This is a genomic window from Mucilaginibacter sp. 14171R-50 (genome assembly GCF_010093045.1).
Taxonomy (GTDB): domain Bacteria; phylum Bacteroidota; class Bacteroidia; order Sphingobacteriales; family Sphingobacteriaceae; genus Mucilaginibacter.
This window is the reverse complement of record NZ_CP048115.1, coordinates 3,800,399-4,031,084: the sequence shown is the minus strand read 5'-3', so window position 1 is coordinate 4,031,084 and position 230,686 is coordinate 3,800,399. Positions and strand designations below refer to the sequence as shown.

Sequence of the window (230,686 nt, the reverse complement as noted above, 5' to 3'; positions counted from 1 at the left end):
TACGCTTACCGGCGTGGTATAAGTAACATTCAGCAGCTTTTCTACACCTGCCTGATCTTCTGCATCGGCGGTTTGTATGGTGCCGGTAAGCTTCATTTTTTCGCCGGAGGTGGCGCTCTCGCTTCGCAGGCCCGCGAATGTTACACTGAAATCGGGCTTAATGGTTTGAAACCCAAATTTAAACTGTTCAAAGTGATCGTCTACCTTAACAATTTTACCCAGGTTAAATTCGGCGCTGTATTTTTTGTCGACATCCAGCGCGGCTTCGGGCTTGAACTCGATAGTGCGGTCGTCAACCCAATAGGCCTTTCCCTTTATCGATGGCGAAAAATCAAAAATATCATCCTTCAGTTGTTCGTTTTGCGCGTGAGCAACCTGCACCTCGCCCGCCAGTTTTATGCGGATGGTGCTTTGTTTGGAAATAACACCTGTGGTGTACGATTCAATGTACCTGCCGAATGCAGCGTCGACCTTTAAATTGTTGCGATGGTGCTGCCTGGCAAAATAAATTACCAAAGCGATAAGGATAAGCGATACAGATACAATGATTTGCCCTCTTCGTGAACGGAAAAGGTTAGAAATGTAATTCATAGCAAGGTTGGGTAAATTGCTATGAATTTAAAAAACTTTTGGCAGATTAATATAGGGTGGAAAATATATTTGCTCACACAAAAAGTGTTTTTATTTCGATAGTTTTACGTTATAAACCAACTAATTATGGCAAATAATTTTTCCGCCTTTATCATCCCTACCTTGAGTGTGAGTAACGCCATTGGTGCTATTGATTTTTATAAACGGGCTTTTGGTGCCCGGGTTTTGGGCGGCAATACTGATCCGGATGGCGCTACTGTGGCCGAACTTTCTATTGAAGGCGCGCGTATCGTTGTTGCGGATGCATCGCCTGCACATGGGAATTTTACGCCGGAGGCGCTGGGCGGAATAAGTGTGCGAATTGGATTGATGGTGGCCGACCCCGACACATTCGCGGCGCGCGCGGTAGCGGAAGGTATTGAAACTGTTTACCCCGTTGCCGATCAACCATACGGCTACCGCTTAGGGCATTTTATAGATCCGCACGGGCATCATTGGGAGATAGGTAGGCCGTTGTAATAAAACTTTCGTCATTGCGAGGTACGAAGCAATCTCCCGATTATACATAACAAACATGTCATTGCGAGCCAGGTGGAGTGAAGGGTTGTGCGGCGAAGCAACCCCGTTTTTAGTTCTTCGTTAGGAATGGCACCTTTCAATTGTAAAGCCTGTGGATGTTACTTTCTTTTCTCTCAAAAGAAAGTGACCAAAGAAAAGTCGCGGCTGCGTCCTGTTCTTTTAAAGGGTGTGCTGAGGCAATGCTTGTACTACCCGAACAGGCCAATGCCGCATTTAAAGCTTATGTTCCGTTCATCAGGCTCTTGAGGTAAATAAATAGGTTACGAGAATCGTTAAATGTAACTATCCGTTAAATTCCGTTTTAATCGTGCTTCGCTGCCTTATCCAAACATTCCTGCAATACTTTGGCAAATTGCTTGTCGTTTGGCGGGGCGAAGATGGTGTTGTGCTCGCCGGGGATATCATGAACGTTTACGCCTTTAAGGGCAAAGGGCTTCCATCCCAGGAACTCAAAATCGTCCATGTAAAATGTTTTCTTTTTGGCACGGAAAAGCTCGATAGCGATGTTTACCGGGGTTAACAGGTAATTGCGCTGCGCTGCCAGGCTCCGTTCGTGTATCTCGTCGGTATATGCCGAAAAACCTTCCTTTTTCTTTACCTTACCCGGGAAGATGTTTTTATATATCTTTTGGATACGGCGGCCAACTTCGCGGCTTTTGTATTCAATTGTACGTTTGGGGTCCTGTATAAAAAGTAAGGGTGTGTAGGCCAGCTGCTTGATGAAGAACCAGGCATTTGAAAGCTTTTTCTTGAGCCAGGGGTCATACTTCTGCGTTTGGTCGGCATAAGTATCAAACATGGCCAGCATTTTTACATCCTTGCCTAAGGTCAGCATCTGCTTGGCCATTTCGTAAGCTATGAGTCCCCCTAATGAGTAACCGGCAACGGCATAAGGGCCAACCGGGTCGTGGTTAATGATCTCGTCCACATAGTTGGCGGCGATCTCTTCCATTACATCCAGTGGCTCATCAATGCCATTTAAGCCTTTTGCCTGCAGGCCATAAACCGGCTGCTCGTCGTCCATGTTCATGGCAAGGGCGTTAAACAGCAGCACATTTAGTCCCGCGCCGTGCACAATATAAAGCGGCATTTTACTGCCTTTGGGCTTAATGGGCACCAGCGATTCCCAGGTGATCGCCTCGGCATCTATCTCCAATCTTGCTGCAAGCTTTTCAACGGTAGAATATTCAAATAAAGTGGCCAGCGGCAGGCGTTTACCCGTTTCCTGTTCTAAACGCGCCATTATTTTAACCGCCACAAGCGAACGGCCACCCAACTGAAAGAAATTGTCAAATATGCTGATCTTGTTCAGCCCCATCATTTCTTCCCATATATCGGCAACCAGCTTTTCGTTGCTTGTACGCGGCGCCACATATTCTTCTGACCGGTTAATGTGGCTGTAATCGGGCTTGGGTAAGGCCTTGCGATCTATTTTTCCGTTTGGCGTGGAGGGGATAACCTCGATCAGCACATAATCGTCGGGCATCATGTATTCGGGCAAAACTTCAAGTAACGCCTTATCCCAACTGTCGAGCATGCTTTTATCGGGTATGCCTGTCTGGCCCGATTCCAGCACCACATACGCCACTAAGCGCGGAATGCCGGGCGTATCTTCGCGGGCGATGACCACCGCCTGTTTAATGCCTTCCTGCTTGCCCAGGTTATGTTCAATTTCGCCAAGTTCTATACGGTAGCCCCGTACTTTTACCTGGTGATCTATACGGCCCAGGTAAACAATATCGCCATCTGGCTTTAGTTTCGCCAAATCGCCGGTGCGGTAAATCTTTTCGCCCGGGGCGAAGGGGCTGTCTATAAATCGTTCGGCTGTAAGGTCGGGGCGGTTCAGATACCCCCACGCCATGCCGGCGCCGCCAATATAAATTTCACCTATCTCGCCGTCGGTAAGGTTGTTTCGTTCCTCATCCAAAATATACACCTGCGTGTTATCAACCGGCCAGCCAATGGTAATATCGTTGGCATCGGTTACCTGTTTAATAATTGAGTATATGGTGGTTTCCGTAGGGCCATACATATTCCATACCACTTTAGCGCGCGATAATAATCTTTCGGCCAGGTCCTTAGCCATTGCTTCGCCGCCGCAAAATACTTTTATAGGCAGGTATTCGTCCCAACCAACTTCCAGCATCATGCGCCATGTATACGGGGTAGCCTGTAAAATGGTAATGCTTTGTTCGCGGATGATATCCAGCAGGGCGCGGCCGTCTTTGGCGGTAATAGAGTCGGCCAAAATGATCTCGGCACCGCAGCTTAATGGCAGGTAAAGGTCTACGCCTGCTATATCAAACGATATGGTTGCTACAGCCAGCATTTTATCTTCCGAATTAATGCCGGGGGCTTTTTGCAGGCTGTACATTAAGTTTACCAGGCTATGATGCGCAATTTGCACGCCTTTTGGTTTGCCCGTAGATCCTGAGGTGTACAGCACATAAGCCAGGTCTTGTCCGGTTACATTGGTGTCAGGCTCATCGTTTGAGTAGCTGGCCGAATTTAACAGCGCTTCCTCTATCAAAACCTCGGTGGTATTTGAGGCAAAATGGCCTTTATATTTTGTCGATGTAAGAAGTATAGTGGCCGCCGAATCGTCCAGCATAAACTCTATGCGATCTTTTGGATATTCGGGGTCCAACGGCACATAAGCGGCGCCGGTTTTGAGTATGGCCAGCAGCGATATCACCATCTCGGGCGACCTGTCGAGCGCCAAACCTATTATTTGGCCGGTTTTTGCGCCCAGTTTAAGCAACTCCTTAGCAAGCCGGTTTGCCGTATTGTTTAATTCGGTATAAGTAAGCGCCGTGTGGTGAAACCTCAGCGCTATCTTATCCGGGTACTTCGCCGCGCTTTCGTTTATAAGACTGTGAAGCGGTTTATTTTTTGGATAATCTACTGTTGTGTTATTTAGCACTGCTTCCATAGGTTAATTAGCCCCGCACTATAATTGTAATGTTATTGCTTTTTATACTTAAGGGTAGCAAATTACCCTTTTTAAATGTTGTACCCGTATTTACGTAATTAGTTTGCACCCGGGTTATGCGGTGTATGAATAAATTTTTTGTTGGCGCCCTTTAATTTAAACAGCAAGGCCAGCATTGTAAAAAATATCAACGGTATTTTTAATACGGCACCTAATAGTTTACCGTTAAAAAATCCCGCTGGTATAGCAACTAATATACCAATGTAGCAGCAAGCCGTAGCAACAAGCCACCACTGCCAGTTCGGGCCAATGCCCGGGGTAAGCAGTGATATTAACAGCATTAGCGGCATCAGCCCCAGCATCAAAATACGTGGCAATATAGCGGTTTGATATATCTCGTTAAAATAGTCGAAATTACCATGCACAAAAAGTTCTTTAAAGCCGGTTAAGCCATAGGTTTTCAGTAAGTTAAACTGCGCTGATAACCACCTGCGGCGCTGTTTTTTAAACACTTCGGGGTTGCTTACCTTTTCGTCGTATATGTAAGCTTTGTCGGCATACGCCACATGAATTTTCTGGCGGGTAAGTACCAGTCCCATCTCTTTGTCAAAACCTCCTACGGCGTCAATTTGAGCCATAGTATCTTTAAAAAGCTTAAACTCCAGAACCATGCCCGAACCGATAATGGCCGCAGATAGTTTGAAAACCTGTTGCGCTTTGCGGAATATGTGGTTGTTTATTTCTTCGCTTATAGCATCTAAAATGGCCACGGGTGTTTCGGTATTTTTGGCTACGCGGTGCCCCTGTATAACCCGGTTACCATCGTGCAGGTAATTATTTATCTGGTGCAGGTAATCGGGCGCGGCAATGTTATCTATATCAAATACCACGGCGGCATCAAAGTCCTGGTGAGTGGCGGCTATGGCGGCGTGCAGCGCTTTTGATTTTGTGCTGCTCTCGAACACCACTTCAACAACCTGCAGGGGCATGGCCTTTAGTTTTTCGATGGTTTCGGGCTGCATTGAATCGGCTATTACGCAAATGTGGAACTTATCTTTTGGATAATCGATAGTAAGCGCCTGCGCAGCCGAGCTAAGGATAATGGCATCTTCTTTATAAGCGCATATATAAATAACAAACTTGCTGTAAGCCGTTGCGGCGGGCGGGGGATTTTGTTTTATAAGCTTACCCAATACCGAGAATATAAACAGGTACAGGCTGTAAATACCCAGATAAATAAAGATAAGGGTGAAAATTATTGAGAATATAAATTTTATAATATCCATGTTTGTCCTGCTTATAACTGTTCAGCGTTTTCGGTCCGTCCTTTTTTAAATAGGTGCATGAGCACGTCTTTTAATTGGCTGTATCCTAAAGTAAGTATATCCCTTATGGTAAAATGCAGGTGTTTTTTTAGCGCCCAATAACCGAATATAACACCCGAAAAAAATGTAAACAACGATGCGACCGCTACGGCATACAGGCTGTGAAATAGCCAGATACCTACAAAATCGCCAATGATATTGATGGCCAGCATTAAAAATACCTTGATCATGTTTAGCTGCGGCTTGCCTATAATATCCAGCGTTATACCAAAAAACCTGTCTACCGGCATCAGCATAACATAACACATAAATAACCGGAATATGTTTACCGCTTCAGATTCCTGGTACTTTACGCCAAACAACAACCTGATAGCGATGCCGGCCAGTAAAAAAGCTACCACTGCCACCGGGACAAGGGCTACTGTAAGCATCCCCGCATACCTTTTCATAATGGTGGCTACTTCTGACGAATCATTACGCTGCTGGGCGGCCGATAGTTCGGGCAGGGCGGTTGATACAAAACTGCGCATGGGTATCTCAAATATTTCCATCAGCCGCTGCGGGATGTAGTAAACTGCTATCAGTTCTGGCACAAACATTAGTTTGATGATAAAGGTATCCGACCCACGCAGCAAATAAGCGCTTATGGAAGTGCCCACGCTATACTTGCCGAAGTTGGCGAGCTCTTTCATTGACTGCATGCTGCGGTGCTTTATAGTGTGCGATTTTGCCCAGCCCGAAACTATACAGAACAAGCTGGTAAACAAATTGGTTGCAAAATAGCTGTAGATAGCCGTTTGGAAACTGATGTTATCAAACCAGATAAAAAGCAGAATGCACACCAGGAAGCCCCCCTGGTTAAGTATCTGTAATATCAGCAGCCGGTCGAAACGTTCTTCGGCCTGCAATATCCAGGACGATATGGCCGACGGGAGGGTGGTAAGGTAAATAATGCCAAACCACTTTAGCGTAGCTTCCATATCTGCATTGCTGCTTTTGTAAAAGATGTAGAGCAAAACATCGAGCAGTACGATGATGGCGGTTAAAATAAACCCCACCGCCCAGGCAGAACCGGCCATATTGAGCGCCCGCTCGGGATGTGCGCCTGAGTAATATTTAACCAGCGAGGTTTGCAGGAACCCGGTCCTGAACAGGTCGCCCAGGATAAAGATCATCAGGAAAAAGATATAGTTACCAAAATCGGCTTTGGGCAGGTTATGCGCCATTAATGATAACACCAGCATACCTATTACAGGCATGGCCGCGTTAGTAGCCAGCGCTATGGTATGTTTGTTTATTATCTTTTTAAAAAAGGGCATATAATTATCGGCTAAACCCTGTCCCAGGTGGCGGTTTCAAAATTGTATTTTTTTATAACCTTAGCGGGGTTGCCAACCGCAACACAATACTCAGGTATATCCTTTGTTACAACGCTGCCTGCGCCGATAACCGAGTGCCTGCCGATAGTAACACCGGCAGTGATAACACTGTTAGCGCCTATCCAAACGTCGTCGCAAACGGTAATTTGCCTCGTAACTACTTTTTGTAGCCGGGGTGATAAAGTAACATCCTCGAAACCGTGGTTAAGGCCCGATAACACGATATGCTGCGCCATGGTAACGTAGTTGCCTATGGTTACTGGCCCAATTATGGTATTGCTTAACCCAACGCCTGTATGGTGGCCAATGATGACGTCGCCTACGCCATTATTTATGGCCGAAAAATCTTCGATCACGCTATAGGCTCCCAGTTCGAAATTATTGAAGGGGAATAAATCCATACGCGAGTAAAATCTTACCACCGAGCCACGGCCACGCTTATGTATAAACGGGTTTACAAACCACCGAACCCATAACCTTGGCGCCGATTTGCCCGTTTGCACAATAAGCCAGTGGACAAACTTTTTTAAACGCGGATTTGATTTTACTATGGTGAGTAGTGACATTTGTAAATTAATTATCAGGCGGTTAGTTGCGCGGCTTTATTGCCGTTTGCTGTTTCACGTTCCTGCTTATCCAACCTTAATGTTACGTTTAATAATGCGCATGCAAGGTAAAACAATATGTTCGACGGATATTGCACCAGCGCCTGCTGCGGATAGTTGCCAATATTAAACACAAATATTATCAATACCATTGCCAGGCAATAAATTTTAAGTTCGGGATTTTTTATGAGATAATAATTATTGATACCGGTTTTTAAGATCACAAACATTAAGATACAAAACAATATCAGCCCTATATAACCCATCTCTACAGCAACGCGTACATAACCACTATCGGGCGGAAACTTTGCCAGAAACGAGTTTGGCGCGAACCGCCGGCCCCAAATACCAACCGAACCAAGGCCGCCGCCTATAGGGTGTGATAATATATACGGCTGTATACGTTTTTGGTTTTCGGCCCTGACGTTAAATGATGCATCGTCTGACGGGCGAAACGCTGTTTGAAAACGTTTTATAAATTGGTTGGATGTAGGCATAAAAATCAGGACACCTAAAACAAAACCGGCCCCTACCACAAACATCAATATCCTTTTATTAAAATTCATAACAGCCAGCATTGCTAAAGCTGCAGGCGGCAGTACATACGCCCCCCTGGTGCCTGAGTACAGCATCACCAGAAAAAAGAAGGGTATCATGCAGCCCAATATCACTTTTTTATATGTTTTTATTTTGCGAAACATGATACACAAGCATAATATGGCCGCAACAACCATATTGTACGAGAAGGTAACCGGGTCAGGAAAAATGGCCACTTTGCGTAAATGCCCGTTGATGTATAAAAAGCTTAAACGCAGCGGGTCTGAGTAGTACCAGGTTTTTTCGAAACCGAACAAACCAAAGTTTTCTTGCTGAAAGCCCGATAATGCCGATAGAAAGGCTAATACAAGCCAGAGTTTTAATAAGAACCTGATGGTTTCAACCGAGCGTATCTGGTAAACAAAAATAAAGTACATCAGCATAATAAAGCCCACTGTACGTACCGTGTAAACCCACGCCAGTATAGACGGCGATACGGGGTTTATTACTTCCAGAAAATTATATGCCAGCCAGGCAAGCACTAAATAACTTATCGGGTTTTTAAAATAACTCCAATCTTTGTCGTATTTAAACTTTAGCAAAAAGCCGAATATGAGCAGGTAGGTGATGGCATCAAGTATGATACCGGTTGGGGTTTCGGGCGGTACAAATTCCGACACATAGTTAAGAAAGAACGAAACCACCATTAAAACCGCTATGCCAAATTTGGGGTACGCAACAATGCCCAATACTACAGGTATGCCTACAAATACCACCAGTAAGCCGCCCGCCGCCACAAGGCCGCCCACAGCTATCGCTACGGCAATAAACAGGGCCACCGGCAAAAGCAGCAATACCATTTTATAGGTAGGTATCCCGCCCGAAATAAGCTTCCGGAAGAAATTTGTTATAAAGCCCGCCTTTTGTACCTGGTTGTTAAGCATCTTATGCTTTGTTAGAAAAATAAAATTTTGGCTGCCCAAACAAATACGCCAACAAACGCTAATGCAATAGCCGCCACACGTGTTTTTTGTTCAAGCGGAGTCAGATCTTTAAAAACATCTTCACCGGTCTCTTCAGGTTTTATCCTCATAGTAAAAAAGAGATTTAAGGGTTATAACAGGCTGCCTTGCGGTAATTAAAACCTTTCCTTTTTCGGGTCGGTTTTATTTAATATCCAGCCGGCAAACTTGCTGTCCATACTTCTTAAATAGTTGATATCGTCTTTCTGCCATTTTGAGATGCCCTTGTTAGCCTCGTATACAGCAATGGTTTTATTGGCAAATAACAGCCATTCTTTCGATTTATTAAGCGACGAAAGGGGAGGCGTTTCTATAATAATAATGTCGTATTTTGTTTTTAGCTCGTTAAACCTGCTGCGGATAAAGTTTTCGTCGCTAACCTCCAGCAGGGTAACGTCGCCGCCATGATTACCCATTACGTTAGTGGTGTTACTGAACGTTTCGTAATTGTCGGGATTGTTCTTGAAGTAATCCTCAACATAAACCTTAGGCTGCACCGTATTGCTGATGGTTGGATTAATAAAGTTACCATCTATAAGCAGCACTTTTTTGTTTATCATGGAGTAGGAGTAGGCCAGGCTGATGGCTAAAACCGTTTTACCCTCGTGATTGGCCAAACTGGTTAAGCCTAAAACTTTTTCGCCGCGTAGTTCCTGGTCTATCTCAAACCTTATTGAACGGATAAGTTCTTTAAATAACTTCATTTTGTCGCGGTGCTCAACATCCCACAACTTTTTAAGATCAAGCGAGCCCGTTACCGTATTCAGGTGCCCAACTAACGGCAAATGTGTGCGGTTTACCAGGTCGGTGGGTTCTTTAATGGTGTCATCAAAAAAGAATATACCGAATAATACGATGACGCAGAACGCAAAGCTTACTATACCGCCTAAAATGATCAGCAGCATTTTTTTAGAAGGCTCGGCAGCATCGGGTGTCGCAAGCTCTACCTGGCGCAATTTGATTGAGAAGGTAGATTGCAGATTGGTTTGATTGTATTTGTTTAATACATCAAGATACTCTTTACTGGCAATGTCAATATCAAAATTGTAGGTTTTAACAGTAGCGTCAAAAGGTACCAGTCGGTTAAACTTATCGTTTAACGCGTTTACAGCGTTGTTTATTGATTGCAGGCTGTATTTAGCCAGGTCGCGGCTTACCTCAAGCGTAAGTTTCTGCTTTACCAGGTCATCTTTACCGGTTAAGGGGTTAGTAATGTATTTATCAGATGTTTGGTTTATTTGCGCGGCAAGTTTATTTGATAACGAATCGATAGACGGTTTCAGCCTGGGGTTAAATCCGCTTCTTACATATTTATCAGTAAGTATATGCAGCTGGTCCTGCGAGTTTATTACCGCCTGGTTATATTTGCTTATGCTTGCCTCAATATATTTGCGTTCGCTTGGGTCAAATTTGTCGTCAATTTTTTTGATGGCGCCGTTATACGATGCCACGTCCTTTTCGGCCTGCTGCTTGCGGTCGTTGTAGATCATGATCTGGTCAAAAATTGCTTTCGACTGTTCATCAAGATTGATTACCCCATTTTTTATTTTGTATTGCTGCAGTTTGTTGGTTTTGGCATTTAAGGCGTTGCGTTTCTCTTCCAGCAGGTTGGCCAGGTAGTTTACCGCGTCGGTTTCATTTTGTCTAACCGTATGTGTGTAATAATCAATAAACTGCTTGCAAAGCACGTTTACTACAAAGGCCGATAGCTGCGGGTTGCCCGATTCATAGCTTACGGATATAAAATCGCTGTCCTCATCCCGGTTTATGTACAGGTCTTTACGTAACGATCTTTCGTCATATTTCATTGATCTAAGCAGTTCGTTTAACCCGTTCTCGTCTTTGTTATAGTACGATAACGGCTGCATAGTTTTAAACTTGTTTGTAAAAACCTCTATAGCATGCTTGCGGGCGGCGGGGTTCATGCTGGCAAACAATTTGCTTTGCGGCTTAAACGGAACGCTGTCGGTAAGATCGTGCAGTATCAACTGGTACGATACCTGGTTTACCAGCGTTTTAAGCTTCATGATTTCTATCAGGTTACTAAACTCGTGGTTGATAGACTGCTCTTTAGCTGCGCCGGTAGGGTCCGCATCTAATAAGTGGCGCGATTCATCAACAATACCCGTAGCTATTTGCGCGCTTGAAATGTATTTATCGGCAAGATTTTTTACCAGGAAGTACGATACAATAATTGTAACCAGCGGAATAATGATCAGCAGGTTTTTATGTTTCCATAAAAGTTTAAAAAAATTCCCTAACTCCATGCCCTATTTAACCTCTTCTAATTTAACGCCCAAAATTTCTTCAAGATTAGCCTTCGCCGTTAGTGTGGCCAGTTCGCTTTGTACTTTGAAAGAATTTTGATTGTATAAGCTCGTTAAAGACTCGTTATAATCATGAAACGAAGTTTCTCCTTTTTGAAAGGTGTACTTCAGTTGCTTAACCGCAATTTCGCCGTCAACAACGGCCCTTGCGCGGTTACGCAGGTCGGCCTGGGCTTCCAGGTAAGCAAAATACAGGCGTTTTACCTGCGCCTCTATCGACAGGTTGTACTGTTGCTGCTGGTATTGCGCAATGTTAACCGTTTCCTTAGCAGTTCGGGTGGCAAAGGGTTTTGAAAACAATGTGCCTAAATTTACCGAAATACTTATTTGATAACCATTGAAAAACGTAGGGTTGGCCAGGTTTAATGAATTACGCGGGCTATAAATATACGAACCGGTGAAAGCATCAAGCCACATTACCTTTGATTGCGTGAGCGCGGCCTTGGCGGCATTTACCTGCGCCTGGCGTACTTTTACTTCGGGGTAGTTCTTTTTCGCTGTAGCTATCAGTTTTTCAAGATAGGGGTACGAAACATCGGTGATAAACGACTCCTGTTGGGCGCTTGCAGCCGTAGCGCTGAACACCACAATCATCAAAACGAAAAATATCTTCAGTTTACTGTTCATTTTTTTAAACCTTCTCTTTTTGAAATAAAGCGGGCACTGTACCAATAATTATCTTCAGATCAAGCCATATCGAGTATTTTTGAGCGTAAAAGTTATCCAGTTTTTTACGCTCCCTTTCGCTCATATCCTCTTTGCCGCGCTTGCTTATCTGCCATAAACCGGTCAAACCAGCCGGGCCCAGAAAGCGCATCGACCACTCGTTCGAGGTAAGCATTTCGGCCTCGTAAACGGGTAGTGGCCGGTTACCTACCACAGACATATCACCCTTAAGGATGTTAAACAACTGCGGCAACTCATCAAGGCTTGAACTGCGCAAAAAGTTACCCAGCCTGGTAATGCGCGGGTCGTTCTTTATTTTAACAAAGGCAGCTTTTCCAGAGCCCTGCTCTTGCGCGGAATACTGGTTATTCTCCACCGCCATTTGCGCCAGCAGCTGATCGGCATCGGTGCGCATGCTCCTGAATTTGTAAAAATCAAATACTTTGTAACCAGTCCCCACACGTTTGCTTTTATAAAGTATAGGCCCGCGCGAGTCTAACTTTATGGCGATGGCCACAATAAGCATTACGGGCAGCAAACAAATAAACATAGTGCCGGCTATTAACAGGTCAAGAAACCGCTTGCCAAAAGGCATTTTATAAGTAATATCAACTTCTTTTGAAAGTTCTAACAGTTTTGGCTTTATCAGCTTAAATTTTACCAGGAAGTTAAGCCTTTCGCGAAGGTCGGATGTAGAGAAGGGGTACGAGTAAAAATCGTGAAGCTTAAGCTGCATGGCCTTTTGCACCTGGCGCTTATCTTTATGGGTTGACAGCATTACAATGATCACCCCGTTCAATAAAAAATTATGCTTTAACCGGTCAACTAATGCAAAGCATTCTTCGTCCTTATCAACTTCAACCAAAATAATGTCCGGAATGGTTAATATCGACTGATCGCCCAGGTAGTCCTCAAGGTCTTTAAGCGTATTGTTAAAAGCGATACGAAAATAGTTAGCCAGGTCATTAGCTATCAGGTCCTTCAGTTCCAAGCCTGCGTATGCAATCCTGATCTGGGAGTTCGAGTTTTCGTTCCAATCAGTTGCTGTCTTGTTCGTCATAAACTTTCAGGGCCTGGTTAATGGCTGTTTTTAGGGTTGTTGGGTTAAATGGCTTAGCTATATGGGCCTCAACTTTAAAAGGCATCCTGGCTACCTGCTCATCAAGGTCATGTGCCGCCGAAAGCAGGATGACAGGTATATCCCGATAAAAGCCGCTGATCTTTACATTTTTAACAAACGATTGCCCGTCAAAGTAAGGCATCTGCAAATCAGAGATAATTAGCTTGGGCATGTTACCATCCTCCAACCAGCTAAATGCTTCAATACCGTTGTTTTTTACTACTATCTCGTAATCTTTCGATAATATAAAATTGAGTAGTTTTAAAATACTCAAATCATCATCAACAATCAATAAAGTTTTTTTCATGCCGACTCTAATTTGTAGTTTCTGGTTATAAATATGATATTTTTATATGGAATCACCTAAAAAATATCATGCCAAATACTTCCAGACCGTGGGTGGAAAACATCAAATATTTATCTCCCAGCTACCTACGCAAAATTTCGAATTCGATTTTTATTTTAAAAGTAGAGTAATTTATTCGATAGTGAATTAAATTCCGCATATCGGGATGCATTTGTTGACAAATATTGCCATTGTGGATTTTTTTTAAATATCTTCTGCTATGTTTACGCACAGCGTTAAAATTAGTTTCGGGTTATGCAAAATTACTTTGTTGGTGTTGATTTAGGCACGGGTAGTGCCAAGGCGGTGGCTGTTAATGCCGATGGCAAAACAGTTGCTGTTGCGCAGCACCATTATCCTACAAACAATCCTAAACCCGGTTATAGCGAGCAGGATGCCGAACGGATATGGCAGGCCTTTGTAAAATGTGTAGCCCAGATCACCGCGCAGTTAAAAGCAGCCCCGGCCGCCATAAGCTTTAGCAGCGCTATGCATAGTATTATGCCGGTTGACGAGCATGGCAGCGCCATGGCCGACGCCATGCTATGGTCTGATTCGCGGAGCGCGGATATCGCGCTCCGGATAAAAGCATCTGCTGACGGCGAAGACTTGTACCGGCACACAGGCACCGCAATTTATGCCATGTCGCCATTGTGTAAACTGGTATGGATGCGCGAAAACACCGGTACCCTGTTTAAACAAGCGCATAAATTCATTTCGGTTAAAGAGTATGTCTGGTTTAAGCTGTTCGGTGTTTTCGAGGTGGATTATTCAATTGCTTCTGCCACGGGTATGTTTGATATACTGGAACTAAAATGGTATAACAAAGCGCTCGATTTGGCCGGTATAAAAAGTGCCAAGCTTTCCGCGCCGGTTAATACCGATCATAAGCGATACCTGGCATCTACCGGTATTTTACCCGGTGTTAACACCAACACAGCTTTTATTATAGGCGCCAGTGATGGCTGCTGTGCTAATCTTGGCGGCAATGCGGTAGGGCCGGGAGTAGGGGCGCTTACCATTGGCACCAGCGGCGCTGTAAGGGTGGGGGGCAGCGCACCGGTTTATAATTATCGCGCCATGACGTTTAACTACCTTTTAAACGCCCATACCTTTATCAGCGGCGGGGCCGTAAACAATGGCGGCGCGGCTGTAAACTGGCTTTTAAAAGATTTTCTGAAGATTGACAATATTACTGAAGAAGCATATAAAACCCTTTTTAACCGGATATCAACCGTAAGGCCCGGTAGCGATGGATTGGTATTTTTACCTTACCTGTACGGCGAGCGGGCTCCTGTCTGGGATGCCAAAAGTTCGGGCGCTTTTATAAATATTAATTTTAAACATCAACAGCAGCATTTTTTAAGGGCTGCCTTAGAGGGTATCTGTTTTGCTCTGAACGACGTGCTGCTCGCGGTTGAATCTGCGGAAAGCCGGGTAACCGAACTGGTGATCAGCGGCGGGTTTATATCATCGCCAACATGGGTACAGCTGTTGGCTGATATCACCGGCAAAAAGCTGGTGCTGCTGCAATCAGAAGATGCATCCGCCGTAGGGGCAATTTACCTGGCTATGCAGGCACTCGGGATGGATATAAAACAAATTGTAAACAACGAAGCTGCCCATAAAGATGTAATAGAACCTAATGCAGCGGCCCATGCACTTTACGGTAAAATATATCCGATATATAAAAAGCTATATAGCGATATCAGGTTATCGGTACATCAACTTTACGATCTGAATAATTAACGGATCATTACGCCGGGTTTATTAACTACCGGCAGTTTTATAAAGTTTTCCTCTACAATGCTTTCCGGTAAAAAGATGAATTTTTTATCGAAAATTTCTTTACCGATGTAATAGCTAAGCCAGTACTCGTTGTTCAAACCAAAGGTTTGCTCGTCAATGGGCTCGATAAGCTTGTAGGAGTTTGCTTCTACAACAGGGAAGGAGTGGCGCAGGATGGAAGTTTTAACTTGTTCACCATCCTTTTCGCCATAGCCTTTTGAGGTTACCAGCACATTCTCTAAAGGTTGGTTCTTAAGGTTGATAAGGTACACATACCAAACTTTGCTTTCGGGGTTCTCACCCTCCAACGCAACCGCTACCGCTATATCTTTTACCACATTTGGTGGAAGGTCTTTTATCATTGTTTTTGCTGTTGTATATGTTGTAAAGTTGGAATGTTGTAAGGTTGAAAAGTTGCTTGCTGACAATTAAATTAAACCTTACAGCATTTCAACCTTAAAACGTTTCAACAATTACTTCTTTTTCGCCGCCGCTTTTTTCTTTGCGGGCGCTTTTTTTGCCGCGGGTTTGGCGGCGGCTACGGTTTTACCAAAACGGCCTTTTTTCGCGTCCTTAGGCATGGCATCAGCTAACGCTTTGCACTGTTCGTAAGTAAGCGTAGTTGGGTCGGTAATATCCTTCGGTATTTTAACATTTAGCTTGCCAAATTCAATGTAAGGCCCCCAGCGGCCATTTAAAACTTTAACAGTTTCATCTTCCGGAAACGACTTAATAAGTCTTTCGGCGTCTTTTTTACGTTTAGCCTCAATCAGTTCAATGGCCTGTTCTTCGGTAACATCAAGCGGATCTATCTCTTTTGGCAACGATACAAAAGCGCTGTTATGGCTTATGTACGGGCCAAAACGGCCAATGGCTACCTTCATCACCTTACCCTCGTACTCGCCAACCACTTTTGGCAGTTTAAACAGTTCAAGTGCTTCCTCAAGGCTAATGGTCTCAATACTCTGGCCCGTTCGCAGGCTGGCGTATAAAGGTTTTTCCTCATTTTCGTCGCTGGGGTTCTCGCCAACCTGAACAAAGGGGCCGTAACGGCCAATACGTACCGAAACCTTTTTGCCGCTCTCGGGGTGTACGCCCAACTCGCGTTCGCCGGTTGCCTTGTCGGCGGTTTCAATAGTACTTTGCACATCTTTATGAAATGGGTTGTAAAAGGTGCGGATCATCTTCGTCCACTCCTGCAAGCCCTGGGCTATCTCATCAAATTGTTTTTCAACGCTGGCGGTAAAGTTAAAATCAACGATGCCATGAAAATGCTGCACCAAAAAATCGTTCACCACCGCGCCGATATCAGTTGGGAACAGTTTCCCGCGTTCGGCGCCGGTATTCTCTGTTTTGGTTTCCTTTATGATGTTATCGCCCTTAAGCGTCATCACCCTAAAGTTACGCTGGCGGCCTTCGCGCTCCTCTTTAACCACATAACCGCGGTTTTGTATGGTAGATATAGTAGGGGCGTACGTAGAGGGGCGGCCGATGCCAAGCTCTTCTAACTTCTTCACCAAACTTGCCTCGGTATACCGTGCCGGCGGGCGCGAAAAACGTTCGGTAGCGGTTAGTTCCTGCAGATTTAAAACCTGGCCTTTTGTTAAAGGCGGCAATATAGCGTTCTCGCCATCAGCGGTTTGGTTTTCATCATCGTCGTCGCTGCCTTCCAGGTAAACTTTCAGGAAACCGTCAAACTTCATCACCTCGCCATTGGCCACCAGGTCTTCCTTTCGGGTTGATATACTGATCTTTGCAACGGTTTTCTCAAACTGCGCTTCGCTCATTTGCGATGCAATGGATCGTTTCCAGATCAACTCATATAAGCGTTTTTCGGCGCTTTCGCCATCAATAGTATGGTTACTGAAATAAGTGGGGCGTATAGCCTCGTGCGCTTCCTGCGCGCCAGCGCTCTTGGTTTTATACTTTCGTTGCTGATGGTATTTGTCACCGTAGGCCGATACAATTTCGGCCGCGGCGGCATTAAGTGCCGTATCGCTCAGGTTTACCGAGTCGGTACGCATATAAGTGATATATCCTGATTCGTACAAGCGCTGGGCTACCTGCATGGTACGCGCAACCGAGTAGCCGAGTTTCCGGCTCGCTTCCTGCTGCAGGGTAGAAGTGGTAAAGGGCGCGGCGGGCGAGCGTTTGGTTGGCCTCGTCTCCAGCGATTTGATCTCAAAGATGGCGTTAATGCAATCCTGCAGAAATTTTTCGGCATCTTCCTGCTTGCTGAAACGCTCGGGCAGTTCAGCTTTAAAAGCATCGCGACCTTTGCCGAATATCGCCACAATTTTAAAAGCGGCCTCGGCTTTAAATTTATTTACCTCGCGCTCGCGGTCAACGATCAGCCTAACGGCAACCGACTGAACACGGCCTGCCGACAGCGATGGTTTAACTTTCTTCCATAAAACGGGCGATAGCTCAAAACCAACCAGCCTGTCTAAAACGCGGCGGGCTTGCTGTGCATTTACCAGGTTGTAATCTATCTTACGGGGATTTTCTATGGCCTTCATAATGGCCGGCTTGGTTATCTCATGGAAAACAATGCGGCGGGTATCAGGTTCTTTTAATCCTAAGGTCTCAAATAAGTGCCATGATATGGCCTCTCCCTCGCGGTCCTCATCGGATGCGAGCCATACAACATCTGCTTCTTTAGCCAATTTCTTTAACTCGCTCACCACCTGCTTTTTATCGGCAGGTACCTCATATTTTTGATTGAAGTTATTGTTGATATCGATAGCATCTTCAGACTTCACCAGGTCGCGGATATGGCCGTAGCTTGATTTTACGGTAAAGTCCTTTCCGAGGTATCCTTCAATGGTTTTGGCTTTCGCCGGCGATTCAACTATGAGTAAATTTTTAGCCATTTAAGCGGGTGTTTTTTTGCAAAGAAAACATAAAATGCGTTAGAAACGCAAATTAATTATACTGTTGAAGGTTTGTAATGTTGTAAAGCTGGAAAGTTTTGAGGCTTTTTTGAGCTTTTAAAACGGTCATTGCGAGGTACGAAGCAATCTCTTTAAGAAGGTGTACATTTTGCGTAGCGTTTAGCTTAAGGAGATTGCTTCGTACCTCGGAATGACGTGCTGAGGACGATTAAATCAAAAATCCCCCGCCCAGCAGGTCGCTGCCTTCGTAGAATACGGCCGACTGGCCTGGCGCAATGCCTGATACCATATGATCGAACGATACCTTCATGTGGTCGCCTATCTGCACTATCTTGCTTTCGGTACCTGCATCCTTGTACCGTATTTTGGTTACGGCTTCAATGGGTTCTTTGATGCTTTCGTATTTAACCAGGTTAAGGTTGCGCACCCATGCTTCTTTCTTTTCAAGTTCTTCTATAGTGCCTAAAACAACGGTATTATTCTCGGGTTGAATTTTGGTTACAAACATAGGTTTGCCCAAAGCAATGCCTAAGCCCTTGCGCTGGCCAATGGTATAGTAAGGGTAGCCAAGATGTTTGCCCACCACGGTGCCGTCTGTTAATACAAAATTACCCGCGCCAACACGTTTGTCAAGGTCTTCAACTTTATGACGCAGAAACGCCCGGTAGTCGTTATCAGGCACAAAGCAGATCTCGTAGCTCTCGCTTTTGCCTGCCAGTTCCAGCTGACCCATATCTACGGCCATCTGTCTGATCTCAGGTTTTGAGAAACTGCCTAACGGGAATTTGGTACGCGCCAGGTTTTGCTGCGATACGCCCCAAAGCACGTATGATTGATCTTTATTTTCGTCTTTACCTTTTGATATTACATACCGGCCGTTATCCTGCAGGCGGATATTAGCATAATGCCCTGTCGCTATAAATTCGCAATCCAGCTTATCGGCACGTTTTAAAAGGGCTTCCCATTTTATGTGGGTGTTGCACAGTACGCAGGGGTTGGGGGTGCGGCCTGCAAGGTATTCGTCAACAAAGTTATCGATAACAAAATCGCCAAACTCATTACGGATATCCAGTATATAATGCGGGAAACCATAGCCAACGGCCAAAGCACGCGCATCGTTAATGCTGTCCAGACTGCAGCAGCCGGTTTCTTTCGAACTGCCGCCGCTTGCGGCGTAGTCCCAGGTTTTCATGGTAAGGCCGATAACCTCATAGCCCTGTTCGTGCAGCATTACTGCCGCTACAGAACTATCAACTCCGCCGCTCATTGCCACTAATATCCTACCGTGCTTACTCATAATGGCTGCAAAGATAAGGTTTTACAGTTTAAGGTGATGATGGCTTGGGTCAGGGGAGGGTAAAATGGTGTTTGCTTGTAAACCGTCATTGCGAGCGATAGCGTGGCAATCATCGATAGGCCTGTTAACAACCGCATGTATAAAGGTAATAGGTCGCGTTTGTGTTGTTATAAACGCCGGTCCGCTCATTGCCGCGGAGGGCTACTTCTTTTGTCTTGAAACAAAAGAAGCAAAAATTCAAGTCAGAGCGATGCTTCAGCCCGCCCTGCCGGTTCTTAACGCTTTTTTTCTCGATTGTTTGCTGCGCTCCAATCCATCGAAAAAAGCTAAACCGTCATTCCCGCCATACACCCGGCCCGCTCACTCTGACAGGAAGCCCCCCGCTCTTAAATGCCTGACAAAACGGAACGTCATTGCGAGCGTAGCGTGGCAATCTTCGATAGAAAAGCCGCTGAAAAGAAAAAGTACAGTCCTAACGTCACCGCCAAATGCGGCATTGGCCTGTTCGAGTAGTATAGCAATTGCTAAAGCACTTCCTTTCACAGAACAGGACGCAGCCGCGACTTTTCTTTTTGGTACTTTTTCTTTTGAGAGAAAAGAAAAAGTACATCCACTGACGACTTGGTGTAACACTGCCATTCCTAACGAAGAAGAGATAAACTGTTGCGCTTTTATGAACGTTGCCCTGCTCATTGCCGCGGAGGGCTACTTGTTTTTCGCTGTTGTTTGTTTTTTTAAGGTGCTCAAGAGGGCTTCGCCGTTTTGTCTTGAAACAAAAGAAGCAAAAATTCAAGTCAGCAAAAAGGCTTCTTTGCCGCACAAGGCCTTTACCCCGCAAACCGGGCAGAACCACGGGCTGGAAGCTTTTGCCCCACGCTTCGCCGCACATCCCTCGCTTCAGCAAAATTTCCTAATGCCCTTGCCACGCACAACCCACCATTGTTCTGCCCGCTTTCGCCCGAAGCTGCTTTGCTGACGAGAGAAAACATAAACCGTCATTGCGAGTGATAGCGTGGCAATCTTCTATAGAAAAGTCAGCCGCCAGGAAAGCACTGCCCTAACCTCACCTTAAATGCGGCATTGGCCTGTTCGGATAGTACAGGCATTGCATTGGCAACTTCTTTCACAGAACAGGACGCAGCCGCGACTTTTCTTTTTGGTACTTTTTCTTTTGAGAGAAAAGAAAAGTACATCCACTGACGGTCATATAACACAAACACATTCCTAACGAAGAACTAATTCAAATTATCATCTCGCGCCTGTAAAGAAGTGCTTAAAACTCTAAGTGTCTGTGACGAGATAAACGCAAACTGCGTACGCGTTAGTTGCAAAAGAGCGCGCGGGGTGCAAGGCTTAACTAAACACTTATATAAACAACACCATCCTTTTCCTGAACAGGGTAAACAGCTATATCATCCTTAGCGGGCCCGGCCTTAACAGCGCCCGTTTTACAATCAAACTGCGACCCATGCCAGGGGCACTGAACGGTGCCGCATATCATAGCCCCACCCGCCAACGAGCCGCCCTTGTGGCAGCAACGGTCTTCAAACGCTACATAGCCTTTACCGGTGTTACCCAGCACTATCCGTTTGGTGCCGATATGTATAAGCTTCATCTGGTCGGTTTTTAACTCGCCCGCGGCAGCAACTTCTATTAAACCGCTGCTGTTGGCTATATGCGCCTCGTTCCACTTGCCGGCGCCGGCATACCTTATATCTACACCTATCTGATTGCGGTATGCCAGTGTTCCGCCAAGCCATCCCGAAACGAAGAGCATAATAGTGCCCACGCTTTCGAGCGCTATGATCAAACCAACAGACGAATCATCCCGAAGCGTATATGCTATCGCGAAAACAACCACCAGTGTAAGGTTAACCAGGCCGTGAGTTGCGGCACGCTTTTTACCGGAGCTATCAGGCGGTACGGTCCCGAAGTAATCTATAACGCCTGGTATCGCAGCTATAAGCGCGGTGATTATCCCGGCAATTTCCAGATAGCCCCCAGTTTGCCAGTAACTGCTGTTCCCGGTGGTTACCCTTAAAATATCGAAAACTAATGTCCCGATCAAAAATGCGATGGGGAAGGGTATAAGTATAGGATGAATAGGGTGCCCTTTGATGTTTGCCTTGCTTCTCATGGTTATATAGTTGCTAACTATATAAAACATAAGGCCATGCTTTGTTTTTACGAAAGCGCGATTAAGGCGTACGTATCTGCCCGTTGCCTTTAACTATCCATTTATAGCTGGTCAGTTCTTCGAGCCCCATTGGGCCGCGTGCGTGCAGTTTTTGGGTACTGATGCCTATTTCGGCGCCAAGGCCAAACTGAGCACCATCGGTAAAGGCGGTTGAGGTGTTTACATAAACCGCAGCTGCATCAACACGATTCAGGAAAGACTCGATATTCAGCTCATCCTCAGATATGATAGCCTCGCTGTGTTTAGAACTGTTTATGGCGATATGATGCAATGCCTGATCTAAATTATCCACTGTTTTTATAGACAGCTTCATCGATAAAAACTCGGTACCGAAATGTTCGGGCTTAGCTTCTTCCAAAAGATGGGCCGGGTATATGCCATCAAGCACTTCGTAAGCCCTTTTATCGGCATAAATTGTTACACCTTTTTGGCCCAATGGTTCGGCTATATGCAGCAGGTCGCCCAGCCGTTTGCTGTTGATGATGAGGCAATCCAGCGCGTTGCAAACACTTACCCGGCGGGTTTTGGCGTTATCCACAATGGCGATGGCTTTCTCCAGGTCGCCGGTTTCATCAAAATAGGTGTGCACAATGCCTGCACCGGTTTCTATCACGGGCACCTTGCTGCTGTTACGTACATAATTTATAAGCGATTGGCTGCCCCGGGGTATCAGCACATCCACATAACCTACCGCATTCAACAAAGCCTCCGTAGCTTCACGTTCAACAGGCAGCAGGGTGGCAAAATTAACATCGATATTGTGTCCGGATAAAACCCCGTGAATGACCTTCATAACGGCACGGTTCGAAAAAGCTGCATCGCTGCCTCCCTTTAATATGCTGATATTGCCGGTTTTAAAACACAGCGCAAAAACATCAAAAGTAACATTTGGCCGTGCTTCGTAAATTACGCCAACTACACCCAGGGGTACGCGTACTTTTTTAATATGCAAGCCATTAGGAAGGGTTGTTTCTGATAACACTTTACCCAGCGGACTATCCATCCCGGCCACGTTCTCCATATCGGCGGCTATTGCTTTTATTCTTGCGGCAGTAAGTGTAAGGCGATCGTATTTGGGGTCGGCAGGGTCCATGCGTTCCAGGTCTTTTTTGTTTTCCTGCAACAGGTAATCCGTTTGTTCAACTGCGGCCCTGGCCACATCAAGCAACACCTGGTTAATAACAGCCGGGGACAGGGCGGCGTTACGGCCGGCAATTAAAGCATTTTCAAAATAGTGTTTGTAATCCATGTTATCCCTGCAAATAAAGGTAATCGTAATGTACCAGTGCCTTCTGGTTTTTTTTACCGGTTAGTTCGCGGGCTTTGTCCGACCCGTACTCAGCCAGCCCCAGGCCTATGGTTTTGTTGTGCTCGTCGGTTATCTTAATGATCTCGCCCTTCTTAAAATCCGATATTATTTTAATTATCCCCACCGGTAGCAAACTGGATGCCTTATTTGAAATAAGTACTGTTTTAGCACCCTCGTTCACCTGCACCACACCGGTTGCCGAGTTCTCAGAATGGGCTATCCATTTCTTTTTGCCCGATGCTTTTTTAGTAGGGGTAAAGCAGGTATGCAATGCCTTGTTAGCCAATACATCTGTAAGGATATTTTCTTTTGTACCGTTGGCTATGTGCACCGCTATACCCAGCTTGGCTGTTTTTTGGGCGATGGTTGATTTGGTGATCATTCCACCGCGGCCAAACTGCGAGCGCCCCGAACTTACGAAGGAAGAAAAATCTATTCCCGCATCGTTTACTTCGGTAATTACCGATGATGTGGCCAGTTTTGGGTCGCCGGTGTAAACGCCGTCTACATTGGTTAACACGATGAGGGCCTGCGCGTTCAGCATGGCCGCTATCAGCCCGGCAAGTTCATCATTATCGGTAAACATCAGTTCGGTTACCGATACCACGTCGTTCTCGTTTATTACCGGGATAACATTATACTGCAACAATATTTCCAGGCAGTTACGCATATTCAGGTAATGAAGCCTGTCGCGGAAATCCTCTTTGGTTACCAGTACCTGCGAGCAAAGCAGCTTAAATTTTTCGAATAGCTGTGAATAGGTATTGATCAGTTTTACCTGCCCTATAGAGGCAAGTAATTGCCGCACGGCCACCGCGTCTGATTTTTCGGAAACCGATATCAAACTCCTGCCGGATGCTACCGCGCCCGACGATACCAGTATCACTTCGATACCCTGCCTTTTAATTTCGGCTATCTGGTTTACCAAATGGGCAATACGCTCTGCATCGGGCAGGCCATCTGCACGGGTAATAACGTTCGAACCTATTTTGATAATAATGCGCCGGTAGTTGAATGACATTAATGTATAGCGATTTAGTCGACAATAATAACAATTTGCCGTTGGATTCGGATGGGAAATATATAAATACCAACCGGGTAGGTGGGTTACTCATCATCCCTTTTTATTGCGTAGTTGTAATAAATATCAGGCATCACGTAAGATTAAAATATTATTTTTTATAAAAATATTTGGACGGTACAGAACATTTTTTACTTTTGTCTACTTATTCTATAGACAATGTATTATTTATCTATGCCCTTGTTACTTTTCATACCCCGAATGCAGTGCCCAACTGCATGCTGTTGTTGTTAATACACCCCGAAAACAACAGAATTTTCTTCAATTTTTTCAACCTTATTCCATGAGATCCTTTACGAATTTCTATAAGATCATTGTGCTTTTTTTAACCCTTTTGCCGGGCGCGGCAATGGCCCAGCTAAATGGTAACTACGCCCTGAGCGGCAAGGTAAACGACGACCACGGCCAGCCGCTAACAGGTACAACGGTATCTATAAAAGGTACCGATAACCGCACCGCCACCGACACCGCCGGCAGGTTTACGCTTCAAACTAATGCTAAACTTCCATTCACGCTGGTGTTTAGCGCGGTAGGTTTTCAAACCCAGGAGTTTGTGATAAAGAACGCGCAAAGCGCTTTAAATGTGCAGCTTAACACCCAGGCTTTATTAATAAACGAGGTGGTGGTTACCGCATCCCGAAGGGAAGAAAAGCTTTTACGGTCGCCGGTGGCTATCGAAAAGCTGAGCATCACCGCCCTTAAACAATCGCCCGGCCCAAGCTTTTACGATGCGCTGGAAAACGTGAAAGGGGTGCAAATGACCACCACCAGTATCACCATGAAAGTGCCCAATACGCGCGGCTTTAACAGCCCTAACAACTTTAGGTTCATGCAATTAGCTGACGGGGTAGATATGCAGTCGGCCACACTTGGCGTACCTCTTGGCAACGCCATTGGCCCTACCGAACTGGATATAGCCAGCATCGAAATTACTCCCGGCGCTGCCGCTGCCTTGTATGGTACAAATGCTATCAATGGGTTATCGAATTTGTTTACCAAAGACCCATTTAAAACACAGGGGCTTAGCTTTTACCATCGCACGGGTATCAATCATGTAGATGGCATAGGCGCTAAGCCAAGTGCCATTAATGAAACCGCTATCCGCTTTGCAAAAGCCTGGAACGATAAATTCGCCTTTAAAGTGAATGCCAGTTATTTAACCGGCACCGACTGGCAATCTAACACCCGGTTGGATCAAAACCCCGGTAACCTTAAAACAGCCAATCCGGCCTATCCTGAACTTGCCGGCGCCAGCAACGCCGCTTATGATGGCTGGAACAAATACGGCGACGACGCGCTTGCCGGCAGCAACACCGTATCTATAAAGGGCATTGTGGTTGATGGCGTTGCCAGGCCAAACCTGACCGTTGCCCGTACGGGTTATAACGAAGTGGACCTGGTTGATCCCAAGGTTACCAATTTAAAGCTGGATGGTACGCTCGCCTATAAAATTACCCCGACAACCCAGCTGTCGTACACCTACCGGTATGGCACTATGGACGGGGTTTTTCAGCGGGGTAATAAAATATCCCTGAATGGCGCATCGGTACAAAATCATAAGGTTGAACTGAAAGGTGCCGACTTTTTGGTACGGGCGTATGAATCTATCGAAAACACGGGTAACTCTTTTAACGTTAAGCCCCTGGCCGATAACCTGGATCTAAACCACGCCAGCAATTCCGCATGGGGAACATCTTACAAAAACGCGTTAACCGCGTATGCAAATGCGCATGGCGGGGCTTTAACATCTGCTAACCTGGCTGCTGCGAGTGATGCGGCCCGAGCCGCAGCAGATGCGGGCAGGGTAGAGCCGGGTACACAGGCCTTTAACGATCTGCGCAAAACCATTATCGGTATCAATAACTGGGATATAAAATCGAGTCTGATACCTAACGCGCCGGTTACCGGCGGGGCCGCTTTGGTACAAAAAAGCCATTTATTTAACGCCGAAGCCCAGTGGGACCTTACCAAAAAAGTAAAGTTTGTTGACCTGCTGGTTGGTGCCGACGTACGTGTTTACAACATCATCCCCGATGGGAATAATTTTGTGGACTTTAACCGCCCCATTGCCGACAGGAACACCCCTTTTGCTGATGGGAGCTTCGGCGATAATGTAACCTATAAAAAGTATGGCGCTTTTACCCAGCTTACCAAAACCTTATTTGACGATAAATTAAAGCTTTTCGGCTCTATCCGATGGGACCGTAACCCGTACTTCGATCCCAAATTTACACCAAGACTGGCAGCGGTTTATTCTCCAACGCAAAACCATAATTTCAGGTTTACATTCCAGAACGGTTATCGCTTTCCGTCGTTGTTCGAGGCGCTATCATATGTAAATAACGGCCGTGTAAAACGTGTGGGCAGCCTGGAGTTTATTAATGAAGGACTGGGCTACCTGAACAATAGCTACACGCAGCAATCGGTAACCGCCTTTAATGCCGCTGTAAAGGCACAGTCGACCACCGGAGACGATGCCACCGCCCTGGCTAACCGTGGCTTGTTAAAAGTAGCCGACCTGCCGAAGGCCCGGCCCGAACAGATCACTTCGTTTGAGGTTGGTTATAAAGGAATCTTTTTCGATAACAAAGTTTTTGTGGACATAGATGCCTATGCTAACCGCTATAACGGCTTTTTAGGCCAGGTACAAGTATTTGTGCCGAACGCAGCAACAGTGGGCTCAGATGCGGCCGTATTAGCCATGCTGGATATTAACCGCGACCCTACAACCGCCACTGCCAATAATGCCGCAAGCGCGGGTCAGAGCCGTTACCGGGTTTATACCAATGCCAAAAACATTTATAACAACTACGGATCTTCGGCCGGATTAAGCTACAATTTCTATCAAAAATATACCGTATCGGGCAACGTTAGCTTCAATAAACTGAAAGCGCAGCAAACCTCAGATATTTTTGTTACAGGCTTTAATACACCCGAGTGGAGCGGTAATTTTTCGTTCGGCAACCGCGAGGTAGTCAAAAACCTGGGCTTTAACCTGGTGTACAAATGGCAGCAGGCCTACCTGTGGGAAAGTCCGCTGGTCACCGGAACCGTGCCCGCCATCCACACGCTTGATGCACAGGTTACCTTGAACGTACCGGTGTACCATGCCACGTTCAAGGTCGGCGCTACAGATATATTCAACAAACGCTACATCCAATACGCTGGCGGCCCAACCATTGGCGGCATATACTACGCATCGGTTACGCTTGATGGGTTGCTGAGCGGGAAGTAGTTTTAAGTCTTAAGTTTCAAGTCCAAAGTCTGAAGTTAGGTGTGGAGCTACTTCGGACTAAAGACCCCGGACTTTACATAAAGATCCTATTTGTTTTTTAGGTATAATTTAGTTTTTCGAAAAGCGGGCGGGCGAGCTGCCCGCTTTTTTTGTGGGAATAATTATCGTGGGGACGAACCTGTTACTATTGATAGCTATTCGCGTTGTAGGCGGAATTGTTAACTTTGCGCCCTTAATAAATTCAAAAACGATGAGCGAATTAGCCCCTTGCCCGGTCTGCAAATCACCCTATACTTATGAACTTGAAAGCATGCTGGTTTGCCCGGAATGCGGACACGAATGGCCCGCCACAGAAGAACAAGGAGCTGAGGACGGTTTTGTGGTTAAAGATAGTAACGGCAATATTCTGCAGGATGGCGACACCGTAGTAACCATCAAAAACCTCCCTGTAAAAGGCACTTCGCAAACTATCAAAGCCGGCACAAAGGTTAAAAACATCCGTTTGGTGAACAGCGATCACAACATCGATTGCAAAATAGATGGTTTTGGTGCAATGGCGCTTAAATCGGTGTTTGTTAAAAAAGCCTGAGCCGGTTTATAGCAGGTGTGAATCGCTTTGCTGACTTTTGAAGAGCAATACTGAAACCAGTTAGGATAGCCAGGGGGCACTTAAACGCAAGAACCCCGCACGAGTTGCACCTCGCACAGGGTCTTCTTACCTCACTTAACGGTTTATATAATAATTGGAAATTATTCCGGTTACTCTACCGACTGGCGCAGCATCAGCGCGCCTACGGTTACATTGGTGCGGCTATCGATAATAATAGCGCCGCCATTGGCTTTGTTTACCTGGTAGGGGTCGAAAGCTAAAGGCTCGGCGGTTTTTATTACGATACGGCCAATATCATTCAGTTTAAACTCTTCATCAAAGTCCTTTTCCAGCGTGTTAATATTCACTTTGTATATTATCTCCTGTATTTTGCAGCGGATGGTTTTGGTATTGTGCTGCACCAAATAGGTAAGCGAGGTATCCAGCGGGCGAGTATCCATCCAGCACAGGTCCGCCTCGATAACGTTGCTTAGTTGCGGCTGCCCTGCGCTGTTAACAATGATGTCGCCCCGGCTGATATCAATATCGTCCTGCAGGTGTACCGTTACCGACATGCCCGCCAAAGCTTCTTCGGGCTGTTTATCATAAACTTCAATTTTCGAAATAGTGGAGCTAAAACCAGAAGGGAGTACCGTAACCTTGTCGTTTACCTTGAACGATCCGCTTGATACACGGCCGGCATAGCCGCGGTAATCGTGCAGTTCATCCGTTTGAGGGCGCACCACCCATTGTACAGGCAGGCGGGCATGTGCCGATGAATCGTCTATTTTAAGTTCTACATTCTCTAAATGCTGCAGCAGGCTATCGCCCAGGTACCAGCTCATTTTTGATGACGGGTAAACAATATTATCACCTTTTAAAGCGCTTACCGGTATGTAGGTAACATTCTCCAGGTTAACCTTGGCTGCCAGCTTTTTATAGTCTGATAGGATCTTTTTAAAAACATCCTCGCTGTAATCAACCATATCCATTTTGTTGATGGCAACCACCACCTGCGGTATTTGCAGCAGCGACACCAAAAACGAATGCCGTGTAGTTTGCTCCACAACACCCTTACGGGCATCTATCAGGATAATGGCTAACGCCGCGTTGCTGGCACCGGTAACCATGTTACGGGTGTACTGGATGTGCCCGGGCGCATCGGCAATAATAAATTTACGCTTATCGGTCTCAAAATATTTGTAGGCTACATCAATGGTAATGCCCTGCTCGCGCTCGGCTTTAAGGCCGTCGGTTAAAATGGCAAGGTCAATACTGCCGTCGTCGTTCTTGCGGTTTGATGCATGCAGGGCCTCCAGTTGGTCGGCCAGGATAGCTTCGCTATCGTATAACAAACGACCGATCAGCGTGCTTTTGCCATCGTCTACACTGCCTGCGGTTATAAATTTTAGTATATCCATTGTTGGATTTTAGATTTTAGAATTACGATTTCGGATTTATTTACATTTTGATTTTTGGTAGGTTTTCAATTGAGATATGCGCTATACACAAATCCCAAATCGTAAATCCGAAATCAAAAATATCCTCCCTTTTTCCTGTCTTCCATAGCGGCTTCGCTTACTTTATCGTCCATGCGGGCGCCGCGTTCGCTGATTTTTGAGGATGCTATCTCGTCGATAATGTCGTCTATCTCAAAAGCGTACGATTCGACAGCTGCAGTACAGGTCATGTCGCCAACGGTGCGGAAACGCACGTTACGGCGCTCTATCACATCATCTTCATCCATGTTTAAAAATGGCGACGCTGCCATTAGCTGACCGTTGCGGGTGATACAATCGCGCTGATGTGCAAAGTAGATCGTAGGCAACGGAATGTTTTCGCGGCGGATGTAGTTCCATACATCAAGCTCCGTCCAGTTGCTTATCGGAAATACGCGCACGTTCTCGCCCTTGTGGATCTTGCCGTTGTAAATATCCCAAAGCTCGGGGCGCTGGCGTTTTGGGTCCCACTGGCCAAATTCGTCCCGTACCGAAAAGATACGCTCTTTGGCGCGGGCCTTCTCCTCGTCGCGGCGGGCGCCGCCAATACAGGCGTCAAAACCGTGTTTGGCAATGGTATCCAGCAGGGTAACGGTTTGCAAAGGGTTGCGGCTGGCGTTTTTTCCCTTTTGTTCCACTACCTTTCCTTCGTCAATAGTGTCCTGCACATGGCCGATGATCAGCTTTTCGCCGATGCGGGCTATCATTTCATCGCGGTAAGCAATTGTTTCTTCAAAATTGTGACCTGTATCTATATGAACCAGCGGGAAAGGGAACTTACCCGGCCGAAAGGCTTTTAAAGCCAAATGCACCAGGGTGATAGAATCTTTACCGCCGCTAAATAACAACGCAGGTTTTTCAAACTGCCCCGCTACTTCGCGCAGAATATATATGGCCTCTGCTTCTAACTCGTCCAGGTAATCTAACCGGTATTTGCTCATTTTATACTTATTTTTTATAGTCTAAAGCTTAAAGCAGAAAGCGAAAGGCTTTTTGCCGTGCATCTTCAGTCTTCCAGCTTTCGGCTTTATTCTTTCAGCTTTCAGCTTACGTAACGTGTAAACCACACTCTTTTTTGCTTTGGTCTTCCCACCACCAGCGCCCGGCCCTAAAATCTTCGCCGGACTGTACCGCCCTGGTGCAGGGCAGGCAGCCAATACTTGGGAAACCCCTATCATGCAATGTATTGTAGGGGATATTATATTGTTTGATGTAAGCTTTTACATCCTCTAATGTCCAGCGGAAAATGGGATGGAACTTAATAAGGAGGTTGCCTGCATCCCATTCCACATTGTGCATATCCTCACGGTTGGGCGATTGCTCGGCACGGATGCCGGTTATCCAGCACTGGTTGCCTGCCAGCGCGCGGTGCAGCGGCTCTATCTTACGGATGCCACAGCACTCTTTACGGTTATCAACCGACTCGTAAAAGCTGTTTGGGCCTTTGGCGTTCACCATTTGCTCCAGCTTGTTATTATCCGGATAGTACGCATGGATAGGCTTGCCGTAGATCTCCATAGTGCGGTTCCACACATAATAAGTTTCGGGGAACAGGCGGCCGGTTTCGAGCGTGAAAACCTTTATGGGGATATTATTGGCAAATATCATGTGCGATATTGCCTGGTCTTCCCATCCAAAACTGGTCGAAAAAACGATCTCGCCGGTAAACAACTCTGCTAAAGCATGCAGGGCATCCACCGGGTGTTTGCCGTTCACCAATCGCGATATGTAATCGGTAGCCACCATCATATTACCCTGATTAAAAAGTTAATGATACTACGGATGCTGATAAGGATAACAATTACCCCAACCGACAGCATAATGGCTTTTGCCGAGATCCTGTTAGAGATGCGTGCAGCTATCGGCGATGCCAGCGCGCTGCCAATAACCAAACCTGCCACAGCATCCCAGTGCGAGCTGTTGAGCATAGTGATAAAGGTAAGCGAGCTCATGAGCGCGATAAAGAATCGCGAAAGCTTTACGGTACCCAACGAAAAACGGGGATGGCGGCCGCCGGCAATGAGTGTAGATAAAACAATAGAACCCCAGCCGCCGCCGCCAACAGCATCAATAAAGCCGCCCCCTAAACCCAACAGCGATATTTTTTTTATTTTTTCGGTTTTGTGTTTACGGTTAAGGTCGATAGCTTTTTTCAGGATAACGGTACCCAGTATCAGGGTATAAAGTGATACTGCAGGTTTGGTGTATTGCGCGTAATGCTCTAATGAGGATAATAAATACGCCCCGGCTACCGCGCCCACGATACCGGGTATCAATAATAACTTAAACAGTTTCCAGTTTACGTTGCCCATGCGGTAATGCATCCAGCCTGCTATGCCGTTGCTCATAATTTCGGATAAGTGTACCCCCATACTTGCTGAAGCGGGCGGGATGCCCATTGAAAGCGAAAAAGTGGTTGATGTTACCCCATACGACATGCCGATGGCACCATCTACCAGGGCAAACAAAAAACCTGCCCCCAGGAAGTAATAAAACACCGGCGAAATGGTTTCTACGTAACCCCTGAACGCGGGGTCTTTAAACCATAAGGCCGCAATGGCGATCAACAAAAAGGCGATAGATGCACCCCAAACCAATAACTTAAGATTTTTATTGCTCGGCGGTTTTTGCCCGCCTATCAGCACAGCGGTTACCCGGTTCAGCTCTTTTACCTTATGGGTAAAATCGCCTGCCAGGGTGTTGCGCACCTCGTTCATTTGCTGCAGGGTAATATCCAGGTCGGCGGGCAGGGCGTCGCCTAAAACTTCTTTAAGGCGTTTGGCTATGGTTGGTGATTTCCCGTTGGTAGAAATGCCAATTTTAAGGTCGCCCTTTTGTACGATGGAGCCTAAATAAAAATCGCACAGTTCCGGCTTATCCGCTACGTTTATCAGCAGTTTGCGGTCGTGCGCCGCCTGGCGGATGTATTTGTTCAGTTCGCTGTCGTTTGTAGCGGCTATCACAATGTCGGCATTGTCAAGATCATTATCGGTAAATGATTTTTGCACGATCTTTACCATCGGGTATTGTGCCACCAGTACATGCACAGCAGGTAAAAAATCTTTAGAAATAATGGTAACAGCAGCGGCAGGACTGTTTTGCAGCAACGCCGTTAGCTTTTCCAAACCAACCTTGCCACCGCCAACCAGCGCAACATGCAGGTTATTAAGCTTTAAAAACACCGGGAACAATTGGTTGCCCTGTGTTTGTTGCGGCTCTACTGCTGTTAAACCATTATCTTGCGGCAACAACGTCATAAACTTCTTTTATCAATTTAAACTGCGGATGTAACGATACTACTTCGCCCAACACAATAAGGGCAGGAGAGGTGATACCCTGTTGGGCAGCCAGGTCTGCAATGTTATCGGCTACGCCAATAACTACCTTTTCGTTAACGGTGGTGCCGCTTTGTATCACGGCAACAGGCAATTGGCCTTTGCCTTCGTTTATAAAAATCTCTGCAATTTGTGCAAGCTTGTGTATACCCATCAGCACTACAATTGTAGCGCTGGTTTTAGCGGCATCGTAAAGGTCGGCGGATATTTTACCATCACTTTTAGTACCGGTAACCACCCAAAAACTTTCGCTTAGCCCCCGGTGGGTAACAGGAATGCCCTGTAATCCGGGTACACCTATCGAACTTGAAATTCCCGGAACTACCTGCGTAGGAATATTATACTCCGCGGCAAAATCCAGTTCCTCGTGCCCGCGACCAAACACAAAGGGGTCGCCGCCTTTTAAGCGTACCACATGGCCGTAATTTAAGGCGTAATCAACCATTAGTCTGTTGATATTATCCTGCGAAAAGGTATGATCGCCCGAGCGTTTTCCTACATATATCTTAGTGGAGTTTGCGGGGGCAATTTCCAGCAGTTCGTCGTTCACCAGGGCATCATATAAAACCACATCTGCGGTTTGCAGGGCTTTAATGCCTTTTAACGTGATCAGTTCCGCATCGCCGGGGCCGGCGCCAACAAGGGTAATGCGTGCTTGTTTTATCGTATTGGTATCGTTGTTTATCATAGCTGCAACACTGCCTCTCTTTTTAATTTTGTTGCTTCTAAAAAATCTGCAGCCTGCTGTTTGTAAGCAGCGGCAAACTCTTGCGAAGGTTCGTTTTTATTTATTTGTAGCACCAGGTCGTTAAAGGTGCCGTCTAAATTGATCTCCCCGGTTGAAACGTAATGATTATCAAACTCGCGGATAATGCCTGCCTGTGTGCTGCTGTTAACACCCTTATCAAGCAATAATGCCTTGGCAGCACTGATGAAGGTATTGTAAGCATGGTAAATAGCATCAGACCAGGCCCCATTATCGTATGAAGTGTTTGCCCAGCCCAGTTTCTCCTCCGACTCATATAACAGGGTAGCTACCAGGTCGATGATCACCCCTGCGCATTCTCCCACGCCAATGGCCGATACATAGGTTTCCTGGTGGCCCCAGTCAACAAACTCGTCGTCGGTTAGGGTGGTCAGGTCGGCCAGGGGTTTTAGCAGGCGATAGAAATAATCTTTACCCTGCCTGTCGTAATAAGCGTGGAAGGTTTCTTCTGATATGGAATTAGTTTTATAATCATCCAAAACAGTCCTTAATACATGCGTTGCCCTTTTTGACGGCACTTTTATTACCCTTTCGGCGATGCGGCCAACGCCGTTACCAACGGTGCCGCCTCCCAGCATTACCTGTACCGACGGTAACACTTTTGTGCCCGCCTTAAGCGAGCTGCCGTGAAAGCCTATATGCGCCAGGCCATGCTGACCACAGCTGTTCATACAGCCGCTTATTTTTATTTTGATATCGCGGTTGGTAACAAACTCGTCGTATTCGTTATAGATCAGATCTTCCAGCACGCGCGCCATGGTCATACTGTTGCTGATGCCCAAGTTACAGGTATCGGTGCCCGGGCACGTAGTAACATCGGCAACACTGTCGAAACCCGGAGTAGCGAAATTGAGCGCATTTAAACCCTCATATAAGGCAGGCAACGCTTCTTTTCGCAAATATTTTAGCAGGAGCCCCTGGTTCTGCGTGATACGGATCTCGTCGGCGGCGTAGGGCTGTATGGCGGCCACCAGTTTGCGGGCCACCGCGGTTGGGATATCGCCCACGGTAACTTTAATGTAAACGCCATAAAAACCGGCCTGCTTTTGTTCAAAAACATTGGTAGCCAGCCACTGCTCGTAACGGAACGGGTTGGTAATTTCTACATCGCTGTAAACGTTATCTTCCGGCAGCGCAGGCTGCGGTACAGCGTCGCGGTTAATTTTTAAGCTTTTTACTTTTAGGGCGGTGCGCTCTTCCCGGGCCAGGCGCAATACTTCATCTAAACCTATTTTTTGGATAAGATATTTTAAACGTGCCTTGTTACGGTTATTGCGCTCGCCATGGCGGTCAAACACCCGGATGATCGCCTCGATATAAGGTATCAGCTGATCCTCGGGTAAAAATTCTTCTACGGGGCTGGCCAATAGTGGCTGGGCGCCCAGGCCACCGCCTAACAGTATCTTAAACCCGCGTTCCCCGGCTTCGTTTACTGTAGGTATCGCGCCAATATCATGGATGTAGGAGAAAGCAGTATCAGCCTCGCTTGATGAGAAGGAGATCTTAAACTTGCGGCCCATTTCCTGGCAGATGGGGTTGCGTAGGAAATATTCGAAAGTTGCCTGTGCATACGGCGAAACATCAAACGGTTCCAGCGGATCGATCCCGGAGGTGGGGGACGATGTTACGTTACGCACGGTATTGCCGCAAGCTTCGCGCAGGGTAATGTCGTCCTGCTCCAGTTCGGCCCATAACTGCGGTGTACGGTCCAGGCTAACATAATGTATCTGGATATCCTGGCGCGTGGTAAGGTGCAGGTTGCCGCTGCCATACTCGTCGGCTATGTCGGCAATTTTTAAAAGCTGTTTAAAAGTAACCTTGCCAAACGGTAGTTTAATACGCACCATTTGTACACCGGGCTGCCTTTGGCCATAAACCCCGCGCGCCAGGCGGAGGCTCCTGAACTTTTCGTCGTGTATTTTGCCCTCGCGGAACGCACGGATCTTTCTTTCCAGGTCTATGATGTCCTGTTCCACTATAGGGTTCTCCAGTTCTGTTCTGAAGCTTTGCATATTCGGTACGTAATTTAGTTAACTCAAAAAAAAGCCCCTTCGGCTGTGGCTGAAGAGGCGAATATTATCTATTTACACATTTACAGCCATGATGTATCCGCCCACATACAGCAGTTAATCAGGTTGTTATGATATGTAATTTGTATTTGCTTCATTTTAATTCCCCAAATATATATATAGTATACGGAATTAGTAGAATTTATTTAAAAAAAGTTGGGAAAGAAGGATTAGATTTAACTACAGCTTGCACAAAGTAAGAAAACACGGAGGTGATAAAAAGAGCCGTCATTGCCAGGTACAAAGCAATCTCCCGATGGAAAAGTAGGCAGCCTGCCTAAAGAGATTGCTTTGTACCTCGCAATGACGTGTTGGTATGGTGACACGGTATTGTCACCATAAATATTAAATGATTGATTACCAGGTGTTCACGTGTGTTCACGGTGTTCACGTGCGCCGAACGTGAACACTTTGCGCGGCAACGCGTGTTGTAGGGTCTCGTAAAACAAAAAAGCACCGCTTTGGCGGTGCTTTAATATCTGACAGGACAACATCTTAAGTAGTGTAGCCCAGTATCTTTAATACCTGTTTACTATTTTGTTCTTCGCCAAATACCTCAAAATTGAAGGTTTCGTCCCTGTTGCGCCGTATAATAACGTGTTTTGGTGATGGCAGCAGGCAGTGGTGTATGCCGCCGTAGCCGCTCAGTACTTCCTGGTAGGCGCCGGTATTAAAAAAGCCCAGGTACTGCACCTTACGGGTTTTTGGCATATATACGCTGTTCATGTGGGCCTCCTGGTTGTAATAATCCTGGCCGTCGCAGGTGATGCCACCCAGGTTAACACGTTCGTATTCGCTGTCCCAGTTATTAATAGGCAAAAGGATGTATTTTTGGTTAAGCGCCCAAACATCCGGCAGGTTGGTAATGAACGAGCCATCCAGCATCAGCCACTTTTCGCGATCGTTCTGCTGCTTGCGGCCCAATACTTTGTACAATATGCCCGAAGCTTCGGCAACCGTATATTTACCGAATTCGGTAATAATGTCCGGTTCCATGGTGTCGTGCTCGGCGCAGATCTCTTTTATACGGCTTACGATCTCGTTAATCATGTACTCGTAATCAAAATCAAACACCAGCGAATCTTTGAAAGGCATGCCGCCGCCGATATCCAGCGTATCTAAATGCGGATTTATCTTTTTGAATTTGCAGTAAAGCGTTACGTATTTCTCTAGCTCGTTCCAATAGTAAGGGGTGTCTGAAATACCCGAGTTGATGAAGAAATGCAGCAATTTTACCTGGAAATTTGGATTGTTCTCTATCTTATTATGATAAAAGTCTATCACGTCCTCCATACGCACACCCAGGCGCGAGGTGTAAAACTGCGAGTCGGGCTGCTCTTCAGCCGCTATACGTATGCCCAGATTGCAGGGCGTATCCAGTTCGACCTCGTCATCGTATAGGTTAAATTCTTCTTTATTGTCCAGTACCGGGATGATGTTCTTGAACCCATCGTGCAGCATATCAATAATATACTGCTTGTACTGGAAGGTCTTAAAGCCGTTGCAAATAACGGTCATATCCTTGCTTAAAGCGCCTTTTTTCTCCAGCGCGTCAATCATAGGCATATCAAAAGCCGACGATGTTTCCAGGTGGATATCGTTACGCAGGGCTTCTTCTACAATATGCTTAAAGTGCGAGCTTTTGGTGCAATAGCAATACTTATAGGTACCGCGGTAGTTATTTTTAATAATAGCTTGCTGAAAAAGCAGCTTTGCCTGCTGTATTTTCTTACTGATTATAGGCAGATAAGTAAAACGCAGGGGGGTGCCATACGTTTCAATCATCTCCATTAAATTGAGGTCGTTAAAATAAAGTTCGTCCTCTATTATCTCAAAACCATCCTGTGGGAAACCAACGCTCAGGTCAAGAAATTCCTGGTAACTCTGCATTCTTTAAAATTTGGTGCAAATGTATATTTTAAACGGATTTATTTGCTATTTGTTGGGTGGAATTTTTATAGTAGGAATGTAATTTATTTGAGAGGGTTCTTTTCTGAACCTTGATTTGCAGGATTATGTGATTACCGGGACTGCTTAGTGTTTGTTAGCGTAATGATCAACAACACTTAGGACGGCTAAATGCAAAGTTTTTATGCGTGGCGGCTTGTTGGTGAGGATACCAACAAGGATAGTAAATTATAAAAGATAGCCAGCACGAGTGCGCCAGCGAAAAGGTTAAACTATAACGGGCCCTTTAGGGTTATTTTTAAATGCATTCACCAAAATAAAAATGATATTCGCAAGGTAAAGCAAACATGCTGTTATCAATATCATTTCCGGTCGGCCTATTCTATGAAAGGATGGTAAACGTACATTGCTGAATAACGTAGTGTAAAGGAGCCCCAGCAACAGGCACCAAATGCTTTCAGCTAATAGAAGTCGTTTCGCAATTTTATCAATATTAGCTATTTGACCTCTTTTTAGCATCCAAAAAATAAAGGGTATAATAATGCCAAGCAGCGGAAATATAATGAAACACAATGCCGAAAGGGTTAAAATTGTGATAAAGGTTTTCCCTTGTGAATCGGCAGCGATAGGTTCTGTTTGAATTGCGGCGCCTAATAACAACGGGGTGGTACCTAATGCGCCGGCAATTTGTTGCAATGTATATCCACGTGGTTCGGTCTCATTACTTTCAATCCTTTGAACGGTGCGCAAACTTATCTGCGCCAACTCGGCGAGTTTATCCTGACTTAACCCGTTTTGTATCCTTAATTGTTTAATGTTTTTTGCGATGCTCATGTCTTTCCTTACCGATATATTGTACAAATGTACTACCGACGAAGCTCTTTCAGCAAGCGGTATCTATACGTCATATATACGACATTTGATTATCAGAAGATAACCACAGCGCTCAACTGGCTAATCCATAACCTCCAAATGCACCTCGGCCATCATACATCGTGCGCTGCCGCCGCCGTTGGTTTCAATGGTGCTGATATCAGCATATACCAACTTGCCATACTTTTCTAAAGTCGTTTTTTGCTGAGCGGTTAATGACTGAAAGGCGGCCTGGGACATTACCACCAGGACATCACCATTCTTATTTTTTACTTCCAGCATATTGCCCGCAAAATGGTTCATCTGATCGAAAGTAATATCGATTACCTCTTTGCCTGTCGATTTTAGTGAAGAGATAACTGCATCTTTTTCCTGCGCGTTGGCGATGCTATCCAGACAAATCACTGCAAACCCGCTGCCAATGGCCATCAACACATTGGTATGGTAAATAGCTTTCCCGTTTTGGTCGACGGCATCAAAGGTTACCGCTTTGTATCCGGTGTAATCGCAAAAGGCTTTCAATACTTCGGCATTGGTACGGGGCGACAGGCAGGCATAGGCTATTTTATTCTCCCTGTCCAGCACCATGCTGCCGGTGCCTTCTAAAAACTGATTTTTTGCTTCGTGACGACTCAGATCTATCACATGATTGGCCTTAAAGTTACCTTCCAGTTGGCGGATGATATCCTCCCGGCGTTCCAGGCGGCGGTTTTCGGCCTGCATAGGGTACAGGAATATATCGCCCGTATCATGAAACGAGATCCAGTTGTTGGGAAAGATAGAGTCGGGGGTATGGGGTTCGGCAGTGTCGTTTATTACCGTTACGTTTACATCGTTATCGCGCAGCACCTTAACAAAATCGTCAAACTCCTGCTGCGCCTTTTGCTGCACTGCCTGCTGGTCAGCATCCTGTTTCTGAAAGGCGTTACTTTGGGCAGTTTGGGCGTTAAAGCCGAACGCCACCGGGCGTATCATTAATAGGTTATTTGTGCTTTGCATTTGTTCAATATTTAATGTTTCATAGGTCATGGCAGTTTATGGTTCAGATAGAGATACTATGAACTATCATCTATGAACCATGAACACTAAAGAATTGAATCACGTTTGAGCGGCATGCTCATGCAATGGAAGCCGCCCCGCGCACGCGAAAGCTCGGCTGATGGCATTAATATCAACGTGTCCTTCAAATCCTGGGGATTTAACGCGCCGCTTTCAAACTCTGGCAGCAGATCGGTAACGTGAACGACATTGAAGCCGCTTTGCTTAAAAGCTTCAACGGTTTTGTCGTTACGGTCGTAACCCAGCACTACGCCATCTTTGAGGGCCAGCAGGTTGCAGCTGTCAGTCCACTGCTCGCGTGCATCAAATGGAAACTTGTCGTTACCTGAGTAAATAAATTTGGTGGGCTCGGTACAGTCCAGGTCCTTTTGGCTAATGTTATCTAACAGGTCTTCCAGGGTGTCAAAAGTTTTCGGCTTTTTATCTTTCCTGAACTGTACTATCTCCGGCTTATCTTTATTCTTTTTATCGGCAAACCAGGCAATCGGTTCGCGCTGCGATTGCTCACTTTCAGTAATCGTTAACGATCTTAGCAGCACCCACACATTTCGCTTTACCTGTGTAAAAACGGTATCAATGTGCATATAATCGCGTTTGTGGGGGATTTTTACGATGGTTATCTTATTCACTACATCATTCTCAAACAATAACTTTATGGCTTCGTTAGCCCCGCTGATAGAGGTACGCTCGCTGCATCCAATGATCAGGTGCTGCGGACTAACCATCATCACATCGCCGCCTTCCAGCGTAGTTTTTTCTTCATTCGCTTCGCCCGGGCGTAAAAAGTGCTGCTTGTTTTCGGAGATCTCTATGATGTTATCACGATAGGCCTCAAACATGGGGTGGTTAAAAAAGATATAACGCATCAGCAGTGTCTCGCGCGAACGCGCCTTTTTAGCAGGCTTGTTCAGTAAAATGTGGTTATTGATGGCAATACCCAGGTCTCGGGAGAATATCAGGTTGGGGATAGGCGCGAAGATCATGGTGTCATCGTCCAACGAACCCGAGATAAATATTTTGGCCAGCTCAACCGGATCGGTATCTATCAATTGTAACTGCAGGCGGTAGTTGCAGCTTTCAATAGCGCACACGGAAGCAACCAGTTTCTTGCGGATATCATCCTTTTGCAAAATATCGCTCAGCAGTGTTTGTATCTCGATGACCTTTGCAGAATTATGGAAAGCGGGATTATCCGGTTTGAAAAAATCGCGGTTGCTTTCCGGACTGTCTATCTCGTTCAGCTTGCCCTTTATCTTATCAGGATCAAGAAAATACATCAGCAGTTTAATGTAATAATCGTATTCCTTGCGGCGCATGGTGTCCAGGTGCACAATATCCTCAAACAACCAATCCTGAGCCTTTGAGGGTACCACTTTGCCCAATCCGCTATCGGGGCTATGTACCAAAAGTACGCGCAGGTTGCCAATCTCAGATGTTACATCTATCTTAAAATCCCGGTTAGTAAGTGTCATAAATGGTTATAAGAAGAAACAAAGCTATTGTTTTTTAGTGATGGTTCATAGTTGATAGTTCATGGTTGATGGTTTTGAAATAGGGATAAAGCCTGCCGCTAAATTCTATGAACTATGAACCATCAACCATGAACTTATTTATTAATTTTGCGCGATGGATTTTATTATTGAGGCTGTTGTTAAGGCCGTTAAAGATTTATACCAAACCGATATTGCAGCCAAAGATGTAAACCTGCAGGAAACCCGCAAGGAGTTTGAGGGACAGGTTACCCTGGTTACCTTTCCATATACTAAAGTTTCACGTAAAGGACCTGAGCAAACGGGCACCGAAATTGGCGAATACTTGCAAAAAGCGTTGCCTCAAATTGCAGCTTTTAATGTAGTAAAAGGTTTTTTAAATATTTCTTTGTCTGATAGTTTCTGGCTTGATAAACTTCACACCCAAATTTTAGCGGACGATTTCGCGGCAGCTAAGCCAAACGGCAAAAAGGTAATGGTTGAATATTCATCGCCCAATACCAATAAACCGTTACATCTGGGGCATATCCGTAACAACCTGTTAGGGTTTTCGCTGGCAGAAATACTGGCGGCTGCGGGTTACGATGTGGTAAAAGCTAACCTGGTAAACGACAGGGGTATCCATATCTGCAAAAGTATGGTGGCCTGGCGCGAGTTTGGCCAGGGCGAAACTCCTGAAAGCAGCGGCTTAAAAGGCGACCACCTTGCCGGTAAGTATTACGTTTGGTTTGATAAGGCTTACAAACAGCAGATACAGGAACTAATTGAAGAAGGCCAAACCGAAGAGGATGCCAAAAAAAATGCCCCGTTAATAAAAGAAGCGCAGCAAATGCTGTTGCAATGGGAAGCCGGCGATGAAGCCGTTATCAACCTTTGGAAAACCATGAACGGCTGGGTGTACGATGGTTTTGATGTTACCTATAAAACCCTTGGCGTAAGCTTTGATAAATATTATTACGAAAGCAATACCTACTTATTAGGTAAAGATATAGTTGAAGAGGGCCTTGCAAAGGGCGTTTTCTTTAAAAAGGACGACGGCTCGGTTTGGATAGATCTTACTGCCGAAGGCCTCGACCAGAAACTTGTATTGCGTGCCGATGGAACATCGGTTTACATTACGCAGGATCTGGGTACCGCGCAGTTAAAGTACGATGATTTTAAGATGGACGAATCCATTTATGTGGTGGGTAACGAGCAGGATTACCACTTTAAGGTGCTTTTCCTGATCCTGCAAAAGCTGGGCAAAAGCTGGGCGCAGGGCTTGTATCACTTATCTTATGGTATGGTCGACCTGCCATCGGGTAAAATGAAAAGCCGTGAGGGAACTGTGGTTGACGCCGACGACCTGATGGCGGATATGTTTAGCACCGCTAAAGAAACTACCGAGGCTATGGGCAAAGTAGACAGCTTTAGCGAAGAGGACAAGGATAAACTATACCGTACCATTGGTATGGGCGCGTTAAAATATTTTCTGCTTAAGGTTGACCCCAAAAAACGCCTGCTGTTCGATCCTAAGGAATCAATAGATTTTCAGGGACATACCGGGCCGTTTATCCAGTACACACACGCGCGTATCAAATCGGTGCTTAGCAGAGCGGGTTATACCGCAGCAGGCAGCACAAACGATGTAGCCGACCTGGATGGTATAGAACGGGACCTGATCGTTACCCTGACCAAATTCCCGGAAATAATTGCAGAAGCCGCCTCGGCACATAGTCCGGCGGTAATCGCCAATTACGTGTACGAACTGGCAAAAACCTACAATAAATTCTACCATGAAAAACCTATCCTGCAAGCCGAAGAAGAACGCTTAAAACAATTCAGGCTGCAGCTTTCCGCCGCATCGGCAAAGGTTATCAGCAAGGCCATGGGCCTGCTCGGGATAGAGGTACCGGAACGCATGTAGATGTGCAGATATGCAAATTACAGATGTGCAGATGAACTTCGTTTAAACCTTTAACACATACTTGATCATCTGCATATTTGCACATCCGCATATCTGCACATCAAAAATTACCTTCTCCAGTGGCCTTTTCGCCACGCGTATCCCCTGGGCGTGTGTACCCAGTTGCCTTGTACGTAAACGCGGTTGGCACGCGGGCGGGTGTAATAGCCGTTTCTGTAAACGTAACGATGGCCGCGGTAAACCCATTCGCCGGGCACCCAATAGGCGCGCGCGTATGGTGCAACCGGCCTTACATAAACCGGTTCTACAGGTTGATCGGCCACATAATAATCACTTGCACATGATGACAGGAACAGCGAACCCGCTATTGCAGCTATCACCCCGAATTTTGATAATGTTTTCATCTGTACATTTTTTAGTAGATACTTATATGACAGACGCAAAAAAGAAAGGTTTAAGGTGGTAATTAGGGAGTGGTGAGTGGTTCTGTCAGACTGATAGATGCCTCACTAATTTCAGCATGACAAAAAAGAATATTATCTCAACCCCAACACAGCTTCCAGCCTGTCAAAATTCTCTTCGTTGGCGGGGATACAGATATGTTTTACCTTTTCAAAAAGATCTGTTGTTTCGAACTCCTGTTCAAAAATAAGGCTGGTTTGGCTGTCCACAGGTTCAAACGTGGCAGTGAGCTTAAAAATCGGTGCGTTCACATGGTTTAAAATGATCCTGTTGGGGCCGACTTCTACAAATACGCTTTCATTTGGGTAGTCGGCACCGGTAGGGCTATGCATGGTAAATTTCCAGTTACCGCCCGGTACAGGGTTAAATTCGTGAAAAGTGTTGCTGAATCCTTTTGGTCCCCACCATTTAGCCAGCTTTTCAGGATCTGTCCAGGCATCAAACATCTTTTCAGCAGTTGTATCAAATAGCCTTATAGATGTTACTGTGCGGTCGTTAGCGTTGTTTTCCATATTAGTTCATTTATACCTTCTCATCCTGAACGATAATGAAGGATCTATTATCGAATTATACATCACCGATATACATGTCGGCGAGTAGATGCTTCACTACGTACGGCATAACAAACCGTTAAGCTTGTCAAAAACTCTCCATTCAGGGGGCAGGGGGGCCAAATTTATCTGCCACTACCAACTCTTTACTGCCCGGTGTATATTTATAAAAGCCGCTGCCGCTTTTTACGCCCAAGTGGCCCGCGGTTACCATATTTACCAATAACGGGCATGGTGCATATTTAGGGTTTCCGAAGCCGTTGTGCAGCACTTTTAATATCGCGAGGCAAACATCAAGCCCAATAAAATCTGCCAGTTGCAGCGGGCCCATGGGGTGGGCCATACCCAGTTTCATTACCGTATCAATCTCATGTACACCGGCCACACCTTCAAAAAGGGTGTAAACAGCCTCGTTTATCATGGGCATTAATATACGGTTAGCTACAAAACCCGGGTAATCGTTCACCTCAACCGGTTCTTTACCCAGTTTGCGCGATAGCTCCATAATAACATTGGTCACCGCGTCGGTAGTGGCATAGCCTCGTATCACCTCAACCAGTTTCATAACCGGCACGGGGTTCATAAAATGCATACCTATCACATTAGCGGGGTTAGCCGTAGCCGATGCAATTTCAGTGATGGATATTGAGGATGTGTTTGATGCCAATATTACATCGGTTTTGCAAACCTCGCTAAGCTGCTTAAAAAGGTTCAGCTTTATCTCGCGGTTCTCTGTAGCAGCTTCCACAACCAAGTCGGCACTGGCGGCGCCATCCTTTACATTTGTGTAGGTTTTTATATTATTTAAGGTCGATGTTTTTACGGCCTCGTCAATGCTGCCTTTTTTTATCTGGCGGTCCAGGTTGCCGGCTATAGTTTGCAGGGCTTTTTGCAGGGCGCTTTCGCTGATATCTACAAGCGATACATTAAATCCATTTTGCGCAAATGTATGGGCAATGCCATTGCCCATAGTACCCGAGCCTATTACTGTGATATTCTTCATTTGATATAATTGGTTGGCGTTTCCGTTGGATTGGAAATCGGCTGCAAATTACAACGAAATATATTTACCTGCATCAGCAATTGTTTTTTTATCAACTACAGAAAGCTCAGGTATCCTGCCTAAATGTTTAATCTGCGTGTATGCAGAGATATAATCCTCGGTAGATGCATTTTTTTCGCCATTGAAAATGATGCCTTTAACTGGGATGCCACGCTGTTTCAACGCCTCAATTGATAATAAGGTATGGTTAATGCTGCCCAGGTAGTTTTTAGACACCAATATTGCCTCGGCTTGTAGCTGTTGTATCAGGTCGATGATCAGGAAATGGTCGTTGAGTGGCACCATCAGTCCGCCTGCGCCCTCTATTAATAATTGGTTATCGGTTTTTGGGGCTGTTATAGTTTTTTCATCTATCTCAATTCCATCCAGCGCTGCCGATTTATGCGGCGAATAAGGTTGGGTAAGCCTGTAGGCTTCCGTGTGAAATACTGATGTATTGTTTGATATCAACCGCTGTACCTTCATTGAGTCGGAATTGTCCAGATCGCCGGATTGTACGGGTTTCCAGTAGTCGCATTTTAATTTTTCAACCAATATGGCCGATATCAGCGTTTTGCCTATATCTGTGCCAATACCGGTTACAAATAAGGGTTTATATTTCATGGATGATGTTGTTGATAGTGGATGTAAGCAGGCCGATTTCTTCGGCGGTGTTATAGGCGTGGATGCAGATCCTTATCCTCTCGCTGCCCTGCGCTACGGTAGGGCTTAATATCGCGCGTACATCTAAACCCACATACTGTAGCTGCGCGGCCGCCCGCTTAGCCCTTTCGTTGCTGTTTAAGATGATACACTGTATAGCACTGTTGCTTTGTAACAATCGATCATGACTTTGTTCTATGCCGCGCTTAAAAAACATGATATTTGCGTGAAGCTGCTCAATATCTGCCGACGAGGTTTTTAATAAATTGTAAGCCGCTTTTATGGCTGCAAGCTGGTGAAACGGCGCTGCGGTAGTATAAATGAACGACCGGGCAAAATTGATCAGATATTCGCGCAGCAGATCACTACCTAAAACAATAGCCCCGTGGCAGCCGAGAGCCTTGCTGAAAGTTACCAGGCGGGTAAAAACCTTATCCTGTAAATTTAAGTGATTTATTAATCCGGCAGGATATAAGCCGACCGCGTGTGCTTCATCTACAATTAAATGCCCGCCATATTGTTGTGTAAGCTGCAAAATTTCTGCAATAGGAGGGGTGTCGCCATCCATCGAGTAAACGCTTTCTATCACCACATAGCAAATGCCTTTTGCGTTCTTTAATTTCCCCTCCAGGCTTTCCAGATCATTATGGCGGAATGTGTAGCGGTTGGCATAGCTTAAACGGGCACCGTCGATAATAGAGGCATGTACCAGTTCGTCGCATATAATGGTATCGCCCTTTTGCGGTAACGACGAGAACAACCCCACATTAGCATCATAACCCGAATTAAACATTAACCCGGCTTCCGCCTGATGAAAAGCCGCTATTTGCGCTTCCAGTTCTTCGGTATAAGCAGAGTTGCCCGAGATAAGGCGCGAGCCTGTCGCACCATTGAAGCTTTGCGGATAGCTCTCTGTTTCTCGCCGGATATTATCTTTCAGAACAGGAGACCGGGCAAAGCCCAGGTAATCGTTTGAGCAGAAGTCTACCATGCTGCCTTCAGGGCGCAGGGTGCGATAGTTGCCCTGCACTTTGCGTTCATCAAGCTTACTTTGCATATATTTTTCGGATGATGCCACGCTGTAATTTTTTGCTAAAATAAAAAAAGCGGCCTATAGCCGCTTCTTTTATTATGATTAATGTTTTTGATTACCGGCCACCGCCGCCATTTTGTCTTTGGGCACGTCTTTCGTCCATTTCTTTCTGCCATGCAGCTGCCTGCTCAGCAGTTAAAACAGCTTTTACCTTATCATTGGTAGCTTGCATCATCGGGCGCATTTGTGTACGCATATCACCACCGGCGTTACGAAGGCTATCCATCGATTTCATTTGCGCATCGTAAATAACGGTGATCTTTGCCGCCTGGTCGTCAGTAAGTTTCAGGCTTTCCTTCATTGCTTTAACCCTGTCGGCAGTGCTCATTCTCTGGCGGCCCTGCGCGAAGCTAACTGCTGATATCCCAACAAGGAACAAGCAAATCATCATGATCTTTTTCATAGTCTGGTTTTTTAGTTTTTTAATTTAATGTTGTTATGATAAAGATAACGGTGAATGGTTTAACCTGATACTATGTAACTTAATTGTTGCCGTAATTAATTAATATCCTTATTGTTAAGGTTAGCTATCGACCGTTGCATCTGCGCCATCATGCTGGTAAGGCTTTCCATAGTAGGCTCGGGCGTTGGCATTGGCATGTGGGTAGATATATAGGCTTTGGCTTTCCAAACTTCCAGCACATCTTCAGCGTTTACTTCATATGGCTCATATACCGGGTTATCTGATATTAGTTTCAGGTTCCGGTTCTCTTTATATTTATTACCCGCGCGCTTGTAAACCACACCATCACTTTTAGTGATAAAAACATACGTTTCGCCAATTTTTACATCGGCCCAGTTCTCCTGGTATTCACCTATTATAATAGTACCCGATTGCAGGGGCAGCATCGAGTCGCCTTTGATCTCGAAACCGCGATAAGTGCCTTGTTTAAACATGGGCAAATAAAGCTTTGGCAATTGCGATACGTATTCAGGGTCGGCATAGCCATTAAGGTAACCAGCGCTGGCCTTTAGCGGTACCATCTCAATATTTTCATTGTCCTCCTTATCTACCGAAATACTTAGTATCCTAAGGTTTGCGGGGTTGCCTTTTGGCTTAGGCGCCCATTTTTCGTCAATGGTTTCGTTAATAAAATCGTCAATGGACACATCAAAAAATATTGCTAATTGTTTTAGTAGTTCATATTTGGGTTCGGCCCGCTCTTCCTCGTATGCGCCTACTAATGAACGCTTTATGCCAACTTGATCGGCAAATTGCTGCTGGGTTAGCCCTTTCTTTTTTCTAAGGAACTTAATATTTTGTGAAATTTTCGACATAAAAATTTGGAATTGCTAAAATAGTTAGTATTTTTATGCTCATAAAATTAGTAATTATTTTTTAAACAGCAAATTTTTTTATCAAATGAAGAGGTTCGTTTATATAATCACAGACAGAAACAGGAAGAATTTACATGTTGGTATGTGTACCGATCTGCTTAAAACCCTAAAGTTTTACAGCGAAATGCCGACGTTATTTTTTGATAGCGCCCAGCAACTTAACCGTTTGGTTTATTTTGAAGAGATTAATACCGAAGAGCAGGCCATGGAGCGCTTTAAAATGGTGAGCACTTACACCCGCCCTCAAAAAGAAAAAATGATACGCCCGGTAAACCCGGATTGGGTTGACCTAACCGCAGGATTAAATTATGAATGTGGGGTGAGGGTAAGGCCCACTTATGGCAGGCCATCAATACAAGCAGCGCGCAGGGCGGTTACTTTTTAATAAATATCAAGGCGCCCGAATTCATACAGTATCGTTTGCCGCCCCTGTCGGCAGGGCCGTCGTTAAACACGTGGCCCAGGTGCAGGCCTGTACTTTTTTCGACAACCTCATCGCGGCTCATGCCGAAGCTGCTATCATGCACTATTGCTATCTTACCGGTATCTGCCGGTTTTACAAAACTTGGCCAGCCGGTGCCACTGTCAAATTTATCGGCTGAGGTAAACAGCACTTCGCCAGTAGCTGCACTTACATAAACACCTTTTTGATGGTTATTATAATACGCGTTATTAAAAGGTGGCTCGGTGCCACGATTTACCATTATTTCGTATTGATTTGCCGTTAGTTTCTTTTTCCACTCTGCGGCCGGTTTGCTAAGCCGTCCCTTTTCGACCACGGTTTTGTTTTGTCCGTTTAAGTTATCGCAGCCAAAAGCTGCAACCAGGCTAATTATCAGTATCGCCAATATCGATCTTTTCATAATACTTTAATTACGAATATAAGCAGTTAGCGGTTTGCGGTTACCAATTAGCAGTTGCCCGTTGCCAGTTAGCAGTAGGCAGTTAGCTGTTTACCATTTTATGCAAACTGCAAACTTAGAACTGCAAACTAACAAACTACCAGCCCGGTGCAAAGGTTAAGCCAAACACAGGCTTTTTAACATCCGATCGGTTGAAAGGAAAAGCGTAATAGGGCTCGAGTACAAACGCGCCAAAAACATTTACCCTTAACGATATGCCTGCGCTTAACGCCGGCACACGGTTATATACCGGGTATTGAACAGTATTACCTGCCTGATCTGTAAAATTGTTATAACCTACAATATCCGGGTTTAGTTTAAACTTCACCTGGTCGCCCTGGTTCCACGCAAGTCCGGCATCAAAAAACAGGTTAAGGTCGGTAAATAAAAACTTCGACTTGATCACGGCCAACTTTTCGGGCCCGGTAAATGGCAGGCGCACCTCGAAGTTAGCCACCGCTATACGGCTGCCCGACAACTGGTCGATGGTGAAGTTATTGGTAGTAGCGGTTTGCGAGTTGTAAAAGGTTTGAGCTTCGTAGCCGCGGATAAGAAACGGATAGCCCACATATAGCGGATATAGCGCGCTTGCATCCCCGCCCAGCCTGCCATAGCCATACAACCTTGCAGCAAATGTTACCGGCGCGGTCCTTACGTATTTTCTCAGGTCAATTGTAGGAGCAAAAAAGTGATAAGTACCAAAATTGTACTCGGCTTCTATGCGAAAACGATGCCCGTTAAGCGGCGCGGCTATGCCGAAGTACGAATCGTCGCCCACCAACGCGGTGCTCAGGCCATATATAGCAAAGGGTTTCAGGTCCTGGCCGTATTCGCTGCGGAATTGCTCACGCGATATTTTATGTTTTTTAAAGTCGATTGCATTGCCCAGGTAAAGCTGCTGATTGCCAAATTCATCCTCAAGGGTGGCGTAGCTGTAATAGGTGCTGTACCGGTCTACACGGTATGAATAGCGCGAGGCCGAGGTGCCAATCTCCGCGCGTAATGTTCTGGACATGGGGTACGAAGCAAACGCCTGCAGCTGATCTTCAAACGTGCGGATGATATCTGTTTTCTCTTCATAAACCGGCGTGGGCTGGCCGCCAAAGTCTATAGTAGTAAAGCCGTACCCGTAGGTACCCGACTGGTACGGGATATGCGATAACCCCACGCCAAAATTCCACCGGCCCTGCTGGTTGATATAAACCACCTGCCCGCCAAAATCATATATTTCGCCATTTACAGCAAGTCCCGCATAAATTTGGTTACGCCCCAGTATATCGCTGAATACGCCTTGGATCCCGCTTGACAGCCCGGTGCCGTATGAACCCACCGAAGCCCCGATGCCGTTACTGGCCAGATAATCTAACTTAAACTTGGGTTTGTATGGTATGGCGCGTATAGAATCGAGTGGTATTTTACTGTACGCAAGGTAATTATTCAGGTTGCTGTTGATAAGGTCGACGCCAACCGCACGGATAGGGGGGAGCATTGCTGCTGTAAAATCTGTATTGCCGCCATCAACCACAATGGGTTTAAAATCAGATACCTTCGCGTTATAAATGGCATACTTTTGGGCACGGTAATAGGAGTAAACCACGTCATCGTTAGCAGAAAGGCTCAACGCCGGCGAATATTCCGTGATACCGCAAATGCCCGTGAACAGATCTGTTAACTGCTCAACCTTACCGCTTGCCAAGGTATAGCGGTACATGTTTCTGAAACCATCTTTGTTTGACAGGAAGTAAACCTGTGTGCCATCTGAAGAGTACTGCGGGTTTAGGTTATTAGCCCCGTCGAACACCTTAATATCGGTTACTTTGCCGGTAGCTATATCCAATTCGGCTAAATCAAAAGTAATATCCTGCGAGAGTTTTGTATCATAAGTAGCCCTGTCGCTCGAGAAAATGATACGTTTACCATCCCTTGAAAAATTTGGCTGGTAATCAGAATATTTATCGTTGGTAAGTTGAGTAACTTTCTTTGAGTCGAAATTATACATGTACAGATCCGACTGCCCTTCAGATAATCCCTGAAAAGCCACGTTTTTGCCATCCGGAGACCACGACAAGTTACTGAATTGGCCTGCCTTGCCCATAGAAACATCGTTTGCAATACTGCCATCAGGTACATTAACAACCAACATGCGGTTGCGCCCTTTACTGAACACGCTGAACGCGAATTTTTTACTATCGGGCGACCACGTGCCCGCCGACTCTATAAAGTTGAATTCATCAATGTGTGTGTTAGATACCTTACTGGTCAGGCGTTTTATGATCCTGCCGGTTTTAGCGTCAGATAAATAAAGATCAATACTGAAAAGGCTTTTTGATGACAGGAACGCCAGGTATTTGCCATCGGGACTTACGGATGGGGCAACGGTAAGGTCGCCGCCTGTTTTGGCATCAATAATACGGTTACCCACCGGCGTTTGTACGGTATCTTTTAAAAAAGGCTTATAGGTATTTTCGATAGAATTTTGCCATAGCCTTGAAAGGGTTTTGTCGTCATAACCAAAGGTTCGCCTTATACCGTACTCCAGGCCAAACCGCGCCGTGTTTTTAAAGAAAGGCACAATAATGGTATCGCCATAAGTAGAACCTAAAAATGACCAAAAGGCTTCGCCATACCGGTACGGAAAGTATTTATTGCTCTCGGTAAGCGCGCGAACGGTGGGGATATCGTGGTTCAGATATGCATCGCGCATCCACATAGCTGTATACGCATCTTTTTTACCTAACGACAGGTATTCCGCCATACCCTCTATCATCCATAGCGGCAGGTTACCTATGTTCTCAAAGTTCGACGAATCGTGACCGAGCAATGTGTGGTATTGAAAGGCATGCACCAACTCGTGCCCCAGTACATGCCGGGTTGTTTGGTTTGTTTCCATTATGGGCATTACCACGCGGTTCTTTAAACCTTCGGTAATACCGCCTGTACCAACACTAATTTCCCCGTCGATAGCGGTAGTTTGCTGGAAATCGGGGTGATTGGCATATAATATAATGGGATTAGGCTTGTTAAACGTATCGCGGAACACCTGCTGGTGCAGCGTATACCATAACTCGCTTTCCTGTGCAAAGCGCTTTATCAGGCTGTCGTTCTTCAGGTAATAATAGATCTCGAAGTGCGGGGTTTTATAAACCTTGAATTTAAGGTTTTTATAACGCACCTTGTTTTGGCCGAAGTACTGGGCTTTTGCCTGCTGGCTAAACAGCAGGGCAACGGTAAGGCACAATAATATAAAAGGGTACTTTATAGATAACTTATAAGGTAAGCGTTTATTCATATACAGCGTATTATGCAATAGTGCTAATTTATACTAAATACGTGCCTTAAACAAGGCCGGTTGCCTAATTATTTGTTGCCGGCGGGGCGCCCTCAGGGTTTTCTGCGGGCGGCGGTACCGTTGCCGGCGCGCTTGTAGTATCCATCGGGGTTTCCATCAGGCTATCGGTACTGGTTGTGTCCTCCCTTATCACCGGCGACGGGCAAATATATTCCTTAGTTATCTTAACCCACGGCTTCGGGAAAGGCCCGTATGTATAACCGGATTTAGGGTCTGTGTAAACCTTTTCCATAAAAGCGCCAAAAATAGGCAATGCGGTGTGCGAGCCTTCGCCCGTTTCTGATGTGGTAAAATGTACGCTTCGGTCATCGCAGCCTACCCAAACGCCGGTTACCAGGTCTTTGGTGATGCCCATATACCAGCCATCAACATAATCGCTTGATGTCCCGGTTTTACCCCCAATCTGGTTGTTCTTTTTCCAAAGATCAGGATATTCCCACAGCGCCTGCGAGGTGCCACCCGGCTCTTCCATACCACCACGGAACATATATAACATTAACCATGCTGTTTCTTCGCTCAGAACGCGTTCGGCCTTCAGTTTAAACTCCTGTAAAACGTCGCCTTTCTGATCCGTTATTTTTGTTACCAGCAATGGGTCTACCTTTTCGCCCTTGTTCAGGAAAGTGCTGTAAGCCCTCACCATCTCAAAAACCGATACATCGTTTGAGCCCAACGATACCGACGGCACCGATTTTAACGGACTTTCGATACCTATCTTGTGCGCATAATCCACAATTTTGTCCCATCCAACATGTTCTGTAAGTTGGGCGGTTATAGAGTTTACAGATTTTCCCATCGCCCAGCGTAACGACATGTCGCGGTACGAAAAATGAAAATCGGCATTATTAGGCTGCCACACATCATCCTTGCCATTATCCTTATATTTAATGGTTACCGGCTTATCGGTAAACTTATCACAAGGGGTAAAACCGTTATCTAAAGCGGTAACGTAAGCAAACGGTTTAAATGTTGAACCTGCCTGGCGTTTTGCCTGGTTTACGTGGTCGTAATTGAAATATTTATAATCGATGCCTCCAACCCAAACTTTTATTTTACCGGTAGATGGCTCCATGGTCATCATGCCCGTATTTAATAGTTTTGCATAATACTTTATAGAGTCGATACTTGAAAAAGTGGTGTCCTTGTCGCCGTTCCAGGTAAAAACGGTCATGTGTTTCTTTTTCTCGAAGTATTTTTTTATCTCGGTGGTATCGCCATTGTATTTTTTGCTAAGAAGCTTATAAATAGGGAGCCTTTGCTCGGCTTTCAATAAAAAGTCTTTGATCTCAACGCCTTTACTGTCCCTCCACGGATTTTTATTGCCCCAAAGGTTATTAAAGCGTTTTTGCAGCATCTTCATTTTCTGAGCAACGGCTTCCTCGGCATATTGCTGCAGTTTCGAGTCGATTGTGGTGTATATTTTTAGCCCGTCTTCGTACAGGTCATAATCATTATCCTTGCACCATTTGTCGAGCCATTTCTCTACAGCGCGGCGAATGTACGAGTCGCTTTGCCCGGTACGGTCTACATAGCTCAGATCAAGGTTCAACGGCATCTTGCTATATCTATCGTAATCGGCCTTTTTCAGGTAACCGTATTTCTCCATCTGGCCAAGTACCACGTTGCGGCGTTCTAACGAGCGCTGCGGGTAAACACGCGGATTATAGGTTGATGTGGCCTTTAACATCCCTATGAGCGTAGCCGCTTCGGCGGGGTTAACCGCATCGGGCGTTTTGTTAAAATATTTTAAGGTAGCTGTTTTTATACCAAAGGAGTTATTGCCAAACGGAACAGTGTTTAAATAGAGCGTAAGTATTTGCTGCTTGTTATATAAATGCTCGATCTTGAAAGCCGTTAGCCACTCTTTACACTTAAAAACTACGGTGCGTATTAATGGGATGTGCCTTATAATCCCCTGTGATTTACGCTTGCGTGTATTGAAAAGGTTTTTCGCCAGTTGCTGCGTAATGGTACTGCCGCCGCGCCTGTCGCCTTTTGCGGTTGATACCAGGCTACCCATAAAGCCCACAAAATCTACGCCCCCATGTTTATAAAAACGCGCGTCTTCGGTATAAACAAGGGCGTTTATCAGGTTAGGGGAGATGCTTTTATATTCAACAGGCGAACGGTTCTCTTTGTAAAAACGACCGATGAGCTTACCATCCGCCGTGTAAACTTCTGATGAAAGCGACATGGTGGGCGTTTTGATATCGCTCATATCGGGCGAATAGCCAAATAGCCACAGAAAATTTAATTCGATGGCGCAAAAAAAGATGATAATGAAATATATAAGTATAGTAAAGTATCTTAGGTACCGGTTCTTTATTTCTCTGAACATTGGGTAAAGATGTAAAATTAAGCGCCTAAATCATAACAGGCGCCGACAAAAGTTAACAACGCAATTTTAATAAGTAAATTTTAAGTTAACCGGTTTGAGCGAAGAAATATTTTAAATGCAAATGTCAAAAACAGCTAAATCTGCTCAGAAAGCATAAATACTACCGTAGTTGATGGTAATGCCTTGTGAGATATCGTTAAAATATGCAGGTGCAAGGATAATCTTGAATGCTAAGCCACCGGTGCATTGCCCAATAAAAAACGTTCTTCCGTGTGCTGCGATAAAACATTTATTTCGTCGCCAACATTTAAAGCTCCCTCACTATTAAATACCAGGTTTTGTCCAAACAGTATCTTGTTGCCTTTACGCCGATAACCCGCAAGCGTTTTTAAAGGCTCTTTATTTTTTACGGCGGTTTGCTGGTCAATAGTGGTCATGATACAGCGTGCACACAGCTTTACGCCGTACATATCAACATCGTTGATCCTGATATGGTTCATCAGGTCCTCGCAGTAAGGTTCCCCGCCTTCAAATACTATATTCGGCCTAAAGCGGTTCATGGGCAGCTTTTCTGCAAGCCTGCTGTTCAGATCGTCGAGCGATGCCTGGCCGATGATCAGCGCCGGGTAAGCGTCGGCAAACGCTGCGATGTAGCCGGGCCGGGTGTATTTCGGGTCGGTAGGGCGATGTGTTTCATCGGGCATATAAACCAGACGTACGGCCATATCCAATTTAGCCGAAAACCAGGCATCGGCTTCGTCGCTAACCAGTTGTCCGGCGCAGGTATCATCCCAAATGATAACATCCAGCAGGTTTGTTTTTAACGGTTTAAATGGTATGAGTAACGATGTGTCATCGGGCACGTAAGTAACCTTTAACCTGTCATCTTCCAGTTCCGGCGTAAATAAGGCCATTTGAGCATGTTCGCGCTGCGACAGGAAACGGTTATTATCATCAATGAGCATCCAGCGGCGGTCGTGCAGTAAACCGCGATCGGTAAGCTGTGCCGTGTTGAGGGCTATACCGCCAAGAGATTTTATCGGGTATATATTCAACTGGCTGATACGAAGCATACACAAAAGTAAAGCATTGAAATAGCATTTTTAAGGAAATATAATTGTTTAATTTACAATTGATTTATTGGGTATTAATTAATAGTATTGTTAAACCAATTACAATAACCGGTGCCCTAAGCCGGTATAAACCTACAAATATGTCAATAAGCGTACCCAACATTAATGGCAAGGCTACGGCCAATAACACATACGATGCAATTGTAATAGGATCGGGCATAAGCGGGGGATGGGCGGCGAAAGAGCTTACCGAGCGCGGCCTGAAAACCATTATGCTGGAGCGCGGCGCTAATTACGAACATATCAAAGATTATAAAACCGCGCAATACAACCCCTGGGATTTTGAGCATCGCGGCAGCGTTACGCAAAAGCAGCGTAAAGAACGGCCCGTAATATCGCGCGGGTGGGGCGCATACGAACCTATTATAGATGCCTGGGCCGACGAACAGGCAGCACCCTATACCGAAATAAAGCCTTTTAACTGGTGGCGGTCGTACCGATTAGGCGGGCGATCAATATTATGGGGGCGCCAAAGCTACCGCTGGAGCGACCTTGACTTTGAAGCAAACGCGAAAGACGGCTGGGCGATAGACTGGCCCATACGCTATAAAGATATTGCACCCTGGTATGATCATGTTGAAAAATTTGCCGGCATAAGCGGATCTGTTGAAGGTATACCAAATCTGCCTGATGGCCAGTTTTTGCCCCCGATGGACCTGAATTGTGTTGAACGTGATGTAGCAGCCAGGATAAAAAAAGAGTTTGGACGCCATATGATCATAGGGCGTATAGCCAACCTTACAAAGGCCATACCTTACCGTACAGGTTGCCAGTTCCGCAACAGGTGCTGGGAGGGGTGCCCGTTCGGCGGATATTTCAGTACGCAATCATCAACGCTGCCGGCGGCTTTAAAAACCGGTAACTTAACGGTTAGGCCACAATCCATCGTTACCAAAATATTGTACGACAAAGACACACAAAAAGCTAAAGGCGTTGAGGTATTGGATGCCGAAACCAATAAGACCTATGAGTATTATGCTAAAGTTGTATTTGTTAATGCCTCGGCACTAAACAGCGCCTGGGTGCTCATGAACTCGGCAACAGATATATGGCCCGAAGGGTTGGGAAGCAGCAGCGGCGAACTGGGCCACAACATCATGGATCACCATTATAACCTGGGTGCCGCCGGTGATGTAGAGGGGTATGAAGATAAATACTACTTTGGCCGCAGGCCTAACGGCCCGTATCTGGTTAGGTTTGCCAATGTGGGCGACGATAAGCGCGACTACCTGCGCGGCTTCGGCTACCAGGGCGGGGCAAGCCGCAATGGCTGGAGCCGCGAAATAGCCGAAATGAATATTGGCGGTGCATATAAGGATGAATTATCGGAACCCGGAGGGTGGAGGATAGGTATTGGCGGTTTTGGCGAATTGCTGCCATATCACGATAACAAGATAACGCTTGATAAAACCCGGAAGGATAAATGGGGATTGCCAATATTGGCTATGGATGCCGAAATAAAGGATAATGAAAAGAAGATGCGCATAGATATCGTAAAAGAAGCCAAAGCTATGCTGGAGGCTGCCGGTGTAAAAAACGTAAACACGTACGACAGCGGGCATAACGTAGGCGATGGCATCCATGAAATGGGTACGGCACGGATGGGCCGCGACCCTAAAACATCGGTATTGAACAAGCATAACCAGGTATGGGATGCAAAAAACGTATTCGTTACGGATGGTGCCTGCATGACCTCGTCGGCATGCCAGAACCCATCATTAACTTATATGGCCATAACCGCAAGGGCAGCGAATTTTGCAGCCGACGAGCTGAAAAAGGGTAATATATAGAAATTAAAGGTTAGTGATCAGCGATTAGTTAATTATCGAAACATGAATTTTAGAAATAGTTTTTTATTAGTAGCAGTGCTGATGTTAATGAATATCAGCTGTATTGCCAGGCCAAAACCAAAAGTGCTCATATTTTGCAAAACAGCTGGTTTTCATCACGAATCCATAGCGGTTGGGATACCGGCGATCATTAAACTTGGCAAAGAGAATAACTTTGATGTGGATACTACCACCAATTCCTCAAATTTCAATGCCGATAATCTAAAACAATATGCTGCAGTGATATTCCTGAGTACTACCGGCGATGTGCTGAATAACGAGCAGCAAGCCGCTTTTGAACAATACATACGGGCCGGGCACGGTTTTGTTGGCGTGCACGCCGCTACCGATACCGAGTACGATTGGCCGTGGTATGGCGGCCTGGTGGGGGCTTATTTTAAAAGCCACCCCGCAAAGCAACAGGAAGCAAAGCTCGACGTAGTGAACAGAGACTTCGCGGCGACAAAACACCTGCCCGCAACCTGGCGACGGTTAGATGAATGGTACAATTACAAATGGATAGCTCCCGACCTGCAAGTGCTGATCAAAATAGATGAAGGAAGTTACACCGGCGGGGAAAATGGCGATAATCATCCCATGAGCTGGTATCACAAATACGACGGCGGCAGGGCTTTTTACACCGCACTTGGCCATACCGACGCATCGTACGCGGAACCGCTTTATTTAAAACATTTATTGGGTGGTATACAGTACGCGATAAACAACAAGTAGTCATTTAGCGCGAGTAAATAATAAAGCCCTGCTTCACTTGCTGATGCAGGGCTTTTTATCAAACGATTATATTCCCCCTATTTTTAATAGTATAACCTTTGATATTGACGCTTACGGCCCGCCAGTTTTCGGGCTGTAAGTTTTTTTGCAATTGTACCTTGTACCAATACATTGCCTGCAATAAAGTAACAACCATTTTAATTGCGCAGCAATACTACATATGTAGTATTTTAAGCGTTAACGGCACCATTTTAGGCTGATAACAAAATATTTTAAATCATAAGTTTATGCAAATGAAATGGTTAAACAATCACCCCGAAATTCTTTTAAAAAAAGTTTGCACAGCTACACAAAAAAGCTACCTTTGCAATCCCAATCGGGATGTAGCGTAGCCCGGTATCGCGCCACATTTGGGATGTGGAGGCCGCAGGTTCGAATCCTGCCATCCCGACACCAGCGATACCAAACAAGTATCAAAACCCTCTAAATTGTATGATTTAGAGGGTTTTTTTATGGATTTTGCAAAATTTTAGTTCAAAGTAATCCATATTAATACAAACTTCTACATGCCCTATTTCGCACCCTCTTTTTAATTTGTAAAATTGTTCAATGCGTTTTTACTCGCAACCCGTGGTTGCTTGTAACTGATTTCGTGTTTTAATCCGTTTATCGCAAAATGTATATGCGTCGACGGGGATAATATCAAATAAGTAAAACCGCGTATGAAAACAACAAATTCATTCAGTATCATTTTTTTTCTAAAAAAGGATAAAGCAAGCAAGGGAATTGCGCCCTTGTATGGCCTTATTAATCACATAGACCCTTTGCTAGCATAATTAAATTTATTATTCATAGCTGGTTCTATATGTAAAGGTTTTGCGATTTTCTTTACATAGCTGAATTCAACTGTAGAATTATACTAAGTTAAAATACTAATAGAATCCCATTCTGATTGACACCAGTAATTGTTCCGCTTTTTTGAGGTCGGGCTGATTAGGTAACGTCGATTTTTCATACGCCACTTTTATTTGCTCCATCTTTCCTTCAACCATTTGCATCAGATCATCAAATTCAAATTCACCATTACGGATCTTTAACAAGAAATCACGGTCATTACGTTTAACGATCACTTGTTGATATAGAGCAATTTCTTCGGCCATGCTTAAAAGCCGGAATGTGTGCATCATATTCTTTGCATCATAACTTTTGCCATGTGATAGCGTACTTTGATAACGATGCTCGTTTCGTTTTTCTTCCCACTCTAGGTACTCTTTATATTCACGGCAGTAGATAGAATAGCTATCCTTATTAAAGTTCATTACTGCTATATGTTCTATTCCTTTCGGTACAGAACTTAACTGCACATCATCAGCGTCAGGGCCAGATATAACTCCCTTAAACCGACTATCGGTCAATTGCTTTTGATGGTACAGTAAATACACATTCCTAAAATGATCGAGATTAACCAAGCCACATTCATCTTGATTGAAGCTATTCTCCTTTAACCATTCTTTTAACGGGACGCTACCATTGTTGTAGATCACAAAACAGAAATCTAATACCGACTTTCGTTCAGCATTCAATGGCTTATTGATCTTTTTATTAAGCCCCCTTGCTTTCTTGATCTGCGTTTGTGCATATCCGGCGAATGTATCCAGGCAAAGTTTGGATAGAAAATCTTCGGGCTTGATCAGATCCATTAACGGGTGGCGAAATAACACATGCTCTTTAGGCGTGCTTAACAGTTCTAGTATATTAGGATTGTTTTTCGTCAATAAATCCAGAAAACGGCCTATCTCAAAGTAAACCTCATCATTGCTTTTATTAGATATCTGATCTTGTCGCTCAAAACCATATAGCTGCTGTTGAGGCATAATGAATATCCCTTTCTTATCTATGTCGGAGCCGGCTACGTTCAGGTTATAAGCGGTGCTGCCGCTAATACAATCCAGCAGGATCAGTTCTTTTTGTTGTTTGAGCTGCTCGTAGGTCATGGCTGGATATATTTTCTAAAGATATTATTCAACTCATCCGGGTATTTCTTTTCCGATGGAAGCTCAGGTATGCGCTCTTTGCACAAGTCAAGCGTGTTACTCAGCCATTGGTTAAGTAGAGAGACAGGTGCTATCAACGCTTTTTCATCAGCTATCTTTTTCCTTTCCAGCAGTTCATCTATAGCGCTTTGAACTTTATTGTCCGATATCATAACCCTTAAATGTTGAAACTCCATAGGTGGTACCGATTGTTTCTCAACTATCCACAAGCAAGCCAATGCCGGGCGAAGTGCATAAAAGTAACGCTTCAGTTTTACTTGTTCGGTTTGCAGATCATCGCGAAGCGTATTGTGCGCCATTGATAGATAATGATTGGCGCCTGCACGTGACGAAAAGTATTCCGGCATCAGCTTACGCAGATCTTCAGCAAAGGTTGAATCTGCCTGATAAACTATTGGCGATTGCAGCCACTCGTACAGTGTGCTATTCGATTTAAGGAATAGTTTTAGTGCTTTTTTGAGATCCCAACCACCTATATCCAACACTTCGTTGACAGGCAATCCAACATTGTCCGGCAGATCTGTTATTCCCAGGTAATCATTTATCGGGCGAGCGTATATAAAGCGAACATCAAAGTCACTATCGGGCGAGGCAAAGCCCCAGGCCCTGCTACCTGATTCACAGGCATACAGTATTTTTATATTTTCATTCTGCTCCAGTTCGAGCAGTTTTTGAAGTATTGTTTCGGTCATGATTAATAGTATAAGGTTACAAAATATAAATGAAAGAGCAACAGCCGGCAGGTGTCTTATGGGATTCGAACCCGTACCGCTTTCGCGGCTTTCAACCAGACGAAGTATCACCCGCCTACGGCATCTTTCATGATGTTTTTAAAAAGGGCTAAAAGCAACTGATGCGTTTTTACTGAGCTACTATGCGAAACAGATCGCTGGGCGGATTTGAACCGCCTGCCTTCCCTTCCGGGACGCTCTAACCGAAGTATCACCAGTTTACGGCACCTTTTTAGGTTTAGGTATTTTAAAAAGAAGAGCGACGATCCGGCAAGCGTGTGCTAACGTAAAAGGTTGAAGTAACGCTTACCTACGGCATCTTCTTTATTTCTTTTAAAAAAAGGGTAAAAAGCAACAAGTGAAATGCACCTTGCGGTGCTCCTGCTCTAACCAAACTGAGCTACATTGGCATAAACCAATGGCCGGACTTGAACCGGCGACCTGGACGTTAAATGCGAAGTAACACTCATCTACGACACCTTTTTTTATTTTTAATTTCTTTTAAAAAGAAGGGCAAAAGACAATAAGCCATTCATCCCGCCCGTAGCATATAGCCCGGCATCGGTTCCCTGATCGAAGTAAGGCTTATTTACGGCACCTTCTTTTATGCTTTATAAGGAGCAACAGGCGAACACGGGACGGGGGCTCGCTTGTGAGGACTCGAACCTCCAGCATAGCTTGCGCCACACTGCCCACCCCCTTCATGAGCGAAGTAACCCGTTTCTACGGCATCCTTATTTTTTAATTTCTTTTAAAAGTATGGGGCGTTAGCTTCCCCATACTTGGTTTATAGTTCTATATTGTTGATAGCATCTAAGGCCGAGCTTCCGTTTTCCAAAGCAGCTAACACTTCAAAAACTTTGTCGCTCCAGCCGGCTACCAGGTATACATCATTGCGCAATATTTGCAATGGCGCTTGTCCGTAACCTTTCAAGTCGAACAGGTAGAGTTTCGCGTTTGGTGATACCTCTGCCTTGTAACGCAACCATAAGGGCTGTATATGATCGCCTGTAGTTGATGAACTGTTCCATAACTGGGCATCGGTAAACAGAAATACCTTATCCATTTGTGCCTTACGGGATAATATATCCTTGATAACCAGGTAGCCATTGGTGCTGTAACCCACCTCGCCCTCGCGGCGATAAAACTCCTGTACGTTACCCAAGATGTTATTACGCGGCACCACAATGGTTTTCCATGTATCACCAAACATACCCACCTCCACGTTTTTACAACGCGATTGCAACAGCATAGCCAGCATTAGGCCCACATCGTACAGTAATATTTTGCTCTTAGCCGATACTGGTACCTGCATCGATCCCGAAACGTCGCAAGCTAACAGCACACGGGTTTCGTGGTTAAAACCTTTGATGTTGGCGGCGCTTGCCTGTGCCGCTTTTTCCAAAGCATTCATCAATTCGCTGGTGTAGCCCTTGTTGCCCAGTAATAATGCGCTCAGCTTTTTAGCGAGCCCCTTTACCGGCGCCATGGTTCCTGTAGCTTTCAGTTCGCGGTAAGCTGCCAAATAACGGAACGGAAACTGCTTTGCCCTGGCAACCTCATCGGCATCGGCAAGGCGTGCGCATACTTTTTGAAAGTGCGCGTAGCTTACGCCGGCTTCCTGTATGTTGCGCAGGTTACGCAGCAAGGCCATATAACCCAGCTTACCGCTGTCTATCAGTTCTTCCCACTTGGCGCGGAACGCTTCGGCTTTTGCCTCTTCACTGTCGAAGCCTATCTGGCCCAGGGCCGATAGTTCAGTTTCCCAGGTGTAGGGCGTTTGCAGGTCGCCGTTAACTATTTTGTTGAACAATACTTGCTGCAATTCGTCCTTCGCCTTTGGGTGGACCAAAAACAAGGCGTCACGCAGTTTTATAGCGCCATCGCGGTTGTATTTACCAAACTGGTACTCGTCAAAGCGATTAAACGCCGCGCTTAAACCCTTTTGCATTTGCTTGCTCAGGCGGTTAAGCTTTTTAGTGCCGGTACGCTTGTTCAGCGTTTCGTAGCAGGCCAATAGCTCGGTGATCTCATCGGCACGGCCGATCACGCCATCGGTAACCCGGGCTACCAAATCGTCGCCCGAGTGTAGCTTAGCCAATTCGGTAACCAGCACCAGCGGTACCGAACGCATATACATTTTTGTGCGGGCATACACGGCCAGCTTACCCACAAACACCGGGTTGCAAGCGGCTATCAATTTTTGTAAGCGCGCTAAACGTGCCTCGTCTTTTTCATAAAAAGAGTCGTTTAAGCTCCAGGTAACCACAGCGGTATATAGTTCCATCTCGGGGCTCAATGCAAAAGCCTTTGCACCCGCATAGTTAACGGTCTGGTTTGTAAATTTGCTTAACAGGTTGAATTTCATTGTGAACCTCCTTTTTTCTTTATTGTTGATACAAAGAAATAGAGGCACTGCGCAGTGTATTTGCGCAGGTAGAATTATTTTGAAAAAAGTTGGAATATGCGCCTTTTTTTGGCTTTTATTACTGTTACTAACGTGGAGAAGCAAATCAGTATTTCTTACTCGATCAAAGTAATCACCTCATTTTTATACTAAAATTGTTAGTAATTAATGCTTGATGTGTAAAACTTTTAATTATTGCATTATTATTTATTTGTATCTTAGAGTTATTAACCGTTAATAATAAATGAGTTACGATGATATGCTTTGGTGCCAAAAGTATTAGCAACGTAACAACATAGAGATAAAAGCATGAGTGAAGTTGAGCAAGAAGTAAAGGTCAAAAAAGTTGTTAAAGAGCCACGGATATCTTTGACAATGATTTCGCGATACATAGTCGCGTCCGAAAAAGTCAAACTGAGCATTTTAAAGAAATGCAAGTATCCGTCTGATTATATACCAAAATTTTATGAAATGGCCAGGAAGCTGGTTTGTGAAATATTCGAAGGAAATTTTGTAGATGGGCATGAACTCTATTTTGAAGCATTTAAGCAGCAGGCGCGAATTTATCGTAAAGAAGCTAAGACTTATCCTGAGAACAAAGACGGATATAAAAATCGTATTTATTCTGCTAAAGGATTGGATGCCATCGTTGCAATGTCATACCTGTTAATACCAATATTGGAAAAACACACACTCGAAAATAATCTCCACCGAAGAAAAAATAAAATTATAAAGAATGACGTTAGTATTGGCGCCGTGTCGGATATGCTGCTTTTAGATCAATCAGGCGTAAAACAAGTTGGCTTTTTAAAATTCAATTTCGAATCGACTAAATTGAAAAGAGAAGAAGCAGAGGCTAAATTATATGTATTAAAAAAATTTTATGAGCAAAAAGGATCGAAGTTAGATCCGAAAAGTTGTATTTTGGTTGATGTGATTGCTTGGCGAACCTATTCTGTGGCCGATGTCGCTGATGCGGAAATCGAACTTAACAAGGCGACTTTGACAATAAAGAATAATTGGGATTTGATATAAACTTTTTAATAATTTATTATACATCACAATTTAAAAAACGAAAGATTATGGGAATTAAACCAGGACCAAAGAGAATTGCTAAATCCACTGGAAAACCGGACGAGCGTCAGCGCGATAATAAGGAAACACCGGGTAATACCCCGTCATTGAAACCACACGTACATAAGAAAGGGAAATAGAAATTCCTTTCCTTTTCAGGCACATAATAGTTCGAAGTTATAAACTTTGGAGGGCTAGGATATTACTCATTATTTACGCGATTTAATATTTCAGGGATTTCTTCAAAAGAAGTAAACCAAATAATTGCAACACCTAATTCTTTCATTATTTCCTCGTTTAGTTTGTGATGCCTTTTAAGAAACTGCTCTGCCGCTTTTAGGTTACTAATTAATTGGTTTTTCTCTAATGTCACCTTATCCGTTGTATAACAAAATTCTTCAAGTGTTAGCCTACGCATAAAAGCGAAATGCCTCGCCTGCTCCATATTTCTCGCGGAGATGTCTAATAATCTTCTAAGATTGGGATCAGTCATGGAAAGCCCTATCATTAAACAATTATTTTCTCTTAAGTTATAAAGTTGCACCAGATTAGACCAATGATAAGCATCAGAATAGATAAGATGATAACCTTCTTCCGAGAAAACTAACGTACTTTTTTCTAAAGATGTATATTTTGTTTTATCTTCAGGTAAGAACCCATGCACGTGATAAATTGGAAGTTCATCAGGATCTGATAGCTCATTTTCTTTATAAATGCTATGATGTCTAATGGATTTTGAATTTAATTCGCGTTCTAACAAATCATCGAAATTGTAGGTTACAACTGCTTTTACTCTTGCGCCAGTTTGAGTAGGCATACAAAGATTTGAGATGGACTTGATTAGTTTTGAACTTATATCTTTTTCAGTGTTCCTGAGTTTATACAAATTGTCAGAAATTATATCGATAAATGTTTGCTCTTGAGTGTCTTCCTTTGTAAGTCCTTTTCTGAGATATCTCGCTGCCATTAGTGCAGATGGTTCATCTACATCATTAAGTCTGTAAACAATTTGTTTAATATCATCGTCTGAAATCGTTTCAGTACTATTAAATTCTTTGGTCAAATAAGACACAAATAAAGAATTTAATAATGTGTTCCAATCGGGCATGCCAGCGCTACTGGATACCCCGGCACCTAAAAAAGTGGAAAACTGTCTTTTTTTGTAGGCTTCAATTAAAAGGTTGATTCTTTCTTCTCTTTCTTCTTCCCAATTCCTTACTTCACGGGAGACAACGTTTTCTAATCTTAAAGAAAAAAGATTGTTTGCAATCCTGTTTGCTTCTTTTCTATGCTTCGCTACTATCGTATTTAACTCCTCTGGCCCCCATATTATAATTTTAATTTGAGAAGATAAGCTAGATAATTCAGACATTAATCTGGCTCGTGTCCGTTCCGAAATAGGTCTCCCATTGATTATCAATAAGTTCTTAATGTCCGGGATGATTTCAGTTCTATTTAGTTTGGTGAAAAATTCATCTATAAAAATTCTAGGAGGTGTTCTATCGAGGTTTAATTTTATTTCAATAATAGTCTTTCCAACGATATCATCAAATCCGTGATCGGCTATAGCATCACCTGGAATACGAAAATTGCCATTTATAGCCAAGATCTTATTTTGCGATTCAAGATGAAATTTTAATAAATTGAGTATAAAGGTTTCAAAGGAGTAATAACTTCTTGGGCCAGTACCAACAAATTTTGATAATATATCGTCAATAAGCATATAATAGTGATAGGTTTTACTTCGTTGTAAATATATATAATGGAATTGATACGTCTATCACACCTTAATGAAAAGAGATACCCCGCTGTTGCAATTTCCTACTTCGAACCATTCAGCCTGTGGTCGGTGTTTTCACCGCACCACAAGCTCACTCAATCCTCCGGCTTCTCCCGCGCATCCGCCATCCTCACTATCCTCGGCTCAAACTTAGCCAATACTTCTACCAGATCGTTCTGCGCGGCCATTACGGTGTGGATGTCTTTGTAGGCCATTGGGGCTTCGTCCACATCGCTGCCCATAAGGGTGATTCGCTTGTCAACCAAATTGGCGGCAATGGCTGCTTTGTCTAATGTTTTAAACGCAGCACTGCGGCTCATGGCCCTGCCTGCACCGTGACTGGCAGAGTTAATGCTGGCCGCATCACCTTTACCGCGGACCAAAAAGCCGGGGGTACTCATGCTGCCGGGAATAATGCCTAACACACCTTCGCCGGCCGGGGTAGCGCCTTTACGGTGTACCATCACTTCGGTACCATCGGCCAGATGCTCTTTCCAGGCAAAGTTGTGGTGGTTCTCTATCATGCTGATGGGTTTTACCCCCAAAGCACGGGCTATTTTGTTATGTATCTCGTGATGGTTGGCGCTGGCGTATTCGCCGGCCAGGTTCATGGCTATCCAGTATTCTTGTCCTTCGTCCTTATCCAGATCCAACCAGGCCAAATGTTTGGCTTCAGCAGGAAGCTTGGTTTTGGTCATGGCTATTTTGCTGTAATAGTCGGCAATGGTGCCGCCAAACCCACGCGAGCCGGAGTGCGAAAGCAAGGCCAGGTACTTACCTGCCGGGATGTCGGCCAAAGCACCTTCGGCTAGGTCAAACTCGCCCCATTCCACAAAGTGGTTACCGGTGCCGCTGGTACCTAATTGGGCATAAGCTTTATCTTTAAGTGAACGGATCAGCTTAGTTTCGCCCCAGGTTTTGCTATCGAACAACGAACTGTCGAAATATGACTTGGTAGTACACCCCATCCCGAAATAGGTGTTATCAACCAATATATTCTTCAGCTTGTCTTTCTCGGTATCTACCGCTTCGGCCGGCAAATCAAAGATGCTTAAACACATCCGGCAGGCAATATCAACCCCAACAGCAAACGGAATAATGGTATTAGCCGTGGTAGCCAACACGCCGCCAATAGGCAGGCCATAACCCTGGTGCGCGTCGGGCATTAAGGCCCCGGCAACCGCTATGGGTAATTGTATGGCAGTACGCATTTGTGTTAAGGCGCCTACCTCGATATTTTCTAATCCCCATACCGGGAATTCGGCTATTTCTTCCTTCAGCTTAAAGTTACTCCGTTCCTGCTTTACAAACTTGCCTTCTCTACGCAAAGCGATAACATCTTCGGCAAGGTTTTTAAACTTACCGCCTTTTTTAAGGGCGTAAGGCATGGGGTCGTCAATTAAAGCTTCAAGATTAGCAAGGATATTGGCTTTGTCCATAACGCCGTGCTTTAGCAAACCATTAGCCACGCGGCTAAAGTTTACCAATATCTCTATATCGTTAATACCTAATGCCTTTAACTCGTTGTTGCCAACCTTTTCTTTTTGCCCTTCCATCTGCTGAAGTGCGCCTGTATTTTGCTTTCTCATAACTGTAAGCGTGTAATTTAACAATTTAAAAGTCTCCGGGCCAAAACCCCTCTCCCCGAATCGGGAGAGGGGGCGTTCGTGAACGCGTCCAGCCTTTCGACAGTACAAAGAGAAACATCAAGTGCGCAGCGTATTTGCGTAGTAAAAAATATTTTATAAATTCATCAAAATATTTACGAACATGGAGCATTTTTGTCTTTTGACAGTAGAAAACAAGCTTTTAAGTAGCAAAAAAGAAGTAACCGTTAATCTTGGTGATGATGATATGTTGTCTAAATACGATTCCGAACTGATAGCTGCCACGCAAAGGGTAACGGAATGTTCATCGCTTATAGGTGCCTTAAACTATTTGGGCTCGTTAGGGTGGGAACTGGCGCATATAACGCCCGTTCGGATAATTGGAGGTACCAGTAACGGTACAGAAGAGAAATATCTGATGAAAAGAAGATACTAACATGCCTGTAAACCGCAATGCCCTTATCCGCTACCGCACCATCGACCAGTGCCTGCAAAACCGTTTTAAGAAATGGACGCTGGATGATTTGATAGATGCCTGCAGCAATGCTATTTATGAATATCAAGGCATTGATACCGGTGTAAGCCGTCGCACCGTTCAGGCGGATATAGAAATGATGCGCAGCAATAAACTGGGTTATGAAGCACCTATTGTTGTCGTTGATAAAAAGTATTATACGTACAGCGATAAAAATTACAGCATTACCAATAGTCCGCTTAACCAACAAGATATGCAGGTGCTGAGCGAAGTATCGGGCCTGTTAAAGCAATTTAAGGGCTTTAACCATTTTACCGACCTGAACGAGATGGTGAGTAAACTGGAGGACAAGATCTATACGCAAAAAACACACAGTGCACCCGTAATTGACTTTGAGAAGAACAATAACCTGAAAGGCTTAGAGTGGATAGAGGTGATCCGTAAACACATCGTGGCCAAAAAAACCATGTGCGTTACCTACCAATCGTTTAAAGCGCGCGAGGCCAGTACTTTTTGCTTTAGCGGGTACCTGTTGAAAGAATACCGAAATCGTTGGTTTGTATTAGGTGTATCCCATCAGCGCTATAAACCGTTACTTAATCTGGCATTGGATAGGATACAAACTATCATTGCTCATGACGATGATTATATTGAGAATACCACCATTGATTTTTCGAGCTATTACAGCGACGTGATAGGGGTAACTAAAACGCCCGGTCAGCGCGATGTAGAAGTAGTGTTTTGGATTGACGCTAAGAACGCACCATACGTTATCACTAAACCTCTGCACCATACCCAAAAGCTATTGCGTGAGGATGAGAAAGGTAAGATCTTCAGCATCCGCGTAATTATGAATTTTGAGTTGGAACGTGAGTTATTGGGTTTTGGGTCGAAGCTTCGGGTACTCGGCCCAAGGGTATTGGTCAAGCAGATCAAGAAACAATTGTATGAAACGTTGGAGAGGTATAAAGTGTCGGAAACAGAACAGCCAGAAATTAATTAATATATTTAGATCATTATCACAATTATTATAATGAGCAATTTTTTAAGCAAGATAAAGTTAATCTATCTGCGATTTTTGCTGGTGGCTATTGGCTTTATCTTATTGTATTCATTTTTGATATGGATCGTTGTATATCAATTTTCTTTATTAGCCTTAAACGAGGATTTAATTAACTTTTGGCTACCATTTTGCCTTCCTGTAATACCAGTTTATATCTGGCTGAGACCGAGGATTAAATTATTAGTATTAAAAGATAAAAAGGGTAATTTACCATTTCTCTATTTTTTTGCGGCTTGCTTGGCAATATCAGCGCCAACCATTGTATTGCAAGGGTATTTACTAACAGCAACTGGTAAACTGACAACCGTTAATAACATTACCGAAATCAGTCAAAAGCCAATCACGAAATATTATACAGTTGCAAATCATTATATCGATAAACAACACGCGACTGTACATCGTAGAACGGAGGTAAGTGGCAGGAATAACGAATATTTGACTTTTCATCTGTACGTCGCTTGTCCTATTTTAAATAAAGCGTCTCAAATAGATACCAGCAATAACAACAACTTTAACATGCCAGTGGCCTGGCTGGGAACCGAATACACAAAAAGTATAAGTAATCACAGTAGCGATACTGAAAAGGAGCAGGCGTTTAAAGAATTAGGGATAGAAGCCTATAATAAATTAAAAGAAGAAAATCTTGATCGGTTTGTTTACTTAGACCATATTGGCAATAATGATCACCGTAAAGGTTATTATGCAGCGATCAAGTCAATTCCTCAATATAACAGTGCAGAACCGTTAATTCTGGAAGCCAAAAATGAACCGTTCGAAGCAAGAAACGGGGATAAATTTGTATGGATATTTAAATCGTTTGGCATTGGCGCTGCAATTTGGTTGATCATGTTGATCTTCCCTAAGTTTGACAATGTGCAATTAAAAAAGCTTCCCGAGTACAGTTTTCAGAATCAATGGAAGACTTTCTATAAATTTATTTCAGCAATAAAAATCACCAGTAAATCATCAGTCTCAGTAATCATTATTGCAGTAAACATTTTGGTTTTTATCATTATGGTTTTTGCAGGATTAGGTTTTATTTCATTTGATGGACAAGACTTATATGCCTGGGGAGCTAATTACCGGCCAGCAGTGATTAGCGGACAATGGTGGCGCTTACTAACTAATATCTTTTTGCATGGAGGATTAATGCACTTGATATTTAATATGTATGGTTTACTTTTCGTCTCAATTTTCCTCGAACCTATTTTAGGGAGGGCTAAATTTATAATCGCCTATTTTTTATGTGGTTTGTTAGCAAGCATTGCCAGTATATGGTGGCATCCTGCAACCTTGAGCGTTGGTGCGTCAGGTGCGATCTTCGGATTGTATGGTGTATTAACCGCTTTATTAACAACTAACAAAGCCGACGCAAATTCCAAAAGAGGGTTATTAATAAATAACGCAATTTTTATAGGGATTAATTTAATAATCGGATTTAGTGGAGGTATTGACAATGCCGCTCATATGGGCGGGCTTTTAACGGGATTTATTATCGGTTACATCATGTATTTTTTTATTGATGAACCAAAGCCCAAAAGACGCTATAAGAAAAAGATAAAAATTATCGAGAACAAGGGAGACTTACTAGAAAAGGAGAACTAACTATTTATGCGTCTCAAACAAAAGCTACCTGTAACCTATTTGTTATTTACTTTTAACGGCCGCTTATCAAAAGGAGCTTTTTGGTTGGCTTCCCTGTTTTACTGGTGTACCTTTTATGTACTATATAACCTGTTATTGTTCGGCATAGGCGAAGGTGCTACGTTTATACTTTACCCTTTATTATTCTGGATTATTATAGCTACTTCCATGAAACGCCTGCATGATCAGGGCTATTCAGGTTATTGGCTGTTTACTGTTTTAATACCCGTGCTTGGGCCGCTATGGTTGTTTTGGCGGTTAGGATTTAAGAAAGGAAATTATACGGCAAACCAGTACGGCTCGGTACCCGGTTCGGCGCCCGATTATTTGAAAAACGATGAAGGCAAAGAGATTCCCCACCTTAAAACAGATGAGCGCATTATTGATGATGTAACCCGATTGAATCCGGTGCTGGTTGCTAAAATTGTGCGTCCGACTTCTGTCGAAGAAATCTGCGAAATAGTTAAAAACACCACTGGAGCGATTTCCGTAGGCGGCGGTCGTTTCAGCATGGGCGGACAAACCGCCAGTCCGCATAGTTTGCATATTGACATGCGTGGGATGAATAAGGTGCTGGAGTTTTCCGCAACAGGTAAGCTTATCAAAGTACAGACGGGTATCCGTTGGTGCGATATACAGCAGTACATTGATGAACATGACCTGAGCATCAAAGTCATGCAAACCTATGCCAACTTCACAGTAGGTGGAGCATTAAGTGTTAATGCACACGGACGGTATATGGGTATGGGACCGGTTGTTTTATCAGTGCGTTCAATTGATGTAGTATTAGCCGATGGATCATTAGTGCATGCTACTAAAACAGAGAACCATGAAATATTCTTTGGCTCTATAGGTAGTTATAATGGCATTGGCATTATTGTTCAGGCTGAGTTAGAACTGGCCGATAATCTGGCTATTAAACGAATTGATAAAAAAATGAAGGTGGAAGAATATAAAGATTACTTCTTCAAAACCATCCGCGATAACCCCCAGGTAGTTTTTCATAACGGGGATATCTACCCGCCAAAATATAAACGTTTGCGAGCGGTGAGCTGGATAGAAACCACCGAAAAACCGACTGTTAAAACCCGGCTGATGCCGCTAAAAGAATCTTATCCCCTTGAGCGGTATTTCCTTTGGGCATTTACAGAAAGGCCGCTGGGTAAGCCGTACCGGGAGTTTATCATTGATCCTTTATTGTTTCGGGGCAAAAAGATCCACTGGCGAAATTATGAAGCTGGCTACGATGTTGCCGAGCTGGAACCGAAGTCGCGGATCAATAGCACTTATGTGTTGTTGGAATATTTTGTTCCTGTTCAGCGCTTTGAGGAATTTGAACACGCTATGGCCGAAATATTTATCCGCTTTAATGTAAACGTGCTGAATGTTTCTATCCGCCATGCGACGGCCGACCCGGGCACTTACCTGGCTTGGGCACGTGAAGAGGTATTTGCTTTTGTAGTTTATTATAAACAACGCACAGATCCGGCATCTAAAAACGCCGTTGCGGTATGGACCCGTGAACTGGCCGATGCCGTAATTGCTGTAAACGGCGCTTATTACTTACCTTACCAGGTACATCCAACCCTTTCGCAGTTTCATAAAGCTTATCCCAACGCGCAAAAGTTATTCAACTTGAAAACCAAGCTCGACCCTGACTACAAATTCAGGAACATTTTTTGGGATACTTATTATCAACCATTAAAACCACAAAGCAATGGCTAATACATCCGAATTTAAAGCAGTATTTAACGATACTAAATGGAGCGATGATTTTTACCGCTTTTTGCAGGTGATATTTCATTTATATCCCGAGGATAAATTTCATCAACTAATAAAAGAAGAAACCGCCGCCGGCAGAACCGATGAGGAGATTTATAAATCGGTACAAAGCAAATTGAAAAACATTAAGCCATTTTTATCTGAACTGACTTATGCATTGCCTGCGCTGAAAAAACAGAAAAAAGAGATCGTTAGGCAAACGCTGGAATTATTAGGCGGTTTAAAACAGATCGACGGTTATGCCGAGATCGGTTCTACCGGCCGGTATATTAGTCAGCTAAGAAAAGAAACCAAAGTTACCGGTCCGATATATCTGATTAATGATCTGGCGCCAACTAATTCGCCGGGAGACATTATGGAACGGGGGCAGTTAGGTAAGTTAGGCACTTTTGTCAATATTAATGGTTATGACACTATAAACAGTTCAATTATCTCCGATGCCAGCCTCGATGTGGTTACCTGCTATATAGGCTTGCACCATTGCCCTGTAACAAAGCTGGATGAATTTGTACAATCAATTAACCGTATCCTGCGGCCCGGCGGCTCGTTTGTTATTCGCGATCATGATGTAAAAACGCCAGAAATGGCCACTTTTGTATCCCTGGTGCATACCGTATTTAATGTAGGCCTGAACGAAACCTGGGAGTTTGAAGCTAACGATTTTAAGAACTTTAAACCGGCAGATGAATGGGCGGCACTTATTGAAGATGCCGGTTTTAAAGACGCCGGTAAACGCATACTGCAGGATAAAGATCCATCCGACAATACTTTAATGTTGTTTACTAAAATGTTGTTTACTAAAATATAAACCATGAAAAGGCTAAGGATACTAACATTAATTGCTCTACTGCTGGCTATCGTAACGTTTGCTGTTAAAAACAGGAAACTATCTACTGTGCCTGCCGGGAAGGGTTTGTTGGTTGATAAAGCCTGGCTCGCTACTGATCAGCATCCTTTAACACCTCAGTCAGCCATACGTCCTCCCGATCAAACTTTCCTGACCTATCCCGAATGGTTCCTGGTATTTAGTCCGGCGGAACAGGCAGATTACTTTAAAAACCATACTTCAACCACCTTTCCATACCTAAAGCATGTTGATCAGATGTGGGGCGGATACGGTGTGATGTATGATCAGATCAAAGGCAATTTTCCATTCAATACCGGATATCATGTTATGATATGGGTGATAGCCGGCAGCACAACTGTTGAGTATGGTATCAAGTCGTTTTACGAAACTATTATTGGCCGGATAACCGATACCAGCCCCGATGATGAAATGACCGCTGAGGACAAGTTTAACACCGCTTATGAACACAGTTATATGAAATTTATCGAGGCGTTGCCATGGTACCAATATGATTTTAACCATCAGCTCAAAATGTTGTGGAGCAATCCCTCATTCCGCGGCCCGCATTTATTGCGTAAACTGGAAAGACGCTATTATCTAACTACAGAACTATTGGTTAAAAGCGGCTATGGCTGGCTGATAGGCCTTGCCACCAAATCGGCTTATGAGACAGCCTCATTGCAAACAACAGTAGTGATGGATAAGCTACCTCTGGGCTTTGATAACACCGGCGTTACGCACAATGTAAAAGTATTGCGAAACGGTATGGTACTGGCCAACTTACCCCGCTATGCTGAATTTAATACTGCGGTTAGTAAGCTGGCTAAAAATGGTATTAGTTTTACTGAGATTGCCGGGAATAAAGGTGCCATTATGCTTACTGTTCTAACCGGCAAGTCTTTAAATATAACGGGCAATTATAAAGTATTATTTACTCAGCCAGTCTTTACCAAGCCGGGCTTAAGTAGAATTGCTTTAGTCACTACGGTGGGAAACCTAAGTACAACTGTCAAAACACTATTGGACAATAAAGTTACTATTGAGCATGTGTATGACTATTAATATTTGTGCTCGTTTAAAGAATACCAAGACTACATTTTTTGATACTCAATTAAAATTCTATCTTTGCATCCAATTCCTGATTTGTTAACCTTTTAAATATCAAGGAATCATGACAGAGCTACGCTACATATCGCCCCTTTCGCTCATTGCCCATTAGGCAGGCAAACACCATGTTTTTATTGAAATTAAATTAAGTCACTTTAGTGGCCATGCTGATCGTTTTTGCCTACCGAATTAATCTATTGGGTTTTTGTTTAGCGCTTTTGAAAGGGTATATCCTTACTCAAGGACGAACTTAGATCAAAAATTAAATTCAAAGCAAAATTAAATACCAAGTGTGATGAACACACATGAATGGCCGCGCTATATCAAATCGGCACGGTGTAAAAGGCGGCTCGTAAAAACAGATCGTGATAAGCAACTAATCCAGCTGGACAAACGGCGTGATGAATTATGGGAGCAAAAAAAGCTTTTGCCAATGGTTCCGCTTGAACATCCGTACCAACGTGGCTGGAAACGCTTTTTCGTGTTGCGTAACGATGTAAAGCATAGCCCAAGGAAGGACTTTTATGAGGCGTTGTTGCCAAAGATCAATACGGTTGAATATCATCTTGACAGATCTTTCAAACGAAAAAAGCGACGTAAACAGCGTTACGTTTACCATGTAAAAGCGCAGATGCTGCGTGAGTTATCGCAGCATAGCTGGGATGCAAATACGATAATTTTAACCGAAGAGGAAAAGGTTTGCTTTACCCGTGTCGAAACATTTGACGTAAAGACCTACCGAACCGATGTTAAATACGTTTTTGCTGAACCGTGGAGATATGTGCTGAAGGTAGCGCCGCATATGGTTACACATACTAAATTGATGGATGTGGATATTGAAAGGGAGCTATCGTACATAGATGATCATATTGATAACAACCACTTGTGGCCGCGCATTAACCTGTTAACCCGTGGCCGGAGTTATCGCTGGAAAGACAAGTTTAACGAGCGGGCCAAATACATTAACAAATTTAAAAACATACCCAGGTATGCTGGTAAAGAAGCTTACCTGGAATTAGAAACATAAGCCACATGGGCAATTTAAAAACAAAAGATTTAAGTAAAATAGGTTACCATAATGATCAGCTGCGAAGCCTGGTGATCGGGATAGCCTCTAAAAATTTCAAGCACCACAGTAAGCAACAATTGCTGAATTTGCTGGTGAATATTAAAAATGATCCGGAAGCATTTTTGGATGATGAGTTAACAAGTAAAATAGCTGAAAAGGTAATCGGCAAAACGGATGCTCCATTGTTTAAAACGTTTGAACTGCGCGATCAGCTGGTGTATTGTAAAACCTATGGCGGCAAGGGTATTGAGCAGTCGGCCAAAAAGCAAATGGAGCTGGCTAACCAGCTGCCTGTAAGCGTACAAGGTGCATTAATGCCTGATGCGCACATGGGTTTTGGTTTTCCTATTGGTGGTGTGCTGGCTACGGATAACGCGGTGATCCCGTATGCCGTAGGTATGGATATAGGCTGCCGCATGGCGCTTTCAATTATTGACGAAAGCGACGGCTTCCTGAAACGGTTTGAATATCGAATTAAACAAGCCTTAAAAAACCACACCCATTTTGGTATGGAAGGCGGTTTGGATATCAGGCAGGAACATGAAGTGCTGGATAGCCCGGTATTAATGAGATTCCGTTTTTAAAACCGCTGCGCAGTAAAGCGGTAAGGCAATTAGGCACATCGGGCAACGGCAACCACTTTGTAGAATTTGGCGAGATCGAGCTTTTGGCTGATAATACCTTAGGCTTAGCGGCTAAAAAGTACACGGCTTTGTTAACGCACTCGGGCAGCCGTGGTTTGGGCTCGGTAATAGCAAGGCATTATACGCAGATCGCCATGAATACCTGCAAACTCCCGCGCCACGCGCAGCAGCTGGCCTGGCTGGATATGAACAGCGAAGCCGGGCAGGAATACTGGTTAACCATGACCTTAGCCGGCGATTATGCCAAAGCTTGTCACGAGCGGATTCATGCGAACCTGTTAAAGGCTTTGAGTTTGAAGGCATTGCACGTGGTAGAGAACCACCACAACTTTGCCTGGCAGGATCAATTGACCGATGGTAGTAATGTGATCATCCACCGTAAAGGTGCGACACCTGCACATAAAAGCGAATTGGGCATTGTCCCCGGCAGCATGACCACACCCGCTTACCTGGTATCGGGCAAAGGAACCAGCGATGCTTTATACTCTGCATCACACGGCGCGGGCCGGGCTATGAGCAGGCAAAAGGCAAAGGATAGTATGACTGTATCGGCTATGAAAAAAATGCTGAGTAATGCTGGTGTAACCCTGATTGGCGGCACGGTTGAAGAGAATCCATTGGCTTACAAAGACATTGAGACTGTAATAGCTGCGCAACACGATCTGGTCGATATTCAGGGCAAGTTTTATCCGCGTATTGTTAGAATGAATAAGGAGTAATGATGAAAAAGATGATGATACAGATCACTTCAGGCAAGGGCCCGGCAGAATGCTGTCGGGTTGTAGCCTGCGTGCAAAGCCTGATGATGAAGCAGGCTAAACAACAAAGTATTCATATTGAAGTGCTGGAAAATAAGGCCGGCGAATTAAACGATACATTACTATCTGCAACCATGATGGCAACTGGCCAAAACCTGGATGCGTTCGTAAAGGAATGGACTGGCACTATACTATGGATAGCTCAAAGCCCATATCGTAAATATCACAAGCGAAAGAACTGGTTTGTTGGCGTAGCAGCTTTTGATGTGAAGGAACTGATGCAATGGAACCCTAAAGATGTAAAGCTGGAAACCTGTCGCTCATCCGGCCCTGGTGGCCAAAATGTAAATAAGGTGGAAACAGCAGTTCGAGGGACGCATTTACCATCGGGCTTACAAATAATGGCAATGGATACGCGCTCACAACTGGAAAACAAAAAGCTTTGTTTGGCCCGACTGGAAGCCAAAATAATGGTTTGGCAAAAAGACCAACTGATGCCGCAACAGCAAAGTCAATGGCAGGAACACAATGCCTTGGAGCGGGGTAATCCAGTTAAAACAATTAAACAAGACTTATAATGATTGGACTTATCCTATATAATAATTGAAAATGAATTCCTCAAAAACTTTTTTATCAGTATTTTTAATAAGCATTGAAAGCAAATAAAAAGCCAGTATGTGCGCAATAGTTCCTTAGAAGTTTCAGAAAATGCCCTAAATCATACCCTCGACTATGAGGCATGATTAAAACATTTGATAATCAACAATTTAGAGCTGTACGGATGCATCCTGCCATCCCGACGTTACAGGACAAGTCAAATTTATTTTTGGCTTGTCCTTTTTTATTTTATCCAAATCTTTGTTAATCAGGTATGTACGCGGACACTGACGTTACCTGGGTGGTTCGAACGGCATAGCCATTATAAACAAAACGCCTTTAAAACGGTTCTTTTTAAAACACCACGCTGATGAAAAACGGAAATTACGGAAAGTTTGCGCTTATGCTGGCCGCTTCTTTCGTGCTGATGTATGCAATCATGTTTTTGAATGTGAACGAGCCGGATCATATCTATATCAATATGACCCGATTTTATATGACACTGATGATGATCGCCGCCATGGCGGTACTCATGCTGGTAATGATGCCCATGATGTATCCGGATAAAAGGAAAAACCGGGCATTGGTAATTGTTGGCATTGTAGTGTTCGGGCTGGCTTTTGCCGGGGTGCACCGGCAGGTGGGTATCAGTGATGTGCAATATATGAAAGGCATGATTCCCCATCATTCCATCGCGATCATGACCAGCGAGAATGCACATATCACCGACCCGCGGGTGCGCAAGCTGGCTGACGGCATTATTGCGACGCAGGAAAAGGAGATCAAAGAGATGAAAGCTTTGATCGACAGTTTACAGTAAATCATCAACGATCTGGAACAGCAAAAATTTGACGTTACTATACAGCCGGAGCGGCGCGGCATCAGGAAAGAACCATCAACGTACAACACAGAGATGAAACGTTCAAGTTGACGTGGGCGATCAAGCCACCAGCATTTTAAATACCGGAAAAAGCTTTGGAGCCTGGTCAGCGGCGACCTGCCGCTGGAAAGTGCGAAGAATTATCGCGGGATTTTAAGATATTTACGAAATGGACAGCACGGGTAAACAGCGCGCGCGATACGTTATTGAATATTTTAGTAACCTGATGACAGCTACCGAGCGGCTCGCGCTACGGCATATCCGGTCGGAGTGTAAGTTAGCAGGTGTGGAGAACCAAAACCTGGTTAACGCTTATTATAAAAAAGGCTGGTTAAGTACCGATCCCGAAGTACTGGCCTTGCTTAACCAGGGCGCTGACCAGTTTATGCTGAATTGCGCCGAACGGATATTGAAAGAAAAGCCGGATGAGGTTTTCCTTAACCTGTGCCCCAGGTGCGGCAAACTGGCCAGGACACCTCAGGCAAAGCAGTGCAGGTTTTGCGGGGAAGATTGGCATTGAGTGGTTTATTAAGCGATAGTATAATGTGCTTAAGTCGAATTGGAACTTCCATCAATGAGGCTATTTTATCAGCCTATCAAATGCTATTATAGTCGAATCTTCTAAAAGATCCTTATCTGACAGCACCATTAATTTTAAAACTTTGTTTTTCAATACTTCAGGATCTTTACGGTACTTCAGGCAGGTATCAGCATTAAATATATAAACCATCAATCGTTTATCGGGGTTGCTTTTCAAATACCTTTTTAGACTCGGTATTTTGTCAATAAAAATGGATCCCTTGTGCATTGGCGGAATAAAATACGGATTAATGCTATCCGTAAGAGTACAATCAGCACAACTAAAGGCTGTATCGGCCAGTGCTTTAACCTCATGGTATTCCGTAATTTTTAAATTTGACCTGTTTAACAGATAAATTGAATTGTCAAATGGATGACAGCCTGGTATCAGGAACCCTAATGCAATATATATAATCGTTTTTTTCACTTTAAAAGTTATCGGTCGATAGGTTTCATTTTATTAAGCAATATAAATATAACCTGTTTAAATTAAATGGCGGGATTGTGCCGGGCGGCCGATTTATTATTTTCGATCAGCGTTAACAGCAAATAAAAGCACAGTGATGCGCAATTGTTCTTTCAAAGTTTTAGAAAATGCTTAAATCATACCTATTTTAGCTTTCAGGAAAAATCGCGAAACGCAAATCTTGTCAATTTAAAGACCGGCAGTTCCGTTAAATTTATCGTTATGAAAATAGATCTGGCAGATATCTTGATACGTACAGCTGACGTAAATGATTTGTGTGCCTTGTCTGCCTTTCGTGGTAATACTGCTGACGACCAGTATTTTTGGTCGCAGCGGATTGGCGGTTACCTTAATGCAACTTATCATCCGCAACAAGCACTGCCCAGGCGGGTTATTTTCGCGTCGGAGTATAAGGGTCGTTTAATCGGCTGGATTGCGGGTCACCTAACCCGCCGTTACGATTACCAGGGCGAATTGCAATGGTTAGATGTACAGCCTGAATTCCGGTCTGCCGGCGTAGCCTCGGCGCTATTAGCCCAACTTATGTTATGGTTTCAGCAAAACAGGGCTGCGCGCATTTGTGTAAATTGTGCGCCCGATAACAATGCAGCGCTTGCTTTTTATAGGAAGAATGGTGCGCATCAATTGAATGAACATTGGCTGGTTTGGCCGGATATTGAAAAGTAAGCTTTATGCAGGCTATTTAATGTGTGGCGGCTTTGGCTGAAAATAACTCATACGTTATCACGGTAGTATATTTAACATCATATCCGTAACCCGGTACCAATAAAAAAATCCCGGTGACTAACTATAAGCTACCGGGATTTTTGTTGACCTGCAATGGTTGTTATCCTAAATACGATTTCAGGATCTTGCTGCGCGATGTATGGCGCAACCGTTGTAAGGCTTTATCTTTTATCTGTCGTACGCGTTCGCGGGTTAAATTGAACTTTTCGCCAATTTCCTCCAGCGATAGGGGATGGTTGCTGCCCAAACCAAAGAACAGCACAATGATTTCGCGCTCGCGCTCGGTTAAGGTTGACAATGAACGTTTGATCTCTTCCGAAAGCGATTCGTTGATCAGGATCGAATCGGTATTCGGTTCCTGGTTTTCCAGTACATCTAATAAAGTGTTTTCTTCGCCCTGTACAAACGGCGCATCCATAGATACGTGGCGGCCGCTGTTGCTTAGCGTATCAGATATTTTATCAACGGTAGTTTCCAGCATGTCGGCAAGTTCCTCCGGCGATGGCTCGCGTTCGTACTCCTGCTCCAATTTTGAAAACGCCTTGCTTATCTTGCTTAACGAACCTACCTGGTTCAAAGGCAAACGTACAATACGGCTTTGCTCGGCAATAGCTTGTAGTATAGATTGGCGGATCCACCAAACGGCGTATGATATAAATTTGAAACCTTTTGTTTCGTCGAAACGCTTCGCAGCCTTAATAAGGCCTAAGTTACCTTCGTTAATAAGGTCGCCGAGGGTAAGACCCTGGTTTTGATATTGCTTGGCTACAGATACCACAAAACGAAGGTTTGTTTTTGTCAGGCGTTCTAATGCAGCCTGGTCGCCTTCTCTAATTTTCTGAGCTAAGATTACTTCTTCTTCGGCAGTTATTAGGTCAACTTTACCAATTTCGTGTAGATATTTGTCGAGGGACTGTGACTCACGGTTGGTAATTGATTGAGTTATTTTGAGTTGTCTCATTTATTTAATTAACCTCGATTCTTGAATTTAGAATTGAACGTGCAAAGTTACAAATTTGTTTCTAAAAATAATATTTTATAGCTAATAATGCCAGTATTTTACTATAAAATGAAAGAAGTTTTAAGTAATGGTATTTGGAATAATTTTTGTTATGAAATATTACCAAATAACAAACTAATAAAATTACCTAAACGTTAAATCGCTAAATTTCATCGAGTTTAAACACGTTTTTTACCCTGATACCTTTTTCGGTTTGTTGCAGTGTGCAGCACTCATTCAGCGGGTCGTGTTCCAGGTATAGGATATAGTCTTTTTCAACAGCTTCGTACCAGTAGGCTTTCCGTTCTGCAAGTGTCTTCAGCGGGAACATGTCGTAAGCCATGATATAGGGCAGGGGCAAATGCCCGACAGAAGGCAGCAGGTCGGCCATATATAAAATGTATTTACCCTTATAGTTAATAAGCGGCAGCATCATGGCGTCTGTGTGCCCGTAGGCAAAACGTATGCTGATCTCGTCTGTAAAAGCAATACCATCTACCGGATCAATAAATTGCAGTTGGCCGCTTTGTTGGATGGGTAAGATGTTCTCTTTTAAAAAGGAAGCCTTTTCGCGGTCGTTTGGATTTACCGCCCAGTCCCAATGCTGTGGGTTGCTCCAGTAGGTAGCGTTTTTAAAAGCAGGTGATAACTTTTCGCCCTTATGTACAACAGCGCCGCCCACATGGTCGAAATGCAGGTGGGTTAAAAATACATCGGTGATATCATCGCGATGAAAGCCTTTTGCGGCTAACGAGCTATCTATCGTGGCGTCGCCGTGCAGGTAATAATGGCTAAAAAATTTCTCGTCCTGTTTATTGCCGATGCCTGTATCAACCAGTATCAGGCGGTTGCCATCCTCTATCAGCAGGCAGCGCATGGCCCATGTGCAAAGGTTATTCTCATCGGCGGGGTTGGTTTTGTTCCATAACGATTTTGGTACAACCCCAAACATCGCCCCGCCATCCAGCTTAAAAAAACCGGTATCAATGGTGTGTAGCTTCATGTTAAACTAAGCAAATTTAAGGCAAGTTAACAAATATCTTTAACCGGGACAGGTACGCAGGGCAGGGGCCCTTAAACTTAACTGCCCTGGCTATGGTCTTTTTCAACCGTGATCTTAAGCGTTTCCGAAAGGCAGGGCCTGTTTTGCAAAAAAGCGCTCCGCTCAACGCCGCTGTAATTGTTATTAAGCCAGGTTTTTATATCAGTTCGCTCCAGGATGGCCGGCATACGGTCGTGTATCGCTGCCATAGAGCGGTTGGGCGGCATGGTGATCATAGCAAACGTGGGAATAAGCACGTTGGTTTGTATATCTATCCATATATCCCAAAGCCCGGCTATGTAAAAAGGTTTTCCATCCGCGCGTTCTATCCTGTATAGTTTTTCGTGAGATTTGTTATACTCAAAAAAGGCCTGTATACGTATAACGCAGTGTTTTTACCCAGTAGCTGCCGCCACAGGCCAACAGAATGCAGCGTTTCTATACGCGCATGCTTGTTTTTACTGTGGATCTTATCATCATCCAAAGTAAGCAATCCCCACCTGAACTGCTGTACCTTATCGGGCATAGCATCAGTTACAACAGGCAGCATAGCGCCCGGATTGCCTGTGCTGTTAGCCTTAGGTGTAAACTGGCGCCCATCGCGGCCGGTAATTAAAATATCTTTATTCTCGCTTACTAAAACTCTTCCGCACATATAATTTAAAACGCACAAAATTACTAATTATTTTAGTAATTAAAAATATTGCTTACAACTTAATGGGTTACAATAATGTCCTTCCACCTGGTGGTATATTGCTTGCTCAGAAATTCCTGCTTCATTTTCCACGTTTTGTCGTAACCTTCGGCCGCTATGCGTAAACTGCCCCGGCCGTACCGGCCGTTGATATCATCTATAATGCCGCTTAGTTTCTGCTTTTTGCTATTATCGTACCCGGTGAACATGTTGTATTGCACCTCGCCTGCGGGAATAATGCCTGTGGCCCTTATGCCTGTTTTAAGATAGTTGTAATTTGGCTGCCAGATGGCGCGCATAGCCTGTACACAAATCTTGGTAAGCTCGTGTGTGCTGTTGGTAGCGAAAGGTACCTTTACGGTAATGCTGGGGTAATGCTGATCGTGCTTAACGTTATGCTTGTTGGTGCGCAGGTAAACGGTTAAGGTAAGCGCCATGCTTTTTTGCTGCCGTAGTTTTAGTGCTATGGTGGCCGCGTGCATGGCCACCGCTTCCTCTATTTTTTCGAGTGTTGTTTGGTAAGTGTTAAAGCTTTGGCTCGATTCGATACCTTTAGACCTGTCGGCCACGTCGCGTATCACATTACATGGTTTGCCCCATAATTCCTGGTGCAAGCGCCATCCTTGCACGGTCATTTGCTTACGCACAAAATCGGGTTTTAATTTTCTGAAGTCTTCGGCGGTGTTTATACCAAACTCCTTTAATTTATCATAATAGGCCCTGCCAATACCCCACACATCCTCTATCGGGAAATCTTTTACAATTTTGCCAACGTGGTCTTCATCCTTTAAAACAAGAAAGTTTTTTCCCTGCTTTTTGGCGGCTTTATTGGCAAGCTTAGCCAGCGAAAGGGTAGGGCCAACGCCAATGGTAATAGATAAACCCGTATCGCGCATCACGTTCTCGCTAATGGTTTGTGCGTGTCGTTCCAAGTCAAGGCCGCGTACATTATCAAAGGCCATAAAAGCTTCGTCTATACTGTAAACCATCAACATGTACGTATACCGTGCAAGGTTATTCATCAGGCGTGCGCTCATATCGGCATAAAGCGGGTAATTGCTGCTAAAAACAACAGCGTCGTGATCTTTCAGTGTTTTACGCACAATAAATTCGGCATCGCCCATTTTTAGCCCTATGGCCTTAGCCTCGTTGCTGCGCGCTATAACACAACCATCGTTGTTTGATAATACAACAATAACCTTCCCTTTTAACTGGGGCTGAAACAGTGTTTCGCAACTTACATAACAATTATTTATATCAACATGCGCAAACACGTATATACCTCCCTGTACGTTGTTGTGGCTGTAATAAGGGGTTTAAGGTTAACAACACCACTCCCCAGCATTCCCATTGGTCAATATCGCTAATAATAAACGTATCGGCAGCTGTGTTCCCTTTTAGCACCAGCCGGTTTTTTTCAGGCAGATACGCCCTGGTATAAAATCCTCCTTCATGAAAAAAAACCACTATGCTGCCCGGCACCGGCTTTAACGAGCGGTCGACCACCAAGATATGGTCGGAGCCTATCTGATAGCCCGTCATGGCTTCGCTGCCCATACGCATGTAATAAGTATTATCGGGGTCGATAACGGTAATGTCAGTAATATCAAGCGTGGGCTCTTCATGAGTCAGCATCGGCAGGCGAAATCCCAGCACGTCTCTTTTAGTAATTTGTTTCCTGATATGTAACATAATCACAGTATGTCAGCAAAAGTAATACTAAAAATATTAGTATTTTAACAGTGTTTAAAATATCCTTACAACCTGTAGCAGTATATTAAAAATGAACGCGGGATATTGATGCTTTATCTTACATTGCTTTAATTTGGCTAACACAATTAAATTACATTGAAAGATATATTCGGCCAGGCATTATTTGATCATTTTAAGGGCAACGGCCGGAATAAGCTGTGGATAAATAACACTTACGGAGCAAAAGAGGAAATGCCCGTGGACGTATATTTCCGTACCGAAAATGAAATGCCCGACCTGGAGTTGCTTGCCTTAAGCCGGTGCAGCGGCAAAGTTTTGGATATCGGGGCAGGTGCAGGCAGCCATACGCTATTGTTGCAGGAACTCGGCTTAGCGGTTACCGCCCTTGACATATCAGAACTGGCAGTTACCATTATGCTGCAGCGCGGCGTTAAACAGGCCATACCAGGAAATATTTTTGACTACCGGGACGAAAAATTTGATACCTTATTATTGCTGATGAACGGTATAGGCCTATGCGGTACTATTCAAAAATTACGTTTATTTTTACAACATGCCAAAGGTTTATTGCATGAGGGAGGAACGTTGATATTCGACTCGTCGGATATTGCTTACCTGTATGAAGGCAATTTGCCTGCAGAAGGCTACTACGGCGAACTGTCTTACCAGTATGTGTATAAAGGGCAAAAAACCGATTGGTTTAAATGGTTGTATATAGACCAGCAAACGTTACAACAAGTGGCCGCCCAGGAGGGTTGGGTTACAGCGTTTTTATTTGACGATGGCATGGACCAGTACCTGGCCAGGCTTACACCGGTAATTAAACTATGATGAAAAAAGTTTACAAATTTATTAGTGTACTCGCGTTTATCGTGCTATCGGCCGGCGCAGTATCGGCACAAACAGATAAACTGCCGGCCTGGGCTTTCGGGCCGTTCATCAGGCCGGCAAATGTTAACCCGCTTATTAGCCCGGATACTACCACCCGCTTTTATGACCCTATGCGAAAAAAGCAAACCGACTGGGAATCTAACGATACCTTTAACCCTGCGGCTACCATTAAAAACGGCAAGATATACATCCTTTACCGCGCCGAAGATAAATCGGGCATGGGCATAGGGGGGCGTACGTCAAGACTCGGCCTGGCGGAAAGCGCCAATGGCATTTCCGTAAAGCGGTCGCCGGTACCGGTGTTATACCCGGATAACGACAGCCAGAAAGAATTTGAATGGACAGGCGGTTGTGAAGACCCGCGCGTTGCCATGACGGCTAACGGTACGTATGTTGTTTTTTACACACAATGGAACCATGATATGCCGCGCCTGGGCGTAGCCACCTCAAAAGACCTTAAAAAGTGGACCAAGCACGGGCCGATATTCCGTAAGGCCTATAATGGTAAATTTTTTAATATCGCCAGTAAATCGGCGTCTATAATTACGAAACTAACGGGGGGGAAACAGGTAATAGCCAAAATTAACGGTAAGTACTGGATGTACTGGGGCGAAACCGGCGTTTATGCGGCCACATCCACCGACCTGGTGAACTGGGCGCCGTTGATGAATGCAGATGGCAGCCTGAAAGCGCTGATATCGCCCCGCAAAAACTATTTCGACAGCGACCTTACCGAATGCGGCCCGCCCGCTGTTATTACCCCAAAGGGCATTTTACTGCTGTATAATGGTAAAAATAACATCAATTACGGCGATAAGCATTATACCGCCAACTCGTATTGCGGCGGGCAGGTGCTATTTTCAGCAACCGACCCTACAAAGGCCCTTAGCAGGCTTGATAAGCCTTTTTTCGTACCACAGGAGGCTTTTGAAAAGAGCGGACAATACCCTGCAGGCACCGTGTTTATGGAAGGCCTGGTTTATTTTAAACACAAATGGTTTTTATATTACGGTTGTGCCGATTCGCGGGTGGGGGTAGCTATTTTCAATCCCTATAAATAACTGGTGTTAAGTGCCTTAAAATAAATCTCAGTTTTTTGTAATATTTTTGCGATAATTAAATAAATACATATATTTACAACCGTATTATCCCTAATACTACGATTGGTGAAAAGGTTTTTTGCTTTATTTCTGCTTAGTATACATCTGTTTAACACAGGTGGGTATAGCCTTATCTCCCAGTATTTCATCCATCGTTCCGAAGCGCAAATTGTAAAGCAGATCTACGAAAACAAGGTTGATGCTACCCAGTTGGTACAAATAAAAGTACCACTTAAAAGCCCGGGCATAGTTGATTGGCCCGATTACGAACGCATACAAGGGCAAATACAGTTAAAGGACGGTTTTTATAACTATGTTGGTGTTAAAATGACCCGCGATACCATGTTTTTGGTTTGCGTAGCCAACAGCGTTAAAACCAAACTGTTTAATACAAACATTATAGTAGCAAAAAATTTCAGCGATGCCCCGCTAAGCAAGAAGGGACAGGATGCGCCATTTAAAAAGGCGCAATCCGGGGTTTCTGAATATGATGCCCCCGAAACAAGTTATACTTTTTTAAGATTTGCAGATTCAGTAGAAAGAAGCGACGCTTCTGTAGCATACAAATTATCCCATCCTTACATCGAGTCTCCGGGCAAGCCGCCTAACCACATCGGTTGATTAATATATCAAACTTATTATTTCTCAATTCCTGTAATTCAAGATAGTTACGTCTTGTCGTGACGTAACTGGTATTTGAATTAACTGTATTGAGATGAAAAATATGAGCATCAGCTACTAATTTGTGAGATTTTTAGCGGCTGATGCTTATAATCCTTACTTAACCCTACTTACTTAAAAAGCTTATATGAAACACTGTTTACATTATATAAACAGGTATTGTTTGGCTGTTTTAGTTTGTGTTGCCTTAACAAACACTGTTAATGCGCAAACCGAAACAGATGCGTTAATGATACCTAAAAATTACTTTTGCGCCGCAGGCGTATACACCCACAACAGCTGGGACCATTACTGGGAAGGCACCTTTAAACGCGATAACGGCAACTTAGGCACCGTTAGCAGCAATATTTATGCAGTTGGCGGCAATTACGGTTTAAGCAACAGGATAAACCTGTTATTTATGATACCCTATATTAAAACCAATGCAACTGCGGGTACCTTAAGGGGCCAGCGCGGTGTACAGGATATCAACCTTGCCGTTAAATGGATGGCTGTAAAGCAGGAAGTAGGTACCGGCCTGTTAAGCTTGCACGCTATTTTATCAGGGAGTATCCCATTAAATAACTATGAGGCCGATTTTTTACCGCTTTCGCTGGGTATGCAAAGTAAAAGCATAGCCCTGCGGGGGCTGCTTAACTACCAGGTAGGCCGCTTTTTTGTAGCCGGCGCCGGCCAGTATGTGCGCAAGGACAATATTACTATTGACCGCGACTCGTACTACACTACCGAAATGCACTATACTGACCAGGTGGCTATGCCTAACGTCACAAACTTTTTGGTTAGTACGGGCTATCGCAGTTTAAGGTTCAATGCCGAGGCTGTACTATCCCAGATGACCACTATCGGGGGCTTTGATATCACCAAAAATAATATGCCGTTCCCAAGCAATAAAATGAATGCTACAATGGCCGGCGCAGTATTTAAATATAGCTTCAGCAAACTGGAAGGCCTTGAGCTAACTGCCGGAGGCAACTACGTGCTAAAAGGCCGCAATTACGGCCAAAATACCTCCCTTTTTGGCGGCATATACTATGTGTTCGCGGTTAAAAAAGACAAATCTGAAAAATAAGAACAGTCATGAAAAAACATATACTCCATATATTACCCGTGATGATGGTAGCCTTATCGGTTTTTAACACATCATGTAAAAAAGAAATTGAGGAACGCAACCAGCTATTTCCTGCGCTGGCACCTGCTAATTTAGACCTTGATGCCGATACCTGGACACCGGTATTAACGGCATCATCTACGTTCACGGTTGCCACACCCGATGCTATTACCTCGCCAAACTATCTTGCGGATCTGAACGAGATAAAAAGTTATCAGCGCAACCTTACCCGCGAGCAACGGGATATTATCGAATACTGGAGCGCCGGTTCAGTTTTACGCTGGAACGAGATCTTACGCGAGCTGGTTGCCAAGCACAATGTGCCGCCATACCAGAATGAGGATGGCACATATCCGGCCCCAAGCGCCGCCAACCCGCTGGCGTACCCCTTGTTCCCATTCTCGAACCCGCCGTATGCCGCACGCGCTTATGCTTATGTAAGTGCCGCACAGTACGACGCTTTGGTACAGGCCTGGAAATTTAAAAAACAATTTAACCGTGCGGCCCCCTATACCAACGATCCTACAATAAAGGCGCTTGTGCCAAAATCAACCTTACCGGCATATCCAAGCGAAGATGCGGTAATAGGGGGTGTTACCGCTAAATTGATGGAACTGCTGTTCCCAGGCGACCTTGATTTCATACAAAAGAAGGTGGCCGAAGAAAAATTATACCGCATTATGGCCGGCGCTAACACCCGTTCGGATATGGACGCCGGTGAAGCATTAGGCAAACAGGTTGCCGAGGTATTTTTAACCCGTGCCCGTGCAGATGGCGCCGGTAAAGCCGGTGGTACCCCTGCCGACTGGAAGGCATTTGAAACAAACACTGCTGCCACAGGCCAGGTGCCATGGGTGAGCTTAGAAATGCCAAAACGCCCGCCTATGCTGCCGTTTTTTGCAAAGGTTAATCCGTTTTTATTCAGCAATGCAACTATTCCGTCAATACGCCCGCCTGCGCCATATCCAACTAATTCGCCTGAGTTTAAAAAGGAGACGGATGAGGTATTGGCTATGAGCAACGACAGAAGCCGCGAGCACGAACGTATTGTAACCTACTGGGCTGATGGCGTAGGAACCCCGACCCCTACAGGACACTGGAATACTATTGCCGCAGAAGAATTTGTAAAGCATAAGTACAGCGAAGTAAGATGGGCGCGGAACCTGGCCTTATTAAATATGGCGCAGATGGATGCCGCCATTGTGTGCTGGGATGCCAAGTACTTTTATTTTAACCCACGCCCTACACAAACCCTGTTTAATATAAAAACCTTAACCGGCGTTCCAAACTTCCCGTCATACACATCGGGCCACTCAACATTCAGTGGTTCTGCGGCTACGGTTTTGGGTTACCTGGTTCCCGAAAAAGCAGATGCATTTATGGCTATGGCTAAAGAGGCTGGTATGTCAAGGTTGTATGGTGGCATACACTACCGCAGTGATTGTGATGCCGGTTTGGCAAGCGGTATAAAGGTAGGTACTTATGCAGTAAACAGGGCTAAAATAGACGGCGCCGGGAAATAGGGGTTAAGGATCATGCTTAGAACAGAACAAAAGATACATTACGCCTTACGTATTGCGGTTGCCATGTGTTTTATAGGCCATGGTTGTTTTGGTATAGTTACCAAACAAATATGGTGTAATTATTTTGCCGTATTCGGTATAGATTCCCATACAGCATATGCCCTGATGCCCTGGGTTGGTATTTGCGATATAGCTTTGGGCCTGGTAATGCTGGTATACCCTATGCGGGCAATAGCCTTATGGCTGGTTACGTGGGGGGCTGTTACCGCATTTCTGCGCCCGGCATCCGGCGAGCCATTTGCTGAATTTATTGAGCGCGCGGGTAACTTTGGTGCCCCGCTCGCGCTCCTTATCCTTTCGGGTGGTGTGAGCGGTTTTCGCCAGTTATTTGTGCGTATCGATGCAAATGCCGTGGTTGATGATAAAACCCTTAAAAGCGTATTTAATTGTTTAAAGGTTGTTGGCTTTTTACTGCTAACAGGCCATGGCTGGTTAAACCTTATACAAAAGCAAGGGTTGCTCGGTCAGTACGCCTCCTTAGGTTTTGCCAATCCGGCCAGGGTTGCGCAGTTTGTAGGGGTTTTTGAAGTAACGGCGGCTTTTGTGGTTTTAGTGAAACCTATCCGCACCATGCTGCTTATATTCATCCTATGGAAAATTTCCAGCGAACTGCTTTATCCCCGTTACGAAATGTTGGAATGGATTGAGCGCGGCGGAAGCTACGGCACCCTTATAGCACTATGGTTTGCAACTAAACAGGTACCCCTCAAATCTTATCATAAAACAGTTACGAAAACATATTAATTAACCGCCCAATTTAACAACCTGTACAAAGGTTACCGCTAAACCTTATTGGCTTACGGAAATAACTTGCTTATACTAAATAAATCACAACATGAAACTTACTTTTAAATTCCTTACGGGGATCGCGATAATCTTACTTCTTAACAATACTACCGCCAGGGCACAAGGATGCGTAGCTATACGCGGGAACGGTTCGTTTTCGACCATGGAACACCCAATGCTTGATACTGCAACGGGCTCTGATAAAAGCTGGTATTTTACAACATCTTACCGTTATTTCAGATCTTTCCGTCACTTTAAGGGTAACCAGGAACAATATGAGCGCCTTGAAAAGCACACCGAGGTTATTAACTGGCAAAACACTATCGACCTAAGCCTTACCCGCAATTTCGACAGGTTTTGGTCGGTAACTGTGGGTATTCCATATCTCATTAATACCCGTTCTTCGTTATATGAGCACGGCTTAACAGAAAGGCACAGCTCATATTCGCATGGTTTTGGCGATATGCGCATAGTAGCTAACCGGTGGCTATTTGATAACCGTACTGCCAAAAAAGGTAACATCCAGGTTGGATTAGGGGTGAAGTTGCCCACCGGCAACTATAACTACAAAGGTTATTTTTATAATGTCACCCCGTCTTCCCGCCCTGTCGATCAATCGATACAGTTAGGTGATGGCGGTGTTGGTATTATTGCCGAGGTTAATGGGTTTTTGCATATGGGCAGTAATGCAAGTTTATATACAAACTTGTATTACATGGCTAACCCCCGTAATACTAACGGAACACGTACCTATTTAGAATTGCTAAGCCCTACGCTTGCCGAATCGGATATCATGAGCGTACCCGATCAATACATGGCAAGGTTAGGTGTTAACTATTCCTTCGGTCAATCAAAGGCGTTCACAGTTTCTGCAGGCGGCCGTTTAGAAGGTGTGCCTGCGTATGACCTGATAGGTAAAAGCGAAAAATGGCGTCGCCCGGGCTATGTGGTATCCGCCGAGCCATCTTTAAATTATAGCTTTAAAAGGATGAATATATTTGCGAATGTGCCTATCGCCGTTGTTCGTAAGCGTATTCAAAGCTATAACGATAAACAAAACTCTATCAAAACCGGTACGGTAATTTACGGTGATGCTGCCTTTGCAGACTATTCTATAAACTTTGGCGTGTCGTTTAAGCTTTAATTAATATAATGGTTATGTAAGTTAGGCCGGGGTGGTTCCCGGCCTTTTTTTGTTTACAACTGCGCTTTTTGTTTAAAAATAATAGATTTACAAAATGAACTCAGCCGAACAAAACTTTAAAGACCTGGGCTTAAACCTACCCCCGGCACCAAAACCCCTTGGTGTTTATAAACCCTGTTTAATTGATGGCAAATACCTGTACCTGTCGGGCCACGGCACCGTTCAGGACGATGGCAGCCTCATCATTGGCCGCATTGGCGATACAATTAGCATGGAAGATGGTAAACTGGCCGCAAGGCAGGTTGGCCTGGCTATGCTGGCTACCATTAAGGCTAACTTAGGCAGCCTGGATAGGGTTAAACGTGTTATAAAAGTATTGGGTATGGTAAACTGTACGCCCGATTTTGAAAGGCACCCGTATATCATAAACGGCGCGAGCGAGCTGTTTGCCAAAGTATGGGGCGAAGAAAATGGCGTTGGTGTACGTAGCGCGGTAGGGATGGGCTCGCTGCCCGACAATATCCCGGTAGAGATAGAAGCCTTATTTGAACTGGTGTAAGCATTATGGCAGCATCTGAGTGGTATACCATCAACAATGTTGACAAACTGGATACGCCGGCGCTGGTGGTATATCCCGACAGGGTAAAATACAACATTGGCCTGGTTAAAACCATGATAGATGATGTATCGCGCCTGCGGCCGCATGTAAAAACGCATAAAAGCCCTGACGTTAGTTTGCTGATGATACAAGCCGGTATAACCAAATTTAAGTGTGCCACCATTGCCGAAGCAGAGATGCTGGGCATGGCTAAAGCCCCCGACGTGTTACTGGCATACCAGCCTGCCGGGCCAAAGCTTCAACGTTTTGTGCAGCTGATAAAAGCATATCCGCAAACGGCGTTTTCGTGCCTGGTGGATAATCAGGTTTCTGCTATGGCCATAGCTGCGGAAGCCACACAGCAAAATATTACCATCCCGGTTTATATCGACCTGAATATTGGTATGAACCGTACCGGTATTATGCCGGCAGAAGCACTTGCGTTATATGAAGCTTGCGCTGGTTTGGCAGGCATACAGGTATTAGGTTTGCATGCTTACGATGGCCATATTCACGATGCCGATTATGGCATCCGGCAGCAGCGGTCTGATGCAAGTATGAAACCGGTTTTAGAACTCGCTGATGCTATTACTGATAAAGGATACTATAAGCCGGTTATAATTGCAGGGGGATCGCCAACCTTTCCAATACTGGCGAAGAGACCTGGGTTGGAGTGCAGCCCGGGCACGTTTGCTTATTGGGACAGGGGCTACCAGTTGGCGTTTCCCGAACAGCAATTTCAAACAGCGGCGCTGATAATTGCAAGGGTAATTTCGTTGCCGGACGAGGGGAAGATCTGTATAGATGTGGGCCACAAATCGGTATCCGCAGAAAACGAATTATCAAAACGGATACACTTTTTAAACGCGCCCAACCTTGTTTTTAGCAGTCAATCCGAAGAGCATCTGGTAGTCGATGCAGGCAACGGTCACCAGTATAAAGTTGGTGATATATTATACGGCTTACCGTATCATATCTGTCCAACTATCGCTTTATATGAACGCGCAATAACCGTTGAAAATAACCTTGTTACAGGCGAATGGAAAAATATTGCAAGAGATAGGAAGATAACAATATAGCAATACATCAATTAACAATACAAAGATGTTCATTATAGATGCCCATTTAGACCTTAGCATGAACGCGCTGGAATGGAACCGCAACCTTACCCGCCCCATTGCCGAAATAAACCAACGCGAAGAAGGCTTAATAGATAGGCCCGACCGTGCAAAGGCGGTGGTGTGTCTGCCCGAATTACGAAGGGGCAACATAGGCCTTGTGGTAGCAACGCAGATAGCGCGTTACGTAGCACCGGACAATCCATTGCCTGGCTGGCATTCGCCGCAGCAGGCCTGGGCGCAGACGCAGGGGCAGCTTGCCTGGTATAAAGCTATGGAAGATGCCGGCGAAATGGTGCAAATAAACAACCTGCAAAGCCTTGATGAACATTTAAGTTTATGGAATAACGGTACCGATAACAGTAAAAAGCCTGTTGGTTATATTCTTAGCCTTGAAGGTGCAGATTCTATAGTAAATATCAGCTATTTGGAAGGTGCATACAAAAACGGCCTTCGTGCGCTGGGCCCTGCGCATTATGGCCCGGGCAGGTACGCCAATGGTACTGATGCAACAGGTAAAATGGGTAAAGAGGGTTTAAACCTGCTAAAAGAAATGGAACGCCTCAACATCATCCTTGATGCTACGCACCTTTGCGATGATGCCTTTTGGCAGGCCCTTGATAGCTTTAACGGCCATGTTTGGGCCAGTCATAACAACTGCCGCGCATTGGTAAACCATAACCGCCAGTACAGCGATGAGATGATCAAAGCGCTGATCGATCGCGGGACAGTGATAGGCGCGGCCCTTGATGCCTGGATGATGGTACCTAACTGGGTCAGGGGGCAATCGACCCCGCGCGGGATGAATTGCAGCCTGGAGGTAATGGTAGATCATATCGATCATATATGCCAGATAGCCGGTAACGCCCTGCATGTGGGTATGGGTACCGATCTGGACGGGGCCTTCGGGCGTGAACAATGCCCCTACGACCTGGAAACCATCGCCGACATGCAGAAAGTGCAATCACTGTTAAAAAAACGTGGCTATAGCGACGCCGATATTGAAAATATGATGCACGGTAACTGGCTGCGATTTTTACGTAACGCCTGGAAATAAAACAAACATGGGTGCAGAGCAGGAGAGGTTAAAGAATACCGGGTGGAAAAAATGGGGGCCTTATGTAAGCGACCGCCAATGGGGAACGGTACGCGAGGACTACAGCGCCAGTGGCGACGCGTGGAGCTATCTTACCCATGAGGTGGCCCGCAGTAAAGCCTACAGGTGGGGCGAGGACGGTATAGCAGGCATTTGCGATCGCGGGCAGCTATTGTGTTTTGCCGTCGCATTCTGGAATAAAAAGGATCCCATTATCAAAGAACGCTATTTTGGCCTTAGTAACGCCGAAGGCAACCACGGCGAAGATGTAAAGGAACTGTATTATTATTTGGATAATACACCTACGCATTCCTATATGAAAATGCTGTATAAATATCCCCAGCAGCCATTCCCATACGACCATCTGGTTGCCGAAAACAAAAAACGCGACCGTACACAACCCGAATATGAGTTGATGGACACAGGGGTATTCAATAATGACGACTATTTTGATGTCATTGTTGAATATGCCAAGCATTCGACAGATGATGTGCTCATTAAAATTACAGTGCATAACCGCAGCAGGCAGCCCGCAAGTTTGAATGTACTGCCCACCGTTTGGTTCCGCAATACCTGGGATTGGGGCTATGATAACTACAAACCTCAGTTATCAGCGTATAAAAATGGTGTTAAAATAAAGCACAAAGAGTTAGGCCCGCTTTGGTTAACTGCAGAGGGAAGCCCCCCAATGTTGTTTTGCGATAACGAAACTAACCCCAAACTGTTTAATATAACCGATGGCCGGTCGTACTGTAAGGATGGTATAAACGACCAAATCGTAAACGGGGCTAACACAATTAACCCGGATAATACGGGCACTAAGGCAGCCCTTAATTATGATATTACCATACCTGCTGGCGAGAGCGCCGTTATTCGCTTAAGATTGTCTGATAAATCGGGGAGTGGCTTTGACGACTTTGATAGTGTATTCGCGCTGCGGCAGCAGGAAGCGGATGAATTTTATAGAACGCTTACACCCGGCGGCGAAAGCGATGCTAAGGCACAAATACAGCGACAGGCGTATGCCGGTATGCTTTGGAACAAACAATTTTATTATTATGACATCCACCAGTGGCTGAAAGGTGACCCGGCAGAGCCCGGGCCGCCCGTGCAGCGCGAACACCAGCGGAACAGCAAATGGCAGCATTTTAACGCCATGGATGTTATTTCGATGCCTGATAAATGGGAGTACCCATGGTTCGCCGCGTGGGACCTTGCTTTCCACTGTGTTGCGCTGGCTGATATTGATATCGGATTTGCAAAAAGGCAGCTTAACCTTTTGGTGCGCGACTGGTATATGCATCCCAATGGGCAGCTGCCGGCCTACGAATGGGATTTTAGCGATGCCAACCCGCCGGTTCATGCCATGGCAACCTGGAAAATATATCAATTGGATAAGAACGCCAACGACGGAAAAGGCGACACTTATTTTCTTGAGCGCATCTTTCATAAGCTGATGCTTAATTTTACCTGGTGGGTAAACCGTAAGGACGAGGCGGGCAACAATATTTTTGAAGGCGGCTTTTTAGGACTGGATAACATAGGCGTTTTTGACCGCAATACCCGTTTTGCAAACGGCGCCCATTTAGAGCAGGTGGACGGTACAAGTTGGATGGCAATGTATTCGCTTAACCTGCTGCGCATAGCGGCCGAGCTGGCTGTCGCAAATAAGGCATACGCGGATATAGCATCAAAGTTTTTTGAACACTTTATTTACATATCGGCGGCTATGTCAAGTTTGGGTGTGGGCGGTGTAAGCGGTTTGTGGGACGAAGAGGACGGCTTTTTTTACGATCAGCTGCGCATGCCGGACGGATCTGCGGAAAAGATGAAGGTACGCAGCATTGTAGGCCTTATCCCCTTATTTGCAGCCGAAGTGCTGAATGACACCGATATTGCCGACAACCCCATCTTTAGGGCGCGGATGGACTGGTTTACGGCCAACCGCCCGGACCTGACCGCGCTGGTATCGCATTGGGACGAAAAAAGCAGCGGCGGTAAACATTTGATAAGCCTGCTTCGCGGCCACCGTATGAAGGCAATACTCGGCTACATGCTTGATGAACAGGAGTTTTTAAGTCCCTTCGGCATACGGTCGCTTTCCAAATATCACCTCAATAACCCCTTTAGCGCGGATATTAACGGCACGCTGTTTAGTATAAAATACCTGCCTGCCGAAAGCGATAGCAATATGTTTGGCGGCAACAGCAACTGGCGCGGCCCGGTGTGGATACCTATTAACTACCTGATCATCGAAAGCCTGAATGATTATTATTTGTATTATGGTGATGAACTACAAGTGGAATGCCCAACCGGATCCGGCAAAATGATGAACCTTAAAGAGGTAGCTGATGAACTTTACCGGCGGATATCAAAGCTTTTTTTGCCCGACGCGCAGGGCCGCAGGCCAATAAACGGCCGGGACGAAAAAGTGCAAACCGATCCTAACTTTAAAGATCACATACTTTTTTATGAGTACTTCGACGGGGACACGGGCAAAGGTTTAGGCGCTGCCCATCAAACCGGTTGGACAGGGCTAATAGCCAGTTGCTTGTATCATTAAAATCAATCGCTATAATAAACCGGCATTGCTTTTTTTCTTTCTTTGGAATAAGCTATGCCCACCATACCTTCGTACCCTTCGCGGTGGCTAAACCGAATGGCTTGTTTATTGGCTTTAATTTTCTCCCAGTCGGCCTTGTCGGCTGCATTTGGGTTTCCAAACGCTTCTTCGAAAGCTTGTGCGCCTGTTATGGCCGGCGATCTGAATTTGTCCTCATCAAAATAATGCTTAAAAATTTCGTTGATCCTGGCAGCCTGCTCACTTTCCGGCATCGATTCGGGGTCTATCAGTAAGTCGATGGTTGAAAAACGATACTGGTAAAGCAATTGGTTGCGGGCGTTCTTAACTTCAAGCAGCCCTTTGGATGTCGACAGGTCTTTACCATATAGCTTAAGCGTAAAAGCGTCTTTTTCCTTTAGATCCGAGAAATAGTGTTTGGTGGAATATTCTTTAATTAAACTGCTTGTATCGGTACTGATACGGACGTCTTCATCAGAACCCGGCTCAGGTGGGGCATTTGAGTTTACGTGTTCTGTTGTACGGGTTGTGTCGGTTTTTGGAACTTTCTGCTCACGGTTGCCGCATGATGCCAATGCAAGCAGCAGGGCAAGGGGTATAATTTTGTTTTTCATAACACCAACAATAACCTGATTGAAGGCTGATAGTTTTATTTGTATTCAATGCGTTGTTTTGACACAATAAAATTTTTTTGTTTGAAAGAATTGATTTAGTTTTACTTAACACTCAAATCAAATCAGTCGGCATGAATTTTAACAGGCGTAAATTTTTACAAAGCACCGGCGCGCTTGCGCTTAGCAGTGCTGTTTTATCAGGCAAAGCAGCATCGTTGTTTAAGGTTATTAAGCACCCTGTTGGCGTGCAGTTGTTCACCTTTTTTAACGTAATAGATGATGATGTTAAAGGTACCTTAACCAGTGTGGCGGGCGATGGTTACAGCGAAATAGAATCGGCATTCAGTAAAAAGGGCGGGTACTATGGGTTAAAACCCAAAGCATTTAAAGCGCTTGCGAACGATGCCGGTCTGTCGTGGAAATCGCACCATGTTCTGGGCGCGCCGTTCAAACTGCCCGCCGGCGCTAAAATGCCAACCATGCCCGACGGTAAGCCTATGGTGATACCACCCATGCTAAACCTGCAGGATAACATGCAGCAACTGGTAGATGAAGCCGCCGAAGGTGGCGTAAGGTACCTGGTTTGCGCTAATTCGCCGACCGGAACAGCTGCCGAGCTAAAATCTACAATAGCGGTATTAAACAAAACAGGGGAGGCAGCTTCTAAGGCTGGGCTGATATTTGCCTATCATAACCACGATATGGAATTTAAAGCGCTTGACGATGGTACGGTGCCTTACGACCTGCTTTTATCAGAAACCGCTCCGGCCCATGTAAAAATGGAACTTGACCTGGCCTGGGCCATAAAAGGCGGTAAGGATCCGGTTGAGATGTTTAAACAGCACCCCGGCCGTTTCCCGTTATGGCATGTAAAGGATCTGGATGCAAGCCGCGAAAACATTTTGCCGGTAGGCAGTGGGACCATCGACTTTAAACCGATCTTTGCCGCTGCGTCAACAGCAGGCATGCGCAGTTTTTTTGTAGAACACGATATGCCGAAGGATGCTTTTGCAAGCATACACAGCAGCATTCAGTACATCAATAAAAACTTAAACGTATAGAAAAGTATATTACAATAGCATAAATATTACTGATCAATCTGTACAGGTGCTATCTTAAATAGGCCTGTACAAATTGGTCGTTGTATATTGCACTAACCAAAGCATTTATCACCGGTTTTTGAGGCGACCCGCTATCCAGTTTGGTGGCATGGTCTTCCAACTCGTCTAAATATGCCACGGCTTCCTGCTCATCTTCAAAAAGCAATACCAGTTTGCCGCTAACTTCGGTGTCTGTTCCGTTGGGCGTTAAAAGGTAAGTTATGCCGCTCAAACACTTTGGCGGATATTTCGGATGATGGTATGGTAATTCGCAACATAATTTATTATTTTTTTTTCTCGATTATATTCCCCGAAAAGCGCATTCGCTCGCGGTTGTTGCTTAAAACGGTTAGGTCTGCAGTACCGCTTGGCGAAATGTTGAATATTAACTGATTGGCGTTTTTAGTATCCTTTGGTTTGATAAGTACATAATACAAACCATTTTTTTTCAACTCTTCTGAATAGGTAAAATCGGTTGACGTAAACTTTATACCTTCATCGCCGCTGCTATAACCGGCGCCTGAATAGGACACACCAAAAAAAGGTAAATAGGAAACAACTGTATCCTTAACTACACGCACATCGTAACCCGGTGTTAAATAGCGCATGTTACCATACGACGGGTGAGCATAGTTAGCTTCGAACGTGAAGTTTTTCGATTCGACCATTTGTTTTATAGCGGCCGCTTTAGCAGCCTGCTTATCGCTTTTTTTAGTTTGCGCAGCCGCAGGGTCCAATACGGTAACCGTAATGAACAAGGCAAATATTATTTTTATTAAGGTTTTCATTTTTAATGTTTTATATATAAACGTTGTTTTTTATTAGACGTTATGTACAGCAAAAAGTTTAATTAATATACCACTATTAACCTGTATAAACACAAGTGGCGGCCCTGTACTGTTTGGCTTAATGCGGATTAAAATACCGGTATATTTAAATGTATGCATCTATGTTATTATTCTGTTTTTAATAAAGATGCACGCCGTATCATTTTTCCATAAAAGGATAAAAAATGAGTCAACAAAAAAAGCCATCCCGGTTAAGGATGGCTTTAAATTCTATTCCCTTTTAGGGGTTAGGGGCACTTATATCAGGCTAACGCTGCGGTTAACAAACTCGGTAAGCTCGGCGCCGGTTAACAGGCCTTGCGATAGCAGGGCCAGATCAAACGCTTGTTTAGCCAGCTGGGCCTGTACACCTTCGTCCTCGCCTTCTAAAATCCGACCGATCAGTTTATGGTTGCCGTTTACAATTACCTTGTAATTATCAGGCATGTTGCCATAAAAGCCCATGCCGCCGCCCATGGCAGCCATATCTTTCATACGGCGCATAAATTCATCCATGGTAACCGTTACGGGCAGCTCATCAGGGCTAAGGCTTTCTAATTGTACTTTATAGGCCGGTTTGTTTATAGCTTTATCAAATATTTCTTTGATCATGGTCGACTGTTCCTCGGTTAATACGTGTTCAGGAGCATCTTCTTTTTTGATCAGTTTATCAGCCACGTCGGCGTCTACGCGTTTTAGGGATGTTTTCTCCAGTTTTTGCTCCAACTGACTGATGAAGTGATTGTCGATAGGTGAGTTCATCACCAATACATCGTAACCTTTTTTATTAGCCGATTGGATGAATGCGTCCTGCTTTTCGGCATCGTTGGTATAAATGTACACCAGCTGGCCATCCTTATCGGTTTGCAGTCCTTCAACCTTTTCCTTGTATTCATTCAGGGTAAAATTCTCTTTAGCGGTGTTGGTCACTAAAACAAAGTCTTTCGCCTTGTCATAAAATTTATCTTCGCTCACCATGCCGTATTTCACAAACAGGCCAATGTCGTTCCATTTTTCTTCAAAACCTTTGCGGTCGTTTTTAAACAGATCGGCCAGTTTATCGGCCACCTTTTTGGTGATGTAGCTGTTGATCTTTTTTACATTGCTATCGGCCTGCAGGAAACTGCGCGATACGTTCAGCGGGATATCCGGCGAATCGATAACGCCATGCAGCAGCATTAAAAACTCCGGCACAATATCCTTAACCTCTTCGGTAATGAATACCTGGCGCGAGAATAACTTGATCTTATTTTTCTGGAACTCAAAATCGTTCTTCAGTTTAGGGAAGTACAATACGCCGGTAAGGTTAAACGGATAGTCAACATTCAGATGTATCCAAAATAACGGGTCTTCGCTAAAAGGGTAAAGTTCTTTATAAAACTTCAGGTAATCTTCATCCTTCAGTTCATTCGGCGCCTTTGTCCATATCGGGTTGGTGTCGTTTATGATGTTATCAACCTCAACGGTTTTATATTTTGGTTTGCCTTCGTCGTCAACACCATCTTCTTCCTCTTGCGTGCTGGTGCCAAATTTTATAGGCACCGGCAAAAATTTGCAGTATTTATCAAGTATTTGCTGTAAACGCTGCTGGTTCAAAAACTCTTCCGACTCGGCATTGATGTGCAGGGTAATTTCGGTGCCGCGTTCTTCCAGGCTGCCTTCGGTAATTTCAAACTCGGTGCTGCCATCGCAAACCCAGTGGGCAGGGGTAGCGCCGTCCTGGTAGCTTAGCGTCTCAATTTCAACTTTATCGGCCACCATAAATGCCGAGTAAAAGCCCAGGCCAAAACGGCCTATAATTTCGTTGGCATCCTTGGCTTCTTTAAACTTCTCCATAAACTCGGTAGCGCCGCTAAACGCTATCTGGTTGATGTACTTTTTAATTTCTTCGGCCGTCATACCAATACCGTTATCAGATATGGTAATGGTCTTTTTGTCGGCATCAAACGCAACTTCAACGCGCAGATCGCCCAGGTTGCCATTGTACTGGCCTAAAGCGGCAAGTCGTTTTATTTTCTGGGTAGCATCAACAGCATTTGATACCAGTTCGCGCAGAAATATCTCGGTATCAGAGTATAAGAACTTTTTGATGATGGGAAAAATGTTTTCGGTGTGAATCGAAATTGTTCCTTTTTCTTGCATAGTAGTACTTTTTTGAAAGTTTGAATGATTTACGGATACACCTAATCAATGCCCGTTCCAAATGAATACACGTTGACAAATTGGCAGAGGGGTGAAGATGTGGGGATGTGCAGATTTCAAATGTGCAGATGCGAAAAGGGTCCGCCCGTCATTGCGAGGTACGAAGCAATCTCTTTGAGCAAATCCTGTATGCAAGGTGTATAAATGTCCTGAAGAGATTACCTCGCAATGAAGCCTTGTTATTATTATTTTGAACCTACTGATGCCGGCGCCGCAGGCGTTGCCGGTTTTGCAACCGGCGCAGGCGCGTTTTGTGCAAAACGTTTGGCTATAACGGCTAATTGCGCGTCGGTTAACTTTGAAGTGGCTTTTAGTATATTGGTAAAATAGGCTACTTCACTTGGGCTGGCGGGGCAGCCAACGTTTTCGCCGTAAGTATCCATTAAGGCGCCGGCGGGCCTTACCTGGCTATCGGCCAGCACCTTGCCTTTGGTATCAAGCACTACCCAAAACGGCAGGCCCGATTTTTCGCCATGAAATTTGGTCATCACATCCATCGAGCCAGGGTTCTCCAAATCCTTTTTGGCGGGCTGTTCCATCACATCAAGCGTGGCTATCACGTAGTTATCATCAAACATTTTCTTCACCGACGGGTCGTTCAACGAGGCTTCCATCTTTTTACACCAGCCACACCACGAGGCATGAAATATCAGCATCACTTTTTTGTTCTCTTTAGAAGCTTTAGCGTAAGCATCCTTCAATACAATTTCGCTTGCAGGCATGGCTGCGGTTTGGGCAAACCCCGATTTAACGGTAAACAGAACAAGCAGTATTAACAGTAACTTTTTCATGGCGGTAATTTTTAAAGCAATTTAGTAAAATTGAGTGAGTTTAGCATAACCAACACCCGCCATTAATAATAGGACATCCGGCTTTGGTGATCATGGTTAACACTTATTTTGCGATATTTATTATAAACATTTGATTATCAATAATTTATAAGAAAATCAATCTTAAATTGTGTTAACCATGTTAACCATGTTTCCATGAGCTTTTGAGTACTATTGTGCTATAGCCTTCAATACCTTATCTGCCAAAGATCTTAAAGCAGTTGCGGTTTGCAGGTCGGTGATATTGCCCTCACTGTCCATTTTTGAGCGGATGTAGGAGATAAGCAGGGTGCCGCCTTCAATAACATCACAATCGATAGCCCCTAATACCTTAAGCAGGGCTGCGTGCGCGTTTTCGCCGCCTGTTGATGCGGTGACCAGCGCTGTGGGCTTGCCTGAGAACGAGCCGCTTGATACCGTCCAATCCAACGCGTTCTTTAATTGCCCGGGGATGCCGTAAGCATATTCGGGGGTACAGATAATAACTGCATCGGCTTTTGCAATAGCTTCCCTTAATCTAATGATGGCTTCGGGTGGTGTATCGTTATCCAAACCCGGGTCGAAAGGGGGGATAGTAGCCAGTTCGTCGTAGATATGATAGCTGATACCCGCAGGCATCAGTCCGCCGATATAGGTTAGTATCTTATGGTTTGATGAGCCTGCCCGCAGGCTCCCGGAAATAGCGAAAATGGATTTGTTTAACATCATTTTTGCGGATAGGCGTCATTGCGAGGAGCCATAGCGACCTGGCAATCTTCGATAGAACAGCAGGCTGCATGCAAATCCTGGATTGCCACGCTACGCTCGCAATGACGGTTTAAATAAACAGGGCTGTTAATAATTTGCAAACTGCAATATAAATACCGAACCTTTACCTTCTGTTGATTGTACCTGGATGTTGCCTTTGTGCAGCAGCATTATTTGTTTACAAAGGCTCAGCCCTATACCGCTACCTGTTTTACGGGTACTAAAGAAAGGGATAAAGATCTTATCCAATAACTCTGGCGGCATGCCAAGCCCGTTATCTGCAACTTTTACCAGCGTACGGTTGTTGCTTTGCATCTCGGCAGACAGGGTAATGCGGGGCTCTCCGCGGTCTTTAACCGCCTCGATAGCGTTTACCAGCAGGTTTATCATTACCTGGTCCAGCAGGTTTATATCGGCCTCAATTGCCAATGCCGGGTCGCGCAGGATGATCTCCAGTTCGATATTCTTTTTTTCGAGCGTAGGGCGCATTAAGCTGGCCAGGTTCTCGAACATATTACGCACCAGTATCTTGTTCAGATCAAGCTTGGTTATCTTATTCAGGTTGCGGTAGCTTTCCGTAAATTTTAGCAGGCCCTCGCTACGGCGCTTGATGGTGTCTATACCCAACGATATGTCTTCCAGGTCAACCCCCTCCAAATTTTCGGTAATATCGGGGCTTTGCAGGCGGTTTTTTAGCGTATCGGCAAGTGACGAGATCGGGGCCACCGAGTTCATGATCTCGTGCGTCATCACGTTCAGCAACTTAGACCATGCCTTTGACTCCGTTTCGTCCAGCGCCTCGCTTACGTTCTGAAAAGCGATAAGCTTGTACATTTTTTCGTCGCTGCGCATTATACTTGCGGTTACCAGCATTTTTACCTGCTGCTGGTCGCGTGTAATGGTCAATACCTTTGAATCGCCCGGTTTAAGCTTTACCACATCCTTATAAAGGGTAGGTTCGCGCTTTTCCAACGAGTGTATGGTTTTCAGATAAGGGATGCTGATCAGTGTTTTAAAAGCTTCGTTTATCCAGCTGATCTCGCCCGTTTCCTGTTCATAGCTTAAAATACCGGTATCAACCAGTTCTAATATCTTTTGCAGGTAATGGTATTGCGTTTCGCGCTCGCGGCTGATGAGTTTAAAGGTGGTATTGATATCATTAAAGCCCTTGCGCAGGGGCTTCAGCTCATTCGGCGCTTTGCGCACATCAAAATGGCGCGAAAAATCGCGGTAGTGGATAGACTCGACAAACTGGTTAACCTCGTCCTGCGCCTTTTTATTAAAGCGTATCAGGTCGAGCACGGAATATATAACCAGGGGCACGGTTATCACATTATATAAAAAGTTGCCGCCGCCCAATAGTAAAAACGCCGTTGCTGTAACAGCCGCAAATAAAAATAGTACACGCAGCACCAGCCGCCATTCGTAACGGTTAAATATCATATTTGCTCAATCTGCGGTATAATGCGGTACGTGTTAACCCCAGCTCTTTAGCGGCGCGGGTAATGTTGCCGTTGTGCTTTTCTATAACGCGCAGTATGGCATTCTTTTCTAAAGTGCTTAACTGAATGTTATCATCGTCAATCATGCTTTCGCCTGGTGTTTCCAATATTGAAAATATCAGGTCATCGGGTTTTAATATGCTATCGTCGGCCATGATCACCGCGCGTTCAATGGTGTATTGCAGTTCGCGTACGTTACCCGGATAATTGTAGCTGCGCAGCTTTTGCAGGGCGGCGGGTTCAAAATCTATCGCGGGTTTAAGGTATTTGCTGCTGTATAGCTTTGCAAAATGCCTGGCCAGTAACACAATATCTTCGGCACGCTTGCGCAACGGCGGCATATTTATTTCAACAGTATTGATGCGGTAAATCAAATCTTTCCGAAACTTATTCTCGTTGGCCAGCTCCTGTAACGGCACGTTAGTAGCACATATCAGCCTGATATCTATATCAACCGGCTTGTTGGTACCCAAACGTGTTACCTGCCTGTTTTGCAGTACGGTTAAAAGCTTGGCTTGCTGCTGTAAGCTAATGTTTCCAATTTCGTCAAGAAACAAGGTGCCGCCTTCAGCCTCTTCAAACCTCCCCATGCGATCTTCGCGGGCATCGGTATACGCGCCTTTTTTATGGCCGAACAATTCGCTTTCAAACAACGAGTCGGTTAGGGCGCCCACATCCACCTTTACAAATGGCTTGTCGGCACGTAAAGACCGTTCGTGTATAGCCTTTGCCATCAGGTCCTTACCGGTGCCGTTCTCGCCCAGTATAAGTATATTGGCATCGGTAGGGGCTATCTTATTCACTTTGTGAAATATATCCTCCATTATTTCCGAATCGCCCAGGATGGATGTTTGGCCCACCCCCCCTTTAACAGATGCCTTGGCACTTTTACTTCCGCCTTCTTTTTTATCGAGCAGGTCTTTTATGGTATCAATCAGCTTTTCGTTATGCCATGGCTTCACCACAAAATCGTTAGCCCCTTCTTTCAAGGATCTAACGGCCAGATCGATATCGCCATAGGCCGTTATCATAATTACGCAAACGTTGGGTTTCCACTCCTTTATTTTACGCAGCCAGTATATACCCTCGTTACCAGTGTTAATGGCGCTGTTAAAGTTCATGTCTAAAAGCACCAGGTCAACCTGGTTACGCTGTAAAAGCCAGTTCAGGTTCTCGGGGTTTTTTTCGGTGATAATTTCGTGTGTCTCTGTTTTAAGCAATAACTTAACTGCCGTTAGCACATCGGGGTCATCGTCAACAATTAAAACAGTTGCTTTTTTTAGTATCATTTACAGTAAGTGATTAGTTGGTGGTCTATAGCATTTATTAGCATACTACTAACCCCTGCAATTTAATATTTTGACACGAAATATCGTACCATTCAGCCTTTAATAACTATTATATTGATAATCAACCACGAACCGTTAACCGCCGGCTGCGACCTTAAAAAGGCACTGTATCATAACCGAACACTTGCTGTAACAGAAGCGAACGGTGTACTATTGAGTTTTGTGTATAATATGTTGAAATACAGTAATTTAATTTGTGGCATGTGTTTTTGTACTCAATTACAAAATATTAATTAATACAGTGGATAGAGTTATACAAAAAAAGAAATGGAGTACTAAGCGCCTGATGACCATTGCCGGTATTGCAGGTGTGGTAATTTTAGTTGCGGGTAGTATATTTTTTACATCGGGCAAAAGTAAATTGAACGTTGATACCGAACGCATTACGATAAGTGAGGTTAAAAAAGGCGCCTTCCAGGAGTTTATTCCGGTTAATGGTGTGGTTATGCCTTTTAACACGATATTTCTTGACGCTGTTGAAGGCGGCCAGGTAGAAGAAAAATATGTTGAAGACGGCGCTATGCTTAAAAAGGGCGACCCGATATTAAAGTTAAGCAACGTTGATGAGGAGCTTAGCCTTGCGGCTCAGGAATCGGCGGTTTTTGGCGAACAAACCCAAATGCAGATAGCCCATAACAACGCGCAGCAAAACACGGTAAGTAAACTTAACCAAATGGCCGAAGTTGACAACGCCTTTAAAGAGGCCGAACGCGTGTGGTTGCTTGATAAAAAACTTTACGAGCAAAAAGCCATTGGCTTACAGGAATACCAGTCAGCAAAAAACGCTTACGATTATGCCTTACGCCGTAAAAAACTTACTACACAGATATTAAAACAAGATACCGCGCTTACCATACAGCAGGAGCAGCAGGCTAAAGAGCACTACGCGCAAATGAAGGCGGCATTAACGCTGATGCGTAAAAAAGTGGCCAGCTTAATTTTAAGGGCACCTGTAGATGGCCAGTTAACCGCGCTTGATGCCGAAGTTGGTCAAAACAAGAACAAAGGCGAGCATCTGGGCCAGCTGGATGTACAGAATGGCTTTAAGGTACAGGTTGATGTAGAGGAGCATTACCTGTCGCGGGTGTACGCCGGCTTGAAAGGCGATTTTACCTTTGCCGATAAAACGTATAAACTGGTTATCAAAAAGGTTTACACCCAAATTGTTGGAAGCCGTTTTAAAGTTGATATGGTATTTGATGGCGAGGTGCCGAAGGGCATCCGCAAGGGCCAAACCTTACAAATACGTTTAGCACTTAGCGACGAAACAACCGCGCTGCTGTTACCTAAAGGTGGTTTTTACCAGCAAACAGGCGGCAACTGGATATTTAAGGTAAGCGACGATGGTAAAACAGCTTACAAGGTAGATATACAGATAGGCCGCTACAACACCGATAATTACGAGTTATTAAAGGGTTTAAAACCTGGCGATAAGGTGATTACTTCGAGCTACGAAAATTATGGCGATATACAGGAACTTGTATTGAAGAAATAGCCTGGTGTTGTAACGTTATTATAAACTATGCGTCTTGTATAAAAGGTCGGAAGAGATTATAAACACAATAAAAATATAAATCACAATTAACAAAAAAAGACCCCGGCCAAGCGCCGGGGCGGGGGAGGCCAAATGATCAAAATTACAAATCTGGAAAAATTTTACCGCACCGAAGAGGTAGAAACCATTGCATTGAACAAGCTTACGATGGAAGTTAACACAGGCGAATTTGTGGCCATAATGGGGCCGTCAGGTTGCGGTAAATCAACCCTGCTCAACATCCTTGGTATGCTGGATGATCCGGATGAAGGCAGCTATGTATTCAACGGAATCGAGGTAGCTCACTTTAATGAGCGCAAACGTGCCGATCTGCGCAAACACAATATCGGTTTCGTGTTTCAAAGCTTTAACCTGATAGATGAGTTAACCGTATTTGAAAACGTGGAATTACCACTTATATACACCGGCGTAGCTTCTTCTGAACGTGTAAAAAGGGTGGAAGAGGTGTTGGACAAAATGCAGATCATGCATCGCCGCAACCACTATCCGCAGCAGTTATCGGGTGGCCAGCAGCAGCGTGTGGCTATTGCACGCGCGGTTGTTAACAAACCAAAACTGATACTTGCGGATGAGCCTACCGGTAACCTGGATAGCAGCAACGGTAACGACGTGATGGAATTACTAACAGATTTGAATGAACAGGGTACTACCATAGTAATGGTTACCCACTCTGAGCATGACGCCCGTTACAGCCACCGCATTATCCGCTTACTGGATGGCCAGACTGTGATGGAAAACATCATGGTATAATACCGCTACTTTTAGTTTAATTAATATAGTTAAGTGTGCCTCCTGCCTGCCTCTCTGCCTGTAAAGGCGGAGGGGTTTGCTTGAGAATTGGCTTATAATCAGGATCGTCATGCTTAAAATTTGACCGGTAAACCGATAGATCATGTTAAAAAACTACATAAAAATAACCTGGCGTAACCTAATGAAGAACAAAGGGTTTACCGCCATTAACATTGTCGGGCTGGCGGTAGGTATGGCCAGCGCCGCGCTTATATTATTTTGGGTACAAAACGAGGTAAGCTACGACCAGTTCCACGAAAAGAAGGACCGCCTGTACCAAATGTATAACCGGTCGAAAATTGAGGGAGAAGTATGGGCATGGGGTACCACTCCAAAACCTATGATGGCAACCCTTAAGCAGGATTATCCGCAAGTTGAACAGGCTACACGTACAACCAACGCCAATTTCCTTTTCACCATAAACGATAAACATTTAAACCTCACCGGTTCTTTCACCGATCCCGATTTCCTGACCATGTTTAGCTTCCCGCTGATACAGGGGAACCCTAAAACAGCCTTAAATGACATGAAGAACATTGTGCTTACCGAAAAAACAGCTGTAAAACTGTTTGGTAACACCAATGTATTGGGTAAAACGGTTAAAATTGATAGCGTTGATTACTTTACGGTAACCGGCGTAATGAAGGACCTGCCGAATAACACCCGTTTCACCTTTGAATACATAATGCCCTGGAAATACTGGGAAAAAATAAATGGCGGCCCTGATAAGAATTGGGGTAATAACTCAGTAGCTACTTACATAGTTTTAAAGCCTAATGTAACGGAAGCGTATTTTGACGGTCAGGTAAAAAATATAACCCGCTCGCACTCCGAAGTAAAAGATATTGATGTGTTTGTGCATCCCGCAACCAAATGGAGGTTGTACTCTAAGTTTGAAAACGGACAAATTGTAGGCGGGCGTATAACAACTATAAAGCTGTTTAGTATAATAGCCGTGTTCATACTACTTATCGCCTGCATAAACTTTATGAACCTGAGTACAGCCCGCAGCGAAAAAAGGGCAAAAGAGGTAGGGATACGTAAAGTAGTTGGCGCCGGTAAAGGCAGCCTGATAGCACAGTTCATGGGCGAATCTATTTTGATTGCATTACTTGCCGGTGCGCTTGCCCTGATCATCGTTCACATATCGCTGCCGTCATTTAACATCCTGACTGAAAAGAACTTGTTTATACCGTTAGCAAGTGCAACATTTTGGATTATTGTGGTTGTGTTTATACTGTTTACGGGTGTAGTATCGGGCAGTTACCCGGCTTTGTACCTTTCATCATTTGCCCCCGTAAAGGTTTTAAAAGGTACATTCAGGGCTGCTAACGCGGCATTATCGCCGCGCAAAATTTTGGTGGTAACTCAATTTTGGTTTGCAATCGTACTTATCATATCAACCATTATTGTTAAAGAACAGCTTGACTATGCACAAAGCCGGGATACCGGCTACAAGAAGACCAACCTTGTTTATACCTTTTTGCAGGGTAATATCGATAAAAATTATGCGCTGATACGCAACGAACTGCTGACAAGCGGCGCGGCTACATCAGTAACAAAAACCAGCGCTCCGATGACACAGGGCTGGAGCGACTCGTGGGATTTTAACTGGGATGGAAAAGACCAGGGCTCTAAAATCGATTTCAATATGTTTAATGTCGACGGCGATTTTAGTAAAACCATGGGCCTTAAAATTGTTGAAGGCCGCGATATCGACATCAAAACTTATCCATCAGATTCATCGGCCATTTTGATCAACGAGGCCGCGCTTAAGCTGATGAAGTTTAAAAACCCAATTGGCCAGATAGTATTGCGCGATAATCATAAGCTTGTTATTGTTGGCGTTGTAAAAGATTTTATCCTGCAATCGCCGTATGAGCCGGTTAAGCAAATGATCATACAAGGGCCAAGCGCGTGGTTCAACGTTATGCATTATAAACTTAACGAAAAGAACACCACCGCCCAAAACCTAAAGCTGGCCGAGGCAGTGTTTAAAAAGTTTAACCCCGACTACCCGTTTGATTACCACTTTGTTGACGAGGAGTACAACCAAAAATTTCAGGACGAGCAGCGTACGGGCACATTAGCGTCGCTTTTTGCCGGGCTTACCATATTTATATCATGCCTTGGCTTATTTGGCCTGGCAACCTATATGGCCCAAAACCGCATCAAGGAAATTGGTGTACGTAAAGTTTTAGGGGCATCGGTGTTTGGCGTAACCTCAATGCTGTCAAAAGATTTCCTGAAGTTGGTTGGCATAGCGTTCATATTTGCTATACCCGTTGCCTGGTATGGCATGCACACGTGGCTGCAAGGGTATTCGTACCGGGTCGAGATAAGTGTTTGGGTGTTTGCTGTAGCGGCCTTTTTAACAACACTGATATCAATTGTGACCGTAAGTTTCCAGGCGGTAAAGGCTGCTTTGGCAAACCCGGTAAAGAGCCTAAGGAGTGAATGAAGTATTTAATGATTTAGTGAATGATCGATCTAAAATGATTGGAATTTAACTTTTTAGAATTCATTTTTTATGATTTAGAACTTGGAATTTAGGATTTAGTATTTAACCAAACCCAACCATTATGTTTAAAAATTTTGTAAAAGTGATGTTTCGTGGCCTTAGTAAGAATAAGGCGTACAGTTTTTTAAATATATTCGGTTTGGCTATTGGTATTACCTGTGCCGCCCTGATTTTTTTATGGGTAGAGAACGAGGTTAACTATGATGCCGGGCAAGTAAAAAAAGACAGGCTTTACATAGCGCGCGAAAATCAGAAATACGATACCTACGTATTTACTCACCAGAGTACTCCCGGTGTAATGGGGCCGGCCATACAAGCCGAAATACCCGGGATTGCCAACGTTTGCCGCGCAAGTGAAGGTAACAGTTCGCTATTATACTCTTATAACGATAAGCCTGTGTTTGCCGATACCTGGTACGCCGAACCATCGGTGTTTAACATGTTTACACTGCCCTTTATTGATGGTGATGCTGCGTCGGCTTTCAAACAATTGCACTCGGTAGTTATCACGCAAAAAGCCGCTATCAAATTTTTTGGTACGGATAAAAATGTCGTGGGCAAAAATATCCGGGTTGACAATAAACAGGATTATACCGTTACAGGTGTTCTAAAAGATATTCCCTTAAATACCACCGTCAGGTTTGAGTGTGTTATGCCCTTTCAGGTATTTTGGGATAAGAGCCCCTGGTTAAAAAGCTGGGGCAATAATTCGTTAAATACATATATCGAACTAAAACCCGGTGTTAATCCAAAAACGGTAGATAAACAGCTTTACGGCTTTATACAAAAACGCGAGCTTCAGAATCTTGGTCACGTGTTTTTATTCGGCATGGCCGACTGGCACCTGTATGATGAGTTTAAAGACGGCATACAAACCGGCGGCGGCCAAATAGAGTATGTGCGCCTGTTTACCATTATTGCCTGGATAATTATTTTCATTGCCTGCATTAACTTTATGAACCTTGTCACAGCCCGCAGCGAAAAACGCGCCCGCGAAGTTGGTGTGCGTAAAGTACTTGGAGCCGGTAAAAGGTCGCTTTCGCTGCAGTTTATAGGCGAGGCGCTGTTTATGTCGTTTATAGCCGCCCTGCTTTCAATTGTTTTAATGGCTTTAGTATTGCCCGCGTTTAACATGCTTGTGCAAAAGCAGCTTAGCATCGGTTTTAATAACTATAACCACATACTTGCCCTGTTAGGCCTTACTGTTGCGTGCGGCTTAATCGCTGGCAGCTACCCATCGTTATACCTGTCGTCATTTAATCCGGTAGCGGTATTAAAGGGCCTGAAGATAAAAGACAGCGGAGCAGCTTACATCCGTAAAGGTTTGGTGGTAATGCAGTTCACGGTATCGGTGGTGCTCATCATCAGTACCGTCATCGTGTATCAGCAAATACAGCATGTAAAAAGCAGGAACCTTGGCTTTGATAAAGATAAATTAATGGAGATAGGCTTGCAGGGCGACATGGCCAAAAACTATGCTCCTATAAAACAAGATCTGCTTAATACCGGCTTTATACAAAATGTAGCATTATCAGATCATTCAACTATTTACGGCGGCAACAACACATCGGGCCTGATCTGGGACTGTAAAGCGCCAGGCTCAGAGGTACTGATATCGCAACGGTATGTTACCCCCGAATTTTTTGAAACATCGGGCCTTAAACTTTTAGATGGCCGCAACCTAAACGAAACCGATACGACATCAAAACCTGTAGCAACGGTTATTACCCAAAGCCTGCAACAACTGATGGGCAAAGGCAGCGCGCTTGGTAAACGCATACATTACCAGGGAGATACTACATCGGCTGTTGTTGTTGGAGTTGTTAACGATTATGTGTACGGCAACATGTACGGCAAACCCGATCCGGTTATGTTTTTTAGCGCAAGCCCGGTACACACAGATAGGATGTATGTTAAAATTAAAGCGCAGCAACCGGTAGAAGCTTCTGTTGCAGCTATACAAGCTGTGCTCAAAAAAGATAACCCTGCATACCCCTTTGACTATCGCTTTGTTGACGACCAGTTTAACCAGATGTTTTTAAGTGAAATGCTGGTTGGCAAGCTATCAAGAGTGTTTGCTGCGCTGGCCATCATTATATCATGCCTTGGCCTGTTTGGCCTGGCCGCCTACACCGCCGAGCGCAGGATTAAGGAAATTGGTATCCGCAAGGTGCTTGGGGCAAGTGTATCGGGTATAGCAAGCCTTTTATCAAAAGATTTTTTACAGTTGGTTATCATATCCTGTGCAATAGCCTTCCCGCTGGCATATTGGGGAATGCAAAACTGGCTCAAAACGTATCAGTACCATATAGACATTCAATGGTGGGTATTTGCCGCTGCAGGTTTTTCGGCAATTATTATAGCAGTTGTTACCATCAGTTTTCAATCAATAAAGGCAGCTTTAGCAAATCCGGTGAGAAGCCTAAGGAGCGAATAGCTGGGGTTAATAATGGATGTTTCAAGCTTCAATTTAGGAGCGGAGTTAGTATCCGGGGATTAGCATTTCAAACATAGAATTAGGATTAATTTAAATATCATGATAAAAAATTATTTAAAAACGGCCTGGCGTAACATACTGCAAAATAAGTTTTATGCAACCATTAATGTTGCCGGCTTAACTGTTGGCCTTGTTGTTGGATTGTTTATGCTGCTTTGGGTTCAGGACGAGCTGAGTTATGATAAAGCTAATTCTAATGCAAAAAACATTTATAAGGTTGGCATAGTTGGCGGCACAGGTATCAGCAAACAGATATTTAACAATATCATTGCGCCCGTCGCAACTTTTGCTAAAAACGAGATACCCGAAGTAAAAGATGCTGTGCGTATCATGTCTATCGGCGATGCGCCTTTCAAGTATAAAGACAAGGTATTTTACGAAAGCGATTTTGCGTTTACCGATCCTTCATACTTTACCGTATTTGATTTTAACCTCATTAAAGGCGACAAACGCAACCCTTTCCCGGATAATAATTCGTTAGTGATAACCGAAAGCACTGCCAAAAGGTATTTTGGCGACGAAGACCCGATCGGTAAAGTGGTGATCATGGGGCAGAATGAGCAATGCAAGGTAACCGGCGTAATACCCGATTACCCTGCTAATTCCAGCTTTCAGTATCATGTATTGTTGCCTATATCGCGTTTTAATGATCTGGCTTATGTGCAAAACAAAAAAAGCTACGATAATAAAACTATAATACCGTCAATAGATGCCGATTGGTCGAACTTTGGCTTTCAGACCTATTTACTGCTAAAAAACAGCAATGTAAGCGCCCAGCTATTAGAGAAAAAGTTACAGGCCATACATGAGCGCAACAAGCCCGAAGATGCGCCGGTGCCTTATCTTACACAGCCGTTGTTGAAAATGCACCTGTACCAGGCCGATGGTACCGACGGCGGCATGTCAACCGTCAGGACCTTCGCTATTGTTGCCTTAATGATATTGATAATTGCCTGTATCAATTATGTAAACCTTTCAACAGCGCGGTCAATGCTGCGTGCCAAGGAGGTAAGCATGCGCAAGATAATAGGCGCGGGTAAATTGCAGCTTTTTATACAATTTATGGTAGAAACTGCGCTGCTGTTTATCATAGCCGCTGTATTTGCTTTTGTACTGATGATTGTATTGCTGCCCCACTTTAACCAGTTCTCGGGTAAGCAGATAACGTTAAATCTTTCTAATTATAACATTTGGTTATGTATTGTGCTCACGCTGGTAGGTACCCTTGCTGCATCAAGCATATATCCGGCGTTGCTTTTGTCATCTTTTGAACCGTTAAAAGCCCTTAAGGGTAAGGTGTCTGTTAGTATAGGTAATGTCGCATTTCGCAGGATATTGGTTGTCTTGCAGTTTGCGGTGTCAATTATACTTATAGCAGGCACATTAGTAATCGGCAGTCAGTTAAAATATATCCACAACAAAAACCTGGGGTACGATAAAGAGAATGTACTGTCGTTCGGCATGCGCAACGATATGCAAAAGCATTTTGATGTGGTGCAAGCCGAACTGTTGAAAAGCCCGGCCGTGCTTGATGTTACGCGTGCGGGTCGTAATATCATTACAGGCGGCAGCTCAACCGGCGATAACGACTGGGACGGTAAACCGCTCAACTCAAACATGTGGTTTAACCAGATCTATGCTGATAAACACCTGATACCATTTTTTAAAATGAAAATTATAGAAGGGGCTAACTTTGAAGGCGTTGTTGCCGATTCGGCCCACTTCATTATAAACGAAACGGCCGTTAAAGAAATGGGCTTAAAAAACCCGATAGGCAAAAGGCTGCGCATACAAACTACAAACGGAACCATAATAGGGGTGGTAAAAGACTTTCATTTTACCACTATTCATAAAAAAATAGAACCTGCCGTTTTTCAATACAGCCCGGATGATTGCTGGCGCGTTTATATTAAAACCACCGGCCGCGATGCGCAAAAAGCTATTGCAGCCCTGCAGGTTTTATGGAAGCGATACAATAATGATGTACCCGTTAATTATGCTTTTTTAGATGAGGCATACAACAAACTGTACACCACAGAGCAAAAGCAAGGCGCACTGTTCAACCTGTTTGCAACTATAGCCATCGTAATATCGTGCCTGGGCCTTTTTGGCCTGGCAACTTATTCGGCGCAGGTAAAAACCCGGGAGATTGGCATCCGAAAGGTGCTGGGCGCAAGCGTAGCCAGAATTATAAGCCTGCTGGCAGCCGAATTTATGGTGCTTATAATAATAGCCATTGTAATTGCCATACCCGTAGCCTGGTTTGCCATGGACAACTGGCTGCAGGATTTTGCTTATAAAGTGAACATTGGGTGGGCGGTATTCCTGTTTGCAGGCGGCGGCGCTACATTAATTGCCCTGGCTACCATTAGCATACAATCGGTTAAAGCCGCGCTGGCCAACCCGGTAAAAAGTTTAAGAAGTGAATAATTAACTGTCATTGGGTCATTGAGTCATCAGGTTTCTATAAGGCCAATGAATCAATGACCTAATGACTCAATGACCTAATATATCATGATAAAAAATTACGTAAAAATCGCCTGGCGAAACCTTGTCAGGAACAAAGGCTTCGCTATCACCAACATTTTGGGGTTAACAATTGGGATGATATGCACCATCTTTATTTTTTTATGGGTGCGCGATGAGATAAGTTTTGATAAGTTCCATAAGAACCATGATACTATTTACCAGGTAATGGCTACGCGCGATTTTAAGCCCACCATTTTTACCGATCCCAACATGGTGCTGCCATTAGCCAAAGCTCTGGAAGGGAATAACCCGCAGATAGTAAGAGCGGTTGTTACTTCGCACCAGGAATCGCACCTGGTTGAGTATGATAACACCAAACTTAAAAAAGACCTCTACGTGGCCAGCGAGGAGTTCTTTAACATGTTCACCTGGAAAACCATTAAGGGCAACCCATCTGAAGCACTAAGAGACCCCAAATCTATCATCATAACCCAATCGGCCGCTAAAGCGTTTTTTGGTGATGCCGACCCAATGAACAAAATGGTAAAGATCGATAACCAGCAAAGCTATAAAATAGCCGCTGTGATCGCCGATCCGCCGGGTAACTCTACCTTTAAGTTCGATTTTATCGAGCCGTTTGATTACACATCTGATTACGTGAAGAACCGGATGAAGGAGTGGACCAATTCGTCGCATAATGTATTCGTGCAAACCACGCCAAACGCCAATATCGCTGCTGTAGATAAATTTATTGATAAGATAAAGCACGATAACTCAAAAGGTGATAAGATAAGCACGTACTATACCTTCCCGATGAATAAATGGCACCTGTACAGTGAGTGGAAGGACGGCAAAAACGTAGGTGGCATGATAGAGTATGTGCGGATGTTTACGGTTATAGCCATCATTATACTGCTGATAGCCTGTGTAAATTTCATGAACCTAAGCACCGCCCGCTCAGAAAAACGCGCTAAAGAAGTGGGCATCCGCAAAACATTAGGATCTGATAAAAAACAGCTTATTACCCAGTTCTTTTTCGAATCTATAATTCTTGCCTTAATAGCCTTTGTACTGGCAATAGGTTCGGTTTACCTGTTGATGCCATTCTTTAACACACTGGTGAGTAAAAACCTGCACCTTACTATCTTCGAACCATTCTTCCTGCTGGGCTCGCTGATCATCATATTGTTCACTGGGGTAGTGGCAGGCAGTTACCCGGCCTTGTATCTTTCGTCGTTTAACCCGGTTAAGGTGCTTAAGGGAACATTTGCGGCAGGTAAAAGTGCAGTGCTGCCGAGGCGGGTACTGGTAGTGGGGCAGTTTGTAATGTCGATACTGTTGATATCGGCTACTATAATTGTTTACCAGCAGATACAGCATATCAAAGACCGCAGCATTGGATACAACCCTAACAACCTGGTTATGGTGCCCTCTTCAAGCGATATCGACAAGAGTTATGCAGCTATTAAACAGGACTTGCTTAACACCGGCTTGATAAGTGCTGTTACCCGTACATCTTCACCAATAACTGAGATCTGGTGGAAATCAGGCTCGCCGGATTATGCGGGAAAGTCGGCCAACGGCGATATCATTTTTTCGGGCTTAAACGCTGATGTGGATTTTACCAAAACCATGGGCATAAAGGTATTGCAGGGCCGCGATTTTACAAAAACGCCAGGCGACACGGCAGTGATGCTGATAAACAAAGCTGCCGTTGAAGCCATGAAACTGAAGAACCCTGTGGGGATGGAAATGCGCTACGGCCGTAAATTTACGGTGGCCGGTGTTATAGATAACATTGTAATGGCGTCGCCTTACGACCCGGTAGAGCCGCTGATGATATACTACGACCCCAACAGTTCAAGTATGATAGATATCCGACTTAAAAATGGGGTAAGCCCGCAGGCCGGCATCAAGGCCATGGAACCCATATTTAAGCAATACAACCCGCAAAACCTGTTCGAATACCAGTTTGTAGACCAGGAATTTGGTAAAAAATTCGTAACCGAAGAATTGATAAGCCGCATTACCAACATCTTCGCCGGGTTGGCTATATTTATCTGCTGTATTGGTTTGGCCGGACTGGCGTCGTTCACCATCGAGAAGCGTTTCCGCGAGATAGGGATACGTAAGGTTATGGGTGCATCTGTACAGCAATTGTTAATGCTTATTTCTACCGAGTTTTTGAAACTTGTTTTAGTAGCTTTTGTAATAGCGGTGCCGCTAACCTGGTACCTCATGAATAACTGGCTGCAAAAGTACACTTATCACGTAGGCATCAGTATTTGGCTGTTTGCCGCTGTGGGTGTATTAATATTGCTTTTGACGATGGTGGTAGTGAGCCTTAACACCATGAAGGCAGCGCTTGCTAACCCGGTAAAAAGTTTGCGTTCCGAGTAGCCATTAGAGACCGGTGATCAGAGATTGGTTACCGGTCATATTTTATTTTAGGATTTAGAATTTAGTTTTTAGAATTTTAATATTATGCTAAAAAACCACTTCAAAACCGCGTGGAGAAATTTTTGGAAACACAGGGGGACCGGCTTTATTAATATTGCCGGTCTATCTGTTGGTATGGCCGCTGCTGTCCTCATATTTATATGGGTACAAAACGAACTCAGTTTTGATAAGCACGAACCTGATGCTGCTAATATCTTCCGTATTAAAAATTATCTTTCGTTAGATAAAACCACCACCTGGGTGTGGGAAAATTCGCCATACCAGATAGGCGACGCCGCTAAAAAGCAGTTACCCGAAATAGAGGCAGTAACCCGCTTAAGGCCTGTTAATTACATGCCGGTGTACTTTAACATCAATGGCGAATTCTTCCCCGAAGAAAAAGCTGCGTATGTGGATAGCGAATGGTTTAATGTTTTTAAGGTTGATTTTGTTAGTGGTAACGCCACGGCATTCAATCAGCACCCGTTTAGTATAATACTTTCGGAAAGCAGCGCTAAAAAGTATTTTGCCAACCAGGATGCTATTGGCAAAACCATAAAAATAGACTCGAACAACTACCAGGTGCAAGCCGTTATGAAAGACGCACCGGCAAATTCAAGCTTTAGGTATGATGCTTATATCCCGGTTGCTGCCAGGCATGCCGATGTAAAGCAGCAGCAAAACGAAATGCAGTGGGGCAACTTTTATTACCTCACTTTCCTGAAATTACGCCCTGGCACAAACATTAAAAAAGTTACCTCCAAAATAAAAAGCATACTCGAAGAAAACCGCAAGCAAAAAAACCTGGAGATAGGTTTAACTCCGCTTAGCGAAATACATTTTGAAAACGACCTGCAAAATTCGAGCATTATACACGGCGATAAAAAGGTGGTAGTAATATTTATTGTGCTTGGTGTGCTGTTACTGCTGATAGCCTGTATTAACTACGTTAACCTAACCACAGCACGGGCCAGCTTAAGAGCAAAAGAGGTGAGTATTAAAAAGATAGTTGGCGCCGGGCGATCACAGCTTTTTATGCAGTTTGTAGCCGAATCGGCATTGGTAAGCCTAATGGCGCTGGTTTTAACCATTGTTATTGTAGCTGCATGTTTACCCGCATTTAACAGTTTTACCGAACGCAATTTTACACTTACGGCAGATTCAGGGTATTTATGGGGCACGCTGCTGATAACTTTGCTTGCCACCATTGTTTTAAACAGCATTTATCCCGCGCTACTTTTATCATCTTTTAAACCTTTAAATACATTTAGAGGGGCAAGCGTGCTGCGCTTAAAAGATACATCGCTGCGTAAAGGCCTGGTTGTGGTACAGTTTACCTTTTCGATATTTTTGATTGTGGGCGTAATAACTATATACCGGCAATTAGCATTCATCCGCAACCAAAACCCGGGTTATAACCGCGAGCAGGTGATGTCGTTTAATGTTTCCTACAAACTGCTAAAAAAATATGATGCGAAGCAAGGGGCGGCATTAATGTCTACCATAAAACAAAAGCTGTTATCACAATCATCCATTGAGGCAGCGTCGCTTACCGACGTGCAATCGGTGCTGAATAATGATGGTTCCTCATCCGGCGATAGTAATGATTGGGACGGGCGTCCGAAGGATTTTGTGCCTCCTATTACTTTTGTTGGCGTTGATCGCGATTACACTAAAGTGGTTAACCTTAAAATGGCCATGGGCAGGTGGTTTTTGCCGGGTACCGAAGATAAGCACAATGTTATACTCAACGAAACCGCCGCCCGCGAATTTAACCTGCATAAACCCTATATTGGGCAGCGTTTTACGGCGCAGGGCGATACAGGGCGCGTAATAGGGATTGTTAAGGATTTTAACTTCCGCAGCTTTCACGAAAAAATAACGCCGCTGGTGATGAAAAATACTGATGAGTATTGCAGTAGCTTCCAGATAAAAGTGGCAGCGCATAAACAAGGGGATGCTATAAAAGCGGTAGAGGCTATTTGGAAAGAAAATTTCCCCGGCGAGCCCTTCTCATACCAATTTGTTGACCAGGAATTCGATAAAATGTATCGCAACGATGCCAAATCATCAGGTCTGATGTCGGTATTTGCTATTGTGGCCATTATTATATCGTGCCTTGGCTTATTTGGTTTGGCAGCCTTTACTGCCGAGCAGCGTGGTAAAGAAATAGGCATACGCAAGGTCCTCGGCGCAAGCGTAACGGGCATTGTATCGCTCTTATCAATTGATTTTATTGTACTGATAGTAGTAGCCCTGCTTATAGCATCACCTTTAGCCTGGTGGCTGATGGGTAAGTGGCTGCAAAATTTTGCTTACCGTATTGATATGCAATGGTGGGTATTTATACTCGCTGGTATAATTTCGGTATTTATAGCCTTTATAACCGTAAGCTTCCAGGCTATAAAAGCGGCTGTGGCCAACCCTGTTAAGAGTTTACGTTCGGAGTAGAAGTAAGAGATCAAGAAGCAAGAGACAAGACACAATTGATTCGGTCTTGTTTCTTGATTTCCTGCATCTTGATTCACTAACTGAAACTGTATCGTAACCGAACATATACTGTTACGCTTGCGAACGTATCTGTAAATGTAAAACAAATGTAACTTGCTGATTATGAGTTTTTTGATTGTTTGGCATTTTTTTTAACTTACCATAATCAAATAACTTTACCATGATCAGTAACTATTTAAAAATAGGGTGGAGAAACCTGCAAAAACATAAGGCTTTCTCCTTCATAAACATTTTTGGTTTAGCAATGGGCATAGCGGCCTTTTGGCTTATTACCTTGTATGTTGCTGATGAAATAAGTTATGACAGGTACAATACCAAAGCCGATCGTATTTTCCGTGTTGCACAGCACGGCCAGTGGAACGGCGGCAAATTCGATCTCGCAATTACCTCGCCCCCTTATGCGCCCACTTTAAAATCAGAGTTTCCGCAGGTTGTTGATGCCTGTCGGATAGACCCGGAAGGCGGCAGCAAGATCAAATATGGTGATAAAGCATTGGAAGAGGGAAGCATGCTGTTTACAGATAACAGCATCTTCAACATATTCAGTTATCAGTTTTTGTATGGTGATGCCAAAGACGCGCTTGCCAAACCACAATCTATTGTACTTACCAAAACACTTGCCGAAAGTATTTTTCGTGATGCCGCACAGGCAATAAATAAAACCATAATACTTGGCGACCAGCCGGCAACCGTTACCGGTGTAATTGCCGATGTGCCTGTAAACTCACACTTTTCTTTCCAAGCGCTGCGCTCGTTCCCGGCCGACTATAAATCAGATGATAGCCAATGGGGAAACATAAGCATTTACACTTACGTACTGCTTAAAGATCATGATAGCTACAAACAGATAGAAGCGGCAGCAGGTACTTTTTTTGACAAGTATCTTAAAAAGGACATGGGAGCAATGAAATTTACGATGGAACTGCAGCCCCTTACTAACATCCATCTGCACTCTGCTCTTAGTTACGAGATCGGCTCGAACGGCAACATCACCTATGTGTATGTTTTTAGTATTACTGCCTTGCTGATACTTTTTATTGCCATAATAAATTATGTAAACCTTACCACCGCGCGCTCGTCCATACGTGTTAAAGAAATTGGTGTACGCAAGGTAATAGGGTCTGGCAGGAAGCAATTGATGATCATGTTCTTCGCGGAATGCATCCTGCTAACTTTTATCTCAACCGTTTTGGCGGCCATTATCATTCAGTTCACCTTACCGTACTTTAACCAACTATCGGGTAAAAGCCTGGTGCTGCTACAATTCGGCACCGCCAAAACCGTTGCCGCGTTTATAAGCTTTTGCTTGATAGCAGGCATTTTAAGCGGCATTTATCCTGCATTATTCCTGTCGGGTTTTAAAACCATACCCGCCATGAAGGGCCAGTTAGGCAACCAGCATTCAACCATTCTTTTCAGGAAATCGCTGGTGGTGTTTCAGTTTGTCATTACCATTGTAATGATAGCCGGCTCTTTCATTATTTATCAGCAGCTAAACTATTTTCAAAAACGAGACCTGGGTTTCAATAAAACACAAACGCTTACTTTTCATATCAACAACCGCGAGGTGCGGTCGAAAGTTGATGCTATAAAACAACAACTGTTATTAAACCCTGCTATTGAAAGTGTTGGCATAGCGGGCAACCCGATAGGGAACAACAATATAGGCGGCGGTGATTTTAACCTTGGGCCTGACGGCAAGGCCACACCCGAATCTAAAATAGTGCAAAGCCTGCAGATAGATGAAGATTTTATCCCTACGCTGCAAATAAAAATGGCAGGCGGGCGCAATTTTTCGAAGGATGTTAGCAGCGACGCTAAAGATGCCATTATTGTAAACGAAACGCTTGTTAAAGAATTGGGCTGGAAAGATGCTGTTGGCCGGCGCGTACGTACAGGAGTTGATAATGACGGCAAGGTTATAACGCAAACCATTGTTGGTGTGGTGAAAGATTTTAACACTTATTCGTTACAGCATAAGATAAGCCCGATGGTTTTATACCTCCCTTCGGAAGCTAAGGATAAAGACAATTTATATGTGCGTATTGGCAAGGGTAACACCCAGGCATCGCTTGATTACATCACGAAAGTTTACAGCGAATTTGATATTGAGAATAAGCCCGAGTTCCATTTTCTTGACCAGAACTTTGCGGCACAATACCAAACCGAGCAAAAACAGGGCAATATCCTGTTGATATTTACAATACTGGCAATAAGTATAGCTTGCTTAGGCTTGTTTGGCCTGGTAACCTTTACCGCCGAGCAACGGGTGAAGGAAATTGGCATCCGTAAAGTGTTAGGCGCAAGCATCAATAATATTGTAAGCCTGTTGTCAACCGATCTGATGAAACTGGTACTTATCGCTATAATCATTGCAAGCCCCATAGCCTGGTTTGCCATGGACAAATGGCTGCAGGATTTTGCCTATAAAATTAACATCAATTGGTGGGTGTTTTTGCTCGCGGGAGGCGGTGCGGCGCTTATAGCACTTGCTACCGTAAGTGTACAATCAATAAAGGCGGCATTAACAAACCCGGTAAAGAGCTTGCGAAGCGAATAGATGATGATATGGTTCATGGTAATTGCAGCTCTGCCATGAACTAAAATAAAAAGCATGCAACCTATAACATTAAAAAATAGTCTTATAGTAAACTCAAATAATTATGAAAAAGTATTTCCTTTTATTTTTAATGGCATCGCCGGTTCTCTTTGCTTCCGCGCAGGACGACAAGGTGCCTTATTACACGCGTTCGCTGGCAAATGACGGTATCAAGGCCGTTTTTGTAAACACCAGCGGCGGTAGTATAGCGGTAAGCGGCGCAGGTACCGAGCAGCCGCATATTGATGTGTATGTGGTTGGCAATAACAATCAAAAGTTAACCAAAGACGAAATAAAAAAGCGCCTTGAGGAGGACTATATCCTTAATATAGATATCCAAAACGGCGAGCTCCACGCTACGGCTAAAAGCCGCCGCAATAACATGAATTGGAGACGGTCGTTAAGCATTGGCTTTAAAATATATGTTAACAAACAAACCACTACCAACTTAAATACCAGCGGCGGCAGCCTGCATTTGGATAATTTAACCGGTAGCCAAAACTTCGAGACCAGCGGCGGCAGTATCCACGCCAATGGTTTAACGGGTATTATAAAGGGCGAGACCAGTGGGGGCAGTATCCACGTTTCAAACTGCAAGCCGGATATTGATCTGGAAACCAGCGGTGGCAGCGTTACAGCCGATAACTGCAGCGGCAAAATACGTTTAGAAACCAGCGGCGGGTCGCTAAACTTAACAAATCTTAAAGGCACCGTTAAGGCCACCACCAGCGGCGGCAGCGTAAAAGGCAATAACATTGATGGCGAACTGATAACTGGCACATCCGGCGGTAGTGTAAACCTGATGGCGGTGGCCGGCAGTGTCGATGCCTCAACAAGCGCCGGCAGCATGCATGTGCAAATGCTGCGCGTGGGCAATTATGTAAAAATTGACGCTAATTCGGGGCATGTAGACCTGCAACTACCGGCAAACCAGGGCGTAGATGTAGACCTGAGAGGCGATGATGTGAATTTTAACATTAGCGGAAAATTTGAAGGCCACAAAGAAAAAGAGCGGGTTACCGGTAAGCTAAATGGCGGTGGGTCGCTGGTTGAGGTACGCGGCGATGGCCACGTAAACGTATCGTCCAGATAATCATCTTTAATAACAGCAAGGTATATGATAAAAAATTATTTCAAAATTGCCTGGCGTAATATCGTCAAGCATAAGGGCTTTTCGTTAATTAACGCGGGCGGGTTGGCATTAGGCATGGCAAGCTGCCTGCTTTTGCTGCTTTACGTTTCCTATCACTTAAACTACGATAAGCAGTTTAACAATATCGATAACATATACCTTGTTGAAAACAATCAGCCCGGCGATGGCAAAATATACACGTTTGCAGCTACGCCACGCCTTGCAGCAGCAACTATAAAAACCGAAGTGCCGGATGCTGTGCGCGCGGTAAGGACAATAAACTACACTGCCGAAGGCTTGCTTACTTATAAAAACAATAGTTTTAAAAAATCGGGCTTGTTTGCAGATGATGGTTTTTTTGATATATTTTCATATCATTTTGTAAAAGGTTCGGCTGCAAATGCTCTAAAGTCGCCAAATTCTATCGTTATTACTCAAAAGCTTGCCAGGACGCTTTTTGGCGACGAAGACCCGATGAACAAGGTTGTAAAGCGTAATAACCAGTTACCTTTAAAAGTTACCGGTGTTATTGATGATGTACCGGCAAACGCCACCTTTCAATTTGAGTTTGTTTTACCCTGGGTGATGTTCGAAGATTCAAATCCGTGGGCAAAAGACTCGGGCTGGGGAAGCAATTTTGCGCGTACGGTTGTACAATTGAAAGATCCGTCCTCATTAACACGCGCCAACAGCATCATGAAAAACATGGTAGAGCGGCATAACGATGGTAACAAGAACCAATTATTCCTTTACCCGTTCAGCAGGTTGCACCTGTATTCGGAATTTGTGGAAGGGAAATCTGTAGGGGGCATGATCGATCAGATTAAGCTTTTCATTACTTTGGCTATATGTATTCTACTGGTTGCCTGCGTAAACTTTATGAACCTGAGCACCGCCCGGTCAGAAGAACGCGCTAAAGAGGTAGGCATCCGCAAGGCTATAGGCTCAAACAGGTCATCGCTTGTCAGTCAGTTCATTATCGAGTCGGTTATCCTGTCACTGTTATCCACAGCGGTAGCTATGGGTATAGTAATTGTTTCGCTGCCTTATTTCAACAATTTATTGGGTATCCAATTAGCACTGCCCTACAACAGTTGGGTAACCTGGGTGGCCATTTTGGGCATTGGGTTATTTACCGGGGTACTTGCCGGCAGCTATCCGGCTTTTTACCTCTCATCTTTCGAGCCTATTAAAGTATTGAAAGGAATATTTAAAGGGGGCACTTCGGCACTGCCGGTACGTAAAGTACTGGTAGTTGTGCAGTTTGGTTTCGCGGTATTTTTAATAACCGCCACCATTTGCATTTACCGGCAGATAAAATTTGTGCAGGAAAAGTCGGCCGGGTTTGATAAGAATAACCTGGTGGAGATACCTATCGAGGGTGATTTGCAAAAAAATGTAGAGGTGCTTATAAACCAACTCAAAAGTTCCGGCGCGGTTACCAACGCCTCGGTGTTTTCGCAAAGCATCACCGAGAATGGCAACAATACGTGGGGGGTAAGCTGGCCCGGCAAACGGGATGATGAGACCGTTTTGTTTGATGTATTTAGGGCCGGTAACGATTTTATTAAAACCGCAGGGGTTAAATTGCTGGACGGACGCGAGTTCTCGTCTGCTAACCAGGCCGACACTGCAGGCAAAACCGTGCTGGTAAACGAATCGGCAGCTAAGGTGATGAAATTAAAAAACCCGGTTGGAACCCTTATAAAATGGGGCGATACCGAGCTTACCATTGTTGGTGTATATAAGGATTTTGTGTGGGGATCGCCTTACGAAAAAACCCGCCCCATGTTAACACAGTATGGCGGTAATAATGGTGCTACCGTTGATTTGCGCTTAAATCAAACTAAAAGTGTCAGCGCCAATATCGAAACCATAAATAAAGCACTTAAATCACTAAACCCGGCGTATCCGCCAACCATCAAATTTGTAGACAGCGATTTTGAGAAGAAATTTCAGAATGAGAAGCTGCTGGCTACCTTGTCAAACTTGTTTGGCGGCCTGGCCATCATTATATCTTGCCTGGGCTTATTTGGCCTGGCCGCGTATGCTGCCGAGCAGCGTGTTAAAGAGATTGGGGTGCGCAAAGTATTAGGCGCAACGGTTTTTAACCTTACAACCCTGCTATCTAAAGACTTTTTAAAACTGGTGGGCCTTGCTATTCTGCTGGCTATACCATTTTCAATTTGGCTGTTGAACAAATGGCTGCAAAAGTTTGAATACCGCATTGCCCTAAGTTGGTGGATGTTGGCATTAGCCGGTTTATTAACGGTGATTATCGCAATAGCAACGGTAAGCTACCAGGCCATTAAAGCCGCGCTGGCCAACCCGGTTAAGAGTTTGAGGTCGGAGTAAGCGTTGGAGGTTAGTGACTGGAGATCAGTCATAACCGTCACGATTTATAGTTTAGCTTTTAGAATTTAGGATTTAGAGTTTAGTATTAGAGTTTAGGATTTAGCATCCCCACATTATGATAAAAAATTATTTAACAATTGCCTGGCGCAGCCTTAGTAAAAACAAGGTGTTCTCGTTCATCAATACGTTTGGCCTGGCCATCGGGCTTGCTTGCTGTATGCTTATCAGCGGCTACCTGTACCAGGAACTTACTTATGATACTTACTCGGAAAATGCTAAACAGCTTTACAGGGTGAACCTGTCGACCATTGGCAACGGCGGAACCGATGTTTACCCGGTTGTTGACGTTGCCGTAGGCGAGGGCATGAAAAACGCGTTCCCCGAAATTAAAGCTTCAACCCGCCTGGGGGGTATGCAGCCCATATTCGTTAAATACCAGGACAAACAGTTTAAAGAAGCAAACATCGTGCGTGCCGATTCAAACTTTCTGCAGTTGTTTTCCATCCCCGTTATAGAGGGCGACAGCAGGACCGCTTTGGTTGAGCCCGGCAGTATTGTGATTACAAAGGATCTTGCTAAAAAGTATTTTGGCGAAGAGGCTGCCCTTGGTAAAACGCTGATAGTTGGTAACCAGCCGCAAAAAATTACCGGCGTTATCAATAAGGTGCCGGATAACTCGCACTTCCATGCAGACGCATTTATGAGCCTTGATACAAGGGCATGGCACCAAACCTGGAGCAACTTAGGATTTTACACGTACCTGCTGCTGGATAAGCATGCCGACCCTAAAAAGCTGGAGGCCCAGTTTCCGCAATTGGTAGCAAAATATGTGGTGCCCGAAATTCAGCATGATATGGGTGTAAGCCTGGCCGAAGCTCAAAAATCTGTAAATACTTTTATCTTTAGTTTACAGCCGTTAACGGATATACACCTGCACTCGCATACTAAATTTGAGCGCGAGGCAAACGGAGATATCAATTATGTTTACATATTTGGCGCGCTGGCCATATTTATATTACTGCTGGCGTGTATAAATTTTACCAACCTGTCTACAGCAGCATCTGCAAGGCGTTCAAAAGAAGTGGGCATACGTAAGGTGCTCGGCTCTTTAAAAAACAACCTGGTAACGCAATTCCTGACCGAGTCGGTGTTACTCACCACGCTCGCGATGGCTTTTGCCTTGGTGCTTGTTTACTTTTTGTTGCCTTATTTTAATGATGTGGCCGGCAAAAATATCACCATGCAATTTTACCTGGGGTACAAAGCCGTGGTTATCGAATTGTTAGTTGCCCTGCTGGTTGGCATCGCCGCGGGTGTTTACCCGGCCTTCTTTATTTCATCATTCAGGATCCTCAGCGTATTAAAAGGCAACAGTAATAGCCAAAACAGCCGCAGCGTGCTGCGCAGCGGTCTAATTGTATTTCAGTTTGGTATTTCAACTGCGTTTATAATAGCAACCTTTATAGTATACCAGCAGCTGCATTTTATGCAAAATCAAAAGCTGGGTTACGATAAAAACCAGATATTGGTAATAAACGATACCTATACCTTAAAAAACAACCTGGTGCCGTTTAAAAATCAGCTGATGCAAAATAAGCAGGTGGTGAATGCCACTATATCAGGCGATCTGCCCACCCGGTCGGGCGATGGCACACAGATCTACCTTAAATCTTCAAACACCAACGCTGCGCACAGCGAGATACATACCAGTATTTATCATATCGACGAGAACTATCTGGCAACCATGGGTATGAAAATGGCGCTTGGGCGTAACTTTTCTGCGTCCTCGCCCGGCGATTCATCGGGTGTTATTGTTAACCAAACCGCTGTAAAAGAACTTGGCATTGGCAACGCCGACCCGATAGGCAAAACCATTGTACGTTCGGGCCAGCGCGAGTTTACGATCATTGGTGTGGTAAAGGATTTTCATTATTCGTCGGCTAAAGAAAAAATAGCGCCTTTAATGATGCTTTACGGCTACAGTAATGGTTCTGTGATATTAAAGGTTAATACCGCTGATATGAGTGGTTTAATTGCCAGTATTAAAGCCCAGTGGGATGACTACCATGCCGATAGCCCTTTTAGCTACACTTTTCTGGACGACCAGTACGCGCAGTTATACGTCGCCGAAGCCCGTACCGGAAAAATATTTACCTCGTTTGCGATACTGGCCGTAATTATCGCAAGTCTTGGCTTGTTTGGCTTGTCGGCGTTCAGCATACGGCAGCGCGTTAAAGAAATAGGCATACGCAAGGTGCTCGGCGCTTCTTCGGGCACCATCACCGGGATGTTATCGGCGCAATTTTTAAAGTTGGTGGCGCTGTCGATTGTTATCGCGGTGCCCTTTACATGGTTTGCCATGCACAAGTGGCTGCAGGAGTTTGCCTACCGGGTTGAAATACAATGGTGGGTGTTTGCGGCAGCAGGGGCAATGGCCCTTGGCGTAGCGTTTATAACCGTAAGCTTTCAAACCATAAAAGCAGCGTTGGCCAACCCGGTAAAAAGTCTTCGAAACGAGTAACCTGTTCTGTATACTTGTAGTCATAAAGTTGTGAACGGTAAACAATAATCCTAAACGCTAAATTGTAAACCCTAAAATAAAAAGGGGCGGGGGAAAGATTAGGATTCAGCGTTTAGGATTTAAAGTTTAGAATTTTAAAAATATGTTTAAAAACTACATCAAAACAGCTTTCAGAAGCCTTAAAAAGAACAAAGGCTTTACCATTATCAATGTGTTTGGCCTTGCCCTGGGCTTATGTGTATGCATGCTTATTGTATTTTATGTGGTAGACGAGGTAGGATACGACGCCTTTAATACGAAGGCCGACCGCATATACCGCGTAAACAACGATATTAAGTTTGGCGGCAACACCAACAGCTACGCGGTTGCACCCCCACCGCTGGCACAAACCTTTGTAAATGATTTCCCCGAGGTCGAGCAGGCTGTAAGGTTTAGGGATCGCGGCGGTTTTAAAGTGCGTAAAGGCGACGAAAACGTTCAGGAGCCTAACGTTTTATATGCCGACCCACAAATATTTGATGTGTTTACTTTGCCCATGCTGCACGGCGACCCAAATACGGCGCTAAAAAACCCCAGGAGCGTGGTGATCAACGAAACTACCGCCAAAAAGTATTTTAATACCGACGATGCGGTTGGCAAATCGTTAACACTGAATGATAGCTTATTTTACAAAGTAACAGGCGTTATAAAAGATATCCCCAAGCAATCGCACTTTACAGCCGATTTCTTTATCTGTATGACAGACCTGCCCGAAAGTAAAGAGGATGCCTGGTTAAGCAATAATTTTAATACCTATATCTTATTAAAAAAAGGGTCGGATGTTAACCGCCTTAGTGCCAAATTCCCGGCTATGGTAAGTAAATATGTTGGCGGACAGTTGCAAGCCGCTGTACACATGAGTTATGAGCAGCTTGAAAAAGGCGGTAATTATTTCCGGGTAAGTTTAACACCGTTGCGGGATATCCACCTGACATCAAACCGCGTAGCTGAATTGCGCGGGAACGGCAACATACAATACGTTTATATATTTTCGGCTATCGCCATATTCATTTTGCTGATAGCCTGCGTAAATTTCATGAACCTGAGCACCGCGCGCTCATCAAACCGCGCACGCGAGGTTGGTGTTCGTAAGGTGTTAGGTTCACCGCGTAAATACCTTATCGCGCAGTTCCTTTCAGAATCTGTTATAGTAACCTTTATAGCTACTGTGATAGCTATAGTAGGGGCATGGCTGCTGTTACCCTACTTTAACCAAATGGCCGATAAACAGCTTGCATTTACGGCAAGTACTATTCCCTGGCTGTTACCGGCGCTGCTGGTTACCACTTTAGTAATAGGCTGCCTGGCAGGTTCGTACCCGGCATTCTTCCTGTCGGCATTTCAGCCGGTTGATGTATTAAAAGGTAAGCTATCCAGCGGTTTCAAGGGCGGCTTCCTGCGCAGTTTTTTGGTGGTTTTCCAATTTTCTATATCCATTTTCCTCATCATCGGCACCCTGGTAATCTATCATCAGCTTAAATTTATACAAAACAAAGACCTGGGCTTTAACCGCGATCAGGTAATGGTCATTAATAATGTTGATGTATTAGGCAACCAGGCCAAAGTATTAAAGGAAGAACTTAGCCAATTACCCGGTGTGGTAAGCACCACCATGACAGGCTACGTACCCACCAGCGGATGGCGCAATAGCAGCACTTTTTTCCAGGACGCAACGAGGGATACCAAAACTGCCTTATCAACCCAGGTATGGGATATTGATGAAGATTATATAGGTACGATGGGTATGAAAGTGGTGCAGGGCCGCAATTTTTCAAAAGCATTTAAGGCCGATTCGTCCTCGTTGATGATAAACGAAGCCGCGGCGAAGCGTCTTGGGGTTAAAAACCCAATTAACAAAGAGTTGTATTACTCGTTAGATAATATGGCGCAAAAATTTAAGGTATTCCGTATAGTAGGCGTGGTTAAGGATTTCAACTTTAATTCGCTGCGCGAAAATATAACGCCGGTGGTATTCTTTCTGAACGAGAACCGTGGAAGCCTTGCCCTACGCTTAAAAGCGACAAACACAACCGCCCTTATAGCGCAGGTAAAGGCAAAATGGCGCTCAGTTTCGCCCAACCAACAGTTAAATTACACCTTTATGGACGAGGACTTTGAAAGGAGTTATCGTACCGAGCAGCGGATGGGCGGTATTTTTGTGGCTTTTACCAGCATGGCCATCATTATTGCCTGCCTCGGTTTATTCGGTCTTGCAGCTTACGCTGCCGAACAGCGCACTAAAGAAATTGGTATACGCAAAGTATTGGGCGCAAATGTATCTGTCATCGTAGCCATGCTTTCAAAGGATTTTATTAAGCTGGTTATAATAGCCATTTTACTGGCCTCGCCGCTGGCCTGGCTGGCCGGTCGTTACTGGCTGCAGGGCTTTGCTTATCGCGATGGCATTAAATGGTGGATAGTAGCATCTGCCGGGGCAGGGGCTATGGGTATAGCGTTCATAACCATTAGCTTTCAGTCGATAAAAGCAGCTGTGGCTAACCCCGTAAAAAGCTTAAAAAGCGAATAAATTAGTGAGAGGTGAATAGTGAGGGGTGGAGTAGTTGGGTCGAATTTTGGGCTTGTAAACTTTTTAAATTTGACAAAAATATTTGTCTTCAAACAAAAATAGCGACAGGTAAATCCATCGCTATTTTTGTTTAGTTAATAGATGTTAAAAATTATAATTTAACATCTACAGTCCTGATATTGTGGAAGTAAACCGCGTAACCCGATCCATGATAAAAAACTACCTGAAAATAGCCTGGAGAAACCTTACCCGAAACAAAATATCATCATTGATAAATATTGGCGGGTTGGCTATAGGTATGGCGGTAAGCTTTATGCTGCTGGTTTATGTTTACAACGAATACAGCTTTGATAAATTTCACTTAAACGGCGATAGGCTGTACCAGGTTTTTAAAAACCAGCCAACTAACGGCGAGATACGCACCAAGTGGTTTACACCACAATTACTTGCCGGTGCATTAAAGAAAGACATTCCCGAGATAGCAAATGCAGCCCGCATAAACGAGCCCAAAAACGTTTTAATAGCCTACAATAGTAAAGGGTTAAAATTTAATGCGGTGGCTATGGATGCGGGTATAATGGATATGTTCAGCTTTGACTTTATACAAGGGGATAAACGCAGCGCCTTGTCTGATGTTTCGTCTGTGATACTTACGGAGTCGACCGCTAAAGCAATATTCGGGAACACGAACCCGCTGGGCCAGGTTGTAAAATACAATAACCAGTTTCCGATGAAGGTTAGCGCGGTAATCAAAGATAACCCGGGAAATTCGAGCTTCACTTTTAAGGCTATTATCTCATGGGATGCGTTCCTGTCGCAGCAGCCATGGTTAAAAGGCGAAAATTGGGATAATTATGGATACGCCACTTATGTACTTCTAAAACCTAATGCATCAGCAGCAGCCGTTAACGTAAAGATAAAAGACCTTATCGGCAGGTATTTCCCGCCCGATAAAGAGGTTAAGCTATTTATGTACCCATTTACCCTATTGCATTTACACGGCGATTTTAAAGATGGTGTTAACGTGGGCGGTCGTATCAGCTATTTACGTTTGTTCCTGTTTCTGGCTATTGGTATACTGGTTATCGCCTGTATAAATTTCATGAACTTATCTACCGCCCGGTCCGAAAAGCGGGCCAGGGAGGTAGGGATTCGTAAGGCAATAGGCGCCGGGCGTACAGCGCTTATCAAACAGTTTATGGGCGAATCCCTGTTACTGGCATTTGCAGCGTTTATCCTGTCAGTAATATTGATATTGGTTTTAACCCCTGTGTTTGCTGATTTAACCGGTATCATGTTAAATATCCCGTATGGCAATTTATGGGTATGGTTAATAGCACTAACGACGACGGCAGTTACCGGCCTGTTTGCTGGTAGCTATCCGGCGCTCTTTCTTTCATCTTTTAACCCGGTTAGGGTATTAAAAGGCCGGTTTTTTAATGCAGAAACAACCGTAAGGCCGCGCCAGGTGTTGGTTGTTATACAATTTACATTTGCCATATGCCTGGTGGTATTCAGCTTTTTTATTCACAGGCAAATCAACTATATAAAAGAGCTGCCCATTGGTTATAACCGCAACGGCCTTATTGAATTGCCTGCAGATGGCGCTATGTTCGATAAGTTTGATAGTTTCAGGCGGGAGGCTATCAGTGCAGGCGCCATTACCGACGCTGCCAGCATATCAGAGCCTATTACCAAAATAACCAGCGCCACATGGCAAAACAGATGGCCGGGCCAGCTACCGGGGGAGGAAAAGACGCCGATAGATTGCATAGCTGTTACCTATCATATGTTGAACACTTACCAGATAAAGATTATTGAAGGCCGCGATTTTGCTACTGACAGGCTTTCCGATTCAACAGCGGTTATCTTAAATGAGGCCGCGGTAAAACTAATGAAACTGAAAGACCCCGTGGGGCAAAAAATTACATGGATGAATGCCGGGCGTACAATTATCGGCGTAGCAAAAAACTTTGTTTGGGGCTCGCCGTACGATGCTGTACGGCCCACTATAATAGGGTTTACCAAAGGCTGGGTCGGGAATATCGGCATGCGGTTAAACCCAGCCAACTCCGTTTCAAAAAACATACAACTTTTGCAGGATATCTATAAAAAATACAACCCAACTTACCCGTTCGATTATACATTTACAGACGAAAGCTTCAATCAGAAATTTAAAACCGAGCAGCAGTTGGGGGCAATGGCGGTAATGTTTACGTGTTTGGCCATCATTATATCGGGTCTTGGCCTTTTTGGCCTGGCATCGTTCTCGGCCGAACGGCGGGGGAAAGAAATAAGCATCCGGAAAATACTGGGTGCAGGAACTGCCGGGCTTTGGCTAAAACTCTCGCAGGAGTTTATTAAATTGGTATTGATATCTTTTGTAATTGGAGCGGCAATAAGCTGGTATAATGTAAACCGCTGGCTAAACACATATACTTACCATACCAATGTCACTATCTGGGTATTTGCGGCAACGCTGTTTTTAAGTATTGCTTTATGCCTGGTTGCCGTAAGTTGGCAGGCCATTAAAGCGGCATTAGTTAATCCGGTGAAAAGCCTGCGAAGCGAATAGATATCAATGACGTCACCTCCAGGGGACAGCACGGTCATGCAAATGCCTAAGTTGTTCAAACAAGTGCTTCACTACCGTTCAGTATAACAAATTCGTACAAAAATCCGTAAATTCGCCTAATGAATTTTTCATCTAAATTGCTGGAGGATGCTGTTGCCGAATTTGCGAAGCTGCCTGGCGTCGGTCAAAAAACCGCCTTGCGGTTAGTATTGCATTTGCTTAACCGCGATAAGGATGAAGTGCAGAAATTCAGTACCGCCATTAGTAAATTACGAAACGAGATACAGTTTTGCCAAACCTGCCATAACATATCCGACCAGCAGGTATGCGAGATATGCTCGTCATATAAACGCGACCATAGCCTGATATGCGTGGTAGAAGACACCCGCGATGTAATGGCTATTGAAAATACCAGTCAATATAATGGTGTTTACCATGTTTTGGGCGGCTTAATATCGCCTATGGATGGCATAGGCCCCGCCGACCTGGAGGTGGATACCCTGGTAGAGCGGCTAAAGGGCGGCGAAGTGAAAGAAGTTATTTTTGCCCTGAGCGCAACCATGGAAGGCGATACCACCATTTTCTACCTGCATAAACGCTTAAAGCTTTTTGAAATAAATATCTCAACTATTGCCCGTGGCATAGCTTTTGGAGGTGAATTAGAGTACGTGGACGAGATTACATTAGGACGATCTATCGTAACCCGTGTTCCGTACGAGAATTCATTATCCTGATAGCTTATGAAACTTTCTGTTATAGTTGTTAATCACAATATGTGCAACAAATTAAGGCAAGCATTATTTACTTTAAATAGAGCTTGCCGCGATATTGATTATGAGTTGATTGTGGTTGACGATGCATCTTCAGACAAGTCGGTGGCGATGCTTGGTAATGAGTTCCCCCAAGCCAAATTGATTGTTAATCAGCACCATGCCGGCGTGGCTAAAGCCCGCAATCAGGGGATTGAAGAAGCCAAGGGCGAGTATGTTTTACTGGTCAATGCGGATACTATTAGCGGCAAAAAAACCGTAGAGCACGTGCTTGAATTTATGGACGCCCATAACGATGCGGGTGGTGTAGGGGTGCGTATGTTAAGCCCGCGCGGCAAATTTATTTCCGAATCCAGAACCGGGTTTTCGCGTGCCTGGGGTGGTTTGCTGAAATTAACCGGCTTGGCCAAACACTTCCCAAAATCGCGCTTGTATAAAAACGATGATGATTGGGTAGAAGATGAGGAGTTTGCAACTACCGAAGTTGACGTGATTAATGGTGCATTTATGTTGTTGCGCCGGTCGGTAGTGAACCATGTTGGCGACTTCGACGAGCGGTTTGTAAAGTTTGGTCATGATATCGATCTTTCGTTCCGTATCCGCCTGGCGGGGTACAAAAATTATTATTTCCCAAAAACCTACATACTCAGCTTTAATACCCGGTTACGCTCTAAATTTACCTGGAGCTATATCAGGCATTTTTATGGTGCTATGATTATATTCGCTGCCAAATATTTGCTCCACATGCCCGAAATAAAAATTCCGGCTATCCCGCAGATGTTCGCACCGAAATATGAAATTGAAAGATAAGGTTGTACTCATCACAGGCGCGTCTTCGGGTATAGGCAAAGCCCTTGCCATAGAGTTTGCCCGGCGCGGCGCCAATCTGGTGTTAGCTTCCCGCCAGTATGTTACCCTTTGCCATATAGCCCAAACGCTGCAAACAGATTATGCCATAAAGGCCATTGCCGTACAATGCGATGTAACCGTGGAGGAGGAGTGCGCTGCCCTTATTAAACAGGCTCAATTTACTTTTGGAAAAATAGATGTGCTGGTTAACAACGCGGGTATATCTATGCGCGCGCTATTTAACGATGTAAACCTGGCCGTTTTAAAAACCGTAATGGACGTTAATTTTTGGGGTGCCGTGTACTGCACCAAATACGCACTGCCGGCTATTACAGCAACTAAAGGCAGCATTGTAGGCGTATCGTCGATAGCCGGCTATAAAGGCTTACCCGGTCGCTCGGGTTACTCGGCTTCAAAATTTGCTTTAAATGGTTTCCTGGATGCCTTGAGAGTTGAAAATTTGAGGACGGGCGTACATATTATGCTGGCATGCCCGGGCTTTACCTCGTCAAATATCCGCAACACTGCCCTTGATAAAAATGGTGTACAACAGGGCGAAAGTACATTAGAAGAAGCTAAAATGATGACCGCTGAAGAGGTCGCCCGAATAATAGCCGACGGTGTAGAGAACCGCAACCGTACTTTGATCATGACGTTACAAGGCAAGCTAACCGTTTTCCTGAGCAAATTTTGGCCTGCCTTTTTAGATAAGCAGGTGTTCAAAGTTTTCGCGAGGGAGAAGAACGCGTTGCTGAAATAGTTCATTGGTCCATTAGTTCAATCGGTTATTGGTGACAAAGAACTAACGGGCAAATTGGCCGGCGAACTAATGAACCATATCAAATTCACTTATTTTACCCATATCCAGTTCTATCCTGCCATCTTCATCGCGGGTAAACATAGGCACAAATTTGGCGTTCCAAACCATATCCTGCGCTATGTAGGATGTACGCGAATGCACCGTTTGCGAAAAAGTATCATCAAACGCTTTCAGCAATACCGAAAAGCTCGCCTGGTAAGTTTCCAGATCCTCGTATATCATATCAATCAGCGGGCTGTTGGCATCAAGCGGATGCACAATGGTCCAGTTTAGGGTAAGCAGGCTCACATATTTACGCTCAAGTTCTAAAGGGAAAAAACGGCGTATAGGTTTGCCGTCAACAACTTCGTTGTACGAAAAAATGACCTGTATATCCAGATCTATCAGCACGTTTTTACGGATATTGGCCAACCTGAACATCAATCCGCGCCCATTATCGCCGTATGGGGCAACCACCATATTTTCGCTGTAGACTATTTTTGCTGATGGTTTTGAAAAACGCCCGTAAAGCAAGCCGGTAGCCAGCGCAAAGGCCAGCAAACCAATCATCGATTCGAAGGCGGCCACGCTGTTGGCTATCACTCCACGCGGGCTGATATGCCCGTAACCCACCGTAGATATGGTTTGCGCCGAAAAAAAGAATGCATCAAGCATATGGCTCATATGGTTATGCGCCGATGCGCCATCCAGGCTATCCATCCCTATCAATACATAAATAGATGCAAAAAACAGGTTAGCGATCAAATATCCGCTGAGTACCACTACCCAAAACCTTGCCCAGCTCATTTTAATGAGCGTGTGATAGGTATCCGCAGTATTAAACCTCGATAAACCCCTGCGCTTTACATTTACCGAACCATCTTTATTAATAAGCGGCTGGTTTTTGATCACCGGCTGAGGGCCGAAGCCAAGATCGTTCTCGGGGTTGATATGTTGTTTGCGTATAGCCATGGTTATTTAGTGATCAGGCGGACTTATTGATTTATGAACAGCCTGATATTTGGATTTGTAACCGATAATTCAATATTCACTAATTGCTTCCGTAAAAATATTATTATGCTTGCTTTTGGCGAAAACAATTTCCATATTTGCCTTAACAATATGAAAGTGCAGATATTAAATAACAATTGGTGGTGGCTTAACGAGAATTCGTAAGGCAGCCTCATTTTTTGTTTTTGATAAATATACAGAAGGGTTGCCAATACGGCGACCCTTTTTTTATGGCCTATTATGAAACAGATACTTAACCACCTTTTTGAACATAAGACATTTACCCGCGAACAGTCGAAAGAAATTTTGTTGAATATAGCGCTGGGTAAATACAATAACTCGCAAATGGCCGCTTTTATGACGGCGTATTGCATGCGCAGCATTACGGTTAACGAGTTGGAGGGTTTTCGGGATGCCATGCTGGAGCTTTGCCTGCCGGTTGACCTGCAAACCGGCGAACTGATAGACCTTTGCGGCACCGGCGGCGATGGCAAGGATACTTTTAATATATCAACACTTGCATCATTTGTGGTAGCCGGTGCAGGATATAAGGTTGCCAAGCATGGCAATTATGGCGTTTCTTCGGGCTGTGGGTCGTCAAACGTAATGGAGCACCTGGGTTATGTGTTCACCAACAACACCGATGCATTGAAGCGCAGCATCGATAAGGCTAATATATGCTTTCTGCACGCGCCCTTGTTTCATCCGGCCATGAAAACCGTAGCACCAATACGCCGAGAGCTTGGCGTAAAAACATTCTTTAATATGCTTGGCCCGTTGGTAAACCCGGCTAAGCCGCAAAACCAAATGGTGGGGGTGTTTAACCTTGAGCTGGCAAGGATATATGCTTACCTGTATCAAAAGTCAGAAGTAAAATATACCATACTGAACGCGCTGGATGGTTACGATGAGATCTCGCTCACCTGCGATTTTAAAACGTTTTCGGCCGAGGGCGAGAAAATAAATAGCATTGAAAGCCTTGGTTTTGGCAAACTAAACGAAGATGAAATAACCGGCGGGCATACCGTAAGCGATTCAGCAGATATATTTATGAAGGTGCTTAATGATGATGCGACGATTGCCCAAACCAGCGTGGTTTTAAGCAACGCCGCTATGGCAATTAAAACTATTCATCCGCAAAAAAGCTTTGCCGATTGCTTTTACGAGGCCGAAGAATCGCTGATAAGCAAAAAGGCACTGGGCAGCTTTAAAGCGTTAATAGCCAATTAAAATGAAAATTAAAGTTTGCGGATTAAGGGATAGTGATAACATTAAGGCTGTTGCCGGTATAAGGCCTGACTATATGGGCTTTATTTGCTACGATAGGTCGGCGCGTTTTATTGGCGCAATGGAGGATGATGAACTGGTAAATATTTCTACAGATATTGCTAAAGTTGGCGTTTTTGTGGATGAGGATGCAGATACCATCAGTAAATTAATATATAAGTATAAGTTCGACGCTATACAGCTTCACGGCAGTGAAAGCCCGGAGTTTTGCGGGATGTTTAAACACGAGGTGGAGGTAATAAAAGCATTTGGTGTAGACGAAAATTTTGATTTTACACAACTGAAAGCATACAAGAACAATGTGAATTATTTCCTGTTCGATACAAAAACGGCGGCGTACGGCGGTTCGGGGAAGACGTTTGATTGGACTATTCTTGATAAATATACACTGGATGTGCCTTTCCTTTTATCGGGAGGATTGAGTTTAGACAACCTGGAAGAAGTAAAGCAGATAAAGCATCCCGCATTTTATGGGGTAGATCTGAACAGCAAATTTGAGGTATCGCCAGCATTAAAGGATATAAATAAACTAACACAAGCATTTACTACGATAAACACATTTAACAGCAATGAAGTACGGAGTTAACGAACAAGGCTATTACGGAGATTTTGGCGGTGCCTATATCCCCGAAATGCTGTATCCTAATGTTGAAGAGTTAAGGCAGGAATACATCAAAATAATAAGCGACCCCGGCTTTACCGCAGAGTTTGACCAGTTGTTAAAAGACTATGTGGGCAGGCCATCCCCGTTGTATCATGCTAAAAGATATTCTGAGAAATATGGGGCTAACATTTTTTTTAAGCGCGAAGACCTGAACCACACCGGTTCGCACAAAATAAACAACGCCATAGGGCAGATATTGCTTGCACAGCGTTTGGGCAAAAAACGCATCATCGCCGAAACAGGCGCCGGTCAGCACGGGGTAGCAACGGCTACGGTTTGCGCCTTGAAAGGTATTGAATGTATTGTTTACATGGGCGAGATTGACATGGAGCGCCAGGCTCCGAATGTGGCACGTATGAAAATGCTGGGCGCCAGGGTAGTACCGGCAACGTCGGGTAGCAAAACGTTGAAGGATGCCACCAACGAGGCTCTGCGCGACTGGATAGGGAACCCGGTTGATACCCATTACATTATCGGTTCGGTAGTAGGGCCGTACCCATACCCTGATATGGTGGCAAGGTTTCAGTCGGTAATATCTGCCGAAACAAAAAAACAGCTATTGGAGCAAACCGGCAGCGAATTGCCTCAATACGCTCTGGCTTGCGTGGGCGGCGGCAGTAATGCCATGGGCATGTTCTATCATTTTTTAGACGACGAAGCCGTAAAACTGGTAGCTGTTGAAGCAGCAGGTAAAGGCGTTGACAGCGGCCACTCGGCTGCAACCACATTTTTGGGAAAAGAAGGCGTATTGCACGGCAGCCGCACCATATTGATGCAAACGGCCGACGGGCAGGTAGAAGAACCATATTCGATATCTGCCGGGCTGGATTACCCGGGCATAGGCCCTCAGCACGCGCATCTGTACAAAATAAACCGCGCCAAATATGTAAGCATCACTGATGATGAAGCCCTGAATGCCGGCCTGTTATGTTCGCAAATGGAGGGCATTATTCCGGCCATTGAAACAGCGCACGCGCTTGCTTATCTCGAAAAAATGACCTTCCAAAAAAGCGATAATGTAGTGATCTGCCTTTCGGGCAGGGGGGATAAGGACCTGGATACTTATATCAGGCATTTTGGGTTTTAAAAAGTCTATAGTCGAAAGCCTTCAGTCTAAAGTCGCTATTTATACTTTGGACTAAAGACTTTCGACTTTTAACTTGTCAGACTGTATCATAACCGAACAGGTACTGTTACGCTTACGTACATATAGCACGCTTGTAAATCTTTATAAATACCTGGTTATTAGTCACTTACTAATTTGGTATATGTTTTAACTGTTATAAAACATATTGCCATAATTATGTTAAAAAATTACTTCAAAATTGCCTGGAGGAATATCATCCGTCATAAGGCGCACTCTATAATCAACATTTCGGGCTTAAGCGTAGGCATTGGCGCCTGTCTGCTCATATTTGTTATCCTCAAATTTGAACTAAGCTTTAATAAATTCAATAAAAACTTTGATGACATCTACCACCTGGTTACCAAACAAACGGCTGAAGATGGCATAAACTATAACCCGGGCGTATCTGTGCCGGCGCTTGATGCCTTAAGGATTGATTTTCCGCAGGTAAAATTTGCTGCTTTAACATCAAGCTACGGCAGCCAGATGACCGTATCCGGTACGGACGATAAGAAGTTTATTGAGCCAATCGGGGTTTTCTTTATGGAACCGCAGTTCTTCGATATTTTTCAAACCAGGTGGCTTAACGGTTCTAAAGAAGTGCTTTCGCAGCCCAATATGGTTGTTATTACCAAAGCTATCGCAACAAAATATTTCGGCGATTGGAATACGGCAATGGGTAAAACCATTAAAATGGATAACACCTTAACCTTACGGGTTGCCGGTATAGTTGAAGATGCGCCAAGTAACAGCGATATACCCTTAAAAATAATGGTATCGTACATCACCTGGAAACAAAGCGGCAAAACATACAGCTACAATAACGAATGGGGATCTATAAGCAGTAATCACCAGATATTTTTACAACTGCCCCAAAACCTAAGCCGCCAAAAATTCGAGGCGCAGCTGGTGGGCTTCACCAAAAAGAACCTGACTGATAAACGTGCTGCGCGAACGCATCTGGCGCAGCCACTTGCCGAAATGCACTTTGATACACTGATAGGCAATACACTTGGCGACCATTCTACCAGCAAGGCAACCATCAGTACACTAACCTTTATCGCTATTTTGATCATCCTAATGGCGTCTATCAACTTCATCAACCTTTCAACCGCGCAATCGGTTGGGCGCTCAAAAGAGGTTGGCATCCGTAAAGTATTGGGCAGCACGCGCAAACAACTGGTGGCGCAGGTAATTGGCGAAACTACCCTGGTTATTGCATTTTCGGTGATATTGGCAGTGGTTATAGCAAAAATAGCTTTACCCTATCTTAAAAATATATCAAGCGTACCTGATGATATTGGTCTGATAAATACAGATACGGCCATATTTCTGGTATGTACCATGCTGGCAGTAATAGTGCTATCGGGTATTTATCCGGCGTTGGTAATCTCGGGCTTTAAACCCGTGGCTGCATTAAAAAATAAAATAACAGCTGCATCAATTGGCGGCATACCCTTACGCCGCGCCCTGGTGGTTGCCCAGTTTGCCATTGCCCAGTTACTTATCATCGGGACCATTGTAGCGGTAAACCAAATGAACTTTGTAAACGAAGCCGACCTTGGCTTTAATAAAAACGCCGTATTGGTTATCCCCGGCTATACAGATAGTGTTAGCCTGAGCAAAGTAAATTCATTTAAACAGCAAATACTGCAAAACCCCAATGTAAAGGCTACGAGTTTCGCCTCGGATGCGCCATCATCAGAAAATAACTGGGGATCAAATTTTTACTTTGACGGCTCGCCAAAAGATGTATCGTTTACCGTTTTTTTAAAATTCGCCGATGCGGATTATTTCAAAACGTTCGGACTGAAGTTTGCTGCGGGTAAAGGCTATGACGAAAGCGACACGGCCCGCCAGGCAGTAGTTAACGAAACGCTGGTGCACAAATTGGGCATCCGTAATGCAGAGGAGGCGATAGGTAAAACCATAAAAATAGGCAGCGGCCGCTGGATGCCTATAACCGGCGTTGTGAAAGATTTTAAAACCAACTCGTTACGCGACGCTGTTAAACCAACTTTTATAACGTCTGCAAAATCAAATTGGTCGCAGGTGGCTGTCAAGATCCAGACAAAAAACTTAAGCAAAACTGTTAAGGACATACAGCAGCTTTGGGAAAAAACCTACCCGGAATATGCCTATAACGGTTATTTCCTGGATGAAAACATAGCGCAGTTTTACAGGCAGGAAAACCAACTGGCTTTGGTTTACAAAATATTTGCGGCTATAGCCATATTTATTTCATGCCTCGGCTTATATGGGCTGGTATCCTTTATGGCAGTGCAACGCACCAAAGAAGTAGGTGTACGCAAAGTATTGGGGGCTTCGGTATTCAATATTGTGTTCCTGTTCTCCAAAGAATTTATGATACTAATTTCTGTAGCATTCTTAATAGCTATGCCATTGGCGTGGTATATCATGTCGGGCTGGTTACAAAACTTTGCATACCGCATACCGCTTACCGTCGGTGTATTTGTGCTGGCTATTGTTTCGTCAATAGCTATAGCATGGTTAACGGTTGGTTACAAAGCATTAAGGGCAGCTATGGTAAACCCGGTTAAAAGCCTGCGAAGCGAATAATGGTGAGTTGTGAGGGGTGAACGGTGAGTAGTGAACAGCAGAAGTGATAGCCTGAATTAGGGTTTATGATTTAGCGTTTAGAATTTAGGGTTTAGCGTATAGGATTTCGAATTTTCACAATTATGATCAAAAATTATTTTAAGACCGCCTGGCGCAGTTTGCTTCGTAACAAAAGCTATACTATTATAAACATTACAGGCCTGGCCATTGGCATAGCTGCCTGTTTGCTTATATTTTTAGTGATACATTTTGAAACCGGCTTTGATACCTATCACACTAAAAAGGATCGTATTTACCGGGTGTTGAATAAGCGCACATCGTCCGAAGGTGTTAAGTTTAGGTCTGGTTTGCCTTTCCCCATAGAAAAGGACCTGCGGATCGATTTTCCACAATTGCCACTGGTAACATCGGTTATTAATGATGACGGCAAGCAACTAAGTGTTAAAGATGCCGCCGGGCAAATAAAAAGGTTTAAAGAGGACGATCTTTATATTACCGACGCCGAATTTTTTAACGTGTTTGATTTTACCTGGGTTACCGGAAACAAAAAAACAGCGTTAACCGAGCCCAACACTGTTGTGCTTACCCAACGCATGGCCAGGAAATTTTTTGGTAATTGGGAAAACGCAATGGGTAAAACCATCACTTATGAAAATAAGACAGACCTTAAAGTTACTGGGATACTGCGGGACCTGCCAGTAAATACCGATTTGCCTGTTAATATAGCTATATCGTACGCAACCATAAAACAAACCGACTATAAGAATAACCTGGAGGATTGGGGTAGTAATTTTGGATCGCACAATTGTTTTGTTGTACTGCCCGCTAACGTTAGCGAAGCGCAGTTTAACAAACAACTGGTGCCGTTTATAAAAAAACACCGCCCTGACGAAGCAAAACGCGAAGCGTTTTTATTACAGCCTTTAACCGAGATGCATTTTGATACCCGTACAGGGCTATTCAACGGCCAGGTATTTAGCAAGGATATGATCAGGACATTAAGCCTTATCGGGGTGTTTTTACTGGTGATAGCCTGCGTTAACTTTATTAACCTGGCCACAGCCCAGGCCGTTAACCGTTCGAAAGAAGTAGGTATAAGGAAAGTGTTAGGAAGCAAGCGTAGACAGCTCATATTACAATTTTTAAGCGAAACTTTCATTATCACCTTGTTTTCTGTTTTGCTTGCCATAGCGTTGAGCGAAGCTGCTTTGCCTGCTTTAAACCGCCTGCTGGAGATCAAATTGGCCGCCGGCTTTATTAATGATGGGGTTATAATTGCATTTTTAGGAGCGGTACTCATAGTGGTTACTTTATTATCAGGCGTGTACCCGTCAATGGTACTATCGGGCTTTAACCCCATAACCGCCTTAAAAAATAAAATAACCGGGGTTAGGAGCAATGGCATTACTCTTAGGCGCGCGCTTGTGGTAGTGCAGTTTGGCATAGCACAGGTGCTTGTAATAGCTACTTTAGTCGTCATTAGCCAGTTAAACCATTTTAAAAACTCGCCGTTGGGCTTCGATAAAGACGCAGTAGTAACAGTAAGCCTGCCCGGCGACAGCGTTAGCCGCCTGAGAATGGCCGCCTTGCGGAACGAGATACTGCAACAGCCAAATGTTAAAAGCTTTAGCTATAGCTTTACCAGCCCGTCTGATAACACCAATTGGGGCACGCCTATCACTTACGACAATGCCGCCACAGAAACCGAATTTAGGGTAAATTTAAAATGGGCCGATGCCGATTATTTTAAGCTTTACAACCTGAAGTTTGTTGCCGGCGGCCCATACAGCCAAAGCGATACGGTAAACGCCTATGTAGTTAACGAGACTCTTCTAAAGAACCTTGGCGTAACCAACCCTAAAGATGCTATTGGCAAAACCATAAACATTTGGGGAGATAAAAATCTAACCCAAAAAATTGTTGGCGTTGTAAAAGATTTCAACGTAACATCATTACGCGAACAGATACCACCGGTAGTTATGGGGGCCTGGACAGGCCAGTACGGCATAGCAAACATTAAGCTTTCGCCAATAAATATGCAGCCCACACTCGCCATCATAGAAAAGCTGTGGACAAAAACATTCCCCGAAAATATCTACGAACACAAATTTCTGGATCAGAAAATAGAGAATTTTTACAGAAAGGAAAGTCAGCTGTCACAGCTCTACAAGATTTTTGCGGGGATAGCCATTTTTATATCCTGCCTGGGCTTGTATGGCATGGTATCGTTTATGGCGGTACAACGCACAAAAGAGGTAGGCATCCGTAAAACGTTGGGTGCATCGGTAGCAAATATCGTATACCTGTTCTCCAAGGAGTTTACCATACTCATTTTAATATCATTCGTTATTTCGGCGCCCGTTGCATGGTATTTTATGCAGCAATGGCTGCAAGGCTTTACGTATCGAATACATCCGGGGGTAGGGATATTTGCTATGTCTATCGCCTTATCTATAGTTATAGCATGGGTAACAGTGGGGTACAAGGCTATAAAGGCAGCGCTTGTGAACCCTGTAAAAAGTTTAAAAAGCGAATGAGTTGGTGAATGGTGAGTAGAGAGAGGTGAACTGTTAGCATTTAGAGTTTAGAATTTAGGGTTTAGCATTTAGCATTTACCAATAGAGTTTAGAATTTAGTGTTTAGCATTTAGCATTTAGCATTTAGCATTTAGCATTTAGCGTTTAGAATTTAAACCATCATGATAAAAAATTATTTCAAGATCGCCTGGCGCAACCTTTGGAAAAACAAGGTTTCATCAACTATTAACATTGTTGGCCTTGCCATTGGAATGGCCGCGTGCATAGTTATCCTGTTGTTTGTATCGTACGAGAGAAGTTTCGACAACTTTCACGGCGATAACATCGTCAGGTTAAACGAGGTGCAGAAGTTTCCGGGGATGGCGGCATCGCAAAAGGTAGGCTTATCTATGTTCCCGATGGCACCCGCGCTTAAGGCAGAATTCCCTGAAGTAAAGAGCTACACGCGCGTAAAATGGGACCGCAAGTACCAGATGACCAATGGCGAAACAAGGGTGTTTTTGCCACAGGTTTTTGCGGTCGACTCGGCCTTTCTGGATATCTTCAATTTTAAGGTTATAAAGGGTAACGCAAAAGATGCTATTGAAAAACCCAACAGTATAGCCCTTACACAGGAAACCGCCGAAAAGTTATTCGGAAAGGAAGACCCGATAGGTAAAGTTATAAACCACTACGGTGGCGATACAGTAAAATTTACGGTAACTGCCGTTATGGAAAACTGCCCCAAAAACTCGCAGTTGCAGTTTGATGCTTTGTATTCGTTGCCAGGCATTCAACAAAAATGGATGGATAGATGGGGCGGCAACTGGCTAAACACCTATCTTAAAGTTACACCCGGCACTGATCTGAGGGCCTTTGAAGCAAAAATGCCTGCCTTCTTAAAAAAACACATGGACGGCGAGGGCTGGAAATATTACGAGTTGTTTTACCTGCCGTTGAAAGATGTACATTCTAAAGCTGCGGATATAGGACTGGATTACCTGAACTTTCAAAAATTCGATCAAAAATCAACCAACCTATTTGCCATTATAGCCTTCATTGTGCTCATTATAGCATGTATCAACTTCATGAACCTATCTACCGCCCGTTCGGCAGATAGGGCTAAAGAAGTAGGTATCCGTAAATCAATAGGCGCCCACCGGTTGCAGCTGGCGCTGCAATTTTTAAGCGAAACCATATTACTCTCGTTACTGGCATTGGTGCTTGCGATTATTTTGGTAGAACTGGCTCTGCCGTATGTAAACCACCTGAGCCTGCGGGATATAACGCTGCCGGTATTCAGCAAACCTTCGTTCCTGCTGGTAATTTTGCTGAGCACTATAATGGTTGGCATTATCTCGGGCATTTACCCGGCATTGTTCCTTTCGTCTTTTCAACCTGTAAAGGTTTTAAAGGGATCGGTAAATACCGGCAAAAATAAGGGCACGCTGCGCAATGTGCTGGTTATCGGCCAGTTTACAAGCGCCGTGTTTTTGATGATCGCTACGGCTTTTGTGGTAAAACAGTTAAGATTTATGCAGCAAAAAGATCCTGGTTTTACCCGCGAGCAGGTGGTTACTATCCCGCTCGACAGGATCTCGGGGCAAAAGTACCAGGTGTTTAAACAGGCGCTGTTAAGCAATACCCTGGTTACGGGCGTCACCGCATCTCAGGATCAGTTGGGCAGCCACTTAGACCAATCGGGCGTTACTTTTAAGTATAACAATTCGCCTGCGCGGGAAATGGCTGCTACACAGCTTGTAGTTGATGATGATTACCTGAAAGTGTACAATATTAAAATGGCGTTAGGGAAGAATTTCTCTCCCGAAAAGTCAGCAAACGGCCGCGAGTATATTATAAACGAAGCGATGGCCAAAGAGCTTTTGAAAGATCATCCAAAGGCTAAAGAAGAATCGTTGATAGGCCAGCGTTTCGGCTACGATTCGCTTGGGGTTATAACCGGTATAGCCAAAAATTTCAACTTTAACTCGATGCACTATAAGGTTGAAAACCTGTTTATTGTAAACCAGGATGAATGGGGCTTCAGCACGGTTTCGGTAAAAATAAAGCCGGGGAAATCAAAAGAAGCTGTAGCTTATATAAAATCTACCTGGGAGAGCCTGATACCCGGTTATCCGTTTGAATACCAATTTTTAGACGACCACTTTGCAGAGGTTTACCGTGCAGACGACCAGGTGAGCAAAATAGTGGGCATACTTGCCGGTCTGGCCATCCTGATATCGTGCCTTGGCTTGTTCGGGCTTGCATCATTCTCTGCCGAAAAACGGATTAAAGAGATAGGCGTACGCAAAGTTTTAGGGGCATCGGTACAAAACATTGTGATGTTGCTGTCGGGTCATTTTATAAAACTCGTGCTAATATCAAACCTGATAGCCTGGCCGCTGGCATGGTACGTAATGAACCGCTGGTTGCAGGATTTTGCCTATCGTATTAATGTAACCTGGGGAACGTTTGTATTTGTTGCGTTGGTATCGGTATTCATCGCTTTGGTAACCATTAGTTTTCAATCCATCAAAGCTGCGATTGCAAACCCCGTAAAAAGCTTACGAAGCGAATAAAAAACCAGTAAATAAGTTCAATTTTTTCAAGAATTTTTATGTTAAAAAACCACTTTAAGATCGCGCTGAGAAACCTTTGGAGGCACCGCGTATTTTCGTTTATAAATATTACGGGCTTATCCATAGGGATAACTGCATGTTTTTTTATATTCATGTATGTGGCTTTTGAACTCAGTTACGACCGGTTCCATACCAAAGCCGACCGTATTTACCGCCTGGTTACCGATATTAAAACACCTTCCGAAACCATCGTTACCGATGTTACCTCGTGGGCGTTTGCTCCCAATATCAAAACGGATTTCCCTGAAGTAGAGTCATTTGTGAGGGTTAGCGGAGGTAGTTTCCTGGTAAGAAAAGGCAATGTAAAATTCCAGGAAGAGAAGACGTTATTTGCTGACTCGGGCTTTTTTAAGATGTTTGATTTCAAGCTCATTAAGGGGAACCCGCAAACCGCATTGTCTGCGCAGGCAAGTATAGTATTTACCGAAACCGCGGCTAAAAAGTATTTCGGCACATCTGACCCTGTTGGCCAAACGGTATTATTAACCGGGGATGCCATTCCGGCCCTGGTGACAGGCGTAATGAAGGATATTCCGGAAAATTCGCAGATAAAGGCCGATATGCTAATATCAATGTCGACCCTTACCCAGCGGTTTAACAAAGGTATAGAAGAGCAATGGGGCAATTATGGCGCCACAACATATTTACTATTAAAGCCCGGTGTAAATGCCCAAGTGCTGCAATCTAAATTTCCGGCGTTTGTAGAGAAACGTAATGGCGAGCAAAGCCGCAAACAGCAAATGTTTGCCACCTTATCGCTCGAGCCTTTAACAGAGGTTTACCTGCACTCTAAAAGAGGCGGGCAGGATGTAGGCAGCATCAGCAACGTTTACATATTTAGTATTGTAGCTGTTTTTATATTGTTGATTGCTTGTATCAACTTTATTAATTTAACCACGGCACGTTCGGTAGAAAGGGCCAAAGAAGTAGGTATTCGCAAGGTAATAGGGGCAGCTAAAGGCGAACTCTCAAGGCAATTTATAGGCGAATCGGTAGTGTTGTGCCTTATAGCCTTTGTTATTACTGTTATATTATCCGTGGTATTGTTACCGCTGTTTAACCAGTTGTCGGGCAAAACCATAAGCGCCGGTGTGTTTTCAAACTGGTATTACCTGTTTATCCTTTTTGGCGTATCTGTTGGTATTGGCCTGCTGGCAGGTATATACCCGGCCACGGTGCTCTCGTCTTTTAAGCCCGTTTTGGTTTTAAAAGGCCGGTTTTCTGCCGGTACTAAAGGTAATTTTTTAAGAAAAAGCCTGGTCGTAGCGCAGTTTACGATATCAATAGCTTTAATAATCGGCACCATCATCGTTTACAACCAGATGGATTTTATGCGTAACCGCGACCTGGGTTTCTCAAAAGACCAAATGATAGTGATGGACAGCAACGGCGACAGAGGTAAAGAGGCTTTTCAGCAATCCATCAGATCAATACCCGGGGTTAAATCTGTGGCGCTTTCATCAAGCGTACCGGGTGGTGGCAATGCGGGCGCTTACTCAGAAATTGAGAATAATAAAGGCGACCTGCAAATAGCCAATCTTGACCTTTACTTTGTAGATTTTGATTACCTGAACCAGTTTAAAATAAAAATGGTAGCAGGCAGGCCGTTCTCAAGGGATTTTATGAACACCGATACCTCACAGGCAATGATATTGAATGAAGAAGCTGTAAAGCTATTTGGCTATACATCGCCCCAGCAGGCCATTGGGCGCCGGTTTAAACAATGGGGCCGCGACGGTAAGATCGTGGGGGTAATGAAGGATTTCCACTTCCGGTCGTTACAGGAGAAAATAAAGCCTTTAAGCATGCGGGTTGAGCTGCGCAATCTTGATCTGGTATCGGTAAAGGTAGAAGCAAAGAATCTGCAGGCAACCCTGGCAGCTATTGAGAGCAAATGGAAAGAAACAATACCTAACAGGCCCTTCAGCTACTACTTCCTGGATGAATTCTTCGACAGGCAATATCGTGCTGAACAACGCTTTGGCAAATTGTTTTTCAATTTTTCCATACTGGCCATCGCAATCTCATGTTTGGGGTTATTGGGCCTTGCATCATATAGTACATACCAGCGTACACGCGAAATCGGCATACGTAAGGTGTTAGGGGCAACCACCCCGGGCATTGTAAACATGCTCTCTAAAGATTTTATGCGACTGGTTATTATCTCGTTTTTGATAGCAACCCCTTTAGCCTGGTACTTTATGCATAAATGGCTGCAGGATTTTGCTTACCGCATTGATATACAGTGGTGGGTGTTTGCCTTATCGGGTGTATTAGCCATGATAGTAGCGCTTACTACAATAAGCTTTCAGGCAATTAGGGCGGCGATAGCCAACCCGGTGAAAAGTTTGAGGAGCGAGTGATAGGGATTGGTTAATCAGAGAAGAGATCATTAACGCGGCGAGATGTAACCTGCTTTATTTAACTGTTGTCAAAAAATTAAGGCGTAAAATTTAAGATTAGAAATTAAGTTTATCAATCATGATCAAAAATTATTTTAAAATAGGGTGGCGTAACATGATGAAGAACAAGTTCTTCTCGTTCATCAACATATTTGGTTTATCGGTAGGGCTGGCATGTTGTATGCTGATAGCACTGTATCTTAAATACGAAACCAGTTACGATACCCAACATACAAATGGGCCCAATATTTACCAGGTGGTAACCGCTTTTGTGCAAAATGGCAACAAGCGCATGAAAATGCCAAACACACCTGCGCCCATGGCTGGCGCCTTAAAGCAGGAGTACCCCGAAGTGCTGGAATCTGCGCGCTTGCTAAAGCTTTTTATTGACGACAAAACCATTTTGCAGTACAACCCTGCAAGCGGCGAGCGTAAATCTTTGCTCGAACAAAATGGTTTCCTTGCCGATCAGTCGTTTTTCAAAATATTCACTTATAACTTTATTGAGGGCAGCCCTGCTAACGCCTTGGCCAACCCGCGTACTATTGTGCTCTCAAAAACACTTGCCCGGAAACTTTTTGCTGATCAACCTGCGCTTGGCAAAGTTATCCATGTTAACAGCAACACTAACGGCGAACAGGATTATACCATAACCGGTGTGTTCGACGAGGGTAAGGTTCCCTCGCACATAAACGCCAATTTCTTCCTGTCGATATATGGTGGTGCTATGGAAGGATTTATAAAACGGAATGGGAATGATTTTGCCAGCAACAATATGTTTTATACATACCTGTTGCTAAGGCCGGGCACGGATGCTGCCAGCCTTGAGGCCAAACTGCCAGCCTTTATTGATAAGTACGCGGGCAAAGATCTAAAGGCTATGGGCTTTCAAAAGGTACAATCATTAATCTCTTTGCATGATATACACCTGAGCAGCGAGGTTGAAAGTAACGTAACCCCGCCTGCAAGCAAAACCTATTTGTACGTGCTGTTTTCAATAGCCGTGTTCACACTTATCATCGCTTGTATTAACTTCATGAACCTTTCTACCGCCCGCTCATCGAAACGATCATCAGAGGTGGGGGTACGGAAGGTTTTGGGTGCCGAAAAATCTACGCTGATCCGTCAGTTCCTGGGCGAATCAGTTTTAATGACCCTGATAGCGTTTATATTTGCCATTGCTATTACCTTAGCATTGCTGCCTTTCTTTAACAATTTAGCTGATAAGCAAATTACATTATCTTTTAGTAAAGACAGCATACTGTTTCTGGAATTTCTATTGATGGCGCTTATTACAGGAGTGCTTGCGGGAAGTTACCCTGCATTTTACCTGTCGTCGTTTAACCCTGTAAAGGTGTTAAAAGGCAAGCTAACCAACTCGCTTGCCGTTGTGGCTGTGCGAAAAGGGCTGGTTGTTTTTCAGTTTATTATTTCGGTGGTGCTTATTGTGGCATCGGTTGTTATTGCAAGGCAAATGAGTTACATGCGCAGTGCAGACCTTGGCTTCGCAAAAGACCAGCAAATAGTGTTGCCTTTACGCACTTCAGCCGCTAAAGCTGCATACACCGCCCTTAAGGCCGACTTACAGCAAAACACCCAGGTAGCATCTATCGGTGCATCGGCGTACTACCCGGGTGTTTTTAATCCAAGTGATAACCTTTTATACCCCGAGGGAAAAACCAATGCCGAAGGAAGGCGCACACGTTTAAATTATGTAGATAATAACTTTTTACAAACGCTGGATATCAAACCGGTTGCAGGGCGACTTTTCTCGGCGGAATTTGGTTCGGATACTACTAATAGCATCATTATAAACGAAAAGGCCGCTAAAGAATTTGGCTTTACAAATGTTAACGATGCGGTTAATAAAAAGGTGATGAACAATTTTCAGGGTAACACAACCGCGTTTACTATTGTGGGCGTGGTTAAAGATTTTCATTACGAAGACCTGCACCTGCCTGTAACGCCTTATGGCTTTTTCCTGAATACCGGCGGCTATAATTATATGGTGATACATGCCAAGCCAGGTAACATGAGCAACATGTTAAAAACCATTGAAGCGAGCTGGAAAAAATATGATCCTAATGATCCGTTTGATTATACCTTTCTTGATGACGACTTTCAAAAAAATTATCAGGCCGATACCAGATTGGCGGGTATAGTAGGCTATTTTACTGTTGTGGCTATCCTGATATCGTGCCTTGGGCTGTTTGGTTTGGCTGCCTTTAGTGCCGAGCAGCGTACCAAAGAAATTGGCGTGCGCAAGGTATTAGGCGCAAGCGTAAAAACAATCGTTTCTTTATTATCGGTTGATTTTTTAAAGCTGATAATTGTTTCCGTTATTATCGCATCCCCAATTGCATGGTGGATAATGAACAAATGGCTTCAGGAATTTGCCTACCGTAAAGATATCGACTGGACGATATTTGCATATACTGCAACTATCGCTATCATAATCGGTCTTATTACAATAGGGTCGCAAGCGCTAAAAGCTGCTCTGGCAAACCCGGTAAAAAGCTTACGCAGCGAATAGTTTATAACGAATATTGAGTTAACCGGTTTAATCAGTTTAGATTTAGAGTTTTAGAATTTCCATATCATGATAAAGAATTATTTAAAAACCGCATGGCGTAACCTGTTGCAAAACAAAACCACATCGCTCATCAGCATGGCGGGGCTGGCAGTGGGTATCTGTTGTTTCCTGTTATTAACTACCTATCTGATCAACGAGTTAAGGTACGATAGGTTCAACGTTAATGCCGATAGGATAGCGCGTGTAGCTTACAGCTATAAATCGCCGGATGATAAAGAGGCACGATACTTAGCTGTTACACAAACGGCGGTTGTACCCGTTTACAAGCAGCAGTTCTCTGAAATAGAGGACGGGGTGCGGGTGTTTAATTTATCAGGACAGGGACCCGTAACGGTGAAGTACGGCGATAAGCTTTTTGCCGAGAAAAATATGCTTTTGGCGGATGAATCGTTCTTTAAGATCTTTACGTTCAAATTTCTGCAAGGCAGTGCGTTTAAAGCACTATCAGACCCATCATCAGTTATTATAACCGAGTCGACAGCGAAAAAATATTTTGGCACTGAAAACCCTATGGGTAAAATACTTAAGGTTGATGACAACAATAACCTTATGGTAACCGGTGTTATACAAGATGTGCCTGCTTATTCGCAGATCAAGTTCGACCTGATGGCAAATTCGGCTCTTGACCCGGGAACAAAAAATTTGAAGTGGAATGCGGCTAGCAATTACTCATATCTACTATTAAAGCCGGGTACCGACCTCAAAGCTTTAGAAAAAAAGATGGACGCATATATTGCGAATATCTTAAAGGAACAAAACAGGCCCGGCGTTACAACTACTTACACTTTAGAACCGCTTACCAGTATACACTTAAAATCTAAAGCGCTTTACAGCTTAGAGGTACCCGGAGACATCAAATACATTTACATTTTAGGCGTTGTGGCAGTAGTGTTGCTGTTATTGGCCTGCGTAAACTTCCTTAACCTGGTAACCGCCCGCTCCGCGGAACGAGGTCGCGAAATCGGGGTACGCAAGGTTATGGGCGCTGTGCGTGGGCAGCTGTTTACCCAGTTTATCATTGAAGCCGGTATAATCACGCTTTTTTCATTAGCCGTGGGTGTGCTGCTCCTTATCGTTTGCCTGCCTGCGTTTAGCGTATTTACCGGCCAGCAATTAAGCATCGACATATGGAATACTTCCTGGCTAATTGGCGCTTTGGTCGTGTTGTTTGTAGCAGTTACTTTTATGGCCGGTACCTATCCGTCGTTATATCTGTCGGCTTTTAAACCTATCGTTACCCTTAAAGGAAATTCGTCTACTCAATCGGGCGGCAACATGCTGCGCAAGTCGTTGGTAGTGTTTCAGTTTGTGGTATCGGTGTTCTTTATCATCAGTACATTAATTGCAAGCAATCAGTTACGGTACATGCAAAATCTAAACACCGGTATAAACCGCGACCAGGTAATGGTACTTGATATAGGCGGAATATCGTTTAATAACATCGAGGCATTTAAGAATGAGCTGAAACAGCAAAGCGGCATTTTGGCTTCTACCGCCAGTTACGATTCGCCTGTGAATGTTCGCGGCGGGTATTCTATTAACAGCGCCGACGGTAAGCCCGCCGATTTTAGTTTATCGGTTACCGCAATACCCATCGAAAGAAATTTTGTAAAAACCTTAGGTATAAAATTGATTGCTGGCAACGACCTTGACCTTGGAGACGAACAGCAGGTGTTAGATAAAAATTACGAAAAGCGCCATTACAGCTTTATTTTAAACGAAACAGCGGTAAAAGCCATGGGCTGGAAACCTGCCGAGGCTGTAGGTAAAAAGATTGGGATGAACGGGCGCATGGGCGAGATAAAAGCCGTAGCGAAGGATTTTAATTTTACATCGCTTCACCAGGAAATAACGCCTATAGCGCTATTTCCGGAGTATGAGTGGTTTGGTAAGCTGCTTATCAAAACATCTGGTAAAAATATGGCCAATACCATTGCTGCCATACAAACCAAATGGAAAAACTTTTACCCTAATAAACCCTTTGAATATCATTTTCTTGACCAGGAGTTTGAAGAGTTATACAAAAGCGATCAGCGTACAGGTTCGATATTAACAGCCTTTACCATTGTTACCATTTTTATATCTTGCCTGGGTTTATTTGGCCTGGCGGTGTTCTCGACCCGCCAGCGTGTAAAAGAAATAGGTATCCGCAAAGTTTTAGGGGCCAGCGTGGCCGGCATAGTTGGCCTCATATCCTTCGATTTTATAAAACTGGTGCTTATAGCCATTGTTATATCATCGCCATTGGCCTGGTACGCTATGCATACCTGGTTACAAGATTTTGCCTTCCGTGTAAACATACAATGGTGGGTGTTTGCGCTTGCGGGCGGCATGGCGGCGCTCATAGCTTTTTTAACAGTAAGCTATCAATCTGTAAAAGCTGCATTATCAAACCCGGTGAAAAGTTTGAGGAGCGAATAGATCAATTAGAGATCAACGATTTGAGATTAGAGGTTAGGCTGAAAAGCCTGACCTCTATTTGTATGTGGGATACCTAATCTCTAATCTCCTGCCACTAACCTTTAAAAGCAACTGTATCATAACCGAACGCACGCTGTACAGAAGCGTACAGTATTAGTTTTTAAGTTGTAATATAATTAGCTGAAAATAAAGTATTTATAACTTTGGTATGTTATTGATACGTCAATACCAAAATCAGTTTAAGAAATTGCAATAAATAACTCAATAATTCATTAAACACAATAATTAAAAAATGTTATCACTCCAGCATATTTCAAAGTATTACCAGGTAGGCGGCAACAAAAACTTCGTTATAAACGACATCAGTCTGGATGTTGACGAAGGCGAGTTTGTATCCATTATGGGCCCTTCGGGTTCTGGCAAGTCAACCTTGCTGAATATAATAGGGATGCTTGACGAGCCAACAGATGGTTATCATTACTTTGTAGATCAGGCGGTGCACCAGCTTAAAGAGCGCCAACGCTCGGCTCTGTATAAACAATACATTGGGTTTGTTTTCCAAGCTTATCATCTGATAGATGAGCTTACAGTTTATGAGAATATCGAAACCCCTTTGATATATCAGGATGTAAAAGGATCGGAGCGTAAAGCTATGGTAGCCGATATGTTGGATCGTTTCAATATCGTTGGTAAAAAGGACCTTTTCCCGGCGCAGCTATCGGGCGGGCAACAGCAGCTTGTAGGTATAGCCCGCGCACTTATTGCCAAACCTAAATTATTATTAGCCGATGAGCCAACAGGTAACCTTAACTCTAAACAGGGTGAGGAAATTATGGAACTATTCAGTAAGCTGAACAAAGAGGATGGCGTTACCATCATCCAGGTAACCCACTCCGAAAAAAACGCCGAATATGGCACGCGTATTATCAACCTGTTGGATGGAAGGGTAGAATCTTCGAAAAAATTCTGAACTATAACACAAAATGCGATACTTTAAATTTTTACTTTTTAGCTTAATTACAATAGCGCCGGCACTGGCACACAGCCAGGCGGTTGATAGCGTACTAACCCTGCAGCAATGCATTGATATCGCTGTAAAAAACAACCTTGATGTAAAGAAAAGTGAACTGCAGCTACAAGTTGCAAAAGTTGATAAGAACCAGGCTAAGGAAAACCTGCTGCCGGCAATTAGCGCGCAGGTTGATCATGGTATTAGTAATGGCCGTAGCCTTAACCAGGTTGATTATACTTATGTTAATGCGTCTACAAAATTTGCGAGTTACAGCGCCAATGCCGACTTAACCTTGTTTAGCGGATTACAAAATTTAAACAGGATAAAACAAACGTCGCTTGCGTACAAGGCAGGAGAGATGGACTTGCAGCAAGCAAAAGATGCGATAACCATTAATACCATAACCGCTTATTTGCAAGTGCTTAATAATACCGAGGCGCTTGCCCAGGTACAAAACCAGGTAGAGGTTTCCAAAAAACAACTTGACAGATTGGACATTTTAGAAAAGCAAGGTGCGAATAAACAACCCAATGACTTTTATGATCTGAAAGGTACATACGCCGATAACCAGGTAACTTACGTAAATGCCAAGGCTGTGCTCCAAACGTCGAAACTAAACTTGTTACAGATACTAAACATACCATACCGACCCGATATTAAATTTGAAAAGTTAACCGGGGCAGAAATATTAAGGCAAAACGGCACATCCGACGAGATTTACCAAACAGCTTTAGCGCAGTTGGCTTACGTAAAAGCAGCAACATTAAGGCGCCAAAGCGCCGAAAAAGGTGTTGCCGCTGCCAAAGGGGCTTTGTATCCAACAATATCATTATTTGGAGGATTAAATACTAATTATTCGAGCGCTGCCAAAATAAATGATGTGGCCATCCCGTACGGCGACCAGTTCAAAAACAACTTTTATAACCAGTTTGGTGTAAGCGTACGGATACCTATCTTAAACTATTTTCAAAATCGCAATAAGGTAACGTTGGCAAAAATTGACTTACAAAACTACAAGTATGTTGAGGAAAATACCAAGATAAAGTTGCGTCAGGACGTTGAGCAGGCTTATTTGAATATGAGTAACGCCCTTGAAAGATACAAGGCGCTGCAAGAACAGGTTAAAGCTTATGCCGAATCGTTCAGGATTGCCGAGATACGCTTTAACGCGGGTGTATTAACTTCTGTTGATTATGTATTGGCCAAAAACTACCTCGACAGGGCCAACCTGAACCTGATCAACGCCCGTTACGACTGTTACATTTACAACAAAATATTAGATTACTACCAGGGGCGCCTATCATTATAACACCTAACTATATATCACGGTTAAAATATCCGGTCTGCTTAACAGTAGCCGGATATTTCATTTTCAAACAAAACGTATATTTATCCTGTTAACTAATAAAATCAACAAAACCATGAAAAAATTAATACTTACCCTTGGGATAGCTTTAGCTGTTACAACAATATCAAACGCGCAAATATTACCAAAAGTGCAGGTTGGTATAAAAGGCGGTGTAAACTTATCAAGCCTGTCAAATTCGGGCAGTACATTCAGCAGCGAGAATCGCGCCGGCTACCTCGGTGGGTTATGGGCAAGGTTTGGTGCGTTAGGCTTTAACTTTCAGCCCGAACTTTATATAACCAGCAAAAATGTAGATATCAATAATAGTAACGGCCCCGCCCGTAATGCAAAATTTACCAGCATTGATGTGCCTTTACTTTTAGGCGGCAAAATTGGCGCATTTGGTTTGGGCGGCAGGTTTTATGCCGGGCCGCTATTGTCGTTCGCTATAAACAAGGATAATAACTTTGGATCCGCTGTTGGCAGCGCCGCCAGGTTTGATTACAAAAGCTCTAACTTTGCTATAACAGCTGGTGCAGGTATTGATATCAGGAAGATATCTATAGACCTGCGTTATGAAGCTGGCTTAACCAAGCAAAATTATTTTGACGGCTCTACTAATTACAAAACCCGTGTAAGCCTATTTAACCTGAGCTTAGGCTACGCGTTTTTATAATATCACTTAAATTAATTTCAAAAAGGCTTGTGCAGGTATTTTGCGCAAGCCTTTCATTGTAGCCGGTTTATATCGATGTTAGAGCGGTGATGCCTACCAGGATCAAAGAGCACACGCAAAACACAAACAAATACATTAATGAAACGCCTATCAGTTTGCTTACCGTGCGCCATCTGCTACGGTTGTAAACGGTTCTGAAAGACCGGTACACGTACCAAAGTATTATGATATAAGCCGCAATTCCAACCCAATCCATCACGGTATCCCAACTGGCAGGTAATATCATGCTAATGATCAATACGACAGTAAGAAACAGGAATAAAAAGCAATGAAGATGGATGGAATAGATCAAATGTTCTACATATAGCTTTCGATTTTTCCAAAAAGCTATTTTCAGTATCAGAGCAAATAACGGCAACAGCAAGAACATCATTTTAGGGATATTGTGTTTAAACCCCTCGATAAAAATTTCAGTCGCATTCTTTCCCTGGTTTTTCCAGTCATAGCCTTTTTTGACAAAATAGCGCTCTATAAAGTTATCTCGTTCGCCTGGTGCAAGCTTACTTTGATTAGCCAGATACTCCTCGTAAGTCTTTTCATTAGCGTTGCTTCCAAATACTGTAAAATTGCCGTCACCGTCTGATTTCTTTTTAACTTTTTTTGCCGCAGTATTATTTGAGCTGTCGTTTTTTGTCGTCAGTTTTTCAGAAATAGCATCCTTTTGCTGCGGGGTCAGGTGCTTGTCATTGTTAATGTCTTTTTTCACCGCCTTTTTTAAACTGTCGGAAAGTACAGACTCGTTTTGTTTACTGTCTCTTACAGTTAAAATGTTATGCTTTTTGTTCTGAAAGAAGAGTAAAAAAAATACCAGACTTATAAAAATGTACATTTTAACGGGATGCAGGTATTGCGCCCTGCGGCCGGCCAGGTATTCGTTAGTGAGTTTGCCGGGTTTAAACAATAATGGATTAAGCGTGTGAAAAAATTGGTCGTCAAAATGAAAGTAATCACTCACCGCATGGGTTATCATATGCCCAAAACTTTCTTTCATTTCCAGGTTTTCTTGCCCGCAGTTATGGCAAAATTTACCTTGTAAGTCAGTACCGCAGTTAAGGCAGTCATTTCCCTGCCGGTAGTGCTTTTTCATCGTCAGGCCTTTTCTATAGCATGTTTAAGGGCCGCATTGTGCTTATATTTAAACACAAACGGAAAAATTATGGCAATAGCTAAAGCATAACCCGCAAAGCTTAGCCAGATGCCATGCCAGTCTTTTTGGCCATTAGCCAGTATAAAATATTTATCAATAAGCCAGCCGCTTATATTGCTGCCGAAGAAGGCGCCAAAACCGTTAACCATCATCATAAACAAGCCTTGCGCACTTCCACGGATCTCGGGCGCAGCCTGTGTTTCTACAAACAACGAACCTGAGATGTTAAAGAAATCGAACGCCATACCGTACACAATGCACGATAGGATGATCATCCATAAACCATCGGCAGGGTTGCCAAACGCAAAAAGGCCGAACCGAAGCACCCAGGCTATCATGCTGAACAGCATAACGTACTTTATACCAAATTTACGCAGAAAGAAGGGTATAGCCAGGATGAATAATGTTTCGGATATCTGCGATATCGACATGATGATTGCAGGCACTTTAACCGCAATAGTATCTTTATAAGCCGCGACATTTTTAAAATCATGCAGGTAGGTATCGCCGTAAGCATTTGTTAGCTGCAATGCAGCGCCCAATAACAACGAGAACGCAAAGAAAATGGCAAACCTTGACGATTTGAACAATGCGAAGGCATTTAAACCAAAGCTGTTTGCAAACGACCTGGTTGCAGCCTTTTTTAACATGGGTAAGCACTTCGGCAATGTAAACGAATAAATACCCAAAGTAGCGGCAACTCCGGCCGCTATGTAAAATTGATTGGCGGAGGTTTCGTTATCTGTTAAACTTACGGCCCATAATGCAGCGATAAAGCCCACCGTGCCCCATGTGCGTATAGGCGGGTAAGCTTTCACCACATCTATCTTTTGGCTTTTCAAGGCCGAGTAAGCTACGGTGATAGATAATGATAGGGTAGGCATATAAAAAGCCATATTTAACAGCATCACCCAAAAAAAAGTTGCCGGGTTGGTTACCATTGGTAGCGCACACAGTGTTGCAGCCCCCAGTAAGTGCATTATTCCATAAAGTTTTTCGGCGTTGATGAACCTGTCTGACAGAATACCGGTAAGGGTTGGCATAAAAATAGAAGCTATGCCCATAGTTGAAAAGATGGCCCCAAACTGCGCGCCCGACCAATTTTTGTTTTGAAACCAGTATGCACCAATGGTTAGCAACCACGCTCCCCATATAAAAAATTGCATAAAATTCATCAGTATTAAGCGTAACTTAATATTCATACAGCACTGGTTTAAACAATTAATAGTTTTGAAAATAAAGGCGGAAAATAGCGAAATTAAGCGATATGAGAAAGCTATAAAAACAACATTTAACAGCGGGGTGTGTGGCAAACGGTTTGATAAATTAATTATCTTCGCGCCAACTTTAATCACAATTTATGAACAAATTTTTTACTTCAGTACTTATTATTCTGGCTGCATCTACGGCAGCGTTCTCTCAATCAAAAGGCAAAACCGAATTAGGTTTAAATGTAGGCTTAAACATAGCCAATGTGTCGGCCAGCGGTGTTAACAATGATGACCCCCGCATTGGCTTTAACCTTGGCGTATCTGCTGATCATTACTTTTCCGAAACATGGAGCTTTAAAGCGAAGGTAAGCTACGATCAAAAAGGGTGGAACAATGGTTACCTTAACAATTTTACAACAAATTACCAGGTTAACTACATCACCATCCCGGTAATGGCTAACTGGCACTTTGGCGGTACCAAAAACTGGTATTTAAACTTTGGCCCGTATGTTGGCATTCTGCTTAACGCAACAGAAACCGCGGATGGTACAGATTTGAAACCTATTTTCAACTCAACCGATTTTGGTGCCGACCTGGGTATTGGTGTTAAGTTCCCGCTTGCAGAGAAAGCTAAATTGTTTATCGAGCTTAATGGCCAGGCAGGGATTAACGATATTGCGAAAAATAACACAGGCTCTACGCTAAGGAATAGCGTATCGGCTATCAATATTGGTGTTAACTTTTAAACTGATATATCAAACAAAAAGAGCGGGTAAATTACCCGCTCTTTTTGTTTGAACCTTTTACGATGATTTACGCTTATTTAGCTCATCGCGTATCTTAGCTGCCTTTTCATAAGCCTCTTCGGCAAGTGCTTGCTGCAGGCGGGTTTTTAGTTCATCGTCGCTTAACGACGTATAAGTGCCTGTTGCTGAAGTATGGGTTTTTTCTTCCGGAGTTTCATTTATGTTCTCCAGGTAAACAAAATCGTTACCTTCGATAACTATACCTGCTGTTGAAAGAATAAATTCATAAGTATAAATAGGACATTCAAACCTTACCGATATCGCAATGGCATCGGATGTACGGGCGTCTATCTCTATCATTTTTTTTCCGTCGCTGCAAATAAGCTTTGAATAAAAGATACCATCAACCAGGTTATAAATTATAATTTCCTGAACGGTGATATTGAACGCCTGGCCAAGGCTCTTGAACAGATCGTGCGTTAATGGCCGGCTGGGTGTCATCTTTTCTATCTCTATAGCAATAGCTTGCGCCTCAAAGCTGCCAATAATGATTGGCAGCCTGCGGCGGCCGCTTACTTCGCCCAGAACCAAAGCATAAGCGCCTGACTGTGTTTGACTGTAAGATAACCCTACAATATCCAGCTTGATCTTTTTCATGTCGTTACCCATCACAGCGATTTCTTTTTAAGCTGATGCTTTATATTCCTTAACAGCGGCAATTAATTTTGGTAATACCTCAAAGGCGTCGCCAACAATGCCATAATCAGCTACCTTAAAGAACGGCGCTTCGGCATCTTTGTTGATAACAACGATAACTTTTGACGAACTTATACCTGCAAGATGTTGTATAGCGCCCGAAATACCTATTGCAATATACAAATTCGGGCTAACCGCGATACCCGTTTGCCCAACGTGCTCTTCGTGCGGGCGCCAGCCGGCGTCTGATACAGGTTTAGAGCAGGCGGTAGCAGCTCCCAACAGGTTGGCCAACTCTTCTATCATACCCCAATTTTCGGGGCCTTTCATGCCACGGCCGGCCGATACCACTATCTCTGCATCAGGCAGCGACACCTTATCTGTCGACCGAACGATGTCTTTGATCATTTCCTTAAAGTCGGATGCCTTTGCTTCTGCATTGAAAACTTCCACCGGTGCTGCAGAACCGCCTTCAACAACTTTATATGAATTTGGCGTAAGCGCTATAACCTTATTAGCCGATGTTAACTCGACGGTGGCAAACGCCTTGCCCGAGAAGGCCGTTTTTTTAACAGTGAGTTTTCCACCGTTCTGTTCGGGCAGTGCAACTGCGCCATCGGCCACGCCGGCTTGCAGCTTAACGCCCAGGCGAGGAGCCAGGCCACGCCCGCTGAAGGAATTTGATAATACTACAATATCAGCACCATTAGCTTTTGCTGCTTCGGCAATAACCGAAGCATAGGCCTGGTTTATAAAATTCTTTAATTTCTCGTTAGATACGTTTAAAACTTTTTCGGCGCCGTATTTGCCTAAGGCGGCTAATTCCTCGTTAGCAACATCACCAATTGAAATGGCTATAAGGTTGGTGTTATTTTGAGCAGCAATTGCTTTGGCGTATGATACCGCTTCGAAAGTTGATTTCTTGAACTTTCCGGCTGCATTTTCCGCGTATATTAAAACTGACATATTTGAATATTGATCGTTAAAACCTAAATTATATAACCCTTGCTTGTGTGTGCAGCAAGTCAACCAGTTTTGCCGGGTCCTCTGCCGGAACCAAATTAACCTGGCCGCGGGGCGGGGGCGTTTCGTAACTGATGATCTGCGATAGCGTTTGTACCTCAACAGCTTCAACAACAGTTAATGGTTTGGTACGTGCGCTCATTATACCACGCATGTTTGGTATTTTAGGTTCGGCAACGCCTTCGGCGCAACCCGCCACAAAAGGGAAAGGAATTGTAAGTACTTCCTTTCCGCCTTCAATTTCGCGCTCAACGGTTGCTTCGCTGTCGGTTGCGTCCAGCTTTTTGATGATAGATACAGAAGGGATGTCGAGCAATTCGCCCAGCATACCGGCAACTTTGGAGCCATTGTAATCAATAGATTCGCGGCCGGTAAGTATCAGGTCAAAGGGGTTTGCCTTAACATACTCTGCAATTTGATATGCAACGTACCAGGCATCCTGCGGTCTGGCATTTATACGCACCGCGTCAGCAGCGCCAATAGCCAGCGCTTTGCGAATGGTAGCTTCGGTGTTTGCTTCGCCAACATTAATTACGGTTACGCTGCCTTTGCCGCCATCAGTTAATTCAATTGCGCGGGCAAGCGCTATTTCGTCATATGGGTTAAGGATAAACTGGACCCCGTTTGTATTAAATTGGGTGTTGTTATCTGTAAAGGTTATTTTTGTAGTGGTATCCGGAACATTGCTGATACATACCAGTATTTTACTCATTATAATTGGTTTATATATTTACAGGTATTGGTAATTAGGGTGCTGCAAATTTAGTTTAAAAAACAGAGAGTTTAAAATGGAGATAAGCAGATTAGAAAAGCTGTTGGCATTTATACAGAACGAACCCGAAGACGAATTTTTAAAATATGCGCTGGCAACTGAATACCTGCGACTTAACGATACCGGAAAGGCTCTGGGCTATTACGAAGACCTGGTAAACAATCATCCAGATTATACAGGCACTTATTACCACCTGGGTAAATTATATGAAGCCCTTAACCGAAAAGACGATGCCATTAGCACTTACGAGAAAGGGATGGAAATAACAAAAGCCAAACGGGATATGCACGCGTTCTCAGAATTGCAGGCTGTTTACCGTTCGGCTATGGGCTTTGAGGAAGATGATGATGATTATTAAAAAGTCAAGATAAAGGATCAAGAGTCACGGCTATAAGGTCTTCTAAAACGGCGGTTCATCCTCCATATCATCCATTCTTGATGGACGGATGATAAAATTGCTTGGTTTACTATCAAAGTCTGTTGACGGGTTTAAACCTGCAAAAGCGTTACCCGCCGGCGGAAAACTATCCATACCCTGGTCAAGATCGGTGAATTTAACATATTTACCCACAAATTTTAATCGCACACGGCCGGTTTCGCCGTTACGGTGCTTGGCTATGATAACCTCGCCAACGCCTTGCGTAGGGTTGTTATCCTCATCCACATCCAACCCGTAGTATTCGGGACGATAAAGAAAAAGCACCATATCCGCATCCTGCTCAATAGAGCCGGATTCACGCAAGTCTGACAGCATCGGCCTTTTTGAGCCACCCGGCCTGTTCTCTACCGCACGGCTTAACTGCGACAGTGCAATTACCGGCACATTCAGTTCCTTGGCTACGGTTTTGAGCGCACGCGAAATACTACCAATTTCCTGCTCGCGGTTGCCGCCTTTGCCATCGGCCTTACCCTGCATCAGCTGCAGGTAATCGATAATGATCAGTTGGATATCATGCTGCGATTTTAAACGGCGGCATTTGGCACGAAACTCAAATATATTTAGTGAAGGGGTATCATCAATGATCAAAGGCGCTGCCTCCAGGCGACCAATTTTGGAATGGATCTGCTGCCATTCCCATTCTTCCAGTGTACCTTTTCTAATCTTCTCCTGTTCAATTTCGGTTTCGCCCGATATTAGACGGTTAACCAACTGAACAGAAGACATCTCGAGCGAGAACACCACTACGGGCTTGTCAAAATCAACCGCGGCGTTGCGGGCGCAGCTTAATACAAAGGCGGTTTTACCCATTGCCGGGCGGGCAGCTATAATAACCAGGTCAGACCGTTGCCAGCCAGAGGTCATCCTGTCCAGGTCTGTAAAGCCCGATGCAACACCGGTTAAGCCGTCCTTCTTGTCTTTAAGCGCTTCAATATCCTTTAAAGCTTCATGCATCAGGTCGTCCATCTTGCGCGAATCCCGGCGAAGGTTGTTCTGCGCTATCTCAAAAAGGTTCTTCTCAGCTTTGTCCAAAAGGTCTAATACGTCGCTCGTATCTTCGTAAGCGGTGTTGATCACCTCAGTAGATATCCTGATCAGCTCGCGTTGTATAAATTTTTGGATGATGATACGTGAGTGATACTCAATGTTAGCGGCCGATGCTACACGGTTAGTCAACTCGGTAATGTAATACGCGCCGCCTATCATTTCCAGTTCGCCCTGTTGGCGCAGCTGCGCTGTAACAGTTAGGATATCTACCGGCGATGTTTTTTCGAACAGGATGCGGATGGCGTTAAATATTTTCTGGTGATTATCCTTATAAAAAACCTCGGGTTTCAGTACATCAATTACGGATGAAAGGGCATCCTTTTCGAGCATCAGGGCTCCTAAAACAGCCTCTTCAAGGTCAACTGCCTGGGGGGGCAATTTGCCCAAGCCGGCATATGGTGTAGGGTTGGTTATCCTGCTTCTTCTATCGGTTGAATTGGGCTTATAATTAGGAGTATCGTTCTCAAATGTCATGATGAAACAAAAATATATAAAAAATGTTCATAGCTGTTTTTAAATCGCTAACAACAAAGTTTTCCACATAATAAAAACATTATCAGCACTATAAATTTCAACGCTAATAATTAACACTAAATGTTTATAACGTGTTAATAACGGCATAAGTACCTGATTACTATTGATGTTTATAAGTCTCTGTTATTGTTAAGTATTATCAACAATACTGTTAAGCGGGTAAGTCCAATAACCGTTAAATGAGTTAATTTAGGTACTTTTGGCGAAAATAATTTTAATAAAATGGCATATAATTCTAAACCCCCGCCGCGCGAAGGCAACCAGATGGTTTTCGGAATTCGGGCGGTGATTGAGGCGATATTGGCAGGCAAGGAAATTGAAGCTTTGTACCTGCAGCGCGGTCTGGGCGGCGGGTTGCTCAATGAGCTTAAAGAGGTGATGAACGAATACAAGGTAACAGGCCAGCAGGTACCTGTTGAAAAGCTGAATCGCATCACCATGAAAAACCACCAGGGTGTTATCGCCTTTATATCGCCTATTATTTATCAAAAAATAGAGAATATAATACCCGATATATTTGAAAGGGGCGAAGTGCCCCTGATATTGGTGCTGGATAGCATTACCGACGTGCGCAATATGGGCGCTATTGCACGTACGGCCGAGTGCGCTGGCGTACATGCTATAGTTATCCCGGCGAAGGGCTCAGCGCAGATAAACCCGGACGCCATCAAAACATCCGCTGGTGCGCTATACAAGATACCCGTATGCCGCCATGATAACTTTATGCAAACCGTAAAATTTTTGCAGGAATCGGGATTACAACTGGTTTGCTGCACCGAAAAAACAAACGATTATATCTACAAGCCTGATTATACCGCGCCAACAGCAATTGTAATGGGATCAGAAGAAGACGGTATTCGTAACGAGATCATTCGTATAAGCGATCATCTTGCTAAGATACCCATGTTTGGCGAGATCGAATCGCTTAATGTTTCGGTATCTACAGCTGTAATATTGTATGAAGCGATAAGGCAGCGAACCTTAAGCCCCCCAACCCCCTGAAGGGGGAGTTTTTGAAAGCATAAGGCCCGGTTTGATTTCCAAATCGGGCCTGTTTAATATTCTGCGCCCCCTTCAGGGGGTTGGGGGGCTTAAATATATTTTGTCCCGAACTTGTTCTTCACGTCCGCAACTATTTGTTTAACATTTTGCTCCTGGTCGCGCGGACAAATAAGCAGGGTGTTGTTAGATTCTACCACGATGTAATCGTGCAGGCCTTGTAGTATTACCAGCTTTTCGCCGGGTACATTTACCATACAATTGCTGCTGTCATACATAATTACCTTTTCTGATGGTATTACGGCATTGCCTACGTAATCCTTCTCGGCCAGCTGGTATATCGACGCCCAGGTGCCCAGGTCGCTCCAGCCAAACTCAGACGGCAGCACGTAAACATTAGGTGCCTTTTCCATAATACCGTAGTCGATGGATATGTTTATGCAGCGTTGATATACCTTGTGTACAAACTCCTTCTCTTCATCAGTGTTATAAACCGAGCGCGCCTCGGCAAATATCTCATGCATTTCGGGCAGGTGGCTGTTAAACGAATCGACGATGGCTTTCGCCGACCATACAAATATCCCGGCGTTCCATAAGAAATCGCCGCTTTGAATAAAGGTTTTGGCAATATCAACAGTGGGTTTTTCGGTAAAGGTTTTCACCTTATGAAAATCATCGTTCAGTATTTGATCGGTATACTGTATATAGCCGTAACCGGTATCCGGTCTGGAAGGCTTAATGCCCAGGGTTATCAAACAGTCGTTTTGAGATGCGGTTTCTAACGATTTTTGTATCGTATCAATAAATGCAGCCTCGTCAAGTATAAGGTGGTCTGATGGGGCCACAACAATAGCGGCATCAGGGTTCAAGCTTTCTATCTTAAAACAACCGTATGCAACGCATGGCGCCGTATTGCGCATAACCGGCTCGGTTAATATTTGCTGGTCGGCCATGTCCGGTAATTGCTTTTTTACCAGGCTGGTATAGTTTTCGTTAGTAACAACGTAAATGTTTTCTTTTGGGCATACCTTCAAAAAACGCTCGTAAGTGTTTTGTATAAGCGTTTTGCCGGTACCCAGTATATCTATAAATTGCTTTGGGTGCGATGTTCTGCTGATAGGCCAAAAACGACTGCCGATACCGCCAGCCATTATAATGGCATAATAGTTTTTATTCATTGTATAATTGTAGATTTTAATTTGGCAAACCAATGCTAAATATGTGCATTAATTTGTAAATTCATTATGGGATAAAACTAAATATTTCAATACAAATTTTACCATTTGTAAAAGCGATAAATAAACAAATTGTTTTTAATCAAATAATCATTTTAGTATAAAATTTTTAACAAAACCAACCGTTTATTTATAAATTTTTGTTATTTTGAACCATAATTCCAAACGTACAAGTAAATAATGATAGAGACTAAGAAGTCGCTTTTTGATAACCTGCAAAATTTTTTCGGGTTTGATAACTTTAAGGGTGAACAAGAAGCGATCATAACTAATATTTTAGCCGGTAACGACACTTTTGTGATAATGCCTACAGGCGGAGGTAAATCAATGTGTTACCAGTTACCGGCATTAATGAGCGAAGGCACAGCGATTGTGATATCCCCGCTTATTGCTTTAATGAAAAATCAGGTAGACCAGTTAAGGGCTTTTGGCGGCTCAGACAGCATAGCTCATTTTTTAAATTCATCACTCACCAAAGCAGATATATTAAAAGTTAAGGACGATGTATTAAGCGGGAAAACCAAACTGCTATACGTAGCGCCCGAATCATTGACCAAACAGGAAAACGTTGATTTTTTAAGATTGAACCAGGTGTCGTTCGTTGCGGTTGACGAAGCGCATTGTATTTCTGAATGGGGGCATGATTTTAGGCCCGAATACCGCAAAATACGCCAGGTAATAAGTAACATAGGCGATGATATACCCATTATAGCCCTTACCGCTACCGCTACGCCGAAGGTACAGCAGGATATTCAAAAGAACCTGCAAATGAACAATGCCACTGTTTTTAAATCGTCGTTTAACCGCAGTAACCTTTTTTATGAGGTTAGGGCCAAACGTAACGCTATAAAGGAGATTGTTAAGTTTGTTAAGCAAAACCAGGGCAAATCGGGCATTATATACTGCCTTAGCCGTAAAAAGGTTGAAGAAGTTGCAGAAGCACTTAATCTTAACGGTGTAAAGGCTTTGCCTTACCATGCCGGTTTAGACCCGAAAGTGCGCGCCGATACACAGGACAAATTCCTGATGGAAGATGTTGATGTAATTGTAGCTACTATAGCTTTTGGTATGGGTATAGACAAACCCGATGTGAGGTATGTTATACACCACGATATGCCGAAAAGCATGGAGGGCTATTACCAGGAAACCGGGCGCGCCGGCCGTGACGGGGGCGAAGGGGTTTGCGTTGCGTTTTACTCGGGTAAGGATATTGATAAGCTGCAGAAGTTTATGAAGGATAAACCTGTAGCCGAGCGCGAGATAGGTACACAGATATTGAAGGAGGTTATTGACTACGCCGAATCGTCTGTTTGCCGTCGTAAACAATTATTGCATTACTTTGGCGAGAACTTTAACGAAGCAGGCTGCAATAATATGTGCGATAATTGCTGCGGCCCTAAAGTGCATTTTGATGGCGAAGAACACCTGCACAGGGTGCTAAGCCTGATCAGGCTGATAGGCGAAAAGTTTGATGATTGCCACATCATCAATATACTAATGGGTAAGGATGATACGCAGGTAAAAAATTATAAACACGACAAACTGGATTATTTTGGGTCGGGTATTGAGCAGGGTGAAAACCTTTGGAACTCCCTGATGCGCCAGGCATTGCTAAATAATTTCCTTTATAAAGATATTGACCAATACGGTGTATTGCACTTAACAAAAACTGGCAACGCATTTATTGACAATCCTTACAGTATCCGTTTTCTGCTAAACCGGGAAATGGGACCAACTGATGATGACGATACTGACGAAGGGCCAAAACAAGGTGGAGGGGCTTTAGATACCCAATTGCTGCAAATGCTTAAGGACCTGCGTAAAAAACTGGCGAAACAAAAAGGGCTGCCTCCGTTTGTCATTTTCCAGGATCCATCGTTAGAGGAAATGTGCACCCACTACCCGGTAAATACCGAGGAACTGAAACAAATATCAGGCGTAGGGGCGGGTAAAGCGTTGAAATTCGGTGCTCCGTTTGTAGATCTGATCAGCAAATATGTTGAGGACAATGATATTGACCGCCCGGTAGATATGGTCATAAAAAGCGCCGCAAATAAATCGGCATTAAAAGTATTCATTATTCAGAACATCGACAGGCATTTAAACCTTGATGATATAGCTGCTTCAAAAGGGCTTACGTACGAAGATATCCTGAAAGAAGTGGAAACTATAGTTAACTCGGGCACCAAGCTAAACCTTAACTATTATATCGATGAAATGATTGATGAGGATAAGCAGGAAGAGGTTTACGATTACTTTAAATCGGCTGAAGTTGATTCTATCGATACCGCTTTAGCCGAACTTGGCTCAGACGACTATACCCGTGAGGAAGTTCAGTTAATGCGCATTAAATTCTTGTCAGAAGTGGGTAACTAATTATATCTACCCATATTAGGATAATAAAAGAGCCCCGAATTCGGGGCTCTTTTATTATCCTGGTTTTATTATTTAAGTTGCTAAAGTTGGTAACCTTACAACTGTGATTTAATTGTACAACGATACCGGTAAATAACAAGTGTTGCTACATCGCCTGGTGTTCATTACCCGGAGATGGCCTCTCTTCTATGGGTTCTATATGAGATTGATAACGGGATGACTGGTCATCAGCAACTGTATCTTCTGATGAGGTACGCTCAACTACCGTTTCTTCAATTACTATAGCAACAGGTTCTTCATATGCCGGTGACGAAGCGCCGCCATCAATGTCCATATATTGTTTAAAGTTGCGTACATCATTATCAACCATGTTTTTAAATACAGGGTTTAATATATGTGCGATACTGCCTCCAAAGCCACCTGCCGGCGGTCGGTAAGAGATAACGATGTCTATTAAAGTGCCTTCGCCATCCGGGCTGTCCTGGAAACGTACCTTACCTGCATTATCAATCAGAGAGCCGGGCAGCGAGCTCCAACCTATAGCATAACCCGGCTCATCATTTACAATTTCGGCATCCCAGCTCACTTTAGCAACGCCTGTGGGCAGCTTTAACACCCAGTGCGACCGCTTGTCGTCTATCTGCTCAACACTTTCCAGATGTTTCATAAATAACGGCAGGTTGTCCAGTTTACGCCAAAAATCGTACACCTCTTGTCGTGGTTTGTTAATGAGGTACGACGAACGGATATTAACGTTAACAGGCTCAGTAGTGTTGCGGCCCATACGCGAGTAGAGTTCGCAATGGCCGGTAACCCCCCGGGTGAGCAGGTAGCCGCCCGCACCTATTTTAATGATGCTGGAGAACGGGCTTTTAAATAGGCCTTTAAAGCCCGATAGTGCAAGCTTTACACCACCTGCAATTGACAGGGTGCGTTCTGTTTGCGATAAATTGGTGCTTAATGAGCTGTTACGCGCCTCTGAGGCAGAAGTAGCACGCCATCTATTTTCTAATGTTGATGTTGTCATAATATAATTATTATATACCTGTTAAACACGCTAATAAACAGCAGGTTTTCTTTTATTGAAATTAATTTAGCCGCCGCCAATATTAATATTTGGGTTTAACAATTGTAATAGTACATTTGCCATGCTTTAGGTTTCTGCCGGGAGAACGTTCCCGGGAGAATTAAAAGGGAATACGGTGTAAATCCGCAACTGTCCCGCAGCTGTAAGCTCTGTTAACCAATGCCCATCAAAAATGTCACTGTCCGTTAGTTGCGGGTGGGAAGGCAGGCAAAGGGGAGTAAGTCAGAATACCTGCCTCAGCATTATATTATTCACAGCTTTCGGGGATTGAAGCTTGAGTGTGGATGCTTTTTTATACCGGCGTTTTCCATTCTGTGTAGTTCCTGTATGCTGTAAGTTTTTTTGCTTGCAACATGAAAAAAAAATTATCGTGCATTTTTACGTATAAACGCGTTAAATACGTGTGCTTTGTATGGATACTTCTTTTTCCAACTATTAAGGTATTTGCACAGCAAGACACAAGCAAAAAACTAAAAGAGGTCCTGATATCATCTGCAAAGGCACCCTATATCCAAACCATAACCCCATCACAACAGGTTGCGGCGGCCGATTTTACCCGGTATAGCGCTGCCAGCGTTGCGGACGCGATACGAAATTTTGCGGGAGTAAATATCAAAGACTACGGCGGCATTGGTGGTTTAAAAACGGTATCTGTACGCGGCCTGGGTGCTAATCATGTGGCGGTATTATATGATGGTGTGCAGATCAACGATGCCGAGAACGGGCAGGTTGACCTGGGAAGGCTCAATCTTAACAATATACAGCACATAGCCTTATACAACGGGCAGCCTCCCAATATCCTGCAGCCTGCACGGTCATTTGCATCCGCCAGTATCCTTTCCATAACAACTATTAAGCCCCGGTTAAATACTGATAAACCATATCTTATAACCGCAGGAGTTAAAACCGGTTCGTTCGGTTTGTTTAATACTTATGTGCAATGGCAGCAGCGTTTAAGCAATAGCTGGTCGTTCATCATAAATGGCTATTTGCAAAAGGCTAATGGCCGCTATACTTACATCAACGACGACGGACTGGCTAAAAGCAAACAAACACGGTTAGGTTCGGCCATTAATGCGCAACAGGTTGATGGCGCGCTTTATTGGACAAAAAACGACAGCAGTAAGTTTAACTTTCATGCTAACTATTATAATTCGGGTAGGGGGCTTCCCGGCCCTGTTATTATCAACAAACCACCGCCTGCAGGCCAGCGCTTATGGAACAAAGACCTGTTTTTGCAAGCCGGTTACGAACATGTGTTTAGCCACGGTATCCATTTGCTGGTTAACAGCAAGTTTTCTCAAAATTACCTGCATTATTTTAACCCCCAGTTTCCGAGTTCTGCCGGTTTTCTGGATCAGCAGTTTAAGCAGCATGAATACTACCAGTCGGCGGCGTTGTCCTATCACCTTCTACCAAATTGGGAAGTTTCATACGCAACAGATATCTCTGTAAATAACATGAGCGCTAATTTGCCTGGGTTTCGCTATCCAACACGGTTTGCGTTGTTAAATGTGTTGGCAAGCACACTGGTGCTCGGAAAAACCACCTTGCAGGCAAGCCTGCTTAATACAGATATCTCGGAGTCGGTTGCTACGGGTACTACCATTCCGCATCGCAATATATTTTCGCCAACGATAATGGCTACCATAAAACCGTTTGATGACCAGGGCTTCCAGGTAAGGGGCTTTTATAAGTATATTTTCCGGGCGCCAACTTTCAACGAATTGTATTATAATTTCATTACTAATACTAAACTTAAACCAGAGTTTACCAATCAGTATAACCTTGGCTTCACCTATAGCAGAAACCTTAACGGCTTTTTTCAATACATCAGTCTTACTACGGATGCTTACTATAACAACGTAAAAGACAAGATCGTATATACACCTAATTTATACAATGGTTCAGTAGAAAATTTTGGTAAAGTTGACATTAAAGGGCTGGATGCCGGCTTAAAGACACAGGCTGGGTTAGGGGCGGGGTATAACATTGTGCTATCAGCTAACTACTCCCATCAGCAGGCACAAAACCTAACCGACCCAACATCCTCTATCTACCTTAATCAGTTGCCTTACGTCCCAAAAAACACCTTTGCATTTAATATCGGCGTAACCACAGGGCCGATGGGGGTTTATTATAATCAACAACAACTTTCCTCACGATACTACAACAATAATAATAATGACGACGATCGCCTGCCAAAATATACGGTAAGTGATGCAGCGTTGGTTTATAAAGGCGCTTGCAAAGGTCTGCCTTTGGTGGTATCCGCGGAGGTTAATAACCTGTTTAACAAAGGCTATATGGTGGTGCAAAGTTATCCCATGCCCGGCCGCTCTGTACGAATCACATTTCAAATAACTATATAACATCATCAAATGAAACACTTTAAACCAAAGTACCTGTTTATTTCGCTTGCTTTTGCCACTTTACTTACATCGTGCAGTAAAGAAAAGGTACAACCTACCCCTGATAAGCCCGATGCCGAAAGGGCCGGGCTGTATATTTTAAACCAGGGCGGCATTGGCCACAATAACAGTACGCTTTCGTATTATGATTACACCGCTAAAAAGCTTACACCGGACATTTTTGCCGCCATCAATACCGAAAAATTAGGCGATACCGGTAATGACCTGGGGATCTATGGCTCAAAAATGTTCATTGTGGTAAACAATTCAGACCTGGTGGATGTAGCCGAAGCAAAAACGGTTAAGCTGATCAAAAAGATCAGTATTACACAACCACGCAGTATCGTTTTTTACAAAAGCAATGCCTTTGTAACATCTTACAATGGTACAGTATCAGTGATCGATACTGCCTCGCTTGCTATAGTTAAAAGCATAAAAGTTGGCCGAAATCCCGAGCAAATGGCTGTATCAAATGGTAAATTATATGTAGCCAATTCGGGGGGCTTAGATTATCCCGACCTGGATAAAACAGTGTCGGTAATTGACCTTGCCACCTTAAGCGAAACCAAAAAGATAACGGTAACGGTTAACCCAATCACCATCGCTGCGGATACTTACGGCAACGTTTATGTGCTATCTGCAGGTAACTATAACGATGTATCGGCCGGTATCACTATTATAAATACAACTACTGATGCGGTTACGTCGCAAAGTGACCTAACCCTTGGATATAACCTGCCCATTGCTGCCAACGGCGATTATGTTTATTTTCCCACAGCTGATAATAAGATAGCAATGTATAACGCCAAAACCCAGCAGCCCGAGCGTGCAAACTTTATAACCGGCGATGTAACTATTACTTCCCCATATGCTATTACGATCGACAGCATTACCGGCGAAGTGTTTATTGCCGACGCCAAAGATTATTCGTCAAACGGATCTGTAACGGCGTTTGACAAGACCGGCAAAAAAGAATACACCATGGAAACCGGCGTAAGCCCGGGTAAAATAGTTTTGGTTAATAAATAGCATTTTAAATTGCAGTGTATTATCAATAAATTTGAACTTTAATTAAAACCATGTCATTACACAAGATCAACACCCGCAATAGCGTACTTATACTAATAATACTTGCTGCAACTGCAATGCGCCTTGTAAACACACAGGTGCCCCTGCTTAGTAATTTTACACCGGTGGGTGCCATAGCACTGTTTGCAGGTGCCTATTTTAATGATACGTGGAAGGCTTACCTTATACCGATGCTATCACTTTTTGTGAGCGATATTTTTGTGAATTATATTTACACGTACAAGTTGATTGTGTTTACCGGCAGCTCGTTATGGGTGTACGGTTGCTTTATGCTAATGGTATTGGTTGGCACTTTTATAAAAAAGGTGAATATAGTAAGCGTTGCAACAGCATCGGTAGTGTCGGTAATGATACACTGGCTAATTATGGATCTTCCATTTTTATACGGAACTTTTTATCCGCATACGCTTGCAGGCTATGGCCAATCGTTAACCGCAGCTATTTACCCGTTTGAAACAAACATGCTTATAGCCGATGCCTTATACGGCGCCATCCTGTTTGGCGGATTTGAACTGGCTAAAAGAAAGTATACTTCGCTGCAAACACAAAGGCAACTGGCTTTATAAATTAAATAAAATACAAAAAAAAGCGGTTAGCCATAGTTAACCGCTTTTTTTTGTGAGGCGAAAATGCGATGCTTTGCCTCAGATCTTAAAATTATGAAAAAAATAGTAGTGCTTACCGGCGCGGGAATAAGCGCTGAAAGCGGCCTAAAAACCTTCAGGGATACCGACGGCTTGTGGGAAGGATATAATATAGAAGATGTAGCCACACCCGAAGCCTGGGAGCGCAACCCCGAAATGGTGCAGGATTTTTATAATCAGCGCCGCAAATCGGTACTAGAGGCTAAGCCTAATGCCGCTCATTACGCGCTGACTAAACTTGAAGATAAATACGAGGTGACTATCATCACCCAAAACATCGACGACCTGCACGAGCGGGCTGGCTCAACCAATGTAGTACACCTGCATGGCATCATCACTCGGTCGCAGTCGAGCGTAAAGGCGAGCCTTACTTACCCCATTAATGGCTGGGAGATAAAAATGGGCGAGAAGTGCGAATTGGGATCGCAGCTGCGCGCACATGTGGTATGGTTTGGCGAAGCGGTACCCATGATAGAAACCGCGGCGCAAATTTGCAGCCAGGCCGACCTGTTTATTTTGATCGGTACTTCGCTGGCCGTTTATCCTGCCGCCGGGTTGATCAATTACGTGCCCCGGGAGGTAAAAAAATACATCATTGACCCAAACATACCTACTGCAAGTAACAGAAGCATCATTGAAATGCCTTATAAAGCTACAATAGGGGTACCTAAGCTGGTAGATGAGCTACTGGCTCAATAATCTGCAAATTGCTCGTCGGGATAACACCATAGCCAGCGCTCGCCGGGCTGAGCCGACGCTATTACCGGGTGATGCGCAGCGTGGTAATGTTTGGTCATGTGCTGTTCATCAGATTGGTCGCAGCACAAAGTGACCCTACAAGTTTGACAGGTGCGCAAATGGAACCATTTGGTGCCTTGTTTTATGCATTCTTCGCAAACGTGGTTGTCGCTCAGTTTAACTTCTTTAATGGCTTGCAGGTGCTCGCAAAATCCTGAATCTAAATCTGGCATATGTGTTTTTGTGTAAAGGTAATGAAGTCGGTGAAGAATACCATGTATTCCTAAAACATCTTAACAGTTCTGATATTAGTCATAAAAATTGCTAATAATATTAGTATTTTTGAAACGGTATGAATGTAGACAGGATAACAGGGAAGTTGAATATTTTGGCTGATGCAGCTAAGTATGACGTATCGTGCGCCAGCAGCGGAAGTAAGCGGAAGAACGAGAACAAAGGCCTTGGCAATGCCAGCAACGGCATATGCCATTCCTACACGGAGGATGGCAGGTGCGTGTCGTTATTAAAGATACTGTTAACTAACCATTGCATATTTGATTGCGCTTATTGTGTATCGCGCAAAAGCAATGATATTCAACGTGCAGCTTTTACAGTGCAGGAGGTGGTAGACCTTACCATTAACTTTTACCGTCGTAATTATATTGAAGGTTTGTTCCTCAGCTCGGGTATTTTCAAGGATGCTGATTTTACCATGGAGCGGCTTGTACGGGTGGCCAAAAAATTACGTACCGAGCATAATTTTAACGGCTATATTCACCTCAAATCTATCCCGGGTGCCAGCGACGAACTGATGAATGAAGCGGGCTTGTATGCCGACCGATTGAGCGTTAACCTGGAAATGCCCACCGAGGCCGGGTTGAAATTATTAGCGCCTGATAAAAATCAGGCGGATATGATCAAGCCTATGGGATATCTTAAAAGTGCCATTATCCAGCGCACTGAAGAAAAAAAGCTCTTCAAAAAAGCACCCATATTTGCGCCGGCAGGCCAAAGCACGCAGGTTATTATTGGCGCAACCCCCGAGAACGACAGCCAGGTGCTACAATCGGCTAACTATTTTTATAAGAACTTTAACTTAAAGCGGGTTTATTATTCGGGATATGTACCAGTGCTGGCCGATAGCCGCCTGCCTGCCTTAAACACCACCGTGCCAATGGTGCGCGAGAACCGCCTGTACCAGGCGGATTGGCTGATGCGCTTTTACGGTTTTAAGGTGAACGAGATTGTGAACGACAGCCAGCCGCACCTTGATCTGGATATCGACCCTAAATTAAGCTGGGCTATACGAAATATGCAGGTATTCCCGATTGATATTAATAAGGCCGACCTGCAAATGATCTTGCGCATACCCGGCATAGGCTTGCAATCGGCACAAAAGATTGTGGCTGCCCGCAGGTTTGGCAGGCTTAATTGGGACCAGCTAAAAAAAATAGGTGTGGCCCTTAACCGGGCAAAATTTTTTATCACTTGCAACAGCAGCCAATTTGAACGGCGCGACCTTACAGGTAGTAGCATTAAGCAGTTTATACTGGCGACATCGCAAAGCAAATTTTTAAAGAATACCCAGGTACAATTAAACTTGTTTTAACCATGACCACACTTATTTACGATGGCACTTTTGAAGGGCTTCTTACCGTTGTATTCGAAATTTACGATCGCCGGCTCGACCGCGTAAACCTGCAACGCAATCAACCGGATACTGCTGCCTTTTTTGAAAATAAGTTACAGGTAACAACAGATGAGATACGCGCTAACCGCGTTTTAAAAGGCCTGACACAAAGGATATCAGCAATGGGCATACAAAGGCTGTACGCCGCTCATTTAGCCGAAATGGAAGGGGAGGATAATAATCTGGTGGGATACATCAGGTATGCTTTTGATGCGGCGCAAAACATTGAAGAGGACTATGGCAACCGGTTTGTGCTGCGCGTATCAGAAATGGTACGCATGGTTAGGCGCGAAAAACACAGGATGGAAGCCTTTGTGCGCTTTCAGAAATTAAAGGACGATATTTTTTACGCCGCAGTTGAACCGGATTTTAATGTGTTGCCTTTGCTTATTCGCCATTTTAAAAGCCGCTACGCTGATCAAAAATGGATAATATATGATCTGAGGCGTAAATACGGCATCTATTACGACCTGCACGATACCCAATATATTTCGCTTGACTTTGCAAACATTGGCAAACCCGCCAATATTATAGCCGCATTTACGGAGGAGGAGACCATTTATCAGCACTTGTGGAAGAACTATTTTACCAGCGTAAACATTCCGTCACGAAAAAACACCAGGCTTCATGTGCGCCATATCCCTAAAAGATACTGGAAACATCTAACAGAAAAAATTTGAAATCTGGTTGATGCGCGCGTTTTATATGTGGCAGTATGTGTACCTGTTTTTAGTTTATTGTTAGTAACCGCGTTGTTTATAAACCCGGTCAAAAAGTTTGAAGCGCTTATATATCACGGCTTGTGTAATGTGGATAACCAGCTGTTTTATGTTAATAACATGTTAAAAAGAAAATAAAAAAAGGCCTTGACAAATGATGCTTTATGTTCCTATATTGTAATCATCAAGAACGACGTACTTTGACAGCCTTACAGGAATACAGAAACTTAATCGGGTGGACCCTCGGGCGAACTAAAGATAAGGGAAGTGCCTGAATCATGTAAAAGATCAAATTGCGAAAGCAGGTTTGTCTGGCAGATGATTAATGAGGTATTATGGGTTTTGCAAGATTCTACGGAGGGCGGCAAACAAAATAATGACCTTGAAGCAATCGGCGTAGCGTAACAAAGAGACATCGGCATTCAACGGAATAAAGAAGTATCAGCGTTGCACGAATAACAACGGAGTCGACTTCCCCTCGGGAGAAGTGACAACATCAATATTCGCAGAAGCAATGACCCATCCGCACTCGCAAGAGGAACGAAGGACACATGCGGAACGAATTTGGAAGCGTCACCATCCGCAAGGAGACAGACAAAGTTTGCATACGTGTCAACAATTGAAACATCGGCATTCACAGCGAATAAAGAGACATCGGCGTTCGCATTATACAAAGAGGAGATCAGGTCGGTTAATTTACACAAAACTTGATGCTTCATGATAGCCACGGCTATTCATGGGGTCGGGAAAAACGGAGGTCATTTCGAAAGAAGAGGCTTCCGTTTTCCTATTTTAAGGCATTTTCAATTAAGTTATGGCCCGCCTTCGAAATTCAACGGGCAGTGTTTTAGATCTGTAAAGCCCCTGCGTATTTATAAATATTGGTAACTACGCCAGATGATCCGACTGTACTGTTTATAAGCTCAAGTTTCCATGCTTCGGCGCTGTCTGTAAAAAAGCGTTTGCCGCTCCCCAGTAAAACCGGGTAAACAAATAATACCACCTCATCAACCATCCCGTGCGCAAACAATAACGATGTAACCGTCACACTTCCCCAAACAATAAGGTCGGGGCCGTCCTGTGCCTTTAAAGCGCGCAGGCCTTCAACAATATCTGCACCCAGGTCTTCAACCGGGCCCCATTCAAGGCTTTCGGGCCTATGGGTCGCAACGTATTTTTTCGCGGCGTTAAAACCGTCGGCAATTGCACCGCTTTGGGCGTTTGGCCAGTATCCTGCAAAAACATCATAAGTACGGCGGCCAAGCAGCAGGTCGTAATTGTGCCCATGGGCGGCAACAATGCCTTCTCCGGTTTGCTTATCGGCATATTGCATAGACCATCCGCTATGCGCAAAATCACTATCATCCTCGCGGCCTCCCGGCGATTGTACTACGCCATCTAATGAAATATGTGCCAGTACCTTTATTTTTCTCATCTTTTTTAAATTAGTTGATCATACTGCAAATTTAAAGCGGACAACGACACCTAATGAGGTGCAAACACGCCAATATAGGGGTATTTCGCGACTATCAGCCTACCGGTAAGGGTATAAGTGCTTTCGCTAACTATTAAAACATTTTCAACAACTGCAACCGCTCCCCAATCAAAATGCCTAATTTAGCATTAATGAACAACGACGCTACACACAAGCCCGACGGGAAGAAGAAAATATTTGTACTGGATACCTCGGTTATACTATATGACCACAACGCCTTTGAAAATTTTCATGAACATGACGTTGCCATACCCATACAGGTATTGGAAGAGCTTGACAACATGAAAAGCGGTAACGATACGCGTAATTTTGAGGCTCGCAGTTTTATCAGGCTGATGGACGATATGTCGCGCAGCAGGTTGATCAATCAATGGGTACCGCTAAACGGTAAAGGTAAGGGCTCTTTTAAAGTGATAATGGATGCCACCAACACCGGTGCGGATGCCGAAGTGGTTTTTGGATCAGATAAGATAGACCACCGCATCTTAAATGCTGCTTTGGGACTTCAGTTTGAAAACCCCGGCAAAAAAGTGATACTGGTATCTAAAGATATTTGCCTGCGTTTAAAGGCCAAGGCGTTAAATTTGTATGCCGAGGATTATGAAACCGGTAAGGTGAAAAATCTTGAGGAGCTTTACACAGGCAAAACTACATTGAATAATGTAACCGAAAAGCTTTTGAGCAAGCTAACAAAAAACCTTAGCATACCTGCTGATAATTTTAATATCCCCCTTGAGGCAGGCAACCAGTTTTATATTTTAAACGGTAAGCATGGCTCCGCATCCGGATTTTATAATTCGCAGAGCAAACAGGTAGAAACGGTGACCGAACAGCCTGTACTGAATATCTACCCCCGCAATATGGAACAGGGCTTTGCCATACACGCGCTGCTGCACCCCGATATTAAACTGGTAACTATACAAGGTAATGCCGGTACCGGTAAAACGCTGCTTGCATTGGCCAGCGCTTTAGAGCAGCGCAAGCACTATCGCCAGATATTTGTAACACGCCCCATAATACCGCTTAGTAATAAGGATATTGGCTTTTTGCCGGGTGATGTTAAATCAAAAATAGACCCATACATGGCCCCCATATGGGATAACCTGAAGTTTATTAAAGATCAGTTTGCCGAGGATGAGAAGATGCAGGCCAAACTTGATGAACTGGTGGCAAACGACAAGATATCAATAACGCCGCTGGCTTTTATACGCGGCCGTACCTTAAGCAAAATATTTTTTATTGTAGACGAGGCCCAAAACCTTACACCCCATGAGGTAAAAACCATTATATCGCGGGCCGGGGAAAACAGTAAATTTGTATTTACCGGTGATATTTACCAGATAGATACGCCATACCTCGATGCTGAAAGCAATGGCCTGTCGTATCTTATTGATAAGGCCAAAGGGCATCCGCTTTACGCCCATATCACCCTGCAAAAGGGTGAAAGGAGCGAACTGGCCAATTTAGCCACGGAACTGTTGTAAAATTTGTCATCCTGAGTGGGAGCTAAGGAACTACCCGGCGATAGATGCTCCACGATGTTCGGCCTGACAAGATGTTAACCTGTTACGTCCTTGGTCGTTTAGGGTTAAACGCAACCAGGTAATTCAATTCATCAGCAATAATGCTTTGGGCATCCGGCGCGTCTTTAACGGCGAGTGATTGCTTAAGCGCCGTCCTAACGGAGTTTAATACCTGCAGTAATATTTCGGGTACAATTTTGGTTACATTAGTAGGGAAGTAGTTCTTTTGTATACTTATCCTTTCGGCATTGTTTGCCATGCTAAACTCCCAGTTATCATCGGCTTTAAAACCATGCTCTTTAGCAAGGTTAGCAAGATCGTACAAGTATAATTTAGTTTGGATCTCTATCATTTGTTCGCTCATGATTCTTATTTTTTGCTTGACAGATCGGAAGAAGTCGAACCTTTTCCTGATTGATATGCTGATTGCTTTTTGGTCCCGTTTACTGCGGGGGCTTTTTTGGTTTCTTTAACCGTTTTTCTGTCTTTGCTCATGGTGTTTATTTTAAATGTATTATAATAGAATTATCGCCGGCAATCATCAGCTTAGCTGTTGCGCCGTATTACTGATTGGCAATGCCTGTATTGAAATTGCTTGTGTTGAGAAGGAATTTCTTAAAGCTAACCTTTATTTTTTAAATAGCGGCAGGTTTTTGCATTTTAAATAAGCTTTTAAAGCGGTAGCGTAAGATATACTTTGATGCTGATTTACAGCCCACTGCCCGTTTAGTTAAATTAATTTAACGCAAAGCCGTATAAAATGACTATATTGTACACCTACAAAGCATCCGCTTTTAAAGCGGATGCTTTTTTTATTCACTAATTCCCGATAATATATGGCTAAATCACAAGCAACATTTATGAAGAAACAGCTTGAAAAAAACAAGCAAAAGAAAAAAGAAGAGAAGGCATTGCGCAAACAAGAACGCCAGGAAAACTCGGCCGGCGGCGGCCTGGAAGATATGATGGCTTATGTAAATGAATTTGGCGAAATAGTTTCAACCCCGCCAACCCCTAAAAAAGATACTTCCGAAGATTAATTTGTTAAAGCGCGGTAAATAGCCTCGCCCCATTTTTTACCCAGATAACCTGCCCCTGATTTATTGGGGTGCAGGTAAAAAGTCCCTTGCTTACCCTGCTCAGGCTGTAAGGTAAATTGATAGTTTTTCCTGAAGTCAACAAACCCGTTAGTGTAACCTGTATATACATGGTTGGGATTGGTAACAGAATAACCCTTAACTAAAGCGGCAATTTGCGGGAAATAGCTTTGCAGCCTGTTAAGCCCTTCTTGCAGGTACATGGCACCATTATAAGTATTGGGGCTGTAATAAATTGGAGTGTTAAGAACTATCTTGCTGTTGGGGTAGCGTTTTAACAAGCTATCGGCAATAGTTTTAAGGTTGGCAGCGTATTGTACCGGCGATACCGGCGCCCCGTGGGTACCTTGCATGGCACTGTCGTTAGTCCCGAGCATTATTGAAAATATCAGTTGCGCTGCTGTATCTCTGTAAAATACATCGGCAGCCTTAATGGTATTATCAAAATCCTGCTCCCCGGGCAAAAAATCAAGCGTAGTGTGTCCGCTCACACCCTGGTTGCTTTGTGTTACCATAATGCCCTTTTTTTTCACCAGGTAATCCAAAGCATATACAGAGGGCTGCAGTTCGGCGGTGTTTGAGCCAAAGGTTATGCTATCGCCAATAAATACGATGTTTGCCTTGTGGGGTGGCAAAAGTTTAAACGCACAAAGTAAAAAAGCCCCAATTAAAAATACGCTTTTTAAAATACTGCCTGACTTCATATGCATTTGTTGGTGTGATGTTTATTTATTCGCTTTTATAAAGCGCGCCGGCTTTCTCTGCCGACAGTTTTATACCTTTTATCATGGCCGAGCTAAAGCCGTTGTGTTCCATTTCGTTGAGGCCCGCAATAGTACAGCCTTTAGGCGATGTCACCTTATCAATTTCCTGCTCGGGATGCGATGCCAGCTGCAATAGCAGGTCCGCGGCTCCTTTGGCCGTTTGGGCCGCCATTTTGAGGGCGTCGTGCGCGTGGAAGCCTATTTCGGTGCCGCCTTGTGAAGCCGCGCGGATAGATCTCAGAAAAAATGCGATACCACATGCGCACAATGCCGTTGCTGATGTCATCAATTCTTCGTTTATCTGGATGCTTACGCCTACTGTATCAAATAACGACAAAACCAGGCTGATGTTGGCCGATGACGCATTATCGGTAGCAACACACGTCATGCTGTGGCCAATAGCTATGGCCGTGTTCGGCATGGCGCGGATCACCTGCACATCTAAACCGAGCTGGCTGCGAATGTCATGGCAACTCACACCCGATACCACCGATATCAGCAAATGCTTACTTTGGCTGGCGGCAGGCTTTATCTCATCAAGCAATTTGTTTAATTGCTGGGGCAAAATTGCCAATACCACGATATCCGCTTTAGTAACCGCCTCGGCGTTATTGGCCGTAACATTATAACCCTCGGCTGCCAGGCCGGCCAGTGCCGCCACGTTACGGCGGGTAAGGGTAATTTGCTGCGGGGTAAAAATACCTGCCTTAACTAATCCTTTTGCCAATGCGAGGCCAATATTACCACTGCCCAAAATGGCTATATGTTGCTGTGTTTCCATTATTCTTACTTACTTACTTAAGCGGGTACCAAAGCCCGCTTTATTTTTTAATTGTCCTAAATCATCCGAATGGCCGATTATAACTGCCTTAACGCCGCAGCTAATGGCTGTAAAAGCATTATCCATTTTTGGGAGCATACCGCTGTGAATGATTTGTTCTGTCTTTAGTTTTTCGTAGCGTTCAGGGTCTATGTCCCTTATCAGCGAATCCTCATCGTTAATATCCTGTAATACACCTTTTTTTTCGAAGCAATAAACGAGCGTGGTTTCATATGATCCGGACATAGCCACCGCCAGCGCAGAGGCTATGGTATCGGCATTGGTGTTTAACAGCTGGCCTTCACCATCGTGTGTCAGCGCGCAAAATACGGGGATAAAGCCGCCTTCAAGCAGCTTTGCAATGCTGTCGGCTTTAACCGAACGCTCAAACAGGTCGCCTGCAAAGCCGTAATCGATAGTTTTAACCGGGCGTTTTTTGGCGCGTATCAGATCGCCGTCTGCACCGGTAAGGCCAATGGCATTACTTCCATAACGCTGCAATTGGGCTACAATGTTTTTATTGATCAATCCGCCGTAAACCATAGTGACAATACGCAGGGTGTCAATATCGGTTATACGCCTGCCATCAATCAGCTTTGCTTCGATACCCATACTTTCAGATACCTGAGTAGCCACCTTTCCGCCCCCATGCACCAATATCTTGTAACCCTCAAGCGCCGTAAAATCCTTCAGGAAACGGTGCAGGTTCTCGGAGTTATCAATAACGTTACCGCCTATTTTAATGATGTGCAGGGCTTGCATATTAAATTATATATAAGTTCGATGGCAATTATAGTTATTTTTATTGATGAAGTGGATTTTAACCACCGGTGCAGAGTTTTTTTTCGTTGCCGAATGTATCCACCCGCTTAGCATTAATACAAAAATATTCATTGGCAAAACACATAATACATTATCCTGTTAAAGGGATAACATCAGCGGTTGTTTACACCTTAACTCGCAGCCGGTTATATATCATATGGATGCAAAAAGGAACGCGCGGCCCCGCGTAGTTATTATTGGCGGTGGCTTTGGCGGGGTACAACTGGCAAAAAAATTAAGAAACGCACCGGTAGAGGTCTTACTGTTGGATAAACATAATTATCACACTTTTCAGCCGCTGCTGTACCAGGTAGCCACCGGTGCCATAGAAGGCGACTCGATAGGTTTCCCCATCAGAAGGATATTCAGCAGGCAAAAGAATTTTACTTTTCATCTGGCCGAGGTACAAAATATCAATACCGAAAGCGATACGATTACGGCCAATATAGGCGAAATAAGTTACGATTACCTGGTGATAGCCACGGGTGCCAACACCAATTTTTTCGGGAATAAGGAACTGGAACGCAATACCATGCCCATGAAAAATATTGCCGAAGCGCTGAACATCCGCAGCTTGTTATTACAGAACCTGGAAAAAGCCTTGGTAACGGCTGATAAAGCCGAACGCGACGCATTGCTCACATTTGTGATAGTGGGCGGAGGGCCAACAGGAGTTGAACTGGCAGGCGCCATATCCGAACTACGTCGATTTATTTTATGCAGAGATTACCCCGGGCTTTGCGATGCCGATATGAAAGTGTTTTTGGTGGAAGGCAAATCCGAACTATTGGCGGCTATGTCGCCGCAGGCGTCAGCGAAGGCCAAAAAGTTTTTAACCGATATGGACATCACTATTTACAACAGCGTGCACGTTGAAAGCTACAACGGCACCATACTGAAAATAGATGATGGTACCACTATCAACACCCGCAACGTATTTTGGGCGGCGGGCGTTAGGGGCGAAGTACCCGATGGGATGCCGGACGCGGCGGTAATGAAAGGCAGGAGGATTTTAACCGACGAAATAAACCGAGTAAGGGGATTTACAAACGTGTTTGCTATAGGTGATGTATCGGCCGTTATTACCGAAGCCAACCCGCTGGGCTTCCCTGGTGTGGCGCAGGTGGCCTTGCAGCAGGGCAGGCATTTGGCAAAAAACCTTACCAGCCTGATACATGGTAAGCCCACCAAACCCTTTGAGTATAAAGATCTGGGTACTATGGCCACCCTTGGCCGTAATATGGCTGTGGCCGATTTGCACAAATTACGTTTCCAGGGTTTCTTTGCATGGTTGTTGTGGATGTTCGTGCATTTAATATCATTGGCGGGGTTTAGTAATAAGGCTATCGTGTTTTTTAACTGGGCCGTTAATTATTTTACCCGAAACAGCGATAACCGCCTTATTATACATTATTTTAGAACAGATACAATGATGACCGATCCGGTAGCGAGGTAGCTGACGGTGAAGTTAAATTATTAGCAGAAAAAATGCACTTATTTTTAATTATCGCGCTTCTTGTAATTGTTAGCGCGCTTTATTCATATATAAATGCCCGCTGGTTAAAGCTGCCCGGAACCATCGGCATTATGACGTTGGCTATTCTTGGTTCTGTGGTCACCATTGTGGTCGATAAGGTAGATCCTAACAGCGCCAAATATCTTACCATCCTGGCTACAAATATCAATTTTTCTACCATGGTGCTCAATATTATGTTGGGCTTCCTGCTCTTTGCCAGCGCTTTTAACCTTAACACCAGGCGTTTAAAAAAAGAGATGCGTCCGGTGTTCTTGTTGAGTACCCTTGGCGTTATCCTATCTACCATCGTATTTGGTAGTTTACTTTACTGGGTTACCGGCTTGCTGGATATAAAAATACCGTATATCTATTGCCTTTTGTTCGGCGCCCTTATCTCGCCGACCGACCCCGTGGCCGTCAGCGCTATTGTGACCGGATCTAAGCTACCTAACAGCCTTGAAACCATCATTTCAGGCGAATCGCTATTCAATGACGGCATTGGCCTGGTACTTTTTATTAGTTTGCTGGAGATAACCCAATCGGGCACCGATAGTATCGATTTTTCGAAAGCGATAGTATTATTTATACAGGAGGTTTTCGGCGGAATTGCCTTGGGGGCTATAACCGGCTTTTTGGCCCACCGGCTAATGAAATCGATAAACGATTTTCAGACCATTGTGCTGGTGTCTCTTGCTCTGGTAATGACCAACTCGCTCATAGCCACTTACCTGCACCTCTCTATCCCGCTTTCGGTTGTTACAGCGGGGTTGTTCGCAGGTGGCCGCTCCATCAATGTAGATAATAACGACCACTCGCACCAGGCACTTGAAAAGTTCTGGACGCTGATTGATGAAATGCTGAATACGATGCTTTTTGTGATGATAGGCCTGCAGATGATCAACTTCCCATTTTTGCAGCACTATTGGCTTTCGGGAGCGATTGGTATTGTAGTGATACTGGTGGCCCGATGGAGCAGTATTATGCTGCCGCTTACCTTTTTGCGCCGAACCCTTAATGTAAATTACGGCAGTATTAATATACTTACCTGGGCCGGGCTGCGCGGAGGTATATCCATAGCGTTGGCGCTATCGCTTCCCGCCTCAAACTACCGGCATTTTATACTGGCCGGCACTTATTTTATCGTTATATTCTCTATCATAGTGCAGGGGCTTACGTTAAATAAAGTAATAAACGCTACTTATAAAAGCCACGCTAAAGACTAAGCCTTTGCCCCTTGCATAAACACCGCTATATCAGTTTCGCTTTTGTTGGGCGATACGCTTAAACTGTTTATAATATTTTGGCGCTCTGTTTCGGTACGGTTCTGGCTCAACTTCTTTTTACCTTGCAGGTCTTCAACAACTATCTCAAAAGCCGTAATGCCATTCATCATTTTCAACTTATAATCTTCGGGCAATTTGTCCCATTGCGCACGGTAACCGGCCTCGTAGAAGCCTATCATCTTTTCGAGTAATTGCGCCACCTGTGCCTCATTATCTATCAGGGTTGCCTTGCCATAAGCATGCACCGCCAGGTAATTCCAGGTTGGTACGCTCAGTTCCTTTTCGTAGTTAGATGGCGAAATGTACGCATGGGGCTCTGTGAATATTACCAACGATTTTTCATTAAAAACCGCCCGCGACTGTGGGTTAGCCCTGGCGAAATGTGAAACCAAAACCACATTTTCTCCCCGCTGCTCTACCAAAAACGGCAAGTGAGTGGCCTCGGGTATACCGTTCATCATCGTAACTATCGTAGCAAAGCTATATTGCTGCATAAAGCTAATAGCTTCTTGTTGATCAGATAGGTGAAAATGCTTTGGTACGTACATGTTATTATTCAAATTAAGTGTTGTAATGATTAACATGATGTGGAAACAGCATTTGGTACCGTGATGAATCTATTCCTATAATATAGATCTCAAAATCGTTACCATCCATGCCAGAGATACTGCACGACAACCCATGAATAAGTTCAAAATCTTTGTTCTTCACCTTCAATAGCGGAATATTGTTCGTACTTATAACTTTATTCTCTATATCTTCTGAAAATGGTAAATTATTGACAACACAATATTCTCTTAAAAAGTCGTAACCAAATTGACTATTATTAAACGTGATATCTCCGAAAACAACCCCCATAGGTACGTCGGCCCTTTCAAGCTTTGTAGTCCCGATGTGAAGTCCGTCAAGTAAAATATCGTATTCCATCGTTAAAGTGAGCAATTACATCGTTTCCAACATCTGCTTCAACACAGCCTGCGCCGCCCAAACACGATTACCTGCTTCATGTATCACAACAGACTTTGGCCCATCCAATATTTCGGAAGATAGTTCCAGGTCGCGCCTTACAGGTAAGCAGTGCATTATTTTGGCATTAGAGGCTATCTCGTCCAGTTTGGCGTTGCTTAGCATCCAGTCCGCATTGCCGCCGGTTACGGCACCATAAGGCTCGTAAGCCGACCAGTTTTTTACGTAGATAAAATCCGCGTCCTGTATCGCCTCACCCTGGTTATGGGTGATGGTTGCGCCATTGGTAAAATCCGTACAAAGCTCGTATCCCGCCGGGTGGGCGATGGTAAAATCCACATCAGCCTTGCACATCCATTCTGCAAAAGAGTTTGGTACAGCCTGCGGCAGGGCCTTTATATGCGGCGCCCAGGTTAATACTACCTTGGGGCGTGTTTTTGTTTTTAGTTCTTCGATAGTTATCAGGTCGGCCAGGCTTTGCAGCGGGTGACGGGTAGCCGATTCCAGGCTTACCACGGGCACTTGGCAAAACGCTACAAACTTGTTAAAAATAGTTTCGCTATAGTCTTCTTCACGGTCTTTTAACCCTGGGAACGAGCGTACACCGATGATATCCGAATACTCGCCCATAACCCCGGCTGCCTCGCGGATATGCTCAACAGTGGTGCCGTTCATGATCACGTTATCGCGCAGTTCAAGCGCCCAGCCTTCTTTGTCTATATTCAACACAATTACATTCATGCCCAGGTTCATGGCAGCCTTTTGGGTGCTCATGCGGGTACGCAGGCTTGGGTTCAGGAAAACAAGGCTCAAGGTTTTATTCTTACCTAAATGCTGGTGCGCATATGGGTTTTGTTTCAATTGCAATGCCTCGGCAACCAGCGCCGTAACATCTTTAACATCATTTACCGAAGAGAATAGTTTCATTATTTACCTGTTTAGCCTCTCTCTAGGTCCCTCACCAAAGGAGGGACTTAAAAAGCAATATTTGTGATTAAGAATTTTTTAATGTTGTTGTAAATGCTTCCAGAAACCTGTCGGCATGTGCCTTAGTTAAATTCAGCGCAGGCAGCAGCCTTACTACGTTTGGCTTTGCTTCGCCGGTAAAGATATGGTGCTTAAACAGCAGGTCTTTTTTTACATTACCCAATTCTTCGGGCAGATCGATACCTATTATCAGGCCTTTACCGCGTACCTCTTTAACTTTATCAAATTTTTTCAATTCTTCTATCAGGTAGCCGCCCACTTCGGCAGCATTTTGCATCAGGTTATCACGCTCAATTACTTCCAGTACGGCTAAGCCAGCGGCGCACGCCAGGTGATTGCCGCCAAACGTGGTGCCCAGCATACCATAAGCAGGTTGTATTTTTGGCGAAATGCTTATCCCCCCGATAGGGAAGCCGTTGCCCATACCTTTTGCCATAGTATAAATATCGGCATTTAAGCCGGCGTGGTCTGCCGCGTAAAACCTGCCTGTACGCGCATAACCGCACTGCACCTCATCGGCAATAAAAACAGCATTGTTTTGATCGCAAAGCGAGCGTATTTTTTGTAAAAAGCTTAATTCTGCGACCTGTATGCCGCCAACGCCCTGTATGCTTTCAATGATCACCGACGATACTTCATTATCCTTAAACGCCTGCTCAAGGGCTGCTTCGTCATTCCAGGGCAGGAATATTACATTATCCGTTTCATTGACCGGGGCAACAATTTTGGGATTATCGGTAACAGCAACGGCTAATGAGGTGCGCCCATGAAAGGCTTTCTTAAAGGCGATGATCTTTTTTCTGCCATTGTAAAACGATGCCAGCTTCAGTGCGTTCTCGTTGGCTTCGGCACCTGAGTTGCACAGGAACAGCTGATAATCTTCCTTCCCGGATACATGACCCAGTTTTTCTGCCAGTTGTTTCTGTAAAGGAATCTCGACAGAGTTAGAGTAAAAACCTATCTGGTGAAGTTGGTCTTCTATACGTTTTACGTAATGCGGGTGGGTATGGCCGATTGATATAACGGCGTGCCCGCCATAAAGGTCAAGGTACTCGGTACCCTTATCGTCATAAACTAGGCTGCCTGCGCCCTTAACTATATTGATTGGATTGATTGGATATACGTCGAATAATTTCATTTTGTGTTAAGCTTAAGGCTGAAAGCTAAAAGGCCAAAGCTTTACTTTCAGCGGGTTGTTATAGAACATTAAAGCTTTTCGCTTTAGACTTTTTGCTTGGGGCTTTCGGCTTAAAAACCGGTCGCCTTAAGTCGTAATCCTGCGCGTTCGTCCAGTCCGAACATGAGGTTCATGTTCTGCACTGCCTGTCCGCTCGCGCCTTTAAGTAAATTATCCATTATGCTGATAATAAATATCTTATTGTCGTATTTCTTAACCTGTAAAAAACATTTATTGGTATTTACAATTTGTTTTAGGTCGATATCTTTACTGGTTACATGCGTAAACGGATGGCCGGCATAATAGTCATGGTAAAGCTTTAGTGCCTCTGCTTCGCTTAATTCACTTTCAGTGTACATAGAAGCGATGATACCACGGGTGAAGCCTCCGCGGTAAGGCACAAAGTTAATAGCCCCCCAACCCCCTGAAGGGGGTGTAAAAGCGCTTGCAGCCTGGTTAAGTGACTGGCCTATTTCATTTAGGTGCTGGTGGTTAAAAGCTTTGTAAACAGACAGGTTATCGTTACGCCAGGTAAAATGCGAGGTAGGCGAAAGGCTTTGGCCTGCGCCGGTAGAGCCGGTTGTAGCCGTTATATGTATTTCGTTATTTAATAATCCTTTGCTTGCCAGGGGCAATAATCCAAGTTGCAAACAGGTAGCAAAACACCCCGGATTAGCTATGTTATCAGCAGCTTTTATGGCTTCGCGGTTTAACTCCGGAAGGCCGTAAATAAAGTTTTTTTTGCCTAATTTCGAATTTTGACTTAACCTGAAATCCTGGCTCAGGTCAATTACTTTAATACGATCGGGGATATCATTAGCCTCTAAGAATTTTCGGGCATCACCATGGCCAACGCACAGGAACAACACATCAATGTTGAAAGCTAACTCGGCAGCAAATTGAAGGTCGGTATCGCCAAACAAGTCGGTATGCACGTCGTAAACGTGGTTTCCGGCGTTGCTTTTGCTATGCACGAATACGATCTCTACATCAGGGTGATTGATCAGTATCCGCAGCATTTCGCCGCCGGTATAGCCCGCGCCGCCAACTATGCCCGCTTTAACCCCCCGACCCCCTGAAGGGAGAGTGGAAGTAATATCTTTATTTAAATTTTGTTCTGCCATTTTGTAAACTTTAGTTCCCCCTTTAGGGGGGTAGGGGGCTATAGATTTACCCGATCATTTTTTGTAGATGGTGATGAATATAAAATAAATTCCAGGTCGCTGCTTTCTTTATTGCTGATAAAATGCTGCTGCCCGGGCTTAATTTCAATGCCTTGCTCAGGCTTTAAAACACTGGTAACGCCATCAATTGTAAAAGTGGCCCGGCCTTTTAATATAAAGAAAAATTGTGAAGCCTTTTCGTGATAGTGTAAAGCCTCCGCAGTATCGGGCGGCATCAGTTCCTGCTTGATAGATAATGCATCGGTGTCAACATAATTCCAGCCGTAGCAATCATCGCCCCACTTGTAGGTGCTTAAGCATTCGCTTCGCGAAAAAATGGTAGCCCCCCCGCCCCCTGAAGGGGGAGTTGAAGCTCCGGGAAGGGTATCATTATTTTCCATTTCGTATGCTTATTCAGCACCCCCTTTAGGGGGCTGGGGGGTATTTACTTTATGATAGATCATTACCTGGTTGCCAAATATTTTTGAGAAACCTTTTACATCTTCGCCGCTCCACGAGTTATTCATTTCGCCGTAGCTGCCAAACTTGTTGCTCATCAGGTCGTGCGCTGATTCGATACCAACTACCTGGAAACGGTATGGATGTAGTTCGACAAACACCTTACCGCTTACGTTTTTCTGCGTATCCGTTAAAAAGGCTTCAATATTACGCATAATAGGGTCATGAAACTGCCCCTCGTGCAGCCAGTTGCCGTAAAAAGCGGATAGCTGATCTTTCCAGGAAAGCTGCCATTTGGTTAACACGTGTTTCTCTAGCGTATGGTGTGCTTTAATAATTACCATTGGAGCAGCCGCCTCAAAACCAACACGGCCTTTAATACCGATGATGGTATCGCCTACGTGGATATCCCGGCCAATGCCGTAGGGCTGCGCAATAGCCTGTAATTCCTGTATAGCTTTGGTTGGGTGGTCGTATTTTTCGTTATCTATACCAACCAGTTCGCCCTGCTCAAAAACCAGTTCAAGACTTTTGGCTCGCGATTCTGTGACTTGCGTCGGCCATGCTTCTTCAGGCAGGCCCAGGTTTGAGGTAAGTGTTTCTTTGCCACCAACAGAAGTGCCCCAGATACCTTTGTTGATAGAGTACTTTGCTTTCTCAAAGTTCATTTCAACACCGTGCTTTTTAAGGTACTCAATTTCTTCTTCGCGACTAAGTTTTAAATCGCGGATAGGGGTAATGATCTGTACATCGGGCACCAGGATGTTAAATATCATATCAAAACGTACCTGGTCGTTACCGGCGCCTGTGCTGCCATGGGCAACAAATTCGGCACCAATCTCTTTGGCGTAGTTGGCAATGGCAGTGGCCTGACTAACCCGTTCGGCGCTTACCGAAAGGGGGTAGGTGTTGTTTTTTAATACATTGCCATATATTAAAAAGCGTACGCAGGTATCGTAAAAGTTTTTAGTCTCGTCTACCACGTGGTGCGATGTTACACCCATCTGGTAAGCGCGTTCTTCAACACCCTTAAGCTCTTCATCACTAAAACCGCCTGTATTTACAATTACCGAGTGAACCTCGTAACCCAGGTCGCGTGTTAAATAAATGCAGCAAAACGAGGTGTCTAATCCACCGCTGTATGCCAGTACTACTTTTTTCTTCATTTTTTTAAGCTGAAAGCAAAAAGCTAAAAGACCAAAGCCTTTATTTCCTTAATGCTTTAATTAAGCCAATTAACATGGCTTTTACTTCGTTAATTTGTTGATTTATATTCTCGTATATCGTTTCGTTAATATAGCCTAAATCCTTGCTAAGTATGCAAGCATATTCTAATTCATGTCCCGAACCTAAAGCCATATCCAAAAAATGAGCAAAATCTTTTTCGGTAAATCGGCCACTTCCCTCTACAATGTTCATGGGAATTGAATATGCAGCGCGCTTAGTTTGACTAAACAGATCGAATTGTTCGCTTTTAGGGAAACACGGAAGTATATTTCTATACACAAACAGGGTAAGCTCATGTGATTTTTTCCAGACTTCTAGTTTTTTGTAATCTCTCATACTACCACGTAAAAGCTTTCTGCTTTAGTCTTTCCGCTTTCAGCTCAAATTTCTCCAACCGCTTTTTAAACGCTGCTTCAATACGCTCAAGCAATGTAGCCTTGTGCGTTATCTTCTTCATTTTCTCCTCGTATTGTTTTTGAATAGCTTCCGGGTCGAAAAGCATGGCGGTGCACATGCAGTTCTTGCGGTCTTTGCTCATCAAAATATCGTAATTAACGCAACTGCGGCAGCCTTTCCAAAACTCCTCGTCCTGTGTAAGTTCTGAATAGGTGACTGGTTCGTAACCTATCTCAGAATTTATTTTCATCACGGCCAAGCCGGTAGTTAAGCCAAAAAGTTTTGCTTTTGGATATTTACTGCGCGATAATTCAAATATTTTGTGCTTAATAGCTTTGGCCAAACCTGCTTTACGATAGTTAGGGTTTACAATAAGGCCTGAGTTTGCAACAAAATCGCCGTGGCTCCAGGTCTCAATGTAGCAAAAGCCCGCCCAGGTGCCATCTTTATGCAGCGCTATAACTGCTTTTCCTTCCAGCATTTTGTTGGCTACATACTCGGGCGACCGCTGCGCAATACCCGTACCACGCGCCTTTGCCGACTCCGCCATTTCGTCGCATATTATAGGGGCAAAGTCTGCGTGTTGTGCAGTTGCTACGGTTATGTCAAAATCTTGTATGGTCATTATAGTAGAAAAATTACCGTTAAATTATTGGCGTTGTATAGCCATAATTATTAGAGGGACATTGTTTAAAGAAGTTTAAAAGAAACCCCTTCATTCGGGTGGAGATCAAAACCTAATTCAAACCCGTGGGATGAACACCCTTCGTCGGCTGGGAGGGAACAACAAAACAAAAGAAACTAAAGCAGCGGCAACCGGCGCAAAAAAAGCGCTGATTTCCGTTCTGTTTATGTTTTGTTTAATCATTTTCAATAAAGTATATGTACTTTTTAATTTTGTGCAAATTATTGCATTAAATTTTATTTATGCAAGAAAAAACTGTTATAATTTCCGTGCATACCTAAAACATTACAATCCGGAAATATTAGCATAACAGGTGTCAAAACCCAGATTGACAATTAAAGCGGTAAATTATTTGATTTTGTTAATTTTCCCTGCATAAAGCGCCGCAAGTTTACCATATCTGCAATAAAATTACGTTATTTAACATTTGCCGGTTATTTGCACATTCCAATGCCATCCGTTACCTTTAAAGGCCCTATATCTCAAAACCGATAAGCCTTAAATGAAACCGCACTACCCAATTTTAGACGGATTACGCGGCACCGCCGCCTTGTTAGTAGTAATATTCCATTTGTTCGAAGCCTACTTTCCGGATCTATCTAAACACCCCATGCACCACGGGTACCTGGCGGTAGATTTCTTTTACATGCTTTCGGGTTTTGTGGTGGGTTATGCCTACGACGATCGCTGGGCAAAGGGGATGACCATTAAACAGTTCCTGAAGATCCGCCTGGTTCGCCTGCACCCCCTCGTTATTTTGGGCACTATTATAGGCGCCGTTGCTTTTTGGTTCGACCCGTTTAAGGATAACCTGCAGTTTGATGTTTGGAAACTGGTAATTGCCATGTTGATAGGCTTTACCATGTTACCCACGCCAATTGATGTACGCGGCTGGAGCGAAACCCACCCGTTGGACGGGCCTTGCTGGAGTTTGCTGCAGGAATATATTGCGAATATCATATACGCCTTATTCGGCCGCAGCATGACTAAAAAGGTATTGTGGGTAGTTGTTATCTTAAGTGGCATTGTATTAACCATAGTAGCTGTTGACCACGGCGACCTGGGTACCGGCTGGGGTTTTGCCAAAATAAAATCAGCTTTTATAGCCAACTGGTTTTACGGGCCTGGGGCAGAAGGCTATCCAAATATCTGGGTAGCGCCGGTGCGCATGATGTTCCCGTTCTTTGCGGGGCTGCTACTGTTCCGTACGGGTAAGCTTATACGCATCCCAATGGCGTATACCGTATGCTCGCTTTTATTGGTAGCGCTGTTCTTTTTCCCCTGGTACAACTGGAACGGCTTTTACGAGGCCGGTATCATCATCCTGGTATTCCCGCTATTGATAGCAGCAGGCGCGGGAGGGCAGATCAGCGGGCGCTGGGCTAAACTTTGTAAGTTTTCCGGTGACATATCATACCCGATATACATTACCCATTACCCGTTCATTTATGTTTATACCTTCTGGATCATTAAACAGAAACCTGCGCCATCAACCATTATAGCCGTAGCTTGCGGTTTATTTATCTTTTTTATACTGCTGGCTTACGCGGCACTTAAATTATATGACGAACCAGTAAGGGAAAGGCTAAAAAAACGTTTTTTGAGCAGGGTTGTCAGATCGTAACCTATGCAATAAAATCCCAAATCGAACGTCCGATATTAGAGTTTATTGAACCAGCCCTTACGCCAAAATATGAACACCTGTATGGCGCCTATCAAAAACATCCCTATAAGGGCGTAAACATAGCCGTGCTGTATGTACAACTCGGGCATATTATCTTTTATCACATGTCCATGGGTATCTTCGCGACTAAAGTTCATACCATAAACACCTGCAATAAAGGTTAGCGGTATAAATATTACTGATATAATGGTTAACACCTTCATGATCTCGTTCATGCGGTTGCTCACCATACTAAGGTACAGGTCAATAATACTGCTGGTAACTTCCTTATAACTCTCAACCATGTCCATGGCCTGTATGCAATGGTCATAGGCATCGCGCAGGTATAGTTTGGTTTCTTTGGTGATCTCGGGGCTTTCGCTGCGTATCATGTCGTTTATCTTGTCACGTTCGGGCCAGCAGGCGCGGCGTATAATAATAAGCGTACGCTTCAGCTGCTGCGCATCAAACATGATGCTTTTATCGGCACTTTGGTATAATTTATCTTCGGTTTGATCTATCATATCGCCAATTTGCGATAGGATAACAAAATAATTATCCAGGATGGTATCTGTTAAGGCGTAAAAAATATACCCGGGCCCGCCCGTGCGGATAGTGCCTTTGCCGGCCTTTAAACGCGTGGTTACCACTTCAAAGTAATCCAGGTGGCTTTCTTCAAAGCTTATTACTATATTATCTTTAACAATGCCGCTAAACTGGCAGTTTACCAGCTCATTATCCTTATTAAAATAAATAATGCGGCTGGTGCCAAACACGTACCCATCGTACTCATCAAACTTAGGGCGCTGGTGGGTGTTCACAATATCTTCTAAAACCAGCTGATTTATGCCCAGCAATGTGCCAATGTCTTCCATCAGCCTGGCATCGCCCAGGCCGTTAATTTTTATCCAGTGGGTGTGGCCGCTGCATTTTGCTATTTGTTGCGTAATGGTTTTTATATCGCTGCCCTTACTTATCTGCAGGTCGTCCTCATTAAAAGAGTACATGGCTATCTGCGGCGGCAGGGCATCGTCAGGTATAATGATGCTGCCCGGGCGTGCGCCAACATTTACATTTCGTTTACGGTTTTTATAGCGTACGCGCCTGGTGTAGCTTGCCATTACAAATAGTTTAAAGCCTGCGGGCCCTGGTTAAATAAAAGGTCGATGATGCTCAGGTTTTTCAGAAACCCATGTCGCTCTTCAAAAACCTGAAAGTAAGCCTTTTGTTCAATATCCAACTCATTTTTACCGTTTAAAATGGCACGCAGGTCCGTAAGGTTAGGATAGGCGGGTTCATAACTCTCCGTGAACTTTATTTCCAGTTTTATTTTTAATAACCGCAGCAATAACTCAAGCAATTCGCGGTTATAATCTATCAAAAAAGTAGTTTGTTTTTCGTAGAACGGTGCAAAATCATCTTCGTAATATTCAAAATAAGCCGACCTGCGGTAACAGGCCTGCAGGCTCATCCAATGCGCGCGCTGCCACCTAAAATCGTAGCTTATCTTTACGTCCTTTATTTTTGTGTGATTCTTCGAACCTTTAACAACGGGCACGGTAAGCGCCTGCCGCCCATCCGGCGAGTATATAATTGCCCGGTTACGGTAAGTTTGTTTTGGAAAATGCTCTTCCCGTTCAAACACAACATCCGGTGTAAAAGCGGTCAGCTTTGTAAAATAATCAACCGGGGGCAGGTAAAACATAGGTAAAACAGCACCGTTCTCAATCATATATATTTTTTATGTTTGTGGCAAAATTGGTAAAAATGTTAAGAAAAGCGGCTTTAAATGCGGGTATATTTTTTTTGTACCTGGTATCGTTACTGCCGTTTTGGTTTTTATACGTTGTTGCCGATGTTATCTTCCTGGTATTGTATTACATAATAGGTTATCGCAGGCAGGTGGTAAAGGTAAACCTGGCAAATTCTTTCCCGGAAAGGAGCGAAGCGGAGCGGCTTAAAATAGAGCGCAGATATTATCGTTATATGGCCGACCTGATAGTAGAGACCATTAAAATGATAACCGTTTCAGAGCGGTCGTTACGTAAGCGGATGAAACCCACCAATCCCGAGCTTGTTGAGCATTATTTTAAGCGACATAAAAGCATTATAGCCGCGGCGGGGCACTACTGCAACTGGGAGATGGCGGCGCTTGCCTTTGGCTTGTTAACTACCGAAAAACGCATTATTGTTTACAAACCTTTAAAAAACGAGGTGTTCGACGCCATGTTTAACAGGGTGAGGGCACGTTTTGGTGCCATGCTGGTTGCCATGCGACAAACCCTGCGCACCATGGTAGCTTTGAAAAACCAGCTCACCTTTAGCGTACTGGTAAGCGACCAAACGCCCAACATGCACGAAATAAATTATTTTACGCGGTTTTTAAACCAACCGACCGCTGTATTTTTGGGAATAGAAAAGCTGGCCAAACTGATTGATGCCGCCGTTATATTTTACAGGATCGATAGGGTAAGCCGGGGATATTATACCTATACCCTGGTGCCATTGATAGACGAGCCCAAACAAGCTGCAGAGCACGAAATAACCGAGGCCCATGTACGGTACCTTGAAAAACTGATACAGGAAAAACCGCAATATTGGCTGTGGAGCCACAGGAGGTGGAAATATATGCCGGAGGATTTGAACAAATGATGAATATGCCCAAAGTGGCCATAGTGATACTAAACTGGAATGGCGTAAAATACCTTCGCGATTTTTTGCCCTCGGTATTAGCTACTGCTTACCCCAATCTGGATATTGTGGTTGGTGACAACGGTTCGACAGACGATTCACTCGAGTTTCTGCGTGGAAGGTATCCCGCGGTACGCATTATCGAAAACAAACAAAACTACGGCTTTACAGGTGGTTACAACCGTGTGCTGGCGCAGGTTGATGCCGACTACTATATTTTGCTAAACTCGGACGTTGAGGTTGAACCTAACTGGATACAGCCCGTTATTGAGCTAATGGAGAGCGATGAAAAGATAGCCGCTGCCGCGCCTAAAATAAGGTCGTTCCATCAAAAGAACTTTTTTGAGCACGCGGGCGCTGCCGGTGGCTTTATTGATAAATTTGGATACCCGTTTTGCCGGGGCCGGATATTTTACGAAATAGAGGAAGATAAAGGCCAGTACGAGCAGCCCGGCGAGATCTTTTGGGCATCGGGTGCGGCAATGTTCATCAAAAAACGTTGTTGGGACCAGGCTGGTGGTTTTGATGAAACCTTTTTTGCGCATATGGAAGAGATAGACCTTTGCTGGCGCTTAAAAAATATGGGCTATAAAGTAATGTACTGCCCGCAATCGCAGGTATACCATGTGGGCGGCGGCACGCTTAACACCGAAAACCCGTTTAAAACTTACCTCAACTTTCGTAACAACCTGCTGCTGTTAAAAAATAACCTTCCGTTCTGGAGGGCGCTTTGGATTATTGGCCTGCGCTTTTGGATGGATCTGCTTGCGCTTATCCGCTTCCTGATGGAAGGGAAACGTAAAGATGCATGGGCCATAAGCCGTGCGCACCAAAACTTTGTAAGAAAGCTATTTAGCAAAGTGAAAGGTAAAAGGCCGAATGTGAAAAGCGGCAGAGTGCCGCTTACAGGTACTTATTCGCGCAGTTTGGTATGGGATTTTTTTGTTGGCAAAAAAACCAAATTTACCGATCTGAAAAAAGAGCAGCTGCATTAGCGGGCAAAATTTAGCAATCCCGTATAACACGCACTTGTATTTGATCAGTAAGTAGCAGTTGATACAAGGCGGGCAGTAGAAAAGCTGTTAAACGCACGATTAAAAAAAGCTTTTATCCTGTTAATAAAACCATTAGCCGGCTTAACTGATTTTGGTTGCGAGATTTCGGAGGGGTCGTTATTATCTGTCATGAACGTATCGTTTTCCATCTCCTCTAAAACGAATTGGCGCACTGATGGGTCACGGTTAATAATCTCATCCATTTCGGTAAGGTCTCTCAGGGTTGCTTCACCATCCCTCCGTTTTTTCCAAAGCACTTCAAACCGTTCCTGTGAAATGGTACGCCTGATGATATATGGGTTGTGTTTATTCATAAACTTGTTGTTGTATGAATTTACCTCAAACAAAATGCCATGGTTATAAACAATTGTTTGTCAGATATTTAAATAATGTCGCTTAAATAAACCCCGCGCGATTTTATTACAGTAAGTGTTCGGTTATGTGCAGTATGATGGAAAACTAATCACGGCGTAAATAATGGCTCTTGCCGATTATCCCAAAAACAAACTATCAATATATCATGGTCATTAACCCTATATAGCATTGAGCAGTTTTTATGGAGATTGCACCTTCTGATATCATTTGTTTCGTCTATTACTTGATATAGGTATGGTGAAGATGAAATTATGTTGAGGCTTTCTATGATCCTGGATTCTAATTTGGCCACAAATCTATCGCCCATCTACCTTTTAATTGAGATACGAGCGCTTCATATGTGTCTTCAGCTTCGGGCGTAAACCTTATTTCAAGGTTCATTTTTTTGAAAAATGCTTAGCGGCAAAGTTCTCTATCGATATTGTTTGCCCTTCATCATATTGTTTCATGCTTTTGGCTATACTACTGCTAATATGCGCGGGAAGCGGGGTAGGCTGATGTTCGAACGGCACCTTTAAGGCCTTTAAGACAGCTTTGACCGCCTTCATCTGATCCGAATTTTCCGGATGTATAAGGATGCTTTCCATACTCAAATATACAAATCGTCCGGATTATAAACTACATAAAAACTAAGCCTCAATGTATCACTCTTAACACCCTGTTCCAGCGTACCTTGTTAAACGCGGTTTGGGTACTATCAAGGCTCATCCAGGTGATCATGGCTTTACCAACAATATGATCTTCGGGTACAAAACCCCAAAAGCGTGAGTCTTCGGAGTTATGGCGGTTATCGCCCATCATCCAGTAGTAGTTCATTTTAAAAGTGTAGCTATCTGCTTTCTTACCGTTTATCATTACGGCGGTACCATCTCGTGTTACTTTATTGTGCTCGTATTTTTCTATCGAGCGGCCATAAAGTGCCATGGTCGAATCGTTAAGCGGGATGGTAGTGCCCCTTTTTGGTATAAGCAGCGGGCCAAAGTTATCTTCGTTCCATTTAAATTTTTCGTTATGCGGAAATATCTGCGGACTGTATTCTCCTTTAGGTTCAATAACCTCTTTTACCGATATGATGTTTGAAAAGCCTTTAAACTCATTGAAGCTGTCCGGCGGGATGATCATTTCATAAGTTGTGGGGCTGTATTGGTAACGTACATCTATCTTCAGGTTTTGTATCATTTGCGGATTGAGGTCGGTGCCGGTAGTGGTTACGATATACGATTTTTGACTTTTAGGTGCATTCGGAACTATTTTACCGTTGGCATAAACCTGGGCATCAACAATGGTGATAACGTCCCCCGGGGTTCCTACGCAGCGCTTGATGAAGTGGGCGCGCATATCAACCGGGCGCTCAACAGTTTCGTTAGGATAGTTAAATACAACCGCATCGCCTTTTTTTACTTCGCCTAAACCTGGTAAACGGAAGTAAGGCAATTGGACCCCTTCAAAATAGGTTTTAACTTTTCCGCCCAATATGGTCGCTTCCAGGAAAGGGATTGAAACAGGTGTCATGGGCATGCGTGCACCGTATGCCATTTTACTTACAAACAGGTAATCGCCGGTAAGCAGGCTACCCTCCATAGATGCTGAAGGTATCGCGTAAGCCGAAAACAGCAACCCCCTGATAATGGTAGACGCGATCAGCGCGAAAAGTATGGCATCAACCCACTCGCGGGTTTTGCTTTTCTTAGGTTTGTTGGCTGCTTGCTTCCTGCGCGAGAAAAATTTCCAGTTCATGTAATTGGGATTTATTAGTACAACGATGCGTTGATATTAGACCCTGTTGTTGCTGATTTGTTACAGGCAATTATTTGGCTCGAAATTTTACCATTTAACCCGGGTATTCTCCTTGCCCGTTACTGAAAAGGTTTGTCCGATATCGAACAAAAAATCAACATATAAATTTTATAAGTACCTGTTTATCAATAATTTAATATTGGTACGCCTCTTGCAAACTCCCTGTAAACATTATCATAATAAAAATGGACACGGTAATTGAACAGGAAGTAACCGCACGCAAGAAAAAGAAGGCTATTGTTATCATAAGCATTACAGTATTAGCGCTTGTTGCAGGTATTTGGCTTTTGCGCACTACACTAAGATCGACAATAAGCAAGTCTGAAATAAACACAGCCGTGGTGGAAAAAGGCAGCGTTGAAAACACCCTTAATGCCACCGGCGAAGTACTGCCCGAGTTTGAGGAGATATTAACCAGCCCTATAAACGCATCCATAAAAAAAGTACTAATGGATGCCGGCAACAAGGTAAAGGCCGGGCAATCTATCCTCACGCTTGATAAATCGGCCTCGCAAACCGAGTTTGAGAAACTGAACTTTCAACTGCAAAGCAAACGTAACGAGATAAGCAAACTTAAGCTTGACCTGAATAAAAGCTTCTATGATATCCGCTCTAATAATGATATCAAGCAACTGCGCATCAGCAACCTGGCCGATGCGGTTGAAAATGCCAAGCGCCTTTTTAAAGCAGGCGGCGGCACCCGCGAAGGTATTGAGCAGGCCGAGCTGAACCTGAAAGTGGCCCAATTGGAAAAGAAACAGCTGGAGAACGAAATAAAAAGCAAGCAGCAAACCATGCAGATCGAAATAAAGGAAGCGGAAATAGCCCTTGCCATTCAAGAGAGCGAACTGCACGAGCTGCAACGCAAGCTTAACCTGGCCAATATTATTGCTACCCGCACCGGGGTTGTTACCTGGGTAAATAAAAATATAGGCGCTACTATAGCCCCGGGCGAATCGCTGGCACGCATTGCAGATCTGAGCAGCTTTAAGGTGAACGGCAACATATCCGACAACTACATGGATCAGCTGCGTAACGGTATGCCTGTAGTTATCCGCATAAACGAAACACAGTTAAAAGGGCATGTAGCTAATGTATATCCATCGGTGCAAAATGGTATTGTAAGCTTTGATGTACAGCTTGACGAGCGCAACAGCAAACAGCTGCGCCCAAATATGAAAGTGGATGTGTTCCTGGTTACGGATATGCATACAAACACCATGCGTGTGGCAAATGGACCGGCATTTAAAGGCCCCGAGGTGCAGGACATATTTGTGATAAACGGCAACAAGGCTATCAAACGAAGGGTACATATCGGCCTTAGCAATTTTGATTTCGTAGAGATAAAGGACGGCGTAAAACCCGGCGATGTGGTGATAACATCAGACATGAGCAGTTTTAAAAACTCAAGCGAGCTCACTATCAACAACTAATAGAATGAAATACTTATACCTCATCATATTTACATTTTTCAGTACTACGGCTTTTTGCAGCAGCGGTGCTGATACCCTGCGGCTAAGCCTGCAGCAGGTGGTAGAACTGGCTAAAAAGAATTCGATAGCGGCCAAGCAGGCCATTACCGTGCGCGAAACCAAGTACTGGCAGTGGCGTACCTTTAGGTCGAACTATCAGCCACAGCTATCGCTTTCGGGCACTTTACCGGGCTACAGTAAAACTTATACCCAGGTACTGCAGCCAAACGGAAGCATTCTGTTCCAGCCCATACATAACGATAACTCATCCTTACAGCTTGATTTTAGCCAAACCATCACGGCTACCGGCGGTACCGTTTACGGCACCACCCAAATGCAGCGCTTTTACGATTTCGACAGGGATAACGTGTTGTACAACGGTGTACCTTATGCCATAGGGTATAGCCAGCCGCTGTTTCAGTTTAACTCATTAAAATGGGATAAGAAGATAGAGCCCCTTAAGTATAACGAAAGTAAGCAGGCATATATCGAATCGCAGGAGCAGATAGCCTACACCGTTAGCGGGTACTTTTTTGACCTGCTGCTGGCCCAGGTTAACCTGCAGATAGCCGAAACCAACTACACCAACACCCAAAAGATATTGAAGATAGCCAAACTGAAGTTTGACCTGGGCAAGGTATCAAAGAACGAGATACTGCAACTGCAGCTGGAGCAGCTTAACGCTCAAAAAGCAGTTGGTACCGCCAAGCGCGATATGGAAATTGCCACCTTAAACCTGCGCAGCTACACAGGGGTAGAGGGCGACGATAAGATAGCGCTCGAAATACCGGGCTCGTCTATTAACATGAATGTATCGGCAGATAAGGTTTTAACAGAAGCCTTTGCTAACCGGTCGGATGCTATAGCCTTTGTGCGCCGGCTGGCCGAGGCAAAACGCGATGTGGCCAAAGCCAAAGGGCAAAGCGGGCTGGTTGCAACACTTACAGCAAACCTGGGCTTTTCAAACAGCGCTCAAAATGTATTTGATGTTTATAAATCGCCCCAAAACCAGCAGCTGCTCGAGCTTAAGTTCTCGATACCGGTGATGGACTGGGGGCGCTCAAAATCCAGGGTAAAGACAGCACAGGCCAACGAGCAGTTTACCGAATATGCTGTTGAACAGGATAAACAGACCTTTAAGCAACAGATAGTAACGCAGGTAACACTGTTTAATATGATGAAGGATCAGCTGGTGTTTACCGCCCAGGCAGATAGCATTGCCTCAGAAAAATACCAGATAGCCCGCGAAAGATATGTTTTGGGCGACCTGAGCATAACCGACCTGAGCATAGCCTTTGAAGAGAATGACCGCGCTAAACGCGACTATGTGGCCGCCCTGCGCGACTTCTGGGGCGCTTACTACCAGTTGCGTTATCTATCCCTTTACGACTTTGAAAAAAATCAGAAAATAACCTATAAATAAAATCATAATTATAACTTAACTCACATGATAAAACTACAAAACATTCAAAAAGTATATCGTACAGATACTATTGAAACACTGGCCCTTAACGGCATAAACCTTGAGGTTGCCAAAGGCGAATTTTTATCTATAATGGGCCCTTCGGGCTGCGGCAAAAGTACTTTGCTGAACATTATGGGCTTATTGGATATGCCCTCAAAAGGCAGCATTAACATAGCCGACCAAACCACTAATAATCTTAAGGACAAGCAGCTGGCTAAGTTTCGCAACCAAAAGCTGGGCTTTATATTCCAGAGCTACCACCTGATAGGCGACCTGCAAGTGATAGATAACGTAGAACTGCCTTTATTATATCGCGATACCACGGCTAAAGAGCGCAGGCAACTGGCTACCGAAGCGTTGGAAAAAGTAGGGCTAAGTAACCGATTAAAGCATTTCCCCAAACAGTTATCGGGCGGGCAGCGCCAGCGTGTGGCCATTGCCCGTGCCATTGTAGGCCGCCCGGAAATTATACTGGCCGATGAGCCTACCGGTAACCTGGATAGCGCAATGGGTAACGAGATAATGGATATCCTGTTACAGCTTAACCGTAACGAGGGCACCACCATAGTAATGGTTACCCACGACGAAAACATGGCCCAGAAAACCCACCGTTTGGTAAGGTTGTTCGATGGTTCGCAGGTTCAATAATTCATCAGCCTAAACAAAAAAGATCATGTTAAAAAATTACTTTAAAATAGCCATTGCGGTATTGATGCGCAGAAAGTTCTTTACTTTTCTGAGCCTGTTCGGCATTAGCTTTACCATAACCATTTTGATGGTTATGACCGCCTTTATTGATAAGGTGGTAAACGATAATTACCCCGATAAAAAACGCGACCGCTCGCTGTATATCAGCAGGATGGAGTTACGCGGAAAAGAATCAATGAACTCGAGCGGGTTAAGCTATTATTACATCGACCATTACATTAGTAAAATGAAAACACCTGTAAAGGTGGCTATTTCATCGGGGTTTGGTTCTACCAATACTTACGTCAATAACCGTAAGATCGTAATCAACTATAAATATGCTAACGCTGCTTTTTGGGAAGTGCTCGATTTTGATTTCATAGAGGGTAAGCCCTTCAGCAAACAGCAGGAAGATAATGCCGAACGCGTTACTGTTATATCTGAGGATATGAAGAAGGAGTATTTCGGCGACGATGATACCCCTGCGGTTGGCAAATATATCGAAGCCGATGATATCAAATACCGGGTATGCGGCGTGGTAAAAAGCCTGCCAATAACATCGTATCTGCTATATGCAGATATATTCCTGCCTATCACCACATCTAAGACCAGGCTTGATGCCGATAAAGGATATATGGGCAATTACAACGCCATAGTGCTGGCTAAAACCAGCGCGGATGTGCCTAAAATGAAAAAGGAATACGACGGAATAGTAGCTAAGCTACCTATACCGGGTAAAGAGTGGGACCATCTTTACAGCCATGCCGATTCATACATAGAAGGTTATGTGCGCACCGGCAACGAAACACGGTCCGGAATGGTTTATGCCATAACAGCTATAACCCTGTTCGCGCTGTTCATTATGCTGCTGCCCACCTTAAACCTGGTAAATGTAAATATTACCCGGATCATGGAACGTTCGTCAGAAATAGGGGTGCGTAAGGCCTTTGGGGCATCATCCAAAACACTGGTATATCAGTTTCTGGTCGAAAACCTCATCCTGACGTTCTTAGGCGGCACAATAGGCGTGGTATTATCCTTAGTGGTAATGTACTTTATTAACCAGGCCAGGCTTATAGCTAACCTTAACCTGGGTTTAAACTTTACGGTGCTGGGCTACACCATACTTACCTGTATCATTTTTGGTTTGCTGTCTGGCGTTTATCCCGCCTGGCGTATGTCAAAACTAAATGTAGTAACGGCTTTAAAGGCCTAATAAAATTATCAACCTTAAATAAACAATATTATGTTCAAGCATTTATTTAAAATGATATGGAATAAAAAAAAGCAAAACTCGCTGCTTATTGTAGAGATCCTGCTATCGTTCCTTGTCATATTTGCGGTGTTCAGCTTTGCGCTTAACTCGTATAATAACTACGCTAAGCCAATGGGTTTTAACTATAACCATGTTTGGGCTATTAGCTACAACCACACGCTGGAAACCAACAACCCCGATTCGGTAACTTTGGTATATCAAAACCTGCTGCGCGATATAAAATCGATGCCGCTGGTGGTTGATGCCGGTTACGCCAGTTCAAATATTCCGTTCTCCAATAACCACATGAGCACCGGCTTAACCAGCAATGGCATTGAGGTACATAACGTTAACAATTTTTTTATGGACGAAAATTACCTGGATGTAATGGGCGCTAAAATGCTTGCAGGCCGTTGGTATAACAAAGCTGATAGGGCATCCACCACGAAGATACTGGTCATCAATAAAATGCTCAAAGAAAAGGTTTTTGGCAAAGCCGAGGCTGTTGGCAAAACGTTTGGCGATAAAGCCGAAGACAAAAGAAAGATCATCGGCGTGATAGACGATATTAAAACCGACGGCGATTACCAGTCGCCAACTTATGGCCTTTATAATTTGCAGGATACAGCCGCGTACAAGTGGATGGGTAAGATACTGGTAAAGGTTGCCCCGCAGGCTGATGCGGCGTTTGAAGGAAAACTGTATAAGTTGATGGCCGGAAGGCTTAAAAAATCTAACATCGAGATAGAGCACCTGGATAATAAACTGGTAGCCTACAACAAGTTTACGCTGGTGCCGCTTATCATACTCTCAATCGTAGCAGCATTTCTTATCATCAATGTTGCCCTGGGTATTTTTGGGGTGTTATGGTATAATATTAATAAACGCCGCGGCGAGATCGGGCTGCGCAGGGCTGTTGGTGCGCCCGGCAGTTCGGTTTCGGCCCAGCTGGTGAGCGAGGCTATTATACTGGCTACCTTATCGCTTATCATCGGGGCTTTTTTCGCGATACAGTTCCCGTTGCTGAATGTATTTGACTTGCCTGCAGGCGTTTACCTGGTGGCAATGCTTTTAGCTGTAATATTTATTTACCTGCTGGTTTTAATATGTTCGTTATACCCAGGCAAACAGGCATCGGCAATTTTACCGGCAGTTGCTTTACATGAAGAATAATATTTTAGATTTGACCATATGATCCTGGTTATTGATGATGACATTGCTGTACGCACCTCGCTGCTGCTGCTGCTGAAAAGCCATAAGTATGAGGTAGCTGGCGCCGAAACCCCTGCCGAAGCGCTTCGGCAGGTCAAGGAAAACAAGCCCGGGCTCATCATCCTCGACCTTAATTTTTCGATCAGTACATCCGGCGAGGAGGGTATGGCTTTGCTGGCGCAGATCAAAAAGATAGAACCGGCAATACCCGTTATATTAATTACCGGCTGGGGCAGCATAGCCCTGGCCGTACAGGGCATGAAGTTAGGCGCCAACGATTTTATAAATAAGCCCTGGGATAACGGCCACCTGCTGCAATCGGTAAAAACGCTGATAGACTTGCAGGATAAGACCGCCGTGAACCGCACCCGCAAACAGCTGGATAAAGAATATAACTTTCAGCATATTATTGGCGAAGACCCGCGGATGCTGCAGATATTGGAAACTATTGGCCGTGTTGCCGGTACCGACGCCTCCATATTGATAATGGGCGAAAGCGGTACGGGTAAGGAGCTGATAGCCGAAGCGGTGCACCAAAACAGCCTGCGCGCCAATAAGCCTTTTATAAAGGTTAACCTGGGCGGTATTTCCACCTCACTTTTCGAGAGCGAAATGTTTGGCCATATACGCGGCGCCTTTACCGACGCGCGCTTTGACAGGGTTGGCCGTTTTGAACTGGCTAACAAGGGCACCATTTTTTTAGACGAAATAGGCGATCTGGATGCGGGCAGCCAGGTAAAATTACTGCGCGTATTGCAGGATAGGACATACGAGGTATTGGGCAGCAGCCGCACCAAAACAGTTGATGTAAGGGTGGTTTGCGCCACCAATAAAAACCTGAATCAAATGGTGAGCAGCGGCGGTTTCCGCGAGGACCTGCTGTACCGCATAAACCTGATCACTATTACGCTGCCATCGCTGCGCGAACGGCCGGGAGATATACCGCTGCTGGTTAACTTTTTTATTAACAATCTTAAACAGATATACAACCGCCCTGCGCTAACGGTATCAAAAAGCGCCATGAAGTGGCTGCAGCATCTGCCTTTGCCCGGTAACATACGCCAGTTGAAGAACCTGGTAGAACGTTCCATATTGGTAAGTAAGGCCAACGAACTGGATATTGATGATTTTAGATCGCAACTGGAACAAGCGCCCGCCAAAAAAGGCGATGCAAGGGTGCCGGCAGTAGGTACCATTACGTTAGAAGAAATGGAAATTGAGATGATAAAAAAAGCTATGCTTTATCACAAAAACAAGGTGGCTAAAGCTGCTACAGCCCTCGGCCTTACCCGCAGCGCGTTGTACCGCCGGTTAGATAAGTTTGAGATACCTTACGATGAAGCTGAGGACTAAGTACATCCTGTTTGTTACCATATTACACCTGCTAACGCTGGGGCTTACCTTTTACATTTTTGATAAGGACAGGGTTTTCTTTATCATATCCGAGGTATTTATAATTGTATCGTTAGTAATAGCCATTAATTTATATGGACAGCTGATACGCCCTATAAAAATGCTGTTGCAGGGCATAGAGGCACTGAAGGACCGCGATTTTAATGTAAAATTTTTACCTACGGGCAAGCACGAGGTAGACCAGCTGATAAACGTATATAACCAAATGATAGACGAATTAAGAACCGAGCGCACACAACAGGAAGAACAGCACTTTTTTCTGGAGAAGCTTATCTATACGTCGCCCACCGGTATCATCATTCTGGATCACGACGAGCGTATACAACAGTTAAACCCAAAGGCGCTGGCAATATTAGGGCTTGATGAAAAAGAGCTTATAGGCAATAACATCAATGAGCTGCAGCACCCTCTGTTTAAACAGGCAAAGCTGCTTAAAGCCGGCGAAACCATAACTGTAAAGCTAAGCGGCGTAACCACTTATAAGCTTCAAAAATCGCACTTTATAGACAGGGGCTTTCAGCGGAATTTTATAATGATGGAAGAACTTACCGCCGAAATACTGGCGGCAGAGAAGAATACTTATGGCAAGGTGATACGCATGATGGCGCATGAGGTAAACAACACCATTGGCCCGGTTAATTCCATTATCCAGTCGGCATTAAAAAGCGGTGAATTATGGCAGCACGAACCCGACAGCCAGCTGAACAACGCTTTGCAGGTTGCTTTTGACAGAAACCAGAACCTTAACCACTTTATGCGAAACTTCGCCGACCTGGTGAAGCTGCCGGATGCCAATAAAAAACAAACCGACCTGAACCACCTGCTAAACTCGGTTATAGAGCTGATGCAGATAAAGGCGCATGAACGGCAGATATCGCTGGTATACCATCCCACTGAACAACCGGTCATAATTATGGCCGATGTGCAGCAGATGGAACAGGCGCTGATCAATATCGTAAAAAACGCCATCGAAGCTATTGAAGCTGATGGCGTGGTAACTTTTACGGTTGATGCCCGCGGCCGCAAATTAACCATAACCGATACAGGGAAGGGCATCAGCAACGAACAAAGCAAGCAGCTTTTTACGCCATTTTACAGCACCAAAAGAGACGGGCAGGGCATAGGGCTAACCTTGGTGCGCGAGATAATGCTTAATCACGGCTTCGAATTTTCGCTAAAGACCATAGCTGAAGGCCACACTGATTTTACCATACATTTTTAAAGCATTGCAAGCATAACCGCGCTCATGGCTATCATTAAAGCGTCTTCAATAATGGAAACGGTGCTCATAGGAAGGTTAAAAACCGCGCCCAGGCAGGCACATTTTATCTTGCGTTTGTTTAGTACGCTTTGCAGCACACCAATTGTACTTACGCTCATTACCACAAGCGTTACAATGTTGGTAATAAATGGGTTAAAGTTTATAGCGTAGGCTATACCCAATGCCAGTTCGATAAATACATAGATGTAGCCCCATGCCCTTATCTTTTTTGCTAAAAGGTCATACATGGCATAACTATCCGCGAAACCGGCTATATCAAGCATTTTAAAGAACGAGAACACCAGGAAGAAACCGCTCATAAATATGCGCATGCCTGCCATCCAGCCAAGGCCGAAAGTAGCTGAAACCAACACCGAAAGCAGCGATACATAGCCGAATATGAGCAGCACCGGCTTATAAGTTTCCCAAAACGAACGCTTGTCCTCATCATCCAAACTAAATGATGGTACAGGGGCAGGGTGCTGCGCTTCCGTTAGGGTATATTTAGGGTATGGTGCCAATGCCGCTTGCAGGGTTTGCGTGTCTACATGGCGGCTCATGCTAATGTCGGCTTTGCCTTCGGCCAGGTTGATATTCACCCCGGTTACTTCCGGAACGCCTGATAACAATGATTGTACTTTTGCCTGGCAACCTGTGCAGGTCATGCCGGTTATATTATACGTATGTGTCATGATTTTTAAATTTATAACACAAAGGTACCAACAGGGCCGCGCGGAGACGTTACATAATTACTGGAAAGACTTATAACATTTACAGGTCTTCGATGTTGCGGCGCTTATTTTCTTTTAAAGCTCGGTAAAACGTAGGCGTAAGGCCGGTTTGTTTTTTAAATTGAGAAGAGAGATAAGCCACGCTGCTATAACCAAGCTGGTTTGCAATTTGCGATAAGGTGAGTTCGTCGTACATCATCAGCTCTTTAACCTTCTCAATTTTTTGGGCGATAAAGTATTTCTCGATAGTGGTACCTTCCACTTCCGAGAACAGGTTGCTGAGGTATCCGTAATCGTAGTTTAACTGCGTGGAGAGGTATTCAGACAAATTCAGGTTCAAAAATTCGTCAGTATGGTGGATCAGGGTAACTATCGCGTTTTTTATTTGCTCTATGATCCGGCTTTTGCGATCGTCTATGATCTCGAAACCCAGTAACTTCAGGTTATCATTCAAACCCGTTACAGCTGTTTTATCCGGCTCGTCGCTCAGGTCTACTTCGCCCAATTCTACCGATGTAGGGTGCAGACCGGCTTTTTCAAGTTCGGCCTTTACAACCATTTTGCAACGGCTGCACACCATATTTTTGATGTAGAGTTTCACCGCGCTAATGTAGTTATTTAGCAATTGCCCCCTAATGCGGTATGGTAATTTGACAATTACTTGCTTAAATTTACTGACCAGTTAAAACAAATCATGACAAATAAACCGTTATCCGCGCAGCAACTAAGCGATTATCACCGCGATGGCTACCTCATAGTGAAGGACTTTTGTTCGGCTGCCGAGGTCGAAAAGCTATACAGCACCGCGCTAAATGACGATGCCATGCGCAAGAACGCGCTCGACCTGAATGACCAGAGCGGCAAAAAAACACGCTTATCGCTATGGTTTACACCGGGTAATGATGTGTTTGGCTATTTAACCCGAAGCCAAAAGATGATAACACCCGTTAACCAGCTGCTGGATGGCGATGCACCGGTTTGCCATTTCCATTCAAAGCTGATGCAGAAGGAGCCGAGGGTAGGCGGGGCCTGGGAGTGGCACCAGGATTATGGCTACTGGTACAAGAACCAGTTTATGTTTCCGGACCAGTTGATGAGCGTCATGGTAGCGCTTACCAACGCAAATAAAGAGAATGGCTGCCTGCAGGTAATAAAAGGGTCGCACAAGTTAGGGCGGGTAAACCACGGTTTTGCCGGTGAGCAGGTAGGGGCCGATATGGTAATGGTAAACAACGCCCTGCAAACTATGCCACTGGTGTATTGCGAACTGCAACCCGGCGATGCCCTGCTGTTCCATAGCAACCTGTTGCACCGGTCAGAAGCTAACTTATCTGACGGGCCTCGCTGGTCTGTTATATCGTGCTACTCGCGGCAGTCGAACATTGCTTACAATGAAACCTCCACCTCGTGGAAAACACCCGTAGAAATTGTACCCGACGAAGCCATTTTGGAATGGGATGCCGGCTCACTTTCTAACAACGATTTCCTGGCAAAAGAGAATGACCCGGCGCTTAAAGAAACAGGCTGGGAAAAGTAAAATTTCGCCAGAAAAACCCGGAAAAAAGTCAAGTTTTTTTAAGTTTTTTTGCTACTTTATTATATCTCAGCGAAGCGTTTATCCAGTAATCAAAGTCTTCACTTTTTCGCAAAAATTCTTCCTCAACATACACGTAACCTTTCATAGTCCGGGCGCCCATCTTCATGGTGCTTGCGCCTGGTTTTTCTAAGGCTGTTTCAAATTCATCCGGGCCTACCCGGCACAGCAGGTTGGCGTTGCGTACGCAGATGCACATCTTATCATCAACCATAAAACACAAGCCGCCAAACATGTGCTTTTCAGTTAAGTCGCCGGCATCTATTAAGGCCTCGCGAACCCGGTTTGCTTGCTTTTCATCGTAGCCCATATTATTCTACCGTTATCTCATCTGCAAAGATATATGATGCGCTGCCTTTGCTTTCGTGCCATTCAGGTAAAGCTCCGTACTGCTTGGCTATCAGTTTTATATACCTTGTTTTTTTGTTTATCTGCGCGGTAAATTCCTGGGTTTGTACGGTAAGGTCTTTTACATCCACCTTTGTGTTTACCGTTGCGGCCAGCTTGTAATTTTTACCATCGTCAGACAGCCAGTACTCCACCTTAGGCGGAAAAACTATCCACGACCGTGCATCCTGTAAGGTACCAATACTCACTTGTTTAACAGGTTTCACCTGCCCCATATCTATTACCGCTTCCAAGTCTTTATTCTGGTAGCCCTGCCAGTTGCCTAAGCGCCAGTTAGCGGTGCCGTGTATGCCGTTTATCAGGGTCTCATCCCCTTGTGCTGAATAGTTCGGCAGGTACTTATTGATCAGCGTAAGCTTGATGTCGCCGCGTATTTTGGTGAACTCGGCCTTGTCTACAAAACTGCTTTTGCCGTCTTTAACAGCTATCGCCTTAACGTTAGTATTAACCATTATGGCTATAGGTTTAGTGTACGGGGTTGAGTTTTCGGTCGGGGTGGTACCATCCAGCGTGTAATAGATCTTAGCGAGGCTGTCCGCGCAGGCTATTTCAACTGTAATAGACTGCTTAAATGTTTTAGTACCCGATATGATATATGGGTTAGGCACGATCAGATCATCCGTTATCTTCGAGGTCGGTTTCTCCAGTTCCTGCATAAACAGTTTATTGGCAAGCCTGCCTGTAAATACCTCAAAATCACCGCCTTTTTCAACATCTTCGTAGTTGATGTACAACTTGTTGTACGGCTTTTTATTAAGGTTCATGCCTTGCACATAAAAATTACCGCGACCAACCGTAGCACCCGGATTGCTGATGGTAAATTTCTTACCATTCTCCAGATTGATAACCATTTTCTCGAACTGCGGTGTACCTATCTGGTATTGCTGCTGCCCGGGGGCAATATTATATATCCCCAGCGAACTCATTACATACCAGGCCGACATTTGTCCGCAATCCTCATTGCCGGATAATCCGTCGGGTTTGGCGCTGTACTGTTCGCGCAATATCTTGTTTACATAATACTGCGTTTTATCCGGGGCATCGGTAAAATTGTAGAGGTAGGCTATATGGTGACTTGGCTCGTTGCCATGCGCGTACTGGCCCACCAAACCGGTAACATCGTCCTGCTGGCGACCGCTTAACGGCGCGTTAGTGCTGAACAGTTCGTCCAGTTTAGTTTCAAAACCGGCCTTACCGCCCAGGCTTTTTATCAGCCCCTCAACATCCTGCGGCACTAAAAAGCTGTATTGCCACGCGTTGCCCTCGGTGTAGTTGTTATTGATCTCGGTAGGTTCAAAAGGAGTATACCAGCCGCCGTTATCCCTGGCCTGCATAAAGCCGTTTTGGTTGTTATGCACGTTTTTCCAGTATTGCGCGCGCTTTATGTATTCGGCGTAATCCTGCGGTTTGTTCAGCATTTTGGCCATTTGGGCTATACACCAGTCGTCAAAAGCATAATCCAGTGTCTTTGAAACAGATTCGTGCTCAACATCGGCGTTTACAGCGCCCGTTTCGCGGTAGTTATCCAGCCCAAACTGGTTGCGGTTTACAGCGGCCTTCATGGCGGTAAAGGCTTCTTCGGCGTTAAAATCGCGTATGCCCTTTGCATACGCATCTACAATAACCGGTATAGAGTGGTTGCCCACCATGCAATAGGTTTCGGTAGTTGCCAATGGCCAGATGGGTAACAGCCCGCCCTGTTCATAAACCGCCAAAAAGGTTTTTATAAAGTCGGAAGTACGTTTACGGTCAATCAGGTTTAGCAGAGGGTTTTCGGCGCGGTAGGTATCCCACAACGAAAATGCTGTATAGTAGTTAAATCCTGTTGCAGTGTGGATCTTTTGATCCAGCCCGCGATACTGCCCATCCACATCATTGTAAATACTTGGCGCAACCATGCAATGGTACAGTGCAGTATAAAACATGATCTGCTTTAACTTACCCACATCAGGCACTTCCATCTGTTTCTTTTTAGGCACAGGGACGCGATAACCGTAAGGATTATATATAGAATTGGCCTGTTTTTGCTGCGCGAGGGGGGGCGCACCCCCTTCAACCTGTATTTTTGAAAGTTCCTCGTTCCAGGCGAATTTTGTTGCCTTTAATATCTTTTTAAAGTCGAAATCGGGCATTTCGGTATCCAGATTTTTCAATGCACCCTCGGCGCTTACTGACGAGATACCAACCTTTGAAATAACCGTACCCGGATCGTCAAAAGTGATGTACATTTTTATATTCTTGCCCTGTAATTTGCTTTGGCCCGGTTGAACCGCATCATTCAGCGCAATGCCGTAGGTTTTAAACGGCTTGGAGAACTTGGCGTAAAAGTACAGGTGCTGGTCTGTAGCCCATGATTTTGAACGACGGAAACCACGTATCTCGTGGTCGTTAACAACCTCTATCCACGAATCGAGCACCTCGTCTCGGTGTTGCAGGTCGATGATGATATTACCTTGCTGGGCGCCGTTATAATCATATTTATGAACACCTACGCGGGTTGTGGCTGTTAGTTCAACATCTATATTGTATTTATCAAGTTTGGTAGCGTAGTAGCCCGGGGAAGCGTCTTCGTTCTTTTTTTTAAAGCCCGAGCGATAGTCAGTGTTTTTTAGTTGTGGTTGGCCGGTGGTCGGCATAAATAATACATCGCACAAGTCGGCTATACCGGTACCGCTTAGATGCGTGTGCGAAAAACCATAAACCAGGCTGTCGGTATAATGGTATCCCGAAACGCCGTCCCAGCCTTCCAAACGGGTATCCGGACTTAACTGTACCATCCCAAAAGGGGCAACCGCCCCGGGATAAGTATGACCGTGCCCACCGGTACCTATAAAAGGGTCGACAAACTGGGTAACATCCTTCTTTTTCTTTTGTGCCGATGCATTAAAAGCCACAAACATGCACAGTACGATAACAACACCACGAACGATCGATCTCATTTACAAAACATTTTTTAGCTAACGCAAAATAGCAAGATTTATTGAGGTTTGAGATGTTGCAGTGGTTGTAAAAGTTCAAGATGTTGTAAATGTTTTACATACATCATTACGAGCAGATAGCGAAGGGTTAAGGCCAGGCCTTTCCGGGTGGAGACGCAAAGTATCGCGTCTCTACCAATGTTGTTATAAAATTTACCTAACCCTCAATCGTAAATTTATCCGCATCCTTTAAAAAAGGCAGCGCGCGGCGGGCTTTTTTAACTTCATCGCCAATGATAGAGAACGTGTACACATCCTCTTCATCACGTTTGTAATAAACTACGTTACCGTTCGGATCGATACAGGTTGAATCGCCGGAATGGTACACCTCGTTGCCATCGTGGCCTACACGGTTTACACCAATTACGTAGGCCTGGTTCTCCACCGCGCGGGCGGGGATGAGGGTACGCCAGTGCAGGGCGCGTTTTTCGGGCCAGTTGGCTACAATCATCAGCAGATCGTAGTCTTCATCAACATTACGCAGCCAAACCGGGAAACGCAGATCGTAACATATCATCGGACATATCTTCCAGCCGTTCAGTTCAACTATTAATTTTTTGCTGCCCGGCGTATAAACGGTATGTTCTTTACCTAAGGCAAAAAGGTGGCGCTTATCGTAGTGCTCGTAAGTACCGTCGGGGCGCACCCAAAGCAAGCGGTTATAAAAATTCCCGTCTTCTTTGATAATCAGGCTGCCTGTAACTACGCAATCAAACTTTTGCGCCGTTTTCTGCATCCATTGCATGGTTTTGCCACCCATAGGTTCGCCCAACGTGTCGGCATTCATGGTAAAGCCGGTATTGAACATTTCAGGCAGGATGATAAGATTTGTCTTTTCGCGTATGTTGGATAATCGCAACGAGATATTTTGCAGGTTTTTATCGATGTTTTCCCAAAACAAATACCCCTGGTACACCGTAATTTTCAGATTATCCATATATAACGTGCGTTTTAACGTGCAGGCAAATAAATTTATACGTAAATATTTCTATAAGGTTAAACCTTTATCAATCTATCAACGGCTTTATCAAGTGTTTCTTGCCTTTTAGCGAAACAAAATCGTAAAACATGCCTGTCGAGCCCTTTTCGGTAAAATGCGGACACCGGTATGGCCGCCACGCCAATCTCTTTTGTTAAACGAATAGCAAAATCGGTATCCTTTTCATCAGTAATGGCGTCATAAGTTACCGATTGGAAGTATGATCCAGAACAAGGCAACAGCTTAAAGCGGCTTTGTTCCAATCCGTTACGAAAATGATCGCGCTTTTGCTGGAAAAAACCCGGCAAGTCAAGATAAGTGTTCTCATCCTTTATATATTCGGCAATGGCATATTGCAACGGCGTGTTTACGCTGAACACCAAGAACTGATGTATTTTTCTAAATTCCTGCATCAGGTAAGCCGGGGCAAGGCAATAACCTACTTTCCAGCCTGTTGCATGAAATGTTTTACCGAACGATGCCACAATAAGGCTTCGTTGCTGCAACTCGGGGTACCGGGCCATACTATGGTGCTCCTGCCCGTCGAACACCAGGTGCTCGTAAACCTCGTCGCTTAAGATCAGTATATCCTGGTTCTTAACCAAAGCGCTTAATTCGTCAATATCCTCGCGGCTTAAAATAGTAGCCGTTGGGTTGTGCGGCGAATTCAGGATGATCATTTTTGTTTTATTGCTCACCAGTCGTTTCACCATGTCCCAGGCAATCCGATAATCGGGCGGCTCAAGCTCAAGGGACTTCACCACGCCACCCATCAATTTAATAGCGGGCGCATAACAATCGTATGCCGGCTCAAACATGATCACCTCATCATTAGGGTGTATTAGCGCGCTAATAGCCGTAAATACGGCCTGGGTACCGCCGGCGGTTATGGTTATCTCGGTATCGGGGTTATATTGCGCACCATAAAGCTTTTCGGTTTTCAGTGCAACCTGTTCGCGCAGGGCCATAACACCGGCCATTGGGGCATACTGGTTATGCCCGTCGTTCATGGCTTTGTGCACCAGTTCTATAAGCTGGGGCGAACACGAATAATCGGGAAAACCCTGTGATAAATTGATAGCGCCAAGCTCGGCAGCCAGGGCCGACATGGTAGTAAATATGTTGGTGCCGGTTTGGGGTAGTTTAGAAATAACGGGTATCATGCAGGGGCTAAATTAACCAAAAAATGGCTGCAAGGACTAATTGTTTATAAAATGAATTAGTTTTTACTTAATTGATTTTACAAAAGGCGTCGGCATTTATTGGGACGCTACCGCTCAATAACCAGGTTATTATCCTTGTTTTATCTTCAGATCTGTCCGGTTTAGCTTAAACTATTCTACCGGTAAAAGGCTGGTGCAGGCGATGGTTTTATGCTTATCCCTGGTTTCGTAATTGTATTCGGTACACAGGGGGCTGTACTCCGTTAAAAGTTTTCGCCATGCAGCAGGTGAAGGCCATATTTATTTAATCTGCTCAAGACGACGTTACTACTTATCGTTTTTCTTTTTTGTGTTGATTACATACCTTAGTAGCATGAAATTTCTGCGTGGCCTGTCCTTATTTGTAGCAGTTGTTGTAATAGCTTCCTGCTCGTCATCCAACAAAAACAATGTACCGGTTGTGGGTTTTATTGATGCTTTTGAGGATGCCACCATATCGCAGGCAAAAAATGGCTTTATTGATGCTTTAAAGCAAAACGGTTTCAGCGAAGACAAAAAGAACGTAAAAATTGAATACCGCAACGCGCAGGGAAGCATACCAACGCTTACCCAGATAGTAAATTATTTTATAGCCGAAAAGGTAGACCTGCTGGCAACATCAACCACGTTATCAACCGTTGCTGCCATACAAAAAACCAAAACCATACCGATCTTCGAGATGGTTTCGCCAACGCCGGAGAGGATGAAGGTGATAGCCGACGGAAAAGCGCCGGCAAACCTGTTCGGCACTATGGAAGAGCTGAATTATATTGATACTTCCTTCGCTATTATTCCAAAACTGCTAAAGCCCAAGGGCAAACAGTTAACTATAGGCATGATCTATAACCAGTCGGAACCGCAATCAACCGATGCCCTGCAACGTATACAAGGGCTTGCAGCTAAGCTTAATGTAAAGATCGTCGCCCTGCCGCTAAATTCATCTGCCGATGCGCTGCTGGTAACGCAATCACTGTTAAATAAGAATATCGACGCGTTTTTTGCTAACCCGGATAACACCGTATTCGCGTCGTTCGAAACCATCCTGAAAAGTTGTAACGAGCATAACGTACCCATATTTACCAGCGAGGCGGGCTTAGTACAGCGTGGCGCGGTAGCTGCTTTTGGCGCCGATATTTACCAATGGGGCTATCAATCGGGCGTACAGGCCGCGCAGTACTTAAAAACACATAGAACTGATGGATTGAAGTTAGAGATGGTCAAAATAAGAAAACGTGTGTATAACCCGGCTGCCGCCAAAAAATATAACATTAATATTCCCGCTGATTTTGAAGCCGTAAAATAATGGATTTTTACTTGACCGCTTTATTACAGGGGATGTGTTTCGCCGGGATCGCGTTCGGTATTTATATCTCCATGAAGATATTTAACATCCCGGATATTACCACCGATGGCAGCTATACACTTGGCGGGGTAGTAACAGGGGCTATGCTTACGCATAACCAACCGGGTTATATTATTTTGCCTGCTGTGCTTTTGGCCGGGGCATTAGCAGGTGCGGCTACAGGCATTATTCATACCAAGCTAAAAATAAACGCCCTGCTTGCCGGTATTTTGGTGATGTATGCGCTTTACTCTGTTAACCTAACCATACTTGGCCGCTCAAATTTACCTTTGCTAAGTCTGCCAACCTTATTTTCGGCGGTAAAGTTGGTTACCGATGTCAATCAAAATTCGCTATTTATTTTAACAGGGTTTGTTTTGATAGTAACCCTGCTGATGGGTTGGCTGTTAAAAACAGATTTTGGCATTGCCATGCGCGCCACAGGCAGCAGCGAACCCATGATACGCGCCCTTGGCGTTAATACCGACCGTATGAAAATTACCGGCCTGGCGCTTGCAAATGCCCTAACAGCATTAAGCGGTTACCTGGTGGTACAATTACAGGGCTTTGCTGATATCAATATGGGTATAGGCATTGTAATATTGGGTTTAGGGTCGGTTATTATTGCCGAAACTGTTATCAACTGGCTGCAAACAACCTCGGTATGGCTTAGCCTTGTATTAGTGATGGCAGGCGCGGTGATATTTCAGTTTGTGCTGGCGTTTACACTTGATATTGGGGTGGATGCCAACCTGCTTAAGTTAGTTACCGCCGTATTTGTGTTGTTGATAGTGGGCTTACCACGTTTAACGGGGAGGCGGGTATGATACAGCTAAGCAACATCCGTAAAACATTTAATACCGGCAAACCTAACCAGGTAACGGCCATTAAAAATATAGACCTAAGTATCAATACAGGCGAATTTGTAGTGATAGTGGGCGCAAATGGTTCGGGCAAAACAACGTTGCTAAACCTTTTAGCAGGTAATATCCTGCCGGATAGCGGAATAATTACCATTGATGGCCACAATGTTACCCGCCTGCCCGAATATAAGCGCAGTAAGTGGATAGCCCGCATTTTTCAAAACCCGTTAACAGGTACTGCCGCCGATCTGAGTATAATTGATAACTTTCGCTTAGCTGCCCTGCGCACGCAGCCAAAACGTTTATCAATAGGTAAAAATGAACAGTTTAAAAACCTGGTACGCGAAAAGATTGCCACACTGGGCATGGGGCTGGAGAACAAGATAGAGCAGCCCATAGGCACCTTATCCGGCGGGCAGCGACAGGCGTTAACTTTACTGATGAGCGTAATGGACACCTGTAAGATACTGCTGCTTGACGAACCCACGGCGGCGCTTGACCCACGGTCGGCCGAAAATGTGCTGCGTATCGCCGATGACCTTATTCGCGAGTATCAGCTTACAGCTATATTGGTTACGCACAATTTAAAGGATGCCGGTAACTATGGTTCGCGCATAATTCAGATGGGCGAGGGGAAGATATTAAAGGATGTAGCGGCTGCCGATAAGAAGAATCTAAAGCAAAATGAGCTTTACGATTGGTTCGGATAAATAAATGGCAAAGAAATTGCATTGCCATTTGTACTATGAAAAACACAACATTCGAAAATATATTTGACGCTTACCAATTAATAAGCGGCGCGAAAATAAAATCTAAAAACTACGACGAAGTTTACGAGTTGGGCCAGTATGATGGCACCAAACGTGGTTATACCCTTTATGCCTTTGAAGATGGCGTACGCTTCGAAGATTTCAGCGTAATCATTTCTGAAAATGAATTGATGAATAATTACCTGATAGAAAAGGGTAAAGGCAACCAGGCTATAGCGGCATAACCGGGATTAATAGATTTATCATCTCGGGTATGAAAGAATTTTGATTATCCAAAAATGTAATTTCATATAATGATTTGTGGACTGCGCGACAAAGCAATGTCATTGTATTTATGCTTAGGCAGATAAGTATGAGCGTTAGTCCGCTCATTGCCGCGGAGGGCTACTTCTTTTGTCTTGATACAAAAGAAGCAAAAGATCAAGTCAGAGCGATGCTTCAGCCCGCCCTGCCGGTTCTTAACGCTTTTTTTCTCGATTGTTTGCTGCGCTCCAATCCATCGAAAAAAGCTAAACCGTCATTCCCGCCATACACCCGGCCCGCTCACTCTGACAGCAAGCCCCCGCGCTCCTAAATGGAGCCTGACAAACGGAACGTCACCAAAAAATGCGGCATTGGCCTGTTCGGGTAGTACAGGCATTGCCTCAGCACACCCTTTAAAAGAACAGGACGCAGCCGCGACTTTTCTTTGGTTACTTTCTTTTGAGAGAAAAGAAAGTAACATACACAGGCTTTACAATTGAAAGGTGCCATTCCTAACGAAGAACTAACTAAGAGACTGTTTTGTAGCATTTGTTTAAATCAGCTGAAAACTCACGGCAGCTCCGGCAACAGCGCAATTGGTCTTGCATTTTGATATCTCCCTCAATATCCGTACTTTCGCGACAAATAATAAATAACGATGCTATTAAATAACGCTATCTGTAATACCCTTAAGCGGCCATTTGGCACGCTGCAGAAGAGCTTTGCATCATGGATCCAACTCTTCTCTTAGTATACCTGCTAACACAGGAAACACAACTTATTTTATTGACATTATACCAAAGGCTAATGCCTATGGGCTACTTATTTGAATTTTATGGACACATATTATACTATTGAAGAGAAATATTTACAGGCTGTGGAAGAACTGTCGTACGGAGAGACACCCAAAGCCTTGAATTTACTTAACGTGTTGATCGCTAATGATCCGTTTTATGCGCGTGCGCATTTCCAGCTCGGTAAAATATATTATTATGACTTAAAGGACTATCAAACCGCGGGTTACCACTTTAAAACCTGCATGGAGATAGATCCTTTATTCTCAGATAATTATTTCGACTACCTGAGCCTGGTTGTATTTTTAAAAATGGATAAACAGGTTAAACATGTTGCTGCAATAGCGTTGAACACGCCGGGTGTTAATTCATCAGCCATATATGAATTGTTGGGCTTATATGCCGAGAAAAACAAAGAATGGGATAAAGCTTTAATAGCATATCACAATGCTTATATGGAGGCAACCACCAAAGAGCAGCTCGAAAGTACCGAAGAAAGCATTGTCCGCGTTAAACTAAAAATGCGGCAAGGTATTGCCTACCAATACACGCTTACCGGATAATAACAAAAGGCCTCAATTTGAGGCCTTTTGTTAATTTGTTACTTATTATAGCTTATCTTATAGATCGTTCCTTTAGAGTCGTCGGTCACATAAATCGAGCCATCCGGCCCCTGGGCTAAACCACATGGGCGGTGCTCTGCGTTACCTTTTGCAGTGTTTTCCGCTGAGCCCGAAAAGTTATCTGCAAATACCTCCCATTTACCATCTGGCTTGCCGTTTTTAAATGGCTGAAAAACCACGTAGTAACCCGCCTGTGGCTCGGGTGCGCGGTTCCACGAACCATGGAAAGCTATAAAAGCGCCGTTTTTATACCTTTCAGGAAATTGGCTGCCGGTATAAAACAACAAGCCGTCTGGCGCAAGGTGAGCAGGATACGCGGCAGCCGGATTTATGTATTTGTTATTCGGATCGCCGTCCTTTTTACCATCGCCGCCATACTCCGGCGCCAATATCTTTTTATTTTGGTTTTGATCATAGTAAATATAAGGCCATCCCGCGTTATCACCTTTGTTAATGGCATACATACATTCGGCAGGTAAATCGGCCGATTGTTTAGTGGTAAACATAGCCGGGAAGATATCGTGCAACGCGTCGCGGCCATGCTGCATTACAAAAAGCTGGTTATTCTGTTTGTTCCAGTCCATTCCAACCACATTACGCAAGCCTGTAGCGTAGCGTACACCATCTTTATAGGTCTGGTTCAATCTATCGGCTTTAAACTGCCATATACCGCCGGCCGAATCAAGTATAGGGCAGCCCGGCTGGCCCATCGAGCCTTTCTCACGGTCTTTAACCTGGCACGAGTTAGAGTAAGCACCTATGTTAACATACAGGTTACCGGCATCGTCGAGCAAGATGGCTTTCGCTTCGTGCTCGCCGCGGTTTAAAAGGCCTTTAACAACGGTTTCGGGTTTAGCGCCTTCAGCAACCTGGTTTTTATCGTTTAATTTATAACGGTATACATCTTCGTTTGATGAGGCGTACAAGTAACCATTTTTTATGTAAATGCCTGTACCTTCAAAGTCGCCGAAGCTTGTTTTTACTTCCGCTTTGCCATTATTTTCATGCAGCATTAAAATTCCCTTACCATTTTTAGGCTTGCCGAGTTTTACAAAAATATCGCCCTGGGGCGATACCGCAATGTGGCGTGTACCGCCAAGGTTTTCAGCAAGTATTGTTGCGCTAAACCCCGAAGGGAGCGTTAAACCGGCTGATGTGGTAGCTGCAGTATCTGCTGCGGATGCAGCACTATCTGATTTCGTTTTCGAGCTATTGTCGTTACAGGCGTAAAACAATACAGTACCAGTCAGCGCGGCTGTAAGTACAAATTTAAATGGTCTGTTTTTCATTAGTATAAGTGTTAACAGTAGGTGTTTAAAGGAACGGGCAATTTGCCCGAATATGGTTATTAACTATTGTAGTATACAACGTATGCGGCAATCTGTTTTGTAGAAATATCGTTACAGCATATCATTAACTCAACATTGTAACCATTCATTTAAGCTTCGTCAATAATATTATAACAGAGCCTGTTAAACTATCGGTTACGCTTGCCGTCATAGAGGTATAAATTTTAAGGATATGAAAAAGTCAGTTTTACTATCAGCAATATTATTTGGGGGCTTATTTTACAACAGCGCCCAGGCACAAATTTCGGTACATATTGGATTGAATATCCCCGTACGCCGGGTGTATGTACCGGCCCCGCCGCCCCAACCCGTTATGGTGTATGATACCGATGAGTTTGACGATAGCGACGATTATTACTACCTGCCCGAAGTAGAGGCGTATTACAGTGTGCCAAGGCATTGCTACTACTACCAGGATGGCGGCAGGTGGATATCTGCAGCCTATTTACCCGGCGCTTACCGTAATTATGATTGGCGTACCGCCCGGCGATATGAAATAAGGGGGCGCAGGCCATACATGCGCCACGAGCAATACCGCAGTAAATGGGGCGGTAACTACGACCGGGGCAATTGGAGCTGGAACCGCAGGGATAATAACAACTACGCAGGCAGAAGATACGATAACAACCGTAATGACTGGAACAGGGATAACAACCGTAACGATTGGAACAGGGATAACAACCGTAACGATTGGAACAGGCATAATGAGCGTAACGACTGGAATAGAAATAACAACCGTAATGACAGGCCGCAAGGCGGATTTAGCCAGCCCAACCGGAATTACGGTGGCCAGGGTGGCTACAGCCAGCCATCGCAACCTGATCGCAATAATGGCGGCGGACGTGGCAGTTGGGGCAGGGATCAGCAACAGCCGGCCAGGAACGGTAACCACGACCGCGACAGGGATAGCCGCGGAGGTAATGATAATTTCAAATTTGCATCAAGCAAAGGCGGTTTTGGCCAGGGCCATCGCCAAACCAGGTTTTAAAATAACCGCCTCAATATATAAAAAAGCCATCCCAGTAACTTGTGGATGGCTTTTTGTTTGTACCCGGCATGTTATCAGTAACTGCTCGCCGTGGTTAACAGTTCAATAGCCTCGGCGCCCAGATCAAGCCGGGCCGCTTTAGCCAGGTCGTTCAATTGCTGTATACCGGTGGCGCTTGCAATAGGGGCAGTTATCCCCGGCCTCGCCATAACCCAGGCCAGCGCAACGCTTGCAGGCGTGGTATTATATTCTTCTGCAATTTTATCCAAAGCGGCTAAAATTTTATAACCACGGCCATTCAGGTATTTTTTTACGCCCGCGCCGCGTTTGCTTTTACTCAGATCATCTTCTGAGCGATACTTTCCTGTAAGGAAACCACTGGCCAGCGAGTAATAGGTGATTACGCCTACGGTGTTTTCCCTGCATAACGATTCGTATTGCCGCTCGTAGTCCTCCCGGTCGTATAAGTTATACTCGGGCTGCAGTGTCTCGTAACGGGCCAAACCGTTATCCTTGCTTACCTGTAAAGCCTCGCGAAACCTGTCTGCGCTGTAATTTGATGCGCCGATAGTTCGTACTTTTCCTTGCTTTATGAGGTTATCAAAGGTCGCCATCGTTTCGGCCAGTGGTGTGCCCGGGTCATCTTCGTGCGATTGATAAAGGTCGATATAATCTGTTTGCAACCGCTTCAATGAATCTTCTACGGCACGGGTAATGTAATTTTTTGACAGGCCTTTTTTCCCATCGCCCATAGGCTTACCCACCTTCGTGGCCAGGATTATTTTATCGCGTTTGCCACCCTGTTTTAGCCAGTTGCCAATGATGGCTTCAGATTCGCCGCCGGTATTCCCCGGCACCCATTTTGAGTAAACGTCTGCCGTATCAACAAAGTCGAACCCGGCATCAACAAAGGCATCAAGCAAAGCGAAAGAAACCTTTTGGTCAGCTGTCCATCCAAATACATTTCCACCGAAACAAAAAGGCGCTACCTGTATGCCCGATCTTCCTAATTCACGCTTTTCCATATCCTTAAGTAATTATAAAGAACCTTTTACCTGCTCCGCCAGTTCGTCTACCCATCCTGAAAAGAATGGTTCCGATCCTCCTATGCGCTCCCAATTGCCATGTTCGTTGCGGGCAATGGTAAGCTGCAGGCTTCCGTCAAGGGCGTTAAATTGGTATATACCATTATTAATTTGTGTAACTATCCCGTTAACAGGAGTGTCAGAACCGGTAAGCACCGCTTCAAATTGTTGTTCCATAATGTAAGTTGTTTATATTTTTAACACTGCTTTACGCTTTGTGTTTGGACAGGTTTTAATTATAGAGCGCCGACTACTTGCGTGAAGGAATTGCAAGGGTACAGCCCCGGCAGCCGCGCTTTTTTATTTAACGTGTAACTGAAACTATTGGTGTTGCCTAACTGTTGATATAATAACCAATTAGTATTAAAATAACTATAATATGAAATATTTCCAGGTGGCACAGGGTGTATGGGGGATGCGCATTTATTTAGTAAACGTTTTTATGATAGCCAACAGGCGTGGCGCTGCCAGGGGATGGGTTTTGGTTGACGCCGGTATTAAGGGCGCTGCCAGCAAGATAATTGCTATGGCCGAAGCCTTGTTTGGGCCGGGTACAAAGCCAGCCGCCATAATACTCACTCACGGCCACCCCGATCATACCGGCGCGCTGCCTGAGTTGTTAAAATATTGGGATGTGCCCGTATATGCCCATCATATGGAATTGCCTTACTTAACAGGCCGTTCATCGTACCCACCGGCCGACCCTGAAGTAGGCGGGGGGCTAATGTCGTTAATGTCGTGGATATGGCGCACAAAACCACTGAATATTAGTCGCAACGTTCGCGAAATTGACCTTTACGACGGCATCCCAGAACTGCCCGAATGGAAGGTGGTACATACACCCGGGCACACGCCGGGGCATATCTCGCTGTTTTTCCCGTTGAACACCACCCTGATAGCCGGCGACGCGTTTACCACTACCGAGGCGGAATCCGCCTTATCGGTACTAACTTATCATAAAAAGGTGAGCGGCCCGCCAAAGTATTTTACCACCGACTGGATAGCGGCGGCAAAATCTGTACGGAAGCTGGCCGCCCTGCAGCCCCGTATCGCGGCAACCGGCCACGGCGGTGTAATGCGTGGTAAGGAACTATCTGCCGGGTTAAACCTCCTGGCTAACCGTTTTGAAAGTATTGCAGTGCCGCAAAGTGGCCGGTACGTTGGGCATGGTGCCGTAGCCGACGAAAATGGCGTGCGTTACATACCACCTTATACGGGTACTTTAAAACGTAACGCGGCCGTTGCTGCCGCGGCTACCATACTTGGTTTTTTACTGGTGCGCAAAGCGGCAAAGGTGTGGGGGTAAGCGTATATTATCCTAACTTTACAGTGTGGAAAATATAGTGCCTGACC

General features: G+C 44.4%; 194 protein-coding genes, 1 tRNA gene, 1 pseudogene and 1 riboswitch (2 of these 197 cut by a window edge). Of the genes and pseudogenes, 100 read left to right on the top strand and 96 right to left on the bottom strand.

Translation table 11 applies throughout. The annotated features are described in order from the left end of the window. Nucleotides 1–591: the start of an alpha-2-macroglobulin gene (locus GWR56_RS18285; protein ID WP_162432640.1), read on the bottom strand. Its footprint begins 5,019 nt before the window's first position; only the first 591 of its 5,610 coding nucleotides appear in the window; the start codon lies at nucleotides 589–591; its stop codon lies off the left edge, out of view. A 126-nt stretch (nucleotides 592–717) separates the two neighbouring features. Here GWR56_RS18285 and GWR56_RS18280 point away from each other — a divergent pair, with 126 nt between their 5' ends. Beyond that, nucleotides 718–1,110, top strand: coding sequence for a VOC family protein (locus GWR56_RS18280; protein ID WP_162432639.1), 393 nt, complete (start codon nucleotides 718–720; stop codon nucleotides 1,108–1,110). Nucleotides 1,111–1,471: 361 nt separating this feature from the next. Here GWR56_RS18280 and GWR56_RS18275 read toward each other — a convergent pair whose 3' ends face one another. From GWR56_RS18275 to GWR56_RS18235, 10 genes are all read right to left on the bottom strand, one after another. Continuing rightward, on the bottom strand, nucleotides 1,472–4,102 hold the full coding sequence (locus tag GWR56_RS18275) for an amino acid adenylation domain-containing protein (protein ID WP_162432638.1): 2,631 nt from the start codon (nucleotides 4,100–4,102) through the stop codon (nucleotides 1,472–1,474). 98 nt (nucleotides 4,103–4,200) lie between these two features. Beyond that, a complete protein-coding gene (locus GWR56_RS18270) occupies nucleotides 4,201–5,388 on the bottom strand; it encodes a glycosyltransferase family 2 protein (protein WP_162432637.1) in 1,188 nt (395 codons plus the stop codon). An 11-nt stretch (nucleotides 5,389–5,399) separates the two neighbouring features. Beyond that, nucleotides 5,400–6,746, bottom strand: coding sequence for a lipopolysaccharide biosynthesis protein (locus tag GWR56_RS18265; protein WP_162432636.1), 1,347 nt, complete (start codon nucleotides 6,744–6,746; stop codon nucleotides 5,400–5,402). An 11-nt stretch (nucleotides 6,747–6,757) separates the two neighbouring features. Continuing rightward, complete coding sequence (locus GWR56_RS20770) at nucleotides 6,758–7,372, bottom strand: DapH/DapD/GlmU-related protein (RefSeq protein ID WP_162432635.1); 615 nt, start codon at nucleotides 7,370–7,372, stop codon at nucleotides 6,758–6,760. 14 nt (nucleotides 7,373–7,386) lie between these two features. Further along, complete coding sequence (locus GWR56_RS18255; RefSeq protein ID WP_162432634.1) at nucleotides 7,387–8,892, bottom strand: O-antigen ligase; 1,506 nt, start codon at nucleotides 8,890–8,892, stop codon at nucleotides 7,387–7,389. Nucleotides 8,893–8,903: 11 nt separating this feature from the next. Beyond that, nucleotides 8,904–9,041: a hypothetical protein gene (locus tag GWR56_RS20575; protein WP_183547765.1), complete on the bottom strand. Its 138-nt coding sequence runs from the start codon at nucleotides 9,039–9,041 to the stop codon at nucleotides 8,904–8,906. Nucleotides 9,042–9,086: 45 nt separating this feature from the next. Beyond that, nucleotides 9,087–11,237, bottom strand: a complete 2,151-nt coding sequence (locus tag GWR56_RS18250) for an exopolysaccharide transport family protein (RefSeq protein WP_162432633.1) — start codon at nucleotides 11,235–11,237, stop codon at nucleotides 9,087–9,089. Nucleotides 11,238–11,240: 3 nt separating this feature from the next. Further along, nucleotides 11,241–11,924 carry a TolC family protein gene (locus tag GWR56_RS18245; RefSeq protein WP_162432632.1) on the bottom strand — a complete coding sequence of 228 codons (684 nt, stop codon included), beginning with the start codon at nucleotides 11,922–11,924 and terminating at the stop codon, nucleotides 11,241–11,243. A 4-nt stretch (nucleotides 11,925–11,928) separates the two neighbouring features. Next, the gene (locus tag GWR56_RS18240) at nucleotides 11,929–13,023 is read right to left on the bottom strand and encodes a sugar transferase (protein WP_162432631.1); all 1,095 of its coding nucleotides are present in this window, start codon (nucleotides 13,021–13,023) and stop codon (nucleotides 11,929–11,931) included. After that, on the bottom strand, nucleotides 13,001–13,390 hold the full coding sequence (locus GWR56_RS18235; protein ID WP_162432630.1) for a response regulator: 390 nt from the start codon (nucleotides 13,388–13,390) through the stop codon (nucleotides 13,001–13,003). The genes GWR56_RS18240 and GWR56_RS18235 overlap by 23 nt, the downstream gene beginning before the upstream one ends. A 294-nt stretch (nucleotides 13,391–13,684) precedes the next feature. On the opposite strand from GWR56_RS18235, the gene GWR56_RS18230 reads away from it, so the two are divergent. Next, nucleotides 13,685–15,178: a gluconokinase gene (locus GWR56_RS18230; protein WP_162432629.1), complete on the top strand. Its 1,494-nt coding sequence runs from the start codon at nucleotides 13,685–13,687 to the stop codon at nucleotides 15,176–15,178. On the opposite strand, the gene GWR56_RS18225 is transcribed toward GWR56_RS18230, so the two are convergent. The 3 genes from GWR56_RS18225 to mnmA all read right to left on the bottom strand — a co-directional run bounded on the left by GWR56_RS18225 (nucleotide 15,175) and on the right by mnmA (nucleotide 19,408). Then, nucleotides 15,175–15,579 carry a hypothetical protein gene (locus GWR56_RS18225; protein WP_162432628.1) on the bottom strand — a complete coding sequence of 135 codons (405 nt, stop codon included), beginning with the start codon at nucleotides 15,577–15,579 and terminating at the stop codon, nucleotides 15,175–15,177. The two genes, GWR56_RS18230 and GWR56_RS18225, sit on opposite strands and share 4 nt — an antisense overlap. A 111-nt stretch (nucleotides 15,580–15,690) precedes the next feature. Beyond that, nucleotides 15,691–18,090: a type I DNA topoisomerase gene (gene topA, locus GWR56_RS18220; protein WP_162432627.1), complete on the bottom strand. Its 2,400-nt coding sequence runs from the start codon at nucleotides 18,088–18,090 to the stop codon at nucleotides 15,691–15,693. Between the two features lie 229 nt (nucleotides 18,091–18,319). Continuing rightward, a complete protein-coding gene (gene mnmA, locus GWR56_RS18215; protein ID WP_162432626.1) occupies nucleotides 18,320–19,408 on the bottom strand; it encodes a tRNA 2-thiouridine(34) synthase MnmA in 1,089 nt (362 codons plus the stop codon). Between the two features lie 250 nt (nucleotides 19,409–19,658). On the opposite strand from mnmA, the gene GWR56_RS18210 reads away from it, so the two are divergent. Next, nucleotides 19,659–20,384 (top strand): hypothetical protein, encoded by a 726-nt coding sequence (locus GWR56_RS18210; protein WP_162432625.1) that lies wholly within the window; start codon nucleotides 19,659–19,661, stop codon nucleotides 20,382–20,384. Between the two features lie 381 nt (nucleotides 20,385–20,765). Here the strand turns inward: GWR56_RS18210 and GWR56_RS18205 are convergent, their stop codons facing one another. The 3 genes from GWR56_RS18205 to proB all read right to left on the bottom strand — a co-directional run bounded on the left by GWR56_RS18205 (nucleotide 20,766) and on the right by proB (nucleotide 23,935). Further along, nucleotides 20,766–21,545, bottom strand: coding sequence for a DUF2231 domain-containing protein (locus tag GWR56_RS18205; RefSeq protein ID WP_162432624.1), 780 nt, complete (start codon nucleotides 21,543–21,545; stop codon nucleotides 20,766–20,768). 61 nt (nucleotides 21,546–21,606) lie between these two features. Next, a complete protein-coding gene (locus GWR56_RS18200) occupies nucleotides 21,607–22,854 on the bottom strand; it encodes a glutamate-5-semialdehyde dehydrogenase (protein ID WP_162432623.1) in 1,248 nt (415 codons plus the stop codon). A gap of 1 nt (nucleotide 22,855) precedes the next feature. Then, complete coding sequence (gene proB, locus GWR56_RS18195) at nucleotides 22,856–23,935, bottom strand: glutamate 5-kinase (protein WP_162432622.1); 1,080 nt, start codon at nucleotides 23,933–23,935, stop codon at nucleotides 22,856–22,858. Nucleotides 23,936–24,278: 343 nt separating this feature from the next. On the opposite strand from proB, the gene GWR56_RS18190 reads away from it, so the two are divergent. Together GWR56_RS18190 and GWR56_RS18185 are read left to right on the top strand one after the other, a co-directional pair. Then, the gene (locus GWR56_RS18190) at nucleotides 24,279–27,230 is read left to right on the top strand and encodes a TonB-dependent receptor (RefSeq protein WP_162432621.1); all 2,952 of its coding nucleotides are present in this window, start codon (nucleotides 24,279–24,281) and stop codon (nucleotides 27,228–27,230) included. Between the two features lie 250 nt (nucleotides 27,231–27,480). Further along, on the top strand, nucleotides 27,481–27,819 hold the full coding sequence (locus GWR56_RS18185; RefSeq protein WP_162432620.1) for a zinc ribbon domain-containing protein YjdM: 339 nt from the start codon (nucleotides 27,481–27,483) through the stop codon (nucleotides 27,817–27,819). Nucleotides 27,820–27,989: 170 nt separating this feature from the next. Here the strand turns inward: GWR56_RS18185 and GWR56_RS18180 are convergent, their stop codons facing one another. From GWR56_RS18180 to GWR56_RS18135, 10 genes are all read right to left on the bottom strand, one after another. Continuing rightward, nucleotides 27,990–29,240 (bottom strand): sulfate adenylyltransferase subunit 1, encoded by a 1,251-nt coding sequence (locus GWR56_RS18180; protein WP_162432619.1) that lies wholly within the window; start codon nucleotides 29,238–29,240, stop codon nucleotides 27,990–27,992. Between the two features lie 113 nt (nucleotides 29,241–29,353). After that, a complete protein-coding gene (gene cysD / locus GWR56_RS18175) occupies nucleotides 29,354–30,259 on the bottom strand; it encodes a sulfate adenylyltransferase subunit CysD (RefSeq protein WP_162432618.1) in 906 nt (301 codons plus the stop codon). A 106-nt stretch (nucleotides 30,260–30,365) separates the two neighbouring features. Beyond that, a complete protein-coding gene (locus tag GWR56_RS18170) occupies nucleotides 30,366–31,067 on the bottom strand; it encodes a phosphoadenylyl-sulfate reductase (protein ID WP_162432617.1) in 702 nt (233 codons plus the stop codon). Continuing rightward, entirely contained in the window at nucleotides 31,064–32,575 is a 1,512-nt protein-coding gene (locus tag GWR56_RS18165) for a TSUP family transporter (protein WP_162432616.1), read from the bottom strand. Before GWR56_RS18165 ends, GWR56_RS18170 begins: the two co-directional genes overlap by 4 nt. Then, on the bottom strand, nucleotides 32,553–33,341 hold the full coding sequence (gene cobA / locus GWR56_RS18160; protein ID WP_162432615.1) for a uroporphyrinogen-III C-methyltransferase: 789 nt from the start codon (nucleotides 33,339–33,341) through the stop codon (nucleotides 32,553–32,555). The genes GWR56_RS18165 and cobA overlap by 23 nt, the downstream gene beginning before the upstream one ends. After that, nucleotides 33,338–35,431 carry a HEPN domain-containing protein gene (locus GWR56_RS18155; RefSeq protein WP_162432614.1) on the bottom strand — a complete coding sequence of 698 codons (2,094 nt, stop codon included), beginning with the start codon at nucleotides 35,429–35,431 and terminating at the stop codon, nucleotides 33,338–33,340. The genes cobA and GWR56_RS18155 overlap by 4 nt, the downstream gene beginning before the upstream one ends. 552 nt (nucleotides 35,432–35,983) lie before the next feature. Next, on the bottom strand, nucleotides 35,984–37,378 hold the full coding sequence (locus GWR56_RS18150) for an arginine decarboxylase (RefSeq protein WP_162432613.1): 1,395 nt from the start codon (nucleotides 37,376–37,378) through the stop codon (nucleotides 35,984–35,986). Nucleotides 37,379–37,663: 285 nt separating this feature from the next. Next, nucleotides 37,664–38,230, bottom strand: coding sequence for a helix-turn-helix domain-containing protein (locus tag GWR56_RS18145; protein WP_162432612.1), 567 nt, complete (start codon nucleotides 38,228–38,230; stop codon nucleotides 37,664–37,666). Between the two features lie 120 nt (nucleotides 38,231–38,350). Further along, nucleotides 38,351–39,298 carry a citrulline utilization hydrolase CtlX gene (gene ctlX / locus GWR56_RS18140; protein WP_238395265.1) on the bottom strand — a complete coding sequence of 316 codons (948 nt, stop codon included), beginning with the start codon at nucleotides 39,296–39,298 and terminating at the stop codon, nucleotides 38,351–38,353. A gap of 56 nt (nucleotides 39,299–39,354) precedes the next feature. Beyond that, on the bottom strand, nucleotides 39,355–40,800 hold the full coding sequence (locus tag GWR56_RS18135) for an arginine deiminase family protein (RefSeq protein ID WP_162432611.1): 1,446 nt from the start codon (nucleotides 40,798–40,800) through the stop codon (nucleotides 39,355–39,357). Nucleotides 40,801–40,954: 154 nt separating this feature from the next. Here GWR56_RS18135 and argS point away from each other — a divergent pair, with 154 nt between their 5' ends. Continuing rightward, the gene (gene argS / locus GWR56_RS18130; protein WP_162432610.1) at nucleotides 40,955–42,724 is read left to right on the top strand and encodes an arginine--tRNA ligase; all 1,770 of its coding nucleotides are present in this window, start codon (nucleotides 40,955–40,957) and stop codon (nucleotides 42,722–42,724) included. Between the two features lie 107 nt (nucleotides 42,725–42,831). Here argS and GWR56_RS18125 read toward each other — a convergent pair whose 3' ends face one another. From GWR56_RS18125 to GWR56_RS18095, 7 genes are all read right to left on the bottom strand, one after another. Continuing rightward, complete coding sequence (locus GWR56_RS18125; RefSeq protein ID WP_162432609.1) at nucleotides 42,832–43,128, bottom strand: hypothetical protein; 297 nt, start codon at nucleotides 43,126–43,128, stop codon at nucleotides 42,832–42,834. Nucleotides 43,129–43,260: 132 nt separating this feature from the next. Beyond that, the gene (locus GWR56_RS18120) at nucleotides 43,261–43,698 is read right to left on the bottom strand and encodes an SRPBCC domain-containing protein (RefSeq protein ID WP_162432608.1); all 438 of its coding nucleotides are present in this window, start codon (nucleotides 43,696–43,698) and stop codon (nucleotides 43,261–43,263) included. 142 nt (nucleotides 43,699–43,840) lie between these two features. Beyond that, nucleotides 43,841–44,740 (bottom strand): 3-hydroxybutyryl-CoA dehydrogenase, encoded by a 900-nt coding sequence (locus GWR56_RS18115; protein WP_162432607.1) that lies wholly within the window; start codon nucleotides 44,738–44,740, stop codon nucleotides 43,841–43,843. Between the two features lie 48 nt (nucleotides 44,741–44,788). After that, complete coding sequence (gene bioD, locus GWR56_RS18110) at nucleotides 44,789–45,403, bottom strand: dethiobiotin synthase (RefSeq protein WP_162432606.1); 615 nt, start codon at nucleotides 45,401–45,403, stop codon at nucleotides 44,789–44,791. Further along, on the bottom strand, nucleotides 45,393–46,520 hold the full coding sequence (locus GWR56_RS18105) for an 8-amino-7-oxononanoate synthase (RefSeq protein ID WP_162432605.1): 1,128 nt from the start codon (nucleotides 46,518–46,520) through the stop codon (nucleotides 45,393–45,395). The genes bioD and GWR56_RS18105 overlap by 11 nt, the downstream gene beginning before the upstream one ends. 70 nt (nucleotides 46,521–46,590) lie before the next feature. After that, on the bottom strand, nucleotides 46,591–46,938 hold the full coding sequence (locus tag GWR56_RS18100; protein WP_162432604.1) for a Spy/CpxP family protein refolding chaperone: 348 nt from the start codon (nucleotides 46,936–46,938) through the stop codon (nucleotides 46,591–46,593). A gap of 95 nt (nucleotides 46,939–47,033) precedes the next feature. Beyond that, on the bottom strand, nucleotides 47,034–47,813 hold the full coding sequence (locus GWR56_RS18095) for a LexA family transcriptional regulator (RefSeq protein WP_162432603.1): 780 nt from the start codon (nucleotides 47,811–47,813) through the stop codon (nucleotides 47,034–47,036). Between the two features lie 85 nt (nucleotides 47,814–47,898). On the opposite strand from GWR56_RS18095, the gene GWR56_RS18090 reads away from it, so the two are divergent. Beyond that, nucleotides 47,899–48,258: a GIY-YIG nuclease family protein gene (locus GWR56_RS18090; protein WP_162432602.1), complete on the top strand. Its 360-nt coding sequence runs from the start codon at nucleotides 47,899–47,901 to the stop codon at nucleotides 48,256–48,258. Here GWR56_RS18090 and msrB read toward each other — a convergent pair. From msrB to GWR56_RS18070, 4 genes are all read right to left on the bottom strand, one after another. Further along, nucleotides 48,248–48,736, bottom strand: a complete 489-nt coding sequence (gene msrB / locus GWR56_RS18085) for a peptide-methionine (R)-S-oxide reductase MsrB (RefSeq protein WP_162432601.1) — start codon at nucleotides 48,734–48,736, stop codon at nucleotides 48,248–48,250. The two genes, GWR56_RS18090 and msrB, sit on opposite strands and share 11 nt — an antisense overlap. Nucleotides 48,737–48,872: 136 nt before the next feature. Further along, complete coding sequence (locus GWR56_RS18080; protein ID WP_162432600.1) at nucleotides 48,873–52,064, bottom strand: basic secretory protein-like protein; 3,192 nt, start codon at nucleotides 52,062–52,064, stop codon at nucleotides 48,873–48,875. Between the two features lie 64 nt (nucleotides 52,065–52,128). Continuing rightward, a complete protein-coding gene (locus GWR56_RS18075) occupies nucleotides 52,129–54,462 on the bottom strand; it encodes a penicillin-binding protein 1A (RefSeq protein WP_162432599.1) in 2,334 nt (777 codons plus the stop codon). 230 nt (nucleotides 54,463–54,692) lie between these two features. Beyond that, entirely contained in the window at nucleotides 54,693–55,535 is an 843-nt protein-coding gene (locus GWR56_RS18070; RefSeq protein ID WP_162432598.1) for an MOSC domain-containing protein, read from the bottom strand. 140 nt (nucleotides 55,536–55,675) lie between these two features. Here GWR56_RS18070 and GWR56_RS18065 point away from each other — a divergent pair, with 140 nt between their 5' ends. The 3 genes from GWR56_RS18065 (at nucleotide 55,676) to GWR56_RS18055 (ending at nucleotide 58,607) form a co-directional block, all read left to right on the top strand. After that, on the top strand, nucleotides 55,676–57,385 hold the full coding sequence (locus GWR56_RS18065; RefSeq protein ID WP_162432597.1) for a GMC oxidoreductase: 1,710 nt from the start codon (nucleotides 55,676–55,678) through the stop codon (nucleotides 57,383–57,385). A 42-nt stretch (nucleotides 57,386–57,427) separates the two neighbouring features. After that, complete coding sequence (locus tag GWR56_RS18060) at nucleotides 57,428–58,156, top strand: ThuA domain-containing protein (RefSeq protein ID WP_162432596.1); 729 nt, start codon at nucleotides 57,428–57,430, stop codon at nucleotides 58,154–58,156. A 377-nt stretch (nucleotides 58,157–58,533) separates the two neighbouring features. After that, nucleotides 58,534–58,607 (top strand) — tRNA-Pro (locus GWR56_RS18055). Between the two features lie 481 nt (nucleotides 58,608–59,088). Here the strand turns inward: GWR56_RS18055 and GWR56_RS18050 are convergent. Continuing rightward, entirely contained in the window at nucleotides 59,089–60,150 is a 1,062-nt protein-coding gene (locus GWR56_RS18050) for a DNA polymerase beta superfamily protein (RefSeq protein ID WP_162432595.1), read from the bottom strand. After that, the gene (locus tag GWR56_RS18045) at nucleotides 60,147–60,902 is read right to left on the bottom strand and encodes a nucleotidyltransferase domain-containing protein (RefSeq protein WP_162432594.1); all 756 of its coding nucleotides are present in this window, start codon (nucleotides 60,900–60,902) and stop codon (nucleotides 60,147–60,149) included. Before GWR56_RS18045 ends, GWR56_RS18050 begins: the two co-directional genes overlap by 4 nt. 29 nt (nucleotides 60,903–60,931) lie before the next feature. On the opposite strand from GWR56_RS18045, the gene GWR56_RS20730 reads away from it, so the two are divergent. Then, nucleotides 60,932–61,054 (top strand): hypothetical protein, encoded by a 123-nt coding sequence (locus GWR56_RS20730; RefSeq protein WP_255456700.1) that lies wholly within the window; start codon nucleotides 60,932–60,934, stop codon nucleotides 61,052–61,054. Nucleotides 61,055–61,728: 674 nt separating this feature from the next. On the opposite strand, the gene GWR56_RS18040 is transcribed toward GWR56_RS20730, so the two are convergent. Next, nucleotides 61,729–63,309 carry a TROVE domain-containing protein gene (locus GWR56_RS18040; RefSeq protein WP_162432593.1) on the bottom strand — a complete coding sequence of 527 codons (1,581 nt, stop codon included), beginning with the start codon at nucleotides 63,307–63,309 and terminating at the stop codon, nucleotides 61,729–61,731. Between the two features lie 348 nt (nucleotides 63,310–63,657). On the opposite strand from GWR56_RS18040, the gene GWR56_RS18035 reads away from it, so the two are divergent. After that, entirely contained in the window at nucleotides 63,658–64,383 is a 726-nt protein-coding gene (locus GWR56_RS18035) for a hypothetical protein (protein WP_162432592.1), read from the top strand. Between the two features lie 241 nt (nucleotides 64,384–64,624). Here GWR56_RS18035 and GWR56_RS18030 read toward each other — a convergent pair whose 3' ends face one another. After that, the gene (locus GWR56_RS18030) at nucleotides 64,625–66,145 is read right to left on the bottom strand and encodes an SIR2 family protein (RefSeq protein WP_162432591.1); all 1,521 of its coding nucleotides are present in this window, start codon (nucleotides 66,143–66,145) and stop codon (nucleotides 64,625–64,627) included. Between the two features lie 152 nt (nucleotides 66,146–66,297). Further along, nucleotides 66,298–67,791: an RtcB family protein gene (locus tag GWR56_RS18025; RefSeq protein ID WP_238395264.1), complete on the bottom strand. Its 1,494-nt coding sequence runs from the start codon at nucleotides 67,789–67,791 to the stop codon at nucleotides 66,298–66,300. Nucleotides 67,792–67,972: 181 nt separating this feature from the next. Between GWR56_RS18025 and GWR56_RS18020 the strand changes: the two genes are divergently transcribed. The 12 genes from GWR56_RS18020 to GWR56_RS17970 all read left to right on the top strand — a co-directional run bounded on the left by GWR56_RS18020 (nucleotide 67,973) and on the right by GWR56_RS17970 (nucleotide 79,195). After that, nucleotides 67,973–68,245 carry a hypothetical protein gene (locus GWR56_RS18020; RefSeq protein WP_162432590.1) on the top strand — a complete coding sequence of 91 codons (273 nt, stop codon included), beginning with the start codon at nucleotides 67,973–67,975 and terminating at the stop codon, nucleotides 68,243–68,245. Between the two features lies 1 nt (nucleotide 68,246). Continuing rightward, complete coding sequence (locus GWR56_RS18015; protein WP_162432589.1) at nucleotides 68,247–69,287, top strand: YafY family protein; 1,041 nt, start codon at nucleotides 68,247–68,249, stop codon at nucleotides 69,285–69,287. A gap of 30 nt (nucleotides 69,288–69,317) precedes the next feature. After that, the gene (locus GWR56_RS18010) at nucleotides 69,318–70,952 is read left to right on the top strand and encodes a rhomboid family intramembrane serine protease (protein ID WP_162432588.1); all 1,635 of its coding nucleotides are present in this window, start codon (nucleotides 69,318–69,320) and stop codon (nucleotides 70,950–70,952) included. A gap of 6 nt (nucleotides 70,953–70,958) precedes the next feature. After that, nucleotides 70,959–72,716 (top strand): FAD-binding protein, encoded by a 1,758-nt coding sequence (locus GWR56_RS18005; protein ID WP_162432587.1) that lies wholly within the window; start codon nucleotides 70,959–70,961, stop codon nucleotides 72,714–72,716. Next, on the top strand, nucleotides 72,709–73,581 hold the full coding sequence (locus GWR56_RS18000; RefSeq protein WP_162432586.1) for a class I SAM-dependent methyltransferase: 873 nt from the start codon (nucleotides 72,709–72,711) through the stop codon (nucleotides 73,579–73,581). The genes GWR56_RS18005 and GWR56_RS18000 overlap by 8 nt, the downstream gene beginning before the upstream one ends. A gap of 3 nt (nucleotides 73,582–73,584) precedes the next feature. After that, on the top strand, nucleotides 73,585–74,682 hold the full coding sequence (locus GWR56_RS17995; protein ID WP_162432585.1) for a hypothetical protein: 1,098 nt from the start codon (nucleotides 73,585–73,587) through the stop codon (nucleotides 74,680–74,682). 340 nt (nucleotides 74,683–75,022) lie between these two features. Next, complete coding sequence (locus GWR56_RS17990) at nucleotides 75,023–75,754, top strand: hypothetical protein (RefSeq protein ID WP_162432584.1); 732 nt, start codon at nucleotides 75,023–75,025, stop codon at nucleotides 75,752–75,754. 5 nt (nucleotides 75,755–75,759) lie between these two features. After that, nucleotides 75,760–76,380 (top strand): RtcB family protein, encoded by a 621-nt coding sequence (locus tag GWR56_RS20650; protein WP_238395263.1) that lies wholly within the window; start codon nucleotides 75,760–75,762, stop codon nucleotides 76,378–76,380. Continuing rightward, nucleotides 76,359–77,159, top strand: a complete 801-nt coding sequence (locus GWR56_RS20645; protein WP_370463827.1) for an RtcB family protein — start codon at nucleotides 76,359–76,361, stop codon at nucleotides 77,157–77,159. Before GWR56_RS20650 ends, GWR56_RS20645 begins: the two co-directional genes overlap by 22 nt. Continuing rightward, a complete protein-coding gene (gene prfH / locus GWR56_RS17980) occupies nucleotides 77,159–77,776 on the top strand; it encodes a peptide chain release factor H (protein WP_162432583.1) in 618 nt (205 codons plus the stop codon). The genes GWR56_RS20645 and prfH overlap by 1 nt, the downstream gene beginning before the upstream one ends. A gap of 389 nt (nucleotides 77,777–78,165) precedes the next feature. Continuing rightward, nucleotides 78,166–78,615, top strand: coding sequence for a DUF305 domain-containing protein (locus GWR56_RS17975; RefSeq protein WP_162432582.1), 450 nt, complete (start codon nucleotides 78,166–78,168; stop codon nucleotides 78,613–78,615). A gap of 229 nt (nucleotides 78,616–78,844) precedes the next feature. Beyond that, nucleotides 78,845–79,195 (top strand): hypothetical protein, encoded by a 351-nt coding sequence (locus GWR56_RS17970; RefSeq protein WP_162432581.1) that lies wholly within the window; start codon nucleotides 78,845–78,847, stop codon nucleotides 79,193–79,195. Nucleotides 79,196–79,255: 60 nt separating this feature from the next. Here GWR56_RS17970 and GWR56_RS17965 read toward each other — a convergent pair whose 3' ends face one another. Next, the gene (locus GWR56_RS17965) at nucleotides 79,256–79,681 is read right to left on the bottom strand and encodes a hypothetical protein (protein WP_162432580.1); all 426 of its coding nucleotides are present in this window, start codon (nucleotides 79,679–79,681) and stop codon (nucleotides 79,256–79,258) included. A gap of 261 nt (nucleotides 79,682–79,942) precedes the next feature. Here GWR56_RS17965 and GWR56_RS17960 point away from each other — a divergent pair, with 261 nt between their 5' ends. Continuing rightward, entirely contained in the window at nucleotides 79,943–80,407 is a 465-nt protein-coding gene (locus tag GWR56_RS17960) for an N-acetyltransferase (protein WP_162432579.1), read from the top strand. Nucleotides 80,408–80,567: 160 nt separating this feature from the next. Here GWR56_RS17960 and GWR56_RS17955 read toward each other — a convergent pair whose 3' ends face one another. The 5 genes and pseudogenes from GWR56_RS17955 to GWR56_RS17930 form a co-directional block, all read right to left on the bottom strand. Then, nucleotides 80,568–81,428, bottom strand: a complete 861-nt coding sequence (locus GWR56_RS17955; protein ID WP_129875191.1) for an RNA polymerase sigma factor RpoD/SigA — start codon at nucleotides 81,426–81,428, stop codon at nucleotides 80,568–80,570. Nucleotides 81,429–81,630: 202 nt separating this feature from the next. Next, nucleotides 81,631–82,470, bottom strand: a complete 840-nt coding sequence (locus GWR56_RS17950) for an MBL fold metallo-hydrolase (RefSeq protein WP_162432578.1) — start codon at nucleotides 82,468–82,470, stop codon at nucleotides 81,631–81,633. Nucleotides 82,471–82,547: 77 nt separating this feature from the next. Next, nucleotides 82,548–83,164 (bottom strand): annotated as a pseudogene (locus GWR56_RS20825) (SOS response-associated peptidase). Nucleotides 83,165–83,223: 59 nt separating this feature from the next. Further along, the gene (locus GWR56_RS17935) at nucleotides 83,224–84,477 is read right to left on the bottom strand and encodes a Y-family DNA polymerase (protein WP_162432576.1); all 1,254 of its coding nucleotides are present in this window, start codon (nucleotides 84,475–84,477) and stop codon (nucleotides 83,224–83,226) included. Further along, a complete protein-coding gene (locus tag GWR56_RS17930) occupies nucleotides 84,461–84,895 on the bottom strand; it encodes a LexA family transcriptional regulator (protein ID WP_162432575.1) in 435 nt (144 codons plus the stop codon). The genes GWR56_RS17935 and GWR56_RS17930 overlap by 17 nt, the downstream gene beginning before the upstream one ends. A gap of 156 nt (nucleotides 84,896–85,051) precedes the next feature. On the opposite strand from GWR56_RS17930, the gene GWR56_RS17925 reads away from it, so the two are divergent. From GWR56_RS17925 to GWR56_RS17875, 11 genes are all read left to right on the top strand, one after another. Further along, nucleotides 85,052–85,747: a bifunctional 2-polyprenyl-6-hydroxyphenol methylase/3-demethylubiquinol 3-O-methyltransferase UbiG gene (locus GWR56_RS17925; protein WP_162432574.1), complete on the top strand. Its 696-nt coding sequence runs from the start codon at nucleotides 85,052–85,054 to the stop codon at nucleotides 85,745–85,747. After that, nucleotides 85,744–86,868 carry a glycoside hydrolase family 130 protein gene (locus tag GWR56_RS17920; RefSeq protein ID WP_162432573.1) on the top strand — a complete coding sequence of 375 codons (1,125 nt, stop codon included), beginning with the start codon at nucleotides 85,744–85,746 and terminating at the stop codon, nucleotides 86,866–86,868. Before GWR56_RS17925 ends, GWR56_RS17920 begins: the two co-directional genes overlap by 4 nt. A 105-nt stretch (nucleotides 86,869–86,973) precedes the next feature. Beyond that, nucleotides 86,974–87,528: a hypothetical protein gene (locus GWR56_RS17915; RefSeq protein WP_162432572.1), complete on the top strand. Its 555-nt coding sequence runs from the start codon at nucleotides 86,974–86,976 to the stop codon at nucleotides 87,526–87,528. Nucleotides 87,529–87,715: 187 nt separating this feature from the next. Further along, nucleotides 87,716–88,657, top strand: a complete 942-nt coding sequence (locus GWR56_RS17910) for a hypothetical protein (protein ID WP_162432571.1) — start codon at nucleotides 87,716–87,718, stop codon at nucleotides 88,655–88,657. An 8-nt stretch (nucleotides 88,658–88,665) separates the two neighbouring features. Beyond that, a complete protein-coding gene (locus GWR56_RS17905) occupies nucleotides 88,666–90,219 on the top strand; it encodes a phosphatase PAP2 family protein (protein ID WP_162432570.1) in 1,554 nt (517 codons plus the stop codon). Between the two features lie 12 nt (nucleotides 90,220–90,231). Next, entirely contained in the window at nucleotides 90,232–91,023 is a 792-nt protein-coding gene (locus GWR56_RS17900; RefSeq protein WP_162432569.1) for a hypothetical protein, read from the top strand. Nucleotides 91,024–91,114: 91 nt separating this feature from the next. Then, a complete protein-coding gene (locus GWR56_RS17895; protein WP_162432568.1) occupies nucleotides 91,115–92,209 on the top strand; it encodes a hypothetical protein in 1,095 nt (364 codons plus the stop codon). A 94-nt stretch (nucleotides 92,210–92,303) separates the two neighbouring features. Continuing rightward, on the top strand, nucleotides 92,304–92,768 hold the full coding sequence (locus tag GWR56_RS17890; protein ID WP_162432567.1) for a RidA family protein: 465 nt from the start codon (nucleotides 92,304–92,306) through the stop codon (nucleotides 92,766–92,768). Nucleotides 92,769–92,773: 5 nt separating this feature from the next. Then, complete coding sequence (locus GWR56_RS17885; protein ID WP_162432566.1) at nucleotides 92,774–93,886, top strand: D-TA family PLP-dependent enzyme; 1,113 nt, start codon at nucleotides 92,774–92,776, stop codon at nucleotides 93,884–93,886. A gap of 25 nt (nucleotides 93,887–93,911) precedes the next feature. Beyond that, entirely contained in the window at nucleotides 93,912–94,982 is a 1,071-nt protein-coding gene (locus GWR56_RS17880) for a dipeptidase (protein ID WP_162432565.1), read from the top strand. 7 nt (nucleotides 94,983–94,989) lie between these two features. Next, on the top strand, nucleotides 94,990–97,584 hold the full coding sequence (locus GWR56_RS17875; RefSeq protein ID WP_162432564.1) for a glucosidase: 2,595 nt from the start codon (nucleotides 94,990–94,992) through the stop codon (nucleotides 97,582–97,584). Between the two features lie 2 nt (nucleotides 97,585–97,586). Here GWR56_RS17875 and GWR56_RS17870 read toward each other — a convergent pair whose 3' ends face one another. Beyond that, a complete protein-coding gene (locus GWR56_RS17870; protein ID WP_162432563.1) occupies nucleotides 97,587–98,216 on the bottom strand; it encodes a hypothetical protein in 630 nt (209 codons plus the stop codon). A gap of 131 nt (nucleotides 98,217–98,347) precedes the next feature. Between GWR56_RS17870 and GWR56_RS17865 the strand changes: the two genes are divergently transcribed. After that, on the top strand, nucleotides 98,348–99,277 hold the full coding sequence (locus GWR56_RS17865) for a sugar phosphate isomerase/epimerase (RefSeq protein ID WP_162432562.1): 930 nt from the start codon (nucleotides 98,348–98,350) through the stop codon (nucleotides 99,275–99,277). 49 nt (nucleotides 99,278–99,326) lie between these two features. On the opposite strand, the gene GWR56_RS17860 is transcribed toward GWR56_RS17865, so the two are convergent. The 7 genes from GWR56_RS17860 to GWR56_RS17830 all read right to left on the bottom strand — a co-directional run bounded on the left by GWR56_RS17860 (nucleotide 99,327) and on the right by GWR56_RS17830 (nucleotide 106,713). Then, complete coding sequence (locus GWR56_RS17860) at nucleotides 99,327–99,548, bottom strand: hypothetical protein (protein ID WP_162432561.1); 222 nt, start codon at nucleotides 99,546–99,548, stop codon at nucleotides 99,327–99,329. A gap of 52 nt (nucleotides 99,549–99,600) precedes the next feature. Continuing rightward, on the bottom strand, nucleotides 99,601–100,104 hold the full coding sequence (locus GWR56_RS17855) for a DUF4251 domain-containing protein (RefSeq protein WP_162432560.1): 504 nt from the start codon (nucleotides 100,102–100,104) through the stop codon (nucleotides 99,601–99,603). Nucleotides 100,105–100,401: 297 nt separating this feature from the next. After that, nucleotides 100,402–102,285, bottom strand: coding sequence for a molecular chaperone HtpG (gene htpG, locus GWR56_RS17850; protein ID WP_162432559.1), 1,884 nt, complete (start codon nucleotides 102,283–102,285; stop codon nucleotides 100,402–100,404). A gap of 245 nt (nucleotides 102,286–102,530) precedes the next feature. Then, the gene (locus GWR56_RS17845) at nucleotides 102,531–103,136 is read right to left on the bottom strand and encodes a thioredoxin family protein (RefSeq protein ID WP_162432558.1); all 606 of its coding nucleotides are present in this window, start codon (nucleotides 103,134–103,136) and stop codon (nucleotides 102,531–102,533) included. Nucleotides 103,137–103,346: 210 nt separating this feature from the next. After that, nucleotides 103,347–103,883 carry an NADPH-dependent FMN reductase gene (locus tag GWR56_RS17840; protein WP_238395262.1) on the bottom strand — a complete coding sequence of 179 codons (537 nt, stop codon included), beginning with the start codon at nucleotides 103,881–103,883 and terminating at the stop codon, nucleotides 103,347–103,349. Between the two features lie 126 nt (nucleotides 103,884–104,009). After that, entirely contained in the window at nucleotides 104,010–105,365 is a 1,356-nt protein-coding gene (locus tag GWR56_RS17835) for a PAS domain-containing sensor histidine kinase (protein WP_162432557.1), read from the bottom strand. Then, the gene (locus GWR56_RS17830) at nucleotides 105,355–106,713 is read right to left on the bottom strand and encodes a sigma-54 dependent transcriptional regulator (RefSeq protein WP_162432556.1); all 1,359 of its coding nucleotides are present in this window, start codon (nucleotides 106,711–106,713) and stop codon (nucleotides 105,355–105,357) included. The genes GWR56_RS17835 and GWR56_RS17830 overlap by 11 nt, the downstream gene beginning before the upstream one ends. Nucleotides 106,714–107,014: 301 nt before the next feature. Here GWR56_RS17830 and GWR56_RS17825 point away from each other — a divergent pair, with 301 nt between their 5' ends. The 16 genes from GWR56_RS17825 (at nucleotide 107,015) to GWR56_RS17750 (ending at nucleotide 137,681) form a co-directional block, all read left to right on the top strand. Beyond that, on the top strand, nucleotides 107,015–108,268 hold the full coding sequence (locus tag GWR56_RS17825) for an efflux RND transporter periplasmic adaptor subunit (RefSeq protein WP_162432555.1): 1,254 nt from the start codon (nucleotides 107,015–107,017) through the stop codon (nucleotides 108,266–108,268). A gap of 132 nt (nucleotides 108,269–108,400) precedes the next feature. Continuing rightward, nucleotides 108,401–109,078, top strand: a complete 678-nt coding sequence (locus GWR56_RS17820) for an ABC transporter ATP-binding protein (protein ID WP_162432554.1) — start codon at nucleotides 108,401–108,403, stop codon at nucleotides 109,076–109,078. A gap of 142 nt (nucleotides 109,079–109,220) precedes the next feature. After that, entirely contained in the window at nucleotides 109,221–111,578 is a 2,358-nt protein-coding gene (locus GWR56_RS17815; protein ID WP_162432553.1) for an ABC transporter permease, read from the top strand. Between the two features lie 121 nt (nucleotides 111,579–111,699). Beyond that, nucleotides 111,700–114,075, top strand: a complete 2,376-nt coding sequence (locus GWR56_RS17810) for an ABC transporter permease (RefSeq protein ID WP_162432552.1) — start codon at nucleotides 111,700–111,702, stop codon at nucleotides 114,073–114,075. Between the two features lie 99 nt (nucleotides 114,076–114,174). Then, nucleotides 114,175–116,565 (top strand): ABC transporter permease, encoded by a 2,391-nt coding sequence (locus tag GWR56_RS17805; RefSeq protein WP_162432551.1) that lies wholly within the window; start codon nucleotides 114,175–114,177, stop codon nucleotides 116,563–116,565. 84 nt (nucleotides 116,566–116,649) lie between these two features. After that, a complete protein-coding gene (locus GWR56_RS17800) occupies nucleotides 116,650–119,004 on the top strand; it encodes an ABC transporter permease (RefSeq protein ID WP_162432550.1) in 2,355 nt (784 codons plus the stop codon). 84 nt (nucleotides 119,005–119,088) lie between these two features. Continuing rightward, on the top strand, nucleotides 119,089–121,494 hold the full coding sequence (locus GWR56_RS17795) for an ABC transporter permease (protein ID WP_162432549.1): 2,406 nt from the start codon (nucleotides 119,089–119,091) through the stop codon (nucleotides 121,492–121,494). Between the two features lie 220 nt (nucleotides 121,495–121,714). Beyond that, entirely contained in the window at nucleotides 121,715–124,114 is a 2,400-nt protein-coding gene (locus GWR56_RS17790; protein WP_162432548.1) for an ABC transporter permease, read from the top strand. A gap of 103 nt (nucleotides 124,115–124,217) precedes the next feature. Further along, nucleotides 124,218–125,246, top strand: coding sequence for a DUF4097 family beta strand repeat-containing protein (locus GWR56_RS17785; RefSeq protein WP_162432547.1), 1,029 nt, complete (start codon nucleotides 124,218–124,220; stop codon nucleotides 125,244–125,246). 24 nt (nucleotides 125,247–125,270) lie between these two features. After that, a complete protein-coding gene (locus GWR56_RS17780; RefSeq protein ID WP_162432546.1) occupies nucleotides 125,271–127,640 on the top strand; it encodes an ABC transporter permease in 2,370 nt (789 codons plus the stop codon). Between the two features lie 115 nt (nucleotides 127,641–127,755). Further along, the gene (locus GWR56_RS17775; RefSeq protein WP_162432545.1) at nucleotides 127,756–130,161 is read left to right on the top strand and encodes an ABC transporter permease; all 2,406 of its coding nucleotides are present in this window, start codon (nucleotides 127,756–127,758) and stop codon (nucleotides 130,159–130,161) included. A gap of 142 nt (nucleotides 130,162–130,303) precedes the next feature. Further along, a complete protein-coding gene (locus tag GWR56_RS17770; RefSeq protein WP_162432544.1) occupies nucleotides 130,304–132,727 on the top strand; it encodes an ABC transporter permease in 2,424 nt (807 codons plus the stop codon). Between the two features lie 208 nt (nucleotides 132,728–132,935). Further along, nucleotides 132,936–135,302, top strand: coding sequence for an ABC transporter permease (locus GWR56_RS17765; RefSeq protein ID WP_162432543.1), 2,367 nt, complete (start codon nucleotides 132,936–132,938; stop codon nucleotides 135,300–135,302). Nucleotides 135,303–135,421: 119 nt separating this feature from the next. Further along, nucleotides 135,422–136,036 (top strand): recombination mediator RecR, encoded by a 615-nt coding sequence (gene recR, locus GWR56_RS17760; protein ID WP_162432542.1) that lies wholly within the window; start codon nucleotides 135,422–135,424, stop codon nucleotides 136,034–136,036. Between the two features lie 6 nt (nucleotides 136,037–136,042). Then, nucleotides 136,043–136,882, top strand: coding sequence for a glycosyltransferase family 2 protein (locus GWR56_RS17755; protein WP_162432541.1), 840 nt, complete (start codon nucleotides 136,043–136,045; stop codon nucleotides 136,880–136,882). Further along, entirely contained in the window at nucleotides 136,866–137,681 is an 816-nt protein-coding gene (locus tag GWR56_RS17750; protein ID WP_162432540.1) for an SDR family oxidoreductase, read from the top strand. Before GWR56_RS17755 ends, GWR56_RS17750 begins: the two co-directional genes overlap by 17 nt. A 66-nt stretch (nucleotides 137,682–137,747) precedes the next feature. Here GWR56_RS17750 and GWR56_RS17745 read toward each other — a convergent pair whose 3' ends face one another. Beyond that, entirely contained in the window at nucleotides 137,748–138,692 is a 945-nt protein-coding gene (locus GWR56_RS17745; protein WP_162432539.1) for an ion channel, read from the bottom strand. Between the two features lie 33 nt (nucleotides 138,693–138,725). Here GWR56_RS17745 and GWR56_RS17740 point away from each other — a divergent pair, with 33 nt between their 5' ends. The 13 genes from GWR56_RS17740 to GWR56_RS17680 all read left to right on the top strand — a co-directional run bounded on the left by GWR56_RS17740 (nucleotide 138,726) and on the right by GWR56_RS17680 (nucleotide 159,995). Further along, on the top strand, nucleotides 138,726–138,896 hold the full coding sequence (locus GWR56_RS17740) for a hypothetical protein (RefSeq protein ID WP_162432538.1): 171 nt from the start codon (nucleotides 138,726–138,728) through the stop codon (nucleotides 138,894–138,896). Nucleotides 138,897–138,971: 75 nt separating this feature from the next. After that, nucleotides 138,972–139,961, top strand: coding sequence for an anthranilate phosphoribosyltransferase (trpD, locus tag GWR56_RS17735; RefSeq protein WP_162432537.1), 990 nt, complete (start codon nucleotides 138,972–138,974; stop codon nucleotides 139,959–139,961). Between the two features lies 1 nt (nucleotide 139,962). Continuing rightward, complete coding sequence (locus GWR56_RS17730) at nucleotides 139,963–140,604, top strand: phosphoribosylanthranilate isomerase (RefSeq protein WP_162432536.1); 642 nt, start codon at nucleotides 139,963–139,965, stop codon at nucleotides 140,602–140,604. After that, nucleotides 140,588–141,769: a tryptophan synthase subunit beta gene (gene trpB / locus GWR56_RS17725; RefSeq protein WP_162432535.1), complete on the top strand. Its 1,182-nt coding sequence runs from the start codon at nucleotides 140,588–140,590 to the stop codon at nucleotides 141,767–141,769. Before GWR56_RS17730 ends, trpB begins: the two co-directional genes overlap by 17 nt. A 216-nt stretch (nucleotides 141,770–141,985) precedes the next feature. Continuing rightward, nucleotides 141,986–144,388: an ABC transporter permease gene (locus tag GWR56_RS17720; RefSeq protein WP_162432534.1), complete on the top strand. Its 2,403-nt coding sequence runs from the start codon at nucleotides 141,986–141,988 to the stop codon at nucleotides 144,386–144,388. 122 nt (nucleotides 144,389–144,510) lie between these two features. After that, nucleotides 144,511–146,925 carry an ABC transporter permease gene (locus GWR56_RS17715; protein ID WP_162432533.1) on the top strand — a complete coding sequence of 805 codons (2,415 nt, stop codon included), beginning with the start codon at nucleotides 144,511–144,513 and terminating at the stop codon, nucleotides 146,923–146,925. A gap of 161 nt (nucleotides 146,926–147,086) precedes the next feature. Next, nucleotides 147,087–149,483 (top strand): ABC transporter permease, encoded by a 2,397-nt coding sequence (locus GWR56_RS17710; protein ID WP_162432532.1) that lies wholly within the window; start codon nucleotides 147,087–147,089, stop codon nucleotides 149,481–149,483. Between the two features lie 38 nt (nucleotides 149,484–149,521). Then, a complete protein-coding gene (locus GWR56_RS17705) occupies nucleotides 149,522–151,906 on the top strand; it encodes an ABC transporter permease (protein ID WP_162432531.1) in 2,385 nt (794 codons plus the stop codon). A 118-nt stretch (nucleotides 151,907–152,024) separates the two neighbouring features. Further along, nucleotides 152,025–154,478 (top strand): ABC transporter permease, encoded by a 2,454-nt coding sequence (locus GWR56_RS17700; RefSeq protein ID WP_162432530.1) that lies wholly within the window; start codon nucleotides 152,025–152,027, stop codon nucleotides 154,476–154,478. Between the two features lie 66 nt (nucleotides 154,479–154,544). Then, the gene (locus tag GWR56_RS17695; RefSeq protein WP_162432529.1) at nucleotides 154,545–156,959 is read left to right on the top strand and encodes an ABC transporter permease; all 2,415 of its coding nucleotides are present in this window, start codon (nucleotides 154,545–154,547) and stop codon (nucleotides 156,957–156,959) included. Nucleotides 156,960–157,251: 292 nt separating this feature from the next. Continuing rightward, on the top strand, nucleotides 157,252–157,929 hold the full coding sequence (locus tag GWR56_RS17690; protein ID WP_162432528.1) for an ABC transporter ATP-binding protein: 678 nt from the start codon (nucleotides 157,252–157,254) through the stop codon (nucleotides 157,927–157,929). 13 nt (nucleotides 157,930–157,942) lie between these two features. Further along, complete coding sequence (locus tag GWR56_RS17685) at nucleotides 157,943–159,280, top strand: TolC family protein (RefSeq protein ID WP_162432527.1); 1,338 nt, start codon at nucleotides 157,943–157,945, stop codon at nucleotides 159,278–159,280. Nucleotides 159,281–159,392: 112 nt separating this feature from the next. Beyond that, nucleotides 159,393–159,995, top strand: coding sequence for a porin family protein (locus GWR56_RS17680; RefSeq protein WP_162432526.1), 603 nt, complete (start codon nucleotides 159,393–159,395; stop codon nucleotides 159,993–159,995). Nucleotides 159,996–160,062: 67 nt separating this feature from the next. Here the strand turns inward: GWR56_RS17680 and GWR56_RS17675 are convergent, their stop codons facing one another. Both GWR56_RS17675 and GWR56_RS17670 read right to left on the bottom strand, forming a co-directional pair. Next, complete coding sequence (locus tag GWR56_RS17675; RefSeq protein ID WP_162432525.1) at nucleotides 160,063–161,142, bottom strand: DUF3667 domain-containing protein; 1,080 nt, start codon at nucleotides 161,140–161,142, stop codon at nucleotides 160,063–160,065. A 2-nt stretch (nucleotides 161,143–161,144) separates the two neighbouring features. After that, complete coding sequence (locus GWR56_RS17670; RefSeq protein WP_162432524.1) at nucleotides 161,145–162,404, bottom strand: nucleoside permease; 1,260 nt, start codon at nucleotides 162,402–162,404, stop codon at nucleotides 161,145–161,147. Nucleotides 162,405–162,562: 158 nt separating this feature from the next. Here GWR56_RS17670 and GWR56_RS17665 point away from each other — a divergent pair, with 158 nt between their 5' ends. Continuing rightward, a complete protein-coding gene (locus GWR56_RS17665; protein ID WP_162432523.1) occupies nucleotides 162,563–163,159 on the top strand; it encodes a porin family protein in 597 nt (198 codons plus the stop codon). Between the two features lie 57 nt (nucleotides 163,160–163,216). Here the strand turns inward: GWR56_RS17665 and GWR56_RS17660 are convergent, their stop codons facing one another. From GWR56_RS17660 to GWR56_RS17650, 3 genes are read right to left on the bottom strand one after another with little or no spacing between them, the layout of a single operon-like run. After that, nucleotides 163,217–163,816 carry a bifunctional nuclease family protein gene (locus tag GWR56_RS17660; protein WP_162432522.1) on the bottom strand — a complete coding sequence of 200 codons (600 nt, stop codon included), beginning with the start codon at nucleotides 163,814–163,816 and terminating at the stop codon, nucleotides 163,217–163,219. Nucleotides 163,817–163,843: 27 nt separating this feature from the next. After that, nucleotides 163,844–164,821, bottom strand: a complete 978-nt coding sequence (locus GWR56_RS17655; protein ID WP_162432521.1) for an electron transfer flavoprotein subunit alpha/FixB family protein — start codon at nucleotides 164,819–164,821, stop codon at nucleotides 163,844–163,846. Nucleotides 164,822–164,849: 28 nt separating this feature from the next. Next, complete coding sequence (locus tag GWR56_RS17650) at nucleotides 164,850–165,590, bottom strand: electron transfer flavoprotein subunit beta/FixA family protein (RefSeq protein ID WP_162432520.1); 741 nt, start codon at nucleotides 165,588–165,590, stop codon at nucleotides 164,850–164,852. A 76-nt stretch (nucleotides 165,591–165,666) separates the two neighbouring features. On the opposite strand from GWR56_RS17650, the gene GWR56_RS17645 reads away from it, so the two are divergent. Beyond that, nucleotides 165,667–166,008, top strand: coding sequence for a heme biosynthesis protein HemY (locus GWR56_RS17645; protein ID WP_162432519.1), 342 nt, complete (start codon nucleotides 165,667–165,669; stop codon nucleotides 166,006–166,008). Between the two features lie 42 nt (nucleotides 166,009–166,050). On the opposite strand, the gene dnaB is transcribed toward GWR56_RS17645, so the two are convergent. After that, complete coding sequence (gene dnaB, locus GWR56_RS17640; protein WP_162432518.1) at nucleotides 166,051–167,610, bottom strand: replicative DNA helicase; 1,560 nt, start codon at nucleotides 167,608–167,610, stop codon at nucleotides 166,051–166,053. Between the two features lie 282 nt (nucleotides 167,611–167,892). Here dnaB and rlmB point away from each other — a divergent pair, with 282 nt between their 5' ends. Continuing rightward, on the top strand, nucleotides 167,893–168,672 hold the full coding sequence (gene rlmB, locus GWR56_RS17635) for a 23S rRNA (guanosine(2251)-2'-O)-methyltransferase RlmB (RefSeq protein ID WP_238395261.1): 780 nt from the start codon (nucleotides 167,893–167,895) through the stop codon (nucleotides 168,670–168,672). An 89-nt stretch (nucleotides 168,673–168,761) separates the two neighbouring features. On the opposite strand, the gene GWR56_RS17630 is transcribed toward rlmB, so the two are convergent. Then, nucleotides 168,762–169,847, bottom strand: coding sequence for a mannose-1-phosphate guanylyltransferase (locus tag GWR56_RS17630; RefSeq protein ID WP_162432517.1), 1,086 nt, complete (start codon nucleotides 169,845–169,847; stop codon nucleotides 168,762–168,764). Nucleotides 169,848–170,087: 240 nt separating this feature from the next. Between GWR56_RS17630 and recQ the strand changes: the two genes are divergently transcribed. After that, the gene (gene recQ, locus GWR56_RS17625; protein WP_162433248.1) at nucleotides 170,088–172,280 is read left to right on the top strand and encodes a DNA helicase RecQ; all 2,193 of its coding nucleotides are present in this window, start codon (nucleotides 170,088–170,090) and stop codon (nucleotides 172,278–172,280) included. 145 nt (nucleotides 172,281–172,425) lie between these two features. Here recQ and GWR56_RS17620 read toward each other — a convergent pair whose 3' ends face one another. After that, nucleotides 172,426–173,307, bottom strand: a complete 882-nt coding sequence (locus GWR56_RS17620) for an SRPBCC family protein (RefSeq protein ID WP_162432516.1) — start codon at nucleotides 173,305–173,307, stop codon at nucleotides 172,426–172,428. A 111-nt stretch (nucleotides 173,308–173,418) separates the two neighbouring features. Further along, a riboswitch (cobalamin riboswitch) is annotated at nucleotides 173,419–173,621 on the top strand. Nucleotides 173,622–173,720: 99 nt separating this feature from the next. On the opposite strand from GWR56_RS17620, the gene GWR56_RS17615 reads away from it, so the two are divergent. The 4 genes from GWR56_RS17615 (at nucleotide 173,721) to GWR56_RS17600 (ending at nucleotide 178,210) form a co-directional block, all read left to right on the top strand. Then, on the top strand, nucleotides 173,721–175,739 hold the full coding sequence (locus GWR56_RS17615; protein ID WP_162432515.1) for a TonB-dependent receptor: 2,019 nt from the start codon (nucleotides 173,721–173,723) through the stop codon (nucleotides 175,737–175,739). Between the two features lie 9 nt (nucleotides 175,740–175,748). Then, nucleotides 175,749–176,807 carry a DUF5074 domain-containing protein gene (locus GWR56_RS17610; RefSeq protein ID WP_162432514.1) on the top strand — a complete coding sequence of 353 codons (1,059 nt, stop codon included), beginning with the start codon at nucleotides 175,749–175,751 and terminating at the stop codon, nucleotides 176,805–176,807. 50 nt (nucleotides 176,808–176,857) lie between these two features. Beyond that, complete coding sequence (locus GWR56_RS17605) at nucleotides 176,858–177,433, top strand: DUF6580 family putative transport protein (RefSeq protein ID WP_162432513.1); 576 nt, start codon at nucleotides 176,858–176,860, stop codon at nucleotides 177,431–177,433. A 93-nt stretch (nucleotides 177,434–177,526) separates the two neighbouring features. Beyond that, nucleotides 177,527–178,210, top strand: a complete 684-nt coding sequence (locus GWR56_RS17600) for an NAD-dependent deacylase (RefSeq protein ID WP_162432512.1) — start codon at nucleotides 177,527–177,529, stop codon at nucleotides 178,208–178,210. Here the strand turns inward: GWR56_RS17600 and GWR56_RS17595 are convergent. Beyond that, the gene (locus GWR56_RS17595; protein WP_162432511.1) at nucleotides 178,204–178,482 is read right to left on the bottom strand and encodes a UBP-type zinc finger domain-containing protein; all 279 of its coding nucleotides are present in this window, start codon (nucleotides 178,480–178,482) and stop codon (nucleotides 178,204–178,206) included. The genes GWR56_RS17600 and GWR56_RS17595 overlap by 7 nt on opposite strands. Nucleotides 178,483–178,601: 119 nt before the next feature. Between GWR56_RS17595 and GWR56_RS17590 the strand changes: the two genes are divergently transcribed. Together GWR56_RS17590 and GWR56_RS17585 are read left to right on the top strand one after the other, a co-directional pair. Next, complete coding sequence (locus GWR56_RS17590) at nucleotides 178,602–179,858, top strand: putative DNA modification/repair radical SAM protein (RefSeq protein WP_162432510.1); 1,257 nt, start codon at nucleotides 178,602–178,604, stop codon at nucleotides 179,856–179,858. Nucleotides 179,859–179,860: 2 nt separating this feature from the next. Further along, entirely contained in the window at nucleotides 179,861–180,619 is a 759-nt protein-coding gene (locus GWR56_RS17585) for a TIGR03915 family putative DNA repair protein (protein ID WP_162432509.1), read from the top strand. 886 nt (nucleotides 180,620–181,505) lie between these two features. Here the strand turns inward: GWR56_RS17585 and GWR56_RS17580 are convergent. Then, nucleotides 181,506–182,093, bottom strand: a complete 588-nt coding sequence (locus GWR56_RS17580; RefSeq protein ID WP_162432508.1) for a dihydrofolate reductase family protein — start codon at nucleotides 182,091–182,093, stop codon at nucleotides 181,506–181,508. Between the two features lie 173 nt (nucleotides 182,094–182,266). Here GWR56_RS17580 and GWR56_RS17575 point away from each other — a divergent pair, with 173 nt between their 5' ends. Continuing rightward, complete coding sequence (locus GWR56_RS17575) at nucleotides 182,267–183,637, top strand: PhoH family protein (RefSeq protein ID WP_238395260.1); 1,371 nt, start codon at nucleotides 182,267–182,269, stop codon at nucleotides 183,635–183,637. An 82-nt stretch (nucleotides 183,638–183,719) separates the two neighbouring features. Here GWR56_RS17575 and GWR56_RS17570 read toward each other — a convergent pair whose 3' ends face one another. Further along, nucleotides 183,720–184,040, bottom strand: coding sequence for a hypothetical protein (locus GWR56_RS17570; protein WP_162432507.1), 321 nt, complete (start codon nucleotides 184,038–184,040; stop codon nucleotides 183,720–183,722). A gap of 5 nt (nucleotides 184,041–184,045) precedes the next feature. Beyond that, nucleotides 184,046–184,171, bottom strand: a complete 126-nt coding sequence (locus GWR56_RS20725; RefSeq protein ID WP_255456699.1) for a hypothetical protein — start codon at nucleotides 184,169–184,171, stop codon at nucleotides 184,046–184,048. Between the two features lie 341 nt (nucleotides 184,172–184,512). Between GWR56_RS20725 and GWR56_RS17565 the strand changes: the two genes are divergently transcribed. Beyond that, the gene (locus tag GWR56_RS17565; protein ID WP_162432506.1) at nucleotides 184,513–184,716 is read left to right on the top strand and encodes a hypothetical protein; all 204 of its coding nucleotides are present in this window, start codon (nucleotides 184,513–184,515) and stop codon (nucleotides 184,714–184,716) included. Here the strand turns inward: GWR56_RS17565 and GWR56_RS17560 are convergent. The 3 genes from GWR56_RS17560 to argB are packed head-to-tail and all read right to left on the bottom strand — an operon-like array spanning nucleotide 184,713 to nucleotide 187,119. Next, nucleotides 184,713–185,477 (bottom strand): GDSL-type esterase/lipase family protein, encoded by a 765-nt coding sequence (locus tag GWR56_RS17560; RefSeq protein WP_162432505.1) that lies wholly within the window; start codon nucleotides 185,475–185,477, stop codon nucleotides 184,713–184,715. The two genes, GWR56_RS17565 and GWR56_RS17560, sit on opposite strands and share 4 nt — an antisense overlap. Before the next feature lie 25 nt (nucleotides 185,478–185,502). Continuing rightward, nucleotides 185,503–186,318, bottom strand: a complete 816-nt coding sequence (proC, locus tag GWR56_RS17555; protein WP_162432504.1) for a pyrroline-5-carboxylate reductase — start codon at nucleotides 186,316–186,318, stop codon at nucleotides 185,503–185,505. A 9-nt stretch (nucleotides 186,319–186,327) separates the two neighbouring features. Beyond that, nucleotides 186,328–187,119, bottom strand: coding sequence for an acetylglutamate kinase (argB, locus tag GWR56_RS17550; RefSeq protein WP_162432503.1), 792 nt, complete (start codon nucleotides 187,117–187,119; stop codon nucleotides 186,328–186,330). Nucleotides 187,120–187,336: 217 nt separating this feature from the next. Here argB and GWR56_RS17545 point away from each other — a divergent pair, with 217 nt between their 5' ends. Together GWR56_RS17545 and GWR56_RS17540 are read left to right on the top strand one after the other, a co-directional pair. After that, entirely contained in the window at nucleotides 187,337–188,635 is a 1,299-nt protein-coding gene (locus GWR56_RS17545; protein WP_162432502.1) for an NAD(P)/FAD-dependent oxidoreductase, read from the top strand. 32 nt (nucleotides 188,636–188,667) lie between these two features. Then, entirely contained in the window at nucleotides 188,668–189,918 is a 1,251-nt protein-coding gene (locus GWR56_RS17540) for a sodium:proton antiporter (RefSeq protein WP_162432501.1), read from the top strand. Here GWR56_RS17540 and GWR56_RS17535 read toward each other — a convergent pair. The 9 genes from GWR56_RS17535 to GWR56_RS17495 form a co-directional block, all read right to left on the bottom strand. Continuing rightward, entirely contained in the window at nucleotides 189,915–190,526 is a 612-nt protein-coding gene (locus tag GWR56_RS17535) for an FMN-binding negative transcriptional regulator (protein ID WP_162432500.1), read from the bottom strand. The genes GWR56_RS17540 and GWR56_RS17535 overlap by 4 nt on opposite strands. Nucleotides 190,527–190,539: 13 nt before the next feature. Beyond that, nucleotides 190,540–190,905: a hypothetical protein gene (locus GWR56_RS17530; RefSeq protein WP_162432499.1), complete on the bottom strand. Its 366-nt coding sequence runs from the start codon at nucleotides 190,903–190,905 to the stop codon at nucleotides 190,540–190,542. Nucleotides 190,906–190,920: 15 nt separating this feature from the next. After that, the gene (locus GWR56_RS17525; protein WP_162432498.1) at nucleotides 190,921–191,871 is read right to left on the bottom strand and encodes an acetylornithine carbamoyltransferase; all 951 of its coding nucleotides are present in this window, start codon (nucleotides 191,869–191,871) and stop codon (nucleotides 190,921–190,923) included. A gap of 67 nt (nucleotides 191,872–191,938) precedes the next feature. Further along, on the bottom strand, nucleotides 191,939–193,069 hold the full coding sequence (locus tag GWR56_RS17520; protein ID WP_162432497.1) for an aspartate aminotransferase family protein: 1,131 nt from the start codon (nucleotides 193,067–193,069) through the stop codon (nucleotides 191,939–191,941). Between the two features lie 110 nt (nucleotides 193,070–193,179). Continuing rightward, entirely contained in the window at nucleotides 193,180–194,232 is a 1,053-nt protein-coding gene (gene argC, locus GWR56_RS17515) for an N-acetyl-gamma-glutamyl-phosphate reductase (protein ID WP_162432496.1), read from the bottom strand. A 38-nt stretch (nucleotides 194,233–194,270) separates the two neighbouring features. Then, nucleotides 194,271–194,672, bottom strand: coding sequence for a cupin domain-containing protein (locus GWR56_RS17510; protein WP_162432495.1), 402 nt, complete (start codon nucleotides 194,670–194,672; stop codon nucleotides 194,271–194,273). Between the two features lie 9 nt (nucleotides 194,673–194,681). Further along, the gene (gene argG, locus GWR56_RS17505) at nucleotides 194,682–195,896 is read right to left on the bottom strand and encodes an argininosuccinate synthase (RefSeq protein ID WP_162432494.1); all 1,215 of its coding nucleotides are present in this window, start codon (nucleotides 195,894–195,896) and stop codon (nucleotides 194,682–194,684) included. Between the two features lie 40 nt (nucleotides 195,897–195,936). After that, nucleotides 195,937–196,293 carry a four helix bundle protein gene (locus tag GWR56_RS17500; RefSeq protein ID WP_162432493.1) on the bottom strand — a complete coding sequence of 119 codons (357 nt, stop codon included), beginning with the start codon at nucleotides 196,291–196,293 and terminating at the stop codon, nucleotides 195,937–195,939. Between the two features lies 1 nt (nucleotide 196,294). Further along, nucleotides 196,295–196,978 carry a GNAT family N-acetyltransferase gene (locus GWR56_RS17495; RefSeq protein ID WP_162432492.1) on the bottom strand — a complete coding sequence of 228 codons (684 nt, stop codon included), beginning with the start codon at nucleotides 196,976–196,978 and terminating at the stop codon, nucleotides 196,295–196,297. A 130-nt stretch (nucleotides 196,979–197,108) separates the two neighbouring features. On the opposite strand from GWR56_RS17495, the gene GWR56_RS17490 reads away from it, so the two are divergent. Both GWR56_RS17490 and GWR56_RS17485 read left to right on the top strand, forming a co-directional pair. Beyond that, nucleotides 197,109–197,348 (top strand): hypothetical protein, encoded by a 240-nt coding sequence (locus GWR56_RS17490; protein ID WP_162432491.1) that lies wholly within the window; start codon nucleotides 197,109–197,111, stop codon nucleotides 197,346–197,348. A gap of 192 nt (nucleotides 197,349–197,540) precedes the next feature. Further along, complete coding sequence (locus tag GWR56_RS17485) at nucleotides 197,541–198,662, top strand: acyltransferase (RefSeq protein WP_162432490.1); 1,122 nt, start codon at nucleotides 197,541–197,543, stop codon at nucleotides 198,660–198,662. A gap of 35 nt (nucleotides 198,663–198,697) precedes the next feature. Here the strand turns inward: GWR56_RS17485 and corA are convergent, their stop codons facing one another. Continuing rightward, nucleotides 198,698–199,822, bottom strand: coding sequence for a magnesium/cobalt transporter CorA (corA, locus tag GWR56_RS17480; protein ID WP_162432489.1), 1,125 nt, complete (start codon nucleotides 199,820–199,822; stop codon nucleotides 198,698–198,700). Beyond that, nucleotides 199,822–200,433, bottom strand: a complete 612-nt coding sequence (locus GWR56_RS17475) for a WbqC family protein (protein WP_162432488.1) — start codon at nucleotides 200,431–200,433, stop codon at nucleotides 199,822–199,824. Before GWR56_RS17475 ends, corA begins: the two co-directional genes overlap by 1 nt. 35 nt (nucleotides 200,434–200,468) lie before the next feature. Between GWR56_RS17475 and GWR56_RS17470 the strand changes: the two genes are divergently transcribed. Continuing rightward, complete coding sequence (locus tag GWR56_RS17470) at nucleotides 200,469–201,353, top strand: lysophospholipid acyltransferase family protein (protein WP_162432487.1); 885 nt, start codon at nucleotides 200,469–200,471, stop codon at nucleotides 201,351–201,353. Further along, a complete protein-coding gene (locus GWR56_RS17465; RefSeq protein ID WP_162433246.1) occupies nucleotides 201,353–202,387 on the top strand; it encodes a glycosyltransferase family 2 protein in 1,035 nt (344 codons plus the stop codon). The genes GWR56_RS17470 and GWR56_RS17465 overlap by 1 nt, the downstream gene beginning before the upstream one ends. Before the next feature lie 44 nt (nucleotides 202,388–202,431). Here GWR56_RS17465 and GWR56_RS17460 read toward each other — a convergent pair whose 3' ends face one another. From GWR56_RS17460 to lepB, 3 genes are all read right to left on the bottom strand, one after another. Next, nucleotides 202,432–202,761, bottom strand: a complete 330-nt coding sequence (locus GWR56_RS17460; RefSeq protein ID WP_162432486.1) for a hypothetical protein — start codon at nucleotides 202,759–202,761, stop codon at nucleotides 202,432–202,434. Between the two features lie 438 nt (nucleotides 202,762–203,199). Further along, the gene (locus tag GWR56_RS17455; protein ID WP_162432485.1) at nucleotides 203,200–203,409 is read right to left on the bottom strand and encodes a DUF2683 family protein; all 210 of its coding nucleotides are present in this window, start codon (nucleotides 203,407–203,409) and stop codon (nucleotides 203,200–203,202) included. Nucleotides 203,410–203,458: 49 nt separating this feature from the next. After that, nucleotides 203,459–204,559 (bottom strand): signal peptidase I, encoded by a 1,101-nt coding sequence (gene lepB / locus GWR56_RS17450; protein WP_162432484.1) that lies wholly within the window; start codon nucleotides 204,557–204,559, stop codon nucleotides 203,459–203,461. A 245-nt stretch (nucleotides 204,560–204,804) separates the two neighbouring features. On the opposite strand from lepB, the gene GWR56_RS17445 reads away from it, so the two are divergent. Genes GWR56_RS17445 through GWR56_RS17415 form a run of 7 tightly spaced genes read left to right on the top strand, consistent with a single transcriptional unit; the run spans nucleotide 204,805 to nucleotide 213,345 of the window. Beyond that, entirely contained in the window at nucleotides 204,805–206,052 is a 1,248-nt protein-coding gene (locus tag GWR56_RS17445) for an efflux RND transporter periplasmic adaptor subunit (protein ID WP_162432483.1), read from the top strand. A gap of 4 nt (nucleotides 206,053–206,056) precedes the next feature. Next, nucleotides 206,057–207,514, top strand: a complete 1,458-nt coding sequence (locus tag GWR56_RS17440) for a TolC family protein (RefSeq protein WP_162432482.1) — start codon at nucleotides 206,057–206,059, stop codon at nucleotides 207,512–207,514. 24 nt (nucleotides 207,515–207,538) lie between these two features. Further along, nucleotides 207,539–208,204, top strand: coding sequence for an ABC transporter ATP-binding protein (locus tag GWR56_RS17435; protein ID WP_162432481.1), 666 nt, complete (start codon nucleotides 207,539–207,541; stop codon nucleotides 208,202–208,204). A gap of 25 nt (nucleotides 208,205–208,229) precedes the next feature. Then, nucleotides 208,230–209,459: an ABC transporter permease gene (locus tag GWR56_RS17430; RefSeq protein ID WP_162432480.1), complete on the top strand. Its 1,230-nt coding sequence runs from the start codon at nucleotides 208,230–208,232 to the stop codon at nucleotides 209,457–209,459. A gap of 30 nt (nucleotides 209,460–209,489) precedes the next feature. Beyond that, nucleotides 209,490–210,671, top strand: a complete 1,182-nt coding sequence (locus GWR56_RS17425; RefSeq protein ID WP_162432479.1) for an ABC transporter permease — start codon at nucleotides 209,490–209,492, stop codon at nucleotides 210,669–210,671. 18 nt (nucleotides 210,672–210,689) lie between these two features. Beyond that, the gene (locus tag GWR56_RS17420) at nucleotides 210,690–212,063 is read left to right on the top strand and encodes a sigma-54 dependent transcriptional regulator (protein ID WP_162432478.1); all 1,374 of its coding nucleotides are present in this window, start codon (nucleotides 210,690–210,692) and stop codon (nucleotides 212,061–212,063) included. Next, entirely contained in the window at nucleotides 212,047–213,345 is a 1,299-nt protein-coding gene (locus tag GWR56_RS17415; protein ID WP_162432477.1) for a PAS domain-containing sensor histidine kinase, read from the top strand. The genes GWR56_RS17420 and GWR56_RS17415 overlap by 17 nt, the downstream gene beginning before the upstream one ends. Here GWR56_RS17415 and GWR56_RS17410 read toward each other — a convergent pair. Together GWR56_RS17410 and GWR56_RS17405 are read right to left on the bottom strand one after the other, a co-directional pair. Continuing rightward, a complete protein-coding gene (locus GWR56_RS17410; protein WP_162432476.1) occupies nucleotides 213,342–214,076 on the bottom strand; it encodes a heavy-metal-associated domain-containing protein in 735 nt (244 codons plus the stop codon). The genes GWR56_RS17415 and GWR56_RS17410 overlap by 4 nt on opposite strands. Before the next feature lie 79 nt (nucleotides 214,077–214,155). Next, nucleotides 214,156–214,716 (bottom strand): AraC family transcriptional regulator, encoded by a 561-nt coding sequence (locus GWR56_RS17405; protein ID WP_238395259.1) that lies wholly within the window; start codon nucleotides 214,714–214,716, stop codon nucleotides 214,156–214,158. A gap of 93 nt (nucleotides 214,717–214,809) precedes the next feature. On the opposite strand from GWR56_RS17405, the gene GWR56_RS17400 reads away from it, so the two are divergent. Continuing rightward, nucleotides 214,810–215,652: a phytanoyl-CoA dioxygenase family protein gene (locus GWR56_RS17400; protein WP_162432475.1), complete on the top strand. Its 843-nt coding sequence runs from the start codon at nucleotides 214,810–214,812 to the stop codon at nucleotides 215,650–215,652. Between the two features lie 28 nt (nucleotides 215,653–215,680). Here GWR56_RS17400 and GWR56_RS17395 read toward each other — a convergent pair whose 3' ends face one another. The 4 genes from GWR56_RS17395 to GWR56_RS17380 form a co-directional block, all read right to left on the bottom strand. After that, on the bottom strand, nucleotides 215,681–216,019 hold the full coding sequence (locus tag GWR56_RS17395) for a TfoX/Sxy family protein (protein ID WP_162432474.1): 339 nt from the start codon (nucleotides 216,017–216,019) through the stop codon (nucleotides 215,681–215,683). Between the two features lies 1 nt (nucleotide 216,020). Further along, on the bottom strand, nucleotides 216,021–219,056 hold the full coding sequence (locus GWR56_RS17390; RefSeq protein WP_162432473.1) for a GH92 family glycosyl hydrolase: 3,036 nt from the start codon (nucleotides 219,054–219,056) through the stop codon (nucleotides 216,021–216,023). Nucleotides 219,057–219,252: 196 nt separating this feature from the next. Further along, the gene (locus tag GWR56_RS17385; RefSeq protein WP_162432472.1) at nucleotides 219,253–220,032 is read right to left on the bottom strand and encodes an amidohydrolase; all 780 of its coding nucleotides are present in this window, start codon (nucleotides 220,030–220,032) and stop codon (nucleotides 219,253–219,255) included. A gap of 59 nt (nucleotides 220,033–220,091) precedes the next feature. Beyond that, nucleotides 220,092–221,237 carry a methionine aminotransferase gene (locus GWR56_RS17380; RefSeq protein ID WP_162432471.1) on the bottom strand — a complete coding sequence of 382 codons (1,146 nt, stop codon included), beginning with the start codon at nucleotides 221,235–221,237 and terminating at the stop codon, nucleotides 220,092–220,094. 373 nt (nucleotides 221,238–221,610) lie between these two features. Here GWR56_RS17380 and GWR56_RS17375 point away from each other — a divergent pair, with 373 nt between their 5' ends. From GWR56_RS17375 to GWR56_RS17355, 5 genes are all read left to right on the top strand, one after another. Next, nucleotides 221,611–222,579, top strand: coding sequence for an ABC transporter substrate-binding protein (locus GWR56_RS17375; RefSeq protein ID WP_162432470.1), 969 nt, complete (start codon nucleotides 221,611–221,613; stop codon nucleotides 222,577–222,579). After that, a complete protein-coding gene (locus GWR56_RS17370) occupies nucleotides 222,579–223,445 on the top strand; it encodes an ABC transporter permease (protein WP_162432469.1) in 867 nt (288 codons plus the stop codon). The genes GWR56_RS17375 and GWR56_RS17370 overlap by 1 nt, the downstream gene beginning before the upstream one ends. Beyond that, the gene (locus tag GWR56_RS17365) at nucleotides 223,442–224,191 is read left to right on the top strand and encodes an ABC transporter ATP-binding protein (protein WP_162432468.1); all 750 of its coding nucleotides are present in this window, start codon (nucleotides 223,442–223,444) and stop codon (nucleotides 224,189–224,191) included. Before GWR56_RS17370 ends, GWR56_RS17365 begins: the two co-directional genes overlap by 4 nt. Nucleotides 224,192–224,226: 35 nt before the next feature. Further along, nucleotides 224,227–224,475: a hypothetical protein gene (locus GWR56_RS17360; protein WP_162432467.1), complete on the top strand. Its 249-nt coding sequence runs from the start codon at nucleotides 224,227–224,229 to the stop codon at nucleotides 224,473–224,475. An 854-nt stretch (nucleotides 224,476–225,329) separates the two neighbouring features. After that, nucleotides 225,330–225,851, top strand: a complete 522-nt coding sequence (locus GWR56_RS17355) for a lipopolysaccharide assembly protein LapB (protein ID WP_162432466.1) — start codon at nucleotides 225,330–225,332, stop codon at nucleotides 225,849–225,851. 38 nt (nucleotides 225,852–225,889) lie between these two features. Here the strand turns inward: GWR56_RS17355 and GWR56_RS17350 are convergent, their stop codons facing one another. Then, nucleotides 225,890–227,200: a sorbosone dehydrogenase family protein gene (locus tag GWR56_RS17350; RefSeq protein ID WP_162432465.1), complete on the bottom strand. Its 1,311-nt coding sequence runs from the start codon at nucleotides 227,198–227,200 to the stop codon at nucleotides 225,890–225,892. A 232-nt stretch (nucleotides 227,201–227,432) separates the two neighbouring features. Here GWR56_RS17350 and GWR56_RS17345 point away from each other — a divergent pair, with 232 nt between their 5' ends. Further along, complete coding sequence (locus GWR56_RS17345) at nucleotides 227,433–228,248, top strand: hypothetical protein (protein ID WP_162432464.1); 816 nt, start codon at nucleotides 227,433–227,435, stop codon at nucleotides 228,246–228,248. A 74-nt stretch (nucleotides 228,249–228,322) separates the two neighbouring features. On the opposite strand, the gene GWR56_RS17340 is transcribed toward GWR56_RS17345, so the two are convergent. Beyond that, nucleotides 228,323–229,273, bottom strand: coding sequence for an aldo/keto reductase (locus GWR56_RS17340; protein ID WP_162432463.1), 951 nt, complete (start codon nucleotides 229,271–229,273; stop codon nucleotides 228,323–228,325). 12 nt (nucleotides 229,274–229,285) lie between these two features. Continuing rightward, nucleotides 229,286–229,510 carry a hypothetical protein gene (locus GWR56_RS17335; protein WP_162432462.1) on the bottom strand — a complete coding sequence of 75 codons (225 nt, stop codon included), beginning with the start codon at nucleotides 229,508–229,510 and terminating at the stop codon, nucleotides 229,286–229,288. Nucleotides 229,511–229,712: 202 nt separating this feature from the next. On the opposite strand from GWR56_RS17335, the gene GWR56_RS17330 reads away from it, so the two are divergent. Both GWR56_RS17330 and GWR56_RS17325 read left to right on the top strand, forming a co-directional pair. Continuing rightward, nucleotides 229,713–230,639 (top strand): MBL fold metallo-hydrolase, encoded by a 927-nt coding sequence (locus GWR56_RS17330; RefSeq protein ID WP_162432461.1) that lies wholly within the window; start codon nucleotides 229,713–229,715, stop codon nucleotides 230,637–230,639. Between the two features lie 25 nt (nucleotides 230,640–230,664). Continuing rightward, a protein-coding gene (locus GWR56_RS17325; RefSeq protein WP_238395258.1) for a DUF3820 family protein crosses the window boundary here: on the top strand, nucleotides 230,665–230,686 show its start. 221 nt of this gene lie beyond the right edge of the window; 22 of the gene's 243 nt are visible here — the first part of the coding sequence; its start codon is at nucleotides 230,665–230,667; its stop codon lies beyond the right edge, outside the window.

Excerpts from the sequence above, each read along its gene's own strand:
- GWR56_RS18000 (WP_162432586.1), top strand. The coding sequence starts at position 72,709 with ATGGCTAATACATCCGAATTTAAAGCAGTATTTAACGATACTAAATGG.
- GWR56_RS17460 (WP_162432486.1), bottom strand. The coding sequence starts at position 202,761 with ATGAATAAACACAACCCATATATCATCAGGCGTACCATTTCACAGGAA.
- GWR56_RS18060 (WP_162432596.1), top strand. The coding sequence starts at position 57,428 with ATGAATTTTAGAAATAGTTTTTTATTAGTAGCAGTGCTGATGTTAATG.
- GWR56_RS18165 (WP_162432616.1), bottom strand. The coding sequence starts at position 32,575 with ATGACGTTGTTGCCGCAAGATAATGGTTTAACAGCAGTAGAGCCGCAA.
- recR (WP_162432542.1), top strand. The coding sequence starts at position 135,422 with ATGAATTTTTCATCTAAATTGCTGGAGGATGCTGTTGCCGAATTTGCG.
- GWR56_RS17665 (WP_162432523.1), top strand. The coding sequence starts at position 162,563 with ATGAACAAATTTTTTACTTCAGTACTTATTATTCTGGCTGCATCTACG.
- GWR56_RS17400 (WP_162432475.1), top strand. The coding sequence starts at position 214,810 with ATGACAAATAAACCGTTATCCGCGCAGCAACTAAGCGATTATCACCGC.
- GWR56_RS18075 (WP_162432599.1), bottom strand. The coding sequence starts at position 54,462 with ATGTTCAGAGAAATAAAGAACCGGTACCTAAGATACTTTACTATACTT.
- GWR56_RS17395 (WP_162432474.1), bottom strand. The coding sequence starts at position 216,019 with ATGGGCTACGATGAAAAGCAAGCAAACCGGGTTCGCGAGGCCTTAATA.
- GWR56_RS18080 (WP_162432600.1), bottom strand. The coding sequence starts at position 52,064 with ATGAATAAACGCTTACCTTATAAGTTATCTATAAAGTACCCTTTTATA.
- GWR56_RS18245 (WP_162432632.1), bottom strand. The coding sequence starts at position 11,924 with ATGAACAGTAAACTGAAGATATTTTTCGTTTTGATGATTGTGGTGTTC.
- cobA (WP_162432615.1), bottom strand. The coding sequence starts at position 33,341 with ATGATAAACAACGATACCAATACGATAAAACAAGCACGCATTACCCTT.
- GWR56_RS18120 (WP_162432608.1), bottom strand. The coding sequence starts at position 43,698 with ATGGAAAACAACGCTAACGACCGCACAGTAACATCTATAAGGCTATTT.
- GWR56_RS18235 (WP_162432630.1), bottom strand. The coding sequence starts at position 13,390 with ATGAAAAAAACTTTATTGATTGTTGATGATGATTTGAGTATTTTAAAA.
- GWR56_RS18210 (WP_162432625.1), top strand. The coding sequence starts at position 19,659 with ATGCTTCAGCCCGCCCTGCCGGTTCTTAACGCTTTTTTTCTCGATTGT.
- GWR56_RS20725 (WP_255456699.1), bottom strand. The coding sequence starts at position 184,171 with ATGAGCAAAGACAGAAAAACGGTTAAAGAAACCAAAAAAGCCCCCGCA.
- GWR56_RS17350 (WP_162432465.1), bottom strand. The coding sequence starts at position 227,200 with ATGAAAAACAGACCATTTAAATTTGTACTTACAGCCGCGCTGACTGGT.
- GWR56_RS17875 (WP_162432564.1), top strand. The coding sequence starts at position 94,990 with ATGGGTGCAGAGCAGGAGAGGTTAAAGAATACCGGGTGGAAAAAATGG.
- proC (WP_162432504.1), bottom strand. The coding sequence starts at position 186,318 with ATGGAAACACAGCAACATATAGCCATTTTGGGCAGTGGTAATATTGGC.
- GWR56_RS17425 (WP_162432479.1), top strand. The coding sequence starts at position 209,490 with ATGTTCAAGCATTTATTTAAAATGATATGGAATAAAAAAAAGCAAAAC.
- GWR56_RS17835 (WP_162432557.1), bottom strand. The coding sequence starts at position 105,365 with ATGATATTTAACCGTTACGAATGGCGGCTGGTGCTGCGTGTACTATTT.
- GWR56_RS18005 (WP_162432587.1), top strand. The coding sequence starts at position 70,959 with ATGCGTCTCAAACAAAAGCTACCTGTAACCTATTTGTTATTTACTTTT.
- GWR56_RS17890 (WP_162432567.1), top strand. The coding sequence starts at position 92,304 with ATGAACTCAGCCGAACAAAACTTTAAAGACCTGGGCTTAAACCTACCC.
- GWR56_RS17710 (WP_162432532.1), top strand. The coding sequence starts at position 147,087 with ATGATAAAAAATTATTTCAAGATCGCCTGGCGCAACCTTTGGAAAAAC.
- GWR56_RS17650 (WP_162432520.1), bottom strand. The coding sequence starts at position 165,590 with ATGAGTAAAATACTGGTATGTATCAGCAATGTTCCGGATACCACTACA.
- GWR56_RS17535 (WP_162432500.1), bottom strand. The coding sequence starts at position 190,526 with ATGTACGTACCAAAGCATTTTCACCTATCTGATCAACAAGAAGCTATT.
- GWR56_RS17960 (WP_162432579.1), top strand. The coding sequence starts at position 79,943 with ATGAAAATAGATCTGGCAGATATCTTGATACGTACAGCTGACGTAAAT.
- GWR56_RS17695 (WP_162432529.1), top strand. The coding sequence starts at position 154,545 with ATGATAAAGAATTATTTAAAAACCGCATGGCGTAACCTGTTGCAAAAC.
- corA (WP_162432489.1), bottom strand. The coding sequence starts at position 199,822 with ATGGCAAGCTACACCAGGCGCGTACGCTATAAAAACCGTAAACGAAAT.
- GWR56_RS18230 (WP_162432629.1), top strand. The coding sequence starts at position 13,685 with ATGCAAAATTACTTTGTTGGTGTTGATTTAGGCACGGGTAGTGCCAAG.
- GWR56_RS17675 (WP_162432525.1), bottom strand. The coding sequence starts at position 161,142 with ATGAAAAAGCACTACCGGCAGGGAAATGACTGCCTTAACTGCGGTACT.
- argB (WP_162432503.1), bottom strand. The coding sequence starts at position 187,119 with ATGCAAGCCCTGCACATCATTAAAATAGGCGGTAACGTTATTGATAAC.
- mnmA (WP_162432626.1), bottom strand. The coding sequence starts at position 19,408 with ATGAGTAAGCACGGTAGGATATTAGTGGCAATGAGCGGCGGAGTTGAT.
- GWR56_RS18095 (WP_162432603.1), bottom strand. The coding sequence starts at position 47,813 with ATGTCGAAAATTTCACAAAATATTAAGTTCCTTAGAAAAAAGAAAGGG.
- ctlX (WP_238395265.1), bottom strand. The coding sequence starts at position 39,298 with ATGACCTATGAAACATTAAATATTGAACAAATGCAAAGCACAAATAAC.
- GWR56_RS17470 (WP_162432487.1), top strand. The coding sequence starts at position 200,469 with ATGTTAAGAAAAGCGGCTTTAAATGCGGGTATATTTTTTTTGTACCTG.
- GWR56_RS17780 (WP_162432546.1), top strand. The coding sequence starts at position 125,271 with ATGATAAAAAATTATTTCAAAATTGCCTGGCGTAATATCGTCAAGCAT.
- htpG (WP_162432559.1), bottom strand. The coding sequence starts at position 102,285 with ATGCAAGAAAAAGGAACAATTTCGATTCACACCGAAAACATTTTTCCC.
- GWR56_RS17715 (WP_162432533.1), top strand. The coding sequence starts at position 144,511 with ATGATCAAAAATTATTTTAAGACCGCCTGGCGCAGTTTGCTTCGTAAC.
- GWR56_RS17530 (WP_162432499.1), bottom strand. The coding sequence starts at position 190,905 with ATGGAATACGATATTTTACTTGACGGACTTCACATCGGGACTACAAAG.
- GWR56_RS20650 (WP_238395263.1), top strand. The coding sequence starts at position 75,760 with ATGGGCAATTTAAAAACAAAAGATTTAAGTAAAATAGGTTACCATAAT.
- GWR56_RS17795 (WP_162432549.1), top strand. The coding sequence starts at position 119,089 with ATGCTAAAAAACCACTTCAAAACCGCGTGGAGAAATTTTTGGAAACAC.
- topA (WP_162432627.1), bottom strand. The coding sequence starts at position 18,090 with ATGGCTAAAAATTTACTCATAGTTGAATCGCCGGCGAAAGCCAAAACC.
- GWR56_RS18155 (WP_162432614.1), bottom strand. The coding sequence starts at position 35,431 with ATGCAAAGCTTCAGAACAGAACTGGAGAACCCTATAGTGGAACAGGAC.
- GWR56_RS17330 (WP_162432461.1), top strand. The coding sequence starts at position 229,713 with ATGAAATATTTCCAGGTGGCACAGGGTGTATGGGGGATGCGCATTTAT.
- GWR56_RS18270 (WP_162432637.1), bottom strand. The coding sequence starts at position 5,388 with ATGGATATTATAAAATTTATATTCTCAATAATTTTCACCCTTATCTTT.
- GWR56_RS17670 (WP_162432524.1), bottom strand. The coding sequence starts at position 162,404 with ATGAATATTAAGTTACGCTTAATACTGATGAATTTTATGCAATTTTTT.
- GWR56_RS17420 (WP_162432478.1), top strand. The coding sequence starts at position 210,690 with ATGATCCTGGTTATTGATGATGACATTGCTGTACGCACCTCGCTGCTG.
- GWR56_RS17510 (WP_162432495.1), bottom strand. The coding sequence starts at position 194,672 with ATGGAAAATAATGATACCCTTCCCGGAGCTTCAACTCCCCCTTCAGGG.
- GWR56_RS17805 (WP_162432551.1), top strand. The coding sequence starts at position 114,175 with ATGATAAAAAATTATTTAAAAACGGCCTGGCGTAACATACTGCAAAAT.
- GWR56_RS18190 (WP_162432621.1), top strand. The coding sequence starts at position 24,279 with ATGAGATCCTTTACGAATTTCTATAAGATCATTGTGCTTTTTTTAACC.
- proB (WP_162432622.1), bottom strand. The coding sequence starts at position 23,935 with ATGTCATTCAACTACCGGCGCATTATTATCAAAATAGGTTCGAACGTT.
- GWR56_RS18035 (WP_162432592.1), top strand. The coding sequence starts at position 63,658 with ATGAGTGAAGTTGAGCAAGAAGTAAAGGTCAAAAAAGTTGTTAAAGAG.
- GWR56_RS17475 (WP_162432488.1), bottom strand. The coding sequence starts at position 200,433 with ATGATTGAGAACGGTGCTGTTTTACCTATGTTTTACCTGCCCCCGGTT.
- GWR56_RS17380 (WP_162432471.1), bottom strand. The coding sequence starts at position 221,237 with ATGATACCCGTTATTTCTAAACTACCCCAAACCGGCACCAACATATTT.
- GWR56_RS18150 (WP_162432613.1), bottom strand. The coding sequence starts at position 37,378 with ATGCAGAGTTACCAGGAATTTCTTGACCTGAGCGTTGGTTTCCCACAG.
- GWR56_RS17820 (WP_162432554.1), top strand. The coding sequence starts at position 108,401 with ATGATCAAAATTACAAATCTGGAAAAATTTTACCGCACCGAAGAGGTA.
- GWR56_RS17335 (WP_162432462.1), bottom strand. The coding sequence starts at position 229,510 with ATGGAACAACAATTTGAAGCGGTGCTTACCGGTTCTGACACTCCTGTT.
- GWR56_RS17745 (WP_162432539.1), bottom strand. The coding sequence starts at position 138,692 with ATGGCTATACGCAAACAACATATCAACCCCGAGAACGATCTTGGCTTC.
- GWR56_RS17970 (WP_162432581.1), top strand. The coding sequence starts at position 78,845 with ATGGACAGCACGGGTAAACAGCGCGCGCGATACGTTATTGAATATTTT.
- GWR56_RS17700 (WP_162432530.1), top strand. The coding sequence starts at position 152,025 with ATGATCAAAAATTATTTTAAAATAGGGTGGCGTAACATGATGAAGAAC.
- cysD (WP_162432618.1), bottom strand. The coding sequence starts at position 30,259 with ATGAGCAAATACCGGTTAGATTACCTGGACGAGTTAGAAGCAGAGGCC.
- GWR56_RS17595 (WP_162432511.1), bottom strand. The coding sequence starts at position 178,482 with ATGCCAGATTTAGATTCAGGATTTTGCGAGCACCTGCAAGCCATTAAA.
- GWR56_RS17570 (WP_162432507.1), bottom strand. The coding sequence starts at position 184,040 with ATGAGCGAACAAATGATAGAGATCCAAACTAAATTATACTTGTACGAT.
- GWR56_RS18145 (WP_162432612.1), bottom strand. The coding sequence starts at position 38,230 with ATGAGCATCGCAAAAAACATTAAACAATTAAGGATACAAAACGGGTTA.
- argC (WP_162432496.1), bottom strand. The coding sequence starts at position 194,232 with ATGGCAGAACAAAATTTAAATAAAGATATTACTTCCACTCTCCCTTCA.
- GWR56_RS17775 (WP_162432545.1), top strand. The coding sequence starts at position 127,756 with ATGATAAAAAATTATTTAACAATTGCCTGGCGCAGCCTTAGTAAAAAC.
- GWR56_RS18180 (WP_162432619.1), bottom strand. The coding sequence starts at position 29,240 with ATGGATATACTAAAATTTATAACCGCAGGCAGTGTAGACGATGGCAAA.
- GWR56_RS18225 (WP_162432628.1), bottom strand. The coding sequence starts at position 15,579 with ATGATAAAAGACCTTCCACCAAATGTGGTAAAAGATATAGCGGTAGCG.
- msrB (WP_162432601.1), bottom strand. The coding sequence starts at position 48,736 with ATGAAAAGATCGATATTGGCGATACTGATAATTAGCCTGGTTGCAGCT.
- trpB (WP_162432535.1), top strand. The coding sequence starts at position 140,588 with ATGAAGTACGGAGTTAACGAACAAGGCTATTACGGAGATTTTGGCGGT.
- GWR56_RS17645 (WP_162432519.1), top strand. The coding sequence starts at position 165,667 with ATGGAGATAAGCAGATTAGAAAAGCTGTTGGCATTTATACAGAACGAA.
- GWR56_RS18050 (WP_162432595.1), bottom strand. The coding sequence starts at position 60,150 with ATGACCTACGAGCAGCTCAAACAACAAAAAGAACTGATCCTGCTGGAT.
- GWR56_RS17455 (WP_162432485.1), bottom strand. The coding sequence starts at position 203,409 with ATGGAAAGCATCCTTATACATCCGGAAAATTCGGATCAGATGAAGGCG.
- GWR56_RS18020 (WP_162432590.1), top strand. The coding sequence starts at position 67,973 with ATGGAGCATTTTTGTCTTTTGACAGTAGAAAACAAGCTTTTAAGTAGC.
- GWR56_RS17410 (WP_162432476.1), bottom strand. The coding sequence starts at position 214,076 with ATGACACATACGTATAATATAACCGGCATGACCTGCACAGGTTGCCAG.
- prfH (WP_162432583.1), top strand. The coding sequence starts at position 77,159 with ATGATGAAAAAGATGATGATACAGATCACTTCAGGCAAGGGCCCGGCA.
- GWR56_RS17720 (WP_162432534.1), top strand. The coding sequence starts at position 141,986 with ATGTTAAAAAATTACTTCAAAATTGCCTGGAGGAATATCATCCGTCAT.
- GWR56_RS18205 (WP_162432624.1), bottom strand. The coding sequence starts at position 21,545 with ATGAGAAGCAAGGCAAACATCAAAGGGCACCCTATTCATCCTATACTT.
- GWR56_RS17620 (WP_162432516.1), bottom strand. The coding sequence starts at position 173,307 with ATGACAACATCAACATTAGAAAATAGATGGCGTGCTACTTCTGCCTCA.
- GWR56_RS17870 (WP_162432563.1), bottom strand. The coding sequence starts at position 98,216 with ATGAAAAACAAAATTATACCCCTTGCCCTGCTGCTTGCATTGGCATCA.
- GWR56_RS17545 (WP_162432502.1), top strand. The coding sequence starts at position 187,337 with ATGGATGCAAAAAGGAACGCGCGGCCCCGCGTAGTTATTATTGGCGGT.
- GWR56_RS17605 (WP_162432513.1), top strand. The coding sequence starts at position 176,858 with ATGTCATTACACAAGATCAACACCCGCAATAGCGTACTTATACTAATA.
- GWR56_RS17790 (WP_162432548.1), top strand. The coding sequence starts at position 121,715 with ATGATCAGTAACTATTTAAAAATAGGGTGGAGAAACCTGCAAAAACAT.
- GWR56_RS17950 (WP_162432578.1), bottom strand. The coding sequence starts at position 82,470 with ATGAAGCTACACACCATTGATACCGGTTTTTTTAAGCTGGATGGCGGG.
- GWR56_RS17585 (WP_162432509.1), top strand. The coding sequence starts at position 179,861 with ATGACCACACTTATTTACGATGGCACTTTTGAAGGGCTTCTTACCGTT.
- GWR56_RS17590 (WP_162432510.1), top strand. The coding sequence starts at position 178,602 with ATGAATGTAGACAGGATAACAGGGAAGTTGAATATTTTGGCTGATGCA.
- GWR56_RS17975 (WP_162432582.1), top strand. The coding sequence starts at position 78,166 with ATGAAAAACGGAAATTACGGAAAGTTTGCGCTTATGCTGGCCGCTTCT.
- GWR56_RS17630 (WP_162432517.1), bottom strand. The coding sequence starts at position 169,847 with ATGAATAAAAACTATTATGCCATTATAATGGCTGGCGGTATCGGCAGT.
- GWR56_RS17815 (WP_162432553.1), top strand. The coding sequence starts at position 109,221 with ATGTTAAAAAACTACATAAAAATAACCTGGCGTAACCTAATGAAGAAC.
- GWR56_RS18135 (WP_162432611.1), bottom strand. The coding sequence starts at position 40,800 with ATGACACTTACTAACCGGGATTTTAAGATAGATGTAACATCTGAGATT.
- GWR56_RS20730 (WP_255456700.1), top strand. The coding sequence starts at position 60,932 with ATGAAAGAGCAACAGCCGGCAGGTGTCTTATGGGATTCGAACCCGTAC.
- GWR56_RS17440 (WP_162432482.1), top strand. The coding sequence starts at position 206,057 with ATGAAATACTTATACCTCATCATATTTACATTTTTCAGTACTACGGCT.
- GWR56_RS17485 (WP_162432490.1), top strand. The coding sequence starts at position 197,541 with ATGAAACCGCACTACCCAATTTTAGACGGATTACGCGGCACCGCCGCC.
- GWR56_RS17765 (WP_162432543.1), top strand. The coding sequence starts at position 132,936 with ATGATAAAAAACTACCTGAAAATAGCCTGGAGAAACCTTACCCGAAAC.
- GWR56_RS17500 (WP_162432493.1), bottom strand. The coding sequence starts at position 196,293 with ATGAGAGATTACAAAAAACTAGAAGTCTGGAAAAAATCACATGAGCTT.
- GWR56_RS18045 (WP_162432594.1), bottom strand. The coding sequence starts at position 60,902 with ATGACCGAAACAATACTTCAAAAACTGCTCGAACTGGAGCAGAATGAA.
- GWR56_RS17880 (WP_162432565.1), top strand. The coding sequence starts at position 93,912 with ATGTTCATTATAGATGCCCATTTAGACCTTAGCATGAACGCGCTGGAA.
- GWR56_RS17345 (WP_162432464.1), top strand. The coding sequence starts at position 227,433 with ATGAAAAAGTCAGTTTTACTATCAGCAATATTATTTGGGGGCTTATTT.
- GWR56_RS17385 (WP_162432472.1), bottom strand. The coding sequence starts at position 220,032 with ATGGATAATCTGAAAATTACGGTGTACCAGGGGTATTTGTTTTGGGAA.
- GWR56_RS17615 (WP_162432515.1), top strand. The coding sequence starts at position 173,721 with ATGAAAAAAAAATTATCGTGCATTTTTACGTATAAACGCGTTAAATAC.
- GWR56_RS17465 (WP_162433246.1), top strand. The coding sequence starts at position 201,353 with ATGAATATGCCCAAAGTGGCCATAGTGATACTAAACTGGAATGGCGTA.
- GWR56_RS18025 (WP_238395264.1), bottom strand. The coding sequence starts at position 67,791 with ATGAGAAAGCAAAATACAGGCGCACTTCAGCAGATGGAAGGGCAAAAA.
- GWR56_RS17800 (WP_162432550.1), top strand. The coding sequence starts at position 116,650 with ATGATAAAAAATTACGTAAAAATCGCCTGGCGAAACCTTGTCAGGAAC.
- GWR56_RS17660 (WP_162432522.1), bottom strand. The coding sequence starts at position 163,816 with ATGAAAAAGATCAAGCTGGATATTGTAGGGTTATCTTACAGTCAAACA.
- GWR56_RS17740 (WP_162432538.1), top strand. The coding sequence starts at position 138,726 with ATGAACAGCCTGATATTTGGATTTGTAACCGATAATTCAATATTCACT.
- trpD (WP_162432537.1), top strand. The coding sequence starts at position 138,972 with ATGAAACAGATACTTAACCACCTTTTTGAACATAAGACATTTACCCGC.
- GWR56_RS17540 (WP_162432501.1), top strand. The coding sequence starts at position 188,668 with ATGCACTTATTTTTAATTATCGCGCTTCTTGTAATTGTTAGCGCGCTT.
- GWR56_RS17810 (WP_162432552.1), top strand. The coding sequence starts at position 111,700 with ATGTTTAAAAATTTTGTAAAAGTGATGTTTCGTGGCCTTAGTAAGAAT.
- GWR56_RS17885 (WP_162432566.1), top strand. The coding sequence starts at position 92,774 with ATGGCAGCATCTGAGTGGTATACCATCAACAATGTTGACAAACTGGAT.
- GWR56_RS17680 (WP_162432526.1), top strand. The coding sequence starts at position 159,393 with ATGAAAAAATTAATACTTACCCTTGGGATAGCTTTAGCTGTTACAACA.
- bioD (WP_162432606.1), bottom strand. The coding sequence starts at position 45,403 with ATGAAATATAAACCCTTATTTGTAACCGGTATTGGCACAGATATAGGC.
- GWR56_RS17905 (WP_162432570.1), top strand. The coding sequence starts at position 88,666 with ATGAAAAAACATATACTCCATATATTACCCGTGATGATGGTAGCCTTA.
- GWR56_RS18265 (WP_162432636.1), bottom strand. The coding sequence starts at position 6,746 with ATGCCCTTTTTTAAAAAGATAATAAACAAACATACCATAGCGCTGGCT.
- GWR56_RS17920 (WP_162432573.1), top strand. The coding sequence starts at position 85,744 with ATGATGAAAAAAGTTTACAAATTTATTAGTGTACTCGCGTTTATCGTG.
- GWR56_RS18030 (WP_162432591.1), bottom strand. The coding sequence starts at position 66,145 with ATGCTTATTGACGATATATTATCAAAATTTGTTGGTACTGGCCCAAGA.
- GWR56_RS18200 (WP_162432623.1), bottom strand. The coding sequence starts at position 22,854 with ATGGATTACAAACACTATTTTGAAAATGCTTTAATTGCCGGCCGTAAC.
- GWR56_RS18275 (WP_162432638.1), bottom strand. The coding sequence starts at position 4,102 with ATGGAAGCAGTGCTAAATAACACAACAGTAGATTATCCAAAAAATAAA.
- GWR56_RS17610 (WP_162432514.1), top strand. The coding sequence starts at position 175,749 with ATGAAACACTTTAAACCAAAGTACCTGTTTATTTCGCTTGCTTTTGCC.
- GWR56_RS17750 (WP_162432540.1), top strand. The coding sequence starts at position 136,866 with ATGAAATTGAAAGATAAGGTTGTACTCATCACAGGCGCGTCTTCGGGT.
- GWR56_RS18125 (WP_162432609.1), bottom strand. The coding sequence starts at position 43,128 with ATGAAAACATTATCAAAATTCGGGGTGATAGCTGCAATAGCGGGTTCG.
- GWR56_RS17520 (WP_162432497.1), bottom strand. The coding sequence starts at position 193,069 with ATGAAATTATTCGACGTATATCCAATCAATCCAATCAATATAGTTAAG.
- GWR56_RS17845 (WP_162432558.1), bottom strand. The coding sequence starts at position 103,136 with ATGAAAAAGTTACTGTTAATACTGCTTGTTCTGTTTACCGTTAAATCG.
- GWR56_RS18170 (WP_162432617.1), bottom strand. The coding sequence starts at position 31,067 with ATGATGGTGGCTACCGATTACATATCGCGATTGGTGAACGGCAAACAC.
- GWR56_RS17755 (WP_162432541.1), top strand. The coding sequence starts at position 136,043 with ATGAAACTTTCTGTTATAGTTGTTAATCACAATATGTGCAACAAATTA.
- GWR56_RS17490 (WP_162432491.1), top strand. The coding sequence starts at position 197,109 with ATGAACACCCTTCGTCGGCTGGGAGGGAACAACAAAACAAAAGAAACT.
- GWR56_RS17375 (WP_162432470.1), top strand. The coding sequence starts at position 221,611 with ATGAAATTTCTGCGTGGCCTGTCCTTATTTGTAGCAGTTGTTGTAATA.
- GWR56_RS18240 (WP_162432631.1), bottom strand. The coding sequence starts at position 13,023 with ATGACGAACAAGACAGCAACTGATTGGAACGAAAACTCGAACTCCCAG.
- GWR56_RS18070 (WP_162432598.1), bottom strand. The coding sequence starts at position 55,535 with ATGCTTCGTATCAGCCAGTTGAATATATACCCGATAAAATCTCTTGGC.
- GWR56_RS17575 (WP_238395260.1), top strand. The coding sequence starts at position 182,267 with ATGCCTAATTTAGCATTAATGAACAACGACGCTACACACAAGCCCGAC.
- GWR56_RS17370 (WP_162432469.1), top strand. The coding sequence starts at position 222,579 with ATGGATTTTTACTTGACCGCTTTATTACAGGGGATGTGTTTCGCCGGG.
- GWR56_RS18065 (WP_162432597.1), top strand. The coding sequence starts at position 55,676 with ATGTCAATAAGCGTACCCAACATTAATGGCAAGGCTACGGCCAATAAC.
- GWR56_RS17785 (WP_162432547.1), top strand. The coding sequence starts at position 124,218 with ATGAAAAAGTATTTCCTTTTATTTTTAATGGCATCGCCGGTTCTCTTT.
- GWR56_RS17340 (WP_162432463.1), bottom strand. The coding sequence starts at position 229,273 with ATGGAAAAGCGTGAATTAGGAAGATCGGGCATACAGGTAGCGCCTTTT.
- GWR56_RS17655 (WP_162432521.1), bottom strand. The coding sequence starts at position 164,821 with ATGTCAGTTTTAATATACGCGGAAAATGCAGCCGGAAAGTTCAAGAAA.
- GWR56_RS17390 (WP_162432473.1), bottom strand. The coding sequence starts at position 219,056 with ATGAGATCGATCGTTCGTGGTGTTGTTATCGTACTGTGCATGTTTGTG.
- GWR56_RS17830 (WP_162432556.1), bottom strand. The coding sequence starts at position 106,713 with ATGATACTAAAAAAAGCAACTGTTTTAATTGTTGACGATGACCCCGAT.
- GWR56_RS18040 (WP_162432593.1), bottom strand. The coding sequence starts at position 63,309 with ATGAAATTCAACCTGTTAAGCAAATTTACAAACCAGACCGTTAACTAT.
- GWR56_RS17580 (WP_162432508.1), bottom strand. The coding sequence starts at position 182,093 with ATGAGAAAAATAAAGGTACTGGCACATATTTCATTAGATGGCGTAGTA.
- GWR56_RS17355 (WP_162432466.1), top strand. The coding sequence starts at position 225,330 with ATGGACACATATTATACTATTGAAGAGAAATATTTACAGGCTGTGGAA.
- GWR56_RS18090 (WP_162432602.1), top strand. The coding sequence starts at position 47,899 with ATGAAGAGGTTCGTTTATATAATCACAGACAGAAACAGGAAGAATTTA.
- GWR56_RS17445 (WP_162432483.1), top strand. The coding sequence starts at position 204,805 with ATGGACACGGTAATTGAACAGGAAGTAACCGCACGCAAGAAAAAGAAG.
- GWR56_RS18280 (WP_162432639.1), top strand. The coding sequence starts at position 718 with ATGGCAAATAATTTTTCCGCCTTTATCATCCCTACCTTGAGTGTGAGT.
- GWR56_RS17955 (WP_129875191.1), bottom strand. The coding sequence starts at position 81,428 with ATGAGACAACTCAAAATAACTCAATCAATTACCAACCGTGAGTCACAG.
- GWR56_RS18255 (WP_162432634.1), bottom strand. The coding sequence starts at position 8,892 with ATGCTTAACAACCAGGTACAAAAGGCGGGCTTTATAACAAATTTCTTC.
- GWR56_RS18115 (WP_162432607.1), bottom strand. The coding sequence starts at position 44,740 with ATGAAGAATATCACAGTAATAGGCTCGGGTACTATGGGCAATGGCATT.
- GWR56_RS17690 (WP_162432528.1), top strand. The coding sequence starts at position 157,252 with ATGTTATCACTCCAGCATATTTCAAAGTATTACCAGGTAGGCGGCAAC.
- lepB (WP_162432484.1), bottom strand. The coding sequence starts at position 204,559 with ATGAACTGGAAATTTTTCTCGCGCAGGAAGCAAGCAGCCAACAAACCT.
- argS (WP_162432610.1), top strand. The coding sequence starts at position 40,955 with ATGGATTTTATTATTGAGGCTGTTGTTAAGGCCGTTAAAGATTTATAC.
- GWR56_RS17415 (WP_162432477.1), top strand. The coding sequence starts at position 212,047 with ATGAAGCTGAGGACTAAGTACATCCTGTTTGTTACCATATTACACCTG.
- GWR56_RS18100 (WP_162432604.1), bottom strand. The coding sequence starts at position 46,938 with ATGAAAAAGATCATGATGATTTGCTTGTTCCTTGTTGGGATATCAGCA.
- GWR56_RS17365 (WP_162432468.1), top strand. The coding sequence starts at position 223,442 with ATGATACAGCTAAGCAACATCCGTAAAACATTTAATACCGGCAAACCT.
- GWR56_RS17560 (WP_162432505.1), bottom strand. The coding sequence starts at position 185,477 with ATGAAGTCAGGCAGTATTTTAAAAAGCGTATTTTTAATTGGGGCTTTT.
- GWR56_RS17430 (WP_162432480.1), top strand. The coding sequence starts at position 208,230 with ATGTTAAAAAATTACTTTAAAATAGCCATTGCGGTATTGATGCGCAGA.
- GWR56_RS18010 (WP_162432588.1), top strand. The coding sequence starts at position 69,318 with ATGAGCAATTTTTTAAGCAAGATAAAGTTAATCTATCTGCGATTTTTG.
- GWR56_RS17895 (WP_162432568.1), top strand. The coding sequence starts at position 91,115 with ATGAAACTTACTTTTAAATTCCTTACGGGGATCGCGATAATCTTACTT.
- GWR56_RS17995 (WP_162432585.1), top strand. The coding sequence starts at position 73,585 with ATGAAAAGGCTAAGGATACTAACATTAATTGCTCTACTGCTGGCTATC.
- GWR56_RS18250 (WP_162432633.1), bottom strand. The coding sequence starts at position 11,237 with ATGGAGTTAGGGAATTTTTTTAAACTTTTATGGAAACATAAAAACCTG.
- GWR56_RS20770 (WP_162432635.1), bottom strand. The coding sequence starts at position 7,372 with ATGTCACTACTCACCATAGTAAAATCAAATCCGCGTTTAAAAAAGTTT.
- GWR56_RS17730 (WP_162432536.1), top strand. The coding sequence starts at position 139,963 with ATGAAAATTAAAGTTTGCGGATTAAGGGATAGTGATAACATTAAGGCT.
- GWR56_RS17865 (WP_162432562.1), top strand. The coding sequence starts at position 98,348 with ATGAATTTTAACAGGCGTAAATTTTTACAAAGCACCGGCGCGCTTGCG.
- GWR56_RS17495 (WP_162432492.1), bottom strand. The coding sequence starts at position 196,978 with ATGACCATACAAGATTTTGACATAACCGTAGCAACTGCACAACACGCA.
- GWR56_RS17855 (WP_162432560.1), bottom strand. The coding sequence starts at position 100,104 with ATGAAAACCTTAATAAAAATAATATTTGCCTTGTTCATTACGGTTACC.
- GWR56_RS17770 (WP_162432544.1), top strand. The coding sequence starts at position 130,304 with ATGTTTAAAAACTACATCAAAACAGCTTTCAGAAGCCTTAAAAAGAAC.
- GWR56_RS17930 (WP_162432575.1), bottom strand. The coding sequence starts at position 84,895 with ATGTTACATATCAGGAAACAAATTACTAAAAGAGACGTGCTGGGATTT.
- argG (WP_162432494.1), bottom strand. The coding sequence starts at position 195,896 with ATGAAGAAAAAAGTAGTACTGGCATACAGCGGTGGATTAGACACCTCG.
- GWR56_RS17910 (WP_162432571.1), top strand. The coding sequence starts at position 87,716 with ATGAAACACTGTTTACATTATATAAACAGGTATTGTTTGGCTGTTTTA.
- GWR56_RS17600 (WP_162432512.1), top strand. The coding sequence starts at position 177,527 with ATGAAAAAAATAGTAGTGCTTACCGGCGCGGGAATAAGCGCTGAAAGC.
- GWR56_RS17360 (WP_162432467.1), top strand. The coding sequence starts at position 224,227 with ATGAAAAACACAACATTCGAAAATATATTTGACGCTTACCAATTAATA.
- GWR56_RS17840 (WP_238395262.1), bottom strand. The coding sequence starts at position 103,883 with ATGATGTTAAACAAATCCATTTTCGCTATTTCCGGGAGCCTGCGGGCA.
- GWR56_RS17900 (WP_162432569.1), top strand. The coding sequence starts at position 90,232 with ATGCTTAGAACAGAACAAAAGATACATTACGCCTTACGTATTGCGGTT.
- GWR56_RS18185 (WP_162432620.1), top strand. The coding sequence starts at position 27,481 with ATGAGCGAATTAGCCCCTTGCCCGGTCTGCAAATCACCCTATACTTAT.
- GWR56_RS17990 (WP_162432584.1), top strand. The coding sequence starts at position 75,023 with ATGAACACACATGAATGGCCGCGCTATATCAAATCGGCACGGTGTAAA.
- rlmB (WP_238395261.1), top strand. The coding sequence starts at position 167,893 with ATGGCATATAATTCTAAACCCCCGCCGCGCGAAGGCAACCAGATGGTT.
- GWR56_RS17565 (WP_162432506.1), top strand. The coding sequence starts at position 184,513 with ATGGCTAAATCACAAGCAACATTTATGAAGAAACAGCTTGAAAAAAAC.
- GWR56_RS20575 (WP_183547765.1), bottom strand. The coding sequence starts at position 9,041 with ATGAGGATAAAACCTGAAGAGACCGGTGAAGATGTTTTTAAAGATCTG.
- GWR56_RS17435 (WP_162432481.1), top strand. The coding sequence starts at position 207,539 with ATGATAAAACTACAAAACATTCAAAAAGTATATCGTACAGATACTATT.
- GWR56_RS17525 (WP_162432498.1), bottom strand. The coding sequence starts at position 191,871 with ATGAAACTATTCTCTTCGGTAAATGATGTTAAAGATGTTACGGCGCTG.
- GWR56_RS17705 (WP_162432531.1), top strand. The coding sequence starts at position 149,522 with ATGTTAAAAAACCACTTTAAGATCGCGCTGAGAAACCTTTGGAGGCAC.
- dnaB (WP_162432518.1), bottom strand. The coding sequence starts at position 167,610 with ATGACATTTGAGAACGATACTCCTAATTATAAGCCCAATTCAACCGAT.
- GWR56_RS18015 (WP_162432589.1), top strand. The coding sequence starts at position 68,247 with ATGCCTGTAAACCGCAATGCCCTTATCCGCTACCGCACCATCGACCAG.
- GWR56_RS17685 (WP_162432527.1), top strand. The coding sequence starts at position 157,943 with ATGCGATACTTTAAATTTTTACTTTTTAGCTTAATTACAATAGCGCCG.